This window comes from Terrabacter sp. FW104-15G4B, from assembly GCF_058790095.1.
Window position 1 is genome coordinate 171,111 of the sequence record NZ_JBYTCI010000001.1, and the last position, 223,493, is coordinate 394,603.

The 223,493-nt window shown below is 71.5% G+C and carries 203 protein-coding genes, 2 tRNA genes and 2 pseudogenes (1 of these 207 only partly in view); 145 read left to right on the forward strand and 62 right to left on the reverse strand.

Features of this window, described 5'->3' with window-relative positions; genetic code table 11:
- The 7 genes from AC3WRT_RS00795 to AC3WRT_RS00825 all read left to right on the forward strand — a co-directional run.
- On the forward strand, positions 1-400 hold the final stretch of the coding sequence (locus AC3WRT_RS00795) for an acetyl-CoA C-acetyltransferase (RefSeq protein WP_492717956.1). Its footprint begins 806 nt before the window's first position; the window shows 400 of its 1,206 coding nt (coding positions 807-1,206); its start codon lies off the left edge, out of view; the stop codon is at positions 398-400.
- Positions 401-414: 14 nt separating this feature from the next.
- Positions 415-1,380: a methylmalonyl Co-A mutase-associated GTPase MeaB gene (gene meaB / locus AC3WRT_RS00800; protein WP_492717959.1), complete on the forward strand. Its 966-nt coding sequence runs from the start codon at positions 415-417 to the stop codon at positions 1,378-1,380.
- 327 nt (positions 1,381-1,707) lie between these two features.
- Positions 1,708-2,715: a GNAT family N-acetyltransferase gene (locus tag AC3WRT_RS00805; protein WP_492717961.1), complete on the forward strand. Its 1,008-nt coding sequence runs from the start codon at positions 1,708-1,710 to the stop codon at positions 2,713-2,715.
- A gap of 58 nt (positions 2,716-2,773) precedes the next feature.
- Positions 2,774-3,088: a thiamine-binding protein gene (locus AC3WRT_RS00810; RefSeq protein WP_492717964.1), complete on the forward strand. Its 315-nt coding sequence runs from the start codon at positions 2,774-2,776 to the stop codon at positions 3,086-3,088.
- Positions 3,089-3,142: 54 nt separating this feature from the next.
- Entirely contained in the window at positions 3,143-3,586 is a 444-nt protein-coding gene (locus AC3WRT_RS00815; RefSeq protein WP_492717966.1) for a GNAT family N-acetyltransferase, read from the forward strand.
- A gap of 182 nt (positions 3,587-3,768) precedes the next feature.
- Positions 3,769-4,761, forward strand: a complete 993-nt coding sequence (locus tag AC3WRT_RS00820; RefSeq protein ID WP_492717968.1) for a hypothetical protein — start codon at positions 3,769-3,771, stop codon at positions 4,759-4,761.
- A gap of 14 nt (positions 4,762-4,775) precedes the next feature.
- Positions 4,776-5,723 carry a co-chaperone YbbN gene (locus AC3WRT_RS00825; RefSeq protein WP_492717970.1) on the forward strand — a complete coding sequence of 316 codons (948 nt, stop codon included), beginning with the start codon at positions 4,776-4,778 and terminating at the stop codon, positions 5,721-5,723.
- A 64-nt stretch (positions 5,724-5,787) separates the two neighbouring features.
- Here the strand turns inward: AC3WRT_RS00825 and AC3WRT_RS00830 are convergent, their stop codons facing one another.
- Genes AC3WRT_RS00830 through AC3WRT_RS00855 form a run of 6 tightly spaced genes read right to left on the reverse strand, consistent with a single transcriptional unit; the run spans position 5,788 to position 15,600 of the window.
- Entirely contained in the window at positions 5,788-6,288 is a 501-nt protein-coding gene (locus AC3WRT_RS00830) for a hypothetical protein (protein ID WP_492717972.1), read from the reverse strand.
- A complete protein-coding gene (pgm, locus tag AC3WRT_RS00835; RefSeq protein WP_492717974.1) occupies positions 6,285-7,931 on the reverse strand; it encodes a phosphoglucomutase (alpha-D-glucose-1,6-bisphosphate-dependent) in 1,647 nt (548 codons plus the stop codon). Before pgm ends, AC3WRT_RS00830 begins: the two co-directional genes overlap by 4 nt.
- Positions 7,928-10,270: a 1,4-alpha-glucan branching protein GlgB gene (gene glgB, locus AC3WRT_RS00840; protein ID WP_492717976.1), complete on the reverse strand. Its 2,343-nt coding sequence runs from the start codon at positions 10,268-10,270 to the stop codon at positions 7,928-7,930. The genes pgm and glgB overlap by 4 nt, the downstream gene beginning before the upstream one ends.
- Positions 10,267-11,694, reverse strand: a complete 1,428-nt coding sequence (locus AC3WRT_RS00845) for a maltokinase N-terminal cap-like domain-containing protein (protein WP_492717978.1) — start codon at positions 11,692-11,694, stop codon at positions 10,267-10,269. The genes glgB and AC3WRT_RS00845 overlap by 4 nt, the downstream gene beginning before the upstream one ends.
- The gene (gene treS, locus AC3WRT_RS00850; protein WP_492717980.1) at positions 11,694-13,400 is read right to left on the reverse strand and encodes a maltose alpha-D-glucosyltransferase; all 1,707 of its coding nucleotides are present in this window, start codon (positions 13,398-13,400) and stop codon (positions 11,694-11,696) included. The genes AC3WRT_RS00845 and treS overlap by 1 nt, the downstream gene beginning before the upstream one ends.
- 4 nt (positions 13,401-13,404) lie before the next feature.
- Entirely contained in the window at positions 13,405-15,600 is a 2,196-nt protein-coding gene (locus AC3WRT_RS00855; RefSeq protein WP_492717982.1) for an alpha-1,4-glucan--maltose-1-phosphate maltosyltransferase, read from the reverse strand.
- Between the two features lie 121 nt (positions 15,601-15,721).
- On the opposite strand from AC3WRT_RS00855, the gene glgP reads away from it, so the two are divergent.
- The gene (gene glgP / locus AC3WRT_RS00860) at positions 15,722-18,310 is read left to right on the forward strand and encodes an alpha-glucan family phosphorylase (RefSeq protein WP_492717984.1); all 2,589 of its coding nucleotides are present in this window, start codon (positions 15,722-15,724) and stop codon (positions 18,308-18,310) included.
- Positions 18,311-18,374: 64 nt separating this feature from the next.
- Here glgP and glgX read toward each other — a convergent pair whose 3' ends face one another.
- A complete protein-coding gene (gene glgX / locus AC3WRT_RS00865; protein ID WP_492717986.1) occupies positions 18,375-20,540 on the reverse strand; it encodes a glycogen debranching protein GlgX in 2,166 nt (721 codons plus the stop codon).
- 82 nt (positions 20,541-20,622) lie between these two features.
- Here glgX and AC3WRT_RS00870 point away from each other — a divergent pair, with 82 nt between their 5' ends.
- The 5 genes from AC3WRT_RS00870 (at position 20,623) to AC3WRT_RS00890 (ending at position 24,219) form a co-directional block, all read left to right on the forward strand.
- Positions 20,623-21,135 (forward strand): YbjN domain-containing protein, encoded by a 513-nt coding sequence (locus tag AC3WRT_RS00870; protein ID WP_492717988.1) that lies wholly within the window; start codon positions 20,623-20,625, stop codon positions 21,133-21,135.
- Positions 21,135-21,914, forward strand: coding sequence for an enoyl-CoA hydratase/isomerase family protein (locus AC3WRT_RS00875; RefSeq protein WP_492717990.1), 780 nt, complete (start codon positions 21,135-21,137; stop codon positions 21,912-21,914). Before AC3WRT_RS00870 ends, AC3WRT_RS00875 begins: the two co-directional genes overlap by 1 nt.
- Positions 21,911-22,243, forward strand: a complete 333-nt coding sequence (locus AC3WRT_RS00880) for a hypothetical protein (RefSeq protein ID WP_492717992.1) — start codon at positions 21,911-21,913, stop codon at positions 22,241-22,243. Before AC3WRT_RS00875 ends, AC3WRT_RS00880 begins: the two co-directional genes overlap by 4 nt.
- A 194-nt stretch (positions 22,244-22,437) precedes the next feature.
- Complete coding sequence (locus AC3WRT_RS00885) at positions 22,438-23,229, forward strand: electron transfer flavoprotein subunit beta/FixA family protein (RefSeq protein ID WP_492718413.1); 792 nt, start codon at positions 22,438-22,440, stop codon at positions 23,227-23,229.
- A gap of 33 nt (positions 23,230-23,262) precedes the next feature.
- Positions 23,263-24,219 (forward strand): electron transfer flavoprotein subunit alpha/FixB family protein, encoded by a 957-nt coding sequence (locus AC3WRT_RS00890; RefSeq protein WP_492717994.1) that lies wholly within the window; start codon positions 23,263-23,265, stop codon positions 24,217-24,219.
- Positions 24,220-24,291: 72 nt separating this feature from the next.
- On the opposite strand, the gene AC3WRT_RS00895 is transcribed toward AC3WRT_RS00890, so the two are convergent.
- Positions 24,292-24,771 (reverse strand): hypothetical protein, encoded by a 480-nt coding sequence (locus AC3WRT_RS00895; protein ID WP_492717996.1) that lies wholly within the window; start codon positions 24,769-24,771, stop codon positions 24,292-24,294.
- Between the two features lie 90 nt (positions 24,772-24,861).
- Here AC3WRT_RS00895 and AC3WRT_RS00900 point away from each other — a divergent pair, with 90 nt between their 5' ends.
- Both AC3WRT_RS00900 and mnmA read left to right on the forward strand, forming a co-directional pair.
- Positions 24,862-26,052 carry a cysteine desulfurase family protein gene (locus AC3WRT_RS00900; protein ID WP_492718000.1) on the forward strand — a complete coding sequence of 397 codons (1,191 nt, stop codon included), beginning with the start codon at positions 24,862-24,864 and terminating at the stop codon, positions 26,050-26,052.
- Entirely contained in the window at positions 26,049-27,158 is a 1,110-nt protein-coding gene (mnmA, locus tag AC3WRT_RS00905; protein WP_492718002.1) for a tRNA 2-thiouridine(34) synthase MnmA, read from the forward strand. The genes AC3WRT_RS00900 and mnmA overlap by 4 nt, the downstream gene beginning before the upstream one ends.
- A 45-nt stretch (positions 27,159-27,203) precedes the next feature.
- Here the strand turns inward: mnmA and AC3WRT_RS00910 are convergent, their stop codons facing one another.
- Positions 27,204-28,091 carry a GNAT family N-acetyltransferase gene (locus AC3WRT_RS00910; protein ID WP_492718006.1) on the reverse strand — a complete coding sequence of 296 codons (888 nt, stop codon included), beginning with the start codon at positions 28,089-28,091 and terminating at the stop codon, positions 27,204-27,206.
- Positions 28,092-28,187: 96 nt separating this feature from the next.
- On the opposite strand from AC3WRT_RS00910, the gene AC3WRT_RS00915 reads away from it, so the two are divergent.
- Positions 28,188-29,168, forward strand: a complete 981-nt coding sequence (locus AC3WRT_RS00915; RefSeq protein WP_492718007.1) for a uroporphyrinogen decarboxylase/cobalamine-independent methonine synthase family protein — start codon at positions 28,188-28,190, stop codon at positions 29,166-29,168.
- Between the two features lie 93 nt (positions 29,169-29,261).
- Here the strand turns inward: AC3WRT_RS00915 and AC3WRT_RS00920 are convergent, their stop codons facing one another.
- Together AC3WRT_RS00920 and AC3WRT_RS00925 are read right to left on the reverse strand one after the other, a co-directional pair.
- A complete protein-coding gene (locus tag AC3WRT_RS00920) occupies positions 29,262-30,503 on the reverse strand; it encodes a L,D-transpeptidase (RefSeq protein WP_492718009.1) in 1,242 nt (413 codons plus the stop codon).
- Positions 30,504-30,660: 157 nt separating this feature from the next.
- Positions 30,661-32,172 (reverse strand): long-chain-fatty-acid--CoA ligase, encoded by a 1,512-nt coding sequence (locus AC3WRT_RS00925; RefSeq protein ID WP_492718010.1) that lies wholly within the window; start codon positions 32,170-32,172, stop codon positions 30,661-30,663.
- Positions 32,173-32,300: 128 nt separating this feature from the next.
- Here AC3WRT_RS00925 and ligA point away from each other — a divergent pair, with 128 nt between their 5' ends.
- The 6 genes from ligA to AC3WRT_RS00955 all read left to right on the forward strand — a co-directional run bounded on the left by ligA (position 32,301) and on the right by AC3WRT_RS00955 (position 39,457).
- Positions 32,301-34,448, forward strand: coding sequence for an NAD-dependent DNA ligase LigA (gene ligA, locus AC3WRT_RS00930; protein ID WP_492718014.1), 2,148 nt, complete (start codon positions 32,301-32,303; stop codon positions 34,446-34,448).
- 259 nt (positions 34,449-34,707) lie between these two features.
- On the forward strand, positions 34,708-35,472 hold the full coding sequence (locus AC3WRT_RS00935) for an ABC transporter ATP-binding protein (protein ID WP_492718415.1): 765 nt from the start codon (positions 34,708-34,710) through the stop codon (positions 35,470-35,472).
- Between the two features lie 58 nt (positions 35,473-35,530).
- Positions 35,531-36,223, forward strand: a complete 693-nt coding sequence (locus AC3WRT_RS00940; protein ID WP_492718017.1) for an ABC transporter ATP-binding protein — start codon at positions 35,531-35,533, stop codon at positions 36,221-36,223.
- Positions 36,224-36,276: 53 nt separating this feature from the next.
- Positions 36,277-37,521: an ABC transporter substrate-binding protein gene (locus AC3WRT_RS00945; RefSeq protein ID WP_492718019.1), complete on the forward strand. Its 1,245-nt coding sequence runs from the start codon at positions 36,277-36,279 to the stop codon at positions 37,519-37,521.
- A gap of 50 nt (positions 37,522-37,571) precedes the next feature.
- Positions 37,572-38,441 (forward strand): branched-chain amino acid ABC transporter permease, encoded by an 870-nt coding sequence (locus tag AC3WRT_RS00950; protein WP_492718021.1) that lies wholly within the window; start codon positions 37,572-37,574, stop codon positions 38,439-38,441.
- Positions 38,438-39,457, forward strand: a complete 1,020-nt coding sequence (locus tag AC3WRT_RS00955) for a branched-chain amino acid ABC transporter permease (RefSeq protein WP_492718022.1) — start codon at positions 38,438-38,440, stop codon at positions 39,455-39,457. The genes AC3WRT_RS00950 and AC3WRT_RS00955 overlap by 4 nt, the downstream gene beginning before the upstream one ends.
- 9 nt (positions 39,458-39,466) lie before the next feature.
- On the opposite strand, the gene AC3WRT_RS00960 is transcribed toward AC3WRT_RS00955, so the two are convergent.
- A complete protein-coding gene (locus tag AC3WRT_RS00960; RefSeq protein ID WP_492718023.1) occupies positions 39,467-40,087 on the reverse strand; it encodes a hypothetical protein in 621 nt (206 codons plus the stop codon).
- Positions 40,088-40,231: 144 nt separating this feature from the next.
- Between AC3WRT_RS00960 and gatC the strand changes: the two genes are divergently transcribed.
- The 3 genes from gatC (at position 40,232) to gatB (ending at position 43,727) form a co-directional block, all read left to right on the forward strand.
- Positions 40,232-40,528: an Asp-tRNA(Asn)/Glu-tRNA(Gln) amidotransferase subunit GatC gene (gene gatC, locus AC3WRT_RS00965; RefSeq protein ID WP_147063255.1), complete on the forward strand. Its 297-nt coding sequence runs from the start codon at positions 40,232-40,234 to the stop codon at positions 40,526-40,528.
- Positions 40,529-40,648: 120 nt separating this feature from the next.
- Positions 40,649-42,178 (forward strand): Asp-tRNA(Asn)/Glu-tRNA(Gln) amidotransferase subunit GatA, encoded by a 1,530-nt coding sequence (gene gatA / locus AC3WRT_RS00970; RefSeq protein ID WP_492718417.1) that lies wholly within the window; start codon positions 40,649-40,651, stop codon positions 42,176-42,178.
- A 1-nt stretch (position 42,179) separates the two neighbouring features.
- On the forward strand, positions 42,180-43,727 hold the full coding sequence (gene gatB / locus AC3WRT_RS00975) for an Asp-tRNA(Asn)/Glu-tRNA(Gln) amidotransferase subunit GatB (RefSeq protein ID WP_492718025.1): 1,548 nt from the start codon (positions 42,180-42,182) through the stop codon (positions 43,725-43,727).
- Between the two features lie 148 nt (positions 43,728-43,875).
- Here gatB and AC3WRT_RS00980 read toward each other — a convergent pair whose 3' ends face one another.
- On the reverse strand, positions 43,876-44,898 hold the full coding sequence (locus AC3WRT_RS00980) for a PQQ-dependent sugar dehydrogenase (protein WP_492718027.1): 1,023 nt from the start codon (positions 44,896-44,898) through the stop codon (positions 43,876-43,878).
- Here AC3WRT_RS00980 and AC3WRT_RS00985 point away from each other — a divergent pair.
- Positions 44,888-45,175 carry a hypothetical protein gene (locus AC3WRT_RS00985; RefSeq protein ID WP_492718030.1) on the forward strand — a complete coding sequence of 96 codons (288 nt, stop codon included), beginning with the start codon at positions 44,888-44,890 and terminating at the stop codon, positions 45,173-45,175. The genes AC3WRT_RS00980 and AC3WRT_RS00985 overlap by 11 nt on opposite strands.
- 6 nt (positions 45,176-45,181) lie before the next feature.
- Here the strand turns inward: AC3WRT_RS00985 and AC3WRT_RS00990 are convergent, their stop codons facing one another.
- The gene (locus tag AC3WRT_RS00990; protein ID WP_492718033.1) at positions 45,182-45,844 is read right to left on the reverse strand and encodes an MOSC domain-containing protein; all 663 of its coding nucleotides are present in this window, start codon (positions 45,842-45,844) and stop codon (positions 45,182-45,184) included.
- Positions 45,845-45,913: 69 nt separating this feature from the next.
- Between AC3WRT_RS00990 and AC3WRT_RS00995 the strand changes: the two genes are divergently transcribed.
- The 3 genes from AC3WRT_RS00995 to AC3WRT_RS01005 are packed head-to-tail and all read left to right on the forward strand — an operon-like array spanning position 45,914 to position 48,281.
- Positions 45,914-46,870, forward strand: a complete 957-nt coding sequence (locus AC3WRT_RS00995; RefSeq protein ID WP_492718034.1) for a 2-hydroxyacid dehydrogenase — start codon at positions 45,914-45,916, stop codon at positions 46,868-46,870.
- Between the two features lie 14 nt (positions 46,871-46,884).
- Positions 46,885-47,967 carry a WD40/YVTN/BNR-like repeat-containing protein gene (locus tag AC3WRT_RS01000; protein WP_492718036.1) on the forward strand — a complete coding sequence of 361 codons (1,083 nt, stop codon included), beginning with the start codon at positions 46,885-46,887 and terminating at the stop codon, positions 47,965-47,967.
- A gap of 17 nt (positions 47,968-47,984) precedes the next feature.
- Complete coding sequence (locus tag AC3WRT_RS01005; protein WP_492718038.1) at positions 47,985-48,281, forward strand: MoaD/ThiS family protein; 297 nt, start codon at positions 47,985-47,987, stop codon at positions 48,279-48,281.
- Positions 48,282-48,299: 18 nt separating this feature from the next.
- Here AC3WRT_RS01005 and AC3WRT_RS01010 read toward each other — a convergent pair whose 3' ends face one another.
- A complete protein-coding gene (locus AC3WRT_RS01010) occupies positions 48,300-48,935 on the reverse strand; it encodes a TetR/AcrR family transcriptional regulator (RefSeq protein WP_492718040.1) in 636 nt (211 codons plus the stop codon).
- A 59-nt stretch (positions 48,936-48,994) separates the two neighbouring features.
- Between AC3WRT_RS01010 and AC3WRT_RS01015 the strand changes: the two genes are divergently transcribed.
- The 4 genes from AC3WRT_RS01015 (at position 48,995) to ilvD (ending at position 54,091) form a co-directional block, all read left to right on the forward strand.
- Positions 48,995-49,666 carry a hypothetical protein gene (locus AC3WRT_RS01015; protein ID WP_492718041.1) on the forward strand — a complete coding sequence of 224 codons (672 nt, stop codon included), beginning with the start codon at positions 48,995-48,997 and terminating at the stop codon, positions 49,664-49,666.
- Positions 49,663-51,726, forward strand: coding sequence for a YhgE/Pip family protein (locus AC3WRT_RS01020; RefSeq protein ID WP_492718043.1), 2,064 nt, complete (start codon positions 49,663-49,665; stop codon positions 51,724-51,726). Before AC3WRT_RS01015 ends, AC3WRT_RS01020 begins: the two co-directional genes overlap by 4 nt.
- 47 nt (positions 51,727-51,773) lie before the next feature.
- Positions 51,774-52,307: a SixA phosphatase family protein gene (locus AC3WRT_RS01025; RefSeq protein ID WP_492718045.1), complete on the forward strand. Its 534-nt coding sequence runs from the start codon at positions 51,774-51,776 to the stop codon at positions 52,305-52,307.
- An 83-nt stretch (positions 52,308-52,390) separates the two neighbouring features.
- Positions 52,391-54,091 carry a dihydroxy-acid dehydratase gene (gene ilvD / locus AC3WRT_RS01030; protein ID WP_492718047.1) on the forward strand — a complete coding sequence of 567 codons (1,701 nt, stop codon included), beginning with the start codon at positions 52,391-52,393 and terminating at the stop codon, positions 54,089-54,091.
- A 112-nt stretch (positions 54,092-54,203) separates the two neighbouring features.
- Here the strand turns inward: ilvD and AC3WRT_RS01035 are convergent, their stop codons facing one another.
- The 3 genes from AC3WRT_RS01035 to AC3WRT_RS01045 all read right to left on the reverse strand — a co-directional run bounded on the left by AC3WRT_RS01035 (position 54,204) and on the right by AC3WRT_RS01045 (position 55,881).
- Complete coding sequence (locus AC3WRT_RS01035; protein ID WP_492718048.1) at positions 54,204-54,314, reverse strand: helix-turn-helix transcriptional regulator; 111 nt, start codon at positions 54,312-54,314, stop codon at positions 54,204-54,206.
- 145 nt (positions 54,315-54,459) lie between these two features.
- Complete coding sequence (locus AC3WRT_RS01040) at positions 54,460-54,897, reverse strand: SRPBCC family protein (protein ID WP_492718050.1); 438 nt, start codon at positions 54,895-54,897, stop codon at positions 54,460-54,462.
- A gap of 9 nt (positions 54,898-54,906) precedes the next feature.
- Positions 54,907-55,881 carry a GNAT family N-acetyltransferase gene (locus tag AC3WRT_RS01045; protein WP_492718052.1) on the reverse strand — a complete coding sequence of 325 codons (975 nt, stop codon included), beginning with the start codon at positions 55,879-55,881 and terminating at the stop codon, positions 54,907-54,909.
- Positions 55,882-56,182: 301 nt separating this feature from the next.
- Here AC3WRT_RS01045 and AC3WRT_RS01050 point away from each other — a divergent pair, with 301 nt between their 5' ends.
- The 4 genes from AC3WRT_RS01050 to serA all read left to right on the forward strand — a co-directional run bounded on the left by AC3WRT_RS01050 (position 56,183) and on the right by serA (position 61,503).
- Positions 56,183-58,051 (forward strand): acetolactate synthase large subunit, encoded by a 1,869-nt coding sequence (locus tag AC3WRT_RS01050; protein ID WP_492718054.1) that lies wholly within the window; start codon positions 56,183-56,185, stop codon positions 58,049-58,051.
- 2 nt (positions 58,052-58,053) lie between these two features.
- Entirely contained in the window at positions 58,054-58,566 is a 513-nt protein-coding gene (gene ilvN, locus AC3WRT_RS01055; protein WP_492718056.1) for an acetolactate synthase small subunit, read from the forward strand.
- A gap of 48 nt (positions 58,567-58,614) precedes the next feature.
- Complete coding sequence (gene ilvC / locus AC3WRT_RS01060) at positions 58,615-59,643, forward strand: ketol-acid reductoisomerase (protein ID WP_492718058.1); 1,029 nt, start codon at positions 58,615-58,617, stop codon at positions 59,641-59,643.
- Between the two features lie 276 nt (positions 59,644-59,919).
- Complete coding sequence (serA, locus tag AC3WRT_RS01065; protein WP_492718060.1) at positions 59,920-61,503, forward strand: phosphoglycerate dehydrogenase; 1,584 nt, start codon at positions 59,920-59,922, stop codon at positions 61,501-61,503.
- 111 nt (positions 61,504-61,614) lie between these two features.
- On the opposite strand, the gene AC3WRT_RS01070 is transcribed toward serA, so the two are convergent.
- Positions 61,615-62,937: an AI-2E family transporter gene (locus AC3WRT_RS01070; RefSeq protein ID WP_492718062.1), complete on the reverse strand. Its 1,323-nt coding sequence runs from the start codon at positions 62,935-62,937 to the stop codon at positions 61,615-61,617.
- A 316-nt stretch (positions 62,938-63,253) separates the two neighbouring features.
- Here AC3WRT_RS01070 and AC3WRT_RS01075 point away from each other — a divergent pair, with 316 nt between their 5' ends.
- From AC3WRT_RS01075 to cimA, 9 genes are all read left to right on the forward strand, one after another.
- Complete coding sequence (locus tag AC3WRT_RS01075; protein WP_492718419.1) at positions 63,254-63,334, forward strand: 3-isopropylmalate dehydrogenase; 81 nt, start codon at positions 63,254-63,256, stop codon at positions 63,332-63,334.
- A gap of 116 nt (positions 63,335-63,450) precedes the next feature.
- On the forward strand, positions 63,451-64,515 hold the full coding sequence (locus AC3WRT_RS01080; protein WP_492718064.1) for a 3-isopropylmalate dehydrogenase: 1,065 nt from the start codon (positions 63,451-63,453) through the stop codon (positions 64,513-64,515).
- A gap of 98 nt (positions 64,516-64,613) precedes the next feature.
- On the forward strand, positions 64,614-65,711 hold the full coding sequence (locus AC3WRT_RS01085; protein WP_492718066.1) for a branched-chain amino acid aminotransferase: 1,098 nt from the start codon (positions 64,614-64,616) through the stop codon (positions 65,709-65,711).
- A gap of 356 nt (positions 65,712-66,067) precedes the next feature.
- Complete coding sequence (locus tag AC3WRT_RS01090) at positions 66,068-66,796, forward strand: FadR/GntR family transcriptional regulator (protein ID WP_492718068.1); 729 nt, start codon at positions 66,068-66,070, stop codon at positions 66,794-66,796.
- An 18-nt stretch (positions 66,797-66,814) separates the two neighbouring features.
- Entirely contained in the window at positions 66,815-68,182 is a 1,368-nt protein-coding gene (locus AC3WRT_RS01095; RefSeq protein WP_492718071.1) for a glutamine synthetase family protein, read from the forward strand.
- On the forward strand, positions 68,179-69,552 hold the full coding sequence (locus AC3WRT_RS01100) for an aldehyde dehydrogenase family protein (protein WP_492718073.1): 1,374 nt from the start codon (positions 68,179-68,181) through the stop codon (positions 69,550-69,552). The genes AC3WRT_RS01095 and AC3WRT_RS01100 overlap by 4 nt, the downstream gene beginning before the upstream one ends.
- Positions 69,553-69,564: 12 nt before the next feature.
- Positions 69,565-70,332, forward strand: coding sequence for a 3-oxoacyl-ACP reductase (locus AC3WRT_RS01105; RefSeq protein ID WP_492718076.1), 768 nt, complete (start codon positions 69,565-69,567; stop codon positions 70,330-70,332).
- Positions 70,333-70,353: 21 nt separating this feature from the next.
- Entirely contained in the window at positions 70,354-71,103 is a 750-nt protein-coding gene (locus tag AC3WRT_RS01110; protein ID WP_492718078.1) for a gamma-glutamyl-gamma-aminobutyrate hydrolase family protein, read from the forward strand.
- A gap of 319 nt (positions 71,104-71,422) precedes the next feature.
- Positions 71,423-73,003 carry a citramalate synthase gene (gene cimA, locus AC3WRT_RS01115; RefSeq protein WP_492718080.1) on the forward strand — a complete coding sequence of 527 codons (1,581 nt, stop codon included), beginning with the start codon at positions 71,423-71,425 and terminating at the stop codon, positions 73,001-73,003.
- On the opposite strand, the gene bioD is transcribed toward cimA, so the two are convergent.
- The 4 genes from bioD to bioB are packed head-to-tail and all read right to left on the reverse strand — an operon-like array spanning position 72,982 to position 77,333.
- Positions 72,982-73,686 carry a dethiobiotin synthase gene (gene bioD, locus AC3WRT_RS01120; protein WP_492718082.1) on the reverse strand — a complete coding sequence of 235 codons (705 nt, stop codon included), beginning with the start codon at positions 73,684-73,686 and terminating at the stop codon, positions 72,982-72,984. The genes cimA and bioD overlap by 22 nt on opposite strands.
- Positions 73,683-74,930 (reverse strand): 8-amino-7-oxononanoate synthase, encoded by a 1,248-nt coding sequence (locus tag AC3WRT_RS01125; RefSeq protein WP_492718084.1) that lies wholly within the window; start codon positions 74,928-74,930, stop codon positions 73,683-73,685. Before AC3WRT_RS01125 ends, bioD begins: the two co-directional genes overlap by 4 nt.
- Positions 74,927-76,267 (reverse strand): adenosylmethionine--8-amino-7-oxononanoate transaminase, encoded by a 1,341-nt coding sequence (gene bioA / locus AC3WRT_RS01130; RefSeq protein WP_492718086.1) that lies wholly within the window; start codon positions 76,265-76,267, stop codon positions 74,927-74,929. The genes AC3WRT_RS01125 and bioA overlap by 4 nt, the downstream gene beginning before the upstream one ends.
- On the reverse strand, positions 76,260-77,333 hold the full coding sequence (gene bioB, locus AC3WRT_RS01135) for a biotin synthase BioB (RefSeq protein ID WP_492718088.1): 1,074 nt from the start codon (positions 77,331-77,333) through the stop codon (positions 76,260-76,262). The genes bioA and bioB overlap by 8 nt, the downstream gene beginning before the upstream one ends.
- A 123-nt stretch (positions 77,334-77,456) precedes the next feature.
- On the opposite strand from bioB, the gene AC3WRT_RS01140 reads away from it, so the two are divergent.
- Together AC3WRT_RS01140 and AC3WRT_RS01145 are read left to right on the forward strand one after the other, a co-directional pair.
- Complete coding sequence (locus AC3WRT_RS01140) at positions 77,457-78,014, forward strand: TetR family transcriptional regulator (protein WP_492718090.1); 558 nt, start codon at positions 77,457-77,459, stop codon at positions 78,012-78,014.
- 199 nt (positions 78,015-78,213) lie between these two features.
- Positions 78,214-78,603 (forward strand): VOC family protein, encoded by a 390-nt coding sequence (locus AC3WRT_RS01145; RefSeq protein ID WP_492718092.1) that lies wholly within the window; start codon positions 78,214-78,216, stop codon positions 78,601-78,603.
- 146 nt (positions 78,604-78,749) lie between these two features.
- Here the strand turns inward: AC3WRT_RS01145 and AC3WRT_RS01150 are convergent, their stop codons facing one another.
- Positions 78,750-79,655 carry a 3-methyladenine DNA glycosylase gene (locus AC3WRT_RS01150; RefSeq protein WP_492718094.1) on the reverse strand — a complete coding sequence of 302 codons (906 nt, stop codon included), beginning with the start codon at positions 79,653-79,655 and terminating at the stop codon, positions 78,750-78,752.
- 89 nt (positions 79,656-79,744) lie between these two features.
- Here AC3WRT_RS01150 and AC3WRT_RS01155 point away from each other — a divergent pair, with 89 nt between their 5' ends.
- The 10 genes and pseudogenes from AC3WRT_RS01155 (at position 79,745) to AC3WRT_RS01200 (ending at position 88,886) form a co-directional block, all read left to right on the forward strand.
- Complete coding sequence (locus AC3WRT_RS01155) at positions 79,745-81,280, forward strand: phospholipase D family protein (protein WP_492718096.1); 1,536 nt, start codon at positions 79,745-79,747, stop codon at positions 81,278-81,280.
- A gap of 78 nt (positions 81,281-81,358) precedes the next feature.
- Positions 81,359-82,819 carry a hypothetical protein gene (locus AC3WRT_RS01160; RefSeq protein WP_492718098.1) on the forward strand — a complete coding sequence of 487 codons (1,461 nt, stop codon included), beginning with the start codon at positions 81,359-81,361 and terminating at the stop codon, positions 82,817-82,819.
- Positions 82,820-82,860: 41 nt separating this feature from the next.
- Entirely contained in the window at positions 82,861-83,640 is a 780-nt protein-coding gene (locus tag AC3WRT_RS01165) for a fumarylacetoacetate hydrolase family protein (RefSeq protein ID WP_492718100.1), read from the forward strand.
- A gap of 236 nt (positions 83,641-83,876) precedes the next feature.
- Positions 83,877-85,316, forward strand: coding sequence for a glutamate--tRNA ligase (gene gltX / locus AC3WRT_RS01170; RefSeq protein WP_492718422.1), 1,440 nt, complete (start codon positions 83,877-83,879; stop codon positions 85,314-85,316).
- 9 nt (positions 85,317-85,325) lie between these two features.
- Positions 85,326-85,982, forward strand: a complete 657-nt coding sequence (locus AC3WRT_RS01175; RefSeq protein WP_492718102.1) for a GNAT family N-acetyltransferase — start codon at positions 85,326-85,328, stop codon at positions 85,980-85,982.
- Positions 85,979-86,731, forward strand: a complete 753-nt coding sequence (locus AC3WRT_RS01180; RefSeq protein WP_492718104.1) for an HAD family hydrolase — start codon at positions 85,979-85,981, stop codon at positions 86,729-86,731. Before AC3WRT_RS01175 ends, AC3WRT_RS01180 begins: the two co-directional genes overlap by 4 nt.
- 57 nt (positions 86,732-86,788) lie before the next feature.
- A tRNA-Gln gene (locus AC3WRT_RS01185) sits at positions 86,789-86,860 on the forward strand.
- 91 nt (positions 86,861-86,951) lie between these two features.
- Positions 86,952-87,024 (forward strand) — tRNA-Glu (locus AC3WRT_RS01190).
- 345 nt (positions 87,025-87,369) lie between these two features.
- Positions 87,370-87,869 (forward strand): annotated as a pseudogene (locus AC3WRT_RS01195) (alpha/beta-hydrolase N-terminal domain-containing protein); the annotation flags it as partial.
- Positions 87,870-87,983: 114 nt separating this feature from the next.
- The gene (locus AC3WRT_RS01200; protein ID WP_492718424.1) at positions 87,984-88,886 is read left to right on the forward strand and encodes an alpha/beta-hydrolase family protein; all 903 of its coding nucleotides are present in this window, start codon (positions 87,984-87,986) and stop codon (positions 88,884-88,886) included.
- Here AC3WRT_RS01200 and AC3WRT_RS01205 read toward each other — a convergent pair.
- Positions 88,871-91,039, reverse strand: a complete 2,169-nt coding sequence (locus AC3WRT_RS01205; protein WP_492718107.1) for a bifunctional lysylphosphatidylglycerol flippase/synthetase MprF — start codon at positions 91,037-91,039, stop codon at positions 88,871-88,873. The two genes, AC3WRT_RS01200 and AC3WRT_RS01205, sit on opposite strands and share 16 nt — an antisense overlap.
- A gap of 46 nt (positions 91,040-91,085) precedes the next feature.
- The gene (locus AC3WRT_RS01210) at positions 91,086-91,736 is read right to left on the reverse strand and encodes a MerR family transcriptional regulator (RefSeq protein ID WP_492718109.1); all 651 of its coding nucleotides are present in this window, start codon (positions 91,734-91,736) and stop codon (positions 91,086-91,088) included.
- 71 nt (positions 91,737-91,807) lie between these two features.
- Here AC3WRT_RS01210 and AC3WRT_RS01215 point away from each other — a divergent pair, with 71 nt between their 5' ends.
- On the forward strand, positions 91,808-92,320 hold the full coding sequence (locus tag AC3WRT_RS01215) for a DUF4188 domain-containing protein (RefSeq protein WP_492718111.1): 513 nt from the start codon (positions 91,808-91,810) through the stop codon (positions 92,318-92,320).
- On the opposite strand, the gene fgd is transcribed toward AC3WRT_RS01215, so the two are convergent.
- From fgd to AC3WRT_RS01230, 3 genes are all read right to left on the reverse strand, one after another.
- A complete protein-coding gene (fgd, locus tag AC3WRT_RS01220) occupies positions 92,313-93,320 on the reverse strand; it encodes a glucose-6-phosphate dehydrogenase (coenzyme-F420) (RefSeq protein WP_492718115.1) in 1,008 nt (335 codons plus the stop codon). The two genes, AC3WRT_RS01215 and fgd, sit on opposite strands and share 8 nt — an antisense overlap.
- A gap of 64 nt (positions 93,321-93,384) precedes the next feature.
- Positions 93,385-94,386 (reverse strand): L,D-transpeptidase family protein, encoded by a 1,002-nt coding sequence (locus AC3WRT_RS01225; RefSeq protein WP_492718117.1) that lies wholly within the window; start codon positions 94,384-94,386, stop codon positions 93,385-93,387.
- Positions 94,387-94,588: 202 nt separating this feature from the next.
- A complete protein-coding gene (locus tag AC3WRT_RS01230) occupies positions 94,589-95,341 on the reverse strand; it encodes an IclR family transcriptional regulator (RefSeq protein ID WP_366273192.1) in 753 nt (250 codons plus the stop codon).
- Between the two features lie 152 nt (positions 95,342-95,493).
- On the opposite strand from AC3WRT_RS01230, the gene leuC reads away from it, so the two are divergent.
- The 3 genes from leuC to AC3WRT_RS01245 all read left to right on the forward strand — a co-directional run bounded on the left by leuC (position 95,494) and on the right by AC3WRT_RS01245 (position 98,600).
- On the forward strand, positions 95,494-96,942 hold the full coding sequence (gene leuC / locus AC3WRT_RS01235; RefSeq protein WP_492718120.1) for a 3-isopropylmalate dehydratase large subunit: 1,449 nt from the start codon (positions 95,494-95,496) through the stop codon (positions 96,940-96,942).
- Positions 96,943-96,945: 3 nt separating this feature from the next.
- Positions 96,946-97,539: a 3-isopropylmalate dehydratase small subunit gene (gene leuD / locus AC3WRT_RS01240; RefSeq protein ID WP_492718122.1), complete on the forward strand. Its 594-nt coding sequence runs from the start codon at positions 96,946-96,948 to the stop codon at positions 97,537-97,539.
- A 284-nt stretch (positions 97,540-97,823) separates the two neighbouring features.
- On the forward strand, positions 97,824-98,600 hold the full coding sequence (locus AC3WRT_RS01245; RefSeq protein WP_492718125.1) for an HU family DNA-binding protein: 777 nt from the start codon (positions 97,824-97,826) through the stop codon (positions 98,598-98,600).
- 77 nt (positions 98,601-98,677) lie between these two features.
- On the opposite strand, the gene cofC is transcribed toward AC3WRT_RS01245, so the two are convergent.
- On the reverse strand, positions 98,678-99,547 hold the full coding sequence (gene cofC, locus AC3WRT_RS01250) for a 2-phospho-L-lactate guanylyltransferase (RefSeq protein ID WP_492718127.1): 870 nt from the start codon (positions 99,545-99,547) through the stop codon (positions 98,678-98,680).
- A gap of 114 nt (positions 99,548-99,661) precedes the next feature.
- On the opposite strand from cofC, the gene AC3WRT_RS01255 reads away from it, so the two are divergent.
- Both AC3WRT_RS01255 and AC3WRT_RS01260 read left to right on the forward strand, forming a co-directional pair.
- Positions 99,662-100,477, forward strand: coding sequence for a lysophospholipid acyltransferase family protein (locus AC3WRT_RS01255; protein WP_492718129.1), 816 nt, complete (start codon positions 99,662-99,664; stop codon positions 100,475-100,477).
- Entirely contained in the window at positions 100,474-101,475 is a 1,002-nt protein-coding gene (locus AC3WRT_RS01260; RefSeq protein WP_492718133.1) for an NAD(P)H-dependent glycerol-3-phosphate dehydrogenase, read from the forward strand. Before AC3WRT_RS01255 ends, AC3WRT_RS01260 begins: the two co-directional genes overlap by 4 nt.
- A 37-nt stretch (positions 101,476-101,512) precedes the next feature.
- On the opposite strand, the gene AC3WRT_RS01265 is transcribed toward AC3WRT_RS01260, so the two are convergent.
- Both AC3WRT_RS01265 and AC3WRT_RS01270 read right to left on the reverse strand, forming a co-directional pair.
- Positions 101,513-102,109 (reverse strand): phosphatase PAP2 family protein, encoded by a 597-nt coding sequence (locus AC3WRT_RS01265; RefSeq protein ID WP_492718137.1) that lies wholly within the window; start codon positions 102,107-102,109, stop codon positions 101,513-101,515.
- A gap of 127 nt (positions 102,110-102,236) precedes the next feature.
- The gene (locus AC3WRT_RS01270; protein ID WP_492718139.1) at positions 102,237-103,322 is read right to left on the reverse strand and encodes a trans-sulfuration enzyme family protein; all 1,086 of its coding nucleotides are present in this window, start codon (positions 103,320-103,322) and stop codon (positions 102,237-102,239) included.
- Positions 103,323-103,371: 49 nt separating this feature from the next.
- Between AC3WRT_RS01270 and AC3WRT_RS01275 the strand changes: the two genes are divergently transcribed.
- The gene (locus AC3WRT_RS01275) at positions 103,372-104,508 is read left to right on the forward strand and encodes a D-alanine--D-alanine ligase family protein (protein ID WP_492718141.1); all 1,137 of its coding nucleotides are present in this window, start codon (positions 103,372-103,374) and stop codon (positions 104,506-104,508) included.
- A gap of 51 nt (positions 104,509-104,559) precedes the next feature.
- Here AC3WRT_RS01275 and AC3WRT_RS01280 read toward each other — a convergent pair whose 3' ends face one another.
- Both AC3WRT_RS01280 and AC3WRT_RS01285 read right to left on the reverse strand, forming a co-directional pair.
- Positions 104,560-104,970, reverse strand: a complete 411-nt coding sequence (locus AC3WRT_RS01280) for a hypothetical protein (protein ID WP_492718143.1) — start codon at positions 104,968-104,970, stop codon at positions 104,560-104,562.
- A 49-nt stretch (positions 104,971-105,019) separates the two neighbouring features.
- On the reverse strand, positions 105,020-105,253 hold the full coding sequence (locus AC3WRT_RS01285; protein ID WP_030146698.1) for an Lrp/AsnC family transcriptional regulator: 234 nt from the start codon (positions 105,251-105,253) through the stop codon (positions 105,020-105,022).
- A 219-nt stretch (positions 105,254-105,472) separates the two neighbouring features.
- On the opposite strand from AC3WRT_RS01285, the gene thiL reads away from it, so the two are divergent.
- Positions 105,473-106,441, forward strand: a complete 969-nt coding sequence (gene thiL / locus AC3WRT_RS01290) for a thiamine-phosphate kinase (RefSeq protein WP_492718427.1) — start codon at positions 105,473-105,475, stop codon at positions 106,439-106,441.
- Positions 106,442-106,556: 115 nt separating this feature from the next.
- Here thiL and rpmB read toward each other — a convergent pair whose 3' ends face one another.
- Both rpmB and AC3WRT_RS01300 read right to left on the reverse strand, forming a co-directional pair.
- Entirely contained in the window at positions 106,557-106,745 is a 189-nt protein-coding gene (gene rpmB, locus AC3WRT_RS01295) for a 50S ribosomal protein L28 (RefSeq protein ID WP_142204601.1), read from the reverse strand.
- Positions 106,746-106,911: 166 nt separating this feature from the next.
- The gene (locus tag AC3WRT_RS01300; protein ID WP_492718146.1) at positions 106,912-107,682 is read right to left on the reverse strand and encodes a fructosamine kinase family protein; all 771 of its coding nucleotides are present in this window, start codon (positions 107,680-107,682) and stop codon (positions 106,912-106,914) included.
- 182 nt (positions 107,683-107,864) lie between these two features.
- Between AC3WRT_RS01300 and AC3WRT_RS01305 the strand changes: the two genes are divergently transcribed.
- The 8 genes from AC3WRT_RS01305 to mutM all read left to right on the forward strand — a co-directional run bounded on the left by AC3WRT_RS01305 (position 107,865) and on the right by mutM (position 115,477).
- The gene (locus AC3WRT_RS01305; protein WP_492718148.1) at positions 107,865-109,586 is read left to right on the forward strand and encodes a DAK2 domain-containing protein; all 1,722 of its coding nucleotides are present in this window, start codon (positions 107,865-107,867) and stop codon (positions 109,584-109,586) included.
- Between the two features lies 1 nt (position 109,587).
- Positions 109,588-111,858 carry an ATP-dependent DNA helicase RecG gene (locus tag AC3WRT_RS01310; RefSeq protein WP_492718151.1) on the forward strand — a complete coding sequence of 757 codons (2,271 nt, stop codon included), beginning with the start codon at positions 109,588-109,590 and terminating at the stop codon, positions 111,856-111,858.
- 1 nt (position 111,859) lies between these two features.
- Entirely contained in the window at positions 111,860-112,441 is a 582-nt protein-coding gene (gene rsmD / locus AC3WRT_RS01315; RefSeq protein ID WP_492718154.1) for a 16S rRNA (guanine(966)-N(2))-methyltransferase RsmD, read from the forward strand.
- 41 nt (positions 112,442-112,482) lie between these two features.
- Positions 112,483-112,971: a pantetheine-phosphate adenylyltransferase gene (gene coaD / locus AC3WRT_RS01320; protein WP_492718156.1), complete on the forward strand. Its 489-nt coding sequence runs from the start codon at positions 112,483-112,485 to the stop codon at positions 112,969-112,971.
- Positions 112,972-113,060: 89 nt separating this feature from the next.
- On the forward strand, positions 113,061-113,636 hold the full coding sequence (locus AC3WRT_RS01325; RefSeq protein ID WP_492718158.1) for a YceD family protein: 576 nt from the start codon (positions 113,061-113,063) through the stop codon (positions 113,634-113,636).
- Between the two features lies 1 nt (position 113,637).
- The gene (gene rpmF, locus AC3WRT_RS01330) at positions 113,638-113,832 is read left to right on the forward strand and encodes a 50S ribosomal protein L32 (protein WP_020142793.1); all 195 of its coding nucleotides are present in this window, start codon (positions 113,638-113,640) and stop codon (positions 113,830-113,832) included.
- Between the two features lie 7 nt (positions 113,833-113,839).
- A complete protein-coding gene (gene rnc, locus AC3WRT_RS01335; protein ID WP_492718163.1) occupies positions 113,840-114,610 on the forward strand; it encodes a ribonuclease III in 771 nt (256 codons plus the stop codon).
- A gap of 6 nt (positions 114,611-114,616) precedes the next feature.
- On the forward strand, positions 114,617-115,477 hold the full coding sequence (gene mutM, locus AC3WRT_RS01340; RefSeq protein ID WP_492718168.1) for a bifunctional DNA-formamidopyrimidine glycosylase/DNA-(apurinic or apyrimidinic site) lyase: 861 nt from the start codon (positions 114,617-114,619) through the stop codon (positions 115,475-115,477).
- Between the two features lie 46 nt (positions 115,478-115,523).
- Here the strand turns inward: mutM and AC3WRT_RS01345 are convergent, their stop codons facing one another.
- From AC3WRT_RS01345 to AC3WRT_RS01355, 3 genes are all read right to left on the reverse strand, one after another.
- Positions 115,524-115,856, reverse strand: a complete 333-nt coding sequence (locus AC3WRT_RS01345; RefSeq protein ID WP_492718170.1) for a hypothetical protein — start codon at positions 115,854-115,856, stop codon at positions 115,524-115,526.
- Between the two features lie 13 nt (positions 115,857-115,869).
- The gene (locus AC3WRT_RS01350) at positions 115,870-117,627 is read right to left on the reverse strand and encodes a sodium:solute symporter family protein (RefSeq protein WP_492718172.1); all 1,758 of its coding nucleotides are present in this window, start codon (positions 117,625-117,627) and stop codon (positions 115,870-115,872) included.
- 61 nt (positions 117,628-117,688) lie between these two features.
- Entirely contained in the window at positions 117,689-118,963 is a 1,275-nt protein-coding gene (locus AC3WRT_RS01355; protein ID WP_492718174.1) for an NAD(P)/FAD-dependent oxidoreductase, read from the reverse strand.
- 22 nt (positions 118,964-118,985) lie between these two features.
- Here AC3WRT_RS01355 and AC3WRT_RS01360 point away from each other — a divergent pair, with 22 nt between their 5' ends.
- From AC3WRT_RS01360 to AC3WRT_RS01370, 3 genes are read left to right on the forward strand one after another with little or no spacing between them, the layout of a single operon-like run.
- Positions 118,986-120,281: a hydroxyacid-oxoacid transhydrogenase gene (locus tag AC3WRT_RS01360; protein WP_492718176.1), complete on the forward strand. Its 1,296-nt coding sequence runs from the start codon at positions 118,986-118,988 to the stop codon at positions 120,279-120,281.
- Positions 120,282-120,323: 42 nt separating this feature from the next.
- A complete protein-coding gene (locus tag AC3WRT_RS01365; protein ID WP_492718178.1) occupies positions 120,324-122,249 on the forward strand; it encodes a M3 family metallopeptidase in 1,926 nt (641 codons plus the stop codon).
- Positions 122,246-123,106, forward strand: a complete 861-nt coding sequence (locus tag AC3WRT_RS01370; RefSeq protein ID WP_492718181.1) for an MOSC domain-containing protein — start codon at positions 122,246-122,248, stop codon at positions 123,104-123,106. The genes AC3WRT_RS01365 and AC3WRT_RS01370 overlap by 4 nt, the downstream gene beginning before the upstream one ends.
- A 26-nt stretch (positions 123,107-123,132) precedes the next feature.
- Here the strand turns inward: AC3WRT_RS01370 and AC3WRT_RS01375 are convergent, their stop codons facing one another.
- The gene (locus AC3WRT_RS01375; protein WP_492718184.1) at positions 123,133-125,121 is read right to left on the reverse strand and encodes an acyltransferase family protein; all 1,989 of its coding nucleotides are present in this window, start codon (positions 125,119-125,121) and stop codon (positions 123,133-123,135) included.
- Positions 125,122-125,228: 107 nt separating this feature from the next.
- Here AC3WRT_RS01375 and AC3WRT_RS01380 point away from each other — a divergent pair, with 107 nt between their 5' ends.
- A complete protein-coding gene (locus AC3WRT_RS01380) occupies positions 125,229-125,558 on the forward strand; it encodes an acylphosphatase (protein WP_492718186.1) in 330 nt (109 codons plus the stop codon).
- An 18-nt stretch (positions 125,559-125,576) separates the two neighbouring features.
- Positions 125,577-125,879 (forward strand): chorismate mutase, encoded by a 303-nt coding sequence (locus AC3WRT_RS01385; RefSeq protein ID WP_492718188.1) that lies wholly within the window; start codon positions 125,577-125,579, stop codon positions 125,877-125,879.
- 30 nt (positions 125,880-125,909) lie between these two features.
- Here AC3WRT_RS01385 and AC3WRT_RS01390 read toward each other — a convergent pair whose 3' ends face one another.
- Complete coding sequence (locus tag AC3WRT_RS01390; protein ID WP_492718191.1) at positions 125,910-126,569, reverse strand: MSMEG_1061 family FMN-dependent PPOX-type flavoprotein; 660 nt, start codon at positions 126,567-126,569, stop codon at positions 125,910-125,912.
- A gap of 121 nt (positions 126,570-126,690) precedes the next feature.
- Between AC3WRT_RS01390 and smc the strand changes: the two genes are divergently transcribed.
- The 6 genes from smc (at position 126,691) to AC3WRT_RS01420 (ending at position 136,439) form a co-directional block, all read left to right on the forward strand.
- On the forward strand, positions 126,691-130,269 hold the full coding sequence (smc, locus tag AC3WRT_RS01395; protein WP_492718194.1) for a chromosome segregation protein SMC: 3,579 nt from the start codon (positions 126,691-126,693) through the stop codon (positions 130,267-130,269).
- A gap of 107 nt (positions 130,270-130,376) precedes the next feature.
- Complete coding sequence (locus tag AC3WRT_RS01400; RefSeq protein ID WP_034771351.1) at positions 130,377-130,559, forward strand: hypothetical protein; 183 nt, start codon at positions 130,377-130,379, stop codon at positions 130,557-130,559.
- Positions 130,560-130,780: 221 nt separating this feature from the next.
- A complete protein-coding gene (ftsY, locus tag AC3WRT_RS01405; protein WP_492718201.1) occupies positions 130,781-131,989 on the forward strand; it encodes a signal recognition particle-docking protein FtsY in 1,209 nt (402 codons plus the stop codon).
- A gap of 182 nt (positions 131,990-132,171) precedes the next feature.
- Positions 132,172-133,644 carry an ammonium transporter gene (locus tag AC3WRT_RS01410; RefSeq protein ID WP_492718203.1) on the forward strand — a complete coding sequence of 491 codons (1,473 nt, stop codon included), beginning with the start codon at positions 132,172-132,174 and terminating at the stop codon, positions 133,642-133,644.
- Complete coding sequence (locus tag AC3WRT_RS01415; RefSeq protein WP_492718205.1) at positions 133,641-133,979, forward strand: P-II family nitrogen regulator; 339 nt, start codon at positions 133,641-133,643, stop codon at positions 133,977-133,979. The genes AC3WRT_RS01410 and AC3WRT_RS01415 overlap by 4 nt, the downstream gene beginning before the upstream one ends.
- A 96-nt stretch (positions 133,980-134,075) precedes the next feature.
- Positions 134,076-136,439: a [protein-PII] uridylyltransferase gene (locus AC3WRT_RS01420; protein WP_492718207.1), complete on the forward strand. Its 2,364-nt coding sequence runs from the start codon at positions 134,076-134,078 to the stop codon at positions 136,437-136,439.
- A 4-nt stretch (positions 136,440-136,443) separates the two neighbouring features.
- Here the strand turns inward: AC3WRT_RS01420 and AC3WRT_RS01425 are convergent, their stop codons facing one another.
- Complete coding sequence (locus AC3WRT_RS01425) at positions 136,444-136,875, reverse strand: NUDIX hydrolase (RefSeq protein WP_492718209.1); 432 nt, start codon at positions 136,873-136,875, stop codon at positions 136,444-136,446.
- 91 nt (positions 136,876-136,966) lie between these two features.
- Between AC3WRT_RS01425 and ffh the strand changes: the two genes are divergently transcribed.
- The 7 genes from ffh to trmD all read left to right on the forward strand — a co-directional run bounded on the left by ffh (position 136,967) and on the right by trmD (position 143,578).
- Positions 136,967-138,595: a signal recognition particle protein gene (gene ffh / locus AC3WRT_RS01430; RefSeq protein ID WP_492718211.1), complete on the forward strand. Its 1,629-nt coding sequence runs from the start codon at positions 136,967-136,969 to the stop codon at positions 138,593-138,595.
- Between the two features lie 95 nt (positions 138,596-138,690).
- On the forward strand, positions 138,691-139,779 hold the full coding sequence (locus tag AC3WRT_RS01435; protein ID WP_492718213.1) for an amidohydrolase family protein: 1,089 nt from the start codon (positions 138,691-138,693) through the stop codon (positions 139,777-139,779).
- Positions 139,769-140,716 (forward strand): GNAT family N-acetyltransferase, encoded by a 948-nt coding sequence (locus AC3WRT_RS01440; protein ID WP_492718215.1) that lies wholly within the window; start codon positions 139,769-139,771, stop codon positions 140,714-140,716. The genes AC3WRT_RS01435 and AC3WRT_RS01440 overlap by 11 nt, the downstream gene beginning before the upstream one ends.
- A gap of 215 nt (positions 140,717-140,931) precedes the next feature.
- Entirely contained in the window at positions 140,932-141,426 is a 495-nt protein-coding gene (rpsP, locus tag AC3WRT_RS01445) for a 30S ribosomal protein S16 (RefSeq protein WP_492718217.1), read from the forward strand.
- A 2-nt stretch (positions 141,427-141,428) separates the two neighbouring features.
- On the forward strand, positions 141,429-141,671 hold the full coding sequence (locus tag AC3WRT_RS01450) for an RNA-binding protein (protein ID WP_142222349.1): 243 nt from the start codon (positions 141,429-141,431) through the stop codon (positions 141,669-141,671).
- Between the two features lie 138 nt (positions 141,672-141,809).
- A complete protein-coding gene (gene rimM, locus AC3WRT_RS01455) occupies positions 141,810-142,337 on the forward strand; it encodes a ribosome maturation factor RimM (RefSeq protein ID WP_492718220.1) in 528 nt (175 codons plus the stop codon).
- Positions 142,334-143,578 carry a tRNA (guanosine(37)-N1)-methyltransferase TrmD gene (gene trmD, locus AC3WRT_RS01460; RefSeq protein WP_492718222.1) on the forward strand — a complete coding sequence of 415 codons (1,245 nt, stop codon included), beginning with the start codon at positions 142,334-142,336 and terminating at the stop codon, positions 143,576-143,578. The genes rimM and trmD overlap by 4 nt, the downstream gene beginning before the upstream one ends.
- Before the next feature lie 20 nt (positions 143,579-143,598).
- On the opposite strand, the gene AC3WRT_RS01465 is transcribed toward trmD, so the two are convergent.
- Positions 143,599-144,357, reverse strand: a complete 759-nt coding sequence (locus AC3WRT_RS01465; RefSeq protein WP_492718224.1) for an ABC transporter permease — start codon at positions 144,355-144,357, stop codon at positions 143,599-143,601.
- Positions 144,358-144,576: 219 nt separating this feature from the next.
- On the opposite strand from AC3WRT_RS01465, the gene rplS reads away from it, so the two are divergent.
- From rplS to AC3WRT_RS01510, 9 genes are all read left to right on the forward strand, one after another.
- Complete coding sequence (gene rplS, locus AC3WRT_RS01470; RefSeq protein WP_492718226.1) at positions 144,577-144,951, forward strand: 50S ribosomal protein L19; 375 nt, start codon at positions 144,577-144,579, stop codon at positions 144,949-144,951.
- A 41-nt stretch (positions 144,952-144,992) separates the two neighbouring features.
- Positions 144,993-145,754 (forward strand): signal peptidase I, encoded by a 762-nt coding sequence (lepB, locus tag AC3WRT_RS01475; RefSeq protein ID WP_492718229.1) that lies wholly within the window; start codon positions 144,993-144,995, stop codon positions 145,752-145,754.
- Positions 145,754-146,641 (forward strand): signal peptidase I, encoded by an 888-nt coding sequence (lepB, locus tag AC3WRT_RS01480; RefSeq protein WP_492718231.1) that lies wholly within the window; start codon positions 145,754-145,756, stop codon positions 146,639-146,641. Before lepB (AC3WRT_RS01475) ends, lepB (AC3WRT_RS01480) begins: the two co-directional genes overlap by 1 nt.
- Before the next feature lie 17 nt (positions 146,642-146,658).
- Positions 146,659-147,429 carry a ribonuclease HII gene (rnhB, locus tag AC3WRT_RS01485; protein ID WP_492718233.1) on the forward strand — a complete coding sequence of 257 codons (771 nt, stop codon included), beginning with the start codon at positions 146,659-146,661 and terminating at the stop codon, positions 147,427-147,429.
- On the forward strand, positions 147,426-147,746 hold the full coding sequence (locus AC3WRT_RS01490; protein ID WP_492718235.1) for a DUF2469 domain-containing protein: 321 nt from the start codon (positions 147,426-147,428) through the stop codon (positions 147,744-147,746). The genes rnhB and AC3WRT_RS01490 overlap by 4 nt, the downstream gene beginning before the upstream one ends.
- 120 nt (positions 147,747-147,866) lie before the next feature.
- Positions 147,867-148,232, forward strand: a complete 366-nt coding sequence (locus AC3WRT_RS01495) for a YraN family protein (protein ID WP_492718237.1) — start codon at positions 147,867-147,869, stop codon at positions 148,230-148,232.
- Entirely contained in the window at positions 148,232-149,794 is a 1,563-nt protein-coding gene (locus AC3WRT_RS01500; protein WP_492718240.1) for a YifB family Mg chelatase-like AAA ATPase, read from the forward strand. Before AC3WRT_RS01495 ends, AC3WRT_RS01500 begins: the two co-directional genes overlap by 1 nt.
- Before the next feature lie 81 nt (positions 149,795-149,875).
- Positions 149,876-150,982: a DNA-processing protein DprA gene (dprA, locus tag AC3WRT_RS01505; protein WP_492718244.1), complete on the forward strand. Its 1,107-nt coding sequence runs from the start codon at positions 149,876-149,878 to the stop codon at positions 150,980-150,982.
- A 94-nt stretch (positions 150,983-151,076) separates the two neighbouring features.
- Positions 151,077-152,015, forward strand: a complete 939-nt coding sequence (locus AC3WRT_RS01510; RefSeq protein WP_492718247.1) for a tyrosine recombinase XerC — start codon at positions 151,077-151,079, stop codon at positions 152,013-152,015.
- A 34-nt stretch (positions 152,016-152,049) separates the two neighbouring features.
- Here AC3WRT_RS01510 and AC3WRT_RS01515 read toward each other — a convergent pair whose 3' ends face one another.
- The 3 genes from AC3WRT_RS01515 to AC3WRT_RS01525 form a co-directional block, all read right to left on the reverse strand.
- Positions 152,050-152,592 (reverse strand): peptidoglycan DD-metalloendopeptidase family protein, encoded by a 543-nt coding sequence (locus tag AC3WRT_RS01515; RefSeq protein ID WP_492718251.1) that lies wholly within the window; start codon positions 152,590-152,592, stop codon positions 152,050-152,052.
- Between the two features lie 156 nt (positions 152,593-152,748).
- Positions 152,749-153,921 carry a pyridoxal phosphate-dependent aminotransferase gene (locus tag AC3WRT_RS01520; protein ID WP_492718253.1) on the reverse strand — a complete coding sequence of 391 codons (1,173 nt, stop codon included), beginning with the start codon at positions 153,919-153,921 and terminating at the stop codon, positions 152,749-152,751.
- 79 nt (positions 153,922-154,000) lie between these two features.
- Positions 154,001-155,917, reverse strand: coding sequence for a DUF6541 family protein (locus AC3WRT_RS01525; protein WP_492718255.1), 1,917 nt, complete (start codon positions 155,915-155,917; stop codon positions 154,001-154,003).
- Positions 155,918-156,205: 288 nt separating this feature from the next.
- On the opposite strand from AC3WRT_RS01525, the gene rpsB reads away from it, so the two are divergent.
- The 12 genes from rpsB (at position 156,206) to AC3WRT_RS01585 (ending at position 169,422) form a co-directional block, all read left to right on the forward strand.
- The gene (gene rpsB, locus AC3WRT_RS01530; protein WP_492718259.1) at positions 156,206-157,168 is read left to right on the forward strand and encodes a 30S ribosomal protein S2; all 963 of its coding nucleotides are present in this window, start codon (positions 156,206-156,208) and stop codon (positions 157,166-157,168) included.
- A gap of 67 nt (positions 157,169-157,235) precedes the next feature.
- The gene (gene tsf, locus AC3WRT_RS01535; RefSeq protein ID WP_492718261.1) at positions 157,236-158,066 is read left to right on the forward strand and encodes a translation elongation factor Ts; all 831 of its coding nucleotides are present in this window, start codon (positions 157,236-157,238) and stop codon (positions 158,064-158,066) included.
- Between the two features lie 138 nt (positions 158,067-158,204).
- Positions 158,205-158,822 (forward strand): antibiotic biosynthesis monooxygenase, encoded by a 618-nt coding sequence (locus AC3WRT_RS01540; RefSeq protein ID WP_492718264.1) that lies wholly within the window; start codon positions 158,205-158,207, stop codon positions 158,820-158,822.
- A 97-nt stretch (positions 158,823-158,919) separates the two neighbouring features.
- Positions 158,920-159,663: a response regulator gene (locus AC3WRT_RS01545; protein WP_492718267.1), complete on the forward strand. Its 744-nt coding sequence runs from the start codon at positions 158,920-158,922 to the stop codon at positions 159,661-159,663.
- Positions 159,660-162,422, forward strand: coding sequence for a DUF4153 domain-containing protein (locus tag AC3WRT_RS01550; RefSeq protein ID WP_492718269.1), 2,763 nt, complete (start codon positions 159,660-159,662; stop codon positions 162,420-162,422). Before AC3WRT_RS01545 ends, AC3WRT_RS01550 begins: the two co-directional genes overlap by 4 nt.
- A 14-nt stretch (positions 162,423-162,436) precedes the next feature.
- Positions 162,437-163,564 (forward strand): aminotransferase class V-fold PLP-dependent enzyme, encoded by a 1,128-nt coding sequence (locus AC3WRT_RS01555; RefSeq protein ID WP_492718271.1) that lies wholly within the window; start codon positions 162,437-162,439, stop codon positions 163,562-163,564.
- Between the two features lie 93 nt (positions 163,565-163,657).
- The gene (gene pyrH / locus AC3WRT_RS01560) at positions 163,658-164,386 is read left to right on the forward strand and encodes a UMP kinase (protein ID WP_492718274.1); all 729 of its coding nucleotides are present in this window, start codon (positions 163,658-163,660) and stop codon (positions 164,384-164,386) included.
- A gap of 96 nt (positions 164,387-164,482) precedes the next feature.
- Positions 164,483-165,040: a ribosome recycling factor gene (gene frr / locus AC3WRT_RS01565; protein ID WP_492718278.1), complete on the forward strand. Its 558-nt coding sequence runs from the start codon at positions 164,483-164,485 to the stop codon at positions 165,038-165,040.
- 16 nt (positions 165,041-165,056) lie between these two features.
- Positions 165,057-166,025: a phosphatidate cytidylyltransferase gene (locus AC3WRT_RS01570; RefSeq protein WP_492718280.1), complete on the forward strand. Its 969-nt coding sequence runs from the start codon at positions 165,057-165,059 to the stop codon at positions 166,023-166,025.
- Positions 166,026-166,044: 19 nt separating this feature from the next.
- Complete coding sequence (locus AC3WRT_RS01575; protein ID WP_492718282.1) at positions 166,045-166,875, forward strand: SDR family NAD(P)-dependent oxidoreductase; 831 nt, start codon at positions 166,045-166,047, stop codon at positions 166,873-166,875.
- 93 nt (positions 166,876-166,968) lie between these two features.
- Positions 166,969-168,180: a dual-specificity RNA methyltransferase RlmN gene (gene rlmN, locus AC3WRT_RS01580; RefSeq protein WP_492718284.1), complete on the forward strand. Its 1,212-nt coding sequence runs from the start codon at positions 166,969-166,971 to the stop codon at positions 168,178-168,180.
- A gap of 84 nt (positions 168,181-168,264) precedes the next feature.
- Positions 168,265-169,422 carry a N(5)-(carboxyethyl)ornithine synthase gene (locus AC3WRT_RS01585; RefSeq protein WP_492718287.1) on the forward strand — a complete coding sequence of 386 codons (1,158 nt, stop codon included), beginning with the start codon at positions 168,265-168,267 and terminating at the stop codon, positions 169,420-169,422.
- Positions 169,423-169,448: 26 nt separating this feature from the next.
- On the opposite strand, the gene AC3WRT_RS01590 is transcribed toward AC3WRT_RS01585, so the two are convergent.
- Positions 169,449-170,456 (reverse strand): GlxA family transcriptional regulator, encoded by a 1,008-nt coding sequence (locus AC3WRT_RS01590; RefSeq protein ID WP_492718289.1) that lies wholly within the window; start codon positions 170,454-170,456, stop codon positions 169,449-169,451.
- A gap of 71 nt (positions 170,457-170,527) precedes the next feature.
- Here AC3WRT_RS01590 and AC3WRT_RS01595 point away from each other — a divergent pair, with 71 nt between their 5' ends.
- Positions 170,528-171,892, forward strand: a complete 1,365-nt coding sequence (locus AC3WRT_RS01595; RefSeq protein ID WP_492718291.1) for an MFS transporter — start codon at positions 170,528-170,530, stop codon at positions 171,890-171,892.
- Between the two features lie 4 nt (positions 171,893-171,896).
- A complete protein-coding gene (locus AC3WRT_RS01600; protein ID WP_492718293.1) occupies positions 171,897-173,810 on the forward strand; it encodes an AMP-binding protein in 1,914 nt (637 codons plus the stop codon).
- A 13-nt stretch (positions 173,811-173,823) separates the two neighbouring features.
- Here the strand turns inward: AC3WRT_RS01600 and AC3WRT_RS01605 are convergent, their stop codons facing one another.
- Entirely contained in the window at positions 173,824-174,939 is a 1,116-nt protein-coding gene (locus AC3WRT_RS01605) for an LOG family protein (RefSeq protein WP_492718296.1), read from the reverse strand.
- A gap of 80 nt (positions 174,940-175,019) precedes the next feature.
- On the opposite strand from AC3WRT_RS01605, the gene AC3WRT_RS01610 reads away from it, so the two are divergent.
- Entirely contained in the window at positions 175,020-175,958 is a 939-nt protein-coding gene (locus AC3WRT_RS01610; protein WP_492718298.1) for an AEC family transporter, read from the forward strand.
- Positions 175,959-175,969: 11 nt separating this feature from the next.
- On the opposite strand, the gene AC3WRT_RS01615 is transcribed toward AC3WRT_RS01610, so the two are convergent.
- From AC3WRT_RS01615 to AC3WRT_RS01630, 4 genes are all read right to left on the reverse strand, one after another.
- Positions 175,970-176,341 carry a VOC family protein gene (locus AC3WRT_RS01615; RefSeq protein WP_492718301.1) on the reverse strand — a complete coding sequence of 124 codons (372 nt, stop codon included), beginning with the start codon at positions 176,339-176,341 and terminating at the stop codon, positions 175,970-175,972.
- A gap of 176 nt (positions 176,342-176,517) precedes the next feature.
- On the reverse strand, positions 176,518-177,261 hold the full coding sequence (locus AC3WRT_RS01620) for a hypothetical protein (protein ID WP_492718303.1): 744 nt from the start codon (positions 177,259-177,261) through the stop codon (positions 176,518-176,520).
- Between the two features lie 183 nt (positions 177,262-177,444).
- Entirely contained in the window at positions 177,445-178,884 is a 1,440-nt protein-coding gene (locus AC3WRT_RS01625) for an aspartate aminotransferase family protein (protein ID WP_492718306.1), read from the reverse strand.
- Entirely contained in the window at positions 178,881-179,393 is a 513-nt protein-coding gene (locus AC3WRT_RS01630) for an Lrp/AsnC family transcriptional regulator (protein WP_492718309.1), read from the reverse strand. Before AC3WRT_RS01630 ends, AC3WRT_RS01625 begins: the two co-directional genes overlap by 4 nt.
- A 113-nt stretch (positions 179,394-179,506) precedes the next feature.
- Between AC3WRT_RS01630 and AC3WRT_RS01635 the strand changes: the two genes are divergently transcribed.
- The 8 genes and pseudogenes from AC3WRT_RS01635 (at position 179,507) to AC3WRT_RS01670 (ending at position 188,994) form a co-directional block, all read left to right on the forward strand.
- Entirely contained in the window at positions 179,507-180,955 is a 1,449-nt protein-coding gene (locus tag AC3WRT_RS01635) for a gamma-aminobutyraldehyde dehydrogenase (RefSeq protein WP_492718314.1), read from the forward strand.
- An 87-nt stretch (positions 180,956-181,042) separates the two neighbouring features.
- Positions 181,043-182,293: a polyamine ABC transporter substrate-binding protein gene (locus AC3WRT_RS01640; RefSeq protein WP_492718319.1), complete on the forward strand. Its 1,251-nt coding sequence runs from the start codon at positions 181,043-181,045 to the stop codon at positions 182,291-182,293.
- Positions 182,290-183,411, forward strand: coding sequence for an ABC transporter ATP-binding protein (locus tag AC3WRT_RS01645; RefSeq protein WP_492718323.1), 1,122 nt, complete (start codon positions 182,290-182,292; stop codon positions 183,409-183,411). The genes AC3WRT_RS01640 and AC3WRT_RS01645 overlap by 4 nt, the downstream gene beginning before the upstream one ends.
- Positions 183,404-184,318 (forward strand): ABC transporter permease, encoded by a 915-nt coding sequence (locus AC3WRT_RS01650; protein WP_492718325.1) that lies wholly within the window; start codon positions 183,404-183,406, stop codon positions 184,316-184,318. The genes AC3WRT_RS01645 and AC3WRT_RS01650 overlap by 8 nt, the downstream gene beginning before the upstream one ends.
- Positions 184,318-185,112 carry an ABC transporter permease gene (locus AC3WRT_RS01655; protein WP_492718329.1) on the forward strand — a complete coding sequence of 265 codons (795 nt, stop codon included), beginning with the start codon at positions 184,318-184,320 and terminating at the stop codon, positions 185,110-185,112. The genes AC3WRT_RS01650 and AC3WRT_RS01655 overlap by 1 nt, the downstream gene beginning before the upstream one ends.
- Before the next feature lie 4 nt (positions 185,113-185,116).
- A pseudogene (locus AC3WRT_RS01660) lies at positions 185,117-186,361 on the forward strand (saccharopine dehydrogenase family protein).
- Between the two features lie 86 nt (positions 186,362-186,447).
- Positions 186,448-187,917: an NAD-dependent succinate-semialdehyde dehydrogenase gene (locus AC3WRT_RS01665; protein ID WP_492718332.1), complete on the forward strand. Its 1,470-nt coding sequence runs from the start codon at positions 186,448-186,450 to the stop codon at positions 187,915-187,917.
- Between the two features lie 60 nt (positions 187,918-187,977).
- Complete coding sequence (locus AC3WRT_RS01670; RefSeq protein ID WP_492718334.1) at positions 187,978-188,994, forward strand: DnaB-like helicase C-terminal domain-containing protein; 1,017 nt, start codon at positions 187,978-187,980, stop codon at positions 188,992-188,994.
- 90 nt (positions 188,995-189,084) lie between these two features.
- Here AC3WRT_RS01670 and AC3WRT_RS01675 read toward each other — a convergent pair whose 3' ends face one another.
- Together AC3WRT_RS01675 and AC3WRT_RS01680 are read right to left on the reverse strand one after the other, a co-directional pair.
- On the reverse strand, positions 189,085-189,432 hold the full coding sequence (locus tag AC3WRT_RS01675; RefSeq protein WP_492718336.1) for a barstar family protein: 348 nt from the start codon (positions 189,430-189,432) through the stop codon (positions 189,085-189,087).
- A complete protein-coding gene (locus AC3WRT_RS01680) occupies positions 189,429-189,884 on the reverse strand; it encodes a guanyl-specific ribonuclease (protein WP_492718338.1) in 456 nt (151 codons plus the stop codon). The genes AC3WRT_RS01675 and AC3WRT_RS01680 overlap by 4 nt, the downstream gene beginning before the upstream one ends.
- Positions 189,885-189,958: 74 nt before the next feature.
- Here AC3WRT_RS01680 and AC3WRT_RS01685 point away from each other — a divergent pair, with 74 nt between their 5' ends.
- The 8 genes from AC3WRT_RS01685 to AC3WRT_RS01720 all read left to right on the forward strand — a co-directional run bounded on the left by AC3WRT_RS01685 (position 189,959) and on the right by AC3WRT_RS01720 (position 197,830).
- A complete protein-coding gene (locus AC3WRT_RS01685) occupies positions 189,959-191,242 on the forward strand; it encodes an SRPBCC family protein (protein WP_492718340.1) in 1,284 nt (427 codons plus the stop codon).
- A gap of 77 nt (positions 191,243-191,319) precedes the next feature.
- The gene (locus tag AC3WRT_RS01690) at positions 191,320-191,841 is read left to right on the forward strand and encodes a pyridoxamine 5'-phosphate oxidase family protein (protein WP_492718342.1); all 522 of its coding nucleotides are present in this window, start codon (positions 191,320-191,322) and stop codon (positions 191,839-191,841) included.
- Positions 191,842-191,866: 25 nt separating this feature from the next.
- Positions 191,867-193,069, forward strand: coding sequence for a 1-deoxy-D-xylulose-5-phosphate reductoisomerase (gene dxr / locus AC3WRT_RS01695; RefSeq protein WP_492718344.1), 1,203 nt, complete (start codon positions 191,867-191,869; stop codon positions 193,067-193,069).
- A gap of 99 nt (positions 193,070-193,168) precedes the next feature.
- On the forward strand, positions 193,169-194,515 hold the full coding sequence (locus AC3WRT_RS01700) for a M50 family metallopeptidase (RefSeq protein ID WP_492718346.1): 1,347 nt from the start codon (positions 193,169-193,171) through the stop codon (positions 194,513-194,515).
- Positions 194,516-194,605: 90 nt separating this feature from the next.
- Entirely contained in the window at positions 194,606-195,766 is a 1,161-nt protein-coding gene (ispG, locus tag AC3WRT_RS01705) for a flavodoxin-dependent (E)-4-hydroxy-3-methylbut-2-enyl-diphosphate synthase (RefSeq protein WP_492718348.1), read from the forward strand.
- Position 195,767: 1 nt separating this feature from the next.
- The gene (locus tag AC3WRT_RS01710; RefSeq protein WP_492718350.1) at positions 195,768-196,445 is read left to right on the forward strand and encodes a nucleoside/nucleotide kinase family protein; all 678 of its coding nucleotides are present in this window, start codon (positions 195,768-195,770) and stop codon (positions 196,443-196,445) included.
- A gap of 120 nt (positions 196,446-196,565) precedes the next feature.
- Positions 196,566-197,390 (forward strand): GNAT family N-acetyltransferase, encoded by an 825-nt coding sequence (locus AC3WRT_RS01715; RefSeq protein WP_492718352.1) that lies wholly within the window; start codon positions 196,566-196,568, stop codon positions 197,388-197,390.
- Positions 197,391-197,419: 29 nt separating this feature from the next.
- Positions 197,420-197,830: a DoxX family protein gene (locus AC3WRT_RS01720; RefSeq protein WP_492718354.1), complete on the forward strand. Its 411-nt coding sequence runs from the start codon at positions 197,420-197,422 to the stop codon at positions 197,828-197,830.
- On the opposite strand, the gene AC3WRT_RS01725 is transcribed toward AC3WRT_RS01720, so the two are convergent.
- The 5 genes from AC3WRT_RS01725 to mmsA all read right to left on the reverse strand — a co-directional run bounded on the left by AC3WRT_RS01725 (position 197,820) and on the right by mmsA (position 203,773).
- Positions 197,820-198,671, reverse strand: a complete 852-nt coding sequence (locus tag AC3WRT_RS01725; protein WP_492718356.1) for a GNAT family N-acetyltransferase — start codon at positions 198,669-198,671, stop codon at positions 197,820-197,822. The two genes, AC3WRT_RS01720 and AC3WRT_RS01725, sit on opposite strands and share 11 nt — an antisense overlap.
- A 65-nt stretch (positions 198,672-198,736) precedes the next feature.
- Complete coding sequence (locus tag AC3WRT_RS01730) at positions 198,737-199,540, reverse strand: methyltransferase domain-containing protein (protein ID WP_492718358.1); 804 nt, start codon at positions 199,538-199,540, stop codon at positions 198,737-198,739.
- Positions 199,541-199,669: 129 nt separating this feature from the next.
- Positions 199,670-200,773 carry a substrate-binding domain-containing protein gene (locus AC3WRT_RS01735; protein WP_492718360.1) on the reverse strand — a complete coding sequence of 368 codons (1,104 nt, stop codon included), beginning with the start codon at positions 200,771-200,773 and terminating at the stop codon, positions 199,670-199,672.
- Between the two features lie 97 nt (positions 200,774-200,870).
- Positions 200,871-202,166, reverse strand: a complete 1,296-nt coding sequence (gene mmsB / locus AC3WRT_RS01740) for a multiple monosaccharide ABC transporter permease (RefSeq protein WP_492718362.1) — start codon at positions 202,164-202,166, stop codon at positions 200,871-200,873.
- Positions 202,167-202,231: 65 nt separating this feature from the next.
- On the reverse strand, positions 202,232-203,773 hold the full coding sequence (gene mmsA, locus AC3WRT_RS01745) for a multiple monosaccharide ABC transporter ATP-binding protein (RefSeq protein ID WP_492718431.1): 1,542 nt from the start codon (positions 203,771-203,773) through the stop codon (positions 202,232-202,234).
- Positions 203,774-204,212: 439 nt separating this feature from the next.
- Here mmsA and AC3WRT_RS01750 point away from each other — a divergent pair, with 439 nt between their 5' ends.
- The 12 genes from AC3WRT_RS01750 to AC3WRT_RS01805 all read left to right on the forward strand — a co-directional run bounded on the left by AC3WRT_RS01750 (position 204,213) and on the right by AC3WRT_RS01805 (position 217,024).
- Complete coding sequence (locus AC3WRT_RS01750; RefSeq protein WP_492718364.1) at positions 204,213-205,991, forward strand: proline--tRNA ligase; 1,779 nt, start codon at positions 204,213-204,215, stop codon at positions 205,989-205,991.
- The gene (locus AC3WRT_RS01755; RefSeq protein ID WP_492718366.1) at positions 205,988-206,785 is read left to right on the forward strand and encodes an HAD family hydrolase; all 798 of its coding nucleotides are present in this window, start codon (positions 205,988-205,990) and stop codon (positions 206,783-206,785) included. Before AC3WRT_RS01750 ends, AC3WRT_RS01755 begins: the two co-directional genes overlap by 4 nt.
- Positions 206,782-207,564 (forward strand): TSUP family transporter, encoded by a 783-nt coding sequence (locus tag AC3WRT_RS01760; RefSeq protein WP_492718368.1) that lies wholly within the window; start codon positions 206,782-206,784, stop codon positions 207,562-207,564. Before AC3WRT_RS01755 ends, AC3WRT_RS01760 begins: the two co-directional genes overlap by 4 nt.
- Positions 207,565-207,694: 130 nt before the next feature.
- Positions 207,695-208,705: a 3-oxoacyl-ACP synthase III family protein gene (locus AC3WRT_RS01765; RefSeq protein WP_492718370.1), complete on the forward strand. Its 1,011-nt coding sequence runs from the start codon at positions 207,695-207,697 to the stop codon at positions 208,703-208,705.
- The gene (locus AC3WRT_RS01770; RefSeq protein ID WP_492718372.1) at positions 208,702-209,493 is read left to right on the forward strand and encodes a glycosyltransferase family 2 protein; all 792 of its coding nucleotides are present in this window, start codon (positions 208,702-208,704) and stop codon (positions 209,491-209,493) included. Before AC3WRT_RS01765 ends, AC3WRT_RS01770 begins: the two co-directional genes overlap by 4 nt.
- 59 nt (positions 209,494-209,552) lie before the next feature.
- Positions 209,553-210,737 carry a cytochrome P450 gene (locus tag AC3WRT_RS01775; RefSeq protein ID WP_492718374.1) on the forward strand — a complete coding sequence of 395 codons (1,185 nt, stop codon included), beginning with the start codon at positions 209,553-209,555 and terminating at the stop codon, positions 210,735-210,737.
- Positions 210,734-212,299 carry a class I adenylate-forming enzyme family protein gene (locus AC3WRT_RS01780; RefSeq protein ID WP_492718376.1) on the forward strand — a complete coding sequence of 522 codons (1,566 nt, stop codon included), beginning with the start codon at positions 210,734-210,736 and terminating at the stop codon, positions 212,297-212,299. Before AC3WRT_RS01775 ends, AC3WRT_RS01780 begins: the two co-directional genes overlap by 4 nt.
- Positions 212,296-213,258 (forward strand): NAD-dependent epimerase/dehydratase family protein, encoded by a 963-nt coding sequence (locus AC3WRT_RS01785; protein WP_492718378.1) that lies wholly within the window; start codon positions 212,296-212,298, stop codon positions 213,256-213,258. Before AC3WRT_RS01780 ends, AC3WRT_RS01785 begins: the two co-directional genes overlap by 4 nt.
- 50 nt (positions 213,259-213,308) lie before the next feature.
- Positions 213,309-214,733, forward strand: coding sequence for a ferredoxin reductase family protein (locus AC3WRT_RS01790; protein WP_492718380.1), 1,425 nt, complete (start codon positions 213,309-213,311; stop codon positions 214,731-214,733).
- 86 nt (positions 214,734-214,819) lie between these two features.
- Positions 214,820-215,371, forward strand: a complete 552-nt coding sequence (locus AC3WRT_RS01795; protein ID WP_492718382.1) for an FMN-binding protein — start codon at positions 214,820-214,822, stop codon at positions 215,369-215,371.
- A gap of 35 nt (positions 215,372-215,406) precedes the next feature.
- The gene (locus tag AC3WRT_RS01800) at positions 215,407-216,186 is read left to right on the forward strand and encodes an FAD:protein FMN transferase (protein WP_492718384.1); all 780 of its coding nucleotides are present in this window, start codon (positions 215,407-215,409) and stop codon (positions 216,184-216,186) included.
- A 430-nt stretch (positions 216,187-216,616) separates the two neighbouring features.
- Positions 216,617-217,024: an Hpt domain-containing protein gene (locus tag AC3WRT_RS01805; RefSeq protein ID WP_492718386.1), complete on the forward strand. Its 408-nt coding sequence runs from the start codon at positions 216,617-216,619 to the stop codon at positions 217,022-217,024.
- 39 nt (positions 217,025-217,063) lie between these two features.
- Here AC3WRT_RS01805 and AC3WRT_RS01810 read toward each other — a convergent pair whose 3' ends face one another.
- Both AC3WRT_RS01810 and AC3WRT_RS01815 read right to left on the reverse strand, forming a co-directional pair.
- The gene (locus AC3WRT_RS01810) at positions 217,064-217,867 is read right to left on the reverse strand and encodes a response regulator transcription factor (RefSeq protein WP_492718390.1); all 804 of its coding nucleotides are present in this window, start codon (positions 217,865-217,867) and stop codon (positions 217,064-217,066) included.
- Positions 217,868-217,942: 75 nt separating this feature from the next.
- Positions 217,943-219,943: a thioredoxin domain-containing protein gene (locus AC3WRT_RS01815; RefSeq protein WP_492718392.1), complete on the reverse strand. Its 2,001-nt coding sequence runs from the start codon at positions 219,941-219,943 to the stop codon at positions 217,943-217,945.
- Positions 219,944-220,405: 462 nt separating this feature from the next.
- On the opposite strand from AC3WRT_RS01815, the gene AC3WRT_RS01820 reads away from it, so the two are divergent.
- Positions 220,406-221,947 (forward strand): MFS transporter, encoded by a 1,542-nt coding sequence (locus tag AC3WRT_RS01820; protein ID WP_492718434.1) that lies wholly within the window; start codon positions 220,406-220,408, stop codon positions 221,945-221,947.
- An 86-nt stretch (positions 221,948-222,033) separates the two neighbouring features.
- Here the strand turns inward: AC3WRT_RS01820 and AC3WRT_RS01825 are convergent, their stop codons facing one another.
- Entirely contained in the window at positions 222,034-223,443 is a 1,410-nt protein-coding gene (locus tag AC3WRT_RS01825) for an MATE family efflux transporter (protein ID WP_492718396.1), read from the reverse strand.
- Positions 223,444-223,493 lie beyond the last annotated feature (50 nt).

The following is a 223,493-nucleotide window of genomic DNA, read 5'->3' on the forward strand; positions in this document are numbered from 1 at the left end:
GGCCGAGGAGCTGGGCCTGACGTGGCTCGCCGAGATCGGCGCGCACGGCGTGGTCGCCGGTCCCGACTCGACGCTCCAGCAGCAGCCGGCCCGCGCCATCGCCCGCGCCTGCGAGCGGGAGGGCATCACGCCCGCCGACCTCGACCTCGTCGAGATCAACGAGGCCTTCGCAGCCGTCGGCCTCGCCTCGGCCAAGGAGCTCGGTATCGACGTCGACAAGGTCAACGTCAACGGTGGCGCCATCGCCCTCGGCCACCCGATCGGCATGTCCGGTGCCCGCATCGCCCTGCACCTCGCGCTCGAGCTGAAGCGCCGCGGTGGCGGGGTCGGCGCGGCCGCCCTCTGCGGCGGTGGCGGCCAGGGCGACGCCCTCATCGTCCGCGTCCCCGCGTCCGCCTGATCACGCCGCACCGCGTGGCGCGCCGGCCCGTCGACGTTCCCGCCCTGGTCGAGTCGGCCAGGGCGGGTTCGCCGCGTGCCGTCGCGCGGCTGATCTCCCTCGTCGAGGACGGCCACGAGTCGCTCCGTGACGTGATGGCAGCGCTGGCGCCGTATGCCGGCAACGCGTGGGTCATCGGGATCACCGGCTCGCCCGGGGTCGGCAAGTCGACGACGACCACGGCGCTCGTCGGCGCCTTCCGCGAGCGTGGCCTGCGGGTCGGGGTGCTGGCGGTCGACCCGAGCTCGCCCTTCTCGGGCGGGGCGCTGCTCGGTGACCGGGTGCGCATGCAGGACCACGCCCTCGACCCGGCGGTCTACATCCGCTCGATGGCCTCGCGCGGCCATCTCGGTGGGCTGTCGTTCACGACGCCCCAGGCCATCCGTGTGCTCGACGCCGCCGGTTGCGACGTCGTGCTCGTCGAGACCGTGGGGGTTGGGCAGTCGGAGGTGGAGATCGCCGGTCTGGCCGACACGTCGGTCGTGCTGCTCGCTCCCGGCATGGGAGACGGCATCCAGGCCGCGAAGGCGGGCATCCTCGAGATCGGCGACGTCTTCGTCGTCAACAAGGCCGACCGCGACGGCGCCGACGCGACGGTGCGCGACCTGCGGCACATGATCTCGCTCGGCGACCGCACCGAGCCGGGTCTGTGGCGGCCCCCGGTGGTCAAGGTGGTGGCGTCGCAGAAGGTCGGCATCGACGAGGTGATGGAGGCGCTCGACAAGCATCGCGCGTTCCTCGAGGAGAACGGCGAGCTCGCCCGGCGCCGTGAACGCCGCGCCGAGGCGGAGATCGAGACGATCGCGCTCACGGCCCTGCGTGCCCGACTCGGGCGCCTCGGGGGCCACGAGGGAGTCACAGCGCTCGCGCGCGACGTCATCGCCGGACGCACCGACCCGTATGTCGCAGCCGACCGTCTCGTGGAGCAGCTCGGCCCCTGAGCGGGCGCGGCCCTCGGGACACCTGAGGTCGCGGTCCCGGTGCGCCGTCACACTCACGCCGAGGTGCCGAGGCGCACATCATGTGTCGCGCGGGCCGTCGCGCGCTCGCCTCCCGACACGGCGACGCCGACCTGCGGGCGAAGGTCGAGTCCCGGGACGTCCAGGCCCTCAGGACACATGAAGTGCGTCCGACTAGATGCCGACAGGCGGTCCGCTCCGGAGCGCGTACTCCGTATGCTCTCGGGCCCGCCTCGACGAACTGAACGGGGGCGGACGGCATACGTAATTGGATGGCGCGACGGGACGCTGCGGTGTCACCGTCGAGGGATGGAGATCATCCCGCTCGACCATGACGACGACGTCCTGCTCAAGGAGCTCTTCGGTCTTGCGACGCGCAGCGAGGCGGTCTCGCGCGTGCAGCCGGTCAAGCGCACCGAGGAGGAGTTCGTCAAGATGGTGCGCTTCCAGTTCCCGGGGGAGCGCCAGGTGGGTGCCGTCGCCATGGTCGACGGCTCACCGGTCGGCTGGGCGCTCGTCTTCTTCCCCGAGCGCGACAACCTCGACAAGTGCTGGTCGCAGCTCGAGGTCGGCCCGGAGCACCGTCGCAGCGGCATCGGCTCCGCCCTTGTCGAGTGGGTGGAGCACCAGGGCAGGGCGGCCGGCCGCGGCCTGCTGCTCGCCGAGGTCTTCGTCCCCGTGGGTGACCGTGCGTCGCACGCGGACCGGGAGTTCGCGCTGAAGCGGGGCTTCTCCGTGTCCAGCGTGGAGATCGTGCGCTCGCTGCCGCTGCCGGTCGCTCCCCAGGTGCTCGACCACCACGAGCGTCGAGCGGCCGAGGCGATGGGCGACGCGTACGAGCTGAGCGTGCACGTCGACGGCGTGCCGGAGGAGCTGCGCCAGGGCGTGTGCGACGCGTCGAACCGGCTCATCCTCGACGCCCCCACGGGCGACGTGGAGTTCGAGCCCGAGTCGATGACCGTTGCGGACTACGCGACGATGCTCGGCCACCTCCGCGACACCGGTCGCACGCTCGTCACGGCCGTCGCCGTGCACCGCGAGACCGGCGTCGTCGCCGCCTACACGGACCTGTCCGTGCCGTCCGGAGACCCGCACATCGTGTTCCAGTGGGGCACCCTCGTGCTGCCCGAGCACCGCGGCCACCGGCTCGGCATGGCGGTCAAGGCCGCCAACCTCCGTGAGCTGAACCGTCTTGCCCCGCAACGCCGCTCGGTGCAGACGATGAACGACGAGCAGAACCCCTGGATGGTGCAGATCAATCAGGACCTGGGGTTCGAGATCATCGAGGAAGCGCTCACGATGACGAAGGCGCTCTGACCCCACCGCAGGAGCGGGTGGTCGCGCGAGGACGTGCGGGGCGGCATACGGTGAGGGCATGCTGATCGCCTTCTCCGTCGCTCCAACCGTCGCGGCCGACGACACCGGCTCGGTGTCCGAGGCCGTCGCCCGAGCCATCCGCGTCGTGCGCGACTCGGGTCTGCCGCACCGCACCGACGCGATGTTCACGACCATCGAAGGGGAGTGGGACGAGTGCATGGCCGTCGTCAAGCGGTGCTGCGACGTGCTGGCGGAGAGCTCGCCGCGCGTCGGGCTCGTCCTCAAGGCCGACATCCGGCCGGGCTTCATGGGCGAGCTCGACGGCAAGCTGCAGAGGCTCGAGGATGCGCTCGACCGTCAGCGTGATGACTGAGCCGGACTGGCAGCTCAGGCCGCGGCCGTCTGGCGTGAGGCGTATGCCGGCCTGATGCCCGCGGACTACCTTGCGGGCCTCAGCGACGACCGGTGCGCCGACGGCTGGCGCACGCGGGCCGCCCGGTCCTCGGACTCACCCGAGCAGACCCTGGTCGTCGTCGATCCTCGGGGCGCCGTCGCCGGGTTGGGCAGCGTCGGACCTAGCCGCGACGAGGACGCGCCCACGCCGTGGGAGCTGTATGCCGTCAACGTCCTGCCGCACGCCCGCGGCACCGGCGTAGCCGACCGGCTCCTCGACGAGCTCGTCGGGGAGCGGGAGGCGACCCTGTGGGTGGTGGAGGGCAACGCCAGAGCCAGGAGCTTCTACACCCGCCGCGGCTTCGTCGACGAGGGAGGGCGTGCCGAGCACCCCGCGACCGGCACACCCGAGGTGCGGATGATCCGGCGTTCCGTGGCAGCGGCCGATGCGCCTGGACGCGCTCGACACGCAGGCTGACGTCGCCGGCGCGTGACCGGCCTGACATCGATTCGGTAACGCCGCACGATCTGCGTCCCGAGTGTCCGAGAATGTCACCGGAGAGGCGGTCCGCCGGATTGGGGAAGCGGTACGGTCCGTGCGTATCGTGGGTCGCGGCCGTGCCCGGCCTGCCCCCCCGTGTGTCACCGAAAGGCTCTTCCATGCTCCGCCCCGCGAATCGTCGGCGCGCCATAGCGGCCACGCTCGCCTGTGCTGCCCTGCTCTCTGCCTGCACCGGCAACTCCGACGACGGCACCGGCGGCGGGAGCGCATCGGGGAACCCGGCGGTCGCCCCGGACGCCGCGCAGTCGGCGGCCGCCTCAGCGGTCGGAGCCGCAGCGACGTCATCGCTCGACGCCACGCCGGCCGGAGCGGCAGCGCGGCAGAAGGCGTTCGTCGGTGCGGCCCTGCAGTCGGCCAACGCCTACGCCAAGACGCTCCCCGGCCGCACGGCCGCCGAGAAGGCCGACGCCGAGCTCGCCACGACGGGGGTCAAGGTCCTCGCCGTGTCGCGCGCCGGCGACACCCCGCCGCAGATCCTTGCCCAGACCACGCTGAAGAAGACGGGTGCCGCGGTACTCGTCCTGCTCGCGGGCGGGCAGCCCGGCGGTGCCTACAAGGCAGCCGCCGTCGCCCCGATGCTGCCGGACGCCAAGCTCGACGCCCTCGACCCGGCGACCGACGGATCGGCCGCGGTCGGCGATGGCGAGGGCCTGTCGGCCCAGCCCGACGAGGTCGTGGCCGCCTTCGCCGCCTCGGTGAAGTTCCCCGACCCGGCCGCGACCAAGCTGCTCGTTGCGGACCCGCTGTCGGAGCAGCTGCGCCAGTCGGCCAGGGCACAGTCGCAGGCGCTCAACAACCAAGGCGCGTTCACCCAGGAACACGCCCCCAAGGGCATCATCGGCGGACTGCGCCTCAAGGGCGGCAACGGCGCCATCGTCTTCGCCCACCTGGTGCGCAACGACGCCATCGCGATGCGCACGCCGGTTAAGCTCACTCCCGCAAAGGACCTGACGCTGTTGACCGGGATCAAGCAGATCACCACCGAGGCCAACCTGACCTCCAACGAGATCATCGCCATCGTCATCCCCACGTCCGGACAGGCTCGCATCGTCGCGGCATCGGACCAGCTCGTCGCCGGCTCGGGTCGGTGAGGGAGAATTGATCTATGAGTCACCAGCCATTCACCGCAGCAGCACTTCGCGGTGCCGTCGACCTGTCATCGCTCAAGCGTCCGGCCCCGCAGGGTGGCCCCGTATCCGGCGCGGCCTCCACCTCCGCGGACGGTGCCGGCCTCGTCATCGAGGGCACTGACGCCTCCATCCGTGACGTCATCGCGGCGTCCACGCGGCACCCGGTCGTCATGGTGCTGTGGTCGCCGCGCCTGCAGGAGTCGGCCGACTTCGTCTCGACGTTCAGCGCCGTCGCCCGCCGCTACGCCGGGCGCTTCCAGCTCGTGACCGTCGACGTCGACGCGAATCCCACCATCCTGCAGGCCTTCCAGGTCCAGGCCGTGCCCGTCAGCTTCGCCTTCGTCCAGAGCCAGCCGGTACCGCTCTTCGAGGGTGTCCAGCCCGAGGCCCAGATCGCCGGGGTCATCGACCAGGTGCTCCAGCTCGCGGCCCAGCACGGGGTCACCGGCACGGTTGCGGCGGGCGACGATGTCGCAGACGAGGACGTGGAGCAGGAGCAGGAGCAGCCGCTGCCCCCGCTGCACCAGAAGGCGTTCGACGCGATCGAGTCGGGTGACCTCGACGGTGCCGCGGCCGCGTACCGCGAGGCGCTGGCCCAGAGTCCCGCCGACACCGAGGCCAAGCTCGGCCTCGCGCAGGTCGGTCTGATGCAGCGCACGCAGGGCGCCGACCTCCAGGCGGCCCGGGCTGCCGCGGCCGCGGCTCCGAGCGACGTCGACGCGCAGATCCTCGTGGCCGACCTCGACCTGCTCGGTGGTCATGTGGAGGACGCCTTCCTGCGCCTGATCGACACCGTGCGCGTCACGGCCGACGCCGACCGCAACAAGGCTCGCGAGCACCTCGTCGAGCTCTTCGAGGTCGTCGGCGTCACCGACGAGCGGGTCGTCAGGGCCCGCAAGTCGCTCATGAGCGCGCTCTTCTAGGACGCGCCTGCGTCGCGAAGTGCCCACTCGAGGGTCGAGTGGGCACTTCGCTGTCCGGGTCGCGTCAGTCCGACGCCGGGTCTTCGGCCGAGGTCACGACGAGAGCGTCCTGGAGCCGCGCGACGACGTCAGCGGCCGTGAGCTCCACCGGCACGGTGCCGTCGACCCACAGCCCCCAGTGCGGGGTGCCCGGGTCGGCGTCGTCGCGCACGACGACCACGTGCACCGGCTCGGGCTCGACGAGGTCGAGGAGGTCCTCGAGCCGGTCTCCCAGCGCGTCCTCGGCGACGACGGCGTCGAAGCCCTCGAGCTGGTAGGTCTCGGCGACAGCGAGGGCCGCCGACCAGCGCAGCAGCCGCATCCGCAGCTGCTGCGACGTGGGGGGCTCGTCCCACCCGGCGGCCGCGCCGGTGGTGACCGCCCCCTCGAGCGCCTCGCCGTCGACGACCACTGCCCGGCCCAACCGGGTGGCCAACGCCGCGGCCAGGTCGGCCCGAGTGCGGGTCCGGGCCGCCGTCACGACCAGGAGCCGTCCCCGGGGACCGGGCTCGTTCGGGTCGCTCATCCGCTGAGGGCCGCCGACACGACGTCCCTGGCCTCGGCCTGCACGCGGGCCAGGTGCTCGGCGCCCTGGAAGGACTCCGCGTAGATCTTGTAGACGTCCTCGGTGCCCGAGGGCCGGGCCGCGAACCACGCGCTCTCGGTCGTCACCTTGAGGCCGCCGATCTTCGCGCCGTTGCCCGGCGCCTGAGTGAGCTTGCCGGTGATCGCTTCCCCGGCAAGGGTTTCGGCGGTCACGTCCTGCGGCGAGAGGGCGCCGAGCTTGGCCTTCTCCTCGCGCGACGCCGCGGCGTCGATGCGGGCGTATGCCGGGTCGCCGTGTCGGCCGGTCAGCTCGGCGTAGTGCTGGCTGGGGGTCTTGCCGGTTGCGGCCAGGATCTCGGAGGCCAGCAGGGCGAGCAGGATGCCGTCCTTGTCGGTCGACCAGACGGTGCCGTCCTGGCGCAGGAAGCTCGCCCCCGCGGACTCCTCGCCGCCGAAGCCGACGGAGCCGTCGAGCAGGCCCGGCACGAACCACTTGAAGCCGACCGGCACCTCGAGGAGCGTGCGGCCGAGGTCGGCCGCGACGCGGTCGATCATCGACGACGACACGAGGGTCTTGCCGATGGCGGTCGTCGCCGGCCAGCCGGCGCGAGCTCCGCCGTAGAGATACTGGATCGCGACGGCGAGGTAGTGGTTGGGGTTCATCAGACCCGCGTCGGGGGTCACGATGCCGTGCCGGTCGGCGTCGGCGTCGTTGCCCGTCGAGATGTCGTAGGCGTCCTTGTTCTGGATCAGGCTGGCCATGGCCGACGGCGAGCTGCAGTCCATTCGGATCTTGCCGTCCCAGTCGAGCGTCATGAACGCCCACTGGGGATCGACCGCGGGGTTGACGACGGTGAGGTCGAGCCCGTGCCGCTCACCGATCTCGCCCCAGTACGCCACGGAGGCGCCACCGAGCGGGTCGGCCCCGATGCGCACCCCGGCCTCCCGGACGCGGGCGAGGTCCACCACGTGGGGAAGGTCGTCGACGTAGCTGCCGAGGAAGTCGTACGAGCCGGCCGCGTCACGCGCTTGGTCGAAGGCGACCCGCCGGACCTTCCTCAGTCCACCGCGGATGAGGTCGTTGGCTCGCTCGGCGATGACGGAGGTCGCATCGGTGTCGGCCGGGCCGCCGTGGGGTGGGTTGTACTTGAACCCTCCGTCGGACGGCGGGTTGTGCGACGGGGTGACGACGATGCCGTCGGCGAGACCGCTTGCGCCAGAGACCTTCCCGCGGTTGGCGCGGAGGATGGCGTGCGACACCGAGGGGGTCGGCGTGAAGCCGTCACGGTCGTCGACCAGCACCTGCACGCCGTTGGCGACGAGCACCTCGAGGGCCGAGCGCCACGCCGGCTCGGAGAGGCCGTGCGTGTCACGCCCGATGAAGAGGGGACCGTCGAAGCCCTGCGAGACGCGGTAGTCCACGATCGCCTGCGTCGTGGCCAGGATGTGGTCCTCGTTGAAGGCCGTGCGCAGGCTGGACCCCCGGTGCCCCGAGGTGCCGAAGGTGACCTGCTGGTCGGGGTCCTCCACGTCGGGATGACGGTCATAGTACGCGCCGATCAGGGCGTCGACGTCGACGAGGTCCTCGGGCTGGGCCGGCTGGCCGGCACGGGGGTGCGTCATGAGAGGCCTCCGTTCGTGGTCGTGCCGTCCGCCGGCTGCTCGGTGGCTGCCTTGGCCTTCGAGTCGGCGATCATCGCCGGGCTGACCGGGGGAGAGACCTCCTCGGCGGTCCCGACGACCACCTCGGCACCCGGCTCCTGCACGGGCACGAGCCAGACTGTCGACAAGCGCGCGACGGTCACGTCCACGGCATACGGCTGGTGGTGCCACTCCTCCTCGCGCGCCTCGATGACCAGGCCCGCGCTGCTCGGTGCGTCCGGGTGGTAGCCGGCCGTGTCGAGCACGACCGTCCACTTCCCGCCTCGCGGCAGGCCGATCCGGTAGGACTGCTGCGTCTGGCCGCTGAAGTTCATGACGCAGGCGACGACAGGGGCGTCGCTCGACCGGTCGCCGCGGCCGAAACGCAGCCACGAGAAGGTGTTGTGGGCGGCGTCGTCGGCCTCGAGCCACTCGAACCCCGAGCGCTCGGCGTCGAGCTCCCACAGGGCCGGGTGGCTGCGGTAGATGCTGTTGAGGTCCTTGACGAGGTTGTGCACCCGGTAGTGCAGCGGCTGCTCGAGCAGCCACCAGTCGAGGCTGCGGCCCTCGGACCACTCGGACTCCTGACCGAACTCGCAGCCCATGAAGAGCAGCTGCTTGCCCGGGTGGCACCACAGGTAGGCGAGGAAGGCCCGCAGGGTCGCCACCTGCTCCTCGCGCGTGCCCCGCGACTTGCGCAGCAGGGAGCCCTTGCCGTGCACGACCTCGTCATGGCTGATCGGCAGCACGAAGTTCTCGTCGAACGCGTACATGAGCGAGAAGGTGAGCTTGCCGTGGTGGTGCTTGCGGTAGATGGGCTCCTCGCCGAGGTACTTCAACGAGTCGTTCATCCAGCCCATGTTCCACTTGAAGCCGAAGCCGAGCCCGCCTTGGTTCGTCGGCTTGGTGACCCCGGGCCACGTCGTGGACTCCTCGGCGATGGTGACGATGCCGCCGACCCGCTTGTAGGCGGTGCCGTTGGTCTCCTTGAGCAGCTGCACGGCCTCGAGGTTCTCGCGGCCGCCCTCCTTGTTGGGCACCCACTCTCCGGGGTTGCGGGCATAGTCGAGGTAGAGCATCGAGGCGACGCCGTCGACCCGCAGCCCGTCGAGGTGGAACTCCTCGAGCCAGTAGAGGGCGTTGGCGACGAGGAAGTTGCGCACCTCGGGCCGGCCGTAGTCGAAGATGTTCGAGCCCCACTCGGGGTGCCAGCCCTTCCGCGGGTCCGGGTGCTCGTAGAGCGGCAGGCCGTCGAAGCGGGCCAGGGCCCACTCGTCCGTCGCGAAGTGGCCGGGCACCCAGTCGAGAAGGACGCCGATGCCGGCCTGGTGCAGCCGGTCGACGAGGAAGCGGAAGTCGTCCGGCCGGCCCCAGCGCGAGCTCGGCGCGTAGTATCCGGTCACGTGGTAGCCCCAGGACGGGACGTACGGGTGCTCCATGACGGGCAGGAACTCCACGTGGGTGAAGCCCAGGTCGCGCACGTAGTTGACGAGGTGCTCGGCGAGACCGCGGTAGCCGAGGCCCTGGCGCCACGAGCCGAGGTGCACCTCGTAGATGCTCATGGGCCCCTTGTGGGCGTTGAGCGTCCGACGGCGCTCCATCCAGTCGTCGTCGCCCCAGTCGTAGTGGGTCTCGGTGACGATGGCGGCCTGCTTCGGGGCCACCTCGGTCATGCGCGCCATCGGGTCGCTCTTGAGCCGGACGAGCTCGTCAGGGCCGCGGACGGCGAACTGGTAGTTCATGCCCTCCTGCGCGCCGGGGAGGAACAGCTCCCAGATGCCGCTCGCGCCGAGCGCCCGCATCGGGTGGGTGCGGCGGTCCCAGTTGTTGAAGTCGCCGATGACGTGGACCGCCTTGGCGCGGGGGGCCCACAGTGCGAAGGAGACTCCCCAGACGACCCCGAGGGGTCCGGAGTAGTGGCGCACATGCGAGCCGAGGACGGTCCACAGCAGCTCGTGGCGGCCCTCGTTGATGAGGTGACGGTCCATCTCGCCGAGGGTCGGGGCGAAGCGGTAGGGGTCGTCCTGCTCGTGCTCGACGCCGTCGCCGTACTCGACGAGCAGGCGGTAGTCGTGGGTCGTGCTGAAGTCTGGGGAGGTCATCGACCAGATCCCGTCGCGCACGTGCTGCAGCTCGACGCGGTCGCCCGAGTCGAGCCGTGCGCCCACCCGGGTGGCGAAGGGGCGGAAGGCGGTGATGGTGAGGCCGCCGGGGCCGACGTGGTGGCCGAGCAGGTCGTGCGGCTGGCCGTTGCGTCCCTGGAGGAAGGCCGTGATCGCGGCGTCGTCCAGGGACGGGCCGTGGGCGGTGTCGGTGCTCATGAAGTGCCTTCCGGGGTGGTGAGCCGCTCGACGGCGCCGAGCGGTATCGGCAGCCACGAGGGCCGGTTGCGGGCCTCGTAGACGACCTCGTACAGGGCCTTGTCGAGCTCGAGCGCGCGGGTCAGGGCCTGCGCGTCGGCGTCGGGTGCCCCGGCGACGGATGCATAGCCGTCGAGGAATGCCGCCCGGCAGGCTGCCGCCCATTCGGTGGCGTCCACGGGCGGCTCGGCGAGCGCCACGGACCCGGCGGCGTAGTCGAAGGAGCGCAGCATGCCGGCGACATCGCGTGCGGTGAGGTCGGGGCGTACGCGTTCGGCGAGCGGGCGCAGCGGCTCGCCCTCGAAGTCGAGCGCCACCCACCCGCGCTCGGGCACGTCGAGCACCTGACCGAGGTGGTAGTCGCCGTGGATCCGCTGCAGCGGTGGCCAGTGCACATCGCGCACGGAGGCGAGGACGCTCTCGACGGCGTCCGAGCGGGAGGCGAGGTCGGGGACCAGCTTCACGGCGGCGGCATACCGCTCGCGCATCGACGTGACGAGCGCCTCCCGGGCCTCGGCGGTGACCTCGTGGGTGCCGAGGGCATGTGCCAGCGCGACGTGGATGTGCGCCGTCACGACACCGAGGTCGCGGGCCCGCGGCGTGAAGTCGGACCCCGAGGCAGCGGCGACCAGGGCCACCCGCCAGGCGTCCTCGACCCCGGGGATGAACTCCTGCGCGAAGGCCAGGTGGCCGTGCATGGGTGTCGCGTCCGCCGGGGAGTCCCAGGCCCCGGAAAGGTGGCCGACGGCCATCGGAACCCGGTCGGATCCCTCCTCGGTCAGCGCGGACTGCACGACGACGTCGGGGTTGTCGCCGTCCTGCAGGGTGCGGAAGACCTTGACGATGACCGGCTCGGCCGGCCCGCCCCCCGGGGCCGTCAGGTGGCAGATGACGGAGGTGTTGGACTGCTCGCCCGTGAGCACGGTCGACGACGACACGGAGCCGTCGACGCGGCCCGTCGAGGCGCCGACGGCGCGGGCGTTGCTACCGGCCGAGGCCTCGGCGTCGTCGGACACTCCGGCGCCGAGGATCGTCGCCACGAGCTGTGACACGTAGACGGGGTCGTGGGGGCCGTCGTAGACCCATCGTGAGCCGAGGACGCTGTGCTCCATCGTGCCGAGGAGGGCGTGCTCGGCGCCCTCGAGCGGCGCGGCACGGTAGGTGAGCGGGACCTGGTAGACGACGGCGGGGGAGACGGCCTCGTCGGCCAGCAGGAGCGTCTCGCAGCCCACCTGGCCGTCGGGGTCCTCCAGGCGGAAGCCGCCGACCCGCCGCAGCTGCGGCACGTGCCCCTTGCCGTGGTACCACCTCTGGCGCGGCATCCACTCGGTGACCATCTCGGTCTTGGAGGGGGTCAGCGTCGCGTTCTTGTGGATCGTGGCCATCAGCCGTTGTCCTCTCGGCCGCGCAGCTGGAGCCAGAAGAAGTCGCGTGAGCCGAGGGTCAGCGTGACGCGGCCGTCGCTCGCGACCCACGGGAAGCCCTGCCCGCCGAAGAGGTCGATCAGCTGGCGGCCCGAGAGGTGCTCGGGCAGCTGGATCGTCGCTGCCTGCGGGCGGCTGGACATGTTGTTGACGCACAGGACCGCCTCGTCCGGGTTGTCGGGGTCGCCCCTGAGCACCCTGGTGAACGCGAGGATCGCGTCGTTGTCGGCGTGGACGACCTCGAAGGTGCCCACGCCGAACACGGGGTGGCGTCCGCGGATCTGGAGCATGCCGCGCACCCAGTGCAGCAGCGAGGCCGAGGAGGCCATCTGTGCCTCGACGTTCACGTTGTTGTAGTGGTAGACGAGGCTGCTGATGACCGGCAGGTACAGCTTGCCGGGGTCGACGCTCGAGAAGCCGGCGTTGCGGTCGGGTGTCCACTGCATCGGCGTGCGCACCGCGTCGCGGTCGTTGAGCCAGATGTTGTCGCCCATCCCGATCTCGTCGCCGTAGTACAGGCAGGGAGAGCCGGGCAACGAGAGCACGAGCGCGTGGATGAGCTCGATCTCGGGGCGCGAGTTGTCGAGCAGGGGGGCGAGGCGGCGGCGGATGCCGACGTTGGCGCGCATGCGCGGGTCGGGGGCGTACCAGCCGTACATCGCGGCCCGTTCCTCGGGCGTCACCATCTCGAGCGTCAGCTCGTCGTGGTTGCGCAGGAACGTGCCCCACTGCGTGCCGCTGGGGATGGCCGGGGTGTCGGCGAGCACGTCGATGATCGGCTGCGCCTTCTCCTCGCGCAGGGAGTAGTAGAGCCGGGGCATCACCGGGAAGTGGAAGCACATCTGGCACTCCGGCGACTCCTCGGAGCCGAAGTAGTCGACCACCTCCGCCGGCGGCTGGTTGGCCTCGGCGAGCAGGATCCGGCCGGGGTACTCCTTGTCGACCATCGTGCGCAGCTGGGCGAGGAACTCGTGCGTGCGCGGGAGGTTCTCGCAGTTCGTGCCCTCCTCCTCGAAGAGGTACGGCACGGCGTCGAGCCGGAACCCGTCGATGCCGAGGTCCATCCAGAAGCGCACGATGTCGAACATCGCCTCCTGCACGGCCTCGTTCTCGAAGTTGAGGTCGGGCTGGTGGCTGAAGAAGCGGTGCCAGAAGAACTGCCGGCGCACCGGGTCGAAGGTCCAGTTGGACACCTCGGTGTCGACGAAGATGATGCGGGCGTCGTCGTAGGCGTCGTCGGTGTCGGACCACACGTAGAAGTCGCCGTAGGGGCCGTCGGGCTCGGCGCGGCTTGCCTGGAACCACGGGTGCTGGTCGCTCGTGTGGTTCATCACGAGGTCCGTGACGATCCGGATGCCGCGGGCGTGCGCCTGCGAGACCAGCTCGGTGAACTCCGGGAGCGTGCCGAACTCGGGCAGGACCGCCTTGTAGTCGGAGATGTCGTAGCCGCCGTCGCGCAGGGGCGAGGCGTAGAAGGGCGGCAGCCAGAGGCAGTCGACGCCGAGCCACTGGAGGTAGTCGAGGCGCTGGATGAGGCCGCTGAAGTCGCCCGCGCCCACCCCCTTTGAGTCGGCGAAGGCACGCACGAGCACCTCGTAGAAGACCGCCTTCTTGAACCACTGCGGGTCGTGCTTCAGCCCCGGCTGGGAGAGGTTGAGTCCCTGCATGCGGTCAGTGGCTCCTCACGTGGATGACGTGGACGGGCTCGGAGTCAGGCCCCAGGCGCACGAAGTTGTCCTGGCGCCATTCCCACGTCTGGTTGGTGATGTGGTCATGTGCGTCGAAGGTCGACCATGAGGCCATACCCAGCGCCTCCAGATCGAGATGCACCCACGTCTCACGGGTGGCGTGCGGGTCGAGGTTGGCGACGACGAGGACGGTGTCGCGTGCGCCCGTCTCCTTGTCGATGACCCGCGACTTGCTGAAGACCAGCACGTTCTCGTCGTCGGCGCCGTGGAAGTGCAGGTTGCGCAGCCACCGCAGGGAGGGGTGCCACTCGCGGATGTCGTTGAGCCGCTTGAGGTACCCCGCGAGCGAGCGGCTCTCCAGGGGGCCGCCGGGCTCGTAGAGGTACCACTGGCGGTCCTTGTACTCGTACTTCTCGTTGTCGAGCTGCTCCTCGGCTCCCGGGCGGGCCAGGTGCTCCATCAGCTCGTAGCCGGCGTAGATGCCGTAGGTCGGGGACATCGTCGCCGCGACGGCGGCACGCAGCTTCCACGCGGTCGGCCCGCCGTACTGCATGTAGGGGGTGAGGATGTCGTGCGTCGTCGGCCAGAACGACGGGCGCATGTAGGCGGCGCCGGTGTCATCGCCGGCGAGCTCACGGCCGTACTCCTCGAGCTCCCACTTCTCGTTGCGCCACGCGTAGTAGGTGTAGCTCTGCTGGAACCCGGCCTTGGCGAGCGCATGCATCATGGCCGGCTTGGTGAAGGCCTCGGACAGCCAGATGGTCTCCGGGTACTCGAGCGCCACGTCCGCGATCAGCCACTGCCAGAAGGCAACTGGCTTCGTGTGGGGGTTGTCGACGCGGAAGATGCGCACCCCGTGGTCGAGCCAGACCTGGATGACGCGGCGGACCTCGGCGTACGCCTCCGCCGGGTCGTTGTCGAAGTTGAGCGGGTAGATGTCCTGGTACTTCTTGGGCGGGTTCTCGGCGTACGCGATCGAGCCGTCGGCGCGCGTCGTGAACAGCGACGGGTGCGTGTGCACCCAGGGGTGGTCGGGCGAGGCCTGCAGCGCGATGTCGAGGGCGACCTCGAGACCGACGCGCCCGGCCTCGGCGACGAAGTGGTCGAAGTCCTCGAAGGTGCCGAGGTCGGGGTGGATGGCGTCGTGCCCGCCGTCGGGGGAGCCGATGGCGTAGGGCGACCCGGGGTCGCCGGGCTGCGCGGCGAGGCTGTTGTTGCGGCCCTTGCGTGCGGTCGTGCCGATGGGGTGGACCGGTGTCAGGTAGACGACGTCGAAGCCCATGTCGGCGATGGCGGGCAGCCGCTCGGAAGCGGTGCGGAGCGTCCCGGAGACCCATTCGCCGGTCTTCTCGTCACGGTGCGCCCCCTCGGAGCGGGGGAAGATCTCGTACCACGCGCCGTAGAGGGCGCGCTCGCGCTCGACCCGCAGGGAGTATGCCGGCGAGGCCGAGACGAACTCGCGCAGCGGCACGAGGGCGGCGAGTCCCGTGATCTCGGGGGAGGTGGCAGCGCCGAAACGGTGCGCCGCCGGTGTCCGGTTGTCGCCCAGCGCGACCACGCCCTTGTCGATCTCGGACGCGTCGACTCCGAGGCCGCGCACCGACCGGGCGAAACGCTCGAGCACGCGGACGCCCTCGGCGCACATGAGGTCCTCGTCGACGCCCGCGGCGATCTTGATGCCGGCGTCGTGGACCCAGGTGGCGTAGGGGTCGGACCACCCCTCGACGCGGTAGGTCCACCAGCCCGCGCGGTCGGCGACGACGGTGCCGGACCACTCCGACAGGCCTGGGTTGTCACTGTGCATCGGGAAGTAGTGGTCGTTGCCGTCGGGGTCGGTGAGGACCGCGGTCGCGTTGACGGCGTCGTGTCCCTCGCGGAAGACCCTGGCGCGGACGGGGAACTCCTCGCCCACGACGGACTTCGCCGGTCGGGTCCCCCCGTCGACGAGGGGACGCACGTCGCTGACCGGGATGCGCCCGAACGGCAGGGCCCCACCCGGCATTCCCTCCACCGTCGGGGGAGTGCTCACGGGGTGGTCGGGGGCCAGGTGCACGGCGCCGGCCTCGGTGTCGTCGACGAACGCGCTGTCTGCTGTCGGGGTGGCGTCCGCCCGCCGGGGCGCAGCGGTGCGCACGCGGTTGGCCTTGCCGGAACTGGACTTCTTCGCTGAGCCGGTCACGAGATCGACCGTATCGAAATTGGGGCGTCAGGCCCATCAGGGCAACCGGCCCGTCCGCTGGGTGAAACCGGGCTGCAAGCGTTGCAAGAAGCCAACATCGCGACCCCTATGCTGTCCTCTTGTGAAGGCCATCCGCCGCTTCAGCGTCCGCACCGTCCTGCCCAGCCGCATCGAGGGACTTGGAGTCCTCGCCAGCAACCTGCGCTGGTCCTGGCACCCGCCGACCCGCGATCTGTTCGAGAGCATCAGTCCCCGCAAGTGGGCCCAGGCCGGCGAGGACCCGGTCAAGCTCCTGTCCCGTCTGTCGTCCGACGAGCTCGCGACCCTGGCCGGCGACGACGACTTCGTCGCCCGCGTCGTGGCGGCCAACGAGGACCTGCACCACTACCTGACCGACGAGCGCTGGTACCAGTCGTGGAGCCGTGAGCAGGAGGCCGCCGGCAAGGCCGCCCCCGCCGCGATCGCGTACTTCAGCCCCGAGTTCGGCATCACGTCCGTGCTGCCGCAGTACTCCGGGGGCCTCGGCATCCTCGCCGGCGACCACCTGAAGACCGCGTCCGACCTCGGCGTGCCGATCGTCGGCGTCGGCCTCTTCTACAAGACCGGCTACTTCAAGCAGTCGCTCAACCGCGACGGGTGGCAGGTCGAGACCTACCCGGTGCTCGACCCGGACGGGCTGCCCCTGGCGCTGCTGCGCGAGGAGGACGGCACACCGGCCGTCGTCACCGTCAGCCTCCCCGCCGGTCGCCAGCTGCACGCCCACGTCTGGAAGGCGCAGGTCGGCCGGGTGCCCCTGCTCCTGCTCGACTCCGACGTGCCCGGCAACGACGAGCAGACCCGCAAGGTCACCGAGTCGCTCTACGGCGGCGGCGGCGACACCCGCCTCGAGCAGGAGCTGCTCCTCGGCATCGGCGGCGTCCGCGCGCTGCGACTCTGGTCGCGCCTGTCGGGCGACCCGACGCCGGAGGTCTACCACACCAACGAGGGCCACGCCGGCTTCCTCGGCGTCGAGCGCATCACCGAGCTCGTCCGCGACCACGGCCTCACCTTCGACGAGGCCCTCGAGGCGGTCCGCGCGGCCACGGTCTTCACCACCCACACGCCCGTACCGGCAGGCATCGACCGCTTCGACGCCGCCAAGATCAACCTCTTCTTCGGCGGGGCGAACGCCATCCCGGGTGTGCCGGTCGAGCGCCTGCTCGCCCTCGGCGCCGAGGACTACGAGGGTGGCCAGCCCGGCATCTTCAACATGGCCGTCATGGGTCTGCGCCTCGCCCAGCGCGCCAACGGCGTGTCCCAGCTGCACGGCGTCGTCAGCCGCGAGATGTTCGACGGTCTCTGGCCGGGGTTCGACGACGTCGAGGTGCCGATCTCGAGCATCACCAACGGTGTCCACGCCCCGACGTGGGTCGACCGCGCCGTCTACGAGGTGGCGCAGAAGTACCTCGGCACAGCCGACATCGCCGGCCAGGACGCCTGGGACCGCATCGACGAGGTGCCGGCCGACGCGATCTGGGCCACCAAGCGAGTCATGCGCGAGAAGCTCGTTGCCGACGCCCGCCGCCGGGTGAAGTCCTCGTGGCAGAAGCGTGGCGCCAGCGATGCGGAGCTCGGCTGGGTCGAGGACGTGCTCGACCCCGACGTGCTCACCATCGGCTTCGCCCGTCGCGTGCCGACCTACAAGCGCCTGACCCTGATGCTGCGCGACCCGGAGCGCCTGAAGCGCCTCCTGCTGCACCCGGAGCGCCCGGTGCAGCTGGTCATCGCCGGCAAGTCGCACCCCGCCGACGAGACCGGCAAGCGCCTCATCCAGGAGATGGTCCGCTTCGCCGACGACCCCGAGGTGCGCCAGCGCATCGTCTTCCTGCCGAACTACGACATCGCGATGGCCCAGCACCTCTACCCGGGCTGCGACGTCTGGCTCAACAACCCGCTGCGGCCCTTCGAGGCGTGCGGCACGTCCGGCATGAAGGCCGCGCTCAACGGCGGCCTCAACCTCTCCATCCTCGACGGCTGGTGGGACGAGTGGTTCGACGGCCGCAACGGCTGGGCCATTCCGACGGCCGACGGCGTCGAGGACGCCGACCGGCGTGACGACATCGAGGCGTCGGCGCTCTACGACCTCATCGAGAACGACGTGGCCGCGAAGTTCTACGACCGCGACGCCGCCGGCCTGCCGCAGGGCTGGATCACGATGATGACCCACACGCTGAAGACGCTCGGTCCGAAGGTGCTCGCGAGCCGCATGGTGCAGGACTACACCCAGCAGCTCTACAGCCCCGCCGCCGGGGCCGGACGCTCGGTGGGTGACTCGGGCTTCGCCGGCGCCAAGGAACTGGCGGCCTACAAGTCCACGGTCCGCTCGGCCTGGTCGAAGGTCAAGGTCGAGCACGTCGAGCCCTCGGGCCTGTCGGACTCGCCGCAGATCGGCGACGTCCTCGACCTGCGCGCCTACGTCGCGCTCGACGGCCTGACGCCCGAGGACGTCGAGGTTCAGCTCGTCCACGGTCACGTGAACGACACCGACGAGCTGTGGGGCATGGAGGTCGCGCCCCTGGCGCTCGTCGAGTCCTACGAGGACGGCCGGCACCAGTTCGCCGGCTCACAGCCGCTGCGCCGCACCGGCTCCTTCGGCTACAGCGTCCGCGTCGTGCCGAAGCATGACGGGCTCGCCGGCCCCGCCGAGATGGGTCTGGCGCGCAACGCCTGACCCGCCGCGCACGCGCGACGAGAGCCCGGACCTCGAGAGGTCCGGGCTCTTGGCGTTCCTCGGCTCACTCCCGGTCCGGGACCCAGGGTTGCCCGTCCACCGAGCACCAGACCCGCATCGACGCCGCATGCATGATCGTCGGCGTGCCGGCGGCCAGCGCTTCACCCGGGGGAGCGGGCCGCTCGTCCGCGCTGTCCCAGAGCAGCTGGTATGCCGGCGTACCCGGTGCCACGGGTAGCGTGACGTCGGCGGCACGGGCAGAGCCGTTCACGACGACGAGCACCGACCGGTGCGAGAGCCAGGCGCCGTTGTAGAGCGCCTGCAGCACGTCCACCGCCGGCCCGTCCCAACGCTCGGCGACGGGACGCCCGTCGGCGGCGAACCAGGCCAGGTCGGTCGAGCCGTCGCTGTGGACCTGCCTGCCCGAGAAGAAGGCCCGTTGCCGCAGCACCGGATGGTCGCGGCGCAGGCCGGCGAGGTGCCGCGTCGTCTCCAGGAGGTCCTGCTGCCAGGGCTCGAGCTCCCACGACATCCAGCTGATCTCGTTGTCCTGCGAGTACGGGTTGTTGTTGCCTCGCTGGCTGCGGCCCAGCTCGTCGCCCGCGTTGAGCATCGGGACGCCGGTGGAGAGCAGCAGCGTGCCGAGGAGGTTGCGCATGGACCGGCCGCGTGCGGCAACGATCGTCGGGTCGTCGGTGCGACCCTCGACGCCGTGGTTCCAGGAGCGGTTGTCGTTGGACCCGTCGGTGTTGCTGTGGCCGTTGGCGCCGTTGTGCTTGACGTCGTACGTCGTGAGGTCGGCGAGCGTGAAGCCGTCATGGGCGGTGACGAAGTTGACCGACGCGATGGTGCCCCGGTCGTGGGTGTCGAAGAGGTCCTGCGACCCGGTGAGGCGCGTGGCGAGCTCGCGCACGCCGTGGCCCGCGCCGCGCGACACCGAGGCGGCGAGGTCGCGCAGCCAGAAGGTGCGTACTGCGTCACGGTAGCGGTCGTTCCACTCCGAGAACGGGGGCGGGAACTGCCCGGTGCGCCACCCGTGGATGCCGAGGTCCCACGGCTCCGCGACCAGCTTCGCGCGCGAGAGGACGGGGTCGGTGCGCAGCGCCACGAGGAAGGGGTGGTCGCGGTCGTAGCCGTCGTCCTTGCCGCGGCCCAGCGCGACGGCCAGGTCGAAGCGGAAGCCGTCGACGTGGCACTCCTGCACCCAGTAGCGGAGGGAGTCGAGCACCATCCGGGCGACGACGGGGTGCGTCAGGTCGAGGGTGTTGCCGCAGCCGGTGACGTCGATGTCGCGGCCGCGGGAGTCGACGCGGTAGTACGCGCGCTGGTCGAGCCCGCGCCACGACAGCGTCATGCCCTCCCGCGAGTTCTCGGCGGTGTGGTTGTAGACGACATCGAGCAGCACCTCGATGCCGGCGGCGTGCAGGTCCTTGACCATGGTCTTGAACTCGTCGAGGGCGCCCTGCGGGTCTGCGGTCGACGCGTAGGCGGCGTGCGGGGCGAAGAAGCCCAGCGTGTTGTACCCCCAGTGGTTGGTTAGGCCGCGAAGCACGAGGTCGGGCTCGTGGGTGAAGGTGTGGACCGGGAGCAGCTCGACCGCGGTGACGCCCAGCGCGAGGAGGTGCTCGACGAAGGCGGGATGGGCGAGGCCGGCGTACGTCCCGCGGAGGTGCTCGGGAACGCCGGGGTGCAGCTTCGTCGCGTTCTTGACGTGGACCTCGTAGACGAGCGACTCGGTCAAGGAGCGCCGACTGAAGGTGTCTGCGCCCCAGTCGAAGTCGTCCTTGACGATGACGCAGCGCGGCAGGTGGGGGGCTGAGTCGCGATCGTCGCGCACCCAGAGGTCGCCTCGTAGGTCAGGTCCGACACGGTGGCCGTAGAGCGCTGGGTGGAGCTCCACCCCGCCCTCGATGGCCCGGGCGTAGGGGTCGAGGAGCAGCTTGGCGGGGTTGTGCAGCAGGGACCGCTCCGGGTCCCAGTCACCGTCGACCCGGAAGGCGTAGCGCTGGCCGACGCCCACGCCCGGCACGGTGTCGAACCACGTGCCGTGGGCGCGGTGGCGCAGCGGGACGCGCCGCTCGGTCGTCCTGCCGTCGGCCAGGGTGTCGAAGAGGCAGACGTCGACGGCTCCGGCGTGTCCGGCGTACACCGAGAACTGCGCGCCCTCCGCGGTGACCCGGACACCGAGCTCGGGGGGCAGGTCGGGCGTCGCGGACAGGGGCGGACACATGTGTCAGAGCGTAGGCGGCGGCCCGGCCCTTCGCGCCCCGGGCCGGATCGACCTCGGCGCGTCGGCTCGTTACGGTTGACGCATGACCGATCCGACTTCCCTGCCCAACTTCATGCCGAGCGCCCCCGAGCCCGGCCCCAACGGCGCCTCCGCCAGCGACGCCCCCGTGCGCGACCGCATCCTCGAGGTCCTGACGGGCCTCGGCATCGAGGCCAGCATCGACGGCGACGGCGACCTCGAGTTCGCCATCGTCGACGACCAGGGCACGAGCACGACCCTGTTCGCCCGTGTCGCCGAGGGCGACCTGGCCCTCGTACGCTTCTTCGGCCAGTGGCAGCTCGCCGACCCCGTGTCGCCGGACCGCAACGAGCGCCTCGCCCGGTGCAACGACCTGACGATGCAGCTCAACATCGTCAAGCTCTCGATGGTCCAGGAGAGTCTCGTCGTGTCCGCCGAGCACGTCATCACGCCCAACGCCGACCTGGACATCCTCGTGCCGCTGTCGGTCAACCACATCCTGCAGAGCGTCGGCTTCTTCTTCCAGTCCTGGCTGCCGATCGACGACACGCCGTCCGGCACCCTCGGCGACGCCTGATGGGCGAGTTCGTCCGGTTCGAGGTCGAGGACGGCGTCGGCACCATCCGCCTCGACCGGCCGAAGATGAACGCCCTCAACGTCCAGGTCCAGGAGGAGATCCGCGAGGCCGCCGCCGAGGCGGCTGCGCGCCCCGACGTCAAGGCGGTCATCGTCTACGGCGGTGAGCGTGTCTTCGCGGCGGGAGCCGACATCAAGGAGATGCAGGCGATGTCGTACACCGACATGGTCGAGCGCTCCGGCCCGCTCATGACCTCGATCAGTGCCGTCACGCGCATCCCCAAGCCGGTCATCGCCGCGATCACGGGGTATGCCCTCGGTGGCGGTTGCGAGCTCGCCCTCGCGTGCGACTTCCGGGTCGTCGCGGACGACGCGAAGCTCGGACAGCCCGAGATCCTGCTCGGCGTCATCCCGGGCGCCGGTGGCACGCAACGCCTCTCGCGACTCGTCGGGGCCTCGCGTGCCAAGGAGATCATCTTCAGCGGCCGCTTCGTCGATGCGCAGGAGGCGCTCGCCATCGGCCTCGCCGACAAGGTCGTGCCCGCCGCCGACGTCTACACCGCGTCCCGGGAGTGGGCCTCGACCTTCGTCGGCGCCGCGTCGTATGCCGTCCGCGCCGCCAAGGAGGCCATCGACCGCGGGCTCGAGGTCGACCTCGAGACCGGCCTCGAGATCGAGCGGATGCTCTTCGCCTCGCTGTTCGCGACGAAGGACCGCGAGATCGGGATGACCTCGTTCGTGGAGCACGGCCCCGGCAAGGCGCAGTTCGAGGGTCGATGACACCAGCGCTGGACGTCCTCGTGTTCTACTCGCCCGTCGAGTCGACCGAGGACGTCCTCGCGGCTGTCCTTGCCGCAGGCGCCGGGGCGATCGGCGACTACCGCGACTGCGCCTTCGTCACCGTCGGCACCGGCCAGTTCCGTCCCGTCGCCGGCGCGAACCCGACCATCGGCGCGGTGGGCGAGCTCGAGAAGGTCGCCGAGAACCGCGTCGAGCTCGTCCTCGACCGGGCCCTGCGGGCCGACGTCGTCGCCGCCCTCCGGGCCGCGCACCCGTACGAGGAGCCGGCCTTCCACGTCATCGAGACCGCGGACGTCGATCGGGCCTGACCTCGCCCGGCGAGTGCGGACGTCCTTGTCGCAGAGCCCGCCTGACGGCCTACGCCGTCGGTGGCTGGTGGTGAGCGTCACGCCGCCGGCGTGCGAGCTGAGCGGGCGCTCAGTGAGAGGATGACGGCAGTGCCGGAGCGAGCTCCGGCAGTCCCATGAGCACCACCACCAGCAACGGAAGAGGACGTTCACCCATGAACATCGTCGTCTGTGTCAAGCACGTGCCCGACGCCCAGGCCGAGCGCACGTTCAACGCATCTGACAACACGACCGACCGCGAGAACGTCGACGGGCTGCTGTCGGAGCTCGACGAGTACGCCGTCGAGGAGGCCCTGAAGATCGTCGAGGCCGGCGAGGGTGAGGTCACCGTGCTGACGGTCGGCCCCGACGCCGCCGCCGACGCCATCAAGAAGGCCCTGCAGATGGGCGCCCACAAGGGCGTGCACGTGCGGGACGACGCGATCCACGGCTCCGACGCGGTCGCGACCTCCCTCGTGCTCGCCGAGGCCGTCAAGAAGATCGGCGCTGACACGGCTGTCGACCTCGTCGTCACCGGGATGGCCTCGACCGACGGCACCATGGGCGTCGTGCCGTCGATGCTCGCCGAGCGGCTCGGCCTGCCGGCCGTCACCTTCGCGTCGGAGCTGACGGTGGACGGCGGGACGGCGACGATCCGCCGCGACGGCGACGCCTCCACCCAGACGATCACCGCGACCCTTCCGGCCCTCGTGTCGGTCACCGACCAGATCAACGAGCCGCGCTACCCCTCGTTCAAGGGGATCATGGCCGCGAAGAAGAAGCCCGTCGAGCAGTGGAGCCTCGCCGACCTCGGCGTCGACGCATCGCAGGTCGGCCTCGACGCCGCGTGGACGAAGGTCGAGTCCTTCGCAGCCCGGCCGCCGCGCTCACAGGGCGAGATCGTGCCCGACGAGGGCGACGGCGGCAGCAAGCTCGCCGCGTTCCTGTCCGAGCGCAAGTTCGTCTGACCTTCTTCCCAGCCAGCAAAGGAGATTCGCACCATGGCTGAAGTACTCGTGCTCGTCGACCACGTCGAGGGCAAGGTTCGCAAGACCACGGCGGAGCTGCTGACGATCGCCCGCCGTCTCGGTGAGCCGTCCGCCGTCTTCGTCGGCACCGGCTTCGACGCCGCCAAGGAGTCCCTGGCCCGTTTCGGCGCCGAGAAGGTCTACCGCGTCGAGTCGCCCGAGGTGCTCGAGCACCTCGTCGTCCCCCAGGCCGAGCTGCTCGCGCAGCTCGTGTCCGAGAAGTCCCCGGCCGCCGTGCTCGTGCCGTCCTCGCCCGAGGGCAAGGAGATCGCCGCGCGCCTCGCCGTCAAGACGGAGTCGGGCCTGATCACCGACGCCGTCGACGTCCAGGCAGCCGACGGCGTCGTGGCCACCACGCAGTCGGTCTTCGCCGGCTCCTTCACCGTCGAGGCCACCGTCACCAAGGGCACGCCGATCATCGCGGTCAAGCCGAACTCGGCGACGCCCGAGGAGGCCGCCGGTGCGGCCGCCGACGAGGTGCTCGACTTCGCGCCGTCCGACGCCGCCAAGGGCGCCCGGATCACCGAGTCCAAGCCGAAGCAGGCCTCCGGCCGACCCGAGCTGACCGAGGCCGCCATCGTCGTCTCCGGCGGTCGTGGCACCGGCGGTGACTTCTCCAAGGTCGAGGAGTTCGCCGACTCGCTCGGTGCGGCCGTCGGCGCCTCGCGTGCCGCCGTCGACGCCGGGTGGTACCCCCACACCTCGCAGGTCGGGCAGACCGGCAAGCAGGTGAGCCCGCAGCTCTACGTCGCCTGCGGCATCTCCGGCGCCATCCAGCACCGCGCCGGCATGCAGACGTCCAAGACGATCGTGGCGGTCAACAAGGACAACGAGGCCCCGATCTTCGAGCTCGTCGACTTCGGGGTCGTAGGGGACCTCTTCTCGGTCCTGCCGCAGGCCACCGACGCGATCAAGGCCGCCAAGGACTGACTCGCGCCCCAGCCAGCCCCACCGTCGAAAGGCCACGAACCGGTCCCGGGTTGAGGGGGAGGAGGGCGGGGCTCAGGCGGCCTCGGTGTCGGGGTCGCGGTCGAGGTGCGCGCCGAGGCGCGTCCAGCTCTCCAGTCGATCGCGGTTGAACGCGTATGCCGACCGCCCCGTCCCGAGGGCCCACCAGGCTCCCCGCAGCGCCTCCGACGGGAGGCGCACCGGTCGACCGTCACCGCGATGCCACTCGAGCCGGCCGCCACTCGAGACCCGTCGCACGTCCCGCCTGTCGATCGTCGTCGAGGCGAGGATGTTGTGCATGTGCAGGCTCGTGCTGCCGAGCTCGATCCGGGCCGACCATGCACGCCAGCCGAGAGCGAGCGCGACGGCCAGGCACACGGCATACGTCATTCCCGTGGGGAGCGCGGGCACGAGGCGCGCCAGCAGCCGCGCCACGAGATGGCCCACGACCGGGCAGGCGAGGGCCGAGACGACCCGGTGACCGGCAGGCGCGCACAGCCGGTTCCCGCCGGTGCCCTTCTGGCTGCCACCCATGGCGCCGATCATAGGCAGACCCTCCACACGGGGAGGGTGCGCGAGGCGCTCCGGTCGGGGCGGCGCTCAGAGGCGTCCTAGAATCGGTGGGTGACTGCCTATCTCGACCACGCGGCGACGACCCCGATGCTTCCTGCGGCGCTCGAGGCGATGACCGAGCAGCTTGCAGTCGTCGGCAACCCCTCCTCCCTGCACCGCACCGGCCGCGCCGCGCGACGGGTCGTGGAGGAGTCGCGGGAGAAGATCGCCAACGCCCTCGGAGCCCGCCCCTCGGAGGTGGTCTTCACCTCCGGTGGCACCGAGTCCGACAACCTCGCCGTCAAGGGCACCTTCTGGGCCCGTCGCGACCGTGACCACGCCCGCGTGCGGCTGCTCGTCGGAGCCATCGAGCACCACGCCGTCCTGGACTGCGTCGACTTCCTGGTCACGCACCAGGGCGCCAAGGTCACCTGGCTCGAGTGCACCTCTGACGGCATCGTCGAGCCGGCCACGCTGCGGGCCGCGATCGAGGCCGACCCCGACTCGGTCGCCCTCGTCTCGGTCATGTGGGCCAACAACGAGGTCGGTGTCGTCCAGGACATCCCTGCCCTCGCGCAGGTGGCGCACGAGTTCGGCATCCCCTTCCACACCGACGCGGTGCAGGCGGCGGGACACGTGCCCGTCGACTTCGCGGCGAGCGGCGTCGACCTCATGTCCGTCACCGCGCACAAGCTCGGCGGCCCCATCGGAGTGGGGGCGCTGATCGCGCGCCGCGACGCAACGCTCGTCCCCCTGACGCACGGTGGCGGCCAGGAGCGGCAGGTGCGGTCCGGCACGCTCGACACCCCCGGCATCGCCGGGTTCGCCGCAGCCCTCGTCGAGGCGACCGCGTCGGTCGACGCGGAGACGGCGCGCCTCGTGGCTCTGCGCGACGACCTCATCGAGCGAGCCATGGCCACTGCGCCGGACATCCGGCCGTCGGGCGTCTGGCGGCCCGGTGACGGCGCGAGCCGGCTACCCGGAAACGTGCACCTGCTCGTGCCCGGGTGCGACGGTGACTCCCTGCTCTACCTGCTCGACGCGGCGGGGGTGTCGTGCTCGACCGGTTCGGCCTGCCACGCGGGCGTCCCGCAGCCGAGCCACGTCCTGCTGGCCATGGGCGTCGCCGAGAGCGACGCGCGGGGAGCGCTGCGCGTGACCCTCGGCCACACGACGACCCAGGCCGACGTCGACACCTTCATCGACGCGCTGCCTGCCGCCATCGACCGCGCGCGCAGGGCCCGCGAGGCGGCCGCGTCGTGAGGGTCGTGGCGGCGATGAGCGGCGGCGTCGACTCGGCGGTCGCCGCCGCCCGCATGCTCGACGCCGGGCACGAGGTCGTCGGGGTGCACCTGGCCCTGAGCCAGAGCGCCGCGACCCTGCGCGAGTCGGCCCGTGGCTGCTGCACCATCGAGGACGCCGGCGACGCGCGCCGGGTCGCCGACGTGCTCGGCATCCCCTTCTACGTCTGGGACATGGCCGCCCGGTTCAGCCACGACGTCGTCGACGACTTCCGCGCTGAGTACGCCGCGGGTCGTACCCCCAACCCGTGCCTGCGCTGCAACGAGAAGATCAAGTTCGCAGCCCTGCTCGACAAGGCCGTGGCTCTCGGTTTCGATGCGGTCGCCACCGGGCACTATGCGCAGGTGGTCGAGGCCCACGAGCCCCGGGGCCGGGTGCGGCGCGAGCTGCACCGTGCGGTCGACCCCGCAAAGGACCAGAGCTACGTGCTCGGGGTGCTCGACGCCCACCAGCTGGAGCGCGCGTTCTTCCCGCTCGGCGACACGACGAAACCGCAGGTGCGCGCCGAGGCCGCCGAGCGAGGCTTCTTCATCGCCAAGAAGCCGGACAGCCACGACATCTGCTTCATCCCCGACGGCGACACACGGGGCTGGTTGACGCGTGAGCTCGGAGCGGCGCCGGGCGACATCGTCGACACCGCGGGTGACGTGGTCGGCCGCCACGACGGTGCGTTCGCGTACACCGTCGGGCAGCGCCGCGGCCTCGGGCTCTCGCGGCCGGCGGCGGACGGCCGCCCCCGCTACGTCGTCGAGGTGCGACCCGACACCAACCAGGTGGTCGTCGGCGAGGCCGACCTGCTGGGCGTCAACGCCATCACCGGCGACCACGCGCGGTGGTGCGGGCCGGCACCCGAGGGTGTCGTGCAGGTGGGCGCGCAGGTGCGGGCCCACGGTGAGGAGTACCCCGCCACCGCCTGGGCCGAGGGCGACCGGGTCGAGGTACGCCTCGAGGGGCGCGTGCGTGGCGTCGCTCCGGGACAGTCCGTCGTGCTCTACGACGGCACGCGCGTCGTGGGGTCGGCGACCATCGCCGCCTCGCGCCTGGAGCGCACCGCGGCAGCTCGCTGACAGGCGCGGCGGGCGCGGCGGGCGCGGCGGGCGAGGCGGGCGCCGTCAGGTCAGGCTCCGCGTCCACGTGACGGTGCGGGCCTGAGGTCGGAACCCCAGGGAGCGGTAGAGCCGCTGCGGGCCCGGGTAGCCGGCGTCGCCGCGGGGGCTGACCTGCGCCACCGTGGCCCCCAGCTCGGCGAGCCGGTGCAGGGCGGCGAGGGTCACCGCCCCCGCGAGCCCGCGACCTCGGTGGGCCGGCACGACGCCCACCGGCTCGACCAGCCCCGCGCCGTGGGCGTCGTCGAGCCAGACCAGCGCCGAGGCCACCATGCGGTCGTCGGCGTCGACTGCCACCCAGTCGAGGTCATGCCGGTAGGGCCAGGCGGTCATGAGCCGGCCGTAGGCCGTCTCGTCGACCTTCGACGGCCCGAACTCGGACCATGAGGCCGCATGGACCGCCGCTCGCTCACGCGCCTCGTGCGGCTCGACGTGGCGGAAGCGGTAGCCCTCGGCCCGCGGAAGCTCAGGAAGGAAGCCCGTTCCGACGACGTGGTGCGTGAACCAGGGGGCCTCCCGGTCCGGCTCGAATCCTGCTGCGGCCAAGGCCTTCTCGGACACGTCGCCCTCCATCACCAACGCCGACTGCGTATCCGCGTCGCTCACCTCCTCGAACCACTCGACGAGCGCCTCGGCGACGTCCGGACGTGTCGGGTCCACCTGCAGCTCGAGCCAGTCCGGTGCCTCGGCCCAACCGAAGCCGAGCGTCTGGTCACCCTCGCTCCAGATCGAGATCGCCTCACCGTCGTCGAGCGACCCGGGGTCGACGGGGCGGTAGTAGCGGCTCCAGGCCAGCTGACCGACGTGGAAGCGGCTGGTCGGCGACCAGAGCCGGGACGCCAGCTGCTGCATGGCGCGGAGGTCGTCGGGTCCGGAGAAGTCACGGCGTCGCACCCGACCACGCTACGGGTGCCAGCCCCCGTCGGGTGGAGGGCCGCGCCTCCACCACCCCGGCGGGGCCGGGCGCCGCACCGCGCCTAGGCTGGCGCGGTGACCCTCGCGACTGGCATCGGCTCCTGGCCCGGCACCTCCGTCCGTGACGCGCTGTCCCAGGTGCGCGAGCTGCTCGAGGGCCAGCTGCCCTACCTGCCCGAGCTACCGGCCCGAGGTCCGGGAGCCGACATGGTGGGGCGCACGGCCGGGCTCCTCGTCGAGCTGCCGGTCGACCTGCAACCCATCGGCTGGCGCCTCGTCGACCGGCCGGGGCGCGACGCCTCCCGCACGGCCGCCCTGTTGCGCGAGGACCTCGACGAGCTCGCCGAGGCCTTCGACGGTCACACCGGACCACTGAAGGTCCAGGTCGTCGGCCCGTGGACCCTGGCCGCGAACGTGTGGCTGACGAGGGGTGAGCGGGTGGTCGTCGACGAGGGCGCCTGCCGCGACCTCGTCGAGTCGCTCGCCGAGGGCGTACGCCTGCACGTGGCCGCCGTCCGAAGCCTCGTCCCCGGGGCGCAGGTCGTCCTGCAGGTCGACGAGCCGAGCCTGCCCACCGTGCTGGCGGGAAGGCTGCCGACGTCCTCCGGCTTCGGCAGGCTGCCGAGCCTCGACCCCCAGCTCGCCGCCGCAGGGCTCATGACGGTGCTGCGGGCGCACGACGGCGAGACCGTGCTGCACTGCTGTGCGGCCGACCCGCCACTGCCGCTGCTGCGCGCCACCCGTCCTACTGCCCTGTCCCTCGACACCTCGCTGCTGCGTCCGCGCGAGTGGGAAGGCGTCGCGGTGGCGGTGGAGGACGGCATACGCCTGCATGCGGGGGCGGTGCCGACGGACGGCAGCAGTACGCGTGCGCTGCAGCTCGCCGACACCGTCGTCGACGCCTGGCGGCGGACGGGCCTAACGCAGTCCGCGCTGGCGCAGATCGTCGTCACGCCCGCCTGTGGCCTGGGCGCCGCCTCACCGGACGTCGCACGCAGGGTGCAGCGCGCCGCGGTGGAGACAGCGGCCGAGCTCGAGCAGCGCAGCACCGACTGACCGGCTGTGGCCATGGGGCCCGTCCCCAGCGGGACGGCAGAGGCCGGTCATCCCGTCGTGGGATGACCGGCCTCGTCGGTCGGTGGGCGGGGCTCAGAGCGCGGAGCCCGCCGTCCACGCGGCCCAGCTGAGGTTCCAGTCGGAGTAGCCGTTGCCCATGGTCATCGGACGGTTGGTGCCGGTCGTCTCGACGACGTCGCCGATCTGCACCTGCCCGTAGAGCCACTTGCCGTTCGCGTCGCTCATGCCGGTGCAGCCGTGGCTGACGTTGCGGTGGCCCTGGTCCTTGACCGACCACGGTGCGGTGTGCAGGAACTCGCCCGAGTTGGTGACGCGCATGGCGTACTTGACCGGGGTGTCGGAGTAGTAGGCGGCGTCGCCCTTCTTCAGGCCGATGGTCTCCGCCCGCATGGTGATGTCGGTCTGCTTGTCCATGATCACCTTGACGCCCGAGCGCGTGATGAAGCCGGGCTGACCGCCGGTGATCGGGATGCGGCGGACCTTCTTGCCGTCGATGTAGACGTCCATCTGGTCGGTCTTGATGTTCGCCTTCATCACGACCGCGCGCCCGATCGTGAAGTCGGCCGTCCGGGACTGCTGGCCCCAGCGGCCCCCGCCGGCGGGGACGCCGTTCAGGTCGGCCTCGACGTGCACCTTCGTGCCTGCCTGCCAGTACGTCTTGGGCCTCCAGTGCGCCTCCCGCGAGCTCAGCCAGTACCACGAGCCGGCCTGGGCCGGCGTCGAGGTGACCTTCATGTGCTTCTCGAACGCGGCCTTGTCGACGACCGGCAGGTCGAAGCGGACGACGACCGGCATGCCGATGCCCACCGTGCCGCCGTCACGGGGGGAGACGGCGACGTAGACCTGCTCTGCCAGGGTGAGGTTGGCGGTGCGGAACGTGCGGGTCGTCTCGGTGGTCTTGCCGTCGGCGTCCTTGGCCTCCATGGCCAGGGTGTACTTGACGCCGGGCTCGAGCAGGTCGCCCGCGGTCCAGGTGCCACCCTCGAGGGTGCCCTCCACCGGGACGCGGTTGCCCTTCTTGCTGGTGTAGGACAGCGAGGCCTTGGTCAGCGTGCCCTGCTCGGCGGCAGCGGTGACCCGCGTGTCGACGGGCACCGAGGTGGCGTCCTCGGCGGGGGTGGTCTTGAAGGCCACGGGGTCGGTGGTCGGCGTGGGCGACTGCGAGCCGGTGTCACCGGGAGTCTGTGTCCCGACGGACGCAGAGCCGCCGGGCTTGCCGTTCTCAGCCGTGGCCGTTGCGTTGCAGGCCGTGACACCGAGCATGGCCAGCACGGCGATGCCCGAGACGGCGGCGGAACGGATGCTCGACTTCACGCGTGAATACCCTTCGCAGACATGACGCCGGACGCCCCGGGGCGGGACGGGGTGCGGCACGTCGGTAGTGACCCTGCTCCAGTGTCACCGATGCGAGTCGATACTCCAAAACACCCGGCGAGTCCAGCACGGCGCGTGTCGCGACCCGCGCCGCCGGTCAACGGGCGTCGCTCGGGCGCACCTCGCGTCGCAGGATCTTGCCCGTCGGCCCCTTGGGCAGCTCGTCGAGCGCCCAGATGCGACGGGGGTACTTGTAGGACGCGAGGCGCCCCTTCACGTAGGCCTGCACGTCCTCGAGCGTCGCGGTGGCGCCGGGGCGGAGCACGACCGCGGCCCCGACCTCCTCGCCCATCAGCTCGTCGGGCACGCCGACGACCGCAGCCTCCAGGACGTCCGGGTGCGTGTAGAGGACCTCCTCGACCTCGCGGGGGTAGATGTTGAGCCCGCCGCGGATGATCATGTCCTTCTTCCGGTCGACGATGGTGAAGTAGCCATCGCCGTCGACCGTCGCGAGGTCGCCCGAGCGGAACCACCCGTCGGGGATGGCCTCCCTGGTGGCCTCGGGACGGTTCCAGTAGCCCTTCATGATGTTCTCGCCTCGGATCGCGATCTCGCCGATCTCGTCGGGAGGTGTGTCGTTGCCGTCGATGTCGACGAGCTTCATCTCGCAGCCCGGGATGGCGCGGCCGATGGTGCCCGGCTTGGTCGGCTTGTCCGGCATGTTGAACGAGGCGACCGGAGAGGTCTCGGACAGGCCGTAGCCCTCGAGGATCTGGCAGCCGAACTTCTCCTCGAACGCCTTCATGACCGCCTCGGGCATGGCAGAGCCCCCCGAGGCGCAGGTGCGCAGGCTGCTCGTGTCGGCCTGGTCGGCGTTCGGGTGGTTCAGGATGGCGGCATACATCGTCGGGACGCCCTGGAAGATCGTGACGTGGTCGCGTCCGAGGACCTCGATGGCCTTGGCAGGGTCGAAGCGGGGGATCAGCGTCAAGGTGCTGCCCTGCTGGACGGAGGTGTTGAGCCCGCAGGTGAGGCCGAAGACGTGGAAGAGGGGCAGACAGCCCATGATGACGTCGTCCTGCCTGATCTGCATGATCTCGCTCGAGGTCACCTGGGCGTTGCGGTGCAGGTTGAAGTGCGTCAGCTCCGCGCCCTTGGGCTTGCCCGTCGTGCCGCTCGTGTAGAGGATGACGGCCGTTTCGTCGTCGGCGCGCTCGACCGGGTCGAGCACCGGCGCGGCGGCGGACTCAGCCGTGTCGAACTGGCCGTCCGCGGGGCCCATGGGACCGCACACGACCAGCCGCGTGCCCGTCTCGGCGGCAGCCTTGCCGGCCTCGTCGGCGAAGTCCGGCCAGACGAAGGCGAAGCGGGCGCCGCTGTCCTCGAAGAAGTACTGGATCTCCCCGGCCTTCAGCAACGGGTTCATCGGAACCACGACACCGCCGGCCAGCAGCGTCCCGTAGAAGACGACGGGGTATGCCGGCACGTTGGGCAGGATGAGCGACACGCGGTCGCCGGGCTCGAGCCCCGCTGCCTGCAGTCGCCCGGCCACCGCAGCCGCCGCCCGGTGCAGCACCGACCACGACACCTCGGCCTGGTCGAGCTTGATGCCGACCTTGTCGGGGACGCGGGCCGCCGTGGCGACGAGGTTGGCGGCGAGGTTGGTCATCTCTGCTCCTTTGCAGCGAACGGGCTCCGGCCCATTGTGACTGCCGGGTAGCCTGGTGAACAGACTAGCCGCGCGGTGACGAGCGTCATCGATCCGTCAGGGTCAGAGGTGGCTGGCAGGATGAGCGCGTGAGCGAGAGCAGCGGACCCACGCCCGTCACCGATGACGTCCCGACCGAGGCCCACCAGGAGTGGGCGGAGCTGGCCGAGCAGGCGACGGCCGCCCAGTTCGCCTACCACGTCAAGGACGCGCCGACGATCAGCGACGGCGAGTACGACCAGCTGATGCGCCGACTCAACAGGCTCGAGGAGCAGTTCCCGTCGCTACGCACGCCCGAGAGCCCGACCCAGAACGTCGGCGGTGCCGCCTTCGCGACCGGGTTCGAGACGGTCGACCACGTCGAGCGGATGCTGAGCCTCGACAACGCCTTCTCCTTCGAGGAGCTGCAGGCCTGGGCCGAGCGCGTCGAGCGCGAGGTCGGCGCAGGCGCCCACTACCTCACGGAGCTCAAGATCGACGGGTTGGCCATCAACCTGCTCTACGAGAAGGGCCGCCTCGTGCGGGCCCTGACCCGCGGCGATGGGCGCACCGGCGAGGACGTCACCCACAACGTCCGCGCGATCCGCGGCATCCCGGGCCGGCTGGCCGGCGACGACGTGCCCGAGCTCGTCGAGATCCGAGGTGAGGTCTTCTTCCCGACCGCAGCCTTCGCCGACCTCAACGCCGCCCTCGTCGAGGCCGGCAAGGCGCCCTTCGCCAACCCCCGCAACGCCGCGGCCGGCTCACTGCGCCAGAAGGACCCGAAGGTCACCGCGACCCGTCCCCTGCGCATGCTGGTGCACGGTATCGGTGCCCGCCGAGGCTTCGACATCGAGCGCCAGAGCGAGGCGTATGCCGTGCTGCGCGGCTGGGGGCTGCCCACCTCCGACGAGGTCCGGGTCCTCGACGACATCGAGGCGGTGCAGAAGTACGTCACCTACCACGGCGAGCACCGCCACGACCGCGCCCACGAGATCGACGGCATCGTCGTCAAGGTCGACGAGGTGCCCCTGCAGCGCCAGCTCGGCGCGACGTCACGGGCCCCCCGGTGGGCCATCGCCTTCAAGTACCCGCCCGAGGAGGTCAACACCAAGCTCCTCGACATCCGGGTCAACGTCGGGCGCACCGGTCGTGTGACGCCCTACGGAGTCATGGAGCCGGTCGTCGTCGCGGGCTCCACCGTGGAGCAGGCGACGCTGCACAACGCGTACGAGGTGGAGCGCAAGGGCGTGCTGATCGGCGACACGGTCGTGCTGCGCAAGGCGGGCGACGTCATCCCCGAGATCGTCGGGCCCGTGGTCGACCTGCGAGACGGCAGCGAGCGCGCCTTCGTCATGCCGACCGAGTGCCCTGCCTGCGGCACGCCGCTCGCCCCGGAGAAGGAGGGCGACAAGGACATCCGCTGCCCCAACACCCGGTCCTGCCCGAGCCAGCTGCGCGAGCGCGTCTTCGCCCTCGCCTCCCGCGGGGCCCTCGACATCGAGGCGCTCGGCTGGGAGGGGTCCATCGCCCTGCTCGCGTCCGGTGTCATCACCGACGAGGGTGACCTCTTCGCCCCGCCGGACGAGAGCCCGCTCGCCGGCGAGTACGGCATCACCCGCGAGAAGCTCGCGCGGGTGACCCTCTACACGCGGACCGCGAAGAAGACCGACCCGCCCGAGGCCGTCGTCGGCGGACGCGTGCTGTCGGCAGGGGGAGAGAAGCTGCTCGCCGAGCTCGACAAGGCCAAGACCCAGCCGCTCTGGCGCGTCGTCGTCGCCCTCTCGATCCGTCACGTCGGACCCACCGCCGCCCGGGCGCTCGCCTCCCACTTCGGCTCCATGGAGGCGATCCGGTCGGCAAGCACCGAGGAGCTGGCCCGGGCGGAGGGCGTCGGAGGAGTCATCGCCGAGGCCGTCACCGCGTGGTTCGAGGTCGCCTGGCACCAGGAGATCGTGCGCAAGTGGGCCGACGCCGGCGTGCGCATGGCCGACGAGGCCGACGAGAACGTCCCGCGCACGCTCGAGGGCAAGACGGTCGTCGTCACGGGCTCACTCGAGGGCTTCTCCCGTGACGAGACGAAGGAGGCCATCATCACCCGCGGCGGCAAGGCGTCCGGTTCGGTCTCGAAGAAGACCGACTACGTCGTCGTCGGCGCCAACGCCGGCACCAAGGCCGCCAAGGCCGAGGAGCTCGGACTGACGATCCTCGACGAGGACGGCTTCCGCCGCCTCCTCGAGACCGGCTCACCCGGCTGAGGTCGCCCCGGCGCTGAGCGCGAACGGTCCAGCCCGTCGAGCCCGACGAGCCTGTCGAGCCCGTCGAGCCCGTCGACGGGACGCCGTCCGGTCATGTGCGCCGGACCCATACGAGCCCGTCAGGTGTGTCGGCCCCGACTGTCCTTTCGAGCAGCCATCCTCCTAGGCTTGCCCGAAATTTCCCCGTGTCGACGCCCGCCGGTCCTTTCCGATCGCAGGCCCGACACACCCTGCTCAGCCGAGCGTGACGCACGAGGAGGTGCAGGTCTTGACGGGTACCCCGCTGCTCGAGACCAGGGCCCTGACGAAGGAGTTCCGCGGCTTCCGCGCTGTCTCGGACGTCGACCTGACGGTGGCGCGAGGCACGGTCCACGCGCTGGTCGGGCCCAACGGGGCGGGCAAGACGACGCTCTTCAACCTGCTCACCGGCTTCCTCTCCCCGACGTCGGGCAGCGTCCTGTTCCACGGCCACGACATCACGGGCCGGGCTCCCGAGCAGATCGCCCCGCTCGGGATCGCGCGCTCCTTCCAGATCACCAGCCTCTTCGAGGCGATGACGCTGCGCGAGCACCTCGAGCTGGCCCTGGCCAGCCCGACCGGGATGGGCAGGCAGTGGTGGCGCTCGGTCGCCCGCCTGGCGACGTTCCGGGGCCGCGCCATGGAGCTGCTCGACCAGGTCGGGCTCGCCGACCGAGCCGGCGCGCCCGCGTCGTCCCTGGCATACGGCCAGAAGCGCGCGCTCGAGCTCGCCATCGCCATGGCCCTCGACCCCAGGCTGCTGCTGCTCGACGAGCCGACCGCCGGCATGGGCATCGAGGACGTCGACCGGACCATCGCGCTCGTCAAGCAGCTCGCGGCAGGGCGCACCGTCGTCTTCGTCGACCACAACATGCACGTCGTCGGCTCTCTCGCGGACACCGTCACGGTGCTCCAGTCGGGTCAGGTGCTGGCGGAGGGGCCCTACGACCAGGTGCGCGCCGACCAGCGGGTCATCACGGCATACCTCGGAGCAGCCCATGAGTGACGACACCCGCACGACGACAGCAACAGCGCAAGCCATTGCGAGACAACTGGAGTCACGCATGCTAGAGGTCTCCGGCCTCTCGGCCTGGTACGGGGAGGCGCGCGTCCTCACCGACGTGAGCATCGACGTCGCCCCCGGCGAGGTCGTCACCCTCGTCGGCCGCAACGGTGCCGGTAAGACAACCCTGCTGCGCTCCGTCATCGGCCTGCACCGACAGATCGAGGGCGCCGTGACCTTCGACGGGACGGACCTGGGGAGGCGCTCCGCCGACGCCCGTGCCCGCGCCGGCATCGGCTGGGTGCCCGACGACCGCGGCATCTACGCGAGCCTCACCGTCGCCGAGAACCTCCTCCTGCCGCCGGTCGTCCACCCCGACGCCTGGCCTCTCGAGCGGATCTACGACTTCTTCCCGGTCCTGCACGAACGCCGCGACTTCCCCGGCACCAGGCTGTCGGGCGGCGAGCAGCAGATGCTCGCCATGGCGCGGGTCCTGCGGATGGGCTCCCGTCTGCTGCTGCTCGACGAGCCGAGCGAGGGGCTGGCTCCCGTCATCGTCCAGCGCATCGGCGAGATCATCCGCGAGATCAAGGGCCAGGGCGTCGCGGTGCTCCTCGTGGAGCAGAACGTGAAGTTCGCGTCCACCGTCGCTGACCGCCACTACCTCCTCTCCCAGGGAAGAGTCGTCGAGCACCTCGCCAACGACGACTTCCGCGCCCGCGAGGGAGAGCTGCTCACCCATCTCGGGATGTAGCGCGCACCCCCGTCCCACATCCGTCACAGCTCGTCACCACACCAGGAGAAGACATGCGCAGCAGGACAGTCCAGGGCACCGTCGCGATCGCAGCCACCGCGTCGCTCGCGCTCACCGCGTGCGGAGGGGCCGGCGGCCCCCAGGCCGGCGGGTCGAGCAAGCTCACCGACGACAAGGTCGTCATCGGCCTGCTCAACGACCAGTCGGGCGTCTACAAGGACCTGTCCGGTCCCAACAGCAAGGTCGCCATCGAGATGGCGATCGAGGACTACAAGGCGAAGTACGGCGACAAGGCGGTCGCCAAGGTCATCGAGGTCGTCACGGCCGACCACCAGAACAAGGCCGACATCGCCAACTCCAAGGCGCAGGAGATGTACGACCGGCAGAAGGCCGATGTCATCCTCGACGTGCCGAACTCGGCAGCGGCCCTCGCCGTCGCCACCCAGGCCAAGGCCAAGAAGAAGCTCTACATCAACATCGGGGCCGGCACGACGGCGCTGACGGGCGCGAGCTGCAACAAGTACACCTTCCACTGGGCGTACAACACCGCCGTCCTCGCCCGCGGTACGGCCGGCACCATCACCAAGGAGGGCGGGAAGAGCTGGAACATCGTCTACCCCGACTACGCGTTCGGCCAGGACATGAACAAGTCCTTCAGCGCCGAGGTCGCCAAGGCCGGCGGCAGTGTCGGTGAGTCGATCGCCTCGCCCTTCCCGAGCGACAACTTCGCCACCTTCATCACGAAGGCGGGCGAGGGCACCCCCAAGGTCGTCGGCTCCATGCACGCCGGCGGAGATCTCATCAACTTCGTCAAGCAGTTCAACCAGAGCTCGCTCAAGGGCAAGGTGCAGCTCGCCGTCGGGCTGATGTTCATCACCGACATCCACTCGCTCGGGGTCGACCAGTTCGCCGGCACCCAGTTCACCGACGCGTGGTACTGGAACTTCGACGCGCAGAACAAGAAGTGGGCCGACAGCTTCAAGGAGAAGACGAACACCCGGCCGTCCTTCGCCCACGCCGCCAACTACTCGGCCGCGATGAACTACCTCGAGGCGGTCCAGGAGGCCGGCACGGACGACGCCGACACGATCGTCGGCAAGCTCGAGGGCAAGAAGATCAACGACGTCTTCCTGCGCAACGGCGAGGTCCGCAAGGCCGACCACGCCGTCATCCACGACGTCTACCTCGCCAAGGTCAAGAGCTCGGCCCCGGAGGAGTGGGACTACGAGGACATCGAGAAGACCATCCCGGCTGCCGAGGCGTACGGCGAAGCCAACCCAGCCTGCTCGATGGGCTGACCCACGCCGGTAGTCCTCCCAGCCCGATCGAGCGCGAACGAGCGACAGACATGAGCGAATTCATCCAGTACACCCTCCAGGGGCTCGCCGCAGGCGGCTTCTACGCGCTGTCCGCGCTGGGTCTCGCCGTCATCTTCGGCGTCCTCGGGGTCGTCAACTTCTCGCACGGCGCCTGCTACATGCTCGGCGCGGTGCTCTCGGCGGTGCTGCTGGCCGAGCTGCACGTCGGCTTCTGGGTCGCGTTGCTCGTCGTGCCGATCCTCATGTTCGGATTCGGCGTGCTGATGGAGCGGCTGCTCGTGCGCTGGCTCCTGGCGCTCGACCCGCTCTACAACTTCCTGCTGACCTTCGGACTGACCCTGGTCCTCGTCGAGGCGGTGAAGCAGCGGTACGGCGTCTCGGGGCTGCCCTACGAGGTGCCGGCGGGTCTCGGCGGCCAGGTCAGTGTCGGGAGCGTCAACCTATCGGCGTACGCGGTCTTCGCCTGCCTCTTGTCGGTGGTCGTGTGCGTGGCCGTCGGGCTGCTGCTGACGAGGACGCGCATCGGCATGATCGTGCGTGCCGCCACCGAGGCGCCCGAGCGCACCCGCGCCCTGGGCATCAACGTCGGACGCTGGGTGACGCCGGTCTTCGGCTTCGGCATCGCCCTCGCCGGGCTCGCCGGAGTCCTCGCCGCGCCGACGCGGGCCATCACCGCGGAGATGGGCAGCAACTTCATCATCATCCTCTTCGCCGTCGTCGTCATCGGCGGCCTCGGATCCATCCTCGGGGCGGTGGTCGCGGGCTTCCTCGTCGGACTCGTCGAGGCCTACGGCATCGCCTACGCCCCGCAATACGCCCAGATCGTCATCTTCGTGCTGATGGCGCTCGTCGTTCTCGTCCGGCCCTCGGGGCTCTTCGGACGCGAGGAGGTCGCATGAGCGAGCAGATGACCGCCAAGGTCGACGTCGACCTGGCCCAGCCCTCGATCCTGTCGCGCCGCAACCCCCTGCGGTACCTGCTGCTGCTCGTCGCCCTCGTGGTCGTCGTGCTTCTGCCGTACTGGATCTACCCGCCGGTCGCGATGGACATCCTCTGCTGGGGTCTCTTCGCGATCAGCGTCGACCTCTTGCTCGGCTTCACCGGGCTGCTGAGCTTCGGCCACGCCGCCTTCTGGGGCGGCTCGGCCTACTGCACCGGCCTCATAGCAACGACCTGGGGTGTGCCGTTCCCCGTCGCGGTCCTCGGCGGCGCGCTCTTCTCGATGCTCATCGCGTGGCCGATCGGCTACCTCTCGGTGCGGCGCACGGGCATCTACTTCGCGATGGTCACGCTCGCCTTCGCGCAGATGCTCTACTTCATCGCCAACCAGGCTCGCTCCCTCACGGGCGGCGAGAACGGCCTGCAGGGCATCCCGAGAAGCTTCTTCGGGATCGAGTCCGTCGAGACCGACCCATTCTACTTCTACTACGTCGGCGCGGCGATGATCCTGCTCGGCATCCTGCTCGCCTGGCGCGTCGTGAACTCGCCGTTCGGTCGCGTGCTCACCGCCGTGCGCGACAACCCGGCCCGGGCACGGGCGCTGGGCTACGACGTCGAGCGCTACAAGATCACCGCGTTCGTCATCTCGGCCGGTCTCGCGGGCCTCGCGGGCGGCGTCTTCGCCGTGAGCCACCAGTTCGCCTCGCTCCAGGAGCTGATGTGGACGACCTCGGGCAAGGTCGTCCTCGTGACCGTGCTCGGCGGCATCGGCACCCTGTGGGGTGGCCTCGTCGGTGCCGGCGTCGTCGTGACGCTCGAGGACTACCTCGCGAGCTCCGGCTTCGAGGGCATCGGCCTGATCACCGGCACGATCTTCGTCGTCATCGTCCTGCTCTTCCGGCACGGCATCTGGGGGACGGGCCGCAACGTCCTGCGCCGCCTCGTGCTCGAGCGTCGGCGCGGGACCCGCGACTGAGCAAGGGGCTCAGGGCGTCAGGATGCGGCGGGCGACGCGGCCCACGACGAGCCACGCGACCGCGCCGAGTCCCCAGTTGGTGATGGCGTTCTTGACGGCGGCTCCCTCGCCGGTGAACTGCTTGACGCCCGCCGTGCGACTGAAGACGCCGAGGTCGGCCCAGTCGGCAGCACGCAGGACGGCAGCGACCAGTGCGTTGCGGGTGTTCGCCTCGAGCACCACGAGGACGGCGCCGAGGAGCAGGGCCGTGGCCGCCAGGAGGCACGCGAGCCAGACGATCTCACCGAGCAGGGTGCGCACCCGCTTGATGCCGGCGCCCGTCAGTGTGAGCGCCTTGCGGGCCGTGGCGCCCGCTGCGGGGGAGCGGCGCACTCGCGGCGGCGTGTCCGCCTTGGCGCCGGCGCGGCCGGTCGGTGCCTCGGTCGGTGCCTCGGTCGGTGCCTCGGTCGGTGCTTCGGTGGATGCCGTCGACGGCGACCCGGTGGGCATCTTGGTGGGCGTCTTGGTGGGCGTCGCTGTGGGCGAGATGCCGGTCGGTTCGCCGGTCGGTTCGCCGGTCGAGGCGGGTGGGGGCGTCACGGTGTGCGTGGGCTCAGGCGTACTGGTGGTCGGGCTGGCCGGGCTCGTCATCGAGGGCTCTCCTTGCGCGGTTCGTGGATCCGCGTGGTCAACGAGCGACCCCACCCGCAGGACACGCCCCTGGCGGCGCGAGTCCGCCGCGGGCGGCCGGACGCGTGGTCCTGGCCCGCTGGGCCGCCCCATAGACTGGCCCGCATGTCATCCCTGTCCCGCGACGACGTAGCCCACCTGGCAGGCCTCGCCCGCATCGAGCTCTCGGACGCCGAGCTCGACCGCATGGTGGGTGAGCTCGGGGTCATCCTCGAGTCCGTGGCCAAGGTCCAGCAGGCCCCCACCGAGGGCGTCGCCCCGATGTCACACCCGATGCCGCTGACCAACGTGACCCGGCCCGACGTCGTGCGCCCCAGCCTGGGTGCGGAGGCCGTGCTCGCAGGCGCGCCGGAGGCCGAGCAGCAGCGCTTCTCGGTGCCGCGCATCCTCGACGAGGACTGAGCCACCCACCAAGCGTGCGTATGCCGCGTCGCCCAGCACCCGGCATACCTCCCCGCCTGTGCGGGGCACCCACGAAACCTGTTGTCGCAGCTACGAACCGAAGGCACTGACGTGACCGACCTGCCAACCGACCTGACGCGGGCCACCGCCTCCGCCCTGGCCGACGCCCTCGCGAGCAAGACGATCAGCTCCGTCGAGGTGACCCGGGCGCACCTCGACCGCATCGCGGCCGTCGACGGGCTGGTGCACTCCTACCTGCACGTGGACGGCGACGGTGCCCTCGCCCAGGCGCGCGCGGTCGACGAGCGCCGCAACGCCGGAGAGAGCCTCGGCGCCCTGGCCGGGGTGCCGATCGCGGTCAAGGACGTCATGACGACCAGGGGCGTGCCCACCACCTGCGGCAGCAGGATCCTCGAGGGCTGGATCCCCCCCTACGATGCGACCGTCGTGACGAAGCTGCGCGAGGCCGGCCTGCCGATCCTCGGCAAGACCAACATGGACGAGTTCGCCATGGGGTCCTCGACCGAGCACTCGGCCTACGGGCCCTCGCACAACCCGTGGGACCTCGAGCGCATCCCCGGCGGCTCCGGCGGTGGCTCGAGCTCGGTGCTGGCCTCGTTCCAGGCGCCGCTCGCCACCGGCACCGACACCGGCGGCTCGATCCGCCAGCCGGCTGCCGTGACCGCGACGGTCGGCACCAAGCCGACCTACGGCGGCGTCTCGCGCTACGGCCTCGTGGCGCTCGCCAGCTCCCTCGACCAGGCCGGCCCCTGCGGCCGCACCGTGCTCGACACCGCCCTGCTGCACGCCGTCATGGGCGGCCACGACCCGATGGACTCCACGTCGATCGACGCGCCGGTGCCGCCCGTCGTCGAGGCTGCCCGCGCGGCTGACGTGAGGGGCATGCGCATCGGTGTCGTCAAGGAGCTCGGCGGTGAGGGGTACCAGCCGGGTGTGCGCGCCCGCTTCGACGAGTCGGTCGCCCTGCTCGAGGAGCTCGGTGCCGAGGTCGTCGAGGTCAGCTGCCCGAACTTCGAGTTCGCCCTCGCGGCCTACTACCTCATCCTCCCGAGCGAGGCCTCGAGCAACCTCGCGAAGTTCGACGCGATGCGTTACGGCCTACGGGTGCTGCCCGAAGGCGTCGACGCGCCGAGCGCCGAGCAGGTCATGGCCGCGACGCGGGACGCCGGCTTCGGCGACGAGGTCAAGCGCCGCATCATCCTCGGCACGTACGCGCTGAGCTCCGGTTACTACGACGCCTACTACGGCTCGGCGCAGAAGGTCCGCGCGCTCATCGCGCAGGACTTCACGAAGGCGTACGAGAAGGTCGACGTCCTCGTCAGCCCCACCGCGCCGACGACGGCGTTCAAGATGGGCGACAAGCTCGAGGACCCGATGGCCATGTACCTCAACGACATCGCCACGATCCCGGCCAACCTCGCCGGCGTGCCCGGCATGTCGATCCCGTCCGGCCTGGCCGACGAGGACGGCCTGCCGGCCGGCATCCAGATCCTCGCGCCCGCCATGAAGGACGAGCGCCTCTACTCCGTGGGCGCCGCCCTCGAGGCTGCGCTCGTCGACCGCTGGGGCGGGCCGATCCTCGACCGCGGCCCGGCGTTGGCCGGCGCTGCTGCTGCGAAGGGAGCCTGACATGACCACCGTCACGAGCGACACCGTGCTGGACTACGACGAGGCCATGGCCACGTTCGACCCGGTCATGGGACTCGAGGTGCACGTCGAGCTGCACACGGCGACCAAGATGTTCTGTGGCTGCCCGACGGAGTTCGGCGCCGAGCCCAACTCGCAGGTGTGCCCGGTGTGCCTCGGCCTGCCGGGGGCGCTGCCCGTCGTCAACGAGAAGGCCGTCGAGTCGGCCGTCCGCATCGGACTGGCCCTCAACTGCGAGATCGCCGAGTGGTGCCGCTTCGCCCGGAAGAACTACTTCTACCCGGACATGCCGAAGAACTTCCAGACGTCGCAGTACGACGAGCCGATCGCCTACGAGGGCTATCTCGACGTCGAGCTCGAGGACGGCAGCACCTACCGGGTCGAGATCGAGCGCGCGCACATGGAGGAGGACACCGGCAAGTCGCTGCACATCGGCGGCGCGACCGGCCGCATCCACGGCGCCGACCACTCGCTCGTCGACTACAACCGCGCCGGCATCCCGCTCATCGAGATCGTCACCAAGCCGATGGTCGGGGCGGGCGAGCGCGCGCCCGAGGTCGCCAAGGCATACGTCTCGGCGCTGCGCGACCTGCTGCGCGCCCTCGACGTCAGCGACGTCAAGATGGAGCAGGGCTCGATGCGCTGCGACGCCAACGTGTCGCTGCGCCGGAAGGTCGGCGACCCGCTGAGTGCGGAGCAGCTCGCCGTGCCGCTCGGCACGCGCACGGAGACGAAGAACGTCAACTCGCTGCGGTCGGTCGAGCGTGCGGTGCGCTACGAGATCTCGCGGCACGCGGCGATCCTCGACGGTGGCGGCACGATCCTGCAGGAGACGCGGCACTGGCACGAGGACACCGGCATCACGACCTCCGGCCGTGTCAAGTCCGATGCCGAGGACTACCGCTACTTCCCCGAGCCCGACCTCGTGCCCGTCGCGCCGACGCGTGAGACGGTCGAGGCCCTGCGCGGCACCCTGCCCGAGCCTCCCGGCCTGCGTCGCAAGCGTCTCCAGTCCGACTGGGGCTACAGCGATCTCGAGATGCGCGACGTCGTCAACGCCGGCGCCGTCGAGCTCATCGAGGAGACCGTCGCCGCCGGCGCGAGCCCGGCTGCGGCGAGGAAGTGGTGGCTCGGCGAGCCGTCACGCCGCGCCAACGCCGAGGGCCAGGACATCGTGACGTATGCCGCCGGGCTGGGCCTGACGCCCGCGCACATCGCCGAGCTCGACGGGCTCGTCGCCGCCGGGCGGCTCAACGACTCGCTCGCGCGTCAGGTCCTCGACGGCGTCCTCGCGGGCGAGGGCAGCCCCAGGACGGTTGCCGACGCGCGCGGGCTCCAGCTCGTCCAGGACGACAGCGCCCTCGAGGCCGCCGTCGACAAGGTCATCGGCGCCAACCCGGACGTCGCTGCAAAGATCCGCGACGGCAAGGTGGCGGCCGCGGGTGCGCTCATCGGTCAGGTCATGAAGGAGATGAAGGGCCAGGCCGACGCCGGCAAGGCCCGCGAGCTCATCCTCGCCAAGCTCCAGTAGGGCCCCAGCGAACCAAACCAACCGTCGAAAGGCCACATTCCGGTCGGTCCCGGAGGTTCCTGACCTCTGGGAGGCCCCGGAATGTGGCCTTTCGACGGTGCAAGAGGGGCGGGCCGGGCGAGGCGGATCGTGGAGGTGGGGTCGGAGCTCAGCCGACGCCGACGTCGGCCAGTGGCAGCGAGATCAGCCGGTCGGCGCCGTCGTTGTTGCTCGTGGTGATCCAGACCCGGTCGCCGACGAAGCGGAGGTCGCGGATTCGGCCGTACTTCCCCTTGAGGTACCGGACGGGTTCGCCTGCGGTGCCGTCGGCGTTGACCGGCACGCGCCACGCGGACTGGCCGCGCAGCGCCGCCAGGTAGACCGCTCCGTCGGGGCCGACGGCGATCCCGCTGGGCGACATCTCGCTCGTCGGCCACTGGGCGACGGGGTCGACGAAGTCGGGGTTTCGGGCCCTGCCCTCCACCTGCGGCCAGCCGTAGTTCTTGCCGGGCTCGATGAGGTTGAGCTCGTCGTAGGTGTCCTGGCCGAACTCACTGGCCCACAGCCGCTTCCGGCTGTCCCACGCGAGGCCCTGCACGTTTCGGTGGCCGTAGGACCAGATCGGGGAGCCGCCGAACGGGTTGCCGGGTGCAGGGTCGCCGTCTGGGGTGATGCGAAGGATCTTGCCGCCGAGCGAGTCGAGGTTCTGCGACAGGGAGGTGTCGCCGGCCTCGCCCGTGCCGACGTAGAGGAATCCGTCCGGCCCGAAGGCGATGCGCCCGCCGTTGTGGAAGCGCCCGCGGGGGATGCCGGAGAAGATCACGACCGGATCACCGATCGTGCCGTCACGCCACGGCACGGCGGCGATCCGGTTGTCGCTGTCGGTCGAGTAGTACGCGTAGAAGACCGGGTCGGCCTCGAAGTCCTCGGGCACGGCGAGGCCGAGCAGGCCGCCCTCTCCCTCCGTGCGGCTGATGGGTAGCCGGCCTGCAACCGTGGCCTTGCCCCCCGACCCCGGCCTCGGCACGTGGTAGATCCTGCCGGTGTTGCGCTCGCTGACCAGGGCGCTGCCGTCGGGCAGGACGGCCACGGACCACGCGATGTCGAGCCCCCCGAGGAGGGTCAGGGGGCCGGCATCCCGGGGCACGGGCTGGCCGGTCGGTGCGGCAGCGGTCGATGGCGTGGGCGCCACGGCTCTCGCCGAGCTGGAGGCAGTTGCGCCGGGGGCTGTCGTCGACGGTGCGGGGGTGGTGGCGGTGCTCGTGGGCGGAGCCGTCGGTGCACTCGTCTCGGCGCTCGTCACCGGGCTGCTTGCCTGCCTCGTCGCCGCACCCGTCGAGGCCGTGGTCGGGGCGCCCGTGGAGCACCCTGCGGTGACGACGGCGACGACGACGGCGCCCGCAAGGGCCCGGCCGACCGGTGCGGAGGTATACGGCATACCTCATTGTGTCGCACGCCTTGCCAGATGACGTCGCTCAGGCGCCGCGTCGCTCGAGCGCCGGGACGAGATCGTCCTGCACGGCCGGGTGCACGACGCGCGCGTCGACGACCCGCCGTGCCGCCGCGACGTCTCCCGTGAAGGCACGGAAGAGCAGCAGCAGGTCGATGTCGTGGCCCGGCCGCTCCACCTCGATGGGGTCGCCGCAGCGGACGGAGCCTGGGGTCACGACCGAGAGGTAGGCGCCGGTGCGGCCGGCCTCGGTGAAGCGTCGCACCCAGCGTGGCTCGCCCATGTGGCGGGCGAACGTGCTGCACGGGATCCGGGGGACCTCGACGCGCAGGACGACGTCGCCGATGCGCCACAGCTCACCCACGAGGGCGTGCGTGGTCTCAACCCCCACGGTGGTGATGTTCTCGCCGAACCCGCCGTGGGGGATGGGCCGCCCGATCTGCTCCTCCCAGTACGCCTGGTCCTCGCGCGGGTAGGCGTACACGGCCTGCAGGGCGCCGCCGTGGTGCTTCTGGTTGCCGATTTCGTCGCCGACCACGCCGCTGCCGAGTCCTCCGTGCTTGGGTCCCGGGTCGCGGACGTCGAACGCGTCGACGGGTCGCTTGTCGATGGCGGTCGGCCGACCGCCGCCGCGTGGGACGGTGCGTCTGCCGGAGCCGAGGGCCAGGACGCGCGGTGGGCTGGTCACCGCGCGAGCCTAGCCGCGGCGCGCGGCGCCGACCTCCGGCCGTGCGCCCACCTTCGTTACCGTGGCGCCATGGATGCCCGTCCCCTTGTCGTGTCCGTCCCCGAGCCCGGCTACGCCGAGGCGCTCGCCGACCTCGATGGTGCGGAGGTGGTCGTCTGGGACATGAAGCAGGTACACCCGCGCGCCGGGGACATCTGCCTCGCGGTCATGCCGTACATGACGGATCTGCGCCTGGCCGACGTCACGAAGGGCCTCGACGCCCTCGAGGTCGTGCAGCTCCAGAGTGCCGGCTACGAGAAGTTCGTCGGCGAGCTGCCCGACGGGGTCAGCCTCTGCAACGCGGGAGGCGTGCACGACGCCTCCACGGCCGAGCTCGCCCTCGCGCTGACGCTGGCCTCCATCCGGGAGATCCCGCAGTTCGCGGCGTCGCAGGCGCGTTCGCGCTGGGAGCCGCTGCACCTGCGCCCGGCGCTCGCCGACCGTCGGGTGCTCGTCGTCGGCTACGGCAGGATCGGTCGCGCCGTCGCGCGCCGCTTCGCGCCCTTCGAGGTGACCGTGACGGCCGTGGCCTCGCGCGCCCGGGCCGGCGACGCGATGGTCCGGCAGGTGCACGGCATCGACGAGCTGCCCGACCTGCTCCCCGACCACGACGTCGTCGTGGTCATCGTGCCGCTCACGGACGCGACGCGCGGTCTGTTCGACGCGTCGATGCTCGGTCGTATGCCGGACGGCGCCTTGCTCGTCAACGTGGCGCGAGGTGCCGTCGTCGACACGGACGCCCTCGTTGCCGAGTGCCTCTCCGGCCGCCTGCGCGCCGCACTCGACGTGACGGATCCGGAGCCCCTTCCGGAGGATCATCCGCTCTGGACCGCGCCGGGCGTCCTCATCACCCCGCACGTCGGGGGAGCGACCGAGGCCATGCGTCCGCGGGCCATCGCGCTCGTGCGCCGGCAGGTGCAGGCGCTGCTCGCCGGCGAGCCGCTCGACAACGTCGTCGCCGGACCCTTGTCTGCCCGACACCCATAGTGGACACTGTCCACATGACCGAGACCATCGTCGCCATCGGCACGCGCAAGGGGCTCTGGATCGCCCGCAGCACCGACCGCCGGGACTGGACCCTCGAAGGTCCCCACTTCCTGATGAGCGAGGTGGCCTCGGTCGCCGTCGACACCCGTGAGGGACGATCGACCGTGCTCGCGGGAGTGAAGTCCTGGCACTGGGGCCCGACCGTCCAGGTCTCCACCGACGGCGGGCGATCGTGGACCGAGAGCGCCGAGCGTGCCCTCTCCTTCCCGAGCGACACCGACACGGCCCTCGAGCGGGTGTGGCAGCTGACTCCGGACCCCAACGACGCCGACGTCGTCTGGGCGGGCGTCGAGCCGCACGCCCTCTTCCGCAGCACCGACCGCGGGGACAGCTACGAGCTCGTCCGGGGCCTCTGGGACCACCCGCACCGACCCACGTGGGAGCCGGGCTTCGGCGGGGGAGCCGTGCACACGGTCATCCCCGAGGCAGGCCACCCCGAGAACCTGCTCGTGGCCATGAGCACCGGCGGCGTCTACCGTTCCGGCGACGGCGGCAAGACTTGGGCGCCCAGCAACCCCGGCATCCGTGCCGGGTTCGTGCCCGACAACGAGTACCCGGAGTACGGCCAGTGCGTGCACAAGGTGGCCCGGGGTCAGGGGGAGGGGGAGCTGTTCGCTCAGAACCACAACGGGGTCTACCGCTCGCATGACAACGGCGCGTCGTGGGACTCGATCGCCGACGGGCTGCCCACGGACTTCGGGTTCACCGTGCTCGCGCACCCTCGACGGGCCGGGGTGGTCTGGGTCGTCCCGGTCGCCGACTCCGGCGAGCGAATCCCGCCCGGCGCCCAGTTGCAGGTCCAGCGGTCCGAGGACGCCGGGGCCACCTGGCGCCAGCAGGCGACCGGCCTGCCCGACCACAGCTACACCTGCGTCCTGCGCGACGCCGCGTCGCTCGACGCGGCCGACCCGGTCGGCGTCTACCTCGGCACCCGCAACGGCGACGTCTTCGCGTCCGCCGACGAGGGCGAGTCCTTCCACCGCATCGCGACCCAGCTGCCCGACGTGCTTGTCGTGCGCGCCGCCCAGCTGGCTTGAGTCACAAGGGATCTGGTATGCCCTCCGCCCCCGTCCGCGTCATCCTCCCCGGCATGCTCCGCGACCTCGTCGGCGGTGTGGCCGAGCTCGAGGTGGAGTCGCCGACCGAGTCGCAGACCGTCGCCGAGCTGCTCGACCGCGCCTTCTGCGAGCACCGCATCCTCGACGGGAAGGTGCGCGACGAGCGAGGGCAGATCCGCCGCCACGTGAAGGTCTTCGTCAACGGTGAGGACGCCACGCGTGGTGACGGCGTGGGGGCCGCCGTCCCGGCCGGCGCTCGCGTCCACATCATCAACGCGGTCTCCGGGGGCTGAGGCCGGCGGGGCGGCCGGCTAGGCGCCTCGGCCGTCGACGCCGAGCAGCACCGGCAGGACGGTGCGCTCGAGCTCCCCGACGGTCAGCGAGCGGGGCTCGACGAGGCGCTGGGTCATCGACCCCTGCGCCAGCGCGATCGCCGCGCGCACGAAGAGCTCGGTCGGCATCGGTAGGGAGAGCCCCTGACGCTCGACGGCCTCGTCGACGACGGCCACGAGCTCGTCGCGGACCCGGCGCTGCTGGGTGGCCCACGCTCGTCGGGCACCGGCGTCGCGGATGGCGTGCAGGGTGAACTCGGTGGTCAGCACGACCCAGCGCTCCTGGCTGCGGGGGTCGTCGGCCAGGGCCGCGAAGACGTCGCGGAGGACGTCCTCGGCACTGGCCTGCTCGCGCTTGCTGGCCCGTCGGATCCGGTCGACCAGGGCCTCCGAGTGGCGACGGGACAGCTCGACGACGAGGTCGTCCTTCGAGCTGAAGTTCGAGTAGAAGGCCCCGCGGGTGAAGCCGGCCCGGTCGCAGATGTCCTCGACCGTGGCGCCGTGGAAGCCGCGCTCGGCGAAGACCTCGCTGGCCGCCTCGAGCACCCGGTCGCGCGTGGCCTGTCGACGGGCCGTGATGCGCGGCGCTGGGGGTGGGGCAGTGGTGGGCGGCATGCTCCAAAGGATACGCGCTCGAATTGGATACAAGGTTGGATTGGATGCATACTCGTATCGTGACTGTTCCGGAAGTGGCCCCCCATGAATCGCCCGACGCCTGGAGTGTCGTCGTCGACGACGTCAGCGTGGCCGGCACCCACGAGCCGTTCGTGCAGGGCATCGACCTCATGGCTCCTGCTGGTGAGGTGACGGTCGTGGCGACCGACCCGGGCATCCCGCAGGTCGCCCTCGCCCTGGCCATCGGCGGTCGCGTCGAGCTGCTCCGTGGCCGTGTCGCCATGGGGGGCGCCGCAGAGCGTGCGGAGCTCCAGCTGCGCACCCGCCTGGTCGATGTCACCGACGTCACCTCCCCGGAGGAGGCCATTGCGGTCCGTGCGGTCGTCCAGGAGGAGCTCGCCCTCGCCGAGCAGCCCGCGTCACGGGCCGCGGTGGCCGCCTTCCTCGCCGAGCACGACCTCGGCGACGTGGCGGGGCGTCCGTGGGGCCAGCTGCCCGCCGCGCTGCGCACGAGCCTGCTGCTCGAGCTCGGCGCCCTGCACCCACACGTGCGCGTCCTCGTCCTCGCCGGACCCGAGCGGCACGGCGGCGATGCGGCGCCCTGGCTCGAGACCTGCCATCGGCTGGCGGCGAGCGGGCTCGTCGTCATCGTCCTGACAACTGCCGCCACCGTCGCGGCGTTCGCGACCCTCGTGGTCACCCCCTCGGTCTCCAAGGAGCCGCTGGCATGAACCCCATCCGTCTCGCCGTCGCCGAGCTGCGCCGCCTCACCAGCTCGCGGCTCGCACGCCTCGCCCTCGCCGCCCTCGTGCTCATCCCCACCCTCTACGGCGGGCTCTATCTCTACGCCAACCACGACCCCTACGGCGCCTTTCCCCAGGTGCCTGCCGCCGTCGTGAGCGACGACACCGGCACGACGCTGAGCACGGGCGAGAAGCTGCAGGTGGGTGGCCAGGTCGCCGAACACCTCGTCGAGTCCAAGTCCTTCGACTGGCACCGCGTGTCGCACGCCGAGGCAATGCGCGGAGTCGACGACGGGACGTACTCGTTCGCCGTCATCCTGCCGAACACCTTCTCGGCCGACCTCGCCTCGACCGCGGAGTTCAAGCCCCGGCAGGCAACCGTCGTGCTCGAGACGAACGACGCCAACAACTACATGACCTCGATGATCGGCAACCAGGTGATCAAGCAGGTCACGGCATCGGTCGCGAGCCAGGTCAGCGAGACCGCGGCGAGCAAGCTGCTGCTCGGGTTCAGCCAAGTGCACGACCAGCTGGTCAAGGCGGCCGACGGTTCGGAGCAGCTGCGGGCCGGGGCCGCCAAGGCCGACAGCGGCGCGCACCAGCTGTCGACCGGCGCCTCGGACCTGGCGACCGGCCTGCACGACCTCGCGGACGGAGCCCGACGCCTCGAGACCGGCATCGGCCAGGCCGCCGCCGGCGCGGACGACCTCCAGGCGGGCGCCGGCCAGCTGGCATCAGGTCTCGGCACGCTGCAGTCCCGCACGTCGGGGTTGCCCGCGCAGACCGCGAAGCTCGCCGACGGCGCCGAGCAGGTCGCCGCAGGCAACCGTACGATCGCCGGCTACGGCGCCAAGGCCGCGTCGGCGTCCACCGACCTCAAGAGGCGGATCGCCGCCGACCGGGGCACCTTCCTGTCCGACCTGCGAGCACAGGGGCTCACCGATGCCCAGCTCGCCGTCGTGCAGTCGCGCCTCGATGCCATCGACGGCTACGTCGACCGTGCGGACTCGACGATCCAGTCGGCCTCGGGCGACCTCACCCGGCTGTCCCACGGAGCCGACCAGGTGGCGACCGGCGCGCGCGCCCTCGCGACGGTGACCCCCGCCCTGACCGACGGCATCGCCTCGGCCCACTCGGGCGCGATCCAGTTGCGCGACGGCGCGGGTACGCTCGCCGGAGGCCTCGAGACGCTGCAGAGTGGCGTGGCGCAGCTCTCCACGGGCGCGGACAAGGCTGCGAACGGCGGAGACTCGCTCGCCAAGGGCGCCGCCTCGCTCGCGTCAGGGCTCGACACGCTGACCGGGGGCGCCGGCGATCTCCACGCCGGCCTCGTCAAGGGGCGCGACTCCGTGCCCGACCCCACCGGCGCACAGCGCAAGGCGATGGCGCAGACCATCGGCAACCCGGTGGGCGTGTCCACCGGCTCGCTCTCCTCGGCCGGCTCCTACGGGGCGGGCCTGGCCCCGCTCTTCATGAGCCTCGCCCTGTGGATCGGCGCCTACGTGCTCTTCCTCTTCGTGCGGCCCCTGTCGACCCGGGCGCTCGCGACGAGCCAGCGCTCGGTCCGCGCCGCTCTCGGTGGATGGCTGGCGCCGGCCCTGGTCGGTCTCGTCCAGGTGGCCGCGCTCGTGCTCGTCGTCGGTCGGGGCGTCGACATCCGCATCGCACACCCCGTGCTCGCGTTCCTCTTCCTGGGCTTCACCTCCATGACGTTCGTGGCGATCCTGCACGCTCTCGCCGCACGCTTCGGCACGGTCGGAAAGTTCCTCGGCCTCGTCTTCATGGTCGTCCAGCTCGTCAGCGCCGGCGGCACCTTCCCGTGGCAGACGCTGCCCGCGCCTCTGCAAGCGGTGCACCACGTCGTGCCCATGAGCTACGCCGTCGACGGGCTCCGCCGGCTGCTCTACGGGGCCGACCTCGGACCGGTCGTGGGCTCCGTGGGGGTGCTCACGGCATACCTCCTCGCCGCGCTGGCGGTCTCGACCGTTGCCGCGCGCCGGTTGCGGATGTGGACCCCGAAGCGCATTAAGCCGGAGCTCAGCCTGTGACCGGTCCGGGCTGACAAGACCCTGCCGCCCGGAGCATGCTCGGAACCATGAGCATCGCCGCGAAGGAGAAGACCCTGGTCCTCATGCGTCATGCCAAGGCCGAGGAGGGGCTGGGCAAGGCCGACCACGACCGTGAGCTCGCGGCCCGCGGACGCCGCGACGCGAGGGCTGCGGGGAAGTGGCTGCATCGTGAGGGGCTGGTGCCCGACCTGGTCATCTGCTCCACGGCGCAGCGCACCCGGCAGACCTGGGAGGAGGCGTGCCGCGGCGGCGCCCAGGCAGAGTTCGTCGAGTTCCGTCGCAGCGTCTACGTCGGCGGGTCGGAGCAGACCCTCGAGACGGTGCGCGAGGACGGGGGAGACACGACGACCCTGCTGGTCGTCGGGCACAACCCGACCATGGCCCAGCTGACCAGCCTGCTGACGGACGGCGAGGGCTCCCGGGAGGCGCACGAGGCGCTCGGCCGAGGCTTCGTCACGAGCGGGATCGCCGTCCTGCGCTACGCCGGCGACTGGGCCGACCTCGACCTGGGCGCGTGTGCGCTGGAACGCTTCCACGTCTGCCGGGGCAGCGCCGAGTGAGCCGACCGCCGTTCCCGAGACGGGGCGCGATCAGGCCGTGAGATGCGATGTCCAGTCCGCGGACACGGTCCTATGCTGCAGGCATGACGCAGACGCCTGACATCAAGCCCCGCAGCCGCGACGTCACCGACGGTCTCGAGAAGACCGCCGCGCGGGGGATGCTCCGGGCCGTGGGACTCGGGGACGACGACTGGGCCAAGCCGCAGATCGGCGTCGCGAGCTCGTGGAACGAGATCACGCCGTGCAACCTCTCGCTCGACCGCCTTGCGAAGGCGGTCAAGGACGGGGTGCACGCCGGCGGTGGCTATCCCCTCGAGTTCGGCACCATCTCGGTGTCCGACGGCATCTCGATGGGCCACGAGGGCATGCACTTCAGCCTCGTCTCGCGCGAGATCATCGCCGACTCCGTCGAGACCGTCATGAACGCCGAGCGCCTCGACGGCTCAGTGCTGCTCGCGGGCTGCGACAAGTCGCTGCCGGGCATGCTCATGGCTGCGGCGCGCCTCGACCTCGCTTCCGTCTTCCTCTACGCCGGCACGATCCTGCCGGGCGTCGCCAAGCTCTCGGACGGCACGGAGAAGGAGGTCACGATCATCGACGCCTTCGAGGCCGTCGGTGCGTGCAACGCCGGGCTCATGTCGCGCGAGGACGTCGACGCCATCGAGCGCGCCATCTGCCCGGGCGAGGGCGCCTGCGGCGGTTTCTACACCGCCAACACCATGGCCGCGGTCGCCGAGGCCATCGGCATGTCGATCCCGGGCTCCGCCGCGCCTCCCGCGACCGACCGCCGCCGCGACATGTACGCCCGCAAGTCGGGCGAGGCCGTCGTCGAGCTGCTCCGCCGCGGCATCACCGCGCGCGACATCATGACCAAGCCCGCCTTCGAGAACGCCATCGCCGTCGTCATGGCGTTCGGTGGGTCGACCAACGCCGTCCTGCACCTGCTCGCCATCGCGCACGAGGCCGAGGTGGACCTCACCATCGAGGACTTCCGCCGCATCGGGGCGAAGGTCCCGCACCTGGCCGACGTCAAGCCCTTCGGCAGCTTCGTGATGAAGGACATCGACCACATCGGCGGCATCCCCGTCGTCATGAAGACGCTCCTCGAGGCCGGCCTGCTCGACGGTGACTGCCTCACCGTGACGGGCCGGACGATGGCGGAGAACCTCGAGGAGATCAACCCTCCGCACATCGACGGCCGCGTCATCCGTGAGATGGCCCAGCCGATCCACAAGACCGGCGGCCTGACCATCCTCACCGGCTCGCTCGCCCCCGAGGGGGCCGTCGTGAAGTCGGCGGGCTTCGACGAGTCCGTCTTCGAGGGCACCGCTCGCGTCTTCGACGGAGAGCGCGCCGCGATGGACGCCGTCGAGGACGGCTCGCTGAAGGAGAACGACGTCGTCGTCATCCGCTACGAGGGCCCCAAGGGCGGCCCCGGCATGCGCGAGATGCTCGCCGTCACCGGCGCCATCAAGGGTGCCGGGCTCGGCAAGGACGTCCTGCTCCTCACCGACGGCCGCTTCTCCGGCGGCACCACCGGCCTGTGCGTCGGGCACGTCGCGCCGGAGGCCGTCGACGAGGGCCCGATCGCCTTCGTCCGCGACGGCGACACCATCCGGCTCGACGTCGCCAACGGCACGCTCGACCTGCTCGTCGACGAGGATGAGATGGAGCGCCGTCGCTCCGAGGGTGTCACGCACCCCGAGCCGAAGTACACCCGCGGCGTCCTCGCGAAGTACCGCAAGCTCGTCGGTAGTGCGAGCCGCGGCGCCGTCTGCGGCTGACGCCTCGACCCTGCAACACACCGAGCAGGTCGCAACGCACCCGGGTCCGATCCCGGTGCGTTCGCACCTTCTCGGTGTGTTGCGGGGAGGGGGCGTATGCCGTGTGCCCGGCTCAGGTGCCGGCGTCGGGGAAGGCGCGTGGCGTGAGTCCCGTGGCCCCGCGGAACCGGCGGATGAGGTGTCGCTCGTCGCTGAAGCCGGTGGCGACCGCGATGTCGCGCACTTCGAGCCGGTGTGGACGAGCAGGTCGGTCGCGGCCGCGAGGCGGCGCGGCCCGGTGCGCGTAGGGGCCCTTGCCGGCCTCGGCGCGGAACCGGCGCCGCCAAACCGGCGCTCGGTGGTGCGCGCAGTGGCTCGGCCGGGCTCGGCTAGCGCTGGGTGGTGGCGTCGCCCAGCTCGGCCCGTGCCTTGAGCCCGGCCGCCTCCATGGCGAGATAGCGCTCGGTGAGCGAACGGTAGGCGAGACCGACGAGCGAGCCCAACCATCCGGACTGGGTGATCGAGAGCGTCGCCCGGCAGCTGGCCGGTCCCGTGGCCTCGACGCCGTGCCGGCCCGTCGTGAGGATGCCGGGACCACTTGCCTGCCAGGTGAACTCGTGGCCCTCGGTCAGGCTGGTGACGGTCCAGACAGTCGTGGGGATCCGCGGCTGCTCGATCCGCGCCCGCGCCCCGACCCGCAGCTGGCCGTCGAGGAGCGTGACGGAGCGGATCGACGCCGTCCACTCCGGCCAGCGCTCGACGTCGCGCATGATGACCCAGGCCAGCCCGGCCGGTGCCTCGATCTCGATGCTCGTGGCCTGGTCCACGACGCCTCCTCAGTCCTGGCTCGCCGCCGGCTCCGGGGCCACGTCGACCGCCCAGTGCCGCCAGACCGACGTGACCTGCATGCCGACCTTCTCATAGAGCCCCAGCGCGCCGGTGCGGGAGTCGGTGGACAGCTCCGACCGCTCTCCGCCGTTCCTGCGCCCGACCTCGAAGGCGTCGACGAGGAGGGCACGAGCGAGGCCCCGTCCGCGCAGGTCGCGCCGGACGGCGAGCTTGTCGACGTAGGCGGAGCCGTTCGACACGACGACGAACGCCATCCCGACGACCTCGTCGTCGGGATCCACCATGAGCCGCAGCTGCCAGGGCTGGTAGCCCGGCCGCTGGGTGACGGTGGCGGACCACTCCTCGAAGGTCGCCCGCCCGCGGTCGGACCACTCGAGGAACGCGTCCTCGTTGACGGCCCACGCGGCGCGGAGGTCGGCCTCGTCGCGAGGGTCGCGGACGGCATACGCCTCGGGGATCGGTTGCGGCGCAATGGCGCGGCCGGCCGGGAGCTCGAGGACCCACGACGTCCACAGCGCGCGGTAGCCGAGGGACTCGAGCAGTCGCTCGCCGGGGGAGTCGCCGGGGACGGGCTGCCCCACGAGCGAGCCCCCGTCGCGAGCGGCGACGGAGCGCGTCCAGCGCGAGAGCGCGGTCCCGATCCCACGGCCTCGGTATGCCGGGTCGACCGCGGCGTCGGCCCACCGTGCCTTGTAGACCTCGGCGTAGGCGACGAGCCGGTCCCCGTCGAGGACCCCGACGGACTGCGTCGGCAGGTCGAAGGCCGGTCGCTGCCAGTCGCCGACGATGTCGGCCTCCTCGATGAACGCCTCGCCGAGGTCGTGCTGCTCGCACGCCGCCATGAGCGTCGTGACGGCCGCGGCGTCGTGCCGCTTCAGCGGCCGCGTCGTCAGGCCCCCAGCGGTCTCCGGCAGGTGCAGCGCGAGGGCCGTCGAGGGCCCCACGAGGGGAGTGTTCGCCATGCCGGCAAGTGTCCCGAGGGGCTTCGGTCCCCGACAACCGACTTTCCGATGGCCACGGAAAGTGACAGTGGGTGAGATCACGATGCCACATGCTGAGATGCGCACATCGGTCGATTGACACCACTGGGGCTTGGTAGGACGGTTGTCACGTGCCCCGACTCCTCGTACTTCCCTAGCGCGCCGACCAGCTCAACGGTCAGCGCGCCCCCTTCCGTCCCACCGCGGGACCGAAGGGTTTTTTTGTGGCTGGAGTCAGCCCGAACCGGCAGGACCACGAAGTGCCCGACAGAAGGAAGAGATCGTGAGCGACACGACGAAGCAGGCGCCCTCGCCCGCCGACGTGGCCTCCCTGGCCCGTCCCCGACCGTCGGCGGAGGCGAGGCCCGCGCCGGCCGTCGAACCCGTCGCGCCGGTCCGTCAGGTCACCGGGGCCCAGGCGCTCGTCCTCTCGCTCGAGGCCATCGGCTGCGACACCGTCTTCGGCATCCCGGGCGGCGCGATCCTCCCCGCCTACGACCCGATGCTCGACTCCAAGAAGGTCCGCCACATCCTCGTGCGCCACGAGCAGGGCGCCGGCCACGCAGCGGAGGGGTACGCCTCGGCGACCGGCAGGGTCGGTGTCTGCATGGCGACCTCGGGCCCCGGTGCGACCAACCTCGTGACACCGCTCGCGGACGCCCACATGGACTCTGTTCCGGTCGTGGCGATCACCGGCCAGGTCGCGAGCGCGGCCATCGGCACGGACGCCTTCCAGGAGGCCGACATCCGCGGCATCACGATGCCCATCACGAAGCACAACTACCTCGTGACCGACCCCGCGAAGATCCCCCAGGCCATCGCCGAGGCGTTCCACGTCGCGAGCACCGGTCGCCCCGGCCCGGTCCTCGTCGACATCAGCAAGGACGCCCTCCAGGCGGCGACCACCTTCAGCTGGCCGCCGCAGATCGACCTGCCGGGCTACCGGCCGGTGCTGCGCCCGCACGGCAAGCAGATCCGGGAGGCGGCGCGCCTCATGGCGGCTTCGAAGCGCCCGATCCTCTACGTCGGCGGTGGCGTCGTGCGGGCCAGGGCGAGTGAGTCGCTGCGTCGCCTCGTCGAGCTGACCGACATCCCTGTCGTCACGACGCTCATGGCGCGCGGCACGGTGCCCGACAGCGAGCCGCTCAACCTCGGCATGCCCGGCATGCACGGGACCGTCGCCGCCGTCACCGGCCTGCAGAAGTCAGACCTCATCATCGCCCTCGGCGCCCGCTTCGACGACCGGGTCACGGGCCAGCTGTCGAGCTTCGCCCCGCACGCCAAGGTGATCCATGCCGACATCGACCCGGCCGAGATCTCGAAGAACCGCATCGCCGACGTGCCGATCGTGGGTGACGTGGGCGAGGTCATTCGCGACCTCATCGAGCAGGTGACCCTCGACCGGGCAGCCGCAGACGACGACGCCGAGGGCTGGGACTTCGGCGCCTGGCGCGAGCGCGTCGCCGACTGGAAGAAGACCTTCCCGCTCGGCTATGCCGACAGCGAGGACGACACCCTGTCCCCGCAGTACGTCATCGAGCGCATCGGCGCCCTCAGCGGGCCGGAGGCCACGTACGTTGCGGGCGTCGGGCAGCACCAGATGTGGGCCGCGCAGTTCGTGCAGTACGAACGCCCCAACGCCTGGATCAACTCCGGCGGCCTCGGCACGATGGGCTTCTCGGTGCCGGCGGCCATGGGCGCCAAGGTCGCCGAGCCGGAGCGCACCGTCTGGGCGATCGACGGCGACGGCTGCTTCCAGATGACCAACCAGGAGCTGGCGACCTGCGTCATCAACAACATCCCGATCAAGGTCGCGATCATCAACAACAGCTCGCTCGGGATGGTCCGTCAGTGGCAGACGCTCTTCTACAACGAGCGCTACTCCAACACCGACCTCCAGCCGATGAGCCAGCGCGTGCCCGACTTCGTCAAGCTCGCCGACGCATACGGCTGCCTCGGCCTGCGCGCCGAGACGCCGGAGGAGGTCGACGCCGTCATCAAGCAGGCCCTCGAGACCAACGACCGACCCGTCGTCATCGACTTCATCGTCCACCGCGACGCCATGGTGTGGCCGATGGTGCCGGCGGGCGTCAGCAACGACATGATCCAGGCGGCGCGCCACGAGGCGCCCGTCTGGGAGCGGGAGGACTGAGCATGAGCAAGCACACCCTGTCCGTCCTCGTCGAGGACAAGCCCGGCGTCCTGACCCGCGTCGCCGCGCTCTTCTCGCGTCGGGGCTTCAACATCAACTCCCTCGCCGTGGGCCCGACCGAGCTGGCCGACATCTCCCGGATCACCGTCGTCGTCGAGGTCGAGGGCGCCGCCCTGGAGCAGGTGACGAAGCAGCTCAACAAGCTCATCGAGGTCCTCAAGGTCGTCGAGCTCGAGGCACACGCCTCCGTCCAGCGCGAGATCCTGCTCGTCAAGGTCCGCGCCGACCCGGCCACGCGCAGCCAGGTCATCGACACGATCCAGCTCTTCAAGGCCAAGGTCGTCGACGTGACCACCGACGCCGTCGTCATCGAGGCGACCGGCAACTCCGACAAGCTCCGCGCGCTGCTCGACGTGCTCGAGCCGTTCGGCATCAAGGAGCTCGTCCAGTCCGGCATGGTCGCCGTCGGCCGGGGGTCGCGCTCGATCACCGACCGGAGCCTGCGCAGCGCCTGACGCCACCACCAGACCCACCGCACACCGCAACCGAAGGAGAAGGCCACCATGGCCGAGATGTTCTACGACGACGACGCCGACCTGTCGATCATCCAGGGCAAGAAGGTCGCCGTCATCGGCTACGGCAGCCAGGGCCACGCACACGCGCTCAACCTGCGTGACTCGGGGGTCGACGTCCGCGTCGGCCTCGCCGAGGGCAGCAAGAGCAGGGCCAAGGCCGAGGCCGAGGGCCTGCCGGTCAGCTCCGTCGCCGACGCGGTCCGCGAGGCCGACCTCGTCGTCATCCTGACGCCCGACCAGGTGCAGCGCACCGTCTACGCGAACGACATCCAGCCCAACCTCAAGGACGGCGCTGCTCTGCTCTTCGGGCACGGCTTCAACATCCGCTTCGGCTACATCAAGCCGGAGGCCGACGCCGACGTCCTCATGGTGGCCCCCAAGGGTCCCGGACACATCGTGCGCCGCGAGTTCGCCGACGGCCGTGGCGTGCCCGTGCTGCTTGCTGTCGAGCAGGACGCCTCCGGCACTGCCTGGGACCTGGCCAAGGCATACGGCAAGGCCATCGGGGGCCTGCGCGCGGGCGGCATCAGGACGACGTTCACCGAGGAGACCGAGACCGACCTCTTCGGCGAGCAGGCGGTGCTCTGCGGTGGCGCCAGCCAGCTCGTGATGTACGGCTTCGAGACGCTCGTCGAGGCGGGCTACCAGCCCGAGGTCGCCTACTTCGAGTGCCTGCACGAGCTCAAGCTCATCGTCGACCTCATGATCGAGGGCGGCATCGCCAAGCAGCGCTGGTCGGTCTCCGACACGGCGGAGTACGGGGACTACGTGTCGGGTCCGCGCGTCATCGACCCGCACGTCAAGGAGAACATGAAGGCCGTCCTCACGGACATCCAGAACGGCACCTTCGCGAAGCGCTTCATCGACGACCAGGACGCCGGCGCGCCGGAGTTCAAGCAGCTGCGCGAGAAGGGTGCCCAGCACCCGATCGAGGCGACAGGTCGCGAGCTGCGCCAGCTGATGGCGTGGGTCAAGCAGACCGACGCCGACTACGTCGAGGGGTCAGCCGCGCGCTGACCCGTCCACACGGCTCGACGGCCGGCCGCCCGTTCGTGGGGTGGCCGGCCGTCGGCGTCGGGGGCGGACTCACCCGGTTGCGTGTCCGGCATACGGACTCGGCGTTCCAGTGACTGATACGGCTACCGGCGCGCGTGGCGCTGTTCACATGTTGGTTACGTCGCGTGATTCCCGGCGGGTAAGCCCCTAGACTCGCCGACGGCACACCGCGGTGCCTCCGACGGCCCGCGCCCCGACGTGCGTGCGGCCCCGCACCCGTCCGGAAGGGATTCCCCTGTGAGCAAGCCCGTTGTCCTCATCGCCGAAGAGCTGTCACCCGCCACGATCGAGGCACTGGGACCCGACTTCGAGGTCCGTTCGGCCGATGGAGCCAACCGCGCAGAGCTGCTCCCGGCACTCGCCGACGTCGACGCGGTGCTGATCCGCTCGGCCACCAAGATGGACGCCGAGGCGATCACCGCCGCCAAGCAGCTCAAGGTCATCGCCCGCGCCGGTGTCGGTCTCGACAACGTCGACGTGCAGTCGGCCACGCAGGCGGGCGTCATGGTCGTCAACGCGCCGACCTCCAACATCACCTCGGCGGCCGAGCTCGCCGTGGGCCTGCTCCTCGCGACGGCACGCAACATCGCCCCGGCCAACCAGGCCCTCAAGGACGGCGCCTGGAAGCGCAGCAAGTACTCCGGCGTCGAGCTGCTCGACAAGACGGTCGGCGTCGTGGGGCTCGGCCGCATCGGCGCCCTCGTCGCCGAGCGCCTCAAGGGCTTCGGCATGAAGATCGTCGCCTACGACCCCTACGCCTCGCCCGCGAAGGCCGGCCAGCTCGGCGCCCAGCTCGTCGGCCTCGACGAGCTGCTCGCCCAGTCCGACTTCATCACGATCCACCTGCCGAAGACGCCCGAGACCCTCGGCCTCATCGGCGAGGAGGCCCTGACCAAGGTCAAGCCCTCCGTCCGCATCATCAACGCCGCTCGCGGCGGCATCGTCGACGAGGCCGCTCTGGCGCGGGCCATCGCCGAGGGCCGCGTCGCCGGCGCCGGCATCGACGTCTTCGCCACCGAGCCGACGACCGAGTCGCCGCTGTTCGCGCACGAGTCGGTCGTCGTCACGCCGCACCTCGGTGCCTCGACCGACGAGGCGCAGGAGAAGGCGGGCATCGCGGTGGCCAAGTCGGTGCGCCTGGCGCTCGGCGGCGAGCTCGTCCCCGACGCCGTCAACGTCTCCAGCGGCTTCATCGCCGAGGAGGTCCGCCCGGGGATCCCGCTGGTGGAGAAGCTCGGCCGCATCTTCACCGCCGTTGCCGGCAGTGTCCCGGCCCAGCTCGACGTCGACGTGCGCGGTGAGATCACGGCCCACGACGTCGACGTGTGGAAGCTCGTCGCGCTCAAGGGGCTGTTCACCGACGTCGTCGAGGATGCCGTCACCTACGTCAACGCTCCCGTGCTCGCCGAGCAGCGTGGCTGCGTCGTGCGCCTCGTCACCGATCCCGACTCGGGGGACTTCCGCAACGTCACGACGCTGCGCGGCACGCTCGCCGACGGCACGGTGGTCTCGGTCTCGGGCACGCTGACCGGTCCGAAGATGGTCGAGAAGCTCGTCGGGGTCAACGGCTACGATCTCGAGGTCCCGCTCTCCGAGCACATGCTCGTCTTCGAGTACTCCGACCGACCCGGCGTCATCGGCGCGGTCGGCCGCATCCTCGGTGATGCCGGCATCAACATCGGCGGCATGCAGGTATCGCGGCAGGAGGACCAGGCCATCGGCGTGCTCAACGTCGACAGCGCGGTCCCGGCTGCGGTGGCCGCCCAGCTCGCCGAGGTCGTGGAGGCCACGACGTTCTCGGTCGTCGACCTGCAGGACTGAGCGGTCGGCGCGGACGCGCCACGCACGTATGCCGCTGGGCGGGCACCGACCGGAGCGATCCGACGGGTGCCCGCCCAGCCGCATACCCCCGCTCACCACTCGGCTGGTTGGTCAGCGGGGCGGGGATCCTTGGGTCTGGGCACGGTCGTCCTCCTGTGCTCCTTCGTGCTTCTTCCCCTCTTGGGCGTCGCGGTCCGAGGAGTCGGGCTCACTCACCTCGAGGCCCGCAAGCTCGGGGACGAGCTCGTGACGCTTGCTGAAGGTGTCGATGATCGCGAGGGCGACGGCGGCGATCGGGATGCCGATGAGCGCGCCGATGGGACCGAACAGCGCGGCGCCGGCGATGACCGAGCCCAGGGCGACCGCGGGGTGGACGTCCATGGTGCGGCGGCTGATGCGGGGGGTGAAGACGTAGTTCTCGACCTGCTGGTAGACAGTTGCGAAGATCACGATCCACACGGCGTTGATCGGCTTGTCCAGGAGGGCGAAGAGCGCCGGGAGAGCCACCCCGATGTAGGTGCCGATGGTCGGGATGAACTGACCGACGATGCCCGCGAAGATGCCGAGCGGCAGCCAGAAAGGCACGTCGATGAACCAGAAGAACGTCGCGTGGAAGACGGACGAGAGGCTGGCGAGGACGAGCTTGGAGACGACGTAGCCGCCCGTCTTCTCGACCGAGATGGTCCAGACGGTGATGAAGACGCGCTGGTAGCGCTGCGGGAGCCAGGAGCCGATGGTCTGGCGCAGCCGCGGGCTGTCCGCCGAGAGGTAGTAGGCGAAGACGAGGATCGTCAGGGCGTCGAAGAGGAAGGCGAGCACCGAGCCGAAGATGCCGATGATGCCGCCGCCGTACTTGCCGGCGAGCTCGCCCAGCTTGTCGGGCGTCAGGCGAAGGCCCTGCTGGATCTGGCTGATGTCGAACGTCGTGCCGAAGACCGAGTTGGCCCAGTTGATGGCGTTGGTCACCGCGGCGGGAAGCTGTGAGCCGAGCTCGGACAGCTGCGAGACGAACACCTGGCCGAAGAGCTCGGCGAGCCCCGCGAAGAGCAGCAGCAGCCCCAGCATGGTCAGGCCGGTGGCGAGCCCACGTTTGAGCCCCCGGTTGCTGAGCCACTTCACGACCGGCTCCATCGCGATCGACAGCAGCCACGCGAGCAACAGCAGGAAGAGGAAGCTGCCCATCGCCTGGAAGGCCCAGGTGGCGATCCCGAGCAGGACGACCCCCGTCAGCACGATGATGGTCACGCGGCGCGCGTTGCCGGGTGTGATGGCGATCCACCGGGCCTCTTCGTCGAAGGGGACTCCGGGCACGGCGTGCGGTGCGTGCGGGGCCGCCGCCGCAGGCGCAGCCGCGACGGCTGGCCGCTCCTCGGCAGGGTGGCCGGACGGGCCGGGGGACCGCTCGGCGAAGGGATCGGAATGCTCGGCGCTCACCCAGCGAGCGTACGGCGCGGGTGCTCGTGAACGGGGGATGCGCGCGGCGGCGGCGGACGAGCGACCGCCGGGACGTGACTGACCGCCAGTCGGACACCGCGTCTCACGTTCTGGAAACCCCCTTTACCGGTGGGTAGCCCGGCGTACGGTGAAACGCATGACGCGGCAGGTCGTACTCATTCCCAGCCGCGGCGAGTCCAGGTAGTCAGCAACCTCGCCGCGGAGACCCCGCGCACCCTCCTGCTGACCGGTTCGCCCACCAGGGCTGGAGCCACCTGAGACGACAACCGCACGACAACCGAGAGACGTGATCACCATGAGCGAAGACGCCAGGGCCGCCCGTCAGGCGCTGCAGGAGTCGATGGACCTGCGCGACCAGGGCCACACCGAGGACTGACCGCCACCAGACAGCTCACGAAGGCCCCCGCCCCTCCGGCCGGGGGCCTTCGTCATGCCTCTCTCACTCACTGAGACGTCAGTCCCACATCACAAGACGGCACCTAGGCTGGCAACATGGCACAGACGCAGGTCAGGGACGCCTACTCCATCGCCGTGATCGGCGGTGACGGCATCGGTCCGGAGGTCGTCGCGGAGGGCCTGAAGGTCCTTGACGCCGTCACGGGTGACGGGGGCCCGAAGTTCGCGACGACGGAGTACGACCTCGGCGCCAGGCGCTGGCACGACACCGGCGAGACGCTGCCCGAGTCGGTGCTCGCCGAGCTCCGCGACCACGACGCGATCCTGCTGGGCGCCATCGGTGACCCCAGCGTGCCCAGCGGCGTCCTCGAGCGCGGCGTGCTCCTACCGCTGCGTTTCGCGCTCGACCACTACGTCAACCTCCGCCCCGCCAAGCTCTTCCCGGGGGTCTCCAGCCCCCTCGACGTCGCCCGCGTCGCCCCGAACGGCATCGACTTCGTCGTCGTCCGGGAGGGCACCGAGGGCCCCTACACCGGCAACGGCGGTGCGCTGCGCGTCGGCACCCCCGCGGAGATCGCGACCGAGGTGAGCGTCAACACCCGCTACGGGGTCGAGCGGGTTGTGCGCGACGCCTTCGCCCGCGCCCAGGCCCGACCCCGCCGGCACCTGACGCTCGTGCACAAGCACAACGTGCTCACGTATGCCGGTCACCTCTGGCGCCGGACGGTCGAGGAGGTCGGTGCAGAGTTCCCTGACGTCGAGACGGCTTACCAGCACGTCGACGCCGCCACCATCTTCATGGCGACCGACCCCGGCCGCTTCGACGTCATCGTGACCGACAACCTCTTCGGCGACATCCTCACCGACATCGCGGCCGCCATCGCCGGCGGCATCGGGCTCGCCGCGTCGGGCAACATCAACCCGGCGCGCACGACCCCGAGCATGTTCGAGCCGGTCCACGGGTCCGCTCCCGACATCGCGGGGCAGTCCAAGGCCGACCCGACCGCGGCGATCCTCTCGGTGGGCATGCTGCTCGCCCATCTGGGACTCGAACCGGAGGCGGCACGGGTCGAGGCCGCCGTCGCAGCCGACCTGGCCGAGCGCGGGAACGGCGTACGCAGCACCACCACCGTCGGCGACGCGGTGGCGGCGCGGCTCTGAGGCAGGTCGCCCGGCGCTCGGGGCGGGTGTCTCATCTCAAGATGTGGGCGGTAGCCTGACGTCGGATCACCGCTGTTCTTGCCTTCTGGAGGTTTGTCATGACCCAGCTGTCCTTCGAGGTCACCCGCCGCGAGGAGGCCACCTCGCCGGAACGGATCGCCGAGATCCTGAAGGACCCCGGCTTCGGCAAGACCTTCACCGACCACATGGTCGTCGCCACGTGGACCGCGGACGGCGGTTGGGCCGATGCCCAGGTCCGCCCCTACGGCCCCTTCCAGCTCGACCCTGCGGCGGCGGTGCTTCACTACGCCCAGGAGATCTTCGAGGGCATGAAGGCCTACCGTCACGCCGACGGCTCGATCTGGACCTTCCGCCCCGAGGCGAACGCCGAACGATTCGCCCGCTCCGCCCGGCGGCTGGCGCTGCCGGCGCTTCCCGAGGCGGACTTCATCGAGTCGCTGCGGCAGCTCGTCGAGGTCGACCAGGCGTGGGTGCCGGCCGGTGACGCGGGGGAGAAGAGCCTCTACCTGCGTCCCTTCATGTTCGCGTCCGAGGCCTTCCTCGGGGTGCGGCCCGCCCAGCAGGTCACGTACTCCGTCATCGCCTCCCCGGCAGGCGCCTACTTCTCCGGCGGCCTCAAGCCCGTCACCCTGTGGATCTCCACCGACTACGCCCGTGCGGGCGAGGGTGGCACCGGCGCTGCGAAGTGCGGCGGCAACTACGCCAGCTCGCTCGCCGGCCAGCTCGAGGGCATCGAGCACGGCTGCGACCAGGCTGTCTTCCTCGACTCCTCGACGCACACCTACATCGAGGAGCTGGGCGGGATGAACCTCTTCCTCGTGACGAGGGACGGGCGCATCATCACGCCCGAGCTCACCGGCACGATCCTCGAGGGCGTCACTCGCAGCTCCGTCCTCGAGATCGCCAAGGAGCTCGACCTCGAGCCCGAGGAGCGGCGCATCCCGATCGAGGAGTGGAAGGAGGGGGCCGCGAACGGCGACATCGTCGAGATCTTCGCCTGTGGCACGGCCGCCGTTGTCACCCCGGTGGGCGAGCTGCGCTGGGACGGCGGCTCCGTCGACCACCGCCACGACGGGCACGAGGACCGCTACGCCGAGGCCATCCGCGCCAAGCTGCTCGACATCCAGTACGGCCGTGCAGAAGACTCGCACGGCTGGCTCACCCGGCTGGTCTGAGCCGGGGCGGCCGGCTGGACGGGTCGTGCTCGTGCCAGAGGGATCGCCGCGACGGGCCTGGTCGTCAGCGCCAACGGCGCCTTCGACCACGAGGTGCGGACGCGTTCGGTCGTGGCCGCCTACCCCTGCCGCGGGCCCTGCTGCTCGAGATGGTGGGCGACCTGCGCGAGGCCGTGCCCGCCATCGGCTTCAGTGCGGAGCTGAGCAACGGCGTGCACACCGAGCCGGGCTGTCCGGAGCTGACGCTCGCTGGGTGCCCGCCGGCCTCGTGCCCACGCCGGTGGTGGGCGCCGACACGCCTAATGGTTCTTTGTCGGACCATTGACGAGCCGGGGGTGACGGTATTGGATCTACCTGTGAGCGCAGCCGTCCGACAGCCGTCCCTCCCGGACGTCGTGCTGCGACCCGCCAACGGCAACGTCTTCGAGGGCACGGTCGAGCAGCTCGCGACCGCGATCCGGCTCGGCGTCTTCGCCCGCGGCGAACAGCTGCCGCCCGAACGTGACCTTGCCGACCGCCTCGGCGTCAGCCGCAACACCCTCCGCGAGGCCATCGCGGCGCTGCGCGACTCGGGCCTCGTGACGACCCGGCGGGGCCGCGGCGGCGGCACCTGGGTCACCGATGCCGCGGAGCTGCCGTCGAGCGCCTCGGGCGTCCTCGTGCGCGGCGGCGCCGCCATGAGCGACGCCCTGACCTTCCGCCGCGTCGTCGAGCCCGGCGCCGCGTGGCTAGCAGCCACCCAGCCACTGGCGGCGGACCAGCGGGCCTGGCTGGCGGACAGCCTTGCCGCGGTCGACGATGCCGTGGACACCGCGGCCCACCGGGTCGCGGACTCGCGCCTGCACCTGGCCGTCGCGACGCTGTCGGGCTCGCCGATGCTCATCGACGCCGTCACCCGGTCGCAAGCGGCCCTGCACGACATGCTCATGGCGATCCCCGTCCTGCGCCGCAACATCGAGCACTCGAACGCCCAGCACCACGAGATCGTCGGGGCCATCCTCGGCGGCAACGCGGAACGGGCCCGGGCGGTCATGGAGGAGCACTGCGATGCCACCACGGCACTGCTGCGCGGCCTCATCGGCTAGACCACAGGAAGGCAGGACATGGCACGACCACCGATCCTCACCGTCGACCGGCTCCGCGAGGAGATCGAGTGCGGCGACATCGACACCGTCGTCGTGGCCTTCACCGACATGCAAGGGCGACTGCAGGGCAAGCGGCTGCACGGCCACTACTTCCTCGACCACGTCCTCGACGACGGCACCGAGGGCTGCAACTACCTGCTTGCCGTCGACGTCGACATGAACACCGTCGACGGCTACGCCATCTCCTCGTGGGAGCGCGGCTACGGAGACATGTTCTTCGACCTCGACCTCTCGACGCTGCGCCGCACGCCCGGCAGCCCCCACTCGGCGACCGTCCAGTGCGACCTCACCTGGCTCGACAGCAGCGGGCCGGTCGTCCAGTCCCCGCGCTCGATCCTCAAGGCGCAGGTCGACCGTGCCGCCGCGCTGGGGATGGCCGCCCACTGCGGCACCGAGCTCGAGTTCATCGTCTTCCAGGAGTCCTACGATCAGGCGTGGGACGCCGGCTACACCGGCCTGACGCCCGCGAACCGCTACAACGTCGACTACTCGATCCTCGGCGGCGACCGCGTCGAGCCGCTGCTCCGCGACATCCGCAACCAGATGTATGCCGCGGGCGCCGTCGTCGAGAGCGCCAAGGGGGAGTGCAACTACGGCCAGCACGAGATCGGCTTCCTGTTCGACACGGCGGTGCGCACGTGCGACAACCACGTCATCTACCGCAACGCCGCCAAGGAGATCGCGGCCCACCACGGGCAGTCGCTGACGTTCATGGCGAAGTACGACGGGCGCGAGGGCAGCTCCTGCCACATCCACCTGTCGCTGCGGGGGCTGGACGGCCGGACGGTTTTCGTCGACGAGGACCGCGAGCACGGGCACAGCGCGACGTTCGAGCACTTCCTCGCCGGCATCCTCGCGACCCAGCGGGAGCTGACCTACTTCTATGCGCCGAACATCAACTCCTACAAGCGTTTCGCATCGTCGAGCTTCGCTCCGACAGCTGTCGCCTGGGGTCGTGACAACCGCACCTGCGCCCTGCGCGTCGTCGGCCACCGCGCGGGCCTGCGGGTCGAGAACCGCGTCGGGGGCGGCGACCTGAACCCCTACCTCGCCGTCGCGGCGATGCTCGCGGGCGGGCTGCACGGCATCGAGAACGAGCTCGCGCTCGAGCCCGCCCTCGAGGGGAACGCGTACACCTCCGACAAGCCGCGCGTGCCCTCGACGTTGCAGGAGGCCCGCAACCTGCTCGCCGACTCGGCCATCGCCCGGGCGGCCTTCGGCGACGCAGTCGTCGAGCACTACGTCAACGCCGCCGACGTCGAGCTCATCGCCTTCAACGCAGCGGTCACCGACTGGGAGCGCAGGAGAGGATTCGAGCGACTGTGACCACCACCCACGAGATCATCAACCCGGCGACCGAGGAGGTCGTCGCCACCGTGCCGCTCGCTTCGGTCGACGAGGCAGACGAGGCCATCGCCCGCGCCCGCGCGGCTGCACCCGCGTGGGCGTCGGTGACACCCGCTGATCGTGGCCTGCTCCTGCGGCGCTTCTCGGACCTCGTCGGGGAGCGCCAGGAGGAGCTGGCGCAGCTCGAGGTCGCGAACGCCGGCCACACCATCGGCAACGCCCGGTCGGAGGCGGGCAACGTCCGTGACGTGCTGGCCTACTACGCGGCGGCGCCCGAGCGGAACTTCGGCCGGCAGATCCCCGTCGCCGGGGGCATCGACGTCACGTTCCGGGAGCCCATCGGCGTGGTCGGCATCATCGTGCCGTGGAACTTCCCGATGCCGATCGCCGGCTGGGGTTTCGCCCCCGCCCTGGCGGCGGGCAACACGGTCGTGCTCAAGCCGGCCGAGCTCACCCCTCTCACCGCGCTCCGGCTCGGGCAGCTGGCCCTCGAGGCAGGCCTGCCCGAAGGGGTTCTCACCGTCGTCGCGGGCAGCGGCTCCGTCGTCGGGGAGCGGTTCGTCACCCACCCCGACGTCCGCAAGATCTGCTTCACCGGGTCCACCGCCGTCGGGCAGCGGATCATGCGCGGGGCGGCCGACCAGATCAAGCGCGTCACCCTCGAGCTCGGCGGCAAGAGCGCCAATCTCGTCTTCGCCGACGCCGACGTCGAGCTGGCCGCTGCGCGGGCGCCCTACGGCGTCTTCGACAACGCCGGCCAGGACTGCTGTGCCCGCAGCCGCATCCTCGTCGAGCGCAGCGTGCTCGACACCTTCCTGGAGCACTTCGAGACGGCAGTGCGCGGCGTCGTCGTCACCGACCCCCTGGACGAGAGTGCCGAGATGGGGCCGCTCATCAGCTCCGGGCAGCGCGACACAGTTCGCTCCTACGTCGAGGACGCCACCGAGGCCGTCGACGTCGCCTTCCGCGGCAACGCCCCGGACGGCAGCGGCTACTGGTACGCCCCCACCGTCGTGCTGCCCAGGTCGACCACCGACCGCGTCTGGCAGCAGGAGGTGTTCGGGCCGGTCGTCGCCGTGATGCCGTTCGACGACGAGGCCGACGCGGTCGCCAAGGCCAACGACACGGCATACGGCCTCTCGGGATCGATCTGGACCCGGGACCTCGGGCGCGGCCTGCGCGTCGCGCGCGGCGTCGAGGTGGGCAACCTCTCGGTGAACTCGCACAGCAGCGTGCGCTACTCGACCCCGTTCGGCGGCTTCAAGCAGAGCGGCATCGGCCGTGAGCTCGGACCCGACGCGCTCGACGCGTTCACCGAGCTCAAGAACGTCTTCATCTCCACGGACTGAAGGGAGCTCCCCATGGCAGGCAGGCTCGACGGCAAGGTCGCGGTCATCACGGGCGGGTGCTCGGGCATCGGGCTCGCGACGGTGCGTCGCTTCGCCGAGGAGGGCGCCAAGGTCGTCATCGGCGACCTCGACGAGGTGAACGGCCCGCGCATCGCGCAGGAGGCCTGCGGAACCTTCCTGCGGGTGGACGTCGTGAGCAAGGAGGACGTCGACACCCTCTTCCGAACCGCCAAGGAGACGTACGGCTCGGTCGACATCGCCTTCAACAACGCCGGCATCAGCCCGCCGGAGGACGACTCGATCCTCGACACCGACCTCGATGCGTGGCGCCGGGTGCAGGAGGTCAACCTCACCTCCGTCTACCTGTGCTGCAAGGCCGCCCTGCCCTACATGCTCGAGCAAGGAAAGGGCTCCATCATCAACACCGCCTCGTTCGTCGCCGTCATGGGCGCGGCCACCTCGCAGATCTCCTACAGCGCCAGCAAGGGCGGCGTGCTCTCGATGTCGCGAGAGCTCGGCGTGCAGTTCGCCCGCAAAGGCGTCCGGGTCAACGCCCTCTGCCCCGGGCCGGTCAACACGCCGCTGCTGCAGGAGCTGTTCGCCAAGGACGAGGAGCGCGCCGCCCGACGGCTCGTCCACGTCCCGATGGGGCGCTTCGGGGAGCCCGAGGAGATGGCCGACGCCGTGCTCTTCCTGGCCTCCGACGAGTCCAGCTTCATCACCGCCTCGACCTTCCTCGTCGACGGCGGCATCTCCGGCGCCTACGTGACGCCACTCTGAGAGGCCGACAGGGAGGTCGCCATGGTTCGTCCGGTCATCGGGATCACCGCCTACGTGGAGCGGGTGTCGTGGGGGAGGTGGGTCGACGTGCCCGGCGCGCTGCTGCCGCACCGGTACGTGCGGCAGGTGGAGGACGCCGGCGGGGTCGCGGTGGTCATCCCTCCGCGACCCGACGTCGACGCCGCATCGGCCCTGGACCTCGTCGAGCGTCTCGACGGGGTGATCCTCGCCGGCGGAGTCGACGTGGCGCCCGAGCTCTACACCGACGACCGCCACGCCTCCGTGCAGGCCTCCCGTCCTGACCGCGACTCCACCGAGCTCGCCATCGCGGGCGCCACCGCGGAGGTCGACCTCCCCGTGCTGGGCATCTGCCGGGGCATGCAGATCATGGCGGTGGCAGCCGGCGGTTCGCTCGAGCAGCACGTCCCGGACCGGGTTGGCCACGACGAGCACTCGCCGGCCCCCGCGACGTACGGCAGCCACCCCGTGCGCATGGTCGCGGGTACGCGCCTGGCAGCGTTGCTGGGCGCGGAGGCCGACGTGCCGAGCTACCACCACCAGTCGGTGCTCTCCCACCCGGGCTACGAGGCGTCGGCCTGGGCGAACGACGGCACTCTGGAGGGCATGGAGGACCCGGACGCCTCCTTCCGGCTCGCGGTCCAGTGGCACCCGGAGGTGGGCAACGACCCGCGCCTCTTCCATGCCCTCATCGGCGCGGCGGACGCTGTCCGGCAGCGGCGACGGTCCGCACCACGACGCACGCGACCGTAGGTCGTGGTGAGACGCCGGGTCCATCATCCGGACGACGGGTTTCGTCTGCGTCGGCCCAGCCCTACGGTGAGCCTGTGACGAAACGACCCGTGCCCACCGGCACCCTCATTATCGACTAGCGCGACGAGCACCCCTCGTCGCGCAGACCTCCCGAACCCGGGGGGTCTTTTTGTTTCCCGAGCCACGGTCAGGGAGACGCGCGATGGCCCCCACCCCGGCCACCACGCCCACGAGAAGAGAACGGGACGCCCGACACACCCGCGTCGACCGCCGTGACGGGGGTCGGCCGCAATCCCCGAGACCGAGGACAATGAAGGCCATGGAAGCGCTGCACGTCTACGACACCACCCTGCGCGACGGCGCCCAGCAGGAGGGGCTCAACCTCTCGGTGTCGGACAAGCTCGCCATCGCCGCCCTGCTCGACGACCTCGGGGTCGACTTCATCGAGGGCGGCTGGCCCGGTGCCAATCCCAAGGACACCGAGTTCTTCGACCGCGCCCAGACCGAGCTGCACCTGCGCCGAGCGACGCTTGCCGCGTTCGGGGCCACCCGGAGGGCCGGTGGCGTCGCAGCCGAGGACCCTTTGGTGCGAGCGCTTCTCGACTCGGGGGCGTCTGTGGTGTGCCTCGTCGCCAAGTCGCACACGGGCCATGTCGAACGCGCGCTGCGGACTACGCTCGAGGAGAACCTCGAGATGGTCCGTGACACCGTGACCCACCTCGTGGGGCAGGGACGTCGGGTCTTCCTCGACTGCGAGCACTTCTTCGACGGCTGGCGCCTCGACCGCGACTACGCCCTGTCCGTCGTGCGCACGGCGCAGGACGCCGGAGCGGAGGTCGTCGTGCTGTGTGACACGAACGGCGGCATGCTGCCCCACCAGGTCGAGGAGGTCGTCGCCGACGTCATCGCCTCGACGGGCGCCCGCGTTGGCGCGCACTGCCACAACGACACCGGCTGCGCCGCCGCGAACTCCGTGGCGGCCGTGCGGGCCGGCGCGACCCACGTGCAGGGCACCGTCAACGGCTACGGCGAGCGCACCGGCAATGCGGACCTGCTGACCGTCGCCGCCAACCTGCAGTTCAAGCTCGGGCTTCGCACGCTGGAGCCGGACGCCCTCCGGCGCGCCATGCACGTCGCCCACGCGATCAGCGAGGTCACCAACGTCCCCGCCTACAGCCGTCAGCCCTACGTTGGCGCAAGTGCGTTCGCGCACAAGGCCGGTCTGCACGCGAGTGCGCTCAAGGTCGACCCCGACCTCTACCAGCACATGGACCCGGCGTTGGTCGGCAACGGCATGCGCACGCTGGTCTCCGACATGGCGGGCCGCGCGAGCATCGAGCTCAAGGCACGTGAGGCCGGCCTCGACCTCTCCGACCGACCGGATGTCGTCGCCTCGGTGCTCGCCGAGGTCAAGGCGCTCGAGCTGCGGGGCTGGACTTTCGACGCGGCCGACGCCACCGTCGAGCTGATGCTGCGTGAGGCTCTCGAACCCGGCTGCACCGACTACTTCAAGGTCGAGTCGTGGCGGGTCATCACCGACTCGTCGGGCGAGGGCGACGCCACGTCCGAGGCCACCGTCAAGCTGCGCGCCGCCGGCGCCCGCCTCATCGCGACCGGCGAGGGGAACGGGCCGGTCAACGCGCTCGACCACGCCCTGCGTGAGGCACTGACCCGCGCCTACCCGGAGATCGAGAAGCTGGAGCTCATCGACTTCAGGGTCCGCATCCTCGACGCTTCGCACGGCACCGACGCCGTGACGCGCGTGCTCATCGAGACCTCCGACGGCGAGACGTCGTGGGACACCATCGGGGTCGCCGGGTCCATCCTCGCAGCGTCGTGGCGCGCCCTTACCGACGGCATCGTGCACGGCCTGCTTCGTCAGGGCGTCCCGAGGCGCTGAGCCAGCCTCGGTAGCCAGCGGGGTGAGGCGGCCCTGAAGGTCGGTGGGTCGAGTCGTGGGGCGCCGAGGGGCACGGCCCCCAGCAGCCCTTCGGGGAGGCCCGCGAGGTGGTCGCGGTTGGTCGTCTCGATGACGTCAGGGCGATCGGGCCATGCGCCGATCACGGTCCCGAGCTGCCGGATTCCCCTCTGCGACAGTGCCTCCCGGGTCAACATGGTGTGGTTGAGGGTGCCGAGCGAGCTCCGCACGACAACCACCACGCCGCTGTCGTCGACGGCGGACGCCAGGTCGGCCAGCGTCTGGCCCCCGTCGGTGAGCTCCACGAGCAGCCCACCCGCCCCTTCGACGACGACGAGGTCATGGCGTACCCCCAGGTCTGCGATGCGCGCCACGTGCTCGGCGAGGGTGGGCAGGCGGGCGCCCTCCAGGAGCGCCGCCGGCCTCGGCGCCATCGGCGCGCGCAGGCGCACGCCCTCGACCGTCGGGACACCCGTCAGGCGCTGTACCTCGGCCATGTCGCCCGGCTCACCGGGTGCCACCCCCGTCTGCGTGGGTTTGTATGCCGTCACGCGCAGTCCCGCAGCCAGCGCGGTCGCGACGACCGCCGCCGTCACGACGGTCTTGCCCACGTCGGTGTCGGTGCCCGTGACGACGAGCAACCGTGCACGGCCGAGGCCGGTCATGGCCGCGACCCCTCGACGGCGGTTGCGGAGGACGGGCCACGGACGGGGGAGGGAGCGTCCCCTGCCCGTGGCCCCACGACGCTACAGGGGTGTGGCGGTGTGCCGTGCACCGCGGCTACGCGCGCCACGAGTGCCGCGGCTCGGCCGAGGTACGCACCGGCGAGGTCCGCCCGCGCGGTGACCCTCAGCCGGGACACCCCGTCCGGCACGCTGGGGGGCCGGAAGCAGCCGACCAGGACCCCTTGCGACCGGAGGTCGAGGGCCGCGGCGACCGCGCTGTCGGGCGACGACATGGGCAGGGACTGCACGGCCCCGGCCGCCTGCTCGATCCCGCAGGCGTCCGCGATGGTTCGCGCGTTGGCGCGCACGGCTACCGCGAGTGAGGGATCGCCCGCGACGAGGTCGGCGGCTGCACGCGCAGCGGCGGCCGAGGCCGGCGCGAGCCCGGTGTCGAAGATGAAGCTCCGTGCGGTGTTGACCAGGTGGGTGCGGACGTTGGTCGGGCCGAGGACGGCACCACCCTGCGAGCCGAGGGCCTTGGAGAGCGTCAGAGTCACGACGACGTCGCGGGCACCGGTGAGGCCGAGCTCGTGCACGAGCCCGCGCCCGTGTCCGGCCACCCCGATCCCGTGGGCCTCGTCGACGACGAGGAGGGCCCCGTGGCGGTGGCACACGTCGACGAGCGCGCCCAGGGGAGCGGCGTCGCCGAGGACCGAGTAGATCGACTCGACGGCGACGACCACCCTGCGGTCCGGCCGCGCGGAGAGCTCGCGCTCGAGCGCCCCTGCATCGTTGTGGGCGAACGTCGCAGACGGCACGCGCGACATCCGGGCGGCGTCGTGGAGGGAGGCGTGGGCGTGGGCGTCGAGGAGGATCTCCGCCCCACGGCCACTGAGCGCGGTGAGCGCTCCGAGGTTGGCGGCATACCCCGTCGAGAAGGCGAGCGCGCTCGGCTGCCCGGTCAGCCGGCACAGGGAGGCCTCGAGCTCGCGGTGCACCGGTAGGGTCCCGGTCACGAGGCGGCTCGCGGTCGCGGACGCGCCGTAGCGGTCGAGGGCCTCATGGCCGGCGGCCACGACGCGCTCGTCGCGCGACAGGCCGAGGTAGTCGTTGGAGGCGAGGTCGAGCACGTCGTGCGTCTTGGCGGGGCCGCCGCCCAGGCGCAGCACGGGGTCGGACCGCTCGGTGCCGCGCCCAGCCCGCAGGTCGGCGCGCTCCGTGAGCCAGGCGTCCCAGGCGCTCATCCGTGGACCTCGTCGACTGCGCCCACGATGCCCTCGGCGATGAGGCGGACGTCGTCGTCCGTGCAGACGTAGGGGGGCATCGCGTAGACGAGGTTGCGGAAGGGGCGCACCCAGATGCCACGTTCCAGCGCGGCCCGGGTGACTCGGGCGACGTCGACCGGTGACGTCAACTGCACGACACCGACCGCCCCGAGGGTGCGGACGTCGGCGACCGGGGGGAGCGCGATGGCCGGGGCGAGGTGCGTCCCGAGCAGGTGGCCGAGGCGCGGCACGTGGTCCTTCCAGCTGGTCTCCACGAGCGCGACCGAGGCGTTGGCGACGGCGCACCCGAGCGGGTTGGCCATGAAGGTGGGCCCGTGCAACAAGGCCCGAAAGCTCGACCGGGTGATCGTCGTGCCGACCTCACGCGTGGTGAGCACCGCTGCGAGAGAGAGGTAGCCACCGGTCAGGGCCTTGCCGACGCACATGACGTCGGGGGCCGTGGCGGCCCACTCCGAGGCGAACAGTCGCCCGGTGCGGCCGAAGCCCGTCGCGATCTCGTCCACGACGAGGAGCAGGCCGTGCTCGTCGGCCACCTCTCTCAGCACCCGCAGGCAGTCAGGGTGGTAGACGTGCATGCCGCCGGCGCCCTGCAGCACCGGCTCCACGACGACGGCCGCGAGCTCGTCGGTGTGGATGGTCGCGAGCCGTCGCACCTCGTCCGCCCACACCTCGACGGCCGGGCGGTCCGTCTCCCAGCGCTCCTCGCCCGACGCGGTGGTGACGAGCCGGGCGGTCGGAGGTCGTGGCGCGAAGACCTGCCGGGCGAGCGCGCCCGGGAAGGCTGAGTGCATCCCGTCGACGGGGTCGCAGACGCTCATCGCGGCGAAGGTGTCACCGTGGTAGCCGCCGCGGACGGTGAGGAAGCGCTGGCGCCTCGGCCGGCCTCGGGATGCCTGGTACTGGATCGACAGCTTCAGGGCCACCTCGACGGACACCGATCCGGAGTCGGCGAAGAAGACGTGCGCCATCGGTCCGGGGGCCATCGCCGTGAGCCGCTCGGCGAGCTGGACGGCGGGCTCGTGCGTCAGGCCGCCGAACATGACGTGGCTGAAGCGGTCGAGCTGCTCGCGAGCCGCTGCGTCGAGCACCGGGTGCCCGTAGCCGTGGACGGCGCACCACCACGAGGCCATCGCATCGACCGCGTCGAATCGCTCGCCGTCCGGAGCGGCGAGGGCCAGGCGCACGCCCGAGGCGCCCTCGACGGCATACGGCTCGGGTCCGTCGAGCGGGGCGTAGGGGTGCCACACGAGCCCACGGTCGCGGGCGGTCAGCGACGCCGCGGGGAGCTCAGGCATTGGCGGGCACGTCCGTGCCAGCCCCCCGCCGCCGCTTGGCGGGGTCGTGCCTGGTGGCGTGCCCGGTCGCCGGCTCGCTGGCTTGGGGGTCGGCGCCGAGGACGACGAAGCCGTTGTCGCGGATCAGCTCGAGGTCGTCCTCTGCGGCTTGGCCCTCGGAGGTCAGGTAGTCACCGAGGAAGATGGAGTTCGCGACGTGGAGGGCGAGTCCCTGCAGCGATCGCAGGTGCATCTCCCGGCCACCGGCAATGCGGATCTCCGTGTCAGGACAGACGATCCGCGCCATCGCGAGGATGCGCAGACAACGCCCGGGGGTCAGCTCCCAGGTGCCCTCGAGCGGTGTGCCGTCGAAGGGCATGAGGAAGTTGACCGGGATGGAGTCTGACCCGAGGTCACGCAGGGCGAAGAGCGCCTCGACGAGCTGCTCGTCGCTCTCGCCGAGGCCCGCGATGAGGCCGGAGCACGGCGACAGGCCGGCAGCCTTGGCCCTGGTCACGGTGTCGACGCGGTCGGCATACGTGTGGCTGGTGACGATGTGGTCGTGGTGCGACTCGGCGGTGTTGAGGTTGTGGTTGTAGGCGTCGACGCCGGCGTCGCGCAGCCGCTCCGCCTGGCCGTCCTTGAGGAGGCCGAGGCAGGCGCAGACCTCCACGTCGGGGTGCTCCTGCTTGAGGGCGCCCACCATCCCGGCGACGCGGTCGACGTCGCGGTCGGTCGGGCCCCGGCCGCTGGAAACCATGCAGATCCGGGTCGCGCCTCCGCGCAGCCCGGCTGACGCCTGCTCGATCGCCGCGTCCGGCTCGAGCCAGGTGTACTTCAGGATGTCGGCCTGCGAGCCGAGCCGCTGGGAGCAGTAGTGGCAGTCCTCCGGGCAGAGCCCCGACTTGAGGTTGACGAGGTAGTTGACCTTCACGGTGTTGTTGAAGTGCCTGCGGCGCAGGCGTGCCGCAGCAGCCACGACAGCGAGCAGCTCCTCGTGGGTCGAGCGCAGGACGTCTAGGGCGTCGACCGTCGTGGCCGGGGTGCCGGCGAGGACGGCGTCCGCGAGGTCGTCGAAGCGGGGCATCCGGGCTCCTTGCACGCGATCTTGAACGGTGTTCAACTTGAACGGTGTTCAGTATGCCGAGTCGCTAGGCTCGGCTGTCAACGCCGGCCCGCACGGGGCCCGGTGGTCGAGGTGGGGGAGCGCGTGGCACTCAGTCGCGAACAGGTGGTCGGCACCGCCGTCGACCTGTTGCGCCGCTACGGGCTCGGCGACCTGTCGATGCGCCGCCTCGCCCGCGAGCTCGGCGTAGCCCCCGGCGCCCTCTACTGGCACGTCGCCAACAAGCAGGAGCTGCTCGTCGAGGTGGCCGACGTGCTCCTCTCCGAGATCCCGGCGCCGCCCGCCGACCAGCCGCCCGCCGACGCGCTCGTGGGTCTGGCCGTGGCCGTGCGGGAGGCGCTGGTCACGGTGCCCGACGCGGCCGACGTCGTGGCGCTGGCGTATGCCGTCGAGCCGGGTGCCGCGCGGCCGCTCCGTGATCTTGTCCGTCTCGTCCACGACGCCGGAGCCGCCGCCTCCGAGCGCGACGAGGTGGCCGCCCTCGTCATGAACCACGTCCTCGGATCCGTGACCGCCCAGCAGGACCGCGCGCTCGCGGCGTCCGCGGACCCTGACCTCCCCGCTCCCGACGGCGCTGCGGAGACCAAGGCGTTCGAGGTCGGTCTCGCCGTCATCGTCCGTGGCCTGAACGCGCCTGCGTAGGAGCGGGAGCCCGTTGGGCGCAGACAAGTGCTGGGCGGTCCAGGCCCCGCCCAGCACCACCCCGGAAAGGTGGCGATCGTCGGCGCGCGTGCCCGGACCTTCGCCGACACCCCTCAGAGGGCGTGGTGGCGACCTTGATACCGGGATGTGAGCGGCTCTTCGGAGCGATCTTCGGGGTTGCGCTCGGCAAACTTGGGCAATGCCCCTTCGAACGACGAAGCACTGGTTCGGCGTCGTGCTCGATGCCCCAGACGCGTCGAGCCTCGCGCACTTCTATCGGCGCCTGCTCGGCTGGACGCTGTTCACGCACGCGGACGGTGGGGCGACACTCGCACCGTCCGCGTCGGCCGGCTACAACCTGGCCTTCCAAACCGAGCCCAACTACGTGCGCCCGGTGTGGCCGAGCGAGCCGGGAAAGCCCATCATGATGCTTCACCTGGACTTCGAGGTGGACGACCTCGAAGCCGCCGTGGCGTATGCCGTCGACGTGGGGGCGGAGCTCGCCGAGTTCCAGCCGCAGGAGGGGGTCCGGGTGCTGCTCGACCCTGCGGGGCATCCTTTCTGTCTCTACGTCGATGAGTCGACATGATGCTGTTTGCATTGTGCGGGAACCGTTCCACGACGCGGCGGTGCTGACGACCGAGGTCCTGGAGGCTCTCGTGTCGGCCCTGTCGCGCTCCACCCACCAGCGACGCCACGACCGGCGCCACGACCGGCGACGGACGTCAAGGGGCGCTACCTCGCCTCGTTGGGTCGGGCGCCAGGTGCTGGCTCGGCGGCGGGCAGGGCGAGGTCGATCGACTCGAGCAGTCTCTGACGCAGCGCCTGGCCACGGACCGAGAAGCCGCGCTGCTCAGCGGCATACTGCGCCTTGCCGTCCGGGGTCTCGATCGGCACCGGCTCGTAGCCGAGCTCGCGCAGGTCATAGGGCGCCGCACGCATGTCCAAAGAGCGGATGTCGCGGGCCAGCTCGAAGCAGTCCATCACCAGGTCGCTCGGCACGACCGGCACGAGCTTGTGCGCCCACTTGTACAGGTCCATACCGGCATGCAAACACCCCGGCTGCTCCAAGGAGGTCTGGCTCTCGCGGGTCGGCGTCAGCGCGTTGAGCGGGGCTGCGTCGGGGGTGAAGAAGCGGTATGCGTCGAAGTGCGAGCAGGCCACCTGATGGCTCTCGACCACCGCATCGGTGCCTGCAGCGCCGAGCCTCAGCGGCCACCCCGAGTGCCGCACGTCGGACGGGTCGAGGCGATAGACCATGGCCCACTCGTGCAGACCGAAGCACCCGAACCGCGCCGGCCTCCCGGCAGTGCGCACGAGCAGCTCGCGAACGAACCGCAGGGTGTCGCCCCGGGCAGCGGTGAACTCCTCCACGGCGACACGGACGACGTCGCCGTCCACGGCATAGAAGCGCCACCCGGTATGCGGCGCACCAGGCGCACCAGCGAGACCCGTTTCAGCCCCAGGGTGCCAGCGACGCAGCTGGGCCGGCTTGAAGGAGTAGTAGGTGAAGAGGAAGTCCTCGACCGGGTGCTTGCGATGGTCGCGCCGCCGGGCGAGATGTGCGCCGGTGGCGGCGTCGACTCGCGCCTCGTGCGCCGCGGTCCGCTCACGCCACTCCGACATGTTGAGGACCTGCACCCCACGAGCCTAGGTGAGGTTCGGGGCGGCACGGCAATCGCCCGGTGCGGGAGACCGGCGGTCGGCCTCCCCGTAGGTAGCCTCAGGGCGTGAATCCCGCTGACTGGTACCTCTCCCCACGCGAGCGCGGCAATCCGGCGACGCGCCTGGACCGACGCCATGCTGACGGACGCGCGTGGACGGAGGGCAATCTCGTCACGCCACTCGTCCACGGCGCGGCGTACTTCGCGGCCCTCGTGGAGAGCGTCTCGCGGATGGGCCCTGGAGACCTTCTCCTCTTCGTCGACTGGCGCGGGGACCCCGACGAGCGGCTGACGGGGGAGAGCGGGAGCGAGGTGGCCGCCCTCTTCGCCGACGCGGCACGGAGGGGCGTCGACGTGCGCGGCCTGGTCTGGCGCTCCCACTGGGACCGCCTGTCCTTCTCGGCCGGCGAGAACCGCCACCTCGGGGAGGACATCAACGCAGCCGGTGGTGAGTGCGTGCTCGACATGCGCGTGCGCACGGGCGGCTCGCATCACCAGAAGTTCGTCGTCCTGCGCCACCCGGCACGCCCCCACCTCGACGTCGCGTTCGTCGGCGGGATCGACCTGTGCCACAGCCGGCGCGACGACGCCAGCCACGCGGGCGACCCGCAGCCGCAGACGATGGCACGCGCGTACGGCGCGCGTCCGCCCTGGCACGACATCCAGCTCGCCCTCCGGGGCCCCGCCGTGGGAGACGTCGAGACCGTCTTCCGCGAGCGGTGGGAGGACCCGCAGGCTCTCAGCCGCTCGCCGCTGCGCTGGGCCGGCGATGCCCTGCGCCGCGACCGTCCCCCTCGCCGTCCGCTCCCGCCGCAGCAGCCGGACCCCGAACTCGTGGGGCCGCACCCCGTCCAGCTGCTGCGCACCTACGGCCGCAGGCTCGGCGGCTACCCCTTCGCGCCGCGCGGGGAGCGGAGCGTCGCACGCGCCTACGCCAAGGTGCTGGCGCGCGCCCGGCACCTCGTCTACCTGGAGGACCAGTACCTCTGGTCGTCTGAGGTCAGCGCGGTACTCACCTCGGCGCTGCGTCGCTCGCCCGACCTGCGCCTGGTCGCCGTGCTGCCGCACCATCCCGACCAGGACGGCGCGGCTAGTCGCCCGCCCAACCTCGTCAGTCGGGCCCGTCTCCTCCACGAGCTGAACGCGGCCGCGCCGGGTCGCGTCGCCGTCTTCGGGATCGAGAACCCCGCCGGCACCCCCGTCTACGTCCACGCGAAGGTGTGCGTCGTCGACGACGAGTGGGCGGCGGTGGGCTCCGACAACCTCAACCGTCGCTCGTGGACGCACGACTCGGAGCTGTCGGCCGCCGTGGCCCACGCGGACGTCGCGCGCGGGCTCCGACAGCAGCTCGCCCGTGAGCACCTCGACACCGACGGCGAGCTCGCCCTGGAGGACCACTTCGACGCATTCGTCGCCAGCGCCGAGGCGCTGGCCTGTTGGCACCGGGAACCCGGACTCGCACCACGACCCCCGGGGCGACTGCGTCCGCTGGACGACCCCGGGCAGGGTCGGCTCACCCGGCTCTGGGCGACGCCGCTCTACCGGCTCGTCTACGACCCCGACGGGAGACCGCTGGATCTGCGGATCCGACGCTCGATGTGACGCCCCTCCGGGCGCCCACGCCGTATGCCGGTGGCTCGGACCCGCCGCCGGTCGGCCGACCGGGGGCAGGATGGGCTCATGGCACCGGACGCCGAGCGGCCCACCCACCTGCTGCACAGGCTCACGAGCTACTCGCCGGAGCGGGAGTGGACCGAGGTGCCCGACGACGACCGGCTCGTGCAGGACCTCGTCCCCAACGACGAGACCCGACGCCCCCAGCCCTACAAACGCTACGACGACGACCTGCGACGCAGCCTCCTGCCGACCGACCTGCCCGCGTCGTCCATGCCGGCCACGAACGTGCTCGCCGGCACCGCGCCCTTGGAGCCGAGCCGGCTCGGCCTTGCGGCCCTCGCCCGCCTGCTCTACCTCTCATCGGGCGTCACACGGCGCACCACCCGCCGGGACGGCGGGCTCGTGCTCTTCCGCGCGGCCGGATCGGCCGGGGCGCGATTCCCCCTCGAGCTCTACGTCGCCGTGCCGCAGGCCGCTGACAGCGAGGGCCTCGAGCCGGGCGTGCACTGGTACGACCCCGAGGCCCACGCCCTCGTCGTCGTCGGGCCGCCACCGTCCGGCGAGTCCCCGGCGCTCGTCGTCACGGGGGTGCCCTGGCGCACCGGCTGGCGCTACCGCGAGCGCGGTTTCCGACACATCTACTGGGACGCCGGAACAATGCTCGCCCAGACCCTTGCCCTCGCCGACTCCGCCGGCCTGACCGCGCGCCTCTTCACCAGCTTCCCGGACGCCGAGGTGGCGGCGCTCGTCGGTGCCGACCGGGTACAGGAGTTCCCCGTCGCCCTCGTCGCCCTCGGCCCCGGAAGCCCGGCCGTGCACCCCACGGGCGACGCGCTGCCGGGTCACCATGACGACGACGGCCTCGAGTTCCCGCTCGTCACGGCCGCCCAGCGCGCGGGCGAGCAGACCGTCCTGGGCCCGGAGCTCGAGCGCGGGCCCGCGGTCACGATCAGCTCAGAGAGCGGCCCCAGCACCGACGCCGTCGTGGTCAGCAAGGGGTCCATCCGCCGGCTGCACCGCGACCGCTCCCTCCCGCGCCGCGTCCTCGTCGATGCGATGGGCGTCTCGCTGCGCGGGATGTCCCTCCCGCACTGGGTCGGCGTCAGCGCCGTCGACGACGTGCCGAGCGGCATCCACCTCTGGCCCGACCTCATGGACCCGGTGCGCCCGCTCGACGAACAGGCCGTCCGTGACGAGCTGTTCACCGCCGCCCTGGAGCAGGGCCTCGCGGGCGATGCCGCCTTCGTCGCCATGAGCGGCACGCCGCTGAACGGGCTCGACGACCACGGCTACCGCGACGCCCAGCTGCTCGCCGGCGTCGCCGAGGGCCGGCTGCACCTGATGGCGTATGCGTTGGGCGCGGCCGCGTCGGGCATGACCTTCCGCGACTCCGACCTCGCACACCTGCTCGGTCGAGACGTCGCCGGCCTGCTGTGGACGTGCGTCGGTGTGCCGGAGTACCGCACCCGCCCGAGCGGCTCGCCGGGCTCGCCGGCCGACGTCACCATCGTGTGGCCGCGCTGACCGACCGGAACCGCGTCGCCGCGTCGTCGTAGGGTGGGCCCGTGCGCATCGCGAGGTACACGACCGGGGACGACCCGGCATACGGCATCGTCCAGGGCGACCCAGGCAGCGAGGTGATCACCCCACTGACGGGCGACCCGCTCTACATCGGGCTCCAGCCGAGCGGTCAGCCACCCGTCATGCTCGACGACGTGCGCCTGCTCGCGCCGGTCATCCCGCGCTCCAAGGTCGTCGCGATCGGCAAGAACTATGCCGACCACGCCAAGGAGATGGGCGGCGAGGCCCCGGCCGAGCCGATGATGTTCTTCAAGCCCAACACGTCGGTCGTCGGCCCGTTCGACCCCGTGGTCCTGCCGGCCGGCAGCGGCGAGATCTCCTACGAGGGCGAGCTCGCCGTCGTCATCAAGACGATCACCAAGGGCGTCAAGGCGCAGGACGCTGCCGAGTGCATCTACGGCTACACCATCGCCAACGACGTCACCGCCCGCGACTGGCAGCGCAGCGACGGCCAGTGGGCGCGCGCGAAGGGCTTCGACACGAGCTGCCCCCTGGGGCCGTGGGTCGAGACCGAGATCGACCCGGCCGAGCTGTCGATCATCACGACGCTCGACGGTGAGGTGAAGCAGGACGGCACGACCGCCGACATGATCCACGGCATCGCCAAGATCATCGAGTACGCCTCTGCCGCCTTCACACTGCTGCCGGGCGACGTCATCCTCACCGGCACCCCCGCCGGCGTCGGGCTCGTCGAGGCCGGCCAGCAGGTCACCGTCGAGATCGCGGGCATCGGGTCGCTGACCAACACTTTCGTGCGTCGCTGACCCTCTCGGGCTCCCACTAGGCTGGTCGCACCATGAGCGACAACAGCACCAGCGCGAGTATGCCGTCTTCCCCCGTTCCCGGCGCCGCCACAGGCGCGCCAGGCCCGGCCTCCATGGAGCAGGTCGAGGTGCGCACCGATCAGGCCGAGCGCGTCTCGACCTCCGACGGCTCCGGTCCGGTGCGCACGCGCGTCGCGCCGTCGCCCACCGGCGACCCGCACGTCGGCACGGCGTACATGTCGCTCTTCAACCTGGCCTTCACCCGCCAGCAGGGCGGCCAGTTCGTCCTGCGCGTCGAGGACACCGACCGCGCGCGCTTCCGCGAGGACTCCGAGGCGCAGCTCTACGACACTCTCGCGTGGCTCGGCCTGCACTGGGACGAGGGCCCGGACATCGGTGGCCCCTTCGCGCCCTACCGCCAGTCGGAGCGACTCGACACCTACCGCCCCTACGTCGAGCGCCTGATCGCGGACGGCCATGCGTACCACTGCTGGTGCTCCAAGGAGCGCCTCGACCAGATGCGCGAGGTCCAGCAGAAGACGAAGCAGCCGACGGGCTACGACCGCCTCTGCGTCGGCAAGACCCGCGAGGAGCGCGCCGCGCTGCCGGGCTTCAGCGAGACGCCGGTCGTGCGGATGCTCGTGCCCGACGACGTCCCGCTCGTCTTCGACGACGTCATCCGCGGCAAGGTGTCGGCGCCGCGCCCCGACGACCAGGTGATCCTCAAGGCCGACGGATTCCCCACCTACCACCTCGCGGTCGTCGTCGACGACCACCTCATGGGCATCACGCACGTCGTGCGCGGCGAGGAGTGGATCAGCTCGACGCCGAAGCACATCCTGCTCTACCGCTGGCTCGGCCTCGAGCCGCCGAAGTTCGCGCACATGCCGCTGCTGCGCAACACCGACAAGTCCAAGATCTCCAAGCGCAAGAACCCCGCGGCGCGGCTCACCTGGTTCCGCGAGCAGGGCTACCTGCCCGAGGCTCTCGTGAACTTCCTTGCGCTGCTTGCTTATCCGCCGCAGCAGGACGCCGAGGGCGCCGACGTCGAGGTCTTCGCCTTCGCGGACTTCAGCCGCACCTTCGACTGGGCCAAGGTCAACCCGATCGGGCCGATCTTCGACCTCAAGAAGCTCGACTGGCTCAACGGCGTCTACATCCGCTCGCTCGACGTCGGCGAGTTCGCGAGCCGGCTGCTGCCCTACCTGGTCGCGGACGGTGTGCTGGGGGAGACGCAGTCGCTCGGGGAGCTCGCACGTCTCAAGGCCGTCGCAGAGCTGATCCAGACGCGTATGGCGCTGCTCACGGAGGCGCCGGCGCTCGTCCGGCCCTTCTTCGTCGCCGACGACCAGCTCGTCATCGACGACGACGCCCGTGCCCAGCTCAAGGACGACGCTCCCGCCGTGCTCGACGCTGCGCTGAAGGTGCTCGGCGACCTCGGCGACCACGGCACCGGCGTGCTCGGGACCGGCAGCCCCTGGAACGCGGCCGGCATCGAGGAGGCCCTGCGCGCGGCGATCGTCGAGGGGCTCGGCATCAAGCCGCGCTTCGCTTTCGGCCCGCTGCGCACCGCCGTGTCGGGCGCCCGCATCTCGCCGCCGCTCTTCGAGTCCATGGAGATCATCGGCAAGAGCTCCACCTTGAACCGCCTCCGGTCGCTGCGCGACTCGCTCTGAGGAGCTCGGGTGGAGTGCGTCGCCTGGCCGCTGCGCGGCATACGCCTGCGCACGGCCGACCTCGACCTGCGGGTGATGACGGAGGCGGACCTGCCGACGCTCTGTTCGCTGCTGCCCGACGACCTCGAGATGAACCCGCACGCGACGACGTATGCCGGCCTCGACGACCGAGCCAACCGTCAGGCGGCCCTGGCGCAGGGCTACTGGCGCGCGCTCGGGATGTGGTCACCGGACGACTGGGCGCTGCCCTTCGTCGTCCGCTCGGCCGGGCGGCCGGACGCCGCCCTGGGCGTCCAGTGGCTCGAGGGTCCCGACTGGCGCGCCGACCGCACGGTCGACTCGTCCTCGTGGCTGGTCCCGGCGGCGCGGGGGAAGGGGCTCGGCAAGCAGATGCGGGCAGCGGTGCTCGCCCTCGCCTTCGGCTCGCTGGGAGCCAGGGCCGCCATCAGCTCGGCGCTGGTGGGCAACCTCTCGTCGCTCGGTGTCTCGCGAGCCCTCGGCTACCGCGACACGCACCGCTCGGTGCTCGAGCACTCGGGCGAGCCCCTTCAGCACGTCCGTCTGGAACGTGCGGCCTGGGACGCCACGGAGCAGGCCCGCGGCGTCGTGGTTGACGGCGTTCCGGCAGCCCTGCCGTTCTTCGGCATCGACGAGGGAGAGGCATGAGAGGTACGTCCCTACCTGCGGAGCTCGGGGGAGTGCGGGCGCTGCTGCTCGACGTCGACGACACGATCGTCGACACCCGCGAGGCCATGGTGGCCGCCGGCAGCCAGGCCGCGGCCGTCATCTGGCCCGACCGCGTGGGGGAGCACCGGGCGATGGCCCAGCGCTACTACGACGACCCCGAGCGATGGTTCCCGCGGTACGCGTCCGGCGACGTCCCGTTCGACGACATGCGGGCCGCCCGTTTGGCCGAGGTCGCGGCGGCGTTCGGGCTCAGCCTGCCGGACGACGCCCACCGATCGTTCGAGGACGCCTACGCCCCGGCCTTCCGCAGCGCCCAGCGGCTGTTCCCCGACGTGCCCGCACTCCTCGACGCGGCCGAGGGGCAGGGGCTGCCCGTCGCCCTGCTGACCAACTCGGCGCTCGCGCCGACGCGGGTCAAGCTCGAGGCCCTCGACCTCGTCGAGCGCTTCGACGTCGTGGTGACCACCGACAGCCTCGGCTTCGGCAAGCCCGACCCGCGCGTCTACCTGGAGGCCTGCCGGCTGCTGGAGGTCGAGCCGCACGCCGTCGCCTGCATCGGCGACAGCCTGGCCTGGGACGTGCTGGGTGCCCAGGCCGCCGGCCTGCGCGCCGTCTGGCTGGACCGCGGTGGTCGCGGGACGAGCGAACCGGTCGCGACCGTGCGCGCCCTGGACGAGGTGACGGCGGTGCTCGACGGCCGATTTGGGCCACCGGTGCAGGACCGGTAGTATTCCCATTCGGTTCACCTCGTACCGGCCGCGAGGCAGGGTGGGAGTGAAACCCCTTGGGGTATGGTGTAATTGGCAACACTACGGTTTCTGGTTCCGTCATTCTAGGTTCGAGTCCTGGTACCCCAGCTCTGGTCCACGGCAACGTGGGCCGATTCGGAGAAATCGATACTTCACGGTAAGGTTTCTTCTCGTGCCGAGTCCGCTCGGTACCGCTCACGGCCCCGTTGTGTAGCGGCCTAGCACGCCGCCCTCTCAAGGCGGTAGCGCGGGTTCGAATCCCGTCGGGGCTACGTGATGCTCGCACGAGCGCCAGAAGACCCCGGTCCACCACGGACCGGGGTCTTCTGCCATGTGCGGGATGCTCTCCGCCTCGGCCGCCTAGGCTGGCGCTCGTCATAGGCCACGCCGAGCAAGGAGCAGACGCCATGACGACAGAGAGCGCCGTCGTCCCTCCGGCGGTGCCAGCCCGGCATCCAGAGTGGCGCCCTGCACTCGGCGTTCCCAGCCGGATCATGGACGCGACCTTCTCGGGCGTCGGGCTGACCGTGTCGGCCTGGTTCTTCGCGTTGTCCCTCCTGCCGTCCCTCCTCCCGCGCGGGGCCATGGTCCAGGGCGTCGTCTCTGGAGTCACCGTCATGGTCGGATACGGCGTCGGCGCGGCCGCCCAGTCCGTCTGGCGATATCTCGGCATCCCCAGCGTGCCGGGACGGGCCCACCGGGTGCTCGTGGCGATCTTCGTCGTGCTCGGGCTCTGGGCCGCGGTCTTCACCGGCTGGCGTCTCGTCGGCTGGCAGAACGAGCTCCGCACCCTCTTCGGCATGGACCCCGCCTCACCCTCCGTCTGGCCGGTCATCATCGCCGTCACCTCGTTGCTGGCCCTCCTCCTCCTCGTCGTGGCGCGCAGCCTGCGCCTGCTCTTCCGCGCGGTCTTCCGCTGGCTCGGTCGTCGTCTGCCCCGGCGGGTCGCCCTGTGGTCGGCACGGCCGTGCTGCTTGCGCTCATCTGGTCGCTGTTCACGGGCGTCCTCGTCAACGGCTTCTTCGCCGTGGCCAACAACATCTTCGCGCCGCGCGACACCTTGGTCGCCCAGGACATGAAGCGCCCCCAGGTCCCCGAGCGCTCCGGCAGCCCCCAGTCGCTCTCCCGCTGGGACCTGCTGGGACGCCAGGGCCGCTACTTCGTCGGCGGTGGCCCCACGGTGGCGGAGATAGACGCCTCGAGCGGCGGCGGCGCCAAGCAGCCGATCCGCGTGTACGCCGGGCTCCGGTCCGCCGACAGCGTCCAGGGCCGCGCGAACCTGGTGCTCCAGGAGCTGGAGCGCACCGGAGCCTTCGACCGGAAGGTCCTCGTCGTGGCGACCACCACCGGAACCGGCTTCCTCGACCAGAACGGCACGGACCCGCTCGAGTTCCTCTGGAACGGCGACACGGCCATCGCCGGCGTGCAGTACTCCTACCTGCCCTCGTGGATCTCGATCCTCGCCGACCAGGACGCCGTGCGCGAGACCTCGCGCGTCGTCTTCGACACCGTGCACCAGTACTGGTCGACGCTGCCACCGGCGAGCCGGCCCAGGCTCTACCTCTACGGGCTGTCCCTCGGCTCCCTCGGAGTCGAGAGCATCCTCAGCTCCGTCAACGTCATCAACGAGCCGATCGACGGCGCCCTGATGTCCGGGCCGCCGTTCGTCAACCAGATGCACAGCCGGCTCACGGCCCAGCGCGAACGGGACAGTCCGGCATACCTCCCGATCTACGAGCAGGGCCGCACGGTGCGCTTCACCGCCGAGCAGGACGGCCTCGGCCGTGGCGGCGACACGTGGGGGCCGACTCGCCTCGTCTACCTGCAGCACGCGAGCGATCCCATCGTCTTCTTCTCGCCGGGCCTGGCGTTCTCCTCGCCCGAGTGGCTCGAGGACGGGGAGCGAGGCCCGGACGTGTCGGCCCGGATGGGATGGTTCCCTCTCGTGACGATGTGGCAGGTGCTCCTCGACCTGCCGAGCGCCGGCAGCATCCCGATGGGCTTCGGGCACCTCTACTCGGCCACCTCCAACCTCGAGTCGTGGGTCGGGGTGACCAAACCACAGGGCTGGACCGCGGAGAAGACGGCGGCGCTGTCGGCAGTTCTCGAGAGCCGGCCCTACAACAACACCTGAGCGTCGTCCTTGCGGGACTGGAGTCCGGCTCGGGCCAGGTCTCGTAAGGAGGCGCCCGGCAGGTAGGCCGACGTGAGGGCGAGGCCGATGCGCGGGAGTGCGGCCTCGTCTGAGAAGACGAGGTAGACCGGCTCGTGCCGTGGACGGAACTTCTGCTTGAAGCTGTCGAGCGATCGGAACCCGTAGAGCGGCTCCATCGCCTCGCCGAGCTGGTCGAGCAGCCGCTCCAGCGCGGCGCGCTCGGCGCTGCCGTCACCGGAATGGGCCAGCGGCGCGCCGGACAGGGAGACGAGCGACGCGCCCTGCTCACGGAAGGAGAGGCAGGCGCTCGCGATGAGGAACTCGGTCACCTGGCGGAAGCCGTCGGGCAGCCGGCGCATGACGTCGAGCGTCCACCCGCGCACCTCACCGCCCGGAGACAGGACCGGCAGCCACGAGGTGACACCGTGCACCGTCATGTCGGTGTCGATGGCGAGCCCGACTCTCGTGTCGGGGTCGAGTGCCTCGTCGATGCCGCCGAGCGTGAAGCCCATCTCGGGCAGGCCCTTGTCGGAGACCCACAGCTCGGAGATGGCGCGCACCTGGGTCAGCACGCCTCGGGGCATCTGCGCGAGCCGGCCCTCCCGGTAGGTGATGCCGTCCTTGCCGGCCCGGTTCAGTGCCGTCCGCACGCTCTGCCACGACTTGCCCTTGAACTCGAGGTCGGGCAGGTCGATGATCGCCTCCTCCGCCACGAGCACATCCCGTCGGCCGTGCGCGCGCCCCCAGCTCTCGACCTCCCGGGTCGCCGAGAAGAAGCACACCTTGAGGCCATGGGTCTCCTGGGCGTCGACGAACGCCTGCAGCACGTCCCAGCGCCCCGGGACATCCGCCCCGACCGGGTCGCCGAGGGCGATCGCCATGCCTCGGTGGATCTGGAAGGCGACGTAGCCGAGGGGAGCACCGTCCGGGTCGCGGTGGATGAACCAGTGGTTGTCGGGCCACGTGCCCATCCACGACATGGTCGTGCCGCCGTGGGTCTTCAGGAGAGCGACCGCTGTGTCGCGGTCGCTGGCGCCGGCGGCGATCTCGGCCCGCCGGCGGCGGTTCGAGCGGGCCTGGAAGGCCGAACGACCGAGCACGAGGACGGCCAGCTGCACTGCCGTGATGAGCAGGGTGACGGCCAGGTCCGGGATGGAGGTCTCGACCTTGCCGCCGCTGTCGAGCTGGTCCGGCGCGACGAGCTCGACGACGATGAGCACCGACTGCGCGAGGAACGAGAGCGTCGCCAGGCCGCCGGCCAGGAACCAGACGCGCCGCGAGCCGCGCCGTAGGCCATCGGCCAGCAGGAGCGAGATGGCGGCGCTGACGAGCACGCCCAAGGCGTCGGTGTCAGCCGCCTTGGCCCCGAGAGGGCCGTCGGAGGAGGTGAAGTAGAGCACGACCTGCACCACTGCGCTGACGACGAAGAAGGCCGACGAGACGACCCGCCACTCGTGGCGGCTGAACCGCGGAAGGGTGACGGAGGGCCGTCGGCCGAGCAGCGCCGGTCCGAGGGCCAGGCCGCTCAGGATGGCGATCGCGTGCTCGAGGTCCCAGAGCAGCCCGATGTAGAGCAGCGCGATGACGGCATACATGACGAGGACGGCGCGGAGCCGACCGCGCCAGGGCGGGCGCAGCGTGACGCTGGCGGCGGCCACGGCTCCCAGGGCGCCTGTGCTGAAACCGACGTCGAGCCCGCCTGACAGGCGGACCGCCCACTCCCAGCCCGTGGCCGAGGCGGCGAGCAGCATCAGAGCGCTCAGCAGGACCCCGGCGAGGTGGGTGGCGACCGCTGCGACCACGACGCGTCTGGTGCCCAGCCGCAGCTCCGACCACCCGATGAGCAACAGGGCCCCGCCCGCGATCGGGACGTACTGGACCGGCACGAGGGCGAAGAGGGCGCCGGTGACGGGGGTCCACCATCGGTCGTCCTGCAGGGCCGGCAGGCCGTAGGCGACGGTGTCCAGCAGGTCTCTGTCCTGGAGCGCCGACCACAGTGTCTGCGTCGCCACGCCGAGCACGAGCATGGCCGCCACGACCGACAACGTGAACGGGATGTGGCGCGCGAGGTGGGCCACGCGGGTCCTGGTCGTCTCGCCGGTGGCAGTCGTCGTGAGCTGCTCTGCCGTCACGCGCCCCGCCTTCTACGTCGGTGCCGACTTCGCCTCCCAATGGATGCTAGCCGCTGGACGTCCTCCGGGTTCCGGGTTCGCGCGCAGGCTCGGCCCCGAACCGCTCGGCGCTCACGGCCTCCTGGGCGACCCGGCGCAGGGCCAGCAGCACGGGGTCGGTGAGCACGTTCCCGACGATGGCGTAGCGCAGTGCCTCGCCCGGGGCGACGCTGGCGAGCTCCGGGACGACGTCCGTCTCGGCGACCGAGCGCATGGCCGCCATCCACGTCGCGAGGGTCGCGTCGTCGAGCGTCCATCCGCCGGCGAGGGCTCCGGTGAGCGCCTGCGCGAGCTGCAGGCTCGCCGGCGACTGCTCGCACTCGGGCAGGCGGAGCCCGGCCAGCAGCCTGAGCACGTCGGCCGGGGGCGGCGACGGGTCCAGCGCCGGCCGCAGTGCTCCGTGGGCGGTGCCGAGCAGCTCGTGGCGACTCGCAGGCGGGTTCTCGAGGGCCCGCACGACCTCGCGGACGCGTTCGATGGAGAGGCGCCCCACGTCGACGAGGGTCCGCACGAGGCGGACGCGTTCGACGTGGCTGTCGTCGTAGGTGGCCCGGGTCGCGCCCTGCGACTGGCCCGCGTGGAGCAACCCCTCCCGCAGGTAGTACTTGAGGGTGGGGATGCTGGCGCCGGTCGCGTCCGAGAGCTGGGAGATGCGCACCTGGTTCCTCCTTGACGTTGGATAGTATGACTGTCCAAACTTGGATAGCACCACTATCCGAAAGGCATGTCATGACTGGATTCGTCCACACGAGCCACGCCCACGACGGCGAGCTCGCCGTCTTCCTCATCGGGATGCGGGTCAACCAGCCCTGGCGCCCCGACCTCTGGGTCCCCGTCTTCACGGCCATGCCGGGCATGATCGCGGAGCTCTACACCGCCAAGGCCGCCGCCGCCCGAGGCGAGGGGCCGGACCTCGGCTTCCTCGAGGCGCGCACCCTCGTCGGCGCGGGAGGGCCCACCATCGTGCAGTACTGGCGCAACGTCGAGTCCGTCTACGCCTACGCGAACGACCCGGAGCGACAACACCGGCCGGCATGGACGGCGTTCTACCGGCGCAGCCGCAAGGCCACCGACGCCGTCGGCATCTGGCACGAGACGTATGCCGTGCCGGCCGGCGCACACGAGAGCCTCTACGTCGGTATGCCGCCGACCGGGCTCGGCAAGGCCTTCGGGGTCACCGAGGACCGCAGCAGGCGCCGGCACGCGCGCCTCGGCCGACGGTCCCAGGACGCCGTCAGCTGAGCTCGCGCAGGCCCGGGAGCACGTCGGCGGAGAACTGCTCGAGGAAGCGGGCCTGGTCGTGACCGGGCGCGTGGAAGACGACGTGGTTGAAGCCCCAGTCGACGTACTGGCGCACCGCCTCCACCACTTCGGCGGGGTCGTGGGTGACGATCCACCGCTTGGCGATCTCCTCGTCGGAGAGCTCGTCGGCGAGGCGCTCCATCTCGACCGGGTCGTCGACGCCGTGCTTCTGCTCGGCGCTGAGCGACAGCGGCGCCCAGAAGCGCACGTTGTGCAGGGCCTGGTCGGCGTCGCGGTCATACGAGAGCTTGATCTCGATCATCCGGTCGAGATCCTCGCGGGTGCGCCCGGACTTGGCCAGGCCCTCGTCGACGGCCGGGAGCAGCTTCTCCTCGTAGAGCTCGCGGCCCTTGCCGGAGGTGCAGATGAACCCGTCACCCGACCGGCCGGCATACCGTGCGACGAGCGGGCCGCCCGCGGCCACGTAGACGGGGATGGGCTGCTCGGGGCGGTCGTAGACCGTCGCCGCGCGCGTGCGGTAGTAGTCGCCCTCGAAGTCGACCCGCTCCTCGGTCCACAGCCGGCGCATCAGCGTGACGGCCTCACGCAGGCGGGCGAACCGCTCCTTGAACTCCGGCCAGGGCGAGCCGGCCGCGCCGACGGCCACCTCGTTGAGGGCCTCGCCTGTGCCGATGCCGAGGATGATGCGGCCCGGGTTGAGGGCGCCCAGGGTGCCGAAGGCCTGGGCCACGACGGCGGGGTTGTAGCGGAACGTCGGGGTCATCACCGAGGTTCCGAGCTCGATGCGCTCGGTGCGCTCGCCGGCGGCGGCAAGCCAGCTCATGGCGAAGGGAGCATGTCCTCCCCGGTGGCGCCAGGGCTGGGAGTGGTCGGAGATGAAGGCCGAGTCGAGCCCCACCCGCTCTGCCTGTGCGGCGAACGTGACGAGGTCGCGTGGACCGAACTGCTCCGCGGACGCCTTCCAACCAACCTTGAGCACACCGACTCCTTCGGGCCGTGGGGGAGTGACTCGGCCAGCCTACGTCGGCGTGCTCAGGTGGCCCTCACCAGTGGATGACGACCTTGTCGCCGAGCCGGACCTCGTTGTAGAGCTGGATGAGCAGGGGCTTGTTGCGCACGTTGACGCAGCCGTGCGAGGCGCCGGAGTAGCCGAGGCGGGCGAAGTTCGAGGAGTAGTGCACCGCCTGCCCGCCGGAGAAGAACATCGAGTACGGCATGGGCGTGTGGTAGAGGTTCGAGATGACGTCGACCTTCTTCTTGTAGACCGAGAAGACGCCTTCGCGGGTCGGCAGCTCGTCGCTGCCGAAGCGCACGTCGAAGCCGTACTGCGGCACCCCGTCCACGACCCAGGTGAGCTCCCGGGTCGTCTTGCTGACGCACATGACCCGCCCCGTCATGCACCTCGGGTCCAGGTCCCACGAGGCGGCGGCCGGTGCTGTGGCCGGTTTGGCGGGGACGGGCTCGATGTTTGCCATTTCGTCGGCCGTCGGGCGCCTGGTCATCGACACGAGCTTGTCCCAGGTGCGCTGGTCGAGGATGCCGGTGGCGTCGTAGCCCCGCTTGCCCTGGAAGCCGCGGACTGCATCCGTCGTCTTCGTGCCGTAGCGGTCGCTGACGTCGCCGGCGAACCAGCTCAGCTGCCACAGCCGCGCCTGCAGCGCGCGCACCTTCGGGCCGGTGTCCCCGGCGCGCAGCACGATGACAGGTGCCGGCTCGGGCTTCTGCGTCGGCGCCGGTGTGGTGGTCGGCGTGGCCTCGGGCTTCGGAGGCGTAATGGTGGGCGAAGTCGGCGTCGCGTCGGGCGTCGCCGGCGCTGTGGTGGGCGTCTCGGTGGGCGCCGTGCTCGTCGTGCTGGTGTCCGACGGCGCCGGGGAGTCGACCGCCTGGGACCCGCTGCCGCTCTGGCCGACCCGGGTGGCAGCGGCGGGGGCGCCCTGGTCGGGCGTGCAGGCGGCGGTCATGGCGACGAGGGCGACGGCGCCCGTCAGGAGCAGGGCACGGCTCGAGCCCCTTGTGTTGCGCGACGGTGAGCTGGCTGCCTGCATCTTGACCCCTTGTCCGGAAACGAGACGTGCCGTGCGTCGGTGCACTGCACCGAGGGTGACGGGCGCGCCCGGCAGATGGTTGTCCGAGTCGCAGCCGTGGGCGGATCGTGACCGTTCCGTTGTGGAGTGGCAGGGGTATGCCTTGCGGGCGGCTCGCTGGGACCGGCCCCGACGCCCTTGTCGGGAGACGGCCCCTGCAGCCTCAGGCGTTCTGCTGCTGCTGTTGCTGCTGCTGCATCGCGTGGTGGCGGCGCAGGACCTCGGTCAGCTTGTTGGCGCCTGCAACGACGGTCGCGGCGTGCAGCCGGCCGGGTTGGCGCGAGAGGCGCTCGATGGGACCGGAGATGGAGACGGCGGCGACGACGCGACCCGAGGGACCGCGTACGGGGGCGGACACGGAGGCGACACCGGCCTCGCGCTCGGCCACGCTCTGCGCCCAGCCGCGCCGGCGCACGCCGGACAGGGCCGTGGCCGTGAAGGACGCGCCCTGCAGGCCACGGTGCAGCCGGTCGGGCTCCTCCCACGCGAGCAGGACCTGGGCGGCCGAGCCGGCCAGCATCGACAGCGTCGCGCCGACCGGGATCGAGTCGCGCAGACCGACCGGCCGTTCGGCCGCGGCGACACAGATGCGCTGGTCGCCCTGGCGACGGAAGAGCTGCGCGCTCTCGTTGGTGTGGTCACGCAGGGCCCCCAGCACCGGACCTGCTGCCGCGAGGAGGCGATCCTCACCAGCGGCCGAGGCGAGCTCGCCGAGGCGCGGACCGAGCACGAAGCGTCCCTGCATGTCGCGGGAGACGAGGCGGTGGTGCTCCAGCGCGACCGCGAGGCGATGGGCCGTCGGGCGGGCGAGACCCGTGGCGCCGACGAGCTGGGCGAGGGTGGCCGGGCCGGCCTCGAGGGCGCCGAGCACCGTGGCGGCCTTGTCGAGAACGCCGACCCCAGAAGAGTTGTCCATGGACTGATACTGACGTCTCAGGCACTGAGACGTCAATACAGTGCGCCCACAAAAGGTTCACGCTTGCCGAAGAGCGATGCCGCGACCAGGTCCTGGCTGCCGCACGCGCTCGACCACCGGAACGCCGCCGCGGAGGGAAGTCAGAGGACGTCATGGCAGGGACACTGGCCGAGAAGGTCTGGGACGCACACGTCGTACGTCGCGCCGAGGGGGAGCCGGACCTGCTCTTCATCGACCTCCACCTCCTCCACGAGGTCACCAGCCCCCAGGCCTTCGACGGCCTGCGCCTCGCCGGCCGCCCCGTACGCCGCCCCGACCTCACGCTCGCCACCGAGGACCACAACGTCCCCACGACGCCCGGCCCGATCACCGACCCCGTGTCGAAGGTGCAGGTCGAGACGCTCCGCCGCAACTGCGAGGAGTTCGGCGTCCGCCTCTATCCCATGGGTGACGCCGACCAGGGCATCGTCCACGTCGTCGGCCCGCAGCTCGGCCTGACGCAGCCCGGCATGACCGTCGTGTGCGGCGACAGCCACACGTCGACGCACGGCGCCTTCGGGGCGCTCGCGTTCGGCATCGGCACGTCCGAGGTCGAGCACGTGCTCGCCACGCAGACCCTGCCGCTCAAGCCCTTCCGCACCCTCGCCGTCAACGTGCGGGGCGCCCTCCCGGACGGTGTCACCGCAAAGGACATCGTCCTCGCCGTCATCGCCAGGATCGGCACCGGCGGTGGCCAGGGCTACGTCATCGAGTACCGCGGCGAGGCCATCGAGGCGCTCTCCATGGAAGCCCGTATGACCGTCTGCAACATGTCGATCGAGGCCGGCGCCCGCGCCGGGATGATCGCGCCGGACCAGACGACATTCGACTACCTCCAGGGGCGCCCGCACGCGCCGACGGGCGCCGAGTGGGACGCCGCCGTGGCCGAGTGGACGGCGCTGCGCACCGACGACGACGCCGTCTTCGACGCCGAGGTCGAGCTCGACGCGGCCGAGCTGACTCCCTTCGTCACGTGGGGCACGAACCCCGGCCAGGGCCTGCCGCTCTCGGCCTCGGTGCCCGACCCGGAGGAGTTCGCCGACGAGAGCGACCGCCTCGCCGCCGCGAACGCCCTCGCCTACATGGGTCTCGAGCCCGGAACGCCGCTGCGCGACATCCGCGTCGACACGGTCTTCGTCGGATCGTGCACCAATGGCCGCATCGAGGACCTCCGCGCCGCAGCGGCCGTGGTCCAGGGCCATCGCGTCGCCGACGGCGTGCGGATGCTCGTCGTCCCGGGCTCGGCCAAGGTGCGCCTGCAGGCCGAGTCCGAGGGCCTCGACAAGGTCTTCACCGAGGCCGGCGCGGAGTGGCGCCTGCCCGGCTGCTCGATGTGCCTGGGCATGAACCCCGACACCCTGGCCCCCGGTGAGCGCAGCGCGTCGACCTCCAACCGCAACTTCGAGGGCCGGCAGGGCAAGGGCGGGCGCACCCACCTGGTGAGCCCGCTCGTCGCGGCCGCCACGGCCGTCCGCGGCACCCTGTCGAGCCCCGCCGACCTCGACGACACCGCACGCCAGCCACGCGGCGAGCTCGCGTCCGCGATGACCGGAGAGGCCTGAGCCATGGACAAGTTCGAGACGCACACCGGTGTCGGTGTCCCGCTGCGACGCGGCAACGTCGACACGGACCAGATTATCCCGGCGGAGTACCTCAAGCGCGTGACCCGGACCGGCTTCGAGGACGGCCTCTTCGCCGCCTGGCGCAAGGACGAGTCGTTCGTCCTCAACAACCCGGTGTATGCCGACGGATCGGTCCTGGTGGCCGGCCCGGACTTCGGCACGGGCTCGAGTCGCGAACACGCCGTGTGGGCCCTGATGAACTGGGGCTTCCGGGTCGTCATCAGCTCCCGCTTCGCCGACATCTTCCGCGGGAACAGCGGCAAGCAGGGACTGCTCACCGCGATCGTGTCGCAGGACGACGTCGAGCTGATCTGGAAGTACCTCGAGAACAACCCCGGGGCTGAGATCACGGTCGACCTCGTGGCAAGAACGGTGCACGCCGGTGAGATCGTCGCGCCCTTCGAGATCGACGACTACACCCGCTGGCGCCTCCTGGAAGGGCTCGACGACATCGGGTTGACCCTGCGACACGAGGATCTCGTTGCAGATTTCGAGTCGCGCCGGCCGAGCCACAAGCCGGTCACCACGCCCGCCTGAGCCGCGCAGCGCTGAGGCGCTTCGTCTGGTCGACACGGAACGGATCCCCTTGCAGCGCAAGGGGATCCGTTCTGCAACCCGCGCAAACCGGGCAACGCTTCCTCCGTGCGTTGCGGGCGAAAGAGGCGCATCCAACCCGTCAAACGCCTTGCGACACAACGCAAAACCCTCCGATTGGTGATGGACGTGCACCCCGAGTCGGCCTAACGTCAGGAGGTAGCCGGACCGGTTCCGGACTCACATCGTCGGGTCCCTGACGCCGACAGTCCTCTGGAGGGGAAGACGTGAACAAGGCAGAACTGATCGACGCGCTCGAGACCAAGCTCGGCAGCAAGAAGGTCGCATCGGACGCCCTCGAGGCGTTCCTCGACGTCGTCATCCGCGAGGTGGCCAGGGGCGGCAAGGTCGGGATCACCGGCTTCGGCACCTTCGAGCGAGCCGATCGCGCGGCACGCACCGGACGCAACCCCAAGACGGGGGCGACCGTGAAGATCAAGAAGACCCGCGTCCCGAAGTTCCGCTCGGGCACGAACTTCAAGGAGGTCGTCTCCGGCGCCAAGAAGCTCTCGAAGACGGAGTCCGCGGCATCCCGCGCCTCCGCCGGCTCCTCCGCGAGTGCTGCTCCGGCCAGGAAGACCACCGCCAAGGCCGCTCCGGCCAAGGCGGCGGCGAAGCGCACGACGGCCAAGACCGCGACCAAGGCGGCCCCGGCGAAGGCCGCGGCGAGGACGACGACGAAGGCAGCCCCCGCCAAGCGCGCCACCGCGACGAAGGCCACCCCGGCGAAGGCCGCGGCGAGGACGACGACGAAGGCGGCCCCGGCCAAGCGTGCCACCGCGACGAAGGCGGCCCCGGCGAAGGCGGCGGCGAGGACGACCACGACCAAGGCCGCTCCCGCCAAGCGCGCCACCGCGACCAAGGCGGCCCCCGCCAAGTCCGCCTCGAGGTCGACGGCGAAGACCACGGCGGCCAAGACGACCGCGGCGAAGACGGCGGCCACGTCGACGGCCAAGAAGGCGACGCCGCGCAAGACGACCGCCAGGAAGACCGCCTCCAGGTGACTGCGGGGCGGTCCTCGCTCCGGGCCGCCACCAGCGACGTGGGCTCGACCGGCACACCGGTCGGGCCCACGCGCGCGTCAGCGGATGGCTTGGCCCGGGCCGACGCCCACGATGTGCAGGGCCACCACGAGGTCGTCCACGACCTCCACGGTGAGGCGCTGGCCGAGGCGCAGCAGGCGCAGGCCGCTCGCGTCGAAGGCAGGTGCCTCGAAGCGCAGCTCGACGCCGTCGTCCCTCAGGACGCTGCCTGTGCGGGTGTCGGGGTCGAAGCGGTGGACGGTGGCCTGCATGCTCCTGATCCAACCAGATGCCCGGTGCGCCAGGACCGAGCTCGTCGCCGGCCCCAGGCCGAGACGCCTCGCGCGAGAGAGGCTGCGGGCGTCGTCGACGTCGGTGCGCAGGCGGGGGAGCGCCAGCTCCAGCCGCACCGCTCCGTCGGCCTCGTGGCGTGCGGCGCTGTCGGTGCCGAAGTGCGGGGTGAAGTCGCGACCGCACCGCAGCACCGTCCCGGTGCCGTCGGCGTCGGGCACGAACGACTCGGCCACCCGACCGGCGGCCTCGAGGGCCGCTCGCAACGACGCGCCGTCGAGCGCGGGCAGGTCCCCGAGCAACGCCGCCACGTGGGCACCCGGCCCGGCATGCCGCATACCCAGGGAGATGGCGTCGTTGAGCCCGGTCCCGGGGTCGGGGACGACGCGTATGCCCCGGGAGCGCCACGTGCCGCCCAGGCCGGCGTCGCTCGTGACGAGGACGAGGTGGTCACGGCCGACGGCGTCCCACACGGCCGCCAGCGTGTCGGTCGCGATCGCCGCGCTGAGGGCGGCGCGGTCGGAGCCGACGGCGCGGGCGAGCCGGGACTTGCCGTGGCTCGTGTCCTTCACGGGGACGACGACGTGCCAGTCGACGGGTGCCGCGGGTACGGGTTGCTCGTGGGAGGGAGTCGTCATGCTGGCGATATCGTCCCACTCGCAGCCGCGCTGCTCGACACCGCGCCGCGAGGTGGACAAGATGAAGGCCAGCCACGTCGACCGGCGTGCGAACGACGAGGAGGACGTGACATCGTGTCTGCCGGCGCACGGACGAGGCAGTTGCCCCGGGCCTACCGGATCGTGGCCCTCGTGCTGCGGCCAATGCTGTTGCGGGTGACCAAGCGCGACTGGCGCGGGGTCGAGAACATCCCGGCCGAGGGTGGTTTCGTCGTCTCGACCAACCACATCTCCTATGCCGACCCGCTGGTCTTCGCGCACTACATGTACGACAGCGGTCGCGAGCCGTACTTCCTCGGCAAGGACAGCCTCTTCGCGATCCCCGTCGTGGGCTGGGTGCTCAAGAAGTGCGGGCAGATCCCCGTCTACCGCAACTCCGCGGCCGCGACCAACGCCTACCGAGCCGCCGTCGAGGGAGTGCGAGCCGGCAAGGCGCTCGCCATCTTCCCCGAGGGGACCATCACCCGTGACCCCGACCTGTGGCCGATGCGCGGCAAGACGGGAGCCGCCCGGGTGGCCCTGGAGACCCGCTGCCCCCTGATTCCCGTGGCGCAGTGGGGCGCCCAGGAGATCCTGTCGCCCTACGGGCACCGGCCATCGCTCTTCCCGCGCAAGACGATGATGATGTATGCCGGTCCGCCGGTCGACCTGTCCGACCTCTACGACCGGCCCATCGACACCAGGGTGCTGCGTGAGGCCACCGACCGGCTCATGGACCACATCACCGGGCTGCTCGAGGTGCTGCGCGAGGAGAAGCGGCCCGTGGAGCGCTTCGACCCGCACACCCACGGGACCGCCGAGATCGGCGATCCCTTGCGCCACCACGAGATCGGGCGCCCAGAGCGTCCGGTCGAACGGCCGGCTGACGGCGACGAAGGGAGCGGGCCGTGACCGCGCGCGTCGCCGTCATGGGCAGCGGCAACTGGGGCACCGCCTTCGCGATGATCCTCGCCGACGCGGGGTGCCAGGTCACGATGTGGGCCCGGCGCAGCGAGGTCGCCGACGCGATCAACGCCGGGCGCAACGACGCCTACCTGCCGGAGCTCGACCTCTCGCCCGCTGTGCGTGCCACCGGCGACGCGGGGGAGGCGCTCCAGCGGGCCGAGATCGTCGTGCTCGCCGTGCCTTCGCAGACCCTCCGCGAGAACCTGGCGCGGTGGGGAGGGGCGATCCCCTCGTCGGCCCCGGTCGTCTCGCTGATGAAGGGTGTCGAGCTCGGGACCACCCTGCGGATGAGCGAGGTCATCGCGCAGGCGGCGAGCGTCGAGCAGGACCGCATCGTCGTCGTCTCCGGGCCGAACCTCGCCCACGAGATCGCTCGTCGCCAGCCCGCCGCCGGCGTCGTCGCGTGCCGTGACATGGCCACCGCCGAGCTGGTCGCCGGCGCCTGTGCGGCGCCGTGGTTCCGGCCCTACACCGACACCGACGTCATCGGTGCGGAGGTCTGTGGGGCGACGAAGAACGTCGTCGCGCTCGCCTCGGGAATGGCCGAGGGCATGGGGTTCGGCGACAACACCAAGGCCACGATCATCACCCGCGGCCTGGCCGAGACGACCCGCCTGGGTCTCGCGCTCGGGGCGGACCCGCAGACCTTCATGGGCCTCGCCGGCGTCGGTGACCTCATCGCGACGTGCATGTCGCCGCTCTCGCGCAACCACAGCTTCGGCGTCCGGCTCGGGCGCGGCCTGACGGTCGCCGAGGCGACCGCAGAGCTGCGCACCACGACCGAGGGGGTCAAGTCGTGCGAGTCCATCCTCACGCTCGCCGAGCAGCACGACGTCGACATGCCGATCTGTGAGCAGGTCGTCGCCGTCATCCGCGACGGGCACCCCGCGAGCCAGGTCGGGCCCCGGCTCATGTCACGAGACCTCAAGGCCGAGAAGCACTGAGGCGTGTGCCGTCCGAGCGGTTGCGTGGGGCGGCCTGCTACGCGGTGGGTGCCAGAACCCGCTCGACGACGGGCAGGGAGCGGCCCCGGTGCACCAGCGACGTGAGCGGCGCGCGCAGCAGCAGCCAGCCGATGCAGGCCACCACGCCTCCGAGGACCAGCCCTGCCAGCACGTCGGCGGGGTAGTGCGCCCCCACGTACACGCGGGTCGCAGCCATGACCAGGGCCGCGGCGACCGCTGTGGCGGCGAGGCGCCGGGACACCAGCAGCAGCCCGACGGCTGCGGCCCCGGCCATCACGGAGTGGTCGGACGGGAAGGACCAGTCTGTGCTGCGGTCGACGAGCACGAGGGTCGACGGGTGGGCGGCATACGGCCGCGCCTCGGCGACGAGCGATGCGACGGGCTGGTTCACGGCCACGGCCAGCAGCGTGCCGAGGCCGGCCCAGATCGCGGCGGCGAGATGCCGGTCGTCGGCGCCCCTTCGCCGCCAGACGCCGAGCAGGAGCAGCGCCGCAAAGAGGACCAGGCCGTACTTCGCGTAGGCCACGGCCGGCGCATGCAACCACGGCGACGACCTCGCGAAGTCGTTGACCCGTAGGAAAAGGGTGTCGCTGAGGTCGAACGGATGGCTCACGAGTCGGTCCTTCGGCTGGCGGTGCGGCTGGGCACCGCAGTCGTTCCTCGGCGCAAGCCGCAAGCCTGCCTGACGAATCTGGGGAGAATCTCAGAGCCGGCACCCGGCGCGTGACCCCGTACGCTCCTCAGACCGCCCGGAGGGCCCGTTCCAGGTCGGACCAGAGGTCATCGACGTGCTCGATGCCGACGGAGAGGCGAAGCAGGTTGACCGGGACCTGCTCCGACTCGGACGGGTGGCGGCGCCGTCGCTCGACCTGCGACTCGACGCCGCCCAGGCTCGTCGCGTGCAGCCACAGCCTCGTCGCGGCGCACACCCGCTCGGCCGCGTCGGCGTCACCGGCGACGTCGATCGACAGGATCGCGCCGGAGCCGGGGTAGCGCACCCGGGCGACGGCGGCGTGGCCCTCGAGCCGGCGGGCCAGCTCGGCGGCGCTGGCGCTCGCGCGCTCGAAGCGGACGGACAGCGTGCGCAGGCCGCGGAGAGCGAGGAAGACCTCCATCGGTCCGGCGATGGCGCCGTGCAACGTGCGGTGCCGGCGCAGCCGCTCCCCGACCTCGCGCCCTCGGTCGGAGTCGGCCACGACGGTCGCGCCGAGCACCACGTCGCTGTGGCCGGAGAGGTACTTCGTCACCGAGTGCACGACGACGTCCGCCCCGAGCGACAGCGGCCGGCACAGCAGGGGGGTGCTGAGGGTGTTGTCGACGACGCTCGTGACGCCCAGCTCGCGGGATCGGGCCAGGACGACGTCGAGCTCGGTGACGTCCATGAGCGGGTTCGTCGGCGACTCCAGCCACAGCAGGTCGGCCGAGTCGAGCGCGGCGAGGAAGCCGGCCGTGTCGGTGGCGTGGATGCGCAGCACCGTGCCGCCCGCCTTCTCGTGCGCGACGAGCAGGTCGCCCGTGCCGTTGTAGGTCGTGTCGGGCGCGACGACCGTCCCGCCGGCAGGCAGCAGTGACAGGGCCGCCGAGATCGCGCCCATGCCGGACGCGTGCACCAGCGCCCGGCCCCCCTCGAGGCCGCCGAGAGCCTGCTCGAAGGCGTCCCAGGTGGGGTTGCCGGAGCGGGCGTAGTTGACCGCGCCCTCTGCGGCATACGTCGACGTCAGCTCGACCGGGACGTTCGCCGACGCGCCGGGGGAGCGGTCGGGACGCCCCGCCGCCACGACGAAGGTCTCGACGTGCAGGTGCTGCGAATCCGCTTCGGTGGCCACCGTCCCAGCGTACGAGCGGCCCTCACGGGTCGGGATAGAGTCTCGACTGATGACCACGGACCAGCCCCAGCCCGACCAGCCGAGCCGCCCCCGCGTCGCCATCGTCTTCGGAGGACGCTCCTCCGAGCACGCCGTCTCCTGCGCCACGGCGGCAGGGGTGCTGCGCGCCATCGACCGCAGCAAGTACGACGTCCTGCCGATCGGCATCTCCCGCGATGGCCAGTGGGTGCTCGCCGCCGACGACCCCAGCCGTTTCGAGCTGACCGCCGGACGCACTCCGGAGGTCGAGCCGAGTGCCGCGCACGTCGTCATGCCGCTCTCGACGCGCGAGACCTCGCTCACGGTTCTCGAGGCCGGCCAGCCGCCCCACGAGCTCGGCCAGGTCGACGTCGTCTTCCCGCTGCTGCACGGCCCGTTCGGCGAGGACGGCACCCTCCAGGGCTTCCTCGACCTCTCGGACGTGCGCTACGTGGGCTCGGGCGTCTTCGCCTCGGCGGCGGGCATGGACAAGCACTACATGAAGGTGGTCTTCGCCGGTCACGGCCTGCCGGTGGGGCCGTATGCCGTCATCACCGACCGCGCCTGGCGCTCGGACAAGGTCGCCGCCATGGACGCGTGCGCAGGGCTGCGCTACCCCCTCTTCGTCAAGCCCGCCCGGGCCGGCTCGTCGATGGGCATCACGCGGGTGGACGACCCAGCCGACCTGGAGGCCGCCGTCGAGGTGGCCCGCGAGCACGACCCCAAGGTGATCGTCGAGGCAGGCATCGTCGGGCGCGAGATCGAGTGCGCGGTGCTCGAGGGCCACGGCACCTCCGGCCCGCGCACCTCCGAGGTGGCCGAGGTCGCCGTCCACGACAACCACACGTTCTACGACTTCGAGGCGAAGTACCTCGCCGAGGCCGACGTCGACCTCAGCTGCCCGGCCGACGTGCCCGAGGCGGTCTCCAAGGAGGTCCGGCGCCTCGCTGCCGAGGCGTTCGAGGCGCTCGGCTGCGAGGGCCTCGCGCGCGTCGACTGCTTCTACACCGACGACGGTCGCGTCGTGGTCAACGAGATCAACACGATGCCCGGCTTCACGCCGCACTCGATGTACCCGCGGATGTGGGCGGCCTCCGGCCTGGTCTACCCCGACCTCATCGACGAGCTCATCTCCCTCGCACTCGAGCGCCGCACCGGCCTGCGCTGAGCGGCCCTGACCGACCCTGACCGGCGCTGACCGGCCACACGGCATACGCCTTCAGGAGCAGTGTCGCCCGTTGGCGGGCAGCGTGCGCGCGACGGCGGTGAAGGCTGGCAGCAGCAGCGGCAGCGGGCCGTACGCGGCGGGGCCCAGCACCTCGATGGCCGGGTCGCGGCCGTAGGTCGTCGCGGCCGAGCCGTCGGTCAGCGGCCGCACCACCCAGTCGACGCCGTCGACGGTCACGCAGTCCTGGGTCGTCGGCCCGAGGGGGTCGAGGCCGCACCGGGCGATGATCGCTGGATCGCCCCAGGCGGCGACGGACCCGTCGTCGGGCTGCGTGCCGACCCGGGATTGCCCACTGACGTCAGCGGGCCAGGCTGCTCTTGCGCACGCCGGCGCCGAGGCCTGGGGCGCCAGGGCGACCTCCGGTGCGCGCGTGCAGGCGGACAGCACGACGGCGACGCCCACGAGGAGCGCCGCCGCTGTCAGGTGCGGCCGTCCGGTCAGGGGACGGGCCTCAGACGTGGACGACCGTGCAGGTCAGGGTCCGGGTGATCCCCGGGACGTCCTGCAGCTTGGCGATCACCAGGCGACCGAGGTCGTCGACGTTGGAGGCCTCCACGCGGGCGATGACGTCGTAGGGACCGGTGACGTCCTCGGCGAGGGTCACGCCCGAGATCCCGGCGATCTGCTCCGCAACGCTGGCGGCCTTGCCGACTTCGGTCTGAATCAGGATGTACGCCTGGACCACGTGTCACCTCACTGTGTGTCGATCGTTGGACGGTCGGCCGTGGGGCGCGGGTGCCGGGGCACGACCGGTCTGAACGGCAGGCCTCAGTGTGACTGCGACCGTGCCCTGACGCTACCTTGCCATGGGGCCTCGCGTCCCGTGGGAACCGGGCCGGGAACGGCCCTCCAGCGAGAGGGTGGGTGATCCGTGCCGAACACGGAACGGCTGCAACGCGGGCCGATGATGACCGGCGGCACGCCGCTGCGCTCGCTCGACGAGGAGGAGCTGCTGGGCCGCATCCTCCCGAGCTTCGGCGTCTCCGACGACCTGCTCGTCGCGCCCGGCGACGACGCGGCCGTCCTGCGCACCTCCGACCGAACGGTCGCCACCACCGACACGGTCGTCCTGGGTCGTGACTGGCTGGACACGTGGTCGTCGGGAGCCGACATCGGGCACAAGGTCGTGTCGCAGAACCTCGCCGACGTCGCTGCCATGGGCGCCCGTCCGACCGGGGTGCTGCTGACCCTCGTCGCGGACCCGGAGCTGTCGCTCGAGTGGGTGCTCGACCACGTGCGCGGTGTCGCGGAGGCGTGCGCCGTCGCGGAGGTGGCGGTGCTCGGTGGCGACCTGTCCTCGGCGCCGCCCGGCGTCGTCATGGTCTCGGTGACCGCGCTCGGCCGGCTCGACGGCCAACCGGTCCTGCGGTCGGGAGCGCGGGCGGGCGACGTGCTGGCGGTCCACGGCTCGCTCGGCCTCGCCGACGCCGGACTACGGCTGCTGCAGGCCGGCGCGGTCGACCGGAACCCCCTGGCAGTGCAGCGCCAGCGCCGGCCGGAGCCGCCGCTCGCCGCCGGGCCGCAGGCCGCGACCTCGGGCGCCACGGCGATGCTCGACCTCAGCGACGGGTTGCTGCGCGACGGGGGCCGGATCGCCCGCGCCAGCGGCGTGGTCATCGACCTCGATCCCCAGGCGCTCGCGCCGGACGTCGCTGCGCTCGCCGACGCGGTCGGGGCCGAGGCGGCGCTCGACTGCGTGCTCGCCGGGGGAGAGGAGCACTCGCTGCTCGCGACGTTCCCGGCCGGCGTGCTGCCCGACGGCTGGCGGGCGATCGGGTCGGCCCGAGCGCCGAGCGGGGCCGAGACGCCCGGCATCCTCGTCGGCGGGCGCGTGGTCGCGCACACGGGCTGGGACCACTTCCGCGGCGCCTGAGGGGTGGAGGTATGCCCTCGCGCCGGGCCGCGACGCATCACCTCGACCCGCTCGTGGGCGGACACGACAAAGGCCGGCCCCCGAGGGGACCGGCCTTCAACGTTGCTGAGGGCGTTCAGCGAACGACCTTGCCCGCCTTGAGGCAGGAGGTGCAGACGTTGACTCGCTTCGGCGTCACACCGTCCACCAGCGTCCGAACGCGCTGGATGTTGGGGTTCCAGCGGCGCTTGGTGCGGCGGTGCGAGTGCGAGATGTTGTGACCGAAGCTCGGTCCCTTGCCGCAGACGTCGCAGTTGGCAGCCACGGGTATCTCCTGAATTTCGATGTTGACGAAGTGCTGAGCTCCACCACCGGAGGGCAGACGCACACCAAGGCGCGCGTCACCCCGCAGTCACGGGGGGAACCGGTAAAGAGTAGCCGACGAGCCGCTCGGACGACAAAACGGCCGGACCCCCGTCCCCGACCCCGCGTCACGCAAAGGCGCGGGCCGCCGAGACGAGGGGGCCGGCATACGAGGGGCCGTGCGACGACGCGTGCACGGCGAGGGGGTGCAGTTGGTGCAGCTCGACCAGCCCGCGCCATCCCGGGTCGAGGCCGGCGGCCTCCTCATAGGCGGCGGAGAGGCGGTCGAGGCCCGGGCAGCCGAAGAGGGCCAGCATCGCGAGGTCGGTCAGGCCGTGCCCGCCGTGGGCCGCGGGGTCGATGAGAACGGCCGCCTCGGCGGTGAACACGACGTTGCCGGACCAGAGGTCGCCGTGGACCCGGGCCGGTGGGCGGTCGTCGTCGAAGTCGCCGGCCGCGAGGCGGTCGCAGGCGCGGTCGACGACGCGAGCCCCGGCCGCGTCGAGGTGGCCGCGGTCGAGCGCCCGGCGCACGAAGGGGCGCACGCGCTGCTCTGCATAGAACAGGCCCCAGCTCGGCGTCGGGTCGTTGGCCTGCGGCTGGCGACCGATCCACGCGTCGCCGGTCCACCCGGCCGGGGGAGCGCCGAAGGCGGCCGCGCCCGCCGCGTGCGTCGTCGCGAGGGCGCGCCCCAGCTCCTCGGAGGCGCGGGAGGTGGGCCGAGACGGCTGCAGCCGCTCGAGGTCGATGTGGTCGCGCCCGGTCCCGAGGACCTCGACGACCCGGGCGCCACCGTTGGCGTGCGCCTCGCCGAGCCAGCGGAGCCCGGCGGCCTCGGCGTCGAAGAATCCGGCAGGGGCCTCGGCCCACGACTTGCGATGGGTGGGGGCGTTCGACACGCCGTCCACCGTAGCCGTCGGCCCACGCCGCGCGGGTTGCACCGCGGCGGGGTACGACGCCGACGCGGGAGCGGTGCATGCGACCGTCTGGGCGAGGCGCTAGCCTGCCGAGCATCGCGGGCCCGAGACCAGCCTCCGCGAGACCAGGGCCACGAGCCCAGCACGACGAGCAGGGAGGTCCGATGCCCGGCGCAGCGCCGCCCGACGGGCCGCTCACCCTGCTCGACCTGCTCGGCGTCCGCCGCTGGGCCGTGCTGACCCGGTCGCTCTTCGCGGCCCGACGCGCCGAGATCGACGCGCTCAACGTCTTCCCGGTCCCCGACGGCGACACGGGCACCAACCTCTACCTGACGTTCGACGGCGCCGTCGAGCGGACGCTCGCCACCTCCGACGTGGACACCGCCGACACCCTGCTCGCCGTCTTCGCCAAGCACCTGCTCTGGACGGCACGCGGCAACTCCGGCGTCATCCTGAGCCAGCTGGCGCGCGGTCTCGCCGAGGGCTGCGCGGGCGCCGCCGAGATAGACGGGCGGGTGCTCGCCGAGGGGCTGCAACACGCCGAGCGACGCGCCCGGCAGGCGGTGACGGACCCCAAGGAGGGCACCATCCTCACGGTCGCCCGGGCCATGGCGGAGGCTGCTGCGCGGGCTGCCCGTTCGCCGGAACCTGCTGCGACCTCGACGCCCGACGTCGTCAGCGTGCACGAGGTCGCCCGCGCCGCTCTCGAGGCAGCGCGGGAGGCGCTCGCGCGCACCCCGGAGCAGCTGGAGGTGCTGGCGCGGGCCGGGGTGGTCGACGCCGGGGGGGCGGGGCTCGTCGTTCTCCTCGAATGCCTGGAGCGGGTCTGCGGGGGTCAGCGCGGACCGTCCGATGCCCACACGTTCGGCCGCCGGCTGCGCGCGGCGGCCCCGAGCGCGGCCCTCAGCGCCGCCCGGCCGCCCGAGCAAGAGGGCGACGGCGACGTCCCGGGCTTCGAGGTGATGTACCTGCTGCGCGACTCCGACGACGCCTCCGTCGAGGTGCTGCGAGGGCGGCTCGTCGAGCTCGGCGACTCCGTGCTCGTCGTCGGGGGCGACGGCGAGTGGAACGTCCACGCGCACGTGCACGACGCGGGCGCCGCTGTCGAGGCCGGCATCGAGGCGGGGCGGCCGCACCGCGTGCGCATCACACCTCTGACCGACGAGCACGGCTCCCTGCGTGCACGCGGCTCCCGTGAAGGCGCCACTGCTGCAACGAGGACCGCCATCGTCGCCTGCGCCGCCGGGGAGGGTCTCGAGGGTCTCTTCGAGGAGGCAGGGGCGGTGGTCGTGCGCTCCGGCCCGGGCCGGAGGGCCTCCACCGGCAGCCTCATCGACGCCATCCGAGCGCAGCACGAGCGCGGCGCCTCGGGCGTCGTCGTCCTGCCCAACGACGGCGACACGCTCCTGGCCGCAGCGGCGGCCGTGCGCGCCGTCGCCGACGACGGCATCGAGGCGCACCTCGTCCACGTGCGCACCGCCGTCCAGGGCATCGCTGCCCTCGCCGTCTTCGAGCCGACGGCCGCCGCGTCGGCCAACGTGCTCGCCATGCAGGCCGCCGCCTCAGCCACCCGGCACGGCGCGGTCACGGTCGCCAACCGGGCAGCGCTGACGAGCGGCGGGCCGTGCGAGGCGGGTGACGTCCTCGGGGTCGTCGACGGCGACGTCGTCGTCGTGGGCTCCGACCAGCTGGCCGTGGCCCGCGACGTGGTGCGCCGGCTGCTGGCGAGCGGTGGCGAGCTCGTCACGGTCGTCTCCGGGGTCGACGCTCCGGACGGCCTGCTCCGGGCAGTCACCGAGGAGGCTCGCGTGGCCCACCACGGCATCGAGGTGTCCCTGATCGACGGCGGACAGGCCGTCTACCCGGTCCTGATGGGGGTGGAGTGAGATGCCGGTGCTCACCGAGGACTCGCCGCTGACCAAGCTCGTGAAGAAGCCCGAGGCCGAGCAGCTCGCCCGCACCAAGGGGCTGCTCAGCGTGGCAGACCTCTTCGAGTTCGTGCCACGCCGCTACGTGCGTCCGGGGCAGCTCACCGACCTGTCGTCGCTCCACGTGGGCGAGGACGTCCTCGTCGTCGCCGAGGTGAAGACCGCCTCGACGCGGCCCATGCGCAACCGGCGCGGCAGGATGCTGACCGTCGTCATCGGCGACGACCTCGGCAACGAGCTCGACGTGACCTTCTTCAGCGCCTACGGCCACGAGGGCAAGCTCAAGCCGGGCGTGCGCGGGTTCTTCGTGGGCCAGATCGGGGCCTACGGCCGCAGGCTCCAGCTGACCCACCCCGAGTACGAGCTCTTCGAGGACGACGAGCAGGGTGAGGCGGCTGTCGAGTGGTACCGGACGCACCGTGTACCCGTCTACTCCACGACCGGCAAGCTCAACTCCCTGCGCCTGCGCAGGCTGGTGCACACCGCCCTCGACAGCGTGGACCGCATCCGCGAGCCGGTGCCCGACGACGTACGCGCCGCGCGGGGCCTCGTCGACCGGGCCGTGGCGCTCGAGCTGGTCCACCGGCCGGCGGTCGACGACCAGCCGGCCCGGGGCCTCGACCGGTTGAAGTACGACGAGGCCTTCGTCCTGCAGACGATCCTCGCCCAACGGCGCAAGGCGGCCGAGTCCGAGCTGGCGACGCCGCGGCCGCCGCGGCCGGCAGGCCTGCTCGCCGCCTTCGACGAGCGCCTGCCCTTCGAGCTCACGGCCGGCCAGCGCGAGATCGGCGAGGTGCTCGCCGGCGAGCTGGCGTCCGAGCGCCCGATGCACCGGCTCCTGCAGGGCGAGGTCGGCTCCGGCAAGACGATCGTCGCTCTCCGCGCGATGCTGGCGGCCATCGACGCGGGCGGACAGGCGGCTCTCCTGGCGCCCACCGAGGTGCTCGCCGCCCAGCACCACCGGTCCATCACGGGGATGCTCGGCGACCTCGCCCAGGGCGGGATGCTCGGTGGGTCGGAGTTCGGGACCACGGTGGCGCTGCTCACCGGCAGCCAGAGTGCCGGGGCGCGCCGCGCCTCCCTGCTCGACGCCGCGTCCGGCAAGGCCGGCATCGTCGTGGGGACCCACGCGCTGATCCAGAAGCACGTCCAGTTCGCCGACCTCGCCCTCGTCGTCGTCGACGAGCAGCACCGTTTCGGCGTGGAGCAGCGAGACGCTCTGCGGGAGAAAGGCATCCGCCCACCGCACGTGCTTGTCATGACCGCGACGCCGATCCCGCGCACCGTGGCGATGACGGTCTTCGGCGACATGGAGACCTCGACCCTGCGCGAGCTGCCCCGTGGCAGGTCCCCCATCACCACCCATGTCGTGGACGCCGACAAGCCGGGGTGGGTGGACCGCACCTGGCGACGTGTCGCGGAAGAGGTCGCCAAGGGGCACCAGGCGTACGTCGTGTGCCCGCGCATCGGCGACGTCGACGACGAGGCCGGTCCCACGACGGGCGGCGCGACGGCATCTGCCGACACGTCCGACGAGGACGCCGGGTGGGCGGCCCACTGGGACGGCGACGAGGAGGACGACGGCGGCGGCGGCGATGTGGCGCCGCCCAAGGAGCTGACGGGTGTCTACGCGATGCTCAGCGAGCTGCGTGCCAACCCGGCACTCGAGAGCGTGCGCATCGGGGTGCTGCACGGTCGCCTCGACCCCGACGTCAAGGACGCCACGATGCGGGCCTTCTCGGACGGTGACCTCGACGTGCTCGTGGCCACGACGGTCATCGAGGTGGGTGTCGACGTGCCCAACGCCTCGGTCATGGTCGTCGTCGACGCCGACCGCTTCGGGATCTCGCAGCTGCACCAGCTGCGAGGCCGTGTCGGACGCGGCGCCGTGCCCGGCCTCTGCCTGCTGATGACGCAGGGGGCTGGGGAGCGGGCGGCCGAACGCCTCGACCAGGTGGCGGCGACGACCGACGGCTTCGAGCTCGCGCGGGCCGACCTGCTGCTGCGCCGCGAGGGCGACGTGCTCGGTGCCCGGCAGAGCGGTCGCGGCAACTCGGTGCGCCACCTGCGGCTCGGGCGCCTCGAGGACGAGCAGATCATCGCCGACGCCCGCGAGGACGCCTTCACGCTCGTCGACGCCGACCCGGACCTGCGCGGGCACCCGGCGCTCGCGGCGGCCGTGGCGATGCGCCTCGACGAGGAGCAGGCCGTGTGGCTGGAGCGCGGCTGACATGACCCGCATCATCAGCGGCGTCGCCGGGGGGCGCCGGATCCAGACCCCGTCGGGCTCGTCCACCCGGCCGACCTCCGATCGCGTCCGGGAGGCCCTCTTCAGCCGGCTCGAGCACCGGGGGCTGATCGAGGGCGCCAACGTGCTCGACCTCTATGCCGGCTCGGGTGCCCTCGGCCTCGAGGCCGCGAGCCGGGGCGCTGCGCTCGTGCTGCTCGTCGAGTCGCACCCGTCGGCCGCGAAGGTCATCCGGGGCAACGTCGGTGTGGTGGGCCACCAGGGCGTCCGCGTCCTCACCGACACCGTCGAGCGCGCGCTCGACGCGGGGCCACCCTCCGGCATCCGCATGGACCTCGTGCTCGTGGACCCGCCCTACGACGTCCCCGAGGACGCGCTCGCAGAGGTGCTCGCGACGCTGGTCGAGCGCGGGTGGCTGTCCTCGGACGCCTTCGTGGTCGTGGAACGCTCGAGCCGGTCACCGCAGCCGACCTGGCCCGAGGGGCTGGAGCTGTCCGGGGAGAAGCGCTACGGCGAGACGGCCGTGTGGTTCGCCGAGCCGCCACCCAGCGAGGTCGTGGCGTGAGCGTCCCGGAGGCCCGTCGGGGCGGCCGGTAGGTTGGGCGCGTGACGAGCGAACCGCGCCGCTGTGTCTGTCCCGGCTCCTACGACCCGATCACCAACGGTCACATCGACGTGGTGAGCCGGGCCAGCAGGCTGTTCGACGAGGTCGTCGTGGCGATCCTGCACAACCCGGGCAAGCAGGGCGCCTTCACCGTGCCGGAGCGCACCGCCTTCATCGAGCAGTCCCTCGCGCACCTGCCCAACGTCCGTGTCGGGGCCTGGGCCGGCACGCTCGTCGTCGACGTCTGCCGCGAGGTCGGTGCCGCGACGATGGTCAAGGGTCTGCGCGGCGGCACCGACTTCGCCTACGAGCTGCCCATGGCGCACATGAACCACCACCTCACCGGCGTCGAGACGTTGTTCCTCGCCGCGGACCCCACCCTGCAGCACGTCTCGAGCTCGCTCATCAAGGAGGTCGTGCGCTACGGAGGCGACGTGAGCGGCCTGGTCCCGGACCCGGTCCTCGCGGCGCTGCGCGAGCGCCTGGGCTGATTTGGGCGCACGGCGCCGAACCAGTAGCCTTGGACGTCGGTCCACGTCCGTCTTGGCGCGGACCGAACCCTCTACTGTGCGCAGGAGTCATGGACCGTCCCGATCCCCGTTCCCCCTTGGTGCTCGACACCAGGGAGCTCGTTCGGCGACCGGGCACGATGCTGGAGCTCTCGCGCACGGTGACGTTGCCCGACGACCTCGGAACCGACGTCATCTCGATCAAGCCCGGTCAGCCGGTGCAGGTCGAGGTGCGGCTCGAGTCCGTCGTCGAAGGTGTCCTCGTCACGGGTTCGGTCAGTGGCACGGCGACCGGCGCCTGCGTGCGGTGCCTGGATCCCATCGAGCTCGATGTCGAGGGGACCTTCCAGGAGCTGTTCGCCTACGCCGACCGGGCGGCGCACCACCACGAGGTGGGAGCCGACTCGGACGAGGACGAGGTGCACGAGCTGGTCGGTGACCTCATCGACCTCGAGCAAGTGCTCCGGGACGCTGTCGTGCCGACGCTGCCGTTCCAACCGGTGTGCCGGCCTGACTGTCCGGGGTTGTGTTCCGAGTGTGGGATGCACCTCGCGCAGGACCCGGACCATCATCATGAAGTGATCGACCCGAGGTGGTCGTCCCTCAGCGGACTGCTGGAGAACGACCCGCAAGAGAAGAGGAACTGACGTGGCTGTCCCGAAGCGGAAGATGTCGCGCTCCAACACCCGTTCGCGTCGTGCGAACTGGAAGGCAACGCCGACGACGCTCACCACGTGCCCCCAGTGCGGTGCGGCGACCCAGCCGCACATCGCGTGCCCCTCGTGTGGCACGTACAAGGGCCGTCACTACGCCGCTGCCGAGCGCACCGAGCACCAGGCCTGATCACCCCGTGAGCAGCCCCGAGAGCGACCTTGGCGCTGGGGGTGTTCCGGCGGTGCCGCAACGGCCCGTCGATGCTCTGATCGCCCACCTCCGCGAGGTGGTCGGCAAGGACATCGACGAGCCGCTGCTGCTGCGTGCCCTGACGCACCGGTCGTACGCCTACGAGAACGGAGGCCTGCCCAACAACGAGCGCCTCGAGTTCCTCGGCGACTCCGTGCTGGGCTTGGTGGTGACGGAGTCGCTCTATCGCCAGCATCCCGACCTCGCGGAGGGGCAGCTGGCCAAGCTGCGGGCCGCCGTGGTCAACATGCGCGCGCTCGCCGACGTCGCCCGCACCTTCGACCTGGGGCAGTACGTCATGCTGGGCAAGGGCGAGGAGGCGACGGGCGGCCGCGACAAGGCGTCCATCCTGGCCGACACGCTCGAGGCCCTCCTGGGCACCGTGTTCCTCTCGACCGACATCGACTTCGCGGGGCGCTTCGTGCACCACCACTTCGACGCCCTGATCGAGGAGGCCGCCACCCTCGGAGCCGGACTCGACTGGAAGACGAGCCTGCAGGAGATGGCGGCAGGCTCCGCGCTCGGCTCGCCCGAGTACCGCGTCGGCGAGCAGGGACCCGACCACGAGAAGGAGTTCCACGCCCGCGTCGTCGTCGGCGAGGAGGTCCTCGGCGAGGGTCACGGGCGTTCGAAGAAGGAAGCCGAGCAGAAGGCGGCCAAGGAGGCCTGGCACACCCTCGACAGCCGCCGCTCCACCGCTGGCAGCTCCCAGGCCTGAGCGCCCGTGCCGGAGCTGCCCGAGGTCGAGGTGGTCCGGCGTGGTCTCGCCGACCACGTCGTCGGCCGCCATGTCACCCGCGCCCGGATCACCGGCGTCCGGGTGGCGCGCCGGCACGACGCCGGTCCGGAGGACCTGGCGGCGCGCCTCCACGACGTCACCGTCACGGCGGCCTCCCGCCGGGGCAAGTACCTCTGGCTCGCCCTGGACGGCGAGGACGCCCTCATCGTCCATCTGGGGATGAGTGGGCAGATGCTCGTGGAGCCGGCCGACGCGCCGCTCGAGAAGCACTGTCATGCCCAGTTCGACTTCGCCGACGGCGGGCCCCAGCTGCGCTTCGTGGACCAGCGGACCTTCGGCGGCCTGGCGCTCTCTCCGCTGGGCGACGACGGCATCCCCGAGTCCGTCGCCCACATCGCCCCGGACCCGTTCGAGCCCGCCTACGACCAGTCGTGCGTCGTGCGCCGGATGAAGCAGCGCGACAGCGCCGTCAAGCGAGCGCTGCTGGACCAGTCCCTCGTCTCGGGCATCGGCAACATCTATGCCGACGAGGCCCTGTGGCGTGCCAAGGTGCACGGTGAGCGTCTCTGCTCGTCGCTGACGAAGCCGACGCTCGCGCGGGTCCTGGACCATGCGCGAGAGGTCATGGCCGAGGCCCTCGAGCACGGCGGGACGAGCTTCGACTCCCTCTACGTCAACGTCAATGGTGCCAGCGGCTACTTCGACCGCTCGCTCCACGCCTACGGCCGGGCCGGCACGCCGTGCGACCGGTGCGGCACGGTCATGCGCCGTGAGCAGTTCATGAACCGCTCCTCGTTCTCCTGCCCTGTCTGCCAGCCACGCCCCAGACGCCGGAGCCCGGCCTGACCGTCGAGGACGGGGACGGGCCGCGGTGGCAGTCGGCCGACGCTCCTCAGTGCCCGGCGCCGCGGCGTTTCGGTGCCGGACGGGTCGGGTCGTCCTCGACCGGGTCCAGGTGCGCGGGCACGACGATCGGCTTCATCCGGGCCCACACGATGAAGACCGCGCTGATGACGAGCAGGACGATGCCGGCATACAGGTTGGCGTTGACGTCGCCCGTCCGGTCGTACGCCTTGTCCCCGAAGATCCCCAGGAAGGTGAGGATCAGGCCGTAGAGGCCGAGGAGTGCACCGATGAAGTTGCGGATGTCGAAGGCGCCCGCAGTGTGCCGCTGGACCCGTTCCGTATCCGGGTCGGGGGCGTTGAGAAGGTCCTGTTGGCTCATGTCGAGTCTCCTGTCAGAACAGCAGGTTGAGGATGATGACCAGGCCGAGCGAGACGCCGGCAAGCGGGAGCGTGCGCCGGAACCAGGGCAGTCGGATCTCCTGTGGGTCGACGAGGTCCTCCCTCGGCGTCTCCGAGTAGACGAGGCCACGTAGTTGGCTGACCGGCTTGGGCTCGGTCACCAGCGACACGACCACGCTGAGCACGATGTCGACGACGAACGCCGCGGATGCGGCCACGAAGGCGGCGCCCTGGCCGCTCAGCGGGATGACGCCGAGGCTGACCGACCCGAACGCGTCCTCGCTGAGCAGGGCGACGAGCACGGCTGAGAGCGTGCCGGCCGAGAGACCGACCCAGCCGGCCGTGGCGGTCATCCGTTTCCAGAACATGCCGAGGATGAACGTCGCGAAGAGTGGCGCGTTGAAGAAGCCGAAGAGCGTCTGGAGGTAGTCCATGACGTTGCTGAAGGAGCTCGCCACGATCGCTGTGAAGATCGCGATCACCGTGGCGCCGACGGTCGCCAGCCGGCCGATGCGCAGGTAGTAGTCGTCGCTGTGGTCCTTGCGGATGTAGCGCTGCCACAGGTCGTAGCTGAAGACGGTGTTGAACGCCGAGATGTTGGCCGCCATGCCGGCCATGAAGGCGGCGAGCAGGCCGGCGATGGCGACGCCGAGCAGGCCGTTGGGCAGCACGTCACGCATCAGCAGCAGCAGCGAGTCGTTGTACTTCACGCCCTGACCCGACGCACCGCCGGCTGGTGTGCCGCCGCCTTTCAGCTGCCTGATCTCGGGCACGAGCACCGCCGCGACCATGCCGGGGATGATGACGATGAAGGGCACGAACATCTTGGGGAACGACCCGATGATCGGGGTCTTGCGGGCCGCCGAGATCGAGTTGGAGGCCATCGCCCGCTGGACCTCGACGAAGTTGGTCGTCCAGTAGCCGAAGGACAGCACGAAGCCGAGACCGAAGACGATCCCGACGACCGACCAGAACGGCGACTCGAAGCCCGAGAGCGCCTGGCCGGGCCACGAGTTGAGCTGCTGCTCGGCCGGCGGGACGCCGGCGGAGGCGGGTGCGGTCGCCGCGAACTGCGTGATCTTGTCCTTGAGCCCCTGGTAGCCGCCGACGCGGTGCAGCCCGATGAGGGTCAGGGGCAGCAGGGCGGCCACGATGACGAAGAACTGGAGCACCTCGTTGTAGATCGCTGCCGACAGCCCGCCGAGCGTGATGTACGACAGCACGATCGCGGCAGCGACGAGCAGGGCCACCCAGAGCGGCCAGCCGAGCAGCGCGTGCACGATCGAGCCGAGCAGGTAGAGGTTGACGCCCGCGATGAGCAGCTGCGCGAAGGCGAAGCTGAGGGCGTTGACCAGGTGGGCGCCGGTGCCGAAGCGGCGGAACATGAACTCGGGGACCGAGCGAACCCTCGAGCCGTAGTAGAAGGGCATCATCACGACGCCGAGGAAGAGCATGGCCGGGATGGCCCCGACCCAGAAGTAGTGGACGGTCGCGATGCCGATCTCGGCGCCGTTGGCCGACATGCCCATGATCTCGACGGCCCCGAGGTTCGCCGAGATGAAGGCGAGGCCGGTCACCCAGGCCGGCAGCGACCGGCCGGACAGGAAGAAGTCGATGGAGTCGGACACCGAGCGCCTCGCCATGATCCCGATACCGAGGACGAAGGCGAAGTAGAGGGCGATGATGACGTAGTCGACGAGGTTGGCGCTGATGAGAGTGTCCGCCGTGGGCAGACCCGCCAGAGCATGCATGCGATCAGTCCCTTCGTTGGGCGACGATTCAGCGCGGACGCAGCCCTCGGCGCTCGGCGCGTCAGGTCGGGTCGCTGTCCCTTACCCGCCTGATGAGCCGTTTGAGCGGGACGGAGGGATCGGCCGCCGCATCGGCTTCGATGCTCATACCCTTCTCGAGGGCACGTTTCACGGCGAGGTAGTCGGTCGGGCTGCCGACCGACTCGACGCCGATGAGCACGTCGTTCCGGTAGCAAAGGAGCGAGAAGTGTTCGGAGTCGACCTCGCCACGGACGACGGTCCGGTCTGCGCCGTGGGGAAGCCCGGCCAGCTGCAGCCGCAGGTCCCCCTGGTCGCTCCAGAACCAGGGCACGCGGTCGTATGCCGTCGGCTGGCCTGCGAGGGTCGCTGCGGCCGCGCGCGCCTGGTCGCTCGCGTGCGGGACGCTCTCAAGTCGGACCGGGCCCGGCAGACCACGGTCGAACGGGTTGGGTCCGACGGTGCAGTCGCCGGCCGCGACGGTGAGCCCGTCGGACGTTCGGGCGTACTCGTCGACGACGACACCTTGCGAGTGCACGAGGAGGCGCAGCTGTTCGGCGATCTCGGTGCGCGGCACGACCCCGATGCCCACGACGACGAGGTCGGCGCCCAGCAGCTCGCCGTCGGCCAGCTCGACGCCCGTCGCGCGGATGCCGTCGTCGACCACCCGAGCTGCAGCCGCCCCGAGCACGATCCGCGTCCCGCGTCGCTCGTGCGCGGCACGCACCGCCTCGGAGAGGACGGGGGTCACTGCCCGCGAGAGGAGGCGGTCGGTGGCCTCGACGACCGTGACGCGGGCACCCAGTGCCCGGGCCCCGGCCGCGATCTCAAGACCGATGAAGCCGCCACCGACGACGACGACCTCACCGGCCCGGCGCAGCTCGGGGGCTAGCCGGTCCGCGTCGGCGAGCGTGCGCACGGAGTGGACACCGGAGAGGTGGGCCCCGGCGAGAGGCAGCCTGCGGTTGGTCGCCCCCGTGGTCAGTGCCAGGCGTTCGAAGGCGAGAGTCCGCCCCGCCGCGGTGGTCGCCAGCCCGCCGGACGCGTCTCGCTCGATCGCCACGACGGCGTCACCGGTGACCAGCTCGACGCCGAGGTCCGCGAACCACGATGCGTCGTGGAAGACGAGGGAGGCGCGGTCGTGCTCGCCGCGCAGGTAGCTCTTGCTGAGCGGCGGGCGCTCGTAGGGCGGCTCGGGTTCCTCGCCGACGAGGACGGCCGGGCCGTTGTCGCCGAGCTCGCGCAGCGCCGTGACCAGCGAGATACCGGCCTGGCCTGCGCCCACGACGAGGGTCCCCACGGTCTCCTCGGTGGTCATGCGCCCACCCTAGGGTGGGCGCATGACGTGGTCGCCCGCGAGTCCCGAGTCGGTCTTCACCTACGGTGCCCCGCAGCTGAAGTTCGGGGCGGGGGCCGCAGACGAGATCGGCCACGACCTGCTGGCCCTCGGTGCACGGCGCGTGCTGGTCGTCACCGACCCCGGGGTCCTGGCCACCGGATGGCCCGACCGGGTGGCGGACGGCATACGCGCCTTCGCGGTCGAGGTGGTCGTGCAGGACTCGGCGCACGTCGAGCCGACCGACGCAAGCCTCGTGGCGGCCGCCGAGCGGGCCCGCGCCGACGGTCCCTTCGACGGCTACGTTGCGGTCGGCGGGGGCTCGGCCATCGACACCGCCAAGGCGGTGGACCTGCTGCTCAGCGACGGCGGCGACCTCATGGACTACGTCAACGCGCCGGTGGGAGCGGGACGGGGCCCGACGCGCGCGCTGGCCCCCTTGGTGGCTGTCCCGACGACGACGGGGACCGGCGCCGAGAGCACCACCATCTGCGTGCTCGACGTGCTCTCGCTCAAGGTCAAGACGGGGATCAGCCACGTCCGGCTGCGTCCCAGCCTCGCGGTCGTCGACCCACGGCTCACCGCCACGCAGCCGGCGGAAGTGACCGCGAGCGCCGGCATGGACATCCTGTGCCACGCGCTGGAGAGCTGGACCGCTCGCCCGTTCACCCGCTACGAGCGCAAGCAGCCGGGGGAGCGCGTCCCATACTGCGGCAGCAACCCCATCTCGGACATGTGGTCCGAGCGGGCGATGTTCTTGCTCGCCAAGGCGTTTCGCACCGCAGTCCGTGACGGCTCCAACGAGGAGGCCCGCGAGCAGATGGCCCTCGCGGCCACCTTCGCCGGCCTCGGCTTCGGCAACGCCGGCGTGCACGTGCCGCACGCCAACGCGTATCCCATCGCCGGACGCGTGCGTGACTTCCACCCCGAGGGCTACCCGAGCGAGGAGCCGATGGTGCCGCACGGGATGGCCGTCGCCCTGACCGCGCCGGAGGCCTTCCGATGGACGTTCGAGGCGGACCCGGACCGCCACCTGGCTGCCGCCAGTCTCCTCGACCCGGGCCACGGCGACCGATGGGCGTCGGAGCCGCGCGACGTGCTGCCCGGCGTGCTGCTCGACCTGATGCGCGACATCGGCATGCCGAACGGCCTGCACGCCGTCGGCTACGACGAGCACGACGTCGACGACCTCGTCGCGGGGGCCCTCCAGCAGCAGCGGCTGCTCGCCACCAGCCCGCGAGAGGTCGGCGCGGATGACCTCCACGGCATCGTGACGCGCTCGATGCAGCTGTGGGACTAGGCGTTCCACCCTCGACCGTCTCCGCCGCATACAGTGCCGTCTGTGACGACAGCACCCACCCACCTGCCCCTGCCCCTCGAGAGCGACTGGCTCGACTGGGTCGGTGCGCGGGGCGAGCAGCAGCTCGCCCTGGCCCGCTCCCTCGTCGAGGGCCTGCGCAGCGACCCGCCGGCCGAGGCCCTCGAGGTCCTGCGCGTGTGGAACGACGCCCAGACGGCGCTCTCCAACGCCGCGTCCGTCGGGTCGCTCTTCTCCGAGGTGCACCCGGACTCCGGCGTGCGCGAGCGCGCCGAGGCCGTGGCCCAGCAGGTCCAGAAGCTCGACACCGACCTCGGCCTCGACACCCGGTTGTTTGCCGTGCTCGCCGGTCTCGACGCGAGCGGTCTCGACGCCGATGCCGCCCGCGTGCTCGAGCGGACGCTGCGAGACTTCCGCCGCTCGGGGGTCGACCGCGACGAGGCGACGCGCGACCGGCTGCGGGAGCTCAGCGAGAGGGCGATCCTGCTCAGCCAGGAGTTCAGCAAGAACATCCGCGAGGACGTCCGCAGCATCCGGCTCACCCCGGACCGGCTCGCCGGCCTGCCCCAGGACTGGGTCGACGCGCACCCGGTCGACGAGGAAGGCCTCGTCACCGTGACGACCGACTACCCGGACGTCGTGCCCTTCCGCACCTTCGCCCACGATGCGCAGTCCCGACGCGAGCTCGTCACGCAGTTCCTCACCATCGCGTGGCCCGCCAACGACAAGGTGCTGCAGGAGATCTTCGCCGTCCGCCGCGAGCACGCCTCGCTGCTCGGATACGCGTCGTGGGCCGACTACGACGCCGAGGTCAAGATGATCGGCAGCGGCGCGGCGATCGGCGAGTTCATCGACCGCATCACGCAGCTGTCGGCCTCCAGCGCCGAGCGCGACAAGGCGGTGCTGCTCGAGCGCCTTCGCCGCGACCGTCCCGACGCCGGCGACATCGACGGCGCCGACGTCTCCTACTACGCCGAGATCGTCCGCAAGGAGGACCTCGCCGTCGACGCCCAACGCGTGCGCACCTACTTCCGGTTCGAGTCGGTGCGCCAGGGCCTGCTCGACGTCACGGGCCGTCTCTTCGGGCTCGAGTGGTCTCCGGTTCCCCGCGAGGACGCCCGCACCTGGCACGAGGAGGTCGCGACCTACGACGTCTCCTACGAGGGCGAGCGGATCGGGCGCATCCACCTGGACCTGCACCCGCGGGACGGCAAGTACAAGCACGCGGCGCAGTTCGACCTGGTCCGGGGCGTCGCCGGCACGCAGCTCGCCGAGGGCGTGCTCGTCTGCAACTTCAACCGGGGCCTGATGGAGCACGACGAGGTCGTGACCCTCTTCCACGAGTTCGGCCACCTCGTGCACCACGTGCTCGCCGGCCGCACCGAGTGGGTGCGCTTCTCCGGCGTCGCGACCGAGTGGGACTTCGTCGAGGCCCCGAGCCAGATGCTCGAGGAGTGGGCGTGGGACGCCGACGTGCTCGCCACCTTCGCCCGTGACGCCGACGGGGAGACCATCCCGGCCGACCTCGTCGAGGCGATGCGCAAGGCGGACGACTTCGGCAAGGGCTACGACGCACGCACCCAGATGTTCTACGCCGCGCTGTCCTACGACTTCCACGTCAACGAGACTGCCGACCTGACGGCGCGGCTGCGCGAGCTGATGGAGCGCTACTCCGTCTTCCCCTACCTCGAGGGCACGCACATGCAGTGCCACTTCGGGCACCTCGACGGCTACAGCTCGGCCTACTACACGTACATGTGGTCGCTCGTCATCGCCAAGGACATGTTCTCCGCCTTCGACAAGGGCGACCTGTTCGACCCGGAGGTGGCCGGCGCCTACCGCGACAAGGTGCTCGCCCAGGGCGGCCGGCGCGACGCCGCCGACCTCGTCGAGGACTTCCTCGGCCGGCCCTACACGTTCGACGCGTATGCCGCCTGGCTGGCCGAGTGACGCGCCGTCAGGGGAGTGAGCCGGTGCGCGTCACGGCGCTGACGGCATACCCCGTCAAGTCGCTGGCCGGAGTGCACCTCGACGAGGCCGTCGTCGAGGTGCAGGGGCTGCGCGCCGACCGCCGGTGGGCGGTCGTCGACGCGGACGGCGCGAAGGTCACGGCCCGCGAGGAGCACGCCCTGCTCGGGCTGCGCGCGGAGCCCCTCGACGGAGGCGGGGTCCGGCTGCTCGCTACCGGCGCCGAGGCGCTCGAGGTCGCCCCACCTCGAGGAGCTGCACCCGTGCCGGTCGGCTTCTCGGGGCAGTCGAGCGCCCGACCTGCCGGACCGGCGGCCCACGCCTGGCTGACCGCCCGCACCGGACGCCCGCTGCGTCTGGTCTGGCAGGACGACGAGACGCACCGCCCGATCCGGCCCGACCTGGGTGGCGTCGACGCTGACCGCAACTCCCTCTCGGACGCGGCGCCGTTGCACCTCACGTCGGAGTCGTCGCTGCGGAGCCTGCAGGACTGGATGATCGAGATCGCGCTCGAGCGCGGGGAGGAGTCCCCGGAACCCCTCGGGCACCAGCGCTTCCGGCCCAACGTCGTCGTGTCGGGCAGCGAGGCCTTCGCTGAGGACCGGTGGTCCACGGTGCGCATCGGGGACGTGCCGTTCCGCGTAACGATGGTGTGCGACCGCTGCGTCATGACCACCATCCACGGTCACGACCTCCGGACCGGCAAGGAGCCGATCCGGACGTTGGCCCGGCACCGGAAGTGGGAGGGGGCGACGTGGTTCGGCATCCGCCTGACCCCGGTGCTGCCGCTGGCTGCCGGCGCCGTACTCCACGTCGGGGACGAGGTCGTCGCCGGCTGAACGTGGGCACCCGGCCGACCGGGCGGTCAGGGGATCGGGAGGTCCTTGAGCACGACCTTCTTGCCGGTGCGCCGCTCCGAGAGGTCGGCGAGCGCCTGGCGCACCGTCTTCGAGAAGAGGTGGGCGCCCCGAATGGTGGGGTGCACGCGATCGGACTGCACTTGCTCGGGGTGGGCGCGGATCGCGTCGGCCCAGTCGGCCACCACGACGTTGGGCCGGTCGCGGGCGACCAGCTCCAGCGTCGCGTTGTCGGTGTCGACCCGCGCGAAGGGGCCCATGATGTTGACGAGGACGACCATGCGCTCGGGGCCGAGACGGTCGAGCACCTTCTTGACGGCGTCCTCGTCGACCCCGGCGTTGGTCCCGAAGGCGAGGATGACCGCCCGCCGGTTGGCGTCACCGCGGGCCGAGACCTCGGTGAGGCCGTCGGACCAGCGCCGGTTGGACTTCGCGTCGATGCGGATACCGGGGAAGTAGTAGCGCAGGGCCTGCAGGCTGCCGACCATGATCGAGTCGCCGTAGGCGTCGATCTCGGGCCCGCTGGGCATGGTGAACGACGCCTTGACGGGCCCTGCTGCCGCCCCCGACGGCGACCCGGTGCGGGTGCTCGACGGAGTGGGCGCCGGCGCGCTGGCGTCGGGCGTCGGGGAGCCGCTGCTCGACGAGGCATCGGCCGCGGTCTCGTTCTCGGCGAGCATCCGGGCCGTCTGGGTCTGGTCGGGAGCGGTCAGCACGATGACGGCCGTGACGACCGCCAGGGCCGCCAGCGTCACTGCAACGACCTGCTTGGCCCGGCGGGTCAGGCCCGACACCCGCCGAGCCAGGCCGATGGCCACACCTCGAAAGCCCCGCGTGCGGAAAGGCGTCTCGACGAAGCGGAAGGTCAGGTCGGCGAGCGCGAGGGTCACGAGCACGCACCACAGCCGGGTGAGCAGGTGCGAGGTGGTGCCGGGCGCCGACGGGTTGTCGAGCGCGACGAGCAGGATGACGGGCCAGTGCCAGAGGTAGATGGAGTAGGACCGCGCGCCGACCCAGGCCAGGACGGGCAACCGCATGACGCGCTGCACCCCGGTGACGCCCCCGGGGCGTCGCTCGACGAGACCCATGACCACCACCGCGGTGGCGAGCGACGCGAGGACGATGCCGCCGCGGAAGGTCACCGTCGACTGCTCGTCGAGCAGGACCATCTCGGCGAGCAGCACCACGAGCGCGAGCGGGACGGCATGCGACCCGAACCGGCCCCAGCGCGAGGGGGCCAGCCGGGCTGCGAGGTGCGGGCTCGCCCACGCGAACGCGACGGCCGCTCCGGCCATCAGCCCCACGAGGTGCGAGTCGGTGCCGTAGTAGACGCGGGTCGCGTCGGTGCCCGGTGTGAGGAGCACCGCCATGAGCAGTGAGGAGGCGACGCCGACGGCGAGCGCAACGCCGACCCGGACCCGGCCCGACAGTGCGAGCAGGGCGAGGGTCACGAGCGGCCACAGCAGGTAGAACTGCTCCTCGACCGCCAGCGACCAGAAGTTCATGAACAGCTGCGGCGCCGTCTGGTCGAAGTAGCTCGTGCCGGCCGTGATCTCGAGCCAGTTGGTGGAGAAGGTGAGCGCCCCCAGCATCTGGCGCCCCACGTCGACGAGCAGGTCCTCGCTCACGACGCGGGCGATGAGCACGCTCGTGACGACACAGAGCACGAGCGCCGGCAGGAGGCGACGAGCGCGGCGAACCCAGAACTGGGAGAGCGCAATCCGCCCGGTGCGCTGGTGCTCGCCCACCAGCAGCGTGGTGATGAGGAAGCCGGAGACGACGAAGAAGACGTCGACGCCGAGGAAGCCCCCGGGCAGCCAGGAGGCGTTGAGGTGGTAGACGAGGACGCCCACGATGGCGAGGGCGCGCAACCCGTCGAGTCCCTCGATGCGCGCCGGACGCTCGGTCCGCGCACGCCCCGATCGCGGGATGGCCCCCGTGGCCGCTTCGGCGGTCTGGCGGGTGCCAGCCTCCCGTGAAATCGCCGACGTTGTCACGTCGCTCCTTCCGTGGACTGCGGCGAGTGGAGTCACCGCTGTGCCTGGTGTGAGCATAGGTACCGCTGGTGCTGCCGTTGCGGCGCCACGCGGCATACCGTGTCGGGGTGGAGCAGCGAGGGGACGGGCGAGGGGACGGGCCGGCGTGCGAGGAGACCGTTCGGGCCACGATGTTCGTGCGCGGTCGGGTCCAGGGCGTCGGTTTCCGCTGGTGGACCCGGGCCCGGGCGCTCGAGCTGGGGCTGGTCGGGCATGCCCGCAACACGGCCGACGGCCGGGTCGAGGTGGTGGCCCAGGGACCCGCCGGGGCGGTCGGGGCGCTGGAGTCGCTGCTGCGCGAGACGCCGTCGACGACGCACCGCCCCGGGCACGTCGAGGGGGTCGTCGTCCAGCGCTCTGTTCCGAAGGACGGGATCGACGGATTTCTCGAGCGCTGAGCCACCTAGGCTGACCGGGTGAGCGACGTGCCCGAGGTCCCTGCCGAGCTGGCCCGCCTGCGCAGCAGCATCGACAACATCGACGCCGCGCTGGTGCACCTCCTCGCGGAGCGCTTCAAGTGCACCCAGCAGGTCGGCAAGCTCAAGGCCGAGCAGCACCTGCCCGCCGCCGACCCGCAGCGCGAGGAGCGCCAGATCGCCCGACTGCGCGATCTGGCCGACACCGCAGGCCTCGACCCGGTGTTCGCCGAGGCCTTCCTCAACTTCATCATCGCGGAGGTCATCCACCACCACGAGCGCATCGCGAGCGGCGACTCGTAGGCGCCGACCAGCGGCTCGACGGCGCCGACGTCAGTAGAGCGTCGCGTCCTGCCGTGCGTCGAGCGCGGCGTCGTAGGCGGCAGCCTCCGCGTCGCTCGTGAAGCCCCCGGCCTCGCGCGTCATCGTGCCGGCCGTCGGAAGCGTCGCCGGGTCGACCCGGGCGACCGGATCCCACAGGCGGCTGCGCTTGATGGCGCGGGCGCACTGGAAGTAGACGCGCTCCACGGTCACGACGAGCACCGACGCGGGCGGGATGCCCCTGACGGCGTGGCGCGACAGCTCCTGCGGGTCCGTCGAGACCACCGCGGTGCCCCGCACCCGAAGCTCCTCACCCAGGCCCGGGACGAGGAAGATGAGCCCCAGCCGCGGGTCGGCCACGAGGTTGCGCAGCGTGTCGAGACGGTTGTTGCCCCGGCGATCGGGGATGACGAGCGTCCGCTCGTCCCGGACCACGACGAAGCCGGGACGGTCGCCACGCGGTGACTGGTCGAGGCCGCCGCTGCCGATGGTCGCCACGACCACGAACGGGGACGCCTCGATGATGCGCGTTTGGCTGGCTGTGAGCGTCGACGACTCCTTGGCGAGGGAGTTCGCAGCGGGTGCGTTGGGGTAGACCTCGAGCAGCCGCTCGAGCGAGGTGACGCGGTGCTCGTCGGGCGTGGGACGCTGCAGCAGGGCGTCGGCTTCCATCCACCCACGGTATGCCGCCCGCCGGGCGGGGCGCGACGACGTTCGCCTCCCCGGGGGCGCGCCCGGCGGCTAGTACGCTGACCGGGATCGCTGGCTGGCTGGACAAAGGAAATCTCGGGTCGTGTACGTCAAGAGCCTCACCCTGAAGGGCTTCAAGTCCTTCGCCTCGGCGACCCACCTGCGCCTCGAGCCCGGCATCACCTGCATCGTGGGGCCCAACGGCTCCGGCAAGAGCAACGTCGTCGACGCCCTCGCCTGGGTGATGGGCGAGCAGGGCGCCAAGTCGCTGCGCGGCGGCAAGATGGAGGACGTCATCTTCGCCGGCACCACCGGCCGCGCGCCGCTGGGCCGCGCCGAGGTGGCGCTGACCATCGACAACACCGACGGCGCGCTCCCGATCGACTACACCGAGGTGACGATCGCCCGCACGATGTTCCGCAACGGCGGGTCGGAGTACGCCATCAACGGCACCCCGTGCCGGCTGCTCGACGTGCAGGAGCTGCTCTCCGACAGCGGTATCGGCCGCGAGATGCACGTCATCGTCGGCCAGGGCCAGCTCGACGCCGTGCTGCGCGCGACGCCGGAGGAGCGCCGCGGCTTCATCGAGGAGGCCGCCGGTGTCCTCAAGCACCGCAAGCGCAAGGAACGTGCGCTGCGCAAGCTCGACACCATGGAGGCCAACCTCACGCGTGTCCAAGACCTCACCGGCGAGATCCGTCGCCAGCTCGGCCCGCTCGGGCGGCAGGCCGAGACGGCCCGCAGGGCAGCGGTCATCCAGACCGACGCCCGCGACGCCCGCCTGCGCCTGCTCGCCGACGACCTCGTCCAGCTCACCTCCACGCTCGAGCAGGAGGTGGCCGACGAGTCGGCCCTCATCGAGCGCCGCTCCGAGGTCGAGGAGTCGATCGCCGGCCTCGCCGAACGGCTCGCCTCGCTGGAGGCGGCTGCCGAGGCCGCACGACCGGCGCTCAGCCGGGCCCAGGACGAGTACGTCTCGCTCGGCCGCCTCGTCGAGCGGATGGCCGCGACCCGGTCCCTCGCGGCCGAGCGGGTGCGCCTGCTCACCGAGGACGACGGGCCCGAGGCGCCCGGCCAGAGCCGCGACCCCGAGCAGCTGCGGGCCCAGGCCGCCGAGGTGCGCGAGCAGGAAGCCTTCCTCCTCGAGGAGATCGAGGAGTCCAAGGCCGCCCTCGAGGACGCCGTCATGACGCGCGGCGACGCCGAGCGCCGCCACGCGGAGGAGACCGCCCGGTTGCACCGGGAGTCGAGGGCGGCCGCGGACCGACGTGAGGGCCTCGCCAAGCTCGGCGGCCAGGTCGGTGCCAAGGCGTCTCGCATCGAGGCGCGGGAGGCCGAGGTCGGCCGCCTGCGCGGGACCATCGAGGCCGCCCAGGCCCGCGCCGCCGAGGCGGAGCGCGAGTTCTCCCGGCTGGAGGCCAGCGTCGCGCAGGACGAGGAGGGCGAGGAGGACCTCGACGCGGCTTACGAGCAGGCCGCCGCGCGCCTGGACGCCGCCGAGGCCGAGCTCGCCCGCTGGAAGGACGCCGAGGCGGCTGCCGAGCGCGCCCGGACCACGGCCGCTGCGCGGGTCGAGGCGCTCGGTCTCAGCCTGCGCCGCAAGGACGGCGCGGCCGCGCTCCTGGCCGCGGCCGACGAGGGGCACGAGATCCTCGGGTCGGTGGCGTCGCTCGTCACGGTGGAGACAGGCCTCGAGAACGCCGTCGCGGCCGCGCTGGGATCGGCCGCCGAGGCCCTCGCCGTGGGTTCGCTCGACGCTGCTGCCGCGGCGCTCGACGCGCTGCGTGACGGCGACGACGGACGCGCCACCCTGCTCGTCGCCGAGTCGGCCTCGCCGGTCGACCCCGCCTCCTGGCCGGCCCTGCCCGCCGGGGCCCGATGGGCGCGAGACGTCGTGGAGTGCCCCGGGTCCGTGCGTCCCGCGGTCGACCAGGTGCTCGACCAGGTCGCACTCGTGGCCGACGCCTCCGCCGCCAGGGCGCTCGTGCGGGCGCAGGCCGGCGTCACCGCCGTGACCCGCGAAGGCGACGTCTATGCCCCCGGCGCCGTGCGCGGCGGCAGCACGACCGCGCCGAGCCTGCTCGAGCTGCAGGCGGCGCTCGACGACGCCCAGGACGGCATGGCCCGCGCGACCCGCGAGGGGGAGCAGGCCCGCTTCCGCGTCGCTGCCGCCGAGGCCGAGCGCGGCGAGCTCGCCGAGGCCGTGGAGGCGACCCTCGAGCGGCTCAACGAGAGCGATGCCCGGATGGCGGCGATCGCCGAAAAGCTCGGGTCGCTCGGCCAGACCCTGCGCGCAGCCCGCGCCGAGGTCGAACGCACCGAGAAGGCCATCGCCGACGCCACCTCGGCACTCGAGGCCGACCAGACAGAGCACGCAGCCCTCATCGAACGCCTCGAGGCCGCCAGCGGCGAGGGCGACTTCGCCGACGAGCCCTCGACGGAGGAGCGCGACCGGCTGGAGGCCGTGGCCCGGGAGGCGCGCGGCGCCGAGACCGAGCTGCGTCTCGCCCTGCGCACCCGCGAGGAGCGGGCCCGCGCGCTCAAGGACCGCGCCGACGCCCTCGAGCGCGGCGCCCGTCACGAGGAGGAGGCGCGCCAGCGTCTCGCCGAGAAGCGGGAGCGCCGCCGGCGCGAGGCTGCCATCGCGGAAGCCGTGCGCACCGCGGCGACGTGGGCGCACCAGCTGCTCGCCGGGTCGGCCGAGCAGGCCGGCCGGGCCCGGGCGGCGGGTGAGGCGGGGCGCACGGAGCGTGACGCCGAGCTGGCCGTCGTGCGCCGCGACGTCGCCACCTTGCAGGCCGAGCTGCGCGAGCTCACCGACACCGTCCACCGCGACGAGGTCGCCCGCACCCAGCAGCGACTGCGCATCGAGCAGCTCGAGACCAAGGCCGTCGAGGAGCTCGGCATCGCGCCGTCCGACCTCGTCGAGGAGTACGGCCCCCACCAGCTCGTGCCACCCGTGGCCGACCCGGACGCCGACCCGGAGGCGCCGCAGCCGGAGCCCGTGCCGTTCGTGCGCGAGGTGCAGGAGAAGCGGCTGCGCCAGGCCGAGCGCAAGCTCGGCGCCCTCGGCCGGATCAACCCGCTCGCCCTCGAGGAGTTCAGCGCGCTCGAGGAGCGGCACAAGTTCCTCACCGAGCAGCTCGAGGACCTCAAGAACTCCAAGCGCGACCTGCTCGACATCGTCAGGGAGGTCGACGAGCGCGTCCAGCGAGTCTTCGCCGAGGCCTTCGAGGACACGGCGGTGCAGTTCGAGCGGGTCTTCCAGCGGCTCTTCCCCGGCGGGGAGGGACGGTTGCTGCTCACCGACCCGTCCAACATGCTGACCACCGGCCTCGAGGTGGAGGCCCGCCCTCCCGGCAAGAAGATCAAGCGGCTGTCGCTGCTCTCCGGTGGTGAGCGCTCGCTCGTCGCCGTCGCGCTGCTCGTCGCGATCTTCAAGGCGCGCCCCTCGCCCTTCTACATCATGGACGAGGTCGAGGCCGCGCTCGACGACGCCAACCTCGGTCGCCTCATCACCCTCTTCGAGGAGCTGCGCGACAGCTCGCAGCTCATCGTCATCACGCACCAGAAGAAGACGATGGAGATCGCCGACGCCCTCTACGGCGTCAGCATGCGCGGCGACGGCGTGACGACGGTCGTGTCGCAGCGCCTGCGCGACCTCGCCGAGCAGCCCGCCTGAGGAACCCGGCACACGGCCGCCGGGGACCGGGCCGGTGGCTCTCGGGTTGCGAAATCGTCACCTTCTGCTATTTGCGTCAGCCGAGTCACATGCGTCACTCTGGTCACATGGTCTTCCTCGTGATCTCGATGCTCGTCGTCACCGTGCTCGGTGTCGCGGTCGTCGGCGTCGTCGCGGTGCCCGCGCACCGGGGCGGCCGAGACCTGCTCACCGCCAAGGGGGAAGGGGTCGCACGCTCGGCACGTCGTCGCGCGGGCACCCTCGGTCGACCGCGCGCGCGGACCCACTAGCCGCGCGGAACCGCCTGCCCACCACCCTCGGCCACCGGTGCGAACCACCGCCGCCCCCGGGGGCCACCGGGGGGCCGAGCCATGTCGAGTGCTCTTCCGGGCCTCTTCCGGCCCTCTTCCAGCCCTCTTCCGGTCCGGTCCGGTGGCGCCGTCCTGACCGGTCGAGCGCGAGGCCAAAGTCCGGCCGAGGGGGACGGGACGCCCGGTGTGACCGTGGTTGGATGGCTGACGTGGAAACAGTCCTGATCTTCGTCATCATCGGCGCCGTCATCGTCCTCGGAGCCGTGGGCTACGGCGTGAGCCTGCTGCGTGGCGGCCGGACCCGCGAGCGCGAGGCGCCCACCGCGCCCCCGGGCCTGCCGACGGAGGACCTCGACCGCCAGCCGCCGACCGACTCGACCGACCGTGTCACGCCGCCGGAGCATCCCGGCGGCCAGGCCACGGTCGAGGTCGAGCCGGAGGTGCCGACCGCCCCCACCGTGCCGGAGCCGACGATCGAGCGCCCCGAGTCCGCCCGGGGACGGCTCGCCCGCCTGCGCGCGCGTCTGGCGCGCTCGAACTCCTCCATCGGGCAGGGGCTGCTCGCCCTGCTCTCCCGCGGCAAGCTCGACGAGGAGGCATGGGAGGAGGTCGAGGACACCCTCATCTCCTCCGACCTCGGCGTCGAGGCCACGACCGAGCTCGTCGACTCGCTGCGTCGTCAGGTCAAGATCGACGGCACCACCGACGAGGCCACGGTGCGGGGCTGGCTGCGCGAGGACCTGCTCGCGCTCGTCCAGCCCGACATGGACCGGCGCATCGCCAGCAGCCGCGTGGGTGACCGTCCTGCGGTCATCCTCGTCGTCGGGGTCAACGGCACCGGCAAGACGACGACCGTCGGCAAGCTCGCCCGCGTCCTCGTCGCCGAGGACCGGGAGGTGCTCCTCGGTGCCGCCGACACGTTCCGTGCGGCCGCCGCCGACCAGCTCGAGACGTGGGGCGCCCGCGTCGGTGTCGCCACCGTGCGCTCGGACAAGGACGGCGCCGACCCCGCCGCCGTCGCCTTCGACGCCGTCAAGGCCGGCATCGAGGAGGAGGTCGACGTCGTCATCATCGACACCGCCGGCCGCCTGCACAACAAGGTCGGCCTCATGGACGAGCTCGGCAAGGTCAAGCGCGTCATCGAGAAGCAGAGCGAGATCGACGAGGTGCTCCTCGTGCTCGATGCCACCACCGGCCAGAACGGCCTCCAGCAGGCCAAGGTCTTCTCCCAGGCCGTCGATGTCACCGGCATCGTCCTGACCAAGCTCGACGGCACGGCCAAGGGCGGCATCGTCGTGGCGGTCCAGCGCCAGCTGGGCGTCCCGGTCAAGCTCGTGGGCCTCGGCGAGGGTCCCGACGACCTCGCCCCCTTCGACCCGGAGGCCTTCGTCGACGCCATCGTCATGTGACCTCGCGCCCGACCTGAGTCACGAATGCCGTCCGGCGCGCCGGGCGGCATTCGTGCGCCTGAGTCCATGATCCGGACGGCCACGGGGGGTGAAACCATCCGCTAACACCGCGCCGGGGTTGTTGACATGCCCGTAACACGGGGCGCGTCCGCACGAAATTCGGCCAGTCCATCGTTTCGGCCATGAGCGCACTTACCTTCGTGACGGCTGACGCGCCGTTCACCGACAGCGGGAACACCGCGTGGGTCCTGGCAGCCGCCGCCCTGGTCCTGTTCATGACCCCCGGTCTCGCCCTCTTCTATGGCGGCATGGTCCGGACCAAGAGCGTCCTCAACATGATGATGATGTCGTTCATCACGATGGGCACGGTCGGCACGGTGTGGATCCTCTGGGGCTACAGCGAGACGTTCGGCCCCGACCTCGGCGGCGGACTGCTGGGCAACCCGTTCACCCACTTCGGGCTGAGCGGCGTCCTCGACGCGATCTACGGCTACGTCCCGGCCGATGCCGCGGCCGGCACCCCGGCGGCCGGCGGTATCCCCGCCACCGCCTTCGTCGCCTTCCAGGTCGTCTTCGCGATCATCGCCGTGGCCCTCGTCTCAGGTGCCATCGCCGACCGCGCGAAGTTCAGCACGTGGACGATCTTCACGGTCATCTGGGCGACCCTCGTCTACTTCCCCGCGGCGCACTGGGTGTTCGCCTTCAGCGGCTACGCCGCCGAGACGGGCGGCTGGATCGCCAACAAGGCCGAGGGCCTCTTCCTCGGCGGCGCCGGCGCCTACGACTTCGCGGGTGGCACGGCCATCCACATCAACGCGGGTGCCGCCGGCCTGGCGCTCGCGCTCGTTCTCGGCAAGCGCGTCGGCTTCCGGCGTGACCCGATGCGCCCCCACAACCTGACGCTCGTCATGATCGGCGCCGGCATCCTGTGGTTCGGCTGGTTCGGCTTCAACGCCGGGTCGGCGCTGGGTGCCGGGGTGCAGGCGGCCGGCGTGTGGGTCAACACCCTCGCCGCCACGGCCACGGCGATGCTCGGCTGGCTCCTCACGGAGAAGCTGCGGGACGGGCACGCCACCTCGCTCGGTGCAGCCTCCGGCGTCGTCGCCGGGCTGGTGGCCATCACCCCGGCCTGCGCGACCGTGTCGCCGATCGGTGCCCTGGTCGTCGGCCTCGTCGCCGGTGTCGGGTGCGCCCTCGCCGTCGGCGTGAAGTTCAAGCTCGGCTTCGACGACAGCCTCGACGTCGTCGGCGTCCACCTGGTCGGCGGCCTCATCGGCACCCTGCTGATCGGCTTCCTCGCCACCAAGGGCAGCCCGACCGGTGCCGCCGGGCTCGACGTCAACGAGGGGCTCTTCTACGGCGGCGGCGTCTCGCAGCTGCTCGCCCAGCTCGAGGGCGCGCTCGCCGTCCTGGCCTTCTCCTTCGTCGTCAGCTACCTCATCGGTCTCGCCCTGCACAAGACGATCGGCTTCCGGGTCTCCCGTGAGGAGGAGGTCAGCGGCATCGACCTTGCCGAGCACGCCGAGACCGGGTACGACTTCGGTTCGTTCGGTGGATCCCGCACCGGCGTGGTCGCCGGCCACACCGCGAGCGCCGCCGCCACCCCACCCGCCCCGACCGCCGAGACGGCGCCCAAGGAAGAGGCCTCAGCATGAAGCTCATCACCGCCATCATCAAGCCCCACCAGCTCGACGAGGTGAAGGAGGCCCTCGAGGCCTTCGGGGTGGCCGGCATGACCATCAGCGAGGCCAGCGGCTACGGCCGCCAGCGCGGGCACAGCGAGGTCTACCGCGGCGCCGAGTACACCGTCGACTTCGTGCCCAAGGTGCGCCTCGAGGTCCTCGTCGACGACATAGACGCCCCGGACGTCCTCGAGGTCATCCTCAAGGCGGCCCAGACCGGTCGCATCGGTGACGGCAAGATCTGGTCGGTCCCGGTCGACGAGGTGGTGCGGGTCCGCACCGGCGAGCGCGGCGTCGACGCCCTCTAGGCCCGGGCCCCAAGGGTCCGCGCCGGCCGCGGCGGCTCGCGCCGGACGAAGACACGAACCAGCACCACACGTACGCAAGGGGACGGCGAGACCGACATGACGGATGTGACCTCACGACGTCTGGACCTCGCCGGCACCCGGACCTTCGCGGCGCCCGGCGCGGGCCAGACCCGCCGCCGGGCGCTCGCGGAGTTCGGGTTCGGGTGGCTCCAGGAGCTGTGGCGCGCGGCCTGCGCCGGCCGCCGGCACGAGGGGGTCGCGTTGGCCGCCGTCGGCTCGCTCGCCCGCGGTGACGGCGGACCGCTCAGCGACTACGACCTCGTGCTCGTCCACCACCCAAGAGGCCTGTCGGGCAAGGAGGTCGGCGCCTTCGCCGACAAGCTCTGGTACCCCATCTGGGACGCCGGCGTCCGGCTCGACCACAGCGTGCGCACGGTGGCCGAGTGCCGGGCCGTCGCCTCGGACGACCTCTCCGCCGCGGTCGGCCTGCTCGACCTCGTCCACGTCGCCGGTGACGCCGACGTCGTCAACGCGGCCCGGTCGACCGTGGCGCACGACTGGCGCGCCAACGCGCGAACCCGCCTCGGCGAGATGCAGGAGTCGGTGCTCCAGCGCCACACGCGCCAGGGCGACCTCGCCCACCTCATCGAGCCCGACCTCAAGGAGGCGCACGGGGGCCTGCGCGACATGGCGGTCCTGCGGGCGCTCACGGCCGCGTGGCTGACCGACCGTCCCCACGGCGAGGTCGACGACGCATACGAACGCATCCTCGACGTGCGCGACGCCATCCACGTCGTGACCGGCCGGGGCCGTGACCGTCTGACGAGGGACGACCAGGACGCGTGCGCCGCGCTGCTCGGCCACACCGAAGCGGACGACCTGCTCACCGACCTCTCGACGTCGGCCCGCACCATCGCGTATGCCGTCGACGGCACCCTGCGTCGCGCCATGCAGTCCCAGCGCGCCCGGACGCTGCGCGTCGGTCCGCGCCGCCCGCAGCTGGCGCCACTCGGCTACGGCCTCTACCGGCACGACGGCGAGGCGGTGCTCGGACCGTCGGCTGACCTGGCGTCCGACCCGATCGTCCCGCTGCGCGCCGCCGTCGTGGCTGCCCGGGGCGGCATCCCCCTGTCGCCGACGACGCTGAAGAACCTCGCCGCCACGGCGCCCGTCCTGCCGGATCCGTGGCCCGAGGCGGCGCGGGACCTCTTCGCCGACCTGCTCGCGGCCGGGCCTGGACTCGTCACGGTGTGGGAGGGGCTCGACCTCGCCGGGGTCGTCGAGCGATGGATCCCCGAGTGGACGGCGGTGCGGAGCCGGCCGCAGCGCAACGCCGTCCACCGGCACACCGTCGACCGGCACCTCATCGAGACCGTCGTCGCGGCGAGCGGCATGGTGCGTGACGTCGCCCGGCCCGACCTGCTCATGCTCGCCGCGGTGCTCCACGACATCGGCAAGGTGACGGGCGCCCGGGACCACTCGGTGACCGGCGCCGAGCTCGCCGACACGGCGTTGCGGCGGATGGGCGTCCCGGACGCCGACCGCGGCACCGTGGTCCGGCTCGTGCGCGAGCACCTCACCCTCGTCGAGCTCGCGACGCGCCGGGACCCCGAGGACCCGGCGACGATCGCGGCCCTGTCGGCGGCCGTGGACGGCTCACCGACGACCCTCGACCTGCTGCGCGCCCTGACCGAGGCGGACGCGTCGGCCGCCGGCCCGAAGGCCTGGAGCGACTGGCGCGCCGGTCTCGTCCAGCGCCTCTACGATGCCTGCCGGACGGCCCTCACCGCACAAACCCCGGGAGAGGAAGTCCCCGTCGTGGAACCGATCGAGACCCTGCGGCTCGCCGACGGCGTGCTCGAGCGCGTCGCCTCCGGTGAGGCCTACGTGACCGTGTCGTCGCTCGGTGGGGCGCACCGGATCGACATCATCGACCGCGACCGTGCCGGCCTGTTCGCCGACACGTCCGGCCTGCTGGCCGCGCACGGCTTCGTCGTGCGCTCCGCCATCGTGCGCACCGTCGACGGCCTCGCCGTCAACGAGTGGTGGGTCGACTCGCCGGGCGGCGACACGCCGCTGCCCGAGGTCATCGCGCGCGACCTCGTGCGCGTCTCGAGCGGGGACCGGGCGCCGCTCGGCAAGCTCCAGCGGCGCCGACCGACGGGGGTGCGCAGCCCCGGCTCCGGGTCCGTCGACTCCGCTCGCGCCATGGTGGTCACCAGCGCCTCCGAGAGCGCCACGGTCATCGAGGTGCGGGCGACCGACCGGCCCGGCCTGCTCCAGGACATCGGCATCACGCTGGCGCGCGCGTCGCTGTCGGTGCGCTCGGCGCACATCGCGACGTATGCCGGCCAGACCCTCGACACGTTCTACGTGACGGAGTTCGGGGGCGGCCAGCTCGCGCCCGCCCGGGCCGCGCAGGCCGTGGCGATGATCATCGACACCTGCGACGCCGACTGAGCACTCAGTCGAGCAGGCCGGCGTCCTGCAGGTGGGCGAGGACGAGCCGGTCTACGGCGGACACCAGGTCGCCGTCACCGGCGGTCAGCCACCGGATCTCCTCGATCTCGCGGGACGGCGCCAGCTCGCCGGTGTGTGCCGCCGTGTAGCAGGTGAGGCGCACGACCAGCCCGTCCGTGCGGGCGTCGGCAAGCGCCTCGAAGGTGCCGAGGTGCACGGCCGTCGAGGTGTCGATGGCCACCAGGAGCTCCTCGTCGACCTCACGCACGAGCGTCTCGACGTCGCTCTCACCCGACTCCCGCTTGCCGCCGGGCAGGTAGAAGCGGTCACGACCCGCGTTGCGGGCCACGAGGAGGCGGCGCTCCTCGAGGTGGACCCACGCCACCTTGTCGATGAACGGTGGGGTCGTGGACGGCGGGGCACTCTGGTCACTCACCCGCGCGACCCTACGCGGCGGCATACGCCAGCGGTGGGGGCGGGGGAGGCGCCGAGTCGGAACTGCTGGGCGGAGCGGATAACCTTGCCGGGTGTTTGCATCCCTGTCTGACCGCCTGACCGCGACGTTCAAGAACCTGCGCGGCAAGGGCCGGCTCACGGAGTCCGACGTCAACTCGACGATCCGCGACATCCGACTCGCCCTGCTCGACGCCGACGTCGCCCTGCCCGTCGTCAAGCGCTTCACCGGCTCGGTGCGTGAGCGCGCCCTCGGGGCCGAGGTCAGCCAGGCGCTCAACCCTGCGCAGCAGGTCGTCAAGATCGTGCAGGAGGAGCTCGTCGCGATCCTCGGCGGGCAGACGCGCACCATCCGCTTCGCGAAGCAGCCGCCGACGGTGATCATGCTCGCCGGCCTCCAGGGATCGGGCAAGACGACCTTCGCCGGCAAGCTCGGCAAGTGGCTCAAGGACCAGGGCCACACGCCGCTGCTCGTCGCGGCCGACCTGCAGCGCCCCAACGCCGTCACGCAGCTCGAGGTCGTCGGCGAGCGCGCCGGAATCCCGGTCTTCGCCCCGGAGCGCGGCAACATGGGCGGCCACGACGCCGTCCTCGACTCGGGCGAGGGCACGCGTTCCTTCGGCGACCCGGTCACGGTCTCGCGCCTGGGCATCGAGCAGGCTCGCGCCAAGCAGTACGACGTCGTCATCGTCGACACCGCCGGCCGCCTCGCCGTCGACGCGAACCTCATGCAGCAGGCCTCCGACATCCGCACGGCCATCGCGCCCGACGAGGTCCTCTTCGTCCTCGACGCGATGATCGGCCAGGCGGCCGTCGAGACGGCCCAAGCCTTCCATGAGGGCGTCGCCTTCACCGGTGTGGTGCTCTCCAAGCTCGACGGTGACGCCCGAGGTGGCGCTGCGCTGTCGGTCGCCGAGCTCACCGGCGAGCCGATCATGTTCGCCTCCACCGGTGAGAAGGTCACCGACATCGAGGTCTTCCACCCCGACCGGATGGCCAGCCGCATCCTGGACATGGGTGACGTGCTCACCCTCATCGAGCAGGCCGAGAAGGCGTTCGACAAGCGCCAGGCCGACGAGATGGCGCGCAAGTTCCTCGCCGAGGAGGACTTCACCTTCGAGGACTTCCTCCAGCAGATGAACGCCATCAAGAAGATGGGCTCGCTCAAGTCGATGCTCAAGATGATGCCGGGCATGCAGGGGATGCGCGACCAGCTCGACGCCTTCGACGACCGCGAGTTCGACCGCGTGGAGGCGATGGTCCGCTCGATGACGCCGTTCGAGCGCACCCACCCCAAGCAGATCAACGGCTCGCGCCGCTCCAGGATCGCCAAGGGCTCCGGCGTCACCGTCACCGAGGTCAACCAGCTGCTCGAGCGCTTCGGCCAGGCCCAGAAGATGATGAAGTCCATGGCCCGCGGCGGCGGTGGCGGCCTGCCGGGCATGCCCGGCATCCCCGGCGCCGGCAAGCGCGGCAAGCAGGCGCCGCAGCGCAAGAAGAGCAAGAGCGGCAACCCTGCCAAGCGCGCCGCCGAGGAGCGGGCCGCGGCGGAGAAGGCCGCCGCCGGCCGGTCAGCGTCGGCTGCCAGCGCGTTCGGGGCTCCCGGTGTGGGCGGCGCCGACGCGAGTGACGATGCCGACCCGATGGCGGGGTTCGACCCGTCGAACCTACCCAAGGGCTTCGAGAAGTTCCTCGGCCGCTGAGCCGACCGCCGAGGTATGCCACCGTGCCCGACCGGGTCCGGCGGCATACGTGGCCGAGGTCTGCCGCCGGGACGGCTGAGGTTAGGGTCGGTCACATGAGTGCACCGGTGCTCCACGTCCGCGGTCGCGTGCTCGTCGGTCCCGAGGACGTCGTCGACGAGCTGTGGGTGATCGCAGGACGGGTGTCGTTCACGCCGCCGGCCGTTCGCACCGGCGTCCAGACGCTCGAGGGCTGGGCGCTGCCGGGGCTCGTCGACGCCCACTGCCACGTCGGCCTCGGCCCCCACGGCGCCGTGCCGCGCGAGGACGCAGAGCAGCAGGCGATCACCGATCGCGACCGCGGCACGCTGCTCATCCGCGACGCCGGCCAGCCCGGCGACACCGGCTGGGTGGACGACCGTGAGGACCTGCCGAAGATCATCCGCGCCGGCCGGCACATCGCGCGCACCCGTCGCTACATCCGAAACTACGCCCACGAGGTCGAGGAGGACGAGCTCGTCCGCCACGTCCGGCTCGAGGCGCACCGCGGCGACGGCTGGGTCAAGCTCGTCGGCGACTGGATCGACCGCGACGTCGGCGACCTCGCCCCGAGCTGGTCGCGCCGGGCCGTGGCCGATGCCATCGCCGCCGCGCACGAGGAGGGCGTGCGGGTCACCGCCCACTGCTTCGGCGAGGAGTCGCTGCGTGACCTCGCCGCGGCCGGGATCGACTGCATCGAGCACGCGACAGGCCTGCGCGAGGACTCCATCGACACCTTCGCCGCGCAGGGGATCGCCATCGTGCCGACCCTCGTCAACATCGCCCAGTTCCCCGACCTCGCCGAGCCGGCCAAGGCGAGGTTCCCCGACTACCACCGCCATATGCTGGACCTGCACGAGCGGCGCTACGCCACGGTCGGCGCGGCGCACGAGGCCGGCGTGCCGATCTACGTCGGCACCGACGCCGGCGGCAGCCTCCCGCACGGGCTCGTGGCCCAGGAGATGGTCGAGCTGACCAAGGCCGGGCTCAGCACCACCGAGGTGCTCTCCGCCGCCACGTGGGGCGCGCGCGAGTGGCTCGGCCGCCCCGGCATCGTCGAGGGCGAGGACGCCGACCTGGTCGTCTACGCGTCCGACCCGCGCACCGACGTCAGGGTCGTGGCGGACCCGCTCGGCGTCGTCCTGCGAGGTCGCATTGTCGCCTGACCGCCTGACCGAGCCCGTCGCCGACGAGCCGCCGCTCACCGCTGTGGGGGAGCGCGTCGAGGTGCGCCCACCCTCGGCCGCCGACATCGAGTCGTATGCCGCGGCGGTGACCCTCTCCGAGCGGCGCCTCGCCGACTTCGCGATGCCCAACCCGCACAACCTGCCCGTCGTCCTCGACAGCCAGTCGCCGACCTACCGCACGTTCATGGTCCACGCCCTCGACCCCGAGAGCTCGCACGGGCTCGTCGGGCGCATCAACGTCGCCAACGTCGTCGAGGGAGCGTTCCGCAGCGCTACCGTCGGCTACGACTCCTACGACCCGTATGCCGGCCGCGGCCTGTTCGCCGAGGGCCTCCGGCTCACCCTCGACCTCGTCTTCGCCGACCCTCCGCACGGGATGGGGCTGCACCGCGTCGAGGCCAACATCCAGCCGGCCAACCATCGCTCCGCCGGCCTCGTGCGGTCCCTGGGCTTCGTCCACGAGGGGTTCTCTCGTGACTTCCTGCACCTTCCCGGGGTCGACGGTCGCCGGGACTGGCGCGACCACGACCGCTTCACGATGCTCTCGACCGACTGGCCCGCGGTGCCGTACCGCCAGCACGGGCACCGACGCATCGCCTGCGTCGTCAACGGGTCCGTCGGCCACGCCAGCTACGGCTACGTCGGCACGAGCCTCGCGGCCGCCGTCGCAGCCGAGCTCGGGGTCCCCCTCTACTCCGCGACCGTCGTCGACAGCACGGCCGCCCTCTTCGAGCTGCTGCGCTCCTCGCCCGTCGGCGGGGTGGTCGAGTGCCGGCTCGGGGCCCCGGAGCTTCGGATGGGCCTCGCGCGCGCGGGCTTCGATCCCAGGGTGGCTCCGGTCCTCGAGGCTGCGTTCGACGTCGCCAGGCGGGACGTCGTGCGGCACGCCCTCGCCGTCCGGGCGGCCTACGCCTGACGACGCGGACGGCATACGCCCTCACGACGCGGACGGCCCACGCCACCGCCCCGCAGGTGCGTGTCCGGAGCACCCCTCGACGTCTGGCAGAATGGAGGGCTGTACCCGTCCGGCCCCCTCTCGGCTGGACCGGACGCCTACACACCGAGCGTCGGCACCCCGGCTGAACCCAGCCGGTCTCGCCGCGCTCACTACTGGTTGAGGAGACCGCCACCATGGCAGTCAAGATCCGTCTGAAGCGCATGGGCAAGATCCGTGCACCGTTCTACCGCGTCGTCGTCATGGACTCGCGCACCAAGCGCGACGGCCGTGCGATCGAGGAGATCGGCAAGTACCACCCCACCGAGCAGCCGTCGCTCATCGACATCGACATCGAGCGCGCGCACTACTGGCTGGGCCAGGGCGCGCAGCCGACCGAGGCCGTGGCCGCGCTCATCAAGATCGTCGACGAGGGCAAGCTCCAGACCAAGGAGCAGAAGACCTCCAAGCGTGACCTCTACGAGGCCGCGATCGCCGCCGCCGGTGGCAAGAACGACGCGGGCACCGACGGCTCGACCCCGCGCAAGAAGGCCGCCAAGAAGAGCGAGCCCAAGGCTGAGGCCAAGACCGAGACGGTCGACGCCGAGGCGGTCGAGGACGTCGTCGAGGAGAAGGTCACCGAGCAGGCCGAGGCCGAGCGCAACCTGACCTCCGAGAAGAGCGAGTCCTGAGCATGCTCGAGGAGGCGCTCGAGCACCTCGTCAAGGGGATCGTCGACCACGACGAGGAGGTCGTCGTGCGTCGCAAGGAGCTGCGCCGCGGTGAGCTGCTCGAGGTCCGGGTCCACCCCGACGACCTGGGCCGCGTCATCGGCCGCTCCGGCCGCACGGCGAGCGCGTTGCGCACCGTCGTCGGTGCCCTCGCCGGCAACAACAACGTCCGCGTCGACATCGTCGACACCGACCGCGTGCGCTGAGCGCCGACGACTCGCCCGAGTCGCGATCGAGTCCCGACAAGGGGCGTCCCGGACTACCGGGGCGCCCCTTTCGCGTCCGCCCACCAGTGCCGCGAGGAGCGGCCACCGACCGGTTCAGAACCTGAGAGGATTCGGCCCATGAACGTCGTCCTTGCACGCATCGGCAAGCCCCACGGTCTGCGGGGCGAGGTCACCGTGCAGCTGCACACCGACGACCCCGAGACCCGGTTCGCCGTCGGGACCGTGATCGCGACCGAGGCCGAGCCCGGGTCCGGTGTGCCCAGGGCGCTGACCATCGCGTCGACGCGGGTGCACAACGGCGTCTGGCTGCTCACCTTCGAGGAGATCCCCGACCGCACCGGCGCCGAGGGCCTGCGGGGCACCCGGCTCGTCCTTCCCGAGTCCAGTCCCCAGGTGGAGGACGAGGCGTACTACGAGGAGGACCTCGTCGGCCTCGAGGCACGGGACACCACAGGCGCGGTCGTCGGCACCGTCAGCGGTCTCGAGATCGGTCCCGCGCAGGACCGCCTCGTCCTCACGCTCACCGACGGCGTCACGGCATACGTGCCGTTCGTGCATCGCTTCGTGCCGACCGTCGCCGAGGACCACGTCGTCCTCGACCCGCCGGCGGGGCTCTTCGACCTCTACCGCGAGGGCGCCGAGTGACCCTGCCCGACTCGCGTCCAGCCCGACCCGCGCGTGCGGCGCACCCGGCCCTGCGCGTCGACGTCGTCTCGATCTTCCCGGACTACCTCGCCCCGCTCGACCTGTCGCTCATCGGCAAGGCGCGCGAGGACGGCCTGCTCGACGTCCGGGTGCACGACCTGCGCGACTTCACGCACGACCGCCACCGCACGGTCGACGACACGCCCTACGGCGGTGGGGCCGGCATGGTCATGAAGCCGCAGCCGTGGTCTGAGGCGCTCGCCCACGTGCTCGCCGAGGACAACCCGACGGGCGCGAAGCCGCGCCTCGTGGTCCCGGGGCCCGGCGGGCAGCCGTTCACACAGGCCCTCGCCCGCGAGCTGGCCCAGGAGTCGTGGCTCGCCTTCGCGTGCGGCCGCTACGAGGGCATCGACGAGCGGGTCTACGACCACGCCCGTGACGACCTCGGGCTCGAGGTGTCGGTCGTCAGCCTCGGCGACTACGTCCTCAACGGCGGCGAGGTCGCGGTGCTGGCGATCGTCGAGGCCGTCGGCCGGCTGGTGCCCGGCGTGATCGGCAACGCCGAGTCGCTCGTCGAGGAGTCGCACGAGGACGGCCTGCTCGAGTACCCCATCTACACCAAGCCGGCCACGTGGAACGGCCGGGAGGTGCCGCCGGTGCTGCTCTCGGGCAACCATGGTGCGATCGCGACGTGGCGCCACGAGCAGCGGCTGGCCCGCACCGCCGCCCGCCGACCCGACCTGCTGCACCCCTCGCAGGGCGATCTCGACGGCGCCGAGCTCGTCATCACGGTCGCGACGCCCGGCGACGTGCCCGAGCTCGCCGTGCTCATGCGGGCCAGCTGGGTGCAGGAGGCCGTCGCCAACGACACCCTCGACATCCCGGCGCTGCACGAGGGCCTCGACGACGTCCGGGCGAGCCTCGACACGACCCGGACGTGGGTCGCGCGCAGCTCCGGCCGGCTCGTCGGCGCGGTGCGGACCTCACGCGACCCCGTCGATGGGGACGAGTGGTTCATCGGCCGCCTCTGCGTCGTCCCCGACCTCCAGGGCCGGGGGCTCGGCCGGCGCCTCCTCGAGCACGCCGAGTCGACCGCGCCGGACGGCATACGCTCGTTCGTGCTCCACACGGGGGCGCGCAGCACCGACAACCTGCTGATGTACAAGAAGGCGGGCTACCGCCTCGCCGACGCGTCCTCGCCCATCCCGGGCGCGGTCACGCTCGTCAAGCGGCGCCGCTGACGCTCGCTGCCGCCGGCCGCTCAGGACACCAGCGCGGACCCGAGGTCGGCCGGCAGCAGCAGGCGACGGCGGATGAGCTCCGCCTGCACGCTGGCGGTGATCGACTGCGTCGCCATGATCGCGAAGAGCACGAGAACCTGGGCGGTCGCCGCCTGCACCGCGCTGCCGCCGCCGAGCATGACGCCGATGAAGGCACCCGGCAGGGTCACGACGCCCGAGGTGCGCACCTGGTCCAGGCTCGGGACGATTCCCTCGGGCACGCGCCGGGCGATGATCTCGTCGATCGCCTGGCTCGAGGTGAGGCCCAGCGACAGCGACGCCTCGTACTGCCCGTGCTCCTCGCGCAGGGCCGCGAAGGTGCGCCGCCCCACGAGCGTGTGCACCGTCATCGTGTTGCCGATGACGATGCCCGCGACGGGGATCACGGCGATTCCGGTGAGCGGCACCGACCCGGTGGCCAGCACGATCGCCACGACGGGCACGACGCCGCACGCCATCGCGGCGGCGGCCCACGGCCACGTATGCGGCGCACCGACGCGGCGCGAGGTCGTGGCCACCGCCATGCCGAACATGACCAGCACCGCGACGAACGAGAGCCAGAGCGAGCCGACGACCGCGGTGATGACCAGCGCCACGACGGAGAGCTGCACCACGGCCCGGGCTCCGGCCAGCACCGACTGGCCGCCCAGACCCAGGCCGCCCACGCGGTTGGCGACGACGGTGACGACCATGAGGATGACGAGGCACACGGAGACGGGCCAGCCGGGGGAGACGTCCACGGGCCCACGCTAGGGCACGGCCGGCCGCCCGCCGCGCCACCGATTTCTGGTATGCCCGGTGCTCTGGCAGACTTGCTCCTTGCGTCCCGCACATGACGGCCCCTGCCACAGGGGGAGTCGAGTCACCACCGAGATCCACCGGTGACCCGGCGCGGCCCGACGGACGCGCCCACACATTGGTGACGAGGTGGCCTGTGGCACCCAGGAAAGCGAAGCATCATGCACACGTTTGACGAGATCAACGCAGCGTCGCTGCGCTCGGACGTCCCCGACTTCCGCGCCGGCGACACCCTCAAGGTGCACGTCAAGGTCATCGAGGGCACGCGCTCGCGTGTCCAGGTGTTCCAGGGCGTCGTGATCCGTCGCCACGGTGGCGGCATCGGCGAGACCTTCACGGTCCGCAAGATCTCCTTCGGTGTCGGCGTCGAGCGCACCTTCCCGGTGCACACCCCGGTCATCGACAGGATCGAGGTCCTGACCCGCGGTGACGTCCGTCGCGCCAAGCTCTACTACCTGCGCGGTCTGCGCGGCAAGGCCGCCAAGATCCGCGAGAAGCGCGACAGCGTCCCGGCCAAGGCCAGCGCCAAGAGCTGACGTCGGACCGACGCAGACGTCGTCTGACCACACGAGGCGCGGTGGACCCCGAGCGGGCCGTCCCGGACACCACGTCCGGCACGTCCCCCGACGCGGGGCCCGCCGCGCCTTCGTCACGTCCCCGTGAGGACGGCGGCCACGCCCCCCGCGCGGCGTATGGCGCCGCCCGCCGTCATCGGTGGCTGCTCGCTCCCGCGGTGGTGCTCCTCGCTGTCGTGGTGGTGCGAGCGTTCCTCGTGACGCCGTTCGGCATCCCGAGCGGCTCGATGCAGGACACCCTCCTCATCGGTGACCGGATCCTCGTCAGCCGCACCACCGCCCCTGCCGACCTGCTCCGAGGCGACATCGTCGTGTTCGACGCGTCGCAGGCCTTCAACCTGAGGGTTCCCGAGCGCGGCGTGCTGCAGACACTCGTCGAGGCCGTCGAGAGCCTCGCCGGCAAGGGGCAGCCCACCGACTACGTCAAGCGCGTCATCGGCGTCCCCGGGGACCATGTGCGCTGCTGCGCGGCCGACGGACGCCTCGAGGTCAACGGCGTGGCAGCGACCGAGCAGTACCTCGCGCCGGGACAGAAGCCGAGTGCCACGACCTTCGACGTGACCGTCCCGCCGGACCGGTTCTGGGTCATGGGCGACAACCGCGGCTCGTCCGCCGACTCCCGCGCGCACCTCGGCGAGGCAGGTGGCGGCATGGTCCCCGGCGACGACATCATCGGCAAGGTTTGGGTGCGATACTGGCCGCTCGGTCGGCTCGGGCCGGTTGACCACGGACAAGTTGCCCCCGTCCCACGAAATGGTGAGTGATGTCGCAGTACACCGGACGCCCCGAAGACCCGACCCGCGGGCGCACTGCTGACGACGTCGACGACCCCTACGACGACGACCTCGACGACTACGACGACGACCGGCCCCGTGGCTTCGGTGCGACGGTGCTGGCCGGGATCAAGGAGCTCGTCATCGTCGTCGTCCTCGCGATGGCCCTCTCGTTCATCGTCAAGACGTGGCTCTTCCAGGCCTTCTACATCCCGTCCGGCTCGATGGAGAACACCCTCGTCAAGGACGACCGCGTCATCGTCAGCAAGCTGACGCCAGGGCCGTTCGACCTCAAGCGCGGCGACGTCGTCGTCTTCGAGGACCCGAGCGTGCCCAGTCCCTGGCTGGGCGAGCTGGGCAACCAGCACAGCACCGTCGGCGGTCCCCTCCACGACGCGCTCGTCTTCGTCGGCCTGCTGCCCGAGGACGCCGAGAACCACCTCATCAAGCGCGTCATCGGTCTGCCGGGGGACCACGTCCAGGCCGACGGCGACACCGGCAAGATCCAGGTCAACGGTGTCGAGATCACCGAGCCCTACGTCAAGCCCGGCGACTACCCGAGCGAGGGCAAGAAGTTCGACATCACCGTCCCGGCCGGCCGCATCTGGGTCATGGGCGACCACCGCAGCGACTCCTCCGACAGCCGCTGGCACGACGACGGCACCGGCGCGACGGGCTCGGTCCCGCTGGACAAGGTCGTCGGTCGAGCCCTGTTCGTGGTCTGGCCCATCGACCACGTGACCTGGCTCGGCGTGCCGGAGCGGACCTTCTCGGAGGTCCCGACCGCGACGACCCCCTCCACCAAGCCGACCACCAAGGCAACGGTCAACCCGGCGCCCAGCGGCAAGCCGGCCGCCACGACGAAGGCCGCGGGCTGATCGCCGCGAACAGGACGATGGCACGCCCCACCCCTTCCAAGAAGCCCTCGCTGCGGGCCGAGCGTGCCCTGCAGCGCTCCGGGCACCGCCTTCTCGCCGGCATGGACGAGGTCGGCCGCGGCGCGCTCGCCGGGCCGGTCAGCGTCGGCGTCGTCGTCATCGACGAGACGGTCCGCTCCGCCCCCGTCGGCGTCAAGGACTCGAAGCTGCTGACCGAACGGGCCCGTACGGTGCTGGTGCCGCGCATCCAGCGGTGGGCCGTCGCGCACGCCGTCGGCCACGCCGGCCCCGACGAGATCGACGAGATCGGCATCATGGGAGCGTTGCGCCTGGCCGGGCTGCGCGCCCTCGCCGGCCTCGGCGTGGTCCCCGACCTCGTCATCCTCGACGGCAACCACGACTGGCTGACCGCCCCGTCCGAGGTGGGCCTCTTCGCCTTCGCCGACGACTCCCGTCCCACGGCCCCTCCCGTCACGACGATGATCAAGGCCGACCTGAAGTGCTCCTCCGTCGCTGCCGCCAGTGTGCTGGCGAAGGTCGAGCGCGACGAGATGATGGTGGGCCTCTCGGGCGACCACCCGGCATACGGCTGGGCGCTCAACAAGGGCTACTCCGCCCCCGAGCACATGGACGCGTTGGCGCGCCTCGGCCCCTGCGAGCTGCACCGGCGCTCGTGGCGCCTGCCCGGCCTGTCGTCCGAGGGAGCGGTCGAGGTGTTGAATGAGGGGGCGGAGACCAACGCTTCGGCGCCCATCACGGCAGAGCAGACAGGAACGGCGATCAGGTGAGTTCGGAAGATCTCGAGAAGTACGAGACCGAGATGGAGCTCCAGCTCTACAAGGAGTACCGCGACGTCGTCGGCCTGTTCACCCATGTGGTCGAGACCGAGCGGCGCTTCTACCTCGCCAACTCGGTCGACGTGAAGGTGCGCAGCGACGGCGGCGAGGTCTTCTTCGACGTGACGATGGCGGACGCGTGGGTGTGGGACATCTACCGGCCGGCTCGCTTCGTCAAGAACGTCCGCGTCGTGACGTTCAAGGACGTCAACGTCGAGGAGCTGCCCAAGCCCGACATCAAGCTCCCGGAGAACGGCAACTTCTCCTGAGGTCGTGAGCCCTCGAGGTCCAGCGTCCCCCTTTCCACACCCCCTGGCCGATCACGTATGCCGTCCACAGCCCCGCGCTGACGCTGTCCAGCCCGAGTCCGTGCCGCGAGGCTGTCTCGCATGGACCTCTCCACCCGCGCCCTGGGCGACTACGGCGAACACCTCGCGTGCCGCTACCTGCTGACGCAGGGCCTGACCATCCTCGACCGCAACTGGCGGTGCGTCCGCGGCGAGATCGACGTCGTCGCCGTCGAGGGCACGGAGCTCGTCGTCTGCGAGGTCAAGACCCGCACGAGCGACGCCTTCGGCGCGCCGTTCGAAGCGGTGACGTGGACCAAGCAGCGCCGCTTGCGCAGGCTCGCCGGGCTCTGGAAGGACGACCACGACGAGCTGGCCCGCGGCCTGGCCCTGCGCATCGACGTCATCTCCATCCTGCGGCCCCACACGGGGCCGGCCAGCCTCGAGCACCTGCGCGGGGTGTGCTGATGGGACAGGGGCTCGGGCGCACGCGGTCGGTGGGACTTCGCGGGGTCGCCGGCTTCGTCGTCGACGTGGAGGCGCACGTGGCGCCCGGTCTGCCGGGCTTCGCGATCAGCGGGCTGGGTGACTCGGCGGTCAAGCAGTCGTCCGACCGCATCAAGGCGGCTGCCGGCCTCATTGAGGAGATGGCGGTGAGCCAGCGACGGGTAACGGTCAACCTGTCCCCGGCGGGGGAGCGCAAGATCGGCACGGGCTTCGACCTCGCGATCTTCGTCGCGGTGGCCGCGGCGATGCGCCTCGTGCCGACCGGCGTCGTGCGCGACGTCGTGCACATCGGCGAGGTGGGTCTCGACGGCACCGTCCGTGCGGTTCCCGGGGTGCTGCCCCTCGTGCGCGCGGCTGCCATGGTCGGCGTGCGTCACGTCGTCGTCCCTGTCGCCAACGCCGGCGAGGCCCGACTCGTGTCGGACGTCCGGGTGCACCCTGTGGCCGACGTCCCCGAGCTCGTGCGTCGCTACAGCGCACTGGCCAAGGGGCGGGCCGTGGACGACGTGCCGGTCCCGCTCGTCGTGCCACCCACACCCGTGGCGGGACGCGACCTCAGCGAGGTCGTCGGCCAGGCCGATGCGAAGCTCGCGCTCGAGATCGCGGCGGCCGGTGGGCACCACCTGCTCCTCGCCGGTCCGCCGGGGGCGGGCAAGACGATGCTCGCCGAGCGGCTCCCCGGGCTGCTGCCGGCGCTCGACGAGGCGGAGTCGATGGAGGTGACGGCGATCCACTCGGTCCTCGGCGCGCTGGGCGCCGGCGAGGACGTGCGCCTCATCTCACGGCCCCCGTTCGTCGCGCCGCACCACGGCGCCTCGCAGGCCGCGGTGATCGGCGGCGGGTCGGGTCGGATCCGGCCCGGCGCGATCACGCAGGCCCATCGCGGCGTCCTCTTCCTCGACGAGACGCCGGAGTTCGACAAGGGGGTGCTTCAGTCGCTGCGCACCCCGCTCGAGTCGGGGGCGGTCTCCATCGCCCGCGCCAACGACACCGTCACCTTCCCCGCGCGCTTCCAGCTCGTCCTGGCCGCCAACCCCTGTCCGTGCGGCAACGGCTGGGGCAAGGGCCTCGACTGCACGTGCACGCCGCTGATGCGCCGCGCCTACTTCGGCAAGCTGAGCGGTCCTCTGCTCGACCGGGTCGACCTCCAGGTCCACGTGCAGCCCCCGGGCCTCTCGATGGCAGGGGCACCCACCGGCGAGTCGACGGCGGAGGTGGCTGCGCGGGTGGCGGGGGCGCGAGCGGCGCAGGGGGAGCGCTGGCGTGAGGTGCTCGAGCGACGGCGCGGCGTCAATGCCGACGTGCCGGGCTCGGTCCTGCGCGGCCGTCCCTGGCGTCTGCCGGCGCCGGTCACCACGACCCTCGACCGCGCTCTCGAGAGCGGGACGCTGAGCCTGCGCGGCTACGACCGGACCCTGCGCTGCGCCTGGACGATCGCCGACGTCATGGGCCTTCCACGGCCCGGCCGCGAAGAGGTCGACCTCGCCCTGTCGCTGCGCCACCGGGCGGGAGTCGCGGCGTGACCCGTCGACCACGGCGACCAGGGAATCCTCGACGGCCCACCGGCCATGACGAGTCCAACGACGAGACCCAGGAGGTGGACGGTGGATGCTGACCGGTTCGCTCGAGCAGCCCTCTCCAGGCTTGCCGAGCCGTGCGACAAGGAGGTGCCCGGCCTCGTCGAGGAGCTCGGGGCGGTCGAGACGGTGGAGCGCATCCGCCGCGGCCAGGGGACCCTCGCTCGTTTCGCGGCGAGACTCGCGGCGCTCGACACGGAGCGCGACCTCGACATCGCTGCCAAGGTCGGCGCCCGGGTCGTCGTGCCCGGCGACGGCGAGTGGCCGGAGCGGCTGGGGGAGATCCCTGTGCCGCCCTACTGCCTGTGGGTGCGGGGGCCTCTCGACCTCGCCGAGACGGTCGAGCGCTCGGTCGCGATCGTCGGGTCGCGCAGCGCCACCGGCTACGGCGAGCAGGTCGCCGCCGACATCGCGGCCGGTGTCGCGCAACGGGGCTGGGCGGTCGTGTCCGGTGCCGCCTTCGGGATCGACGGCAGCGCCCACCGAGGGGCGCTCGCCGTCGAGGGCGCCACCGTGGCGGTGCTGGCCGGTGGGGTGGAGCGTCCCTATCCCTCGGCGCACGCCGCCCTGATCGCGCGCATCGCCCGCGACGGTCTCGTCGTGTCGGAGGTGGCGCCCGGGTCGGCACCGATGAGGTCGCGGTTCCTGGCGCGCAACCGGCTCATCGCCGGGATGACCCGCGGCACGGTCGTCGTCGAGGCGGACCTGCGGTCCGGGTCGCGCAACACCGTCAAGCACGCGATCGACGCGGGTCGCCACGTCGGGGCCGTCCCCGGTCCGGTCACCTCCATGACCTCCTCCGGCTGCCACCAGGAGATCCGCGACTGTCGGGCGCTGCTCGTGACCAGCGCGGAGGAGGTGATCGACCTCGTGGGCGACCTCGGCGACGACGCGTGCGAGCCGGCTCGCGGCCCGGTGCGTGCCGACGACGACCTCCCGCCGCTCGACGCGTCGGTGCTGGAGTCGGTGCCGTTCCGCTCCGGGGTCACGCTGGACGCGATCGTCCGCTCGGTCGCGCACCCGCCCCTCGCGGTCCGGGCGGCCCTCGGCCGGCTCGAGCGGATGGGCCTCGTGGTGGAGTCGGCCGGCACGTGGCGCAAGCGCCCCCAGTCACGCCGTGCCGCGGCGGGGTGACTCTCCCGGACTCGAGAGCCGTCACGCCGGCCAGCCGCTTGCCATGCCGGCGCCGCTTTGCGATGGTGCGGGAGTGACGGATGTGGCGGGGGCTGTGCAGCAAGGCCAACAGGAGCACTCGGACGTGCTCGAGCGGCATGCGGAGCTGCTGCACGCGTACTCCCGTCACCTCGGCGCCGAGCGCGGCCGGTCGGTCCACACGCGGCGCGCGTACCTCGGGGACGTCCGCCACCTGCTCGCCTTCGCCGACGGGCGCGGCATCGACGACATCGCGGACCTGCGCATCGGTGACCTGCGCGCGTGGCTCGGTGTCCAAGCCGATGCAGGCGCTGCGCGGGCGACCATCGCCCGCCGAGCCGCCTCTGCCCGCACCTTCCTGCGCTGGGCCGAGCACACCGGCCGCATCCCCATCGACCCGTCGCTGCGACTCGTGGCGCCGAAACGGCACGCCACGCTCCCGGGCGTCCTGCGCCAGGGAGAGGCCAGCGAGATGCTCGACCTCGCCGCCACCCGCGCCGACGACGCGGATCCGATCCACGTCCGCGACAGGGCGGTGCTCGAGCTGCTCTACGCCAGTGGCATCCGTGTCGGTGAGCTCGCAGCCCTCGACATCGACGACGTCGACCTGGCGCAGGGCGTGGTGCGCGTCATGGGCAAGGGCGCCAAGGAGCGGCTGGTGCCTTTCGGAGCCCCGGCCGCTCGCGCCATCGAGGCCTGGCTGTCGGTTCGCCCCCGTCTCGTCACAGAGCACTCCGGCCCGGCCCTCTTCCTGGGGCGTCGCGGACGCCGGGTCGACGCCCGGCAGGTGCGCTCCGCCGTGCACGAGCTGCTCTCGCACCTGCCCGACGCGCCGGACCTCGGCCCGCACGGCCTGCGGCACAGTGCCGCCACGCACCTGCTCGAGGGGGGCGCTGACCTGCGCATGGTCCAGGAGATCCTCGGCCATGCCAGTCTCGCGACGACCCAGATCTACACACACGTGTCGGTCGACCGGCTGCGGCGAAGCTACGAGCAAGCACACCCCCGGGCGTGATGCCTCGTCGGGGTGCAGCCACGCCGGAGGAGCGCTACCGCAGGGGGAGCAGGACGACCCGCGCGCGGCCGACGAAGGACAGCGGGTCGAGGTAGTTCCGCCCCCGCAGCACGCCCCAGTGCAGGCACGTCCTCGGTGCGCAGTGTCCGGGCGTCGGCGTCACCTGGCCGACGGCTTCGCCACGGGTAACCGCGGTGCCCACCGGCGGTGCGGCCCCGACCGGCTCGAAGGTGCTTCTCAGGCCGTCCTCGTGCGACACGACCACCACGGGCTTGCCGGCGACGACGCCGGCCCACGCGATGCGCCCGTCCGCCGGCGCGAGGACGGGCTGGCCGGCGGAGGCTTCGAGGTCAACGCCTCGGTGCCCCGGCAGCCACGGCTGGTCGGGTGGGTCGAAGCGGCGCACGACCTCGGGTATCGGGTCGAGCGGCCACGCCCAGCGCCCTGGAGTGGAGGGGTGCGCCACCGTCTGGCCAGCCGCCGACGTGACGCCGGTGAACAGGGCGGGGACGACTCCGGCCCCGGGCACCGACGCGGTGGCCAGGACGGCGCCCAGGAGTGCTGCACCGATCGACATGACGCCATGCTCGTGCTCTGCGCGTTCCCGGGGCGCGCCTGCGGCCCTGCCTGTGGACGAGCAACGCCGTGCGCCGGAGGGTGTGGACGCGCCGACGAACACGCACGCAATGGCGCAGTCGGCCGCCTCAGCCCGGGCTCTACCTGCTCTACCCGCTCAACCTGCTGGACTGGCGCCGACGGCGGCAAGCCGGCGGGCCGCCTCGAGCAGGACCTCGTCCTTCTTGCAGAACGCGAACCGGACCAGCGTGCGGGCCGCCTCCTGGTCGTCGTGGAAGACGGAGACCGGCACCCCGACCACGCCGGCCACCTCGGGCAGCCGGCGCGCGAACTCCAGCCCGTCGACGGCGCCGAGCGGAGCGGCGTCCGCGATGACGAAGTAGGTGCCCGCAGGCCGGGCGACTCGGAGGCCGGACGCCTCGAGCGCCGAGCAGAGCAGGTCCCGCTTGGCCTGCAGCGAGCCGCGCAGACCGGCATACACCTCGTCGCCGAGCCCGAGCGCCAGCGCGACGGCCGGCTGGAAGGGGCCCGACGCGACGAAGGTGAGGAACTGCTTCACGGTACGCGCCGCCGCGACCGCCTCCGCCGGCCCCGCGAGCCAGCCCACCTTCCAGCCCGTGGCAGAGAACGTCTTGCCGGCCGAGCTGATCGTGATGGTGCGGTCCGCCATCCCCGGCAGCGTCGCCATCGGCACGTGCTCGGCGTCGTCGAAGACGAGGTGCTCGTAGACCTCGTCGGTGACCACCCACGCGTCGTGCTCGCGGGCCAGGGCCGCGACGAGCTCGAGCTCGCCGCGCGTGAAGACCTTGCCCGTGGGGTTGTGCGGGGTGTTGAGGAGCACGAGGCGGGTGCGCGAGCTGAAGGCCGCCCGGAGTGAGGCCTCGTCGACCGCGAAGTCGGGGAAGCGCAGCACGGACGTGCGGCGGGTGGCGCCCGCGAGGGCGATCGTGGCGGCATACGAGTCGTAGTACGGCTCGAAGGTGACGACCTCGTCGCCCGGCTCGCAGAGGGCGAGGACGACCGACGCGATGGCCTCGGTCGCGCCGGCGGTGACGAGGACCTGCGAGGCCGGGTCGAGCGCCAAGCCGTAGAAGCGCTCCTGGTGGGCGGCCACCGCCTCGAGCAGCTCCGGGACGCCGGGGCCAGGCGGGTACTGGTTGCGCCCGGCGTCGATCGCGGCCTTCGCGGCCTCGAGCATCAGGCGGGGACCGTCGGTATCGGGGAAGCCCTGTCCGAGGTTGATGCTCCCCGTCCGCGTGGCCAGCGCAGACATCTCCGCGAAGATCGTGGTGCCGAAGGGGCGCAGGCGGGAGATCAACGGCGAGCTCATGGCCCGAGCGTAGCCACGGGCCGGGGCAGGGACGTGCCGGAGCCCTTCCTCCGCCGAGGACGTATGCCGTGCGGCCGGCTCAGGAGGGTCCCGCGGCTCCCAGCCCGCAGCCGGTCACACGGTAGAGGGTGTAGTCGCCGTCGGTGCGCACGGGCTGGACGCCGCCGACGTGTGCGAGGTCCTGGAGGCCGGACGAGCGTTCCGGCCGGTCGAGCCAGTAGACGTGGTTCGAGTCGATGGCCCACCGGATGTCATGGCGGGCGAGGGCCGCACAGACGTCCGGGCGGTGTGCCATGTCGTTGAAGCCGGTGCCGATGACGACCTCGTCGTCCGTGGTCGGGATCGGGATGGAGCGGTAGAGGGTGTTGGTGCCGAAGAGGGGCCACATCAGGGGCGAGCCGTTCTCGGGGCGACCGACGACGCCCTGTCCGGCGGGGACCAGGGCGGCCAGCCGTCGTAGGGAGTCCTGCGACTCGAGTGAGGCGATGACGCGATCCGGGGCGCTGGGCCGGAAGAAGCTCGTGAGCATCTGGTGGCGTGCGCCGCCGCTCACTCCCAGCGTCAGGACCGGGATCACGAGCACCGCGAGGACTCCGACGACGGCGGGGTGTGACCCGAGGCCGGGCACCTTGCGCAGCAGCTCCCGCGCGGCGGGCGCGGCGGCGGCTACGAGGACGACGCCGGGTACGGCCGCAAGGGAGGCCAGCCGCACCTTGTCGTTGTACCAGTAGCCGGTCACGAGCGAGGTCCACGACATCGTCGAGGACGCGGCCAGGACGAAGAGGACGACGCACGCGGCCCACATCGCGACGACGGGCAGCGCGGCCCGAGCGCGCAGGCAGATCCACCCGATGCCGACGGCGATGAGCAACAGCAGTCCCCACAGGACGTCGGGCAGCTGGAGCCTGCCGCCGACGACCTCGACCAGTGCCGTCCACACCGGCACGCGGTCCTTCCACTCGTAGGACTGGGTCGAGGCCAGCTGGGCCGACACGACCGGCGCGGCCACCAGCCCGACGGCCGCGACGACGGCGACCAGAGCCAGGTCCCGGGCCACCACCGACCACGAGACGTGGTTGAGCTGGCCCGCCCGCAGCCGGGCGGTGACGAACCAGACGAGCGCGAAGAGCACGAGCGCGACGAGGGCGTTGGGTTGGATGAGCGCGAGCCCCGGCATCGCGGCGACGAAACCCAGCCACTGGCCGACGCGGCGGGAGCGGGCGGCCTGGAGCATCAGGGCCAGGGCGCCCGGAGTGAGCGCCGTCGCCATGAGGTTGGGCCAGAGCACCCCCCACCCGAGGAGCATGCTCGGGAAGGCGATGAACGCCGCGGAGGCGAACCCTGCGGCATACGCGACGAGGCGGGACGTGCCGAGCGCATGGCGCACCAGCGCGACGCACCCGATGGGCCACACGAGGGCGGCGAGCACGATGGTTGCGACGTTGGTGCCCGGTAGCACGCCGGCCACGCCGGGCAGCAGGCTCGTCGCAACCCACGAGTGGAAGCCGTTGGGGTAGAAGGACGGGTTCGCGATCGAGAAGTTGCCGGTCTCGAGGAAGGTCTTGATCCGGCTGAGGTGGTAGACGGCGTCGGGGGAGTCGACCAGCTCGTCGGGGCGGCCGATCGCGGGAAGGATCGTCCCGAGGGCCAGGACGGCGCCGATGGCGATGGCCACGACGGCGTCCGGCCGGGGACGACCGAAGAGGCGGCGAGCCCCGCCCAGGTGGGGGTCGTGCCGGCCGAACACCCGCATCCCGGCCCACGTCGCGCCCGCGGCCACGGCCGTGACGACGGCCAGCGGAAGCAGTCCCCACCTCACGCCGGCCCGCTGCGCGAGCGTGGCGAAGACGGCGATGAGGCCGGTCGAGACGGCCGGGGAGACGGCCAGCGCCTCGAGCCCTCGCGCACCCAGGGCGCGCACCACCAGCCACCCGGGAAGGAAGAGCACGACGGTGAGGACGACGAAGGCCGGGATGGTCTCCAACCAGTGCGCCATGCGGGCCATTGTGACGGGTCGCCGCGATTTCCCCGCAACCCGGGTCAGGACGTACGATGGTCGGCGGTCCCGTGTGCTCGTCACGCGGACCGTAATTCGCGCGTCTTCTGCCGGTCCGCCGGACCGGGTCGCACCACGGCAGTCCCCACTCCTTGCAGGGCGGGGCGGGGTGCGTCAGGCGCCAGGAGTGAGGTCGTACGCCGACCGTCGGGTCACTGTTCCACGTACCCGGCGAGCGACGACGCCCACGCACAACTGACAACAAACGACACAAGGGAGAACACGGCAATGGCCGTCGTCACCATGCGCCAGCTCCTCGAGAGCGGCGTCCACTTCGGGCACCAGACCCGTCGCTGGAACCCCAAGATGAAGCGCTTCATCATGACCGAGCGCAACGGCATCTACATCATCGACCTGCAGCAGTCGCTGACGTACATCAACAACGCGTACGAGTTCGTCAAGGAGACCGTCGCCCACGGCGGCAGCATCCTCTTCGTCGGCACCAAGAAGCAGGCCCAGGAGCCCATCGCCGAGCAGGCGACGCGCGTCGGCATGCCGTACGTCAACCACCGCTGGCTCGGTGGCATGCTCACCAACTTCCAGACGATCTCCAAGCGCCTCACGCGCCTCAAGGAGCTCGAGGAGCTGAACTTCGACGACGTGGCCGGCTCGGGCTACACGAAGAAGGAGATGCTCATCTTCAAGCGCGAGAAGGACAAGCTCGACAAGACCCTCGGCGGCATCCGCACGATGTCCAAGGTCCCGTCGGCAGTCTGGATCGTCGACACCAAGAAGGAGCACCTCGCCGTCGACGAGGCGCGCAAGCTCGGCCTGCCGGTCATCGCGATCCTCGACACGAACTGCGACCCCGACGAGGTCGACTACAAGATCCCCGGCAACGACGACGCGATCCGCTCCGTCACGCTGCTGACCCGGGTCATCGCCGACGCCGTGGCCGAGGGCCTGGTCCAGCGCTCGTCCGGCAAGTCCGGCGCCGACGCGCAGGCCGAGGAGCCCCTCGCCGAGTGGGAGCGCGAGCTCTACGCGGACGCGGCGGCCACCTCCGAGGCCCCGGCCGCTGAGGGCGCCCCGGCCGCTGAGGGCGCCCCGGCCGCCGAGGCGACAGAGGCTCCGGCTGCCGCCGAGGCCCCCGCTGGCGACGAGGCGACCGAGTCCACCGAGTCCACCGAGGCCACCGAGGCTCCCGCTGAGGGGTCCGTCGAGGCGACGGCCGGTGCCGAGCAGGCCTGACGGCTTCCTCGCCCGATCCCGCTGACACACGAGTCAATCTCCACTGACGAAAAGAGCGATACAGAGCATGGCGAACTACACCGCCGCTGACATCAAGGCGCTGCGCGAGCAGACCGGCGCCGGCATGATGGACGTCAAGAAGGCGCTCGACGAGTCCGACGGCGACCGCGCCAAGGCCGTCGAGATCCTTCGGGTCAAGGGCCTCAAGGGCGTCACGAAGCGCGAGGGCCGCTCGGCCTCCAACGGCCTCGTCGCCGCCCAGGCCGGCGACGGCGTCGGCACCCTCGTCGAGGTCAACTGCGAGACGGACTTCGTCGCCAAGGGTGAGAAGTTCATCGCCCTGGCCGACCAGGTGCTCGCGCAGGCCGCGACGTCCGGCGCGACGAGCGCCGACGAGCTGCTCAAGAGCACGCTCGAGGACGGCAAGACGGTCCAGGAGCTGCTCGACGGGGCCAACGCGACGATCGGCGAGAAGATCGAGATCCGCCGCGTGGCCCGCCTCGAGGGCGAGAAGGTCGTGTCCTACCTGCACAAGACGAGCCCCGACCTGCCTGCGCAGATCGGTGTCCTCGTCGCCCTGCAGGGCGGCGACGACACGGTTGGCCGCGACGTCGCGATGCACATCGCCGCGTTCAGCCCCACGGTGCTGTCGCGCGAGGAGGTCCCGGCCGAGACGGTCGAGAACGAGCGTCGCGTCGCCGAGGCCACGGCCAAGGAGGAGGGCAAGCCCGAGGCTGCCCTGCCCCGCATCATCGAGGGTCGCGTCAACGGCTTCTTCAAGGAGAACGTCCTGCTCGAGCAGGCCTTCGCCAAGGACGCCAAGAAGACCGTCGGCAAGGTGCTCGAGGAGGGCGGCGCCACGGCGACGTCCTTCGCGCGCTTCCGCGTCGGCCAGTGAGGTCCTGACCCCGCTGCACCACTCGTAGCGCACGACCCGCGCATCACGACGACGTATGCCGGTCGCCCCCGTCGGGGCGGCCGGCATCGTCGCGTCCGGGCCGACTTTCGGTCGGCCAGCCCCGCACGAGGAGCCCGCATGAGCACGCCAAGCCCCACGCCGACGCCCACGCCGGCCACCGCGTCCGACGACGCGCGCGGCGCCGTAGAGGTAGACGGACCCCTGACCGTCTCGATCACCCGGCGGGTCGCCCCCGAGGACGAGCTGCTCATGCAGGCGTGGGTCCACGCCGGCACGTCGATGGCGGAGCGCTTCGAGGGCTTCCTCGGCGCCGGCTGGATGCGTTCGGGCGCGGAGGACTGGCACATGCTCTACCGCTTCGACTCGCGGGGGCACCTCGACGCCTGGGAGTGCTCGCCCGAGCGGCTGCGGTGGCTGCGGTCGGCGGCGGACCTCGTCGAGCACCGCCGCACGGAGTACCGCACCGGCATCGAGGGCTGGTTCGACGAGCCCACGTCGTCGTCGGTGAGCGAGCCGGTCGCCTCCGCGCCGCCGCGCTGGAAGCAGGCGAGCATCATCTGGGTCGCCTTCTTCCCCACGAGCCTGGCGTTGACCTACCTCCTGTCGCCCGTCAGCGCGGACTGGCCCGTGGTCCTGCGGGTCCTCGTCTCGACCCTCGTCGCGACGCCGTGGATGACCTACGTCTTCCTGCCGTTCGTGACCCGACTCCTCGGCCGGTGGCTCAGGGCCGGCTGAGCTGGGCTGTACGTGCTGGTGCGGCCGTTGCGGCCTTCACACGATCTCCACACGTCGCACCCTCGCCGCTCCCGGGGCCGCTCCTAGGCTCAGGGACATGAACCAGGGGTATGCCGCACCGTCGTCGAGCGCCACCGCTCCGACGCTGCTCGTCGTCGAAGACGACCCGACGATCAACCAAGCAGTCACCGACCGCCTTGTGGCAGAAGGCTTTCGGGTCTTCCAAGCCTACGACGGGCCGAGTGCCGTGGCGGCGCACAGCGAGCACGCGCCGGACCTCGTGGTCCTCGACCTCATGCTGCCAGGCTTCGACGGGCTCGAGGTCTGCCGGCGCATCCAGGGCGATCGGCCGGTGCCGGTGCTCATGCTCACCGCTCGAGCCGACGAGACCGACGTGCTCGTCGGTCTCGGGGTCGGCGCTGACGACTACGTGACCAAGCCCTTCCGGATGCGCGAGGTCGTCGCCCGGATCCGTGCCCTCCTGCGCCGCGTGGAGCGCGCTCGGGCGCTCGCCGCGGAGCACCCGCCCGTGCTGAAGTTCGGCGACCTCTCGGTCGACCGTGGGTCACGGCGGGTCACGGCGAGGGGGAGCGAGGTCCACCTGACCCCGCTGGAGTTCGACCTGCTGCTCGCCCTCGCCACCGAGGCGGGGGCCGTACGTGGGCGGGACGAGCTGATGCGCGAGGTGTGGGGCTGGGCCGACGCCGGCGGCACCCGCACGCTCGACAGCCACGTGAAGTCGTTGCGAGCCAAGGTCGGGCCTACCCGCGTGCGGACCGTCCACGGCGTCGGCTACGCCCTCGAGACCGGCGCGGTCGACCACGAGCGCGACGAGTCGTGAACGCGGACCGGCCGCTCGACGGCATCCGGTCGGTCAAGGCCAAGCTCGGTCTGCTCGTCGCGGCGAGCATCGTCGCCGCGTCACTCGTGTCCGTGATCGGCGACCGGGCCGGGGTGCCCGGCTGGCTCACGCTCCCGGTCACCATCGCCGCCGCCCTGGGAGTCACCCAGTGGCTGGCCCGCGGCATGACCTCACCGCTGCGCGAGATGACCGCTGCGGCCTCCCGGATGGCGACCGGCGACTACTCCCGGCGCGTTACCGCGACCTCCTCCGACGAGGTCGGAGTGCTCGCCGACGCCTTCAACACCATGGCCGCCGACCTCGCCGGGGCCGACCAGCAGCGGCGCCAGCTCGTGGCGACCGTCTCGCACGAGCTGCGCACCCCGCTCGCCGCCCAGCAGGCACTGCTCGAGAACCTGGTGGACGGAGTGGTGCGTCCCGACGACGCCGTGCTGCGCACCGCGCTGGCCCAGGCCGAGCGCCTGGGCACGCTCGTCGGTGACCTGCTCGACCTCAGCCGCGTCGACGGCGGCCGCACGCCGCTCGCGCTCGCGACCGTCGACGTCCGTCGGCTCGTCGCGGACGCCGTGGCGGAGGCCGGCGTCTCGCGGCGCGGCACCGTGCACGTCGTCGACGTGCCGCCGGAACTGCACGTCACCGCGGACGCGGCGCGACTGGCCCAGATCCTCGCCAACCTGCTCGACAACGCGGACCGGCACAGCCCACCCGGGGGGCGTGTCACCGTCAGCGCGGGCGCCGAGGGCTCTGACCGGTGGTGGCTCATGGTGGCCGACGAGGGCCCCGGCATCCCCGCCGACCAGGTCCACCGGGTCTTCGACCGGTTCGGCTCGGGCGACGACGCCGGCGGTGGCACCGGCATCGGGCTCGCCATCGCGAGCTGGGTCTGCGAGCTGCACGGCGGCTCCATCGCCGCAGTGGCGCCGCCGCCGGGGGAGCGGGGCGCCCGGCTGCGGGCCGTGCTCCCGCGGTCCCCCCACCCGACGAACATTCCGGACGCCGGCGCCCTCGCGGCCCCGGACGCCGAGACCCACTTCAAAACCAGCACCGACTCCCACACCAGCACCGAGACCACCACCGACACCACCACCGACACCACCACCGACACCACCACCGATACCGAGACCCACATCGAGGGAGCCCCCGTGCCCACACCAGCCGCGGCAGTAGCAGGCCCCGAGCCCACCACCGCCTCTGTGAGCGCCGGCGCAGGGCCGCAGCGGGCGGCATACGCCGGCGTGCCGGTCGGTGCGCCCAAGCCTGTCATCGACTCGCTCTTCGGCGACCTGTGGCCGGAGGCCGGACTCGCGCCGCAGGTCCGCCTGCTGCTCCTGTGCCTCGGGGTCGGCGTCGTGTCCGCCGTCGTGCTTCCCTACCGCGGCATCGGCCTCGCGCTCTTCGGCGTGCTCCTCGCAGGTGGTGTGGTGCTCTGGCGCACCACGAGGTACCGGTCGACCCCGTGGGCGCTCCTCAGCAGCGTGCTGTGCGTCGGCCTCGCCTCGCTGTCTGTGCTCAGGGCGGCGGAGTGGCTGACGGTCCTCGCCGTGCTCCTCGGCATCGTCGTGCTGACCACCGCGCTCACCGACGCCAGGCGGCTGGTGCCGATGCTCGCCGGGGTCGTGTCCTGGCCCCTCGCGGCCGTGCGAGGGCTGCCCCTGCTCGGTCGCACCGTCGCCGTGACGAGCCGGATCAGCGTGCTCTGGCCGGTCGTGCGCACCGCGGCGGTCTCGGTCGTGGCGCTCGTCGTCTTCGGCGGGCTCTTCGCGTCCGGTGACGCCGTCTTCGGCTCGTGGACCCAGTCCCTGGTGCCCCACTTCGGCTGGGAGGGCCTGACCCTCCGGACCTTCGTCGGCTTCGTGATGGGAGGAGCGCTGCTCGCGGCCACCTACGTGGCGCTCAACCCCCCGCAAGTCGAACGCGTCACGCTCTCCGAGGGCCGTCCGCTGGCCCGCCTGTGGGAGTGGGTGGTCCCCGTCGGTCTCGTGGTCGCCCTCTTCCTGGCGTTCGTCGTGGCACAGGCCGCGGCCCTGTTCGGTGGCCACGACTACGTCCAGCGCACCACCCGGCTGACGTATGCGGAGTACGTCCACCAGGGCTTCGGCCAGCTCACGACCGCCACCGTGCTCACCCTCGCCACTGTCGCGCTGGCAGTGCGCAAGGCGCCCCGGTCGACGGCTCGCGAACGCCTCGTCCTGCGCGCGACGCTCGGCTGCCTCTGCACGTTGACCCTCGTCGTCGTCGGGTCGGCCCTGCACCGGATGGATCTCTACCAGCAGGCCTACGGCTTCACCGTGCTCCGGGTCCTCGTCGACGCGTTCGAGCTGTGGCTCGGCCTGCTCGTCGTGCTGGTGCTCGTTGCCGGAGTCCGGCTCTCGGGGTGGTGGCTGCCGCGGGCGGCGCTCGTGTCAGCCGCCGCCATCGTGCTCGTGGGTGGCCTCGCCGACCCCGAGGCCTGGGTCGCCCAGCGCAACCTCGACCGCTATGCCGCGACCGGCTCCCTCGACGCGGCCTACCTGCGGTCGTTGGGCCCCGACGCCACCCCGACGATCGTCGCGCGACTGCGCCGGGACGTCTCGGCCTGCATCGTGCTTCCGTCGGTGATCGCGGCGCGCGCTGATCGTGAGGACGCCCTGTCGTGGAATCTCGGCCGGGCCCGTGAGGCGTCCCTGGACGTCGCGCCACTGGAGCAGGCAGAGGCAGCGCGGTGCCCCGACCTGCTGGCGCGCGGGCACACCCCCTGAGGCAGGATGGCCGGGTGCGTCGTGACATCGCCGAGCTGTTCGAGCTCGACCCGGCCCTGACCCACCTCAACCACGGCGCCTTCGGGGCCGTGCCGCGGGCGGTCTGCGAGGCCCAGGACCGGGCTCGGACCCGCATCGAGGGCGCGCCGATGCGCGCCTTCCGAGACGAGCTGCCCGCCGCCCTGGCGCACGCTCGGGAGCAGGCGGCGGCCTTCCTCGGCGTGCCCGCCGACTCGACGGCCCTGCTCCGGAACGTCACCGAGGCGGTCGGCGTCGTACTCCAGGGCCTGGACGTCGGGTCGGGCGACGACGTCGTCGTCAGCAGCCACGGCTACCTCACCGCCGGCTGGTCCGCCGAGGCCCGGGGTGCCACCCTGCGCACCGCCCGGTTCGCCGTCGACAGCGACCCGGAGGAGGTGGTCGCGGCGTTCACCGCAGCCGTGACCGACCGCACGCGCCTGGTCGTCATCGACCACATCACCTCACCGACCGCGCTCGTGCTGCCCGTGGCGCGGGTGGCTGCCGCCGTCGCGCCCGTCCCGGTGCTCGTCGACGCGGCCCACGTGCCCGGTGCGCTCCCGGGGGTCGACATCGAGGCGCTCGCGGTCGCGTTCTGGGCGGGCAACCTGCACAAGTGGGCCTACACCCCGCGAGCCGCCGCGACGCTGTGGGTCGCGCCCGAGCACCGGGAGGCGATGCGCCCCCTCGTCACCTCGTGGAGCCACGGGCTGCCCTACCCCGAGCGCTTCGACCTGCAGGGCACGGTCGACCACTCCGCGTGGGTGACCGTGCCCGACGGGCTCGCCGCGTGGGCGGCCCTCGGCGGGTGGAGCCAGGTCCAGCGCAACGCAGACCTGCTCGTGTCCGGCGCCGAGCTCGTGCGGGCGGCACTGGGCACCGAGAGCCCGCACGGCGGCATACCCTCCGCTCCCTGCCTGCGGCTTGTCAGCCTGCCGGACGGCGTCGCGACGACGACCGAGGACGCCGAGGCCCTCTGGCAGCGCCTCCATGCCGCGGGCTTCGTCGTCCCGCCGGTGTCGTTCGACGGCCGCGGCTACCTCCGGCTGGCCGCAGCCCCGTACAACGACGAGGACGACTACGCGCGGCTCGCTGCAGCGCTCCCGGACGTCATCGCAGCCTGAAGCCCGCGGCGACCACTCGATGCGGTCGATGGCCGTGGGATGTGGAAAGATCGACCGACCGCCGGCACGCTGCCCACGAGGAGGCCCTGCGCCATGACCGACGCCCCGACGACCCCCTTCCATCGGGTCCTTCTCAAGCTCTCCGGTGAGGTGTTCGGGGGCGGCCGCATCGGCCTCGACCCGGCCGTGGTCTCCGGCATCGCCAAGCAGATCGCCGACGCCGTGCGCGGTGGCGTCGAGGTCGCCGTCGTCATCGGCGGCGGCAACTTCTTCCGCGGCGCGGAGCTCCAGCAGCGCGGCATGGACCGCACGCGAGCCGACTACATGGGCATGCTCGGCACCGTGATGAACTGCCTCGCCCTGCAGGACTTCCTCGAGAAGGAGGGCATCGAGACGCGCGTCCAGTCCGCGATCGCGATGCAGCAGGTCGCCGAGCCCTACATCCCTCGCCGCGCCATCCGCCACCTCGAGAAGAAGCGCGTCGTGATCTTCGGCGCCGGCGCCGGTATGCCGTTCTTCTCCACCGACACCGTCAGCGCCCAGCGCGCCCTCGAGATCAAGTGCGACGCCGTGCTCATCGCCAAGAACGGCGTCGACGGCGTCTACGACTCCGACCCGCGCACGAACCCCGACGCGAAGAAGCTCGACACCATCACCTTCAACGACGCGATCGTCGAGGGCCTGCGCGTGGTCGACGCGGCCGCCTTCAGCCTCTGCATGGAGAACAAGCTCCCCATGGTCGTCTTCGGCATGGAAGGCCCGGGAAACATCACGCGGGCCCTGCTCGGTGAGAGGATCGGCACGCTCGTCACCAACGCCTGAGCACGCCAGGCGTCCGGCCGCGCCCGGGCCGAGCCCCAGAAGCACCAGCAGCAGACGAACCAGCCCACGAACGAGGGACGAGGAAGCCAGAGAGCCATGATCGAAGAGACGATGTTCGAGGCCGAGGAGAAGATGGACAAGGCCGTCGAGGTCCTCAAGGAGGACTTCGCGGGCATCCGTACCGGTCGCGCCAACCCGGGACTGTTCAACAAGCTGACGGTCGAGTACTACGGCGCCCCCACCCCCCTGCAGCAGCTCGCGTCCTTCCAGAACCCCGAGCCGCGCACCATCCTGGTCATCCCCTTCGACAAGTCGGCGATGCAGGCCATCGAGCGTTCCATCCGTGACTCGGACCTCGGGGTCAACCCGAGCAGCGACGGCAACCAGATCCGGTGCGTCATGCCCGAGCTGACCGAGGAGCGCCGCCGCGAGTACATCAAGCTGGCGCACCACAAGGCCGAGGAGGCGCGCGTCTCGGTGCGCAACATCCGGCGCAAGGCCAAGACCGACCTCGACAAGCTCGTCAAGGACGGCGAGGTCGGCGAGGACGACGGCTCGCGCGCCGAGAAGGAGCTCGACGGCCTGACGAAGAAGCACACCGACCTCGTCGACGGGCTCGTCAAGGCCAAGGAGACCGAGCTGCTCGAGGTCTGACCTCGTTGCTCGACCGATGATGACGACTGACTCCCCGTCGGACCCCGTGGAGCCCGGACCCTCCATCGAGGCCGCCGACGACGGGCACGGGCCGCTGGAGCCCGTGCCCTACGACCCGACGCTCGACGAGTTCGCCGGCCTCCCCCCGGAGGAGGTGCTCGAGAAGAAGCAGAGCCGTGCGGGCCGCAACCTGCCGGCCGCGATCGGGGTCGGGCTCGGCCTGGGCGTCGTCATCGTGGCCAGCCTGCTCATCTGGAAGGTGGTCTTCCTTCCCGTCGTGGCGGTCGCCGTGGGCATCGGCATCTGGGAGCTCCGGGCGGCCCTGCGCCACGCAGAGGTGCAGGCCCCGCTCGTGCCCCCGCTCGCCGGCATGGTGGGGATGCTCTGGGCCGCCTACGTCCACGGCCCGGCCGGGCTCGTCGTCGCGTGGTCACTCACCTGTCTCGCCGTCGTGCTCTGGCGCGGCACCGGACGACTCGGGGGCGCGGGGAGAGACGTGCTCGGTGGCGTCTTCGTCTCGACCTACCCGACCTTCCTCGTCGGTTTCGCCGCGCTGCTGCTTGCCCCAGAGGACGGGGTGGGCCGGATGTTCGTCTTCCTCATCACGACGGTCTGTAGCGACGTCGGTGGCTACGCCGCGGGCGTCCTCTTCGGCAGGCACCCCATGGCGCCGAGCATCAGTCCCAAGAAGTCCTGGGAGGGCTTCGCCGGCTCCGTGGTGCTCTGCGTCCTCGGCGGCTCGATCACGGTGCACCTGCTGCTCGACCACTCGTGGGTCATCGGCATCGCGCTCGGGGTCGGAGTGGCCGTGGCCGCCACCGTGGGCGACCTGATGGAGTCGCTCATCAAGCGCGACCTCGGGATCAAGGACATGTCCAACGTCCTCCCCGGCCACGGCGGCATCATGGACCGTCTCGACTCGCTGGTCGTCGTCGCGCCGATCGTGTGGGCAGTGCTCACCCTGCTCGCCGCCAAGCCGGTCTGACGGTGTCCGGGCTGAACCCGTGAACGACCCGGTGCCCGGCCCGGCGAGCAGCCCTGTCGGGCCGCCGTTCGGCCAGACCGGCCGGGTCGCGATCGTCACGGGCGCCGGCAGCCCCACCGGAATCGGGCTGGCCACCGCACGGCTGCTCGGCCGGCTCGGGGCCGCCGTGGTGCTCGCCGCCACGACCGACCGCGTCCACGACCGCGTGGCCGAGCTGCGCCAGGAGGGCATCACGGCGTCGGCCCACGTGGGCGACCTGACGGACGAGGCCGTGGCCGAGGCGCTCGTCGACGCCTGCCTGAGCGAGCACGGACGGGTCGACGTCGTGGTCAACAACGCGGGCATGACGAGCGGCGCCGACCCCGACACCCACGGCGGCGACCTGGCCGCCACCGACCCGGAGCGCTGGCGCCGCGCGCTGGCCCGCAACCTCGACACCGCCTACCTCGTGAGCCGGGCCGCCCTGCCACACCTGCGCATGTCCGGAGCGGGGCGGCTGGTCATCGTCAGCAGCGTCACCGGGGCGGCGATGGCGATGCGCGCCGAGGTCGCCTATGCCACCGCCAAGGCGGCACTCGTCGGGCTCACCCGGGCCATCGCCGTCGACGAGGGTGCCCACGGCACCACCGTCAACGCCGTCGCGCCGGGCTGGGTGGCCACCGCCTCCCAGACCGACGACGAGGCGCGGGAAGGGCGGGCGACGCCACTCGGTCGCTCCGGCAGCCCCGAGGAGGTGGCCGCCGCCATCGCCTTTTTCGCCAGCAGGGAGTCGTCCTACGTCACCGGCCAGGTGCTCGTCGTCGACGGGGGCAACGGCGTGGCCGAGCAACGGTCGCCCCAGCGCGACTGAGACGCGGGCGTCCGCTGCGGGAGGGCGGCATACGCCCCTGACCGGGGCCGCTGGGGCAGACCCGTTTTGACTCCACCTGAGACAATGGTGGAGATGACTGAGACCCCTGCCCCCGCCTCTGAGCCGGCGCCCGACTCGACGCCGGTCGCGCTGCCCGAACCGACCACCGCCCGTCCGCAGCCCGGCCAGCTGACCTTCCAGGCACCCCGCCGGGGCAAGCCGCCGCGGCACCTCGCCGACCTCGCGCCGGCCGAGCGCAAGGAGGCCGTCGAGTCGCTGGGGCACAAGGGGTTCCGCGCCAAGCAGCTCTCGACGCACTACTTCGAGCGGCTCGAGGACGACCCGGAGCAGATGACCGACCTGCCCAAGGCCGTGCGCTCCCAGCTCGTCGCCGACCTGCTCCCGACCCTGCTCACGCCGGTCGTGCAGCGGGTCGCCGACGACGGCCAGACGATGAAGTATGCGTGGCGCCTGCACGACGGCGCCATCGTCGAGTCCGTCCTCATGCGCTACCCCAACCGCGTCACGATCTGCATCTCGAGCCAGGCCGGGTGCGGGATGAACTGCCCGTTCTGCGCCACGGGCCAGGCGGGCCTGACCCGCAACATGTCGGCGGGAGAGATCGTCGAGCAGGTCGTCTGGGCAGCGCGGGCGCTGCGCCGCGGCGAGCTCGCCGGTGGGGGAGACGACGACCGGGAGGCGCCGCTGCGCGTCAGCAACGTCGTCTTCATGGGCATGGGGGAGGCCCTCGCCAACTACAAGGCGTCGATCGGGGCCATCCGCCGCCTCACGGACCCTGCTCCCGACGGCCTCGGGATCTCCGCCCGCGGCGTGACGATGTCGACGGTCGGGCTCGTGCCCGGCATCGACAAGCTCACCGCGGAGGGCATCCCGGTGACCCTGGCGCTGTCGTTGCACGCCCCCGACGACGAGCTGCGCAACGAGCTCGTGCCGATCAACACCCGCTGGTCGGTGGACGAAGCCCTCGACGCCGCGTACCGCTACTACGAGGCGACGGGCCGCCGGGTCTCGATCGAGTACGCCCTGATCCGCGACATCAACGACCAGGGCTGGCGGGCCGACCTGCTCGGCGAGAAGCTGGCCGCCCGCGGCAAAGGATGGGTGCACGTCAACCCGATCCCGCTCAACCCGACGCCCGGCTCGAAGTGGACGGCCTCACGCCCCGGCGTCGAGCAGAACTTCGTCGAGCGGCTGCGTGCCCACGGCATCCCGACGACGATCCGCGACACCCGCGGTCAGGACATCGACGGAGCGTGCGGCCAACTCGCCGCCTCGACCGCCTGAGCCGCGTACGCTGCAGGTGTCGGCCCCGGGCGCGGTGACGCCTCACCGGGCAGTCCGCGGGGCGGTCCTGCAGGAGGTACGCCCATGGTCCAGCTCCGTCTCGGCGTCATGGGTCGGTCGCTCAAGGAGAACGAGCACCGGCTGCCGTTGCACCCCCGACACTTCGACCGCATCCCGGCCGAGCTGGGCGAGGGCATCCTCGTGGAGCACGGCTACGGCGAGCGGTTCGGGGTGTCCGACGACCAGCTCGACCGCTTCGTGGGTGGCTTCCGCACCCGGGAGGAGCTGGTGCGCGAGTGCGAGGTCATCCTCGCGCCGAAGCCGCTGCTGGACGACATCGCCGCGCTGCGGACCGGGCAGGTGCTGTGGGGATGGCCGCACTGCGTCCAGGACGCGGAGCTCACCCAGGTCGCCATCGACCACCAGCTGACCCTGATTGCCTTCGAGGCCATGAACTACTGGAAGCCGGACGGGTCGTTCAACCTGCACGTCTTCCACCGCAACAACGAGCTCGCCGGCTACTGCTCAGTGCTGCACGCCCTGCAGCTCGCGGGCATCACCGGTCACTACGGTCCCCACCGACGTGCCGTCGTCATCGGCTTCGGTGCCACCGCGCGTGGCGCCGTGACGGCCCTGAACTCCTTGGGAGTCGGCGAGGTCGACGTGCTCACGCACCGGTACCGGGCCGCGGTCGCCGCGCCTATCCACACCGCCCGCATCGTGCACTTCGACACGCAGGACGCCGACGACTCGACGCCGCGGGTCAGCCACGCGGTGACCGAGCACGGGCCGGTGGTCCTCGGCGAGTTCCTCACCGAGCACGACATCGTCGTCAACTGCGTGCTGCAGGACACTGACGCGCCCCTGACCTTCATGACCGAGGACGACCTCAAGCGGATGGCGCCGGGCAGCCTCATCATCGACGTGTCGTGCGACCTGGGCATGGGTTTCAGTTGGGCGAGGCCGACGACGTTCGTCGAGCCCACGTTCACGGTGGGTGACCACGTGCTCTACTACGCCGTCGACCACAGCCCCTCCTACCTCTGGGACGCCGCGACCTGGGAGATCAGCGAGGCCCTGCTGCCCTTCCTGCCGACGGTCATGGGCGGACCTGTGGCCTGGGACGCGGACCGCACGATCCGGCGGTCCATCGAGATCCGCAACGGGGTGGTGCAGAACCCCGCCATCCTGTCCTTCCAAGGACGTTCGTCGAACCACCCGCACCTGCCGCTCGCCACCTGACCGAGCGCGTATGCCGTCGCGCAGGCTCAGGCCGGCTCGGCGCGGTAGGTGCGGCGGTAGGCGAGGGGCGAGAGCCCGACAGCGGCTGAGAGGTGCTGGCGCAGCGACGCGCTGCTGCCGAAACCCGCTGCGGCGGCGACCCGGTCGACGGGCAGGTCGGTGGTCTCCAGCAGCTGTCGAGCCCGCTCGACCCTGACGTGCACGAGCCAGGTGCCGGCCGTCTCGCCGGTCTCCTCCCGGAAGCGTCGGGTGAAGGTGCGCACGCTCATCCCGGCGTGACGGGCCATGTCGGTCAGGGTCATCGGCTGGTCGAGGCACTCGAGCACCCACGCGCGCGTGGTGCCGGTCCCTGCCTGGGGCTCGTCGGGGACCGGCCGTTCGATGAACTGGGCCTGGCCACCCGGTCGCCACGGGGCCACGACGGCGCCGCGCGCCACCCGGTTGGCCGCCTCGGTGCCGAGGTCGGTGCGCAGCACGTGGAGCAGCAGGTCGATGCCCGCCGCGTTGCCGGCCGAGGTGAGGACGTCGCCGTGGTCGACGTAGAGCACGGCGGGGTCGAGGGCGACGGCGGGGAAGTGGCGGCGGAAGAGGTCCTCGTACACCCAGTGAGTGGTCGCCTCGCGTCCGTCGAGCATGCCGAGCCCGGCCAGCACGAAGGCCCCCGTGCAGATCGAGACCCATCGGGCGTCCGGTCGCGCAGTGCCTGCCAGCTGGACCAGCTCGGCTGGCAGCGTTCCCAGCCGGACGATGTCGGTGTTCGTGATGCCCGGGACCACGATTGTGTCAGCCTGCGCGACAACGGAGTTCGGGTGCGTCGGCAGCGCGGCGTAGCCGGCTGACGTCAGCACCGGCCCGTCGTCGAGGGTGCACATCGACACCTCATAGGGAGCGGGTTCCCCGGTCAACCGGCCCGGCCACCCCGGGTCGAGGGCGCTCGAGCAGAAGAAGCGGTGCGGCAGTCCGAGCTCGAAGGCGACCACGCCGTCGAGGGCGAGGACGGCGACCCGGTGCGGAGGCCTGGGTGCGGGCGGCATGGCCAGATTCTTGCACATCACGTCCTTCTGGCCACTCGTTCGCGCGGCGACCACCCGCCACGCTGGTCCGCATGAGCCTGACCGACCGCCGCAACGACCTACCGGACGACGCACCGCCGACCCGACGCGTGACGGCCCTTCGACGGGTGCACCCGGCGTGGTGGGTCGCCGTCGTCACGTTCCTGACGATCATCGGCGCCGCCGGCTTCCGATCGACGCCCGGCGTCCTCATGACGCCGCTCCACGAGGAGTTCGGCTGGCCCATGGGCGTCATCGGAGGAGCGGTGTCGGTCAACCTCGTCCTGTTCGGGCTGGCCGCACCCTTCTCGGCCGCCCTCATGGAGCGCCTGGGCATCCAGCGGGTCATCGCCTTCGCCCTGCTGCTCGTCAGCATCGGCTCCCTCCTGCCGGTCTGGATGACGGCGTCGTGGCAGCTCGTGCTCTGCTGGGGTGTGGTCGTGGGGCTCGGCACGGGCGCAATGGCGATGAGCCTCGTCGCGACCGTGACGGGCCGCTGGTTCGTCGAGCGCCGCGGCCTCGTCACCGGCGTGCTGACGGCAGCCGGTGCGACCGGCCAGCTGGTCTTCCTGCCCGTGCTCGCCTGGCTGGCTGACAACCACGGCTGGCGCACGGCTGCGATCGCCACCTCCGCCGCAGCCCTCGCGGTCGTGCCGCTCGTGGTCTGGAAGCTGCACGACCACCCGAGCGTCCTCGGCACCACGGCATACGGGGCGCCGGCGGGCACGCTCGTCGGACGCCCGCCCCGACCCACCGGCCACCCGGCGCACCTGGCCCTGACGACGCTTCGCGCCGCGGCGCGCACCAAGGTCTTCTGGCTCCTGGCCGGCAGCTTCGCGGTGTGCGGTGCGTCCACGAACGGACTCGTCGGCACCCACTTCATCCCCGCCGCCCACGACCACGGCATGCCGACGACGACGGCGGCGGGCCTGCTCGCGCTCGTGGGCATCTTCGACATCGTCGGGACCGTATTCTCGGGCTGGCTCACCGACCGGGTCGACCCGCGGATCCTGCTCGCGGCGTACTACACCCTGCGCGGCGGCTCACTCTTCCTGCTGCCCGCTCTCTTCAGCGACTCGATGCACGTCAACATGCTGGCATTCGTCCTCTTCTACGGCCTCGACTGGGTGGCGACGGTGCCCCCGACCCTGGCCCTGTGCCGCAGCGCCTACGGCGAGCGGGCCCCGATCGTCTTCGGGTGGGTCTTCGCCTCGCACCAGCTCGGCGCGGCAGCCGCGGCTCTCGGTGCCGGCCTCGTACGCGACCAGCTCGGCACCTACGACCTCGCGTGGTACGTCGCCGGCGCGCTCTGCCTCGTCGCCGCCGCCATGTGCGTGGCGATCTCGACCGCTCGGCTGTCAGATGCGTCACCTCGGCGCACGGACTCTGGCGCGATGGCCCCACCGGCGGCACAGTGAGCCCATGAGCGAGGGCGCTGCTGCGGCATACCAGAGCACCTACGACGCCAGCCTGCGCGACCGGGAGGGCTTCTGGCGCGACGCTGCCGAGGGGATCGACTGGGTGACCCCGCCGACGCGGATCCTCGACGACTCGAGGCCGCCCTTCTATCGGTGGTACCCGGATGCCGAGCTCAACGTCTGCTTCAACGCTGTCGACCGCCACGTGGCGGCCGGCCGCGGGGGGCAGGCCGCGATCCACTACGACTCCCCGGTCACGGGCACGAAGAACACGCTGACGTATGCCGTCCTGCTGGAGCGGGTGCGCGCGGTGGCCGGCGGCCTGCGCGGTCTCGGCGTCGGCAAGGGTGACCGCGTCGTCATCTACCTGCCGATGGTGCCCGAGGCCGTCATCGCGATGCTCGCGTGCGCCCGCATCGGCGCCGTCCACTCCGTCGTCTTCGGCGGTTTCGCGCCCCAGGAGCTGGCCGCCCGCATCGACGACGCAGCGCCGAAGGTCGTGCTCTCCGCCTCGTGCGGCGTCGAGCCGAGCCGCGTCGTGCCGTACAAGCCGTTCCTCGACGAGGCGATCCGGCGCTCGGAGCACCAGCCCGAGCACTGCGTCATCCTGCAGCGCGAGCAGGAGCAGGCCGAGCTCGGCGAGCGCGACATCGACTGGGCCGACTTCGAGGCGGGCGAGGCGGCTGCCCAGGGAGCCGAGTGCGTCACCGTGGCGGCCACCGACCCGCTCTACATCCTCTACACCTCGGGCACCACGGGTAAGCCGAAGGGCATCTACCGCGACAGCGGTGGCTACGCGGTCGCGCTGCGCTGGTCGATGGCCAACATCTACGACGTCGCACCGGGCGAGACGATGTTCACGGCGAGCGACGTCGGCTGGGTCGTCGGCCACTCCTACATCGTCTACGCGCCGCTGCTCACCGGGGCGACGACGGTGCTCTACGAGGGCAAGCCGGTCGGCACCCCGGACGCCGGCGCGTTCTGGCGCGTCATCGCGGAGTACGACGCGGTCTGCCTCTTCACCGCCCCCACGGCCTTCCGCGCCATCAAGAAGGAGGACCCGACCGCGTCCAAGCTGGCCGGGCACGACCTCTCACACTTCCGGGCGCTCTTCCTCGCGGGGGAGCGGCTCGACCCCGACACCTACCAGTGGGCCTCGGTCGCGCTGGGCAAGCCCGTCATCGACAACTGGTGGCAGACCGAGACCGGCTGGCCGATCGCCTCCAATCCCAGGGGGATCGGGCTCCTGCCGATCAAGGCTGGATCGCCCACCGTGGCCGTGCCCGGCTACGACGTCCAGGTGCTCGACGGCATGGGGGAGCCGGTCGAGCCCGAGGTCGAGGGCGCCATCTGCATTCGGCTGCCGATGCCGCCCGGCACGCTCCCGACGCTCTGGGGCGACGACGACCGCTACGTCAGCTCCTACCTGTCGGCCTACCCCGGCTACTACCTCACCGGCGACGGGGGCTACCTCGACGAGGACGGCTACCTGTACGTCATGGGGCGCACCGACGACGTCCTCAACGTCGCGGGGCACCGGCTCTCGACGGGATCCCTCGAGGCGGCACTCGCCGGCCACGAGGCGGTCGCCGAGTGCGCTGTCATCGGGGTCCACGACGACCTCAAGGGACAGGTGCCCTGGGCGCTGGTCGTGCTGAAGTCCGGCATCGACGCCGTGGCCGACGGCGACCGCATCAAGCGGGAGCTCGTCGCCCGCGTCCGGGGTGAGGTCGGCGCCGTGGCCGCCCTGCACCAGGTCGACATCGTGGCCGGCCTCCCCAAGACCCGTTCGGGCAAGATCTTGCGCAAGACGATGCGGGAGATGGCCGACGGCAGGACGCCGACCGTGCCGGCGACGATCGAGGACCCTGCGGTCCTCGAGGCCCTCTCCCCGGTCCTCCGCACCCCCGCGGTCTGACTACCCCGTTCGGTCAGGGGGGTGGGGGCGGCAGGAGGGCGGGGACATCGTCGACGGAGTCGACCAGGTGGAGGGCCTCCGACATCGCCCGGCCGCGCGCGAGAGCGGTGAGGGCCGGCCAGATCGGGACCTGCTCGGTCCAGTGGTCTCGGCCGACGAGCACCAGCGGTGGCAGCGGCTCGTCGTCGGGGGCGTAGTAGAGCGGGGTCACCGCCTGGAAGATCTCCTGCACCGTCCCGGCCGCCCCGTCGAGCACGACGATCCCGGCGTTCGACCGGGCCAGCAGACCTTCCTCGCGGATCGCGTTCGAGAAGTACTTGGCGATGACGTCGCAGAAGACGTTGGGCGGCTCGTGGCCGTAGAACCAGGTCGGGATGCCGAGCGATCGCGCCGACGGGCCCAGGGTGCCGGACGGCGCCTGTGGTTCGTCGCCCACCAGCGCGGCCCGGGCGGCGAGCGCCGTCTGTGCCCACGGAGTCACGTCGGGCCGGAAGCCTGGGACTCCCGCGATCCGCCCGACAGTTTCCTCGACGGCGGCAGCACTGCGGCAGAGCGCGCCGAGGTTGGCCGCCTCCATCGCACCGGGGCCTCCGCCGGTCGCGACGAGGTGGCCCTCCTCCGCGAGGGCGTGTCCCAGGCCTGCGGCACCGGCGTATGCAGCCGAGTTCCGTTGCAGCGTGTGCCCGCCCATGATGCCCACCACCGAACGACCCTGCACGAGCTCGTCCAGCTCGTCGGTGACCGAGTCGTCGTGGATCGCCCGCACCAGAGTGCAGTACGCGTCGGTCCGCAGCCGCGCGTCGACGAACCACGCGTACGCCTTCGCGTCCGGGGTGGCGGCGTAGCCGTGTTCGAGGCCGGAGTAGAGGTCGGTCGGGAAGTAGAGACCGCGCCACGGGTCGACGGGTGCGTCACCGAGGCCGGGGAAGAGGATGGCGCCGCGGACGAGCAGCTTCTGCGCGACCGGTACCGGGACCGTGCCCCCGAGGATGACGAGTCCGCTGAGGTCGTCGTGCGCTGCGAGGCGCTCGCCGTAGGAGGTGAGGTCCAGACGCTGCAGCCGAAGCCCGCGCAGTGGTCCGCCGGAGGCGAGGTGGTCGTCCAGCTCGTCCAGGGTCTCGATCTCCATGCGCCCCATCCTGCCCGCCGCGGTGGTCGAGCAGCGGACCGGTCGAGCTCGCGTCGGGCGCGGCTGAGAGGATCGCCGCCATGGTCGGCGTGCTGGAGGGATTCGCGACGATCGCGATCATCGTCGCGGTCGGGTGGCTGCTCGCCGACCGGCGGGTGCTCGACGACTCCGCGCAGGTCAACCTCTCGAGACTCGCTTTCTACGTCGCGTCGCCCGCGCTGCTGCTCACCGTCATGCAGCGCACCTCGCTCGACGCGGTCCTGTCGGCCAACCTCGTCACGTCCCTTCTGAGCTTCGCGCTCGTCGTGGGCGTCTACCTGCTCATCGCCCGCGTCCGCTGGGTAGGAGGCACGCTCGGGTCACGTCTCATCGGCAGCCTCTCGGCGGCGTACGTCAACGCGGGCAACCTCGGCATCCCGATCGCCCTCTACGTCCTCGGCGACGTCGCGTGGGTCGCACCGACCCTGCTCATGCAGCTGCTGCTCATCACGCCCGTCTACATGGCGCTCTTCGACAGCGACGCCCGCGGCGAGCGACCGAGGCTCGGCCGGAGCCTGCGCCGGATGTTCAGCAACCCGATCACCCTCGGCGCGGTGGCCGGTCTCGTCATCGCGGTGTTCGACATCGACCTGCCCCGGGTCGTCGCCGCTCCCATCGACCTGCTCGGCGCCATGGCGGTGCCCTCCATGCTCGTGGCCTTCGGCATCTCGCTGCGGCGTGGACCGCGCCCGGCGACAGGCCGTGCCGCCCAGCACGTGTGGACCATCGTCGTCCTGAAGACGCTGGTCATGCCGGCCATCGCGCTCGGTGTGGGCCTCGCACTCGGACTGCGCGGCGAAGCGCTCTTCGCGGTCGTGGTGACGGCAGCCCTCCCCACGGCGCAGAACATCTTCACGTATGCCGTCCGCTACCGACGCGAGGTCAACCTGGCCCGGGACGTCATCTTCGTCAGCACCTTCGCCTCGGTCCCGGTCATCCTCGGGATCGCCGCGGGCTTCCACTGGGTCGCCGGCCTCTGAGTGCCGCGTGGTCAGGCCCAGTTGGCGGCCTGCGTGAGGCAGAAGGGGTGACCGCTCGGGTCGAGCAGCACACGCCACGTCTCGCCGGGCTGCTCGTCGGGGAGCGTCGCCCCGGCCGCCACGCACTCCGCCGCGGCCGCGTCGAGGTCGTCGACGGCAAGGTCGAGGTGGAACTGCTTGGTGCCGTGCTCGTTCGGCCAACCGGGGGGCTCGTGGTCAGCGACGAGTCCCAGGCCCAGGGCCAGGCCGCCGGGGCCGGTGAGCATGGCGTACTCGTCCTGCACGTGGGCCACCTCCCAGCCGAGCACCGTGGACCAGAAGGCGGCATCCCGGCGCGCGTCCGAGCTGTCGAGGGTGAGCATCTTGAGTTGGGCGATGGCCATCGCTGGTTGCCTTCCGTCGTCGGGGTGGTGATCCAGACTGACACGGGAGTGGCGCGCGCTCGTAGATGGGCGCCGTCGCTGCGTCGGGCAGATTGGCGGCGCCCGATTCCGTCGCCCGGGACAGGTGGGGGACGAGGGAAACCGAACGTCGCGTCGGAAAAGGGCTTCAGAGTCGGTCAGAACCCGCCGAAGTCCCCGCCACCGCCGAAGTCACCGCCGAAGTCGCCCCCGCCGCCGAAGTCCCCTCCGCCACCGAAGTCGGCCGCGTCGGAGTAGTCGCCCCCGCCGCCGAAGTCGGAGCCGCCGGCGTCGCCCGCGTCACCGCCGTCGCCCGAGTCGCTGCCGGCATCTCCGGAATCTCCCGAGTCTCCCGAGTCTCCGGAGTCGGCGTTCGCGTCTCCCGCCTCCTGGGCCTCCGGCGACGAGTCGTAGCCCCCCAGCATCATGTCGGCCAGGGCGGAACCGACGACGACGCCGGCGATGGTGCCGAGCATGGAGCCGGCGATCATGCCGCCCATCCCCATGCCGCCCATGCCCATGCCGCCGCGGCCGCCGCCGAACGCACCCTGGAGGTAACCGGGTCGGCTCATCTCGGCGCGGGTTGCGCTGCGGGCGAGGTCGGCCGGCTCGTCGCTGCGCGGACGCTCACCCTCGGGGAGGTCCTCGTTGAGGCGCTGGAGGACCATCTGGCGCTGCTCGGGTGAGAGCTTGGCGAAGGCCTCGGTGTGCACCCGCTCGATGTCTTCCGGCGGCGCGGTGCGCAGCAGGTACTTGTAGCGGGCGATGGCGCGCTCGTCCTCTGACGACGCACCCCCGCGCGGTGCCGGGACGGCGTAGGGCTGTCCGGTCGGCGGCTGGGGCTGCTGGGGGCGCTGCTGCTGCAGGGGCTCACGTCCCAGCAGCTTGTCGAGGAATCCCATGTCTTCTCCTTGCGTCGGGGGTGCGTCGGCGTCGCACTCCTCGGATACCTACCCCAACGAACGGCCCACCGCAGCGTTCCGTGTCCCCCGGCAGCCACGGGAACGCCCGAAGCCACCCGCGAACGGGTGGCTTCGTGACCGGCCGGGCCCACGGCATACGCAAGCCGTCGGGACGCGCTGGGGTCAGAGGTGGTTCTCGGCCTCGGTCAGCACCGAGCGCAGCCGCGACTCGATGTCGTCGAACTGCTCCGGACCCATGATCAGCGGCGGCGCGAGCTGGATGACGGGGTCGCCGCGGTCGTCGGCGCGGCAGTAGAGGCCGGCGTCGAAGAGCGCCTTGGAGAGGAAGCCGCGCAGCAGCCGCTCGGACTCGGCGTCGTTGAAGGTCTCGCGCGTGGCCTTGTCCTTGACGAGCTCGATGCCGTAGAAGTAGCCGGCGCCACGGACGTCACCGACGAGCGGCAGGTCGAGCAGCTTGTCGAGCGTCGCCTTGAAGATCGGGGCGTTCTGCTTGACCCGGTCGTTGAGGCCCTCGCGCTCGAAGATGTCGAGGTTGGCCATCGCGACCGCAGCCGACACGGGGTGGCCACCGAAGGTGTAGCCGTGCGGGAAGTACGTCGTGCCGTGCCGGAACGGCTCGAAGAGGCGGTCGCTGGCGATCATGGCGCCGATCGGGGAGTAGCCGCTCGTCATGCCCTTGGCGCAGGTGATGATGTCCGGCACGTAGCCGAAGTCGTCGCAGGCGAACATCGAGCCGATGCGGCCGAACGAGCAGATCACCTCGTCCGAGACGAGCAGCACGTCGTACTCGTCGCAGATCTCGCGGACCCGCTCGAAGTAGCCGGCGGGCGGCGGGAAGCAGCCACCGGAGTTCTGCACCGGTTCGAGGAAGACGGCCGCGACGGTGTCGGGTCCCTCGAACTCGATCGCCTCGGCGATGCGGTCGGCGGCCCAGCGTCCGAAGGCCTTCTCGTCGTCGCGCAGGTGCTCGGGCGCGCGGTACATGTTGGTGTTCGGGACCTTGTGTGCACCGGGCACGAGCGGCTCGAACATCTCCTTGGCGGCAGGGATGCCGGTGATCGAGAGGGCGCCCTGCGGCGTGCCGTGGTACGCGACAGCGCGCGAGATGACCTTGTGCTTGGTGGGCTTGCCGGTCAGCTTGAAGTACTGCTTGGCCAGCTTCCACGCGGTCTCGACGGCCTCGCCACCACCGGTGGTGAAGAAGACGCGGTTGAGGTCACCGGGGGCATGGCCGGCGAGTCGCTCCGCAAGCTCGATCGCCTTGGGATGGGCGTAGCTCCACAGCGGGAAGAACGCGAGCTCCTTGGCCTGCTTGGCGGCCGCGTCGGCGAGCTCCTCGCGGCCGTGGCCGGCCTGGACGACGAAGAGGCCGGCGAGCCCGTCGATGTACTCGTTTCCGCGGTCGTCCCAGATCTTCCAGCCCTGGCCCTTCGTGATGATGGGCACGGAGTGGCCGAGGCCGCCCTCGCCCTTCTCCTCGAAGACCGAGTGGCGCGTGAAGTGCATCCACAGGTGGTCTCTGGCAGCCTCGGAGTGGAGGGTGCCTGTGGGCGTTCGGTGGTCCGAGGTGGGTTCCCAGACCTCGTTCGGGTTGATGCTCATCGTGTACCCCAGTTGTAGAGCTGTTTGTTGAGTTTCAGGTAGACGAACGTCTCGGTGGCGGTGACGCCGGGCAGCGGGCGGATCCGGCTCGTCAGCAGCTCGAGCAGGTGGCTGTCGTTCTCGCACACGACCTCGGCGAGGACGTCGAAGCTGCCCGCGGTCGTGACGACGTAGGACACCTCCTCCATCTGCGTCAGGGCGTCGGCAACGGCGGTCATGTCGCCCGACACCCGCAGCCCGACCATCGCCTGGCGCTGGAAGCCGACCTGCAGTGGATCCGTCACCGCGACGATCTGCATGACGTCGGCGTCGAGCAGGCGCTGCACGCGCTGGCGCACCGCGGCCTCCGACAGCCCGACCTCCTGCGCGATGGACGCGTACGACTTGCGCCCGTCGTGCTGGAGCAGCTCGATGATCGTCTTGCTCACGTTGTCGAGATTGACCGAGGGCTTCCGGGCAGAGCTGGCCCCGGAGCCGGCGGCGCTCGCCACGCCTCGGATGGTCGTCATGCGCCGATAGTGACCTGTGGAACGCGCTGTTGGCAAGTCCTCACGCAACGGAATCCGAAGTTGTTACCCCCGAAGCCTTCACGATTGCGAAGTCTTGCGTTTAGCATTCCGGCATGACTTCCCAGCCGCGCCAGCTCCGCAACTTCATCGGTGGCACGTACGTCGACCCCGAGGGCGACGCGACGACCGACATCGTCGACCCCTCCACCGCCCAGGTGGTCGCGAAGGCCCCCGTCAGCAGCCAGTCCGACGTCGACCGGGCGTATGCCGCGGCGTCGACCGCCTTCGAGACCTGGGGTGACACGACCCCGAGCGAGCGCCAGGCGGCCCTGCTGAAGTTCGCGGACGCCATCGAGGCCCGGGCCGACGACTTCGTCCGCCTGGAGGGCGAGAACACCGGCAAGCCGCACGCGCTGACGCAGAGCGAGGAGATCCCTCCGATGCTCGACCAGCTGCGCTTCTTCGCCGGCGCCGCCCGCGTCCTCGAGGGCAAGTCGGCGGGTGAGTACATGAAGGGCCACACCTCCTTCGTGCGCCGTGAGCCGATCGGCGTCGTCGGCCAGGTCACCCCGTGGAACTACCCGATGATGATGGCGATGTGGAAGATCGCCCCGGCACTGGCCGCGGGCAACACCATCGTCCTCAAGCCGTCGGACACGACGCCCGAGACGACGCTCCTGCTCGCCGAGCTCGCCTCGGAGTTCCTGCCCGAGGGCACCTTCAACGTCATCACCGGCGACCGTGAGACCGGCCGCATGCTCGTCGAGCACCCCACGCCCTCCCTCGTGGCCATCACCGGTTCGGTCCGGGCCGGCATGCAGGTGGCCGAGAGCGCCTCGCGCGACGTCAAGCGGGTCCACCTCGAGCTCGGCGGCAAGGCCCCGGTCGTCGTCTTCGACGACGCCGACATCGAGGCCGCCGTGGAGGGCATCGCGGTCGGCGGATACTTCAACGCCGGCCAGGACTGCACTGCGGCGACCCGCGTGCTAGCCGGCCCCCGCATCCACGACGACTTCGTCGCCGCCCTGGGCGAGTACGCCAAGGCCTCGGCCAAGGTGGGCCTGCCCGACGACCCGGACGCCCTCTTCGGCCCGGTCAACAACCCCAACCAGGTTCGTCACGTCTCCGGGATGATCGACCGCCTGCCCGACCACGCGGAGGTGGTCGCGGGCGGGCACCGAGCCGAGGGCCTCGGCGAGGGCTACTTCTTCGAGCCGACCGTGCTCGCCGGCCTGCGCCAGGACGACGAGCAGATCCAGACCGAGATCTTCGGTCCCGTCATCACCGTGCAGCAGTTCTCCGACGAGTCCGAGGCCCTCGCCTGGGCCAACGGGGTGCAGTACGGCCTCGCCTCCTCCGTGTGGACCCGCGACTTCGGCAGGGCCATGCGGATGAGCAGGAAGCTCGACTTCGGCTGCGTGTGGATCAACACGCACATCCCGATCGTTGCAGAGATGCCACACGGTGGCTTCAAGCACAGTGGCTACGGCAAGGACCTGTCCATGTACGGGCTCGAGGACTACACCCGCATCAAGCACGTCATGGCCAACATCGATTCCTGACACCGGCACCGTCCGGCACCGCCCAGCAGCACCGGGTCACCGAAAACCCCTCCACAGCAACGCCCCCGAACCCCTGGAGTCAATGACATGAACGACAAGAGCTTCGACATGGACGACCCGCACCTGCGCGCGGCGCTGTTGCGCGGTCTGGTTTCGCGTCGCTCCGCCATGATGGGGGCGGCCGGCGTGGGCGCCGCGGCGTTCCTCGCGGCCTGCGGCTCCTCCGGCAAGAACCCCACCACCCCGGGGGGTGCGTCCGGGACCACGGCCCCCGCCAAGACGGCTGCTGCGGCCCAGGATCTGTCCGACTCGGAGAAGGTGGTCAACTGGTCGAACTGGACCGAGTACATCGACACCAGCGAGGACGGCAAGTCACGCCCGACGTTGGACGCCTTCCAGAAGAAGACCGGGATCAAGGTCACCTACACCGAGGACTACCTCGACAACGACGAGTTCTACGCCAAGGTGCGCCCGCTGCTCGAGGGCGGCAAGGACACCGGTCGTGACGTCTGGTGCAGCACCGACTGGATGGTCGCCCGGCTCATCCGGCAGGGCTACGTGCAGAAGCTCGACCCGACCAACATCCCCAACGCCGCGAACCTCGACCCCTCGCTCAAGAACGTCGAGTTCGACCCCGGCCGGCTGCACTCGCTCCCGTGGCAGAGCGGCTTCGCCGGGATCGGCTACAACCTCAAGGCGACGGGTGGCAAGAAGATCGAGTCGATGACCCAGCTGCTCACCGACCCTGCCCTGAAGGGCAAGGTCACGCTCCTCACCGAGATGCGCGACACCGTCGGGCTCGTGATGATGGAGCAGGGCAAGAAGATCGACTCGTTCACCGACGCCGACTTCCAGGCGGCGATCGACATGATCCAGCAGGCCAAGGACTCCGGCCAGATCCTGCGGTTCACCGGCAACGAGTACACCGAGGGCCTCGCCAAGGGGGACATCGCGGCCTGCGCCGCATGGACCGGTGACGTCGTGCAGCTGCAGTTCGACGACCCCAACATCCAGTACACCCTGCCGGAGAAGGGCTTCACGCTCTGGTCCGACAACTTCGTCATCCCGGCGCTGGCCAAGCACAAGAAGAACGCCGAGAAGCTCATCGACTACTACTACGACCCGGCCGTGATGGCCCAGGTCGCGGCGTTCGTCAACTACATCGCGCCGGTCAAGGGCACCAAGGAAGAGCTCCTCAAGATCGACCCGGCACTGGGCAAGAACCCGCTCATCGTGCCGACGCCCGAGGTGCTGTCGCGGGCGCAGGTCTTCCGGGGCCTCAGCACCGCGGAGGAGACGAAGTACAACAAGCTCTTCTCGGCGCTGACGACCGCATGAGCGAGCAGCAGGGAAAGGGCGACCTCAGCCTCGTCGCCCTGACGAAGTCCTTCGCAGCCTTCACCGCCGTCCACCCGCTCGACCTGACGGTGCCGCAGGGGTCCTTCTTCGCCCTGCTCGGGCCGTCGGGCTGCGGCAAGACGACGACGCTGCGGATGATCGCCGGCCTCGAGGACCCCACCGGCGGCCGGATCCGCATCGGGGACGAGGACATCACCGACACGAAGGCCTACCAGCGCAACGTCAACACGGTGTTCCAGAGCTATGCACTCTTCCCGCACATGAGCGTGCTCGACAACGTCATGTTCGGCCTGCGGCGGCGCGGCGACAAGAACGCCAAGGCCAAGGCCGAGGAGGCGCTCGAGCTCGTGCAGCTGGCCCAGGTGGCCGACAAGAAGCCGACCCAGCTCTCGGGCGGCATGCAGCAGCGCGTCGCCCTGGCCCGGGCGCTCGTGAACCGGCCCGATGTGCTCCTGCTCGACGAGCCGCTCGGGGCGCTCGACCTGAAGCTGCGACGCCAGATGCAGATAGAGCTCAAGCGCATCCAGCAGGAGGTCGGTCTGACCTTCATCCACGTCACCCACGACCAGGAGGAGGCCATGACCATGGCCGACTCCATCGCGGTGATGAACGCCGGCCGTCTCGAGCAGCTCGGTGACCCGGCCACACTCTACGAGCAGCCGCGCTCGACCTTCGTCGCGAACTTCCTCGGGCAGTCCAACCTGCTGCGCGCGACGGTCAACCCGGGAGGCACCGACACCATCGTCACCGTGCGGGCGTACGACACCGACCTCGAGGTCTCGCGCGAGCACCTGCCCGCGGGTGTCCGCGACGTGTGGCTGGGGGTGCGACCCGAGAAGCTGCGCCTGGGCGAGGCGGGCGGGCCGAACCAGTTGCGCGGCATCGTCCGCGACGTATCGTTCAGCGGGGTGGCCACGCAGTACTCCGTCGAGATGCCGTGGGGCCAGGAGCTGATCGTCGTGCAGCAGAACGACGGCTCGGCCCGGGCGGTGCTGGGTGAGACGGTGACCGTCTCGTGGGCGGCACAGCACGGCTTCTCGCTCGACGCGTCGCAGGACGCCGAGGCCGGGGCCGAGCTGGTGGACGACCATGGCTGAGATGGCAGTCCTCTCGACGGGCTCGGCGGCGCCACCGACGAGGCGCCCCCGCAACTGGGTGCCCTACGCCCTGCTGCTCCCCGGGCTGCTCTGGCTGGTGGTCTTCTTCGTTCTGCCCATGGTGACGCTCGGGTCACAGTCGTTGCAGGAGGGCAACGTCGACGACGGCTACACCTTCACCGGCAACGTCGGCATCTACGCCGACGCGCTGAAGCAGTACTGGCCGCAGTTCGCGCGGTCGCTGCTCTACGCCGGGGTGTCCACCGTGCTCGCACTCCTGCTCGCCTACCCGCTGGCCTACTTCATCGCGCAGAAGGCAGGGCGCTACAAGAACCTCATGCTGGTGCTCGTGATCGCGCCGTTCTTCACCAGCTTCCTCATCCGCACCCTGGCGTGGCGCACGATCCTGTCCGATGACGCGTTCGTCACGGAGCTGGCGCAGAAGCTGCACGTCACCGACCTGCTGCAGGCGCTCGGCCTCACCGGCAACGACTCCCTTCTCAACTCGCAGTTCGCAGTCATCATGGGCCTGACCTACAACTTCCTGCCCTTCATGATCCTGCCCCTCTACACCTCGCTCGAGCGCCTCGACCCGCGGCTGCTCGAGGCGGCGGGAGACCTCTACGCGTCGCCCTGGCAGACCTTCCGGCGGGTCACCTGGCCGCTGTCCCTGCCCGGTGTGGTCGCCGGCACGCTGCTCACCTTCATCCCCGCGGCCGGTGACTTCATCAACGCACGGCTGCTCGGCAACACGCAGACGACGATGATCGGTTCGGTCATCGACAGCCAGTTCCTCCGGGTCCTCGACTACCCGCTGGCGGCCGCGCTGTCGTTCCTGCTCCTCATCCTGATCCTCGGCATGGTCACGGTCTACGTGCGCCGAGCCGGCACGGAGGAGCTGCTCTGATGGCCTGGATCAAGCGACACCTCATCGCCTTCGCCGCGATCGCGGTGCTCATCTACATGCTCGTGCCCAACCTCGTCGTGGCAGCCTTCTCGTTCAACGACCCCAAGGGCAAGTACAACTACAAGTTCAACGAGTTCTCGACCGCCGCCTGGACCAATCCCTGTGGCGCGCAAGGCATGTGCGAGTCTCTCGGGCTCAGCTTGCAGATCGGCGTCATCGCGTCGCTCGCGGCCATGGTGCTCGGGACGATGATCGCCTTCGCCCTCGGTCGCTACCGCTTCCGCGGGCGGTCTGCGACGAACCTGCTGATCTTCATGCCGATGGCCACCCCCGAGGTCGTCATGGGGTCGAGCCTGCTCACGCTCTTCCTCATGCTCGGGGTGCCGTCGGGGCGTACGGCCATCCTCATCGCGCACATCATGTTCTGCGTGTCGTTCGTCGTCGTCGCCGTCAAGGCGAGGGTCGCCACGCTCGACCCCAAGCTCGAGGAGGCGGCCGCCGACCTGGGGGCCAACCCGGCCCAGACGTTCCTGCGAGTCACGCTGCCCCTGGCGGCGCCGGGCATCGCCGCGGGGGCCCTGCTCGCCTTCTCGCTGAGCTTCGACGACTACATCATCACCAACTTCAACGCGAGCCCGAGCTCGATCACCTTCCCGATGTTCGTCTGGGGCGCGTCCGCTCGTGGGGTGCCCGTGCAGGTCTACGTCATCGGCACCGTCATGTTCCTGCTGACGCTCGTCATCGTCATGACCGCTCAGCTCATCTCCAGGCGACGCACCCGACAGGTGGCCTGACCTGATGCGTGTCCTCATGATCGGCTCCGGCGGGGTCGGTGACGCCGCAGCGCGCATCGCCGCGGAGCGCGACTACTTCGAGCGCTGGGTCGTCGCCGACTACGACCTCGCCCGGGCCGAGCGCACTGTCGCGGCCGTCGTCGAGCGGCACGCGGGGGAGACCCGCTTCGTCGCGGCCCGGGTCGACGCCTCGTCGGCCGAGGCCGTGACGGCGCTCGCCCGCGAGCACGGGGCGACGCACGTCTTCAACGCCGTCGACCCGAAGTTCAACATGCCGATCTTCCACGGCGCCAAGGCTGCCGAGGCCCACTACCTCGACATGGCGATGAGCCTGTCGCAGCGTCACCCCGAGCAGCCCTACGAGAAGGTCGGCGTGATGCTCGGCGACGAGCAGTTCGCCGCCGCGGACGAGTGGGAGGCCGACGGGCGTGTCGCCCTCGCCGCGTCGGCGTGGAGCCGGGGCTCTCCGACGTCTTCGCCAGGTATGCCGCGGACCACCTGTTCCGCGAGATCGACGAGCTCGGCACCCGTGACGGCGCCAACCTCGTGGTCCACGACGACGCCGGCAACGAGGTCTTCGCCCCCAGCTTCTCGATGTGGACGACGATCGAGGAGTGCCTCAACCCTCCCGTCGTCTGGGAGAAGGACCGCGGCTGGTTCACGACGGCGCCCTTCAGCGAGCCGGAGGTCTTCGACTTCCCGGAGGGCATCGGGCCGGTCGAGTGCGTCAACGTCGAGCACGAGGAGGTCCTCCACATGCCCCGCTGGGTCGACGCCCGGCGGGTGACCTTCAAGTACGGCCTGGGCGATGAGTTCATCACCGTCCTCAAGGTCCTCCACACTCTCGGGCTCGACCGCACCGCGCCGATCTCCGTCAAGGGCGTCCAGGTCTCCGCGCGATGTCGTCGCCGCAGCGCTGCCCGACCCCGCCACCATCGGGCCGCGCATGACCGGCAAGACCTGCGCCGGCCTCTTCGTCACCGGCACCGGTAAGGACGGCCGGCCTCGCCGCACGTACCTCTACCACGTCGTCGACAACGCCGAGACGATGCAGCACTACGGCGCCCAGTGCGTCGTCTGGCAGACGGCCGTCAACCCCGTCGTGGCCCTCGAGCTGCTGGCGGCCGGCACGTGGAAGGGCGCAGGGGTGCTCGGGCCGGAGGCCTTCGACGCGGTGCCGTTCCTCGACCTGCTCGCAGCCCCCAGGCCGGAGGGCTACGGGTCCCCGTGGGGCCTCGAGGACCGCTGAGACAGCAAGGGCACGTGAGGGGCCGCTGAGGCTACTGGCGACGACCCCCGAGGAAGACCATCGAGCAGAGGAATAGGGTTTCAGGCATGGCAGCGGTGACGCAGGAGTCAGTGATCGAGTCCGTGCCCAAGGGCCTGCTCATCGGCGGGCAGTGGCGCGACGGCAGCGAGGGGCAGACCATCGCGGTCGATGACCCCGCGACCGGCAAGGTGCTCACGCACGTGGCGGCGGCCTCCGTCGCCGATGGGCGCGCCGCCCTCGATGCCGCCGTGGCGGCGCAGGCGGACTGGGCCCGCACGGCGCCGCGCGACCGCGCCGAGCTGCTGCGGACGGCATACGAGAAGATCACCGCTCGCGCCGACGAGTTCGCGATGCTCATGACGCTCGAGATGGGCAAGACGCTCGCCGAGAGCCGAGGCGAGGTGGCCTACGGCGCCGAGTTCTTCCGGTGGTTCTCCGAGGAGGCCGTGCGCGTCTCCGGCCGCTGGTCGACCGCCCCCAACGGCGCCACGCGCCTGATGACGATGAAGCAGCCCGTCGGCCCCACGCTGATGATCACGCCCTGGAACTTCCCGCTCGCCATGGGCACCCGCAAGATCGGGCCGGCCATCGCGGCCGGCTGCACCATGGTGGTCAAGCCCGCGAGCCAGACACCGCTGACGATGCTGGCCCTCGCCGAGCTGCTGCGCGAGTGCGGACTGCCCGACGGCGTCCTCAACGTCGTCATGACCACGCACGACACGACCGGCGCCGTCATGGAGCCCATCATCCGCGACCCGCGCCTGCGCAAGCTCACCTTCACCGGCTCGACGCCCGTCGGCCGCGCCCTCATGGAGCAGGCCTCGCAGGGGATCCTCCGGGTGTCGATGGAGCTCGGCGGCAACGCGCCGTTCCTCGTCTTCGAGGACGCCGACCTCGACAAGGCCGTCGAGGGCGCGATGCTGGCCAAGATGCGCAACATGGGCGAGGCGTGCACGGCCGCCAACCGCTTCTACGTGCACGAGTCGCTCGCCGACGAGTTCAGCGCCGCGCTGGCGCGGCGCATGGGCGCGCTCACCCTCGGCAGGGGCACGGACGACGGCGTCGACGTCGGCCCGCTCGTCGATGAGAAGGCCCGCGACAAGGTGACCGCCCTCGTCGACGACGCCGTCTCGAAGGGGGCGAAGGTCCTCGTCGGTGGCTCGGCGCCCGACGGCGACGGCTGGTTCTACCAGCCGACGGTGCTCGCGGACGTGCCGACCGACGCCGACATGTCGCGCGAGGAGATCTTCGGCCCGGTCGCTCCCGTCACCGCCTTCCGCACCGACGCGGAGGCGATCCGCCTCGCCAACGACACCGAGTACGGCCTCGTCGCCTACCTCTTCACCCGCGACCTCTCCCGGGCCATCACGATGAGCGAGGCGCTCGAGTACGGCATGGTCGGCGTCAACCAGGGCATCGTGTCCAACCCGGCGGCGCCCTTCGGCGGCGTCAAGGCGTCCGGTGTCGGGCGCGAAGGCGGCTTCGAGGGCATCGACGAGTACCTCGAGACAAAGTACGTCGGCATCGCGCTCTGAACCGTCGGCACATTCGCCGAACGCCCTCGGCGACGACGGGCACTGTGGTGCAATCTGCGCATGGTGACACCAGCCGGCCCTCGTGAGGCGAGGCCTCTGCGCTCCCTCGACGTCCTGCTCAGCGACACCGACGAGGTGCTGCGGCGGGGAGCCCCTGCGGGGGCGAGGGTGTGGTCGACCGGGCTACCGGCCCTCGACACCGTGCTCACGGGCGGGTTCCGCTCCGGGGAGCTCGTCCTGCTCGGCGGCCCTGCCGGGCACGGCAAGACGACGATCGGCCTGCAGCTGGCCCGGAACGTCGTGGCCGCAGGCGCCAGCGCCCTCGTCTTCTCCTACGAGCACGAGAGCCACACGCTGCTCGAGCGCCTCATCTCCCTCGAGGCAGCCGACGCCGACCAGGGTGAGGTGGCCGGCGTCATCGACGTGCGCCGTGCGCTCGAGAACGCCGATCAGGGCGGTTCGCTGGAGTCCGTTCTCGGCGCGCTCCCGGGCGGAGCGCAGGCGCACGCTGCGCTGATGAGCTACGGCGACCGGCTCCAGGTCCACGAGTCGTCCGGCGCCTCGACGACGCTCGCGAAGATCCACGAGGCCGTCGAGCGGGTCACCGACACGACGGGCCAGGCGCCCTTCGTGCTGCTCGACTACATCCAGAAGGTGCCGGTCGACCGGGCCGCGGAGGAGGAGCGGACCACCGCCGCCGCCGAGGGCCTGAAGGATCTCGCCCTCTCGGCGCGCGTCCCCGTCGTCGCCGTCTCGGCGGCGGACAAGGACGCGCTCGTCTCGGGCCACCGGATGCGCACGCACGACCTCCGCGGGTCCTCGGCGCTCGCCTTCGAGGCCGACGTCGTCCTCATCGTCACGGACAAGGTCGACGTCGTCTCGCGTGAGCACCTCGTCTACGACCTCGGCAACCTGCAGCGCTTCCGTGGCTGGTCGGTCGTCAGCATCGAGAAGAACCGCCACGGCCAGGCGCACGTCGAGCTCCAGTTCGCCAAGGACTTCGAGCACGGCCGCTTCCACCCGGACGGCCAGGCCGTCCCTGAGCGCCTCATCGACGAGCGGGTCTTCGTCTCCTGACGTCAGGATGGCGTATGCCGTCTGCTGGCGTCAGCCTGCACGCGCGGTCGCGCGCGGGGCGGCGTGACGGCATACGCCTGCTTTCAGGGACTAGCGGGTGACGACCGTGACGGCGAGGTCGTCGCGCTCGCGGGCGACCTGCTCGAGGATCTCCACGACGGTGTCGTACGTCTCGCGGTCGCGTTCGCGCAGGAGGGCGGCGCGGTCCCACACCAGCTCGATCGGCACGCCGCGGGGCCCGTCGAGGTCGCGCAGCGCGTCGAGGAGGGCGTCCCAGTTGCGACCGAACCAGTCCGGCAGGTCCAGTCCCCGCGCGAAGGCGTCGAGCACACCATTCTTGTCCTGCCCACCGGTGACAACGCGTACGTCGTGGCCGAGCTGCACCAGGTGCTCGATGTGGTCGTCGGCCTCGCTGTGCCGACCGAGGAACGTCGTCACGTGCCCTCCCTGATGCGCTCGAACGAGGCGTAGTGGTCGGCTGTCCAGTACGTCTCGCCGCCGGTGCCCATGATGACGCGCCGAGGCCCGCGGTCGGCGGATCCCGGTGTGGCGACGGTGAACTCGCGGTAGTAGCCGCGGGGTGCGCGGGGCAGCAGGCGCTCGCGGTTGTCGAAGGTCTGGTTGTCGCTGCGGGGGTAGGGGAACGGGCCACCGGAGCGGACGAGCGCCAACGTGTCACGGGCCTGCCGGGGGAGGGCGGACTCGGCGATCCACGGCAGGCCCGAGGCAGGATCGGTGCTCGCAGAGCCCGGCAGGTAGGTGGCGCTCGCCGAGCCCTGCCCGGCAGGCGTCGACGGGACCTCCCTGGTCTGGACCGCGACCCACGCGAGCACGACGAGGGCCACGGCGAGCACGCCGAGCAGCACCTGACGCGAGCGGAGCGTCGTCACGCAGCCATCATGCCCGAGGCGCGGATGCCGCGAATCCCGTGACGCGGTCGACGCGCTGGGGGAGACTTCCAGGCGTGAGCCTTCTGCGCGGCCTCTTCGGCGACCGGGCCGGCCGTCGTGACGAGCCGCCCCCGGCCGTCGTCGCCCGTGACGTCAGCCACCGGGTCTTCGTCGAACGCCGGCCGGAGGAGGTCTGGCCGCACCTCGTCACGCCTCGCCCGGGAGCCGAGCTGGGGGTCGACTGCGTCCGCGTGGTCGCCCTGGCGGGCGGGGCGCCGGGGGAGGTTCCCGAGTTCGCGGCAGTGTGGCGGCGGTCGAACGGGCGGCTCTGGGTGGGGGTGAGCTCGGTCGTCGACGTCGCGCAGGGGATGCGCGTGGTGTCCCGGACGGCCGACGGAGCGACGGACCTCACCCTGACCACGACCCTCGAGGCCCTCGACGGCGGGTGCGTCGTCGCCCAGCAGCTCGACGGGGTCGCGCCGACGGACCCGGTGGCGGAGTTCGCCAGGGCCTGGATGGCGCGAGCCCTGCTCGGTCTCAAGGCCGACGTGGAGGGGAGGCCGCGCAGCCGGACGCGCGACCCGGTGTCCGACGAGCCGGTCGCCGATGCGGTGTCGAGCGGCTTCCTCGGCCACGGGGTGGCCACGCTCGGCGGTCCGGGAGTCGCGCCCGTCCACGAGACGGCCTCCGTCGAGGTGGCCGTGCCACCCGAACGGCTCTGGGAGCTGCTCGGCCAGCCCTCCTCGGAGCAGCTCCTCAAGCCCTCCCTCGAGCAGCTCCTGCGCAGCGAGCTCGCCGACGAGCCGGGACGTGAGCACGTCATCGCGGTGCACCGCCACGACGACGGTCGCCGCGCGGCCTCGGTCTCGGTCGTCATCGAGGCGACGCCGCCACTGCGGGTCGTCGAGCGCGACCTGACGTCGTCGCACGAGGCCGACGTCGTCACGTCGATCGAGCCCCGCGAGAACGGCTGCAGCATCACGGAGACGTTCACCGGCTGGCTCCCCTCGGGCCCCGGACGCGTCGTGGACCCGTCGGGGATCGCGGCCCTGATGCGCACTCGCCTGGCGGTCGTCAAGAACCTCGCGGAGGCCGGCGTCGCTCCGCAGCGAGACCCCCGCACGGGCTTCCTGCCGCCGGGCCAGGCACCGGACCTCCCGCCGCCGTCGGGTGAACCGGTGGTCGGATCCTCGCAGCCGGCCCCGCGCCCACAGCCGCAGTCGGCACCGTCCCTGCCGTCGAGCGTCCTGCTCCCGCCACCGCACGTCGCTGCACCGGCGGCGGGTTACGACCTCGGACCGTGGCTCGTCTGGGGCGCGGAGGGCTTCTCCCTCGCGACCGACGTGAGCTGGTGGTGAGGGCCGTCGCCGGCGTGGCGCGCCGGCCCGCAAGGATGACCAGGCCGGTTGTCCGCACCCGCCGCTAGCGTCTGAGGATGCTCGAGACACCGGACGAGACCGCCGCCCTCCAAGCTCTGCTGGACGCCTCGCACGCCAAGGCGTCGGGCCACCTGCGCAGCATCATCGACGACGACCGCACCCTCACCGCCGAGCAGCTCGTCGCGCTGCTCACGGGCATGAAGGTGCTCTCGGTCGCCACCGTCACGGCCTCGGGGGAGCCGCGCATCAGCGCCCTCGACGGCCACTTCCTCCACGGCACGTGGACCTTCGGCACGTCCGGCACGTCCGCCAAGGCGAAGCACCTCGCGGCCCGGCCCGCCGTCAGCGTCGCGCACGTCGACGGCGAGGACCTCGCTCTCTTCACCCACGGCCATGCCGAGCTCATCGAGCCCGGGGCGTCGCGTGACGAGGTCGACGCCCACTGGACCGCGCACTACGGCAGCAGCCCGTACTCGTGGGGCGACGACATCAGGATGTACCGCCTGCGGATGACCTGGGCCATCGCGTACGCCGCCAAGCGCGACGAGCTGCTCCGGGCGAGGGGAGTGACCGCCTGAGGGCCGCCTGCGCGAGAATGCCCGGGTGACTGACACCTCGGCGCGTCCCCGCCGCATCGTCCTGCTCGGCTCCACCGGGTCGATCGGCACCCAGGCCCTCGACCTCGTGCACCGCAACCGCGACCGGTTCGAGGTGGTCGGCCTCTCGGCCGGGTCCAACCTCGACCTCGTCGCCGAGCAGGCCGTCGCGCTGTGCGTGCCGGTCGTCGCGGTGGCGAGCGCGACGCAGGAGGAGCTGGCAGCAGCGGTGGCCCGCGCGGCCGACTCGGCCGGCGTGACGGCATACGACCCGGAGCTGCTCGTCGGGCCCCGAGCCAGCACGACGCTCGCGGCCCGCGAGGCCGATGTCGTGGTCAACGGCATCACCGGCGCCATCGGCCTCGAGCCGACGCTCGCGGCGCTGCGGGCCGGCACGACACTTGCGCTCGCCAACAAGGAGTCGCTCATCATCGGCGGCCCGCTCGTCAAGGCGCTCGCTGGCCCCGGCCAGATCGTGCCGGTCGACAGCGAGCACTCGGCCATCGCCCAGTGCCTGCGCGGCGGCCGCGCCGAGGAGGTGCGCCGGCTCGTCGTCACAGCGAGCGGCGGCCCCTTCCGCGGCCGGTCCCGTGCCGAGCTCGCCGACGTGACCCCCGAGCAGGCGCTCGCGCACCCGAACTTCTCCATGGGCCGCGTCATCACGACCAACTCGGCGACGCTCGTCAACAAGGGCCTGGAGGTCATCGAGGCCCACCTGCTCTTCGACATCCCGTTCGAGGCCATCGAGGTCGTGGTCCACCCGCAGCAGATGATCCACTCGATGGTGGAGTTCGTCGACGGCTCCACGATCGCGCAGGCCGGACCGCCGCGGATGCTCGTGCCGATCGCGCTCGGGATGAGCTGGCCGGAGCGCATCGCCGACGCCGACGTGCCGGTTGACTGGACGAAGGCGCAGTCGTGGGACTTCCAGCCGCTCGACGACGAGGCCTTTCCGGCCGTCGCGCTCGCCCGGCGGGTGGGCGAGGCGGGCGGCACCTGGCCGGCCGTCTACAACGCCGCCAACGAGGTCGCGGTGGACGCGTTCCACGACGGACGCATCGGCTTCGTCGACATCGTCGACGCCGTTGCGACGGTCGTCGACGCGTATGCCGCCGAGGCCGTCTCGCAGGTGGCGGACCTCACGCTTGACGACGTCCTCGCCGCCGACGCCTGGGCCCGCGCGGCAGCGGGACACAGCATCCCCGACTGACGACCCAAACCCCTTGCAGTTCGACGTGTTCCGGGGTCACCCCTGACCGTCGAAGACATCCGAAGAGGAATCACAGGGAACGGGTGTGACAATGAGGGGGTGCTGTTCTTCCTAGGTGTCCTGGTCGTCGTCGTCGGCGTGGCGCTCAGCATCGCCCTGCACGAGATCGGCCACCTGGTGCCCGCCAAGAAGTTCGGGGTCAAGGTCACCCAGTACATGGTCGGCTTCGGGCCGACGGTCTGGTCCCGCAGACGCGGCGAGACGGAGTACGGCATCAAGGCGGTCCCGCTCGGAGGCTACGTCCGCATGATCGGCATGCTGCCGCCGCGACCCGGCGACAAGCCCGGCGAGCTGCGCACCCTCTCGACCGGCCGCTTCAGCCAGATGGTCGACCAGGCCCGCGCCGACTCCATGGAGGAGGTGGGGCCCGGCGACGAGGGCCGCGTCTTCTACAAGCTGAACCCCGCCAAGAAGATCGTCATCATGCTCGGCGGTCCGGTCATGAACCTCGTCATCGCCGCCGTGCTGCTGACGGGCGTCATCACCCTCTACGGCCTCCCGCAGGTGGCCCCCAAGGTCGGGCTGCTGTCCGCCTGCGTGCCGACCACCGCGCCCACGCTGCAGGTCCCGCAGCCGCCGTGCAAGCCCGGCGACCCGGTCGCCCCCGCCAAGGCCGCCGGCCTCCAGGCGCGCGACCGCATCCTTTCCGTCGACGGCAGGCCCGTCACCACCTGGGACCAGGTCACCGCGGCGATCCGCGACAGCAAGGGCCAGCCCATGACCTGGGTCGTGCAGCGTGGCGACGAAAAGGTCACCATCTCCATCACCCCGGCCGTCCTGCAGCGCGCCACCTACAACGACCAGGGCGACCCGATCGCCAAGGCCGGCAAGCCAGTCCTCGCCTCCATGGGCTTCGCCGGCATCACGCCGGGGCAGGAGCTCGTCCGGACCCCGATCGCCCAAGCCCCGAAGTTCGTGTGGGACCGGCTCGTCGACACCGGCTCGATCATCGTCAAGATCCCCGAGAAGATGACCGGCGTCGTCCAGGCCGCGTTCGGCTCCGGCGAGCGCGACCCCAACGGCCCCATCTCCGTCGTCGGCGTCGGGCGCATCGGCGGCGAGGTGGCCGCGCTCGACATCCCCGCCGACGAGGGCGGCAACTGGGTCAAGCTGGCGCAGCTCGTGCTGCTCATCGCCTCGCTCAATCTCGCGCTGTTCGTCTTCAACCTCGTCCCGCTCCTGCCCCTCGACGGCGGACACGTCGCCGGCGCGATCTGGGAGGCGATCAAGAAGGGTTGGGCGCGGCTGCGCCGGCGCCCCGACCCGGGCTTCGTCGACGTCGCCAAGGGACTACCCGTCGCCTACGGCATGAGCCTCGTGCTCATTACCATGTCGGTGCTGCTCATCTACGCCGACATCGTCAAGCCGATCAAGCTCTTCGGCTGATCATCGAGAGCAGTTCCTCCGTGAGTGACGAGTGGGGTCCCTTGACTGCCCTCGGACGACCTGCTCTTTCGATCGCGTCATAATGGCCGTATGAGTGTCTCCCTCGGCATGCCGCCCCTGCCCCCGCCGGTTCTCGCCCCTCGGCGCAAGACCCGTCAGATCCAGGTCGGCAAGGTCGGGGTCGGCAGCGACTTCCCGGTGTCGGTCCAGTCGATGACGACGACGCCGACGACCGACATCAACGCCACGCTCCAGCAGATCGCCGAGCTGACGGCCTCCGGCTGCGACATCGTGCGCGTCGCCTGCCCCAGCCAGGACGACGCCGAGGCGCTGCCCGCCATCGCGCGCAAGAGCCAGATCCCGGTCATCGCCGACATCCACTTCCAGCCGAAGTACGTCTTCGCGGCCATCGACGCCGGCTGTGCGGCCGTGCGCGTCAACCCCGGCAACATCCGCCAGTTCGACGACCAGGTCAAGGAGATCGCCCGGGCGGCCAAGGACGCCGGCGTCTCCATCCGCATCGGCGTGAACGCCGGAAGCCTCGACAAGCGGATCATGGAGAAGTACGGCAAGGCGACGCCCGAGGCGCTCGTCGAGTCGGCCGTCTGGGAGGCAAGCCTCTTCGAGGAGCACGACTTCCACGACTTCAAGATCTCGGTCAAGCACAACGACCCCGTCGTCATGGTGCGCGCCTACGAGCTGCTCGCCGAGCGCGGCGACTGGCCCTTGCACCTCGGTGTCACGGAGGCCGGGCCCGCCTTCCAGGGCACCATCAAGTCGGCCACCGCCTTCGGCGCGCTGCTCTCGCGCGGCATCGGCGACACGATCCGCGTGTCGCTGAGTGCTCCGCCCGTCGAGGAGGTCAAGGTCGGCATCCAGATCCTGCAGAGCCTCAACCTGCGCCCGCGCAAGCTCGAGATCGTCTCGTGCCCGTCGTGCGGCCGCGCCCAGGTCGACGTCTACACGCTCGCCGACCAGGTGACCGCCGGGCTCGAGGGCATGACGGTGCCGCTGCGCGTGGCCGTGATGGGCTGCGTCGTCAACGGTCCCGGGGAGGCACGCGAGGCCGACCTCGGCGTCGCGTCGGGCAACGGCAAGGGCCAGATCTTCGTCAAGGGAGAGGTCATCAAGACCGTCCCCGAGGCCCAGATCGTCGAGACGCTCATCGAGGAGGCCATGCGCCTCGCCGAGGACATGGGCGAGCCGGTCGACGAGGAGTCGGCCGGGGCGCCCAGCGTCACCGTCAGCTGAGGTGCGAACTCCCGTCCCGGCCACGCAGCGGTTCGCCGTCCTGCGCGACCTCGCCGAGCGTGTGGTCGCCCTGCACCCCGCTGAGCGCGTCGCCGTCGCGGTCGACGGCTTCGACGGCGCCGGCAAGACGGTGCTCGCCGACCAGCTCGCCGAGGTGATCCGCGCGCTCGAGGGCACTCGCGACGTGCTGCGCGTCTCGATCGACGGCTTCCACCGGCCGAAGGCCCAGCGCATCGCCCGAGGCCGCGGACCGGAGACCTTCTACGAGGACTCCTACGACTACGCGGCGTTCCGTCGGACGGTGCTCGACCCCTTCCGTCGCGGCGAGCCCGTCACCCCTGCCGTGAACGACGTCGACGTGGACCGACCGGTGCACCCCGACCCCGTCGCGGTCGGCTCAGACACCGTGCTGCTCGTCGACGGGATCTTCCTGCAGCGGCCGGAGCTCACCGGCGTCTGGGACGCGGCCGTGTGGGTGGATGTCCCCTTCGCAGTGTCGGTGCCGCGCGGGAACGCGCGCTTCGGCGACGGCCACGACCCCGACCCTGAGGCGCAGCCGAACCGCCGTTACGTCGAGGGCCAGCGCCTCTACCTCGCCGCCGCCGACCCACGGGCCCGCGCGACCTGGGTCCTCGACAACACCGCCCTCGAGCGACCCGTCCTGCACCCCGCCCGGTGACCCGGCCGTGTGCCCGTCAGGCGGTGGACCTGAGATGGTCTGGGTGCTCCTGGGGCGCGCCAAGGTGACACCGGGCCTGCGGGCAGGCAGTCTTGTCAGGTGCTCCGCCAACGTCTCCCCGTGCGTCCGCTGTCGGTCGCCGATCGCGACGCGGCCCTGGAGCTCTGCGCGCGTGACCGAGTCGCCAACGCCTTCGTGGCGGCCCGCATCGTCGAGGGATCGCTGCGCGCGTCCTCGGGACCGTTGCTCGGGCACTGGGACGACGGCGAGCTACGCGGGCTGGTGTGGGTCAGCGCCAACGTCGTGCCCGTCGAGCTCGACGACGACGGTGTGGCCGCGGTGGCCGCCCGCATCATCCGGATGCGGCGTCAGTGCGCCTCGCTCTTCGGTCCGAGCGAGCAGGTGCTGGGACTCTGGGACCGTCTCCGTCCCACGTGGGGGCCGGTACGCGCGGTGCGCCGCCACCAGCCCCTCCTGACCACCGCGGTCCGGCCGTCGTCGCTCGGCGTCCCACTCGACCCAGAGGTGCGCCCCGCCCGCCTCGACGAGGTCGACCTGGTGCTGCCCGCCGCGACCAACATGTTCACCGAGGAGATCGGCTACCCGCCCTACTTCGGCTCCGACCGCGGCTACCGTGCGAGCATCGCCGCCCTCGTGCGGGCCGGTCACACCTTCGTCCGCATCGAGGACGGCGAGGTGGTCTTCAAGGCCGATGTCGGCTCCCTCGCGCTGGGCTGCGCGCAGGTCCAGGGCGTGTGGCTGCACCCGCGCCTGCGAGGCCGGGGGCTGTCGGTGCCGGCGATGGCCAGCGTCGTGGAGCAGGTGCTCACGGGCATGGCCGATGAGGTGTCGCTCTACGTCAACGACTTCAACGCGGCGGCGCGGGCCACCTACGACCGCTGCGGCTTCCACGAGGTGGGCGCCTTCACCACGGTCCTGCTCTAGCGGCGCCCTCGCGGGCCTAGGGTGAGGTCATGAAGACCGCGACGAATGCACCGCTGGGCATGGACGGCATCGCGCTGGCCGGTCTCCTGCTGGTTTCGGGGGCGATGCACTTCGTGAAGCCCGCGCCGTTCGAGGCGATGGTCCCGAAGCAGCTCCCGTCGCCGCGGGCGCTGGTATATGCATCGGGCGTGCTCGAGATCGCTTGTGGCGTGGGCCTTCTCGTCCCTCGCACCCGTCGTGTCGCCGGGCTCGCCTCTGCGGCGGTGCTCGTCGCCGTCTTTCCGGCGAACGTCACGATGACGGGCCACGCCAAGCGCCGGCTCGACATCGACCGCGCGGACCCGAAGAAGCAGGGCTACCTCGCCGCGACGGTGGGGCGGCTGCCGATGCAGTGGCCGATGATCCGGGCGGCGCTGCGCGCCGGGGGAGTCATGCGCTGAAGGTCAGGGTGATGCTGTCGCCGACCCTGCGGTAGCCGATGGCCTGGTAGATGGCGTTCGAGGTCGGGTTCGCGAGGTCGGTGTAGAGAATGCAGCTCTCGCCCCGGTCCTGACGGGCGATGCTGAGACTCGCGACGACCGCGCTCGCATAGCCGTGTCCGCGCAGTTCCGGGGGCGTCCAGACTCCCGAGATGCGGGTGACACCGCCGCTGGCGGGGGAGGCATAGGCCATCGAGACCGGGCGCCCGTGATCCTGCCAGAGGCCCACCCGACCGTCCGCGATGTGCTCTGTCAGGGGTGTGGCAGCGCGCGTACCGGGACCCTCGATGGCATTCACGAACTGCTGGTGCCAGTCGTCGACGAGCGGTGTGTCGTTCCCGGTGGCGGTGCGGAAGGAGCCGGCGACCTCGAACGGCAGCCGGGGACGAGTGGGAAGGTCGAAGCGGCCGACTTCCATGGCGACCATGGACCTGGCGCCCGTGCGCACGGTCCACTCCTGGGCGAACGCCTCGGCCGGTCCTCGCTGGCCGCCGACACCTGGCAGGCGCTCGCCCGCCTCGGCCAGCAGGCATGCGAGGTCGCGAGCCAGCTCCGTGGTGGCGAGGGCGACGTGCAACGGGTGCGGGGGCGTGTGCATGAAGGCGCCGACCACCTCGCCGGAGGCGTCCGTGGCGGTCCACCAGCGGGGTCCGACGTGGCGGCTCGGGTCCGCGACGAGGGCCCGGGTCACGCTCGCGACCACGCTGAGCGCCTCCGGCTCGCGCGACACCAGGGCCGAGAGGCGAGCCTGTGCCTCGCCGGGGTCGGTGACGAGGGTGAGCGTGAAGGGAGTTCGCGGCATACGGCCACTCTGGCAAAGGCGCAGCCACTCGTCGCGCACATGTGGGCCGCACCTGCAGCGCCTCGTCAGGGACGGGCGATGAGCTCCGCATGCGTCATCGCGAACCACGCGTCGCGGTGGGTCGACCAGTCCCGCCATGCCGCGCTGATCTCGGCGAGCTCCTCCGCGGTGCCGAGCCCGCGCTCGACCGCCTGGCTCACGAAGCTCGAGTCGAGCGTGCGACGGGCCCACGTGCCACCCCACCAGGCGCACTGCTCGGGGGTCGTGTACGCCCAGAGCGACGCGGACGGGGTGAGCCTGGAGAGGCCGGCGGCGTGCGCCCAGGCGAGCAGGTGGCGCCCGGCGTCGGGCTCGGCGTGGTTGAGGCGCGCCAGGCGGCGGTAGAGGTCCAGCCAGCGGGTCATTCCCTCGGAGGCCGGGTGCCACACCATCGAGCCGTAGTCGACGTCGCGCACCGCGACCAGCCCGCCGGGACCGCTGACGCGCGCCATCTCGCGAAGGGCGCCCACGGGGTCGGTGAGGTGCTGGAGCACCTGGTGCGCGTGGACGACGTCGAAGGAGCCGGAGGCATACGGCAGCGCCATGACGTCGGCGCGTTGGAAGCGGGTGCGCTCGTCGCCGCGGGCGACGGCGTTGCGTCGGGCCACGTCGAGCGGCCCCTCGACGTTCTCGACCCCGACCACCGTGCCGGAGGGTTCCACCGCCTCGGCCAGGTCGAGCGTGATGGTCCCCGGTCCGCACCCGACGTCGAGGACGCGCAGGCCGTCGCGCAGGTGCGGTAGCAGGTGGGCCGCCGAGTCGGCTGCGGTGCGCGCGCCGTGCGATGCGAGCACGCTCGCATGGTGTCCGTGGAGGTAGACGTCCGCCATGGCGCGACGCTACGCCGCGTGGAGCACGGGCGCCGGGCCTGTCCAGCGACGACCGGTGGCGGAGTACGGCGAAGGCCCGCCCCCGAGGGGACGGGCCTCCACCGAGTGCGGTGACGGTGCGGCCTCAGCTCACTTGGTGAGCGGGGCCAGCGTCGGGTCGTTCGCGTAGGCCTCGGCAGCGTTCTCCTTGGTCACGATGACCGGGGGAAGCAGGTTGGCCGGCACGACCTTGACACCGTTGTTGTACGACTTGGTGTCGTTGACGGTCGGCGCCTGCCCCTTCTGCAGGGCGGAGACCATGGCAATGGTCTCCTTGACGAGGTTGCGGGTGTCCTTGTTGATGGTGGAGTACTGCCCGCCCGCCATGATCGACTTGACCGACTCGACCTCGGAGTCCTGGCCGGTGACGACCGGGTTCGGCTTGCCGGCCGCCTTGACCGACGTCAGGATCGCCCGCGCGAGGTTGTCGTTGGGCGACAGCACACCGTCGATGTCGGCGCTCGTGTAGTTCGCCGAGAGGAGCGTGTCCATGCGCTTCTGCGCGTTCTCCTTCAGCCAGCCCTGGGTGACGACCTGGTTGAAGTCCTTCTGGCCGGAGACGACCTTGAGGGTGCCGTCGTCGATCTTCGGCTTGAGCACCTTCATGGCGCCGTCGAAGAACACCTGGGCGTTCGCGTCGTCGGGCGAGCCGGCGAACAGCTCGATGTTGTAGGGACCGTTGGGCTTCTTCTTGGCCATGCCGTCGAGCAGGGCCTGGCCCTGCAGCTCGCCGACCTTGAAGTTGTCGTAGGCCACGTAGTAGTCGACGGCCGGCGTGTTCTTCACGAGGCGGTCGTACGCGATGACCTTGGCTCCGGCGTCCTTGGCGGCCTTGAGCTGGGTGCCCAGCTGCGAGCCGTCGATGGCGCCGACGACGATGACCTTGGCACCCTTGGTGACCATGGCCGAGATCTGGTTCTGCTGCTCGGACACGCCACCGTTGGCGAACTGCACGTCGCCCTGGAAGCCGGCGGCGGACAGACCGTCCTTGAACAGCTGCTCGGCGAGCACCCAGTTCTCCGAGGTCTTCTGCGGCAGGGCGATGCCGATGACCGCGTTGGCGGGGAAGCCCGCGGCGGCGGAGCCCCCGTTGGATGCGGCCGGCGTCGCGCCGGCGTCGCTGCTCCGACCGCAACCGGTCAGAACAAGGGCGGCCACAGCCGTGACGCCCAGCACCTTGGTGAAGGTACGCATGTGCTCTCTTTCCTCTCATCGCGTCCGGGCGGGACGCGCATGGGTTCTCGGTCTCGGGCGGCGCCCTGACCGGGTCTTGGTGGGCCGAGCCGGTGGCTCAGCTGGACTGGCCGATGCTCTCGGTGACCGGGGTGATCTCCGTGGCGGCGGACGGCGGCGGCGGAGCGTTGTCGTCGTCGTTGGGGGAGCGTCGGAAGCCCTTCGTCAACAGACCGAGGATCGAGACGCGGCCCTGCGACTTGTTGTAGACGTCGAAGGCGACGGCGACGAGGAGAACGAGGCCCTTGATCATCTGGGTCGCGTCGGCGCCGATTCCCTTGAGCTGCAGGCCGTTGTTGAGCACGGCCATCACAAGGCCTCCGACGATGGAGCCGACGACGGTGCCCACACCGCCGGTGACGGCCGCGCCGCCGATGAACACGGCGGCGATGGCGTCGAGCTCCCAGCCCACACCGTCGGACGGACCGGACGCGGTCGAGCGCGCCACGAAGATCATGCCGGCGAGGGCGGCCAGGATCGACATGTTCATCATGACGAGGAAGTTGACCTTCTTGCTCTTCACACCGGAGAGCTCGGCCGCGTGACGGTTGCCGCCGACGGCGTAGATGTGACGGCCGACGACGGTGCGGTTGGAGATGAAGCCGTAGACCAGTACGAGCAGCGCGAGGATGATGCCGGAGATCGGGAACGACGTGCCGGGGCGGCCGGATCCGAAGAGCAGGGTCGCGCCGATGATGGCGACGCAGATGAGACCGAGGCGGACCCACATCACCCAGGCGTCCTCGACGTCCGCGCCGAGCTTGACGAGGGCGCGTCGGCTGCGGACGCTGCCGACGACGATCCCGACGGCGAGCACCACCCCGATGAGGACCGTGAGGTTGTTGTAGCCGCTGTTCGGCCCGATCTCGGGCAGGTAGCCGCCGCCGATTACCTGGAAGTCCTCGGAGACCGGCACCGAGTTGGACTTGCCGACGTACTGGTTGGCGCCACGGAAGAGGAGCATGCCCGACAGCGTCACGATGAACGCCGGGATGCCGACGTAGGCCGTCCACAGCCCGTGCCAGGCCCCGACGAGTGCGCCGAGGGCGAGTCCGAAGAGGACGCCCATCCACCAGCTGAGTCCCCAGTCACGCATCGCGATCGACACGCAGATGCCGACGAACGCCGCGACGGAGCCGACGGACAGGTCGATGTGGCCGGCGATGATGACCAGCACCATGCCGATGGCGAGCACGAGGATGTAGGAGTTCTGCTGGAAGATGTTGATGACGTTGTCCGGCGTGAGCGTGAGCCCTCCGGTCCAGATCTGGAAGAAGACGATCAGCGCCACGAGGGCGAAGATCATGCCGAGCTGACGGGTGTCGCCACCGAAGATCTTCTTGACCTTGTCCATGGGTGCAGTCCTGGCTGTGTGGTGTGTGGATGGGGGAGGGGTGGGGTCCGGCACCTGGGCGCCGCTCAAGCGCTCACGCGCGTCGTCGCCTGGGAGCCGCCGTGGGTGCGCCGGGTCATGAGGCGCATCAACGACTCCTGGTCAGCCTCTTCGCGGGAGAGCACACCGGTGACCGCGCCTTCGGCGATGGTGTAGATGCGGTCGGACAGCCCGATCAGCTCGGGGAGCTCGGAGGAGACGAGGATGACGCCCTTCCCCTCGGAAGCCATGCGTTGGATGATCCCGTAGATCTCGAACTTCGCGCCGACGTCGATGCCGCGTGTCGGCTCGTCGAGGATCAGCAGGTCGGGCTCGGTGAAGAGCCACTTCGCGAGCACGACCTTCTGCTGGTTGCCGCCCGAGAGCTTAGCCACGCCCTCGTCCACGTTGGGAGCCTTGGTGCGCAGCGACTTCCGGTAGGCCTCCGCGTAGTTGTACTCCTCCCGCTCGTCGACGACGAAGCCGTGCGTGATGCGCTCGAGTCGAGCCGAGACGGTCGTGCGCTTGATGTCGTCGAGCAGGTTCAGGCCGAGCGACTTGCGGTCCTCGGTGACGTAGGCGAGGCCCGCATCGATGGCGTCGGCGACGGACCGCAGCCGCAGCTCGTGGCCGTCCTTGACGATGGTGCCCTCGACGTAGGTGCCGTAGGAGCGCCCGAAGATGCTGCGCATCAGCTCGGTACGGCCGGCGCCCATGAGGCCGGCGAACCCGACGATCTCGCCGCGTCGCACGAAGAAGCTGCTGTGCTTCGCCACGAGTCGGTCGGCCACGGTCGGGTGGCGCACCGTCCAGTTGGCGACCTCGAAGAAGACCTCGCCGATCTCGGGCGTGTGGTCCGGGAACCGTGACTCGAGGTCACGACCGACCATGCCGCGGATGATGCGGTTCTCGTCGACGCCGTCCTCCAGGACGCGCAGCGTCTCGATCGACCTGCCGTCGCGGATGATGGTGATGGAGTCGGCGATCTGCTCGATCTCGTTGAGCTTGTGGCTGATCATGATGCAGGTCACGCCCTTGGACCGCAGGCCTGCGATGAGGTCGAGCAGGTGCTGCGAGTCGCCCTCGTTGAGCGCGGCGGTCGGCTCGTCGAGGATGAGCAGCTTCACGTCTTTGGACAGGGCCTTGGCGATCTCGACGAGCTGCTGCTTGCCGACGCCGATGTCGCGGATCTTGGTGTCGGGCTCCTCCTCGAGGCCGACCCGGGCGAGCAGCTCGCGGGCCTTGGCGCGGGTGGTCATCCAGTTGATGACGCCGCCCTTGGCGGCCTCGTTGCCGAGGAAGATGTTCTCGGCGATCGACATCTCCGGGATGAGGGCGAGCTCCTGGTGGATGATCACGATGCCCGCATGCTCGCTGTCGCGGATGTTGTGGAACTCGCACAGCTGACCCTCGAAGTGGATCTCACCGTCGTAGGTGCCGGCGGGGTGCACCCCGGAGAGCACCTTCATGAGCGTGGACTTGCCGGCGCCGTTCTCGCCGCAGATCGCGTGGACCTCACCCCGGCGGACGACCATGGAGACGTCCGACAGGGCCTTGACGCCGGGGAACTCCTTGGTGATCTTCCGCATCTCGAGGATGACGCTGCCGGGCGGGCCGTCCGCAGCGCCTGCGGCACCGGACGGGCCGGCGCTCGAGAATGCAGGATCGGGCGTGGAGGAGTCGCTCATCGGACTGGTCAACACTCCTTTGTGGTGTTCGTGGGAGGCGCGCGCGCCGCTCCCGATTGTGGCCCACTGGTCACGCACTGGTGGCCGAACGCCGCGGCGGGGAGTCACAAGCACGTCACGATCTCCGGACAGCGCCCCGTCGGCGTCGTGGGCAGGCTCACTGAACAGGCGAGCCACCGTCCCGGTCAAGTCCGTGACCTGTTCTTGTCCGGTCAGGACAGGAACAGGACAGGGTGCGCGTCAACGCGGCGCCAGAGCCGGCCGATATCCTTCGGACGTCCAGCACCCGCGCGTCGGTGAGGCCGCGCCCTCCACCGAGCACCAGACGAGGAGTCCTCCGGTGGCCCTGCACATGTCGTCCCTGTTCCTGCGAACCCTTCGTGAGGACCCGGCGGATGCAGAGGTCCCGAGCCACCGGCTGCTCGTACGCGCCGGCTACGTACGCCGCGTCAGCCCCGGCGTCTACACCTGGCTGCCGCTCGGCCTTCGCGTGCTGCGCAACGTCGAGCGGATCGTCCGCGAGGAGATGGACGCGATCGGCGCCCAGGAGCTCCTCTTCCCGGCCCTGCTGCCCAAGGAGCCCTTCGAGGCCACGGGCCGCTGGACCGAGTACGGCGACAACATCTTCCGCCTCCAGGACCGCAAGGGCGCCGACCACCTTCTCGGCCCGACCCACGAGGAGATGTTCACCCTCACGGTCAAGGACCTCTACAGCTCCTACAAGGACCTGCCGCTCTCGATCTACCAGATCCAGACGAAGTACCGTGACGAGGCGCGGCCCCGGGCCGGCGTGCTCCGCGGTCGCGAGTTCGTGATGAAGGACTCCTACTCCTTCGACGTCGACGCCGCCGGCCTCGACAAGAGCTACCAGCTGCACCGCGATGCCTACGTCCGCATCTTCGACCGCCTCGGCTTCCACTACGTCATCGTCGAGGCGATGGCCGGCGCGATGGGCGGCAGCAAGAGCGAGGAGTTCCTCGCGACGGCCGAGGTCGGCGAGGACACCTACGTCCACTGCACGAGCTGCGGGTATGCCGCCAACGTCGAGGCCGTACGCGTGCCCGCTCCCAAGCCGGTCGGCTGGGACGGGGTGCCGGCCGCGCACGCCGAGGACACCCCCGACACCCCGACCATCGGCACGCTCGTCGCACACCTCAACGAGCGCTTCCCCCGCGAGGACCGCCCGTGGGCGGCCGGTGACACGCTCAAGAACGTCGTGGTGACACTGGTGCACCCGGACGGCACCCGCGAGGCGCTCGCCATCGGCGTGCCCGGCGACCGGGAGGTCGACGAGAAGCGCCTGGGTGCGCAGGTCGAGCCCGCCGAGGTCGAGGCCTTCACCGAGGCCGACTTCGCCGCCAACCCAACGCTCGTCAAGGGCTACATCGGGCCCGGCGCCCTGGGGCTCGAGGGCACGACCGGCATCCGCTACCTGCTCGACCCCCGGGTGGCCGAGGGCACCCGCTGGGTCACGGGCGCCAACCTCGCCGGGCGGCACGTGCTCGATCTTGTCGCCGGGCGCGACTTCACCGCCGACGGCACCATCGAGGCTGCCGAGGTGCGGCCCGGAGACCCCTGTCCCAACTGCGAGCACACCCTTTCGACGGCTCGCGGCATCGAGATGGGCCACGTCTTCCAGCTAGGCACGAAGTACGCCGAGGCGCTCGACCTCAAGGTGCTCGACCAGAACGGCAAGCTCGTCACCGTCGTCATGGGCTCCTACGGCGTCGGCGTCTCGCGGGCCGTGGCGTGCGTCGTCGAGGGCAACCACGACGACTCGGGCATCATCTGGCCGCGCGAGCTCTCGCCCGCCGACGTGCACATCGTCGCCGCCGGCAAGGACGAGTCCCTCTTCGTGAAGGCCGAGGAGATCGCCCGCGAGCTCGAGGTGCAGGGCCTGACCGCCCTCGTCGACGACCGCAAGGGCGTCAGCCCGGGCGTGAAGTTCAAGGACTCCGAGCTGATCGGTATCCCGACGATCCTCGTCATCGGTCGCGGGCTGGCCGGCGGCACCGTCGAGATCAAGGACCGCCGCACCGGCGAGCGCCGCGAGGTCGCGGTCGACGACGCCGTCGCGGCCCTGACCGGCGAGGTCACCGCCGAGGTCGAGCGCTCGTGAACGCACTGCGGCAGCCCGTGCGGGCGGTGATCTTCGACTGGGGTGGCACGCTGACCCCGTGGCACGAGGTGGACGTGCCGCAGCAGTGGAGGGTGTTCGCGCGAACCGTGCACGGCCTGGCGGTCGACGACCCGAACATGCCCCTCGACGAGCTGGCCGAGGCAGACTCCCTCGCCCTGCGCATCCACGAGGCGGAGGACCGCGCCTGGCGCCGGGGTCGTGAGAGCCACGAGAGCGCCTCGATCGCCGCCATCCTCGCCGAGGCCGGTGTCGATCCGGAGCATGACCGGCACCACCTGGCGCTGGCGGCATACCAGCGTTTCTGGGAGCCGCACACCCACACCGACCCGCAAGTGCGTCCCCTTTGGGAAGCTCTGCAGCGCATGGGAATTCGCGTCGGCGTGCTGTCCAACACGATCTGGAGCCGCAGCTACCACCGCGAGGTCTTCCAGCGGGACGGAGTGCTCGACCTGCTCGACGCCGACGTCTACTCGTCCGAGATCCACGTCGTCAAGCCGCACCCGGACGCCTTCCGCGTCGCCTGCGAGGCGGTGGGCGTGGAGCCCGAGCACGCCGTCTATGTCGGCGACCGCCTCTTCGAGGACATCCACGGACCGCACCAGGTCGGCATGCGCGCCATCCTCGTGCCGCACTCCGACATCCCGGCGAGCCAGCGCATGCCGGTCGAGGTCGCCCCGGACGCCGTCGCCCACCAGCTGCTCGACGTGGTGGACATCGTCGCCCGATGGAACGGCGACCTCGAAGCCCACGAGCCGCGCGGCGAGGGGGCGTGACCGACCCGACCCTGACGACCCTCGCCTTCCTCGGTGCTGCGGCCTTCGTCGCCGGCTGGGTCGACGCCGTGGTCGGCGGGGGAGGCCTGGTGCAGCTGCCCGCGCTGCTCATCGGGCTTCCCGGGGCCTCTCCGGCCCAGCTGCTCGCGACCAACAAGTTCGGTTCCATCTTCGGCACCGCGACGAGCTCGGTCACCTACTACCGCCGGGTCCGCCCGGACCTGCGCACCGCCCTGCCGATGGCGGCCGTCGCCTACGTGGGGTCAATCGGCGGCGCGCTCATCGGGCTGCACATCCCCAAGTCAGCGTTCAACCCGATCATCCTCGTGCTGCTCGTCCTCGTCGGCGCCTACACGCTCTTCAAACCCGACCTCGGCAGGGAGTCGATCCGCCGCTTCCACGGGGCGAGGCACACCGTCCTCGCGATGCTGACCGGCTTCGTCATCGGCGCCTACGACGGGGCACTGGGTCCCGGGACGGGCAGCTTCCTCGTCTTCGCGCTCGTCGGACTGCTCGGTTACAACTTCCTCGAGGCCAGCGCCAAGGCGAAGATCACCAACTTCGCCACCAACCTCGGTGCCCTGACCGTCTTCGCGCCGATGGGGCTGGTCATCGTCAAGGTCGGTCTCGTCATCGCCGGCGCCAACCTGCTCGGCGGCTACGTCGGGGCGCGGACCGCGGTCGCCAGGGGGAGCGGCTTCGTCCGGGCGGTCTTCGTCTTCGTCGTCAGCGCCTTCATCGTCAAGATCGGCGGGAGCCTCCTCGGCTGGTGGGCCTGACTGCCCACCCTGCGGCGGCACGCCGTCGGCCGTGAGTACCTCGGCTCAGCACGAGCGCCATCGCGTGACCATAGACTGCCCGCACGGCTCCGGAGGGGCGCCGTCGCCGAGTCAGGGAGGCCGCGCTCGCATGTCCGTCCGCATCGCAGGCGTCAGCGCCCACGTCGCCGAGCACGCCATGTCGGTCGAGGAGGTCGAGGCCCGCATCTTGCGGTCCAGCCATGGCTTCGTGCCTCCGGTGGGGGTCCTCGGTCGGCTCACGGGCGTGCGCCGAATCCACCACGCCGGCAACGAGACCCAGGCCTCCGACCTCGCCGCAGCCGCAGCCCGCACGTCGCTCGCGTCGGTCGGCCTGGAGGTGGCCGACGTCGAGCTACTGGTCTTCGCCTCCGCGTCGCAGGACCTCGTCGAGCCCGCCACCTCGCACATCGTCGCCGACCTGCTCGGCGCCAGGTGCCCCGTCATGGACGTCAAGAACGCCTGCAACTCGTGGCTCAACGGCCTGCAGGTGGCCGAGGCCCTCGTGACGACAGGCCAGTACGAACGAGCCCTGGTGGTCACCGGGGAGATGCCGTCGAGGGCGGCTCGCTGGAACGTCAGTGGCGCCCGGCAGTTCGTCGAGTCGGTGCCCGGCTACACCATGAGCGACGCGGGCGGCGCGGCCATCGTCGACCGGGCTGCACCCGGTGTCCGCGGCGAGATCCTGCACCGGTGGTTCACCGCCCAGTCGCGGCACTGGTCCGTGGGCCAGCTGCCCGCCGGGGGCACGCGTCATCCCCGCGACGTCGACAAGGGCTACTTCGTCATGGACGGCGCGCGCCTGCGCCGGGCGTTCGACAGCATCGACGTCGAGGAGATCCACCGAGCCCTGAAGGCCGACGGCCTCGGCGTGGAGGACTTCGTGGCCGTCGCCGTCCACCAGGTCGCGATGCCCTACCTCGACGTCTTCGCCGCGCGCCTCGGGCTGCGCCGCGAGCTCGTCGTCGAGACCCTGCCTGACCACGGCAACTGCGCCTCGGCCACCTTGCCGCTGCAGTGGCAGCAGATCGAGCGCCGCGGCCTCGCCCGGCCCGGCGATCCCGTGCTGCTCGTGGGACTCGCCGGCGGCATCAGCGTCGGCACGACGGCCGTGCGCTGGTGAGCGCACCCACCTCGCCGGCCCCGCTCGAGGTTCGGCTGTGGGTGGTCGTCCCGGCCTTCGACGAGGAGGCCGGGATCGCCTCGACGATCGCGGCGCTGGCGAGGCAGCAGGACCGGGACTTCCACCTCGTCGTCGTCGACAACGCCAGCGCCGACGCGACGGTCACGGTGACCGAAAGGGCCTGTGCCGCATACGGGCTCGGTGTCACGGTGCTGACCGAGCCACGCAAGGGAACGGGGGCGGCTTCCGACACCGGCGTGCGGCACGCCATCGCGCACGGCGCCACCCACGTGCTCCGCACGGACGCCGACACGTTGCCGGACCCCCGGTGGACGGCAGTCGCCCGAGGCGCCTTCGGCCGCGGCGCCGACCTCGTCACGGGCCCGATGCGCGCGCGCACCGACGAGGTGCGCCTGCGCCGCTGGGAGCGGGTCGTGCTGCCGGGAGTGATCGGGCTCTGCCAGACCTTCGGCCGCTTCCGCCCGAGCAACCGGTCGGCCGAGCTGCAGGGGCCCTACCGAATGAGCCCGGGCTGCAACCTCGGCGTCAGCGCGGTCGCCTACGAGGCGAGCGGCGGCTTCCCGCGCACCGCGATCGAGGAGATCCACGAGGACCGCGAGCTCGTCAACCGCGTGCGCCGTGTCACCCGTCGCGTCGAGTACCACCGTGACCTGGTCGTCCACGCCTCGGTACGACGGCTACGGGCCTACGGCCTGCGCAACACGCTGCGGTGGTACCTCGACCACGGCCACCGCCCCGACGTCGTCGACGTCCGGGTCCTCACGTGAAGGGCTCTCGCGGAAGGGCTCTCGCGCCCACCGACCCGGGAAGCCGTTGGGAGTCGCGGTTGATCCGCTCGGCCCACCCCGTCGTCGCCCGTGTCGTCGACGCTGCCGTCTCGCGGCGCGGTGTCGTACGCGTTCCCGGGTTCGGCGTGCTCGTTGCGGACCCGGGGGTGGCGCGCCGGGTGCTCACCGACGTGGACGCCTTCGTGAAGGACGGACCGGGGTCGTCCGGTGCTCTCTGGACGCCGGTCCTGGGCGAGCGGGTGCTGCTCAACATGGAGGGTGCCGACCACCACGCCCTGCGGCGCTCGCTTGCCGACCTCTTCTCGCCGAGCGTGGTGCGTGAGGTCTGCGACGCCGCGGCCGGTCCGCTCGTGTCCCGGGCCGCCGAGCGCCTGCGAGCCGGCGAGGACGTCGACCTCGTGCGGGTGGCCCGAGAGGTGTCGGCCGCAGCGATCGGGGTTGTCGTCGGGCTCGACCCCGGGACGCCGCCCACAACCCTCCTCGCGGCGAGTGATGTCATCGAGTCGATGGTCACGTGGCGCACCCGCACCTTCGACGACGGGGCGGCGCGGCGGGCCCGCGCGGCCCTCGCCGTCGTGCAGGACGCCGCTGAGTCCGCCCATGCCACAGCGTCATCCGCCACCGTCATGGGCCGGCTGGCCCGACAGGGCGCATCGCTCGACGACGCGCGCTCGCTGGCAGCGGCGCTCTTCCTCACCGGCACGGGCACCGTCGGCAGCGCACTGCCGCGGATCGCCGGGCAGCTCGCCGACGCGGGGCTGCTCGAGCCGGAAGCCGCTGCTTCTGGTGACGTCGACGCCGTGGTCGCTGAGGGCCTGCGTATGACGACGCCCAGCCTGGCTACCCTGCGCCGGTGCGTGCGCGCCACCGACCTGGACGGCCTCAAGGTGGGACCGGACGAGCGCGTCGTCGTGCTGCTCTGGTGGGCGACACGACGCGACGGAGGCTTCCTGCCGGGCCGGCCGGCCACCGGCGGTCTGCGCCAGCTCTGGTTCGGGGCGGGGTCGCACTTCTGCCTGGGTGCGCCGCTCGCGCTGGCGGAGCTACGCACCATGACGGCCATGCTCCTCGAGGTCGCCGCAGAGCGGGGCCTCGTCGTGACGGCACGTCGTGCGGCTCGACGGGTGCTGGTGCCGCGTTATGCCGAGCTGGTGGTGCGCCCCGGCGGCGCGTCCCGCACACCCGGCGCCCGCCGCGCGCACGCTGTCCAGCGGGCATCGTGACGGAAGCCGACCTGCTGACGGCGATCCTCGCGCGTGCCGCCGGGGAGCCGGAGCGCGTGGCCATCCGCGACCACCGCGGTCGGTGCGTGACCTTCGGTGAGCTCGGCGCGGACATCCGAGCAGTCGCGGCGCACCTGAGGTCGCGCGGTCTGGCCGCGGGGGACGGCGTTCTCCTTGCCGTGCGCCCGTCGCCCCGCGCCGTCGCTGCCGCGCTCGGCGTCGTCCTCGCGGGCGGTGTCGTCGTGGTGGCTGACCCGGGGGCGGGGGCAGCGCTTGCGGACGTCCGACGGCGCACCGTGCCCGCCCGGGCGGCGATCGCCGACACCGTCGTCCACGCCGCCACCCGACGGCCGCTGTCGTCCGTGCTGGCCAGAGTGCCGGCGACCGCGGGCCTGCAGCTCCCGGACCTGTCGGCGGCCGAGCTCGTCCACGTCGTGACCGGCCCCCGGCTCCCGGGTGTCCCGCGGCCGGCCACACGCTGGGCCGACCTGCCGCGGGCCCTCGCAAGGGTCGAAGCCGGTGATTCGGCGCGCGACGCGCTGGTCGTCTTCACCTCGGGCTCGACGGCCGCTCCGCGCGCCGTCGTGCACACCCTCGCGTCCCTCTCCGCCGGGGCAGGAAGCGCGGCCGCGGCGCTCGGTCTCGGCGAAGGCGTGGTGATGCACACGGACCAGCTGATGATCGGGCTCCCGGCTCTTGCCACGGGCGCCCAGTGGTCGCTCCCGCCGGTGACCGCGTCACCGCGCGCCTGGGTGCGACAGGCGACTCGCGCGTCGGCGACGCACGCGTATGCCGTGCCGGCCAAGCTGCTCGTGGCAGCGTCCCTCGGGCTGCCGGCCACCGTCCGGCACGTCGCCATGGGTGGTGCGCCGGTGCTCCCTGCCACGGTGCGGCGGCTGTCGACACTGGCGCCGGGAGTGGACCTCCGGGCCGTGTACGGGCTGACCGAGGTGCTCCCGGTCGCCGTGGGTACGGCGGAGGAGGTGCTCGCCTCGCCGCCAGGGCGCACCAGCCTTGGCCGGCCGCTGCCGGGCGTTCGCGTGCGCATCGACACCCCGGACACCGAGGGCGTCGGCGAGATCGTCCTCCGGGCGCCGCAGGCACGTCACCGCCTCGCCGGGGCGAAGCCAGACGACGAGGTGCGCACCGGCGACCTGGGGTGCCTCGCGCCCGACGGCACCCTGCTCCTTGCCGGCCGCGCCAAGAACATGATCATCCGCGGCCAGGCCAACATCTATCCGGAGCTGGTGGAGCCGCTCCTGATGGAGCGCCACGGTGACGTGGTGCGCGACCTTGCCCTGGTCGGCGTCCCCGATCCGGTCAGCGGCGACGAGCGGGTCGTCCTCGCGGTGGCGCCGGTCGCCAGAACGGGGCAAAGCCCGGACGCGGCCACGCTGGCCAGGCGGCTGCACAGCACCTGGTCGCAGGTCGCCGACGAGGCCTGGCGCCCCGACGACGTGGTCGTCGTCGCCGGCGTCCCACGACGCGGGCGCTCCGACGCCGTGGACCTCGACGCCCTGCGCGCGGTCGTGGGCGAGCGCCGGGCGGGATCCCCGGCATGAGGGTCGCGGTCACCGGGGCGAGCGGCTTCGTCGGTGGAGCGGTCGTCGAGCGGCTGTTGGGCGGTGGGCACGAGGTGCTGGCCCTCAGCCGTCGCCCCGTGCCGCCGCGCCCCGGGCTGGAGCACCGTCACTGGGACCTGAGGACGGGAGTGCTGGGCGCACCTCCGCCCGTCGACGTCGTGGTGCATGCGGCGGCCCACGTCGACGAGTGGGACCGGTGGCCGGTGCACGAGGCCGTCACCGTGGCCGGGACCCGGTCGGTTCTCCGGACCTGGCCGGCCGCTCGGGTCGTGCTCGTCTCGTCGTGCAGCGTCTACCCGTTGCGGGCGCCCGGCGTGCCCCGCCACGTCCTGACCGAGGACGTGGCGGTGGCCCGTCACCCGCAGTCTGCCTACTCCAGGGCCAAGGCGACGCAGGAGCAGCTGGTCCTGCAGCGCGGCCGTGCCATGGTGCTGCGTCCGCACGCCGTGCACGGCTTCGGTGACCCGACGCTGCTGCCACGCCTCGAACGGGCCCGGCGTCGGGGGCGGCTGGTGTGTCCCGGGGGCGCCGAAACGCTCGTGCACCTCACGGACGTGCGGCTCCTGGCGGAGGCCGCGGCCGCTGCCTGCGAGAAGGTATGCGGCACCAACGTGCTCAACGTCGCTGACGCCCAGCCACTGACCCTTCGTCAGGTCGTGACCGGGGTGGCCGCGGCCAACGGCTGGACCGAACGGCCCCTCTTCACCGGCGCTGGCCTCGCCTGGTCCGCGGCGCTCGCCCTGGAGGGGGCCGCCCGCCTCGCCAGGGCGCGCACGCCACCGCTGCTGACGGCGTACGGCGTCTCGCACCTGGCCGTGAGCCGCGTCTTCGACACCACACGCCTACGCGAGCAGCTCGGCGTCGAGCCGACGCCGACGGACCTGTCCCGCTGGAGGTCGGCAGGGCGCGGCGCAGCTTCCGTCGACTCACACAGCTGACATCCTCACGACACAGCCCACCCACAGGATCCGACCCGAATCTGGGTGACATGACCTCACTCGCCCTATCCGACAGCCGCGACCGGTCCGCGCCGGTCGCGGCCTCGCGCCGCCGAGCCCTGGCGCCGACTCCCGGGTGGTGGCGCGACGCGTCCGCCGTCTTCGCCTGGGGCGTCACCCTGTTCGTCGTCGCCCTCTGGGTCGCAGGCGGGGGACTGAGCGCCTTCGGCTCGCTCGGTGAGGGGGTCACGAACATCGGGCGTCTCACCGGTCTGGTCGCATCGGTGCTCATGCTCCTGCAGGTGCTGCTGATGGCGCGCATCCCTCTCGTCGAGCAGGCCTGGGGACAGGACGAGCTGGCCCGCGTGCACCGGCTGGTGGGGTTCACCTCGTTCAACCTCATGGTCGCCCACATCGTCCTCATCACCGTCGGCTACAGCGCCGGCACCGAGCTGGGCGTGATCGCGACCTTCCTCGACCAGGTGCTGCACTCGCCGGGCATGCTCCTGGCCCTGGCCGGGACGATCGCGCTCGTCATGGTGGTGGTCACCTCGGTCAAGAAGGCCCGCGCGAAGCTGCGCTACGAGAGCTGGCACCTGCTGCACCTCTATGCCTACCTCGGGGCCGGCCTCGCCCTTCCGCACCAGCTGTGGACGGGGCAGGACTTCAAGGCGAACACCGTCGCGACGGTCTTCTGGTGGGGCCTCTACGGCGCCGCGCTCGTCTCCGTCCTCGTCTTCCGCGTCGGGCTGCCGCTCGCCCGCTCGCGCCGACACCGTCTCGTCGTGTCGCAGGTCGTCGCGGAGTCAGCGACCGTGACCTCCGTCGTCATGTCCGGGCGCCACCTCGACCGGCTGCCGGTCCGTGCCGGGCAGTTCTTCCAGTGGCGCTTCCTCGACGGACCCGGCTGGACCCGTGGCAACCCCTACTCCCTGTCCGCTGCGCCCGACGGCCGCACTCTGCGGATCACCGCCGAGGCGGTCGGCTCCTCGAGCGCACGGCTCGCCACCCTGACGCCCGGCACGAAGGTGCTCGTCGAGGGTCCCTACGGCCGGCTCCACGCCGGAGTGCGCACTCGTGAGAAGGCGGTCCTCGTCGCGGCCGGCATCGGCATCACCCCGCTGCGCGCCATCCTCGAGGAGCTCCCCGCGTCGCCCGACGGCGTCGTCGTCATCTACCGCGTCGGCCGCCGCTCCGACATCGTCCTCGCCGACGAGCTGCTCGACCTGACCCGCGCCAAGGGCGGCCGCGTCGTCGCGGTCATCGGCCACCGCAACCGCGAGCGCGCCAGCTGGCTGCCCGCCGAGTCCGCGCACCTCGGTGACGCCGAGGCGCTGACCCGGATCGTGCCGGACGTCGCCGACCGCGACGTCTACGTGTGCGGCAACCCCGCCTGGATGGACACCGTCCTGGCCGCAGCCCAGGAGGCGGGAGTGCCCCACGAGGCCCTCCACCATGAACGCTTCACCTACTGACCACGACCGACCAGACCCACCCGACCCATCCGACTCACGCCGGCACCCGACATCCCGGCACTGCACCGAACCGAATCGAGCCTCCCATGCGTCGCATCGTCCTCTGGGCCATGAGCACCCTCACGGTGCTCGTCCTGCTCTTCAGCTACAGCACCTCGCGCAGCTCCTCCGCTGTCGTCGCGGCGGAGACCCGCCAGGTCACCACGACCAGCAAGACGTCCGACAGCACCGGCTCGAGCTCTGGCTCATCCGCGGCGTCCTCCACGGACTCGTCCGGCCAGCAGCCCACCGCAGACGCCACCACCCAGGGCTCGACGAGCCCGAGCTCGGGCTCGTCGAGCCCCTCGAGCTCCTCCACCGCGGCCAAGACGTACGCCGGTGACGCGGTCAGCACGCGATTCGGCAACGTCCAGGTCCAGATCACCGTCAAGGGTGGCAAGATCACCGCGTCGGAGACCCTGCAGGTCCCGTGGAACGACCGACACGACCAGATGATCAACTCCGAGGCCGTCCCGATCTACAACCAGGAGGCCGTCAGCACGCAGTCGTCGCAGATCGACGTGGTGTCCGGGGCGACCTACACCTGGGAGGGCTACACGCAGTCGCTGCAGTCCGCGATCGACCAGGCCAACCTGTGAGGCAGTCTCTCGGCGAGCCGACGAAGGAGCTCAGCATGACCCACGACGGCCACACGGGCACCCCGTCCGCGCCTGCCCGGCGCGCCTGGGTCGAGCAGATCATGGGGATGCCGATCAGCATCCACCTGCGCGGTGAGGGCGTCGACAGCCCGGCGGCACAGGAGGCGGTGGCGGCGGCCTTTGCCGTGCTTCGCGAGATGGACGCGATCTTCTCCACCTACCGCGAGGACTCCGACCTGATGCGGCTGCGCCGCGAGGAGGTCAGCCTCGCCCAGTGCAGCCCCCTGGTCGAGGAAGCCCTGCGCATCGGCGAGGACGCGCAGTCGCTCACCCGTGGCGCCTTCACGACCGTGCTGCCCACCGGGCCGGGTGACCTGGCGTTCGACCCCACGGGCCTCGTCAAGGGGTGGGCCGTCGACCGGGCCTCTGCGCCGCTGCTGAATCTCCCGCGAGTCTCCTTCTGCGTCAACGCCGGTGGCGACGTGCTGGTCGGCGCTCACGCCGACCTTCCGGCCGTCGGGCCGGAGGCCATCCTGTGGCGCGTGGGAGTCGAGGATCCCCTCGACCGCCAACGCATCGCGAGCACCCTGACCCTGTCACGGGGCGCGGTGGCGACCTCCGGCACGGCCGCACGCGGGGCGCACCTCTACGACCCGGTGGCCGGCGAGCTCGTCGGCCGTTCCGGTTCCGTCACGGTGACGGGTCCCACCCTGCTCTGGGCAGACATCTGGGCGACCGCGCTCTTCGTCGGCTCCGAGCCGACTCGCCAGGCGTTCGCCACCGAGGCCCCGGACTACCGCGCGACGACCCTCTGATCCCACCGAGGGACGCGGACGCGTCGCCGCCTGTGATGAGGGGGCCGGCGCCCTGGGGCGTCGGCCTTGCGGGATTCTTGCGGCAACCCTGCGCGCCGCCGGGATCGCACCTTGCAGGTGGCCCGGCAGAGTCGTCCCTGTCAGCAGCACCGGTCGGGGGACCAGCCGCTGATGCGAAGACCTTCGGGCGAGAGCCCGCCGATCCGGGGAGGACGCGCCATGGACAGCAGCATCGGTATTGACCCTGCAGTGCAGGTGCTCGGCCATGGCGGCCACCTCGGACGGCGGGCCCACTCGGGGACTCCGGTGGGGGGAGGCAACGGGACCGGGACGGGCCGCCACATAGGTGGGCTCGTCCCGGTCCCGCTTCGAACCCCGGGCCACCGGCCCGCTGCGGTCGCCCACGGCATACGCGCGTTCGGCGTGCGTCGTGGCCGCTGACCCCTCCCTTCGCCGGCGGCGGCCCGCCGAGGACGCCGATCTCGACCCGGCGGCCCTGACTCGTCTGGCCGCCGAGCTCGAGAGCGACGACCTCGCGCACTCGATCGCCCGCACCTACCTGCGCATGCTCGACGCGCGCCTCTCGCGAGCCGCGTCCGCCCTCGAGCGCCACGACGACGTGGCGGCGATGGACGTGCTCCTCAGCCTGCGCGTCTCGTCGGCCACCGTCGGGCTCGTGAGGCTCGAGTCGGCCGTCCTGCTCGTGATCGACTGCGTCCGGCGAGGAGAGCCGACTGCCGCCAGCGACCGCAGCGCCACGATGCTCGAGCTCGCCACGCGAGGCGGCACCGCGCTCCGCAGGCATCTCGAGGCCGGCGCGCCAGCAGCCCTGGCCTGAGCGACGCCCGGACGACGTGGTCCGCGCCGCGGGCCCCGCTCAGAACGCCTCGGGCTCCTCCATGCGGTAGCCCACGCCCCGTACGGTGCGGATCGGCGCGCGGCCACCCTTGGGGCCGAGCCGGCTCAGCTTGCGGCGCAGGTTGCCCACGTGGACCTCGACGAGATGCTCCTCCGACCATCCCGGGCCCCACAGGCTGTCGAGCAGCACGGCACGCGACCACACCCGGCGCGGGGCGCTCATGAGGGTGGTCAGCAGGTCGAACTCCGTGCGGGTCAGGTCCGCCTCCTGGCCGTCGACCAGGGCGACGCGGCCCTCGGGGTCAAGGCTGATCCGACCGTGGTGCACCAGCTCGTGGGTGGCACCTGCGGTCGCGGCCTCCTGGACGCCCGTCACGAGAGTGGCCGGCGCGGCGGACGTGGCGTTGAGCGCCGCGCTGGCCGCCAGCTCTGCGCCGTGCGGTCGGACCGCCCGGGGACGGCGGAACATCGCGTTGACGCGGGCTTGCAGCTCGCGTGGGCTGAACGGCTTGGTGAGGTAGTCGTCGGCGCCGATCTCCAGACCCATCAGGCGGTCGATCTCGTCGGTGCGCGCGCTGATCATCACCACGTAGGCCTGGCTCACGTCGCGCACTCGACGGCACACCTCGATGCCGTCGAGGTCGGGCAGGCCCAGGTCGAGGGTCACGAGGTCGGGGTCGTTCGAGACCACGAGCTCGAGGCCCTGCTGGCCCGAGGACGCCGTGGCGACGTCGAACCCCTGCATGGTGAGGCTGTGGGTGATGAGCTCGCGGATGTCGTCGTCGTCCTCGACGACGACTGCGGTGCGTGCATGGCCCATCATGCGGTGATTGTTGCAGAATGTGACCGTCTGTCCCGGAGGTTTCGGATGTCCGGCGGTTCGCCGCCTCGGGCGTGCTCAGTCCATGGCCCCCGCGTGGGGTGCAGGGGAGTCGCCCGCCAGCTGGGCGGCCAGCGCTCGCGGGTCGGTGACCGGGAGCTCACACACCATGCCGCGACAGACGTATGCCGCGGCGGCACCGTTGACGAGCGGCCGGCCGGCGAGCAGGGGAGCCCCCGGTCGGTCCGGCTCTCCGCGGACGACCACGAGCCCCGGGCTGGGGGACCGGCGCGCGACCTGCTCGAGCGCCGACGCATCCGCACCCGAGCCGACGACCGCGACCTGCAGCGGACCGGCGACGAGCGCCTCTGCGACGGCGAGGGACCACCCACCGAAGCGCGGCTCGCGCACGGCCAGACCCAGCCCGGCCGCCACCGCCCGGGCCCCGGCATCGAGCGCCTCGGTGTCACCGGTCAGTGCCCCGATCGTCACCAGTGCGCCGGCCAGCGCCGACTGCCCCGACGGCTCGGCGTTGTCGGCGGCGCTGCGGGGGCGCAGGTAGAGGGCTTCGGCGCCGCCGGCGGTGTCATGGAAACCGCCGTCGTCGGCGGCGAAGTCGCGCGAGGACCGGAGCACTTCGCGCGCTGCCTCGAGCCAGCGCTGCTCGCCCGTGACCTGGTGCAGGACGAGGAGCCCCTCGGCCAGGTTGCCGTGGTCGTCGGCCACCGCACGCGCAGCCCCCGCGACGCCGTGCCGCGACGCCCGGCGTAGGACACCGTCGACGAGGTGGACGTCGAGCACGTGCGACGCGCAGCCTGCGGCCGCCTCCACCCAGTCCGCCCTGTCGAAGGTCGCCCCGGCCCCGGCCAGCGCGGCTATCGCGAGGCCGTTCCACGAGGTCACCACCTTGTCGTCGCGTCCGGGCTGGGGCCGCTCGGCACGCGCCGCGAGCAGCCGCCTGCGGACGTTCTCGAACCACGCGGGGTCGGCGGGGTCGGACGGGAGCTGCAGGGTGGAGGAGCCGTGCTCGAAGGTGCCCTCCGGCGTCACGGCGAAGATCTCGGCAGCCTGCTCGGCGTCCTCCCCGAGGACTTCGCGCAGCTCGTCGGGGGTCCACGCGTACGTCAGTCCCTCGACCCCCGCGGCGTCCGCGTCCAAGGAGGCGAAGCCGCCCGCCGCCGTGCCGAGGTCGCGCAGCACGAAGTCGGCCGTCTCGCGGGCGATCCGCTCGGCCAGCGGGTCGCCCGTCACCTTCCACCAGGTCGTGTAGGCGCGCAGCAGCAGGGCGTTGTCGTAGAGCATCTTCTCGAAGTGTGGGACCACCCAGCCGGCGTCGACCGCATACCGGGAGAAGCCGCCGGCGAGCTGGTCGTACATGCCACTCCGCGCCATCCCCTCGAGCGTCCGTGAGGCCATCTCGAGCGCCCGAGCGTCCGCGGTGCGGGCGTGGTGGCGCAGCAGGAACTCGAGCACCATGGACGGCGGGAACTTCGGAGCGCCGCCGAATCCGCCTGCGGTGCTGTCGAAGTCGCGCGCCAGCAGACCAACCGCGGACGACAGTGCGCCGGGCTCGACGGCATACGGCGTCGGTGGACGCAGGGCGCCGGCGAGCGTCGTGGCGATGTGGGTTCCCGAGGCGCGCACGTCCTTCTCCCGCGTGCGCCAGGCCTCGTCGAGCGCGGCCAGCACCCGCAGGAAGTGGTCTCGCGGGAAGTAGGTGCCGCAGAAGAACGGCTCTCCCTCCGGGGTGAGGAAGACCGTCATCGGCCAGCCGCCGTGGCCGGTCGTCGCCGTGACGGCCGACATGTAGACGGCGTCGATGTCGGGACGCTCCTCACGGTCGACCTTGACCGACACGAACCGCTCGTTGAGGGCCGCCGCCACCGTCTCGTCCTCGAACGACTCGTGCGCCATGACGTGGCACCAGTGGCAGGCCGCGTACCCGACGCTGAGGAGCACGGGTTTGTTGAGACGTTGGGCGGTCTCGAACGCCTCGGGACACCACGGCCACCAGTCGACCGGGTTGTCCTGGTGCTGCAGCAGGTACGGCGACGTGGAGTCGGCCAGGCGGTTCGGCATACACCCACTCTCCATCACTGTCCCAGGTGACCGCCAACGCAGGGACGGGCCCTCGGGGCAGGTGGGGCGTGCAAACGTCACCTGCCGGACGCGGAGGAGTCGCGCCGTGTTCCTGGCTGCGATTGCCCCAGCCGACTCGCTCTTGGGCCGTCGCCACCACGACCGACGGCGACTTCGAGGTGGGTGCCGCTCTCGTGGACCACTTCGGCATCGTGCTCGACTGACGGAGCATTCCAGCCGTAACGGCCTCATGCGTTTCGCCGACGGCCGTCCGGTGGGCCTCGATAGACTGCGAGCTCGGGCTGGACGGTGCCGGCGAGACGGTGTCACCCGGTGCGGTGGTAGCGACGATGTCCCAGCAACGCCTGGTGGCGGGTCGGCGGCCGAGAGGGTGACATGACACAGAGCCCAGCCGAAGGTAGCGCCGCGGACGCCGCGGACGCCGCGGGCAGCCGCCGGCTGATGCTCCTGCTGGCCATGGCGATGTTCGTCCTGGTCGTCGACACCTCGTTGATGAACGTCTCGATCTCCGCGGTCATCGTCGACCTGGACACGACAGCCAGCGGGGTGCAGTCCGCCATCGCGCTCGAGGCCCTGGTCTCGGCCGCGTTCATCCTGATCAACAGCAAGGTCGGCGACCTGATCGGACGGAAGCGGGCCTACGTCCTGGGGTTGCTCGGGTATGCCGTCGGCGCACTCGCCATGACGCTCGCCCAGAGCCTCACGGCGATCGTCATCTTCTGGGCCATCTTGGGTGGACTCGGAGCCTCGTTGCTCCTGCCGGCGATGCAGTCGCTGATTCACGGCAACTTCGTCGGCGCCGCCCAGAAGCAGGCCTACGCGCTCGTCGGTGCCTCGGCCGCGATCGCCGCCGCGATCGGTCCGCTGCTCGGCGGGTTCGTCACCACCTACCTGTCCTGGCGGGTCGGGTTCGCGCTGGAGGTCGTCATCATCGTCGTCGTCCTCAGCCAGATCCGGTTGGTCCACGACGTTCCGTACACCGGTTCGCGCAAGATCGACGTGGTCGGCGCGATCCTGTCGGTCATCGGCATGGGTGGCGTCGTGCTGGGGATCCTCGTCTGGCAGGAGGGCGGTGAGTCCGTCGGAATCCTCATGGCGATCGGGGCCGTGGCGCTCGTGCTGCTGGCTGGGTGGCTCGTCAGGCGCAAGCGCGCCGGGCTGGTGACCCTGCTCGACCCGGACCTGTTCCGTCATCCGAACTTCACGGCGGGGGTCTCGGGACAGCTGCTGCAACAGGTCACCCTGGGCGGCGCCATGATCGCCCTCCCGCTGTACTTCCAGATGACGCTCGAGTACAACGCACTCCAGTCCGGGCTGTCGCTGGCCCCGCTGTCGCTGACGATGTTCGCGGCGGCACTCGTGGCCGGCAAGAAGGCCGGTGTCCGGCGTCCCGCAGCGATCATCCGCGCCGGCTTCGTCCTCACCAGCCTCGGTGTCGCGATCATCATCCCGCTCGTCCCCCGCGCCGACAGCGGCTGGTACTTCGTGCTCCCACTTGCGATCACCGGCTGCGGCCTCGGCCTGTTGGTGTCGCAGCTGAACAACTACACCCTCGCACCCGTCGAGGAGGAGCGAGTGAGCGAGGCTGCCGGGGTGAACTCCGCCGCGGGGTCCTTCGGCCTCTCCTTCGGTCTCGCCATGGCGGGAGGCCTCATGCTCGCCGCACTGTCGGTCGGCTTCACCCAGCTGGCCGAGAACAGTCCGGTCATCCCTGCGACCCAGCAGCAGCAGATCGCCGACGCTCTGGAACACGACGCCGAGATCATGAGCAACAGCCAGCTCGAGCAGCAGATCACCGGCCAGCCGGCGGACGTGAAGGCCGCGGTCGTCGCCATCAATGCCGAGGCACGAGACCTCTCACTGCAGATCGCCCTGTCGGTGCCGCTCCTCGCCGGACTGCTGGGACTCGCCAACTCGTTCCGGATGCTGCGCCTGCCCGACCAGAAACCGGCGTCCTCGCTCGACGGGTTGGACTTCGCCTGACCTTCGGGCGCGCCCCGGGGGCTCCCGACCACGTGCCCTTGGTCGGTGGTGGCGGTGCGCGGGGCTTGGAGTGGCAGAGGGGCGGCTCAGGCGGCGAGCGCCTCGGCGGCCTGTGCGGGCGACACGAGCCGCTGCCAGCGGATGCGCCGTGCGCGCCAGGTGAAGATCGACAGCTTGACGATCTCCTCGAGGACACGCGCCACGAAGATGCCGACGAAGCCGAGCGGCGTGTGCAGCCCGAGGAGGACGGCGAGGGGCAGCCCGATGGCGAACGCCCCGGCCACGTCGCCCATGATGACGCCGCGCACGTCGTCGGCGCTGGGCAGGACGCCGGCGCCGACGATCATGTTGCGCACCTTGACCACCTGGAACGCGGCGTTGATGAGGATGCCGACGCCGGCCATGGTCCGTACGTCGCGCCCGGCCTCGCCGAAGAGCACGTCGAGAAGCAGCACCGAAGCGGCGAAGAGCAGACCGAAGATGGCTGCGGTGCTGATGCCGGCGCGGGTCAGCCGCCGCACCCAGGCCATCGCCTCGTCGACGTTGCCCCGCCCCACCGAGCGTCCTACGAGGGTCGTGGTTGCGCTCATCAGGCCGATGCTGCCGACGATGAAGATGCCCTCGAGGGTGGTCACGATCTGGGCCGCGGCGAGCGCCTCGTCGCCGAGCTGCTGGAAGACGACGTTGTAGAGGAAGGTCCCCACGGTCCAGAACAGCTCCGTGACGCCGAGGGGGAGGGCGAGCACGAAGAGCGGCACGATGACGGCACGCCACTGGCGCAGGCTGTCGGGCAGGCTCCAGCCGACGACGCCGCGGCGTCGGAAGGCCATCCACAGCAGGATGAGCGACTTGACCACCGCGGTGACCAAGGTGGCCCAGCCGGCGCCCGCGACGCCGAGCGAGGGCAGCGGGCCGAGGCCGACGACGAGGGAGTACGCGATCGCGGAGTTCGCGACGACGGTGACCATCGTCGCGATCATCGGGCTCGTCGGCCGGCCGGCGGAGCGCAGCACACCGGCCAGGATCGCGCTCAGCATCACCGGCAGGGTCGCGAGGACGGTGAGCCGGAAGTAGTCGGTGCCCGCCGCCGCGACCGAGGGGGAGGCCCCGACGAGCGACATGAGGTGGTCGGCGAAGAACCAGGGGACGGCCGAGACGACGGCTCCGAGGCCCACGGCGACGAGCAGTGCCGCGGTGACGGTGTGGTCGAGGTCCCCGCGCCGGCCGGCACCGTGGGCCCGGGCGACGAGGATGCTGACCGACGTGCCGAGGCACCCGAGCGTGACCGCCAGGATGAAGGTGAGGCTGTTGGAGAAGCCGACGGCCGCGATCGCGGTGGCGCCGAGGCCGCCGACGACGATCTGGTTGACGAAGTTGAGCACCAGCATCAGGACGAACTCCATGCTCACCGGCACGGCGATGCGCGCGATCTCGCGCGCCGGCGTCGGCGGGGCGCCGCGACCGTCGCGGAAGGTGGGCATGGCAAGGCGGGGCATGGGAGTGCCTTTCGACACGGGGGGTGGGGTGCGGGTCAAGGTTACGGCGT

Coding starts and splice junctions, on each gene's coding strand:
- pyrH (WP_492718274.1), top strand. CDS start 163,658: ATGACCGACGCCCCGACGACCCCCTTCCATCGGGTCCTTCTCAAGCTC.
- AC3WRT_RS01655 (WP_492718329.1), top strand. CDS start 184,318: ATGGCCTGGATCAAGCGACACCTCATCGCCTTCGCCGCGATCGCGGTG.
- AC3WRT_RS00870 (WP_492717988.1), top strand. CDS start 20,623: ATGACCGATCCGACTTCCCTGCCCAACTTCATGCCGAGCGCCCCCGAG.
- AC3WRT_RS01045 (WP_492718052.1), bottom strand. CDS start 55,881: ATGGCGAACACTCCCCTCGTGGGGCCCTCGACGGCCCTCGCGCTGCAC.
- rplS (WP_492718226.1), top strand. CDS start 144,577: ATGCACACGTTTGACGAGATCAACGCAGCGTCGCTGCGCTCGGACGTC.
- AC3WRT_RS01630 (WP_492718309.1), bottom strand. CDS start 179,393: ATGACGACCATCCGAGGCGTGGCGAGCGCCGCCGGCTCCGGGGCCAGC.
- AC3WRT_RS01450 (WP_142222349.1), top strand. CDS start 141,429: ATGCTCGAGGAGGCGCTCGAGCACCTCGTCAAGGGGATCGTCGACCAC.
- AC3WRT_RS01500 (WP_492718240.1), top strand. CDS start 148,232: ATGGGACAGGGGCTCGGGCGCACGCGGTCGGTGGGACTTCGCGGGGTC.
- AC3WRT_RS01225 (WP_492718117.1), bottom strand. CDS start 94,386: ATGCAGGCAGCCAGCTCACCGTCGCGCAACACAAGGGGCTCGAGCCGT.
- bioD (WP_492718082.1), bottom strand. CDS start 73,686: ATGACCGGCCTCGGCCGTGCACGGTTGCTCGTCGTCACGGGCACCGAC.
- AC3WRT_RS00810 (WP_492717964.1), top strand. CDS start 2,774: ATGCTGATCGCCTTCTCCGTCGCTCCAACCGTCGCGGCCGACGACACC.
- AC3WRT_RS01525 (WP_492718255.1), bottom strand. CDS start 155,917: ATGGCGCACTGGTTGGAGACCATCCCGGCCTTCGTCGTCCTCACCGTC.
- AC3WRT_RS01635 (WP_492718314.1), top strand. CDS start 179,507: ATGACTTCCCAGCCGCGCCAGCTCCGCAACTTCATCGGTGGCACGTAC.
- AC3WRT_RS01785 (WP_492718378.1), top strand. CDS start 212,296: ATGAGGGTCGCGGTCACCGGGGCGAGCGGCTTCGTCGGTGGAGCGGTC.
- AC3WRT_RS00880 (WP_492717992.1), top strand. CDS start 21,911: ATGACACCAGCGCTGGACGTCCTCGTGTTCTACTCGCCCGTCGAGTCG.
- AC3WRT_RS01790 (WP_492718380.1), top strand. CDS start 213,309: ATGACCTCACTCGCCCTATCCGACAGCCGCGACCGGTCCGCGCCGGTC.
- AC3WRT_RS00895 (WP_492717996.1), bottom strand. CDS start 24,771: ATGGGTGGCAGCCAGAAGGGCACCGGCGGGAACCGGCTGTGCGCGCCT.
- AC3WRT_RS01650 (WP_492718325.1), top strand. CDS start 183,404: ATGGCTGAGATGGCAGTCCTCTCGACGGGCTCGGCGGCGCCACCGACG.
- AC3WRT_RS01720 (WP_492718354.1), top strand. CDS start 197,420: ATGAAGACCGCGACGAATGCACCGCTGGGCATGGACGGCATCGCGCTG.
- AC3WRT_RS01815 (WP_492718392.1), bottom strand. CDS start 219,943: ATGCCGAACCGCCTGGCCGACTCCACGTCGCCGTACCTGCTGCAGCAC.
- AC3WRT_RS01350 (WP_492718172.1), bottom strand. CDS start 117,627: ATGCATGCTCTGGCGGGTCTGCCCACGGCGGACACTCTCATCAGCGCC.
- AC3WRT_RS00875 (WP_492717990.1), top strand. CDS start 21,135: ATGGGCGAGTTCGTCCGGTTCGAGGTCGAGGACGGCGTCGGCACCATC.
- AC3WRT_RS01725 (WP_492718356.1), bottom strand. CDS start 198,671: ATGCCGCGAACTCCCTTCACGCTCACCCTCGTCACCGACCCCGGCGAG.
- AC3WRT_RS01665 (WP_492718332.1), top strand. CDS start 186,448: ATGGCAGCGGTGACGCAGGAGTCAGTGATCGAGTCCGTGCCCAAGGGC.
- AC3WRT_RS01275 (WP_492718141.1), top strand. CDS start 103,372: ATGACCACGGACCAGCCCCAGCCCGACCAGCCGAGCCGCCCCCGCGTC.
- AC3WRT_RS01180 (WP_492718104.1), top strand. CDS start 85,979: ATGAGAGGTACGTCCCTACCTGCGGAGCTCGGGGGAGTGCGGGCGCTG.
- AC3WRT_RS01000 (WP_492718036.1), top strand. CDS start 46,885: ATGACCGAGACCATCGTCGCCATCGGCACGCGCAAGGGGCTCTGGATC.
- AC3WRT_RS01645 (WP_492718323.1), top strand. CDS start 182,290: ATGAGCGAGCAGCAGGGAAAGGGCGACCTCAGCCTCGTCGCCCTGACG.
- ilvN (WP_492718056.1), top strand. CDS start 58,054: ATGAGCAAGCACACCCTGTCCGTCCTCGTCGAGGACAAGCCCGGCGTC.
- AC3WRT_RS01025 (WP_492718045.1), top strand. CDS start 51,774: ATGAGCATCGCCGCGAAGGAGAAGACCCTGGTCCTCATGCGTCATGCC.
- AC3WRT_RS01080 (WP_492718064.1), top strand. CDS start 63,451: ATGGCACAGACGCAGGTCAGGGACGCCTACTCCATCGCCGTGATCGGC.
- AC3WRT_RS01810 (WP_492718390.1), bottom strand. CDS start 217,867: ATGATGGGCCATGCACGCACCGCAGTCGTCGTCGAGGACGACGACGAC.
- ilvC (WP_492718058.1), top strand. CDS start 58,615: ATGGCCGAGATGTTCTACGACGACGACGCCGACCTGTCGATCATCCAG.
- AC3WRT_RS01215 (WP_492718111.1), top strand. CDS start 91,808: ATGACTGGATTCGTCCACACGAGCCACGCCCACGACGGCGAGCTCGCC.
- glgX (WP_492717986.1), bottom strand. CDS start 20,540: ATGTGTCCGCCCCTGTCCGCGACGCCCGACCTGCCCCCCGAGCTCGGT.
- frr (WP_492718278.1), top strand. CDS start 164,483: ATGATCGAAGAGACGATGTTCGAGGCCGAGGAGAAGATGGACAAGGCC.
- AC3WRT_RS01325 (WP_492718158.1), top strand. CDS start 113,061: ATGGACCGTCCCGATCCCCGTTCCCCCTTGGTGCTCGACACCAGGGAG.
- AC3WRT_RS01160 (WP_492718098.1), top strand. CDS start 81,359: ATGGCACCGGACGCCGAGCGGCCCACCCACCTGCTGCACAGGCTCACG.
- AC3WRT_RS01095 (WP_492718071.1), top strand. CDS start 66,815: ATGGCACGACCACCGATCCTCACCGTCGACCGGCTCCGCGAGGAGATC.
- cimA (WP_492718080.1), top strand. CDS start 71,423: ATGGAAGCGCTGCACGTCTACGACACCACCCTGCGCGACGGCGCCCAG.
- gatB (WP_492718025.1), top strand. CDS start 42,180: ATGACCACCGTCACGAGCGACACCGTGCTGGACTACGACGAGGCCATG.
- AC3WRT_RS01390 (WP_492718191.1), bottom strand. CDS start 126,569: ATGGAAGCCGACGCCCTGCTGCAGCGTCCCACGCCCGACGAGCACCGC.
- AC3WRT_RS01585 (WP_492718287.1), top strand. CDS start 168,265: ATGGTCCAGCTCCGTCTCGGCGTCATGGGTCGGTCGCTCAAGGAGAAC.
- AC3WRT_RS01735 (WP_492718360.1), bottom strand. CDS start 200,773: ATGCGTACCTTCACCAAGGTGCTGGGCGTCACGGCTGTGGCCGCCCTT.
- ispG (WP_492718348.1), top strand. CDS start 194,606: ATGAGTGTCTCCCTCGGCATGCCGCCCCTGCCCCCGCCGGTTCTCGCC.
- AC3WRT_RS01730 (WP_492718358.1), bottom strand. CDS start 199,540: ATGGCGGACGTCTACCTCCACGGACACCATGCGAGCGTGCTCGCATCG.
- AC3WRT_RS00885 (WP_492718413.1), top strand. CDS start 22,438: ATGAACATCGTCGTCTGTGTCAAGCACGTGCCCGACGCCCAGGCCGAG.
- bioA (WP_492718086.1), bottom strand. CDS start 76,267: ATGCCTGAGCTCCCCGCGGCGTCGCTGACCGCCCGCGACCGTGGGCTC.
- AC3WRT_RS01610 (WP_492718298.1), top strand. CDS start 175,020: ATGGTCGGCGTGCTGGAGGGATTCGCGACGATCGCGATCATCGTCGCG.
- mmsB (WP_492718362.1), bottom strand. CDS start 202,166: ATGGACAAGGTCAAGAAGATCTTCGGTGGCGACACCCGTCAGCTCGGC.
- AC3WRT_RS01570 (WP_492718280.1), top strand. CDS start 165,057: ATGATGACGACTGACTCCCCGTCGGACCCCGTGGAGCCCGGACCCTCC.
- AC3WRT_RS01520 (WP_492718253.1), bottom strand. CDS start 153,921: ATGAGCTCGCCGTTGATCTCCCGCCTGCGCCCCTTCGGCACCACGATC.
- AC3WRT_RS00805 (WP_492717961.1), top strand. CDS start 1,708: ATGGAGATCATCCCGCTCGACCATGACGACGACGTCCTGCTCAAGGAG.
- rnhB (WP_492718233.1), top strand. CDS start 146,659: ATGGCACGCCCCACCCCTTCCAAGAAGCCCTCGCTGCGGGCCGAGCGT.
- AC3WRT_RS01545 (WP_492718267.1), top strand. CDS start 158,920: ATGAACCAGGGGTATGCCGCACCGTCGTCGAGCGCCACCGCTCCGACG.
- AC3WRT_RS00845 (WP_492717978.1), bottom strand. CDS start 11,694: ATGGCCACGATCCACAAGAACGCGACGCTGACCCCCTCCAAGACCGAG.
- AC3WRT_RS01595 (WP_492718291.1), top strand. CDS start 170,528: ATGAGCCTGACCGACCGCCGCAACGACCTACCGGACGACGCACCGCCG.
- AC3WRT_RS01310 (WP_492718151.1), top strand. CDS start 109,588: ATGCCGGTGCTCACCGAGGACTCGCCGCTGACCAAGCTCGTGAAGAAG.
- AC3WRT_RS00830 (WP_492717972.1), bottom strand. CDS start 6,288: ATGAGCGACCCGAACGAGCCCGGTCCCCGGGGACGGCTCCTGGTCGTG.
- AC3WRT_RS01600 (WP_492718293.1), top strand. CDS start 171,897: ATGAGCGAGGGCGCTGCTGCGGCATACCAGAGCACCTACGACGCCAGC.
- AC3WRT_RS01085 (WP_492718066.1), top strand. CDS start 64,614: ATGACCCAGCTGTCCTTCGAGGTCACCCGCCGCGAGGAGGCCACCTCG.
- AC3WRT_RS00890 (WP_492717994.1), top strand. CDS start 23,263: ATGGCTGAAGTACTCGTGCTCGTCGACCACGTCGAGGGCAAGGTTCGC.
- AC3WRT_RS01305 (WP_492718148.1), top strand. CDS start 107,865: ATGCCCGGCGCAGCGCCGCCCGACGGGCCGCTCACCCTGCTCGACCTG.
- tsf (WP_492718261.1), top strand. CDS start 157,236: ATGGCGAACTACACCGCCGCTGACATCAAGGCGCTGCGCGAGCAGACC.
- rpsP (WP_492718217.1), top strand. CDS start 140,932: ATGGCAGTCAAGATCCGTCTGAAGCGCATGGGCAAGATCCGTGCACCG.
- AC3WRT_RS01110 (WP_492718078.1), top strand. CDS start 70,354: ATGGTTCGTCCGGTCATCGGGATCACCGCCTACGTGGAGCGGGTGTCG.
- cofC (WP_492718127.1), bottom strand. CDS start 99,547: ATGACGACTCCCTCCCACGAGCAACCCGTACCCGCGGCACCCGTCGAC.
- AC3WRT_RS01690 (WP_492718342.1), top strand. CDS start 191,320: ATGCTCGAGACACCGGACGAGACCGCCGCCCTCCAAGCTCTGCTGGAC.
- AC3WRT_RS00925 (WP_492718010.1), bottom strand. CDS start 32,172: ATGACCAACCTCGCCGCCAACCTCGTCGCCACGGCGGCCCGCGTCCCC.
- ftsY (WP_492718201.1), top strand. CDS start 130,781: ATGGCTGACGTGGAAACAGTCCTGATCTTCGTCATCATCGGCGCCGTC.
- rpsB (WP_492718259.1), top strand. CDS start 156,206: ATGGCCGTCGTCACCATGCGCCAGCTCCTCGAGAGCGGCGTCCACTTC.
- AC3WRT_RS01625 (WP_492718306.1), bottom strand. CDS start 178,884: ATGAGCATCAACCCGAACGAGGTCTGGGAACCCACCTCGGACCACCGA.
- AC3WRT_RS01010 (WP_492718040.1), bottom strand. CDS start 48,935: ATGCCGCCCACCACTGCCCCACCCCCAGCGCCGCGCATCACGGCCCGT.
- AC3WRT_RS00950 (WP_492718021.1), top strand. CDS start 37,572: ATGAGCGAATTCATCCAGTACACCCTCCAGGGGCTCGCCGCAGGCGGC.
- AC3WRT_RS00820 (WP_492717968.1), top strand. CDS start 3,769: ATGCTCCGCCCCGCGAATCGTCGGCGCGCCATAGCGGCCACGCTCGCC.
- AC3WRT_RS01540 (WP_492718264.1), top strand. CDS start 158,205: ATGAGCACGCCAAGCCCCACGCCGACGCCCACGCCGGCCACCGCGTCC.
- AC3WRT_RS00940 (WP_492718017.1), top strand. CDS start 35,531: ATGCTAGAGGTCTCCGGCCTCTCGGCCTGGTACGGGGAGGCGCGCGTC.
- gltX (WP_492718422.1), top strand. CDS start 83,877: ATGTCGCTCTTCAACCTGGCCTTCACCCGCCAGCAGGGCGGCCAGTTC.
- AC3WRT_RS01410 (WP_492718203.1), top strand. CDS start 132,172: ATGAGCGCACTTACCTTCGTGACGGCTGACGCGCCGTTCACCGACAGC.
- AC3WRT_RS00955 (WP_492718022.1), top strand. CDS start 38,438: ATGAGCGAGCAGATGACCGCCAAGGTCGACGTCGACCTGGCCCAGCCC.
- AC3WRT_RS01825 (WP_492718396.1), bottom strand. CDS start 223,443: ATGCCCCGCCTTGCCATGCCCACCTTCCGCGACGGTCGCGGCGCCCCG.
- thiL (WP_492718427.1), top strand. CDS start 105,473: ATGATGACCGGCGGCACGCCGCTGCGCTCGCTCGACGAGGAGGAGCTG.
- AC3WRT_RS01005 (WP_492718038.1), top strand. CDS start 47,985: ATGCCCTCCGCCCCCGTCCGCGTCATCCTCCCCGGCATGCTCCGCGAC.
- AC3WRT_RS01075 (WP_492718419.1), top strand. CDS start 63,254: ATGAGCGAAGACGCCAGGGCCGCCCGTCAGGCGCTGCAGGAGTCGATG.
- AC3WRT_RS01230 (WP_366273192.1), bottom strand. CDS start 95,341: ATGGACAACTCTTCTGGGGTCGGCGTTCTCGACAAGGCCGCCACGGTG.
- AC3WRT_RS01105 (WP_492718076.1), top strand. CDS start 69,565: ATGGCAGGCAGGCTCGACGGCAAGGTCGCGGTCATCACGGGCGGGTGC.
- glgB (WP_492717976.1), bottom strand. CDS start 10,270: ATGAGCACCGACACCGCCCACGGCCCGTCCCTGGACGACGCCGCGATC.
- AC3WRT_RS00945 (WP_492718019.1), top strand. CDS start 36,277: ATGCGCAGCAGGACAGTCCAGGGCACCGTCGCGATCGCAGCCACCGCG.
- rimM (WP_492718220.1), top strand. CDS start 141,810: ATGAACGTCGTCCTTGCACGCATCGGCAAGCCCCACGGTCTGCGGGGC.
- AC3WRT_RS01800 (WP_492718384.1), top strand. CDS start 215,407: ATGACCCACGACGGCCACACGGGCACCCCGTCCGCGCCTGCCCGGCGC.
- pgm (WP_492717974.1), bottom strand. CDS start 7,931: ATGACGCACCCCCGTGCCGGCCAGCCGGCCCAGCCCGAGGACCTCGTC.
- AC3WRT_RS01020 (WP_492718043.1), top strand. CDS start 49,663: ATGAACCCCATCCGTCTCGCCGTCGCCGAGCTGCGCCGCCTCACCAGC.
- rlmN (WP_492718284.1), top strand. CDS start 166,969: ATGACTGAGACCCCTGCCCCCGCCTCTGAGCCGGCGCCCGACTCGACG.
- AC3WRT_RS01820 (WP_492718434.1), top strand. CDS start 220,406: ATGCTCCTGCTGGCCATGGCGATGTTCGTCCTGGTCGTCGACACCTCG.
- AC3WRT_RS01125 (WP_492718084.1), bottom strand. CDS start 74,930: ATGAGCGCCTGGGACGCCTGGCTCACGGAGCGCGCCGACCTGCGGGCT.
- AC3WRT_RS00825 (WP_492717970.1), top strand. CDS start 4,776: ATGAGTCACCAGCCATTCACCGCAGCAGCACTTCGCGGTGCCGTCGAC.
- AC3WRT_RS00815 (WP_492717966.1), top strand. CDS start 3,143: ATGCCCGCGGACTACCTTGCGGGCCTCAGCGACGACCGGTGCGCCGAC.
- AC3WRT_RS01415 (WP_492718205.1), top strand. CDS start 133,641: ATGAAGCTCATCACCGCCATCATCAAGCCCCACCAGCTCGACGAGGTG.
- ilvD (WP_492718047.1), top strand. CDS start 52,391: ATGACGCAGACGCCTGACATCAAGCCCCGCAGCCGCGACGTCACCGAC.
- AC3WRT_RS01360 (WP_492718176.1), top strand. CDS start 118,986: ATGACGTGGTCGCCCGCGAGTCCCGAGTCGGTCTTCACCTACGGTGCC.
- bioB (WP_492718088.1), bottom strand. CDS start 77,333: ATGCCCCGCTTCGACGACCTCGCGGACGCCGTCCTCGCCGGCACCCCG.
- AC3WRT_RS01145 (WP_492718092.1), top strand. CDS start 78,214: ATGCCCCTTCGAACGACGAAGCACTGGTTCGGCGTCGTGCTCGATGCC.
- AC3WRT_RS00995 (WP_492718034.1), top strand. CDS start 45,914: ATGGATGCCCGTCCCCTTGTCGTGTCCGTCCCCGAGCCCGGCTACGCC.
- AC3WRT_RS00960 (WP_492718023.1), bottom strand. CDS start 40,087: ATGACGAGCCCGGCCAGCCCGACCACCAGTACGCCTGAGCCCACGCAC.
- lepB (WP_492718231.1), top strand. CDS start 145,754: ATGTCGCAGTACACCGGACGCCCCGAAGACCCGACCCGCGGGCGCACT.
- AC3WRT_RS01620 (WP_492718303.1), bottom strand. CDS start 177,261: ATGGGATTCCTCGACAAGCTGCTGGGACGTGAGCCCCTGCAGCAGCAG.
- gatC (WP_147063255.1), top strand. CDS start 40,232: ATGTCATCCCTGTCCCGCGACGACGTAGCCCACCTGGCAGGCCTCGCC.
- AC3WRT_RS01605 (WP_492718296.1), bottom strand. CDS start 174,939: ATGGAGATCGAGACCCTGGACGAGCTGGACGACCACCTCGCCTCCGGC.
- AC3WRT_RS01435 (WP_492718213.1), top strand. CDS start 138,691: ATGAGTGCACCGGTGCTCCACGTCCGCGGTCGCGTGCTCGTCGGTCCC.
- AC3WRT_RS01515 (WP_492718251.1), bottom strand. CDS start 152,592: ATGTCGATCGGTGCAGCACTCCTGGGCGCCGTCCTGGCCACCGCGTCG.
- AC3WRT_RS01795 (WP_492718382.1), top strand. CDS start 214,820: ATGCGTCGCATCGTCCTCTGGGCCATGAGCACCCTCACGGTGCTCGTC.
- AC3WRT_RS01345 (WP_492718170.1), bottom strand. CDS start 115,856: ATGAGCCAACAGGACCTTCTCAACGCCCCCGACCCGGATACGGAACGG.
- AC3WRT_RS01400 (WP_034771351.1), top strand. CDS start 130,377: ATGGTCTTCCTCGTGATCTCGATGCTCGTCGTCACCGTGCTCGGTGTC.
- AC3WRT_RS01590 (WP_492718289.1), bottom strand. CDS start 170,456: ATGCCGCCCGCACCCAGGCCTCCGCACCGGGTCGCCGTCCTCGCCCTC.
- mmsA (WP_492718431.1), bottom strand. CDS start 203,773: ATGCGGAAGATCACCAAGGAGTTCCCCGGCGTCAAGGCCCTGTCGGAC.
- rsmD (WP_492718154.1), top strand. CDS start 111,860: ATGACCCGCATCATCAGCGGCGTCGCCGGGGGGCGCCGGATCCAGACC.
- AC3WRT_RS01615 (WP_492718301.1), bottom strand. CDS start 176,341: ATGGCCATCGCCCAACTCAAGATGCTCACCCTCGACAGCTCGGACGCG.
- AC3WRT_RS01765 (WP_492718370.1), top strand. CDS start 207,695: ATGTCCGTCCGCATCGCAGGCGTCAGCGCCCACGTCGCCGAGCACGCC.
- AC3WRT_RS01495 (WP_492718237.1), top strand. CDS start 147,867: ATGGACCTCTCCACCCGCGCCCTGGGCGACTACGGCGAACACCTCGCG.
- AC3WRT_RS01355 (WP_492718174.1), bottom strand. CDS start 118,963: ATGACCACCGAGGAGACCGTGGGGACCCTCGTCGTGGGCGCAGGCCAG.
- treS (WP_492717980.1), bottom strand. CDS start 13,400: ATGCAGGGACTCAACCTCTCCCAGCCGGGGCTGAAGCACGACCCGCAG.
- leuC (WP_492718120.1), top strand. CDS start 95,494: ATGGCAGGGACACTGGCCGAGAAGGTCTGGGACGCACACGTCGTACGT.
- AC3WRT_RS01640 (WP_492718319.1), top strand. CDS start 181,043: ATGAACGACAAGAGCTTCGACATGGACGACCCGCACCTGCGCGCGGCG.
- AC3WRT_RS01420 (WP_492718207.1), top strand. CDS start 134,076: ATGACGGATGTGACCTCACGACGTCTGGACCTCGCCGGCACCCGGACC.
- AC3WRT_RS01670 (WP_492718334.1), top strand. CDS start 187,978: ATGGTGACACCAGCCGGCCCTCGTGAGGCGAGGCCTCTGCGCTCCCTC.
- leuD (WP_492718122.1), top strand. CDS start 96,946: ATGGACAAGTTCGAGACGCACACCGGTGTCGGTGTCCCGCTGCGACGC.